This is a genomic window from Ruegeria sp. CDSA141 (genome assembly GCF_059612005.1).
The window spans coordinates 55,755-266,546 of record NZ_JBXWPT010000005.1; the positions used below are offsets into that span (position 1 = coordinate 55,755).

General features: G+C 57.6%; 212 protein-coding genes and 2 tRNA genes (1 of these 214 cut by a window edge). 94 read left to right on the plus strand and 120 right to left on the minus strand.

All coding sequences use genetic code 11. The features are described from left to right. The 9 genes from AC2FLP_RS09605 to AC2FLP_RS09645 form a co-directional block, all read left to right on the plus strand. Positions 1-38, plus strand: partial view of a linear amide C-N hydrolase gene (locus AC2FLP_RS09605; RefSeq protein WP_050602985.1) — the 3' end only. Its footprint begins 1,072 nt before the window's first position; only the last 38 of its 1,110 coding nucleotides appear in the window; its start codon lies off the left edge, out of view; the stop codon is at positions 36-38. Positions 39-149: 111 nt separating this feature from the next. Further along, positions 150-2,039, plus strand: a complete 1,890-nt coding sequence (locus AC2FLP_RS09610; protein ID WP_496683447.1) for an amidohydrolase — start codon at positions 150-152, stop codon at positions 2,037-2,039. A 486-nt stretch (positions 2,040-2,525) separates the two neighbouring features. Next, positions 2,526-3,497 (plus strand): VOC family protein, encoded by a 972-nt coding sequence (locus AC2FLP_RS09615; RefSeq protein ID WP_496683444.1) that lies wholly within the window; start codon positions 2,526-2,528, stop codon positions 3,495-3,497. A gap of 14 nt (positions 3,498-3,511) precedes the next feature. Next, positions 3,512-5,026 (plus strand): bifunctional 3-(3-hydroxy-phenyl)propionate/3-hydroxycinnamic acid hydroxylase MhpA, encoded by a 1,515-nt coding sequence (gene mhpA / locus AC2FLP_RS09620; protein WP_299353562.1) that lies wholly within the window; start codon positions 3,512-3,514, stop codon positions 5,024-5,026. Beyond that, positions 5,023-6,003 carry a fumarylacetoacetate hydrolase family protein gene (locus tag AC2FLP_RS09625; protein WP_299353559.1) on the plus strand — a complete coding sequence of 327 codons (981 nt, stop codon included), beginning with the start codon at positions 5,023-5,025 and terminating at the stop codon, positions 6,001-6,003. Before mhpA ends, AC2FLP_RS09625 begins: the two co-directional genes overlap by 4 nt. Before the next feature lie 47 nt (positions 6,004-6,050). Further along, positions 6,051-6,842, plus strand: coding sequence for a DNA-binding transcriptional regulator (locus tag AC2FLP_RS09630; RefSeq protein WP_299985868.1), 792 nt, complete (start codon positions 6,051-6,053; stop codon positions 6,840-6,842). 132 nt (positions 6,843-6,974) lie between these two features. Further along, entirely contained in the window at positions 6,975-7,988 is a 1,014-nt protein-coding gene (locus tag AC2FLP_RS09635) for a TRAP transporter substrate-binding protein (protein ID WP_299353554.1), read from the plus strand. Positions 7,989-8,069: 81 nt separating this feature from the next. Beyond that, the gene (locus AC2FLP_RS09640) at positions 8,070-8,615 is read left to right on the plus strand and encodes a TRAP transporter small permease (protein ID WP_299985866.1); all 546 of its coding nucleotides are present in this window, start codon (positions 8,070-8,072) and stop codon (positions 8,613-8,615) included. Further along, positions 8,615-9,931 (plus strand): TRAP transporter large permease, encoded by a 1,317-nt coding sequence (locus AC2FLP_RS09645; RefSeq protein WP_299353548.1) that lies wholly within the window; start codon positions 8,615-8,617, stop codon positions 9,929-9,931. Before AC2FLP_RS09640 ends, AC2FLP_RS09645 begins: the two co-directional genes overlap by 1 nt. A 519-nt stretch (positions 9,932-10,450) precedes the next feature. On the opposite strand, the gene AC2FLP_RS09650 is transcribed toward AC2FLP_RS09645, so the two are convergent. Both AC2FLP_RS09650 and AC2FLP_RS09655 read right to left on the minus strand, forming a co-directional pair. Further along, positions 10,451-10,753 (minus strand): hypothetical protein, encoded by a 303-nt coding sequence (locus tag AC2FLP_RS09650; RefSeq protein WP_496683438.1) that lies wholly within the window; start codon positions 10,751-10,753, stop codon positions 10,451-10,453. Further along, positions 10,750-12,096 (minus strand): phage portal protein, encoded by a 1,347-nt coding sequence (locus AC2FLP_RS09655; protein ID WP_496683435.1) that lies wholly within the window; start codon positions 12,094-12,096, stop codon positions 10,750-10,752. The genes AC2FLP_RS09650 and AC2FLP_RS09655 overlap by 4 nt, the downstream gene beginning before the upstream one ends. A 207-nt stretch (positions 12,097-12,303) precedes the next feature. Here AC2FLP_RS09655 and AC2FLP_RS09660 point away from each other — a divergent pair, with 207 nt between their 5' ends. The 6 genes from AC2FLP_RS09660 to speB all read left to right on the plus strand — a co-directional run bounded on the left by AC2FLP_RS09660 (position 12,304) and on the right by speB (position 17,185). Beyond that, the gene (locus AC2FLP_RS09660; protein WP_496683432.1) at positions 12,304-12,582 is read left to right on the plus strand and encodes a hypothetical protein; all 279 of its coding nucleotides are present in this window, start codon (positions 12,304-12,306) and stop codon (positions 12,580-12,582) included. 520 nt (positions 12,583-13,102) lie between these two features. Next, a complete protein-coding gene (locus AC2FLP_RS09665; protein ID WP_496683429.1) occupies positions 13,103-13,387 on the plus strand; it encodes a hypothetical protein in 285 nt (94 codons plus the stop codon). After that, entirely contained in the window at positions 13,387-13,623 is a 237-nt protein-coding gene (locus tag AC2FLP_RS09670) for a hypothetical protein (RefSeq protein ID WP_496683426.1), read from the plus strand. The genes AC2FLP_RS09665 and AC2FLP_RS09670 overlap by 1 nt, the downstream gene beginning before the upstream one ends. 237 nt (positions 13,624-13,860) lie before the next feature. Further along, positions 13,861-15,072: a saccharopine dehydrogenase family protein gene (locus AC2FLP_RS09675; protein ID WP_299895241.1), complete on the plus strand. Its 1,212-nt coding sequence runs from the start codon at positions 13,861-13,863 to the stop codon at positions 15,070-15,072. A gap of 104 nt (positions 15,073-15,176) precedes the next feature. Next, entirely contained in the window at positions 15,177-16,346 is a 1,170-nt protein-coding gene (gene nspC, locus AC2FLP_RS09680; protein ID WP_117868061.1) for a carboxynorspermidine decarboxylase, read from the plus strand. Beyond that, the gene (gene speB, locus AC2FLP_RS09685; RefSeq protein ID WP_117868059.1) at positions 16,343-17,185 is read left to right on the plus strand and encodes an agmatinase; all 843 of its coding nucleotides are present in this window, start codon (positions 16,343-16,345) and stop codon (positions 17,183-17,185) included. The genes nspC and speB overlap by 4 nt, the downstream gene beginning before the upstream one ends. Positions 17,186-17,223: 38 nt before the next feature. Here speB and AC2FLP_RS09690 read toward each other — a convergent pair whose 3' ends face one another. Beyond that, a complete protein-coding gene (locus AC2FLP_RS09690; RefSeq protein ID WP_496683423.1) occupies positions 17,224-17,826 on the minus strand; it encodes an HD domain-containing protein in 603 nt (200 codons plus the stop codon). A gap of 101 nt (positions 17,827-17,927) precedes the next feature. On the opposite strand from AC2FLP_RS09690, the gene AC2FLP_RS09695 reads away from it, so the two are divergent. After that, positions 17,928-18,761 carry a LysR family transcriptional regulator gene (locus AC2FLP_RS09695; protein ID WP_117868055.1) on the plus strand — a complete coding sequence of 278 codons (834 nt, stop codon included), beginning with the start codon at positions 17,928-17,930 and terminating at the stop codon, positions 18,759-18,761. A 3-nt stretch (positions 18,762-18,764) separates the two neighbouring features. On the opposite strand, the gene lptF is transcribed toward AC2FLP_RS09695, so the two are convergent. Next, positions 18,765-19,904 (minus strand): LPS export ABC transporter permease LptF, encoded by a 1,140-nt coding sequence (gene lptF / locus AC2FLP_RS09700; RefSeq protein ID WP_299895248.1) that lies wholly within the window; start codon positions 19,902-19,904, stop codon positions 18,765-18,767. Positions 19,905-20,124: 220 nt separating this feature from the next. On the opposite strand from lptF, the gene AC2FLP_RS09705 reads away from it, so the two are divergent. Continuing rightward, positions 20,125-21,051 carry an alpha/beta fold hydrolase gene (locus AC2FLP_RS09705; RefSeq protein ID WP_117868050.1) on the plus strand — a complete coding sequence of 309 codons (927 nt, stop codon included), beginning with the start codon at positions 20,125-20,127 and terminating at the stop codon, positions 21,049-21,051. 475 nt (positions 21,052-21,526) lie between these two features. Here AC2FLP_RS09705 and AC2FLP_RS09710 read toward each other — a convergent pair. Beyond that, positions 21,527-21,602: transfer RNA gene (locus tag AC2FLP_RS09710), tRNA-Trp, on the minus strand. 141 nt (positions 21,603-21,743) lie between these two features. Between AC2FLP_RS09710 and AC2FLP_RS09715 the strand changes: the two genes are divergently transcribed. Beyond that, positions 21,744-22,448, plus strand: coding sequence for a lysophospholipid acyltransferase family protein (locus tag AC2FLP_RS09715; protein ID WP_496683418.1), 705 nt, complete (start codon positions 21,744-21,746; stop codon positions 22,446-22,448). Here the strand turns inward: AC2FLP_RS09715 and AC2FLP_RS09720 are convergent. From AC2FLP_RS09720 to AC2FLP_RS09740, 5 genes are all read right to left on the minus strand, one after another. Continuing rightward, positions 22,445-22,690: a MoaD/ThiS family protein gene (locus AC2FLP_RS09720; RefSeq protein WP_117868042.1), complete on the minus strand. Its 246-nt coding sequence runs from the start codon at positions 22,688-22,690 to the stop codon at positions 22,445-22,447. The genes AC2FLP_RS09715 and AC2FLP_RS09720 overlap by 4 nt on opposite strands. Further along, a complete protein-coding gene (locus AC2FLP_RS09725) occupies positions 22,683-24,938 on the minus strand; it encodes a xanthine dehydrogenase family protein molybdopterin-binding subunit (RefSeq protein ID WP_496683416.1) in 2,256 nt (751 codons plus the stop codon). Before AC2FLP_RS09725 ends, AC2FLP_RS09720 begins: the two co-directional genes overlap by 8 nt. After that, positions 24,938-25,417 carry a (2Fe-2S)-binding protein gene (locus tag AC2FLP_RS09730; RefSeq protein ID WP_496683414.1) on the minus strand — a complete coding sequence of 160 codons (480 nt, stop codon included), beginning with the start codon at positions 25,415-25,417 and terminating at the stop codon, positions 24,938-24,940. Before AC2FLP_RS09730 ends, AC2FLP_RS09725 begins: the two co-directional genes overlap by 1 nt. After that, a complete protein-coding gene (locus AC2FLP_RS09735) occupies positions 25,414-26,280 on the minus strand; it encodes an FAD binding domain-containing protein (RefSeq protein ID WP_496683411.1) in 867 nt (288 codons plus the stop codon). The genes AC2FLP_RS09730 and AC2FLP_RS09735 overlap by 4 nt, the downstream gene beginning before the upstream one ends. Positions 26,281-26,405: 125 nt before the next feature. Continuing rightward, positions 26,406-29,618: a reductive dehalogenase gene (locus AC2FLP_RS09740; protein WP_496683408.1), complete on the minus strand. Its 3,213-nt coding sequence runs from the start codon at positions 29,616-29,618 to the stop codon at positions 26,406-26,408. Positions 29,619-29,693: 75 nt separating this feature from the next. On the opposite strand from AC2FLP_RS09740, the gene AC2FLP_RS09745 reads away from it, so the two are divergent. Continuing rightward, a complete protein-coding gene (locus AC2FLP_RS09745) occupies positions 29,694-30,596 on the plus strand; it encodes a LysR family transcriptional regulator (protein WP_496683405.1) in 903 nt (300 codons plus the stop codon). Here AC2FLP_RS09745 and AC2FLP_RS09750 read toward each other — a convergent pair. Then, positions 30,587-31,438: a LysR substrate-binding domain-containing protein gene (locus tag AC2FLP_RS09750; RefSeq protein WP_496683402.1), complete on the minus strand. Its 852-nt coding sequence runs from the start codon at positions 31,436-31,438 to the stop codon at positions 30,587-30,589. The two genes, AC2FLP_RS09745 and AC2FLP_RS09750, sit on opposite strands and share 10 nt — an antisense overlap. Positions 31,439-31,541: 103 nt before the next feature. Between AC2FLP_RS09750 and AC2FLP_RS09755 the strand changes: the two genes are divergently transcribed. After that, positions 31,542-32,243: an SDR family oxidoreductase gene (locus AC2FLP_RS09755; RefSeq protein WP_171168829.1), complete on the plus strand. Its 702-nt coding sequence runs from the start codon at positions 31,542-31,544 to the stop codon at positions 32,241-32,243. A 2-nt stretch (positions 32,244-32,245) separates the two neighbouring features. Here AC2FLP_RS09755 and AC2FLP_RS09760 read toward each other — a convergent pair whose 3' ends face one another. The 3 genes from AC2FLP_RS09760 to AC2FLP_RS09770 form a co-directional block, all read right to left on the minus strand. Then, positions 32,246-33,517 (minus strand): NAD(P)/FAD-dependent oxidoreductase, encoded by a 1,272-nt coding sequence (locus AC2FLP_RS09760; protein ID WP_496683399.1) that lies wholly within the window; start codon positions 33,515-33,517, stop codon positions 32,246-32,248. A gap of 190 nt (positions 33,518-33,707) precedes the next feature. Beyond that, positions 33,708-34,865 (minus strand): acyl-CoA dehydrogenase family protein, encoded by a 1,158-nt coding sequence (locus tag AC2FLP_RS09765; RefSeq protein WP_496683397.1) that lies wholly within the window; start codon positions 34,863-34,865, stop codon positions 33,708-33,710. Between the two features lie 141 nt (positions 34,866-35,006). Further along, positions 35,007-35,570 (minus strand): TetR/AcrR family transcriptional regulator, encoded by a 564-nt coding sequence (locus AC2FLP_RS09770; RefSeq protein ID WP_496674419.1) that lies wholly within the window; start codon positions 35,568-35,570, stop codon positions 35,007-35,009. Between the two features lie 292 nt (positions 35,571-35,862). Here AC2FLP_RS09770 and AC2FLP_RS09775 point away from each other — a divergent pair, with 292 nt between their 5' ends. Next, a complete protein-coding gene (locus AC2FLP_RS09775) occupies positions 35,863-36,327 on the plus strand; it encodes a nuclear transport factor 2 family protein (RefSeq protein WP_299895286.1) in 465 nt (154 codons plus the stop codon). 10 nt (positions 36,328-36,337) lie between these two features. Then, positions 36,338-36,946, plus strand: a complete 609-nt coding sequence (locus tag AC2FLP_RS09780) for a pyridoxamine 5'-phosphate oxidase family protein (RefSeq protein ID WP_496683393.1) — start codon at positions 36,338-36,340, stop codon at positions 36,944-36,946. Between the two features lie 387 nt (positions 36,947-37,333). Here AC2FLP_RS09780 and AC2FLP_RS09785 read toward each other — a convergent pair whose 3' ends face one another. Together AC2FLP_RS09785 and AC2FLP_RS09790 are read right to left on the minus strand one after the other, a co-directional pair. After that, positions 37,334-38,029, minus strand: a complete 696-nt coding sequence (locus AC2FLP_RS09785; protein WP_117868017.1) for a THxN family PEP-CTERM protein — start codon at positions 38,027-38,029, stop codon at positions 37,334-37,336. Positions 38,030-38,283: 254 nt separating this feature from the next. Then, positions 38,284-38,946 carry a TetR/AcrR family transcriptional regulator gene (locus tag AC2FLP_RS09790; RefSeq protein ID WP_496683391.1) on the minus strand — a complete coding sequence of 221 codons (663 nt, stop codon included), beginning with the start codon at positions 38,944-38,946 and terminating at the stop codon, positions 38,284-38,286. 65 nt (positions 38,947-39,011) lie between these two features. On the opposite strand from AC2FLP_RS09790, the gene AC2FLP_RS09795 reads away from it, so the two are divergent. The 8 genes from AC2FLP_RS09795 (at position 39,012) to AC2FLP_RS09830 (ending at position 49,991) form a co-directional block, all read left to right on the plus strand. After that, the gene (locus AC2FLP_RS09795) at positions 39,012-40,328 is read left to right on the plus strand and encodes a flavin-containing monooxygenase (RefSeq protein ID WP_299895303.1); all 1,317 of its coding nucleotides are present in this window, start codon (positions 39,012-39,014) and stop codon (positions 40,326-40,328) included. After that, entirely contained in the window at positions 40,325-41,227 is a 903-nt protein-coding gene (locus AC2FLP_RS09800; protein WP_299895306.1) for a bile acid:sodium symporter family protein, read from the plus strand. The genes AC2FLP_RS09795 and AC2FLP_RS09800 overlap by 4 nt, the downstream gene beginning before the upstream one ends. Then, the gene (locus AC2FLP_RS09805; protein ID WP_299895309.1) at positions 41,224-42,156 is read left to right on the plus strand and encodes an SDR family oxidoreductase; all 933 of its coding nucleotides are present in this window, start codon (positions 41,224-41,226) and stop codon (positions 42,154-42,156) included. The genes AC2FLP_RS09800 and AC2FLP_RS09805 overlap by 4 nt, the downstream gene beginning before the upstream one ends. Next, positions 42,153-42,917: an SDR family NAD(P)-dependent oxidoreductase gene (locus tag AC2FLP_RS09810; RefSeq protein ID WP_496683387.1), complete on the plus strand. Its 765-nt coding sequence runs from the start codon at positions 42,153-42,155 to the stop codon at positions 42,915-42,917. Before AC2FLP_RS09805 ends, AC2FLP_RS09810 begins: the two co-directional genes overlap by 4 nt. Positions 42,918-42,993: 76 nt before the next feature. After that, a complete protein-coding gene (locus AC2FLP_RS09815; RefSeq protein ID WP_496683385.1) occupies positions 42,994-45,462 on the plus strand; it encodes a heavy metal translocating P-type ATPase in 2,469 nt (822 codons plus the stop codon). Beyond that, positions 45,459-45,848 (plus strand): Cu(I)-responsive transcriptional regulator, encoded by a 390-nt coding sequence (gene cueR / locus AC2FLP_RS09820; protein ID WP_117868001.1) that lies wholly within the window; start codon positions 45,459-45,461, stop codon positions 45,846-45,848. The genes AC2FLP_RS09815 and cueR overlap by 4 nt, the downstream gene beginning before the upstream one ends. Positions 45,849-45,949: 101 nt before the next feature. After that, entirely contained in the window at positions 45,950-46,822 is an 873-nt protein-coding gene (locus AC2FLP_RS09825; RefSeq protein ID WP_496683382.1) for an NAD(P)-dependent oxidoreductase, read from the plus strand. Between the two features lie 103 nt (positions 46,823-46,925). After that, the gene (locus AC2FLP_RS09830) at positions 46,926-49,991 is read left to right on the plus strand and encodes an aminotransferase class III-fold pyridoxal phosphate-dependent enzyme (protein WP_496683380.1); all 3,066 of its coding nucleotides are present in this window, start codon (positions 46,926-46,928) and stop codon (positions 49,989-49,991) included. A 49-nt stretch (positions 49,992-50,040) separates the two neighbouring features. Here the strand turns inward: AC2FLP_RS09830 and AC2FLP_RS09835 are convergent, their stop codons facing one another. Next, a complete protein-coding gene (locus AC2FLP_RS09835) occupies positions 50,041-50,517 on the minus strand; it encodes a hypothetical protein (RefSeq protein WP_496683377.1) in 477 nt (158 codons plus the stop codon). Further along, positions 50,514-50,681, minus strand: a complete 168-nt coding sequence (gene hemP, locus AC2FLP_RS09840; RefSeq protein WP_083445319.1) for a hemin uptake protein HemP — start codon at positions 50,679-50,681, stop codon at positions 50,514-50,516. The genes AC2FLP_RS09835 and hemP overlap by 4 nt, the downstream gene beginning before the upstream one ends. A 207-nt stretch (positions 50,682-50,888) precedes the next feature. Between hemP and gph the strand changes: the two genes are divergently transcribed. Then, positions 50,889-51,548 carry a phosphoglycolate phosphatase gene (gene gph / locus AC2FLP_RS09845; protein WP_299895323.1) on the plus strand — a complete coding sequence of 220 codons (660 nt, stop codon included), beginning with the start codon at positions 50,889-50,891 and terminating at the stop codon, positions 51,546-51,548. A gap of 747 nt (positions 51,549-52,295) precedes the next feature. Here gph and dld read toward each other — a convergent pair. From dld to AC2FLP_RS09865, 4 genes are all read right to left on the minus strand, one after another. Then, positions 52,296-53,975, minus strand: a complete 1,680-nt coding sequence (gene dld, locus AC2FLP_RS09850; protein WP_496683374.1) for a D-lactate dehydrogenase — start codon at positions 53,973-53,975, stop codon at positions 52,296-52,298. An 18-nt stretch (positions 53,976-53,993) separates the two neighbouring features. Further along, positions 53,994-55,145 (minus strand): alpha-hydroxy acid oxidase, encoded by a 1,152-nt coding sequence (locus tag AC2FLP_RS09855; protein ID WP_496683372.1) that lies wholly within the window; start codon positions 55,143-55,145, stop codon positions 53,994-53,996. A gap of 12 nt (positions 55,146-55,157) precedes the next feature. Continuing rightward, entirely contained in the window at positions 55,158-57,221 is a 2,064-nt protein-coding gene (locus AC2FLP_RS09860; protein ID WP_496683369.1) for a TRAP transporter large permease subunit, read from the minus strand. 120 nt (positions 57,222-57,341) lie between these two features. Next, positions 57,342-58,391: a TRAP transporter substrate-binding protein gene (locus AC2FLP_RS09865; protein ID WP_117872571.1), complete on the minus strand. Its 1,050-nt coding sequence runs from the start codon at positions 58,389-58,391 to the stop codon at positions 57,342-57,344. A 334-nt stretch (positions 58,392-58,725) separates the two neighbouring features. Here AC2FLP_RS09865 and AC2FLP_RS09870 point away from each other — a divergent pair, with 334 nt between their 5' ends. Beyond that, complete coding sequence (locus AC2FLP_RS09870; RefSeq protein ID WP_496683366.1) at positions 58,726-59,499, plus strand: FadR/GntR family transcriptional regulator; 774 nt, start codon at positions 58,726-58,728, stop codon at positions 59,497-59,499. Positions 59,500-59,612: 113 nt separating this feature from the next. Here AC2FLP_RS09870 and AC2FLP_RS09875 read toward each other — a convergent pair whose 3' ends face one another. Together AC2FLP_RS09875 and AC2FLP_RS09880 are read right to left on the minus strand one after the other, a co-directional pair. Beyond that, on the minus strand, positions 59,613-60,149 hold the full coding sequence (locus AC2FLP_RS09875) for a tetratricopeptide repeat protein (RefSeq protein ID WP_496683364.1): 537 nt from the start codon (positions 60,147-60,149) through the stop codon (positions 59,613-59,615). Between the two features lie 60 nt (positions 60,150-60,209). Then, the gene (locus AC2FLP_RS09880) at positions 60,210-60,692 is read right to left on the minus strand and encodes an Lrp/AsnC family transcriptional regulator (RefSeq protein ID WP_117872569.1); all 483 of its coding nucleotides are present in this window, start codon (positions 60,690-60,692) and stop codon (positions 60,210-60,212) included. A gap of 108 nt (positions 60,693-60,800) precedes the next feature. Here AC2FLP_RS09880 and putA point away from each other — a divergent pair, with 108 nt between their 5' ends. Further along, positions 60,801-64,199 carry a bifunctional proline dehydrogenase/L-glutamate gamma-semialdehyde dehydrogenase PutA gene (putA, locus tag AC2FLP_RS09885; RefSeq protein WP_496683361.1) on the plus strand — a complete coding sequence of 1,133 codons (3,399 nt, stop codon included), beginning with the start codon at positions 60,801-60,803 and terminating at the stop codon, positions 64,197-64,199. 42 nt (positions 64,200-64,241) lie between these two features. After that, positions 64,242-64,985 carry a rhomboid family intramembrane serine protease gene (locus tag AC2FLP_RS09890; protein ID WP_117867980.1) on the plus strand — a complete coding sequence of 248 codons (744 nt, stop codon included), beginning with the start codon at positions 64,242-64,244 and terminating at the stop codon, positions 64,983-64,985. 18 nt (positions 64,986-65,003) lie between these two features. Here the strand turns inward: AC2FLP_RS09890 and AC2FLP_RS09895 are convergent, their stop codons facing one another. Then, positions 65,004-65,789, minus strand: a complete 786-nt coding sequence (locus tag AC2FLP_RS09895) for an inositol monophosphatase family protein (protein WP_117867978.1) — start codon at positions 65,787-65,789, stop codon at positions 65,004-65,006. Between the two features lie 98 nt (positions 65,790-65,887). Further along, the gene (locus tag AC2FLP_RS09900) at positions 65,888-66,793 is read right to left on the minus strand and encodes a LysR family transcriptional regulator (protein ID WP_117872567.1); all 906 of its coding nucleotides are present in this window, start codon (positions 66,791-66,793) and stop codon (positions 65,888-65,890) included. A gap of 94 nt (positions 66,794-66,887) precedes the next feature. Here AC2FLP_RS09900 and metF point away from each other — a divergent pair, with 94 nt between their 5' ends. Continuing rightward, positions 66,888-67,754, plus strand: a complete 867-nt coding sequence (metF, locus tag AC2FLP_RS09905; RefSeq protein WP_299895335.1) for a methylenetetrahydrofolate reductase [NAD(P)H] — start codon at positions 66,888-66,890, stop codon at positions 67,752-67,754. Between the two features lie 229 nt (positions 67,755-67,983). After that, positions 67,984-68,649, plus strand: coding sequence for a J domain-containing protein (locus AC2FLP_RS09910; RefSeq protein WP_299895336.1), 666 nt, complete (start codon positions 67,984-67,986; stop codon positions 68,647-68,649). Positions 68,650-68,698: 49 nt separating this feature from the next. On the opposite strand, the gene AC2FLP_RS09915 is transcribed toward AC2FLP_RS09910, so the two are convergent. Next, on the minus strand, positions 68,699-69,217 hold the full coding sequence (locus AC2FLP_RS09915; RefSeq protein ID WP_117872564.1) for a YHS domain-containing (seleno)protein: 519 nt from the start codon (positions 69,215-69,217) through the stop codon (positions 68,699-68,701). A 236-nt stretch (positions 69,218-69,453) separates the two neighbouring features. Between AC2FLP_RS09915 and yghU the strand changes: the two genes are divergently transcribed. Continuing rightward, positions 69,454-70,332 (plus strand): glutathione-dependent disulfide-bond oxidoreductase, encoded by an 879-nt coding sequence (gene yghU, locus AC2FLP_RS09920; protein WP_117867971.1) that lies wholly within the window; start codon positions 69,454-69,456, stop codon positions 70,330-70,332. A 59-nt stretch (positions 70,333-70,391) separates the two neighbouring features. Here the strand turns inward: yghU and AC2FLP_RS09925 are convergent, their stop codons facing one another. Further along, positions 70,392-71,180, minus strand: coding sequence for an SseB family protein (locus AC2FLP_RS09925; RefSeq protein ID WP_117867968.1), 789 nt, complete (start codon positions 71,178-71,180; stop codon positions 70,392-70,394). Further along, positions 71,173-71,760, minus strand: coding sequence for a uracil-DNA glycosylase family protein (locus AC2FLP_RS09930; protein WP_496683548.1), 588 nt, complete (start codon positions 71,758-71,760; stop codon positions 71,173-71,175). Before AC2FLP_RS09930 ends, AC2FLP_RS09925 begins: the two co-directional genes overlap by 8 nt. Before the next feature lie 246 nt (positions 71,761-72,006). Here AC2FLP_RS09930 and AC2FLP_RS09935 point away from each other — a divergent pair, with 246 nt between their 5' ends. The 4 genes from AC2FLP_RS09935 to AC2FLP_RS09950 are packed head-to-tail and all read left to right on the plus strand — an operon-like array spanning position 72,007 to position 76,572. Further along, positions 72,007-72,666: an ABC transporter ATP-binding protein gene (locus AC2FLP_RS09935; protein WP_117867966.1), complete on the plus strand. Its 660-nt coding sequence runs from the start codon at positions 72,007-72,009 to the stop codon at positions 72,664-72,666. Then, the gene (locus AC2FLP_RS09940; RefSeq protein WP_117867964.1) at positions 72,644-74,221 is read left to right on the plus strand and encodes a KpsE/RkpR family capsule polysaccharide export protein; all 1,578 of its coding nucleotides are present in this window, start codon (positions 72,644-72,646) and stop codon (positions 74,219-74,221) included. The genes AC2FLP_RS09935 and AC2FLP_RS09940 overlap by 23 nt, the downstream gene beginning before the upstream one ends. 5 nt (positions 74,222-74,226) lie before the next feature. Continuing rightward, complete coding sequence (gene kdsA / locus AC2FLP_RS09945; protein WP_496683353.1) at positions 74,227-75,060, plus strand: 3-deoxy-8-phosphooctulonate synthase; 834 nt, start codon at positions 74,227-74,229, stop codon at positions 75,058-75,060. Positions 75,061-75,075: 15 nt separating this feature from the next. Continuing rightward, positions 75,076-76,572 (plus strand): phosphomannomutase/phosphoglucomutase, encoded by a 1,497-nt coding sequence (locus AC2FLP_RS09950; RefSeq protein WP_496683350.1) that lies wholly within the window; start codon positions 75,076-75,078, stop codon positions 76,570-76,572. 47 nt (positions 76,573-76,619) lie between these two features. Here AC2FLP_RS09950 and AC2FLP_RS09955 read toward each other — a convergent pair whose 3' ends face one another. Continuing rightward, positions 76,620-78,575 carry an AsmA family protein gene (locus AC2FLP_RS09955; RefSeq protein ID WP_496683348.1) on the minus strand — a complete coding sequence of 652 codons (1,956 nt, stop codon included), beginning with the start codon at positions 78,573-78,575 and terminating at the stop codon, positions 76,620-76,622. Positions 78,576-78,669: 94 nt separating this feature from the next. On the opposite strand from AC2FLP_RS09955, the gene rimO reads away from it, so the two are divergent. Beyond that, positions 78,670-80,058: a 30S ribosomal protein S12 methylthiotransferase RimO gene (gene rimO, locus AC2FLP_RS09960; protein WP_496683346.1), complete on the plus strand. Its 1,389-nt coding sequence runs from the start codon at positions 78,670-78,672 to the stop codon at positions 80,056-80,058. A gap of 112 nt (positions 80,059-80,170) precedes the next feature. After that, the gene (locus tag AC2FLP_RS09965) at positions 80,171-80,530 is read left to right on the plus strand and encodes a hypothetical protein (protein ID WP_496683343.1); all 360 of its coding nucleotides are present in this window, start codon (positions 80,171-80,173) and stop codon (positions 80,528-80,530) included. A 133-nt stretch (positions 80,531-80,663) separates the two neighbouring features. Here AC2FLP_RS09965 and AC2FLP_RS09970 read toward each other — a convergent pair whose 3' ends face one another. Then, positions 80,664-80,852, minus strand: a complete 189-nt coding sequence (locus AC2FLP_RS09970; RefSeq protein ID WP_050604769.1) for a hypothetical protein — start codon at positions 80,850-80,852, stop codon at positions 80,664-80,666. 229 nt (positions 80,853-81,081) lie between these two features. On the opposite strand from AC2FLP_RS09970, the gene AC2FLP_RS09975 reads away from it, so the two are divergent. Further along, the gene (locus tag AC2FLP_RS09975; protein WP_496683340.1) at positions 81,082-81,324 is read left to right on the plus strand and encodes a CDGSH iron-sulfur domain-containing protein; all 243 of its coding nucleotides are present in this window, start codon (positions 81,082-81,084) and stop codon (positions 81,322-81,324) included. Here AC2FLP_RS09975 and AC2FLP_RS09980 read toward each other — a convergent pair whose 3' ends face one another. The 5 genes from AC2FLP_RS09980 to AC2FLP_RS10000 form a co-directional block, all read right to left on the minus strand. Then, on the minus strand, positions 81,325-81,585 hold the full coding sequence (locus AC2FLP_RS09980) for a DUF6455 family protein (RefSeq protein ID WP_496683338.1): 261 nt from the start codon (positions 81,583-81,585) through the stop codon (positions 81,325-81,327). Continuing rightward, positions 81,585-81,854 carry a DUF6455 family protein gene (locus AC2FLP_RS09985; protein ID WP_117867947.1) on the minus strand — a complete coding sequence of 90 codons (270 nt, stop codon included), beginning with the start codon at positions 81,852-81,854 and terminating at the stop codon, positions 81,585-81,587. Before AC2FLP_RS09985 ends, AC2FLP_RS09980 begins: the two co-directional genes overlap by 1 nt. 14 nt (positions 81,855-81,868) lie before the next feature. Then, positions 81,869-82,120, minus strand: coding sequence for a DUF6455 family protein (locus AC2FLP_RS09990; RefSeq protein ID WP_117867945.1), 252 nt, complete (start codon positions 82,118-82,120; stop codon positions 81,869-81,871). A 69-nt stretch (positions 82,121-82,189) separates the two neighbouring features. Beyond that, positions 82,190-82,558: a YigZ family protein gene (locus AC2FLP_RS09995; protein WP_496683334.1), complete on the minus strand. Its 369-nt coding sequence runs from the start codon at positions 82,556-82,558 to the stop codon at positions 82,190-82,192. Continuing rightward, a complete protein-coding gene (locus tag AC2FLP_RS10000; protein ID WP_496683331.1) occupies positions 82,555-83,262 on the minus strand; it encodes a M48 family metallopeptidase in 708 nt (235 codons plus the stop codon). The genes AC2FLP_RS09995 and AC2FLP_RS10000 overlap by 4 nt, the downstream gene beginning before the upstream one ends. A 120-nt stretch (positions 83,263-83,382) precedes the next feature. On the opposite strand from AC2FLP_RS10000, the gene AC2FLP_RS10005 reads away from it, so the two are divergent. Next, positions 83,383-83,631: a DUF8831 family protein gene (locus AC2FLP_RS10005; protein ID WP_299642146.1), complete on the plus strand. Its 249-nt coding sequence runs from the start codon at positions 83,383-83,385 to the stop codon at positions 83,629-83,631. Here AC2FLP_RS10005 and AC2FLP_RS10010 read toward each other — a convergent pair. Next, positions 83,619-83,894, minus strand: a complete 276-nt coding sequence (locus AC2FLP_RS10010; protein WP_496683328.1) for a DUF167 domain-containing protein — start codon at positions 83,892-83,894, stop codon at positions 83,619-83,621. The genes AC2FLP_RS10005 and AC2FLP_RS10010 overlap by 13 nt on opposite strands. A 135-nt stretch (positions 83,895-84,029) precedes the next feature. Between AC2FLP_RS10010 and AC2FLP_RS10015 the strand changes: the two genes are divergently transcribed. Continuing rightward, positions 84,030-84,608, plus strand: coding sequence for a nitroreductase family protein (locus AC2FLP_RS10015; protein WP_496683326.1), 579 nt, complete (start codon positions 84,030-84,032; stop codon positions 84,606-84,608). Then, positions 84,605-85,297 carry an EI24 domain-containing protein gene (locus AC2FLP_RS10020; protein ID WP_496683323.1) on the plus strand — a complete coding sequence of 231 codons (693 nt, stop codon included), beginning with the start codon at positions 84,605-84,607 and terminating at the stop codon, positions 85,295-85,297. The genes AC2FLP_RS10015 and AC2FLP_RS10020 overlap by 4 nt, the downstream gene beginning before the upstream one ends. A gap of 12 nt (positions 85,298-85,309) precedes the next feature. Here the strand turns inward: AC2FLP_RS10020 and AC2FLP_RS10025 are convergent, their stop codons facing one another. Continuing rightward, positions 85,310-85,582 (minus strand): DUF1467 family protein, encoded by a 273-nt coding sequence (locus AC2FLP_RS10025; RefSeq protein WP_117867937.1) that lies wholly within the window; start codon positions 85,580-85,582, stop codon positions 85,310-85,312. Between the two features lie 24 nt (positions 85,583-85,606). Continuing rightward, positions 85,607-86,011: a methylmalonyl-CoA epimerase gene (gene mce / locus AC2FLP_RS10030; protein WP_117867935.1), complete on the minus strand. Its 405-nt coding sequence runs from the start codon at positions 86,009-86,011 to the stop codon at positions 85,607-85,609. A gap of 136 nt (positions 86,012-86,147) precedes the next feature. Between mce and AC2FLP_RS10035 the strand changes: the two genes are divergently transcribed. Further along, the gene (locus tag AC2FLP_RS10035) at positions 86,148-86,867 is read left to right on the plus strand and encodes a response regulator (protein ID WP_496683320.1); all 720 of its coding nucleotides are present in this window, start codon (positions 86,148-86,150) and stop codon (positions 86,865-86,867) included. Positions 86,868-87,040: 173 nt separating this feature from the next. Here AC2FLP_RS10035 and aspS read toward each other — a convergent pair whose 3' ends face one another. The 4 genes from aspS to AC2FLP_RS10055 all read right to left on the minus strand — a co-directional run bounded on the left by aspS (position 87,041) and on the right by AC2FLP_RS10055 (position 91,291). After that, positions 87,041-88,816 (minus strand): aspartate--tRNA ligase, encoded by a 1,776-nt coding sequence (gene aspS / locus AC2FLP_RS10040; RefSeq protein ID WP_496683318.1) that lies wholly within the window; start codon positions 88,814-88,816, stop codon positions 87,041-87,043. 77 nt (positions 88,817-88,893) lie between these two features. Continuing rightward, on the minus strand, positions 88,894-89,565 hold the full coding sequence (locus AC2FLP_RS10045; RefSeq protein ID WP_254683762.1) for a CPBP family intramembrane glutamic endopeptidase: 672 nt from the start codon (positions 89,563-89,565) through the stop codon (positions 88,894-88,896). Further along, on the minus strand, positions 89,562-90,209 hold the full coding sequence (locus AC2FLP_RS10050; RefSeq protein ID WP_117867929.1) for an aminotransferase class IV family protein: 648 nt from the start codon (positions 90,207-90,209) through the stop codon (positions 89,562-89,564). The genes AC2FLP_RS10045 and AC2FLP_RS10050 overlap by 4 nt, the downstream gene beginning before the upstream one ends. Then, a complete protein-coding gene (locus AC2FLP_RS10055) occupies positions 90,164-91,291 on the minus strand; it encodes an aminodeoxychorismate synthase component I (RefSeq protein ID WP_496683314.1) in 1,128 nt (375 codons plus the stop codon). The genes AC2FLP_RS10050 and AC2FLP_RS10055 overlap by 46 nt, the downstream gene beginning before the upstream one ends. Positions 91,292-91,468: 177 nt before the next feature. Between AC2FLP_RS10055 and carB the strand changes: the two genes are divergently transcribed. Next, entirely contained in the window at positions 91,469-94,813 is a 3,345-nt protein-coding gene (gene carB / locus AC2FLP_RS10060; RefSeq protein WP_117867925.1) for a carbamoyl-phosphate synthase large subunit, read from the plus strand. Positions 94,814-95,045: 232 nt separating this feature from the next. Here the strand turns inward: carB and AC2FLP_RS10065 are convergent, their stop codons facing one another. Genes AC2FLP_RS10065 through AC2FLP_RS10075 form a run of 3 tightly spaced genes read right to left on the minus strand, consistent with a single transcriptional unit; the run spans position 95,046 to position 99,600 of the window. Continuing rightward, positions 95,046-98,087 (minus strand): efflux RND transporter permease subunit, encoded by a 3,042-nt coding sequence (locus tag AC2FLP_RS10065; RefSeq protein WP_496674295.1) that lies wholly within the window; start codon positions 98,085-98,087, stop codon positions 95,046-95,048. 11 nt (positions 98,088-98,098) lie between these two features. Next, positions 98,099-99,136 carry an efflux RND transporter periplasmic adaptor subunit gene (locus AC2FLP_RS10070; RefSeq protein ID WP_117867920.1) on the minus strand — a complete coding sequence of 346 codons (1,038 nt, stop codon included), beginning with the start codon at positions 99,134-99,136 and terminating at the stop codon, positions 98,099-98,101. Further along, positions 99,133-99,600, minus strand: coding sequence for a MarR family winged helix-turn-helix transcriptional regulator (locus tag AC2FLP_RS10075; protein WP_117867918.1), 468 nt, complete (start codon positions 99,598-99,600; stop codon positions 99,133-99,135). The genes AC2FLP_RS10070 and AC2FLP_RS10075 overlap by 4 nt, the downstream gene beginning before the upstream one ends. Positions 99,601-99,759: 159 nt before the next feature. Here AC2FLP_RS10075 and AC2FLP_RS10080 point away from each other — a divergent pair, with 159 nt between their 5' ends. Then, complete coding sequence (locus tag AC2FLP_RS10080; RefSeq protein ID WP_496683310.1) at positions 99,760-100,884, plus strand: beta-ketoacyl-ACP synthase III; 1,125 nt, start codon at positions 99,760-99,762, stop codon at positions 100,882-100,884. An 18-nt stretch (positions 100,885-100,902) separates the two neighbouring features. Here AC2FLP_RS10080 and AC2FLP_RS10085 read toward each other — a convergent pair whose 3' ends face one another. Both AC2FLP_RS10085 and AC2FLP_RS10090 read right to left on the minus strand, forming a co-directional pair. Then, a complete protein-coding gene (locus AC2FLP_RS10085) occupies positions 100,903-102,705 on the minus strand; it encodes a hypothetical protein (protein WP_496683308.1) in 1,803 nt (600 codons plus the stop codon). Positions 102,706-102,871: 166 nt separating this feature from the next. Beyond that, on the minus strand, positions 102,872-103,333 hold the full coding sequence (locus tag AC2FLP_RS10090) for a hypothetical protein (protein WP_117872550.1): 462 nt from the start codon (positions 103,331-103,333) through the stop codon (positions 102,872-102,874). Positions 103,334-103,687: 354 nt separating this feature from the next. Between AC2FLP_RS10090 and AC2FLP_RS10095 the strand changes: the two genes are divergently transcribed. Then, complete coding sequence (locus AC2FLP_RS10095; protein WP_299895409.1) at positions 103,688-104,266, plus strand: thymidine kinase; 579 nt, start codon at positions 103,688-103,690, stop codon at positions 104,264-104,266. Here the strand turns inward: AC2FLP_RS10095 and AC2FLP_RS10100 are convergent. The 5 genes from AC2FLP_RS10100 to AC2FLP_RS10120 form a co-directional block, all read right to left on the minus strand. Continuing rightward, the gene (locus AC2FLP_RS10100; protein ID WP_496683304.1) at positions 104,263-105,213 is read right to left on the minus strand and encodes a 2-hydroxyacid dehydrogenase; all 951 of its coding nucleotides are present in this window, start codon (positions 105,211-105,213) and stop codon (positions 104,263-104,265) included. The two genes, AC2FLP_RS10095 and AC2FLP_RS10100, sit on opposite strands and share 4 nt — an antisense overlap. Then, positions 105,213-105,551 (minus strand): tRNA-binding protein, encoded by a 339-nt coding sequence (locus AC2FLP_RS10105; protein WP_299895415.1) that lies wholly within the window; start codon positions 105,549-105,551, stop codon positions 105,213-105,215. The genes AC2FLP_RS10100 and AC2FLP_RS10105 overlap by 1 nt, the downstream gene beginning before the upstream one ends. Beyond that, positions 105,544-106,359 carry a pyrroline-5-carboxylate reductase gene (gene proC / locus AC2FLP_RS10110; protein ID WP_117867908.1) on the minus strand — a complete coding sequence of 272 codons (816 nt, stop codon included), beginning with the start codon at positions 106,357-106,359 and terminating at the stop codon, positions 105,544-105,546. The genes AC2FLP_RS10105 and proC overlap by 8 nt, the downstream gene beginning before the upstream one ends. A 38-nt stretch (positions 106,360-106,397) precedes the next feature. Then, a complete protein-coding gene (locus AC2FLP_RS10115) occupies positions 106,398-106,898 on the minus strand; it encodes a type III secretion system chaperone family protein (RefSeq protein ID WP_117867906.1) in 501 nt (166 codons plus the stop codon). Positions 106,899-107,219: 321 nt separating this feature from the next. Further along, a complete protein-coding gene (locus AC2FLP_RS10120; protein ID WP_117867904.1) occupies positions 107,220-107,468 on the minus strand; it encodes an accessory factor UbiK family protein in 249 nt (82 codons plus the stop codon). 97 nt (positions 107,469-107,565) lie between these two features. Here AC2FLP_RS10120 and lgt point away from each other — a divergent pair, with 97 nt between their 5' ends. From lgt to AC2FLP_RS10145, 5 genes are all read left to right on the plus strand, one after another. Next, a complete protein-coding gene (lgt, locus tag AC2FLP_RS10125) occupies positions 107,566-108,453 on the plus strand; it encodes a prolipoprotein diacylglyceryl transferase (protein ID WP_496683300.1) in 888 nt (295 codons plus the stop codon). Beyond that, positions 108,450-109,517 carry a class I SAM-dependent methyltransferase gene (locus AC2FLP_RS10130; RefSeq protein WP_299895427.1) on the plus strand — a complete coding sequence of 356 codons (1,068 nt, stop codon included), beginning with the start codon at positions 108,450-108,452 and terminating at the stop codon, positions 109,515-109,517. The genes lgt and AC2FLP_RS10130 overlap by 4 nt, the downstream gene beginning before the upstream one ends. Continuing rightward, the gene (pgeF, locus tag AC2FLP_RS10135) at positions 109,514-110,272 is read left to right on the plus strand and encodes a peptidoglycan editing factor PgeF (RefSeq protein ID WP_117867897.1); all 759 of its coding nucleotides are present in this window, start codon (positions 109,514-109,516) and stop codon (positions 110,270-110,272) included. The genes AC2FLP_RS10130 and pgeF overlap by 4 nt, the downstream gene beginning before the upstream one ends. Before the next feature lie 267 nt (positions 110,273-110,539). After that, on the plus strand, positions 110,540-110,668 hold the full coding sequence (locus AC2FLP_RS10140; RefSeq protein ID WP_256367481.1) for a hypothetical protein: 129 nt from the start codon (positions 110,540-110,542) through the stop codon (positions 110,666-110,668). A 334-nt stretch (positions 110,669-111,002) separates the two neighbouring features. Next, positions 111,003-111,785 (plus strand): Hint domain-containing protein, encoded by a 783-nt coding sequence (locus tag AC2FLP_RS10145; RefSeq protein WP_496683297.1) that lies wholly within the window; start codon positions 111,003-111,005, stop codon positions 111,783-111,785. Between the two features lie 119 nt (positions 111,786-111,904). Here AC2FLP_RS10145 and AC2FLP_RS10150 read toward each other — a convergent pair whose 3' ends face one another. Then, on the minus strand, positions 111,905-112,405 hold the full coding sequence (locus AC2FLP_RS10150) for an Lrp/AsnC family transcriptional regulator (RefSeq protein ID WP_152458979.1): 501 nt from the start codon (positions 112,403-112,405) through the stop codon (positions 111,905-111,907). Positions 112,406-112,632: 227 nt separating this feature from the next. On the opposite strand from AC2FLP_RS10150, the gene trxB reads away from it, so the two are divergent. From trxB to AC2FLP_RS10165, 3 genes are all read left to right on the plus strand, one after another. Further along, positions 112,633-113,574: a thioredoxin-disulfide reductase gene (gene trxB, locus AC2FLP_RS10155; RefSeq protein ID WP_117867888.1), complete on the plus strand. Its 942-nt coding sequence runs from the start codon at positions 112,633-112,635 to the stop codon at positions 113,572-113,574. A gap of 212 nt (positions 113,575-113,786) precedes the next feature. Next, positions 113,787-115,478: an adenylate/guanylate cyclase domain-containing protein gene (locus tag AC2FLP_RS10160; protein ID WP_117867886.1), complete on the plus strand. Its 1,692-nt coding sequence runs from the start codon at positions 113,787-113,789 to the stop codon at positions 115,476-115,478. Between the two features lie 196 nt (positions 115,479-115,674). Further along, positions 115,675-117,393 (plus strand): bifunctional sulfate adenylyltransferase/adenylylsulfate kinase, encoded by a 1,719-nt coding sequence (locus AC2FLP_RS10165; RefSeq protein WP_496683293.1) that lies wholly within the window; start codon positions 115,675-115,677, stop codon positions 117,391-117,393. Between the two features lie 397 nt (positions 117,394-117,790). Here the strand turns inward: AC2FLP_RS10165 and AC2FLP_RS10170 are convergent, their stop codons facing one another. The 3 genes from AC2FLP_RS10170 to AC2FLP_RS10180 form a co-directional block, all read right to left on the minus strand. Further along, complete coding sequence (locus tag AC2FLP_RS10170) at positions 117,791-118,681, minus strand: PhzF family phenazine biosynthesis protein (protein ID WP_117872548.1); 891 nt, start codon at positions 118,679-118,681, stop codon at positions 117,791-117,793. Between the two features lie 84 nt (positions 118,682-118,765). Continuing rightward, positions 118,766-118,990, minus strand: coding sequence for a DUF1150 family protein (locus tag AC2FLP_RS10175; RefSeq protein ID WP_496683290.1), 225 nt, complete (start codon positions 118,988-118,990; stop codon positions 118,766-118,768). A gap of 5 nt (positions 118,991-118,995) precedes the next feature. After that, on the minus strand, positions 118,996-119,409 hold the full coding sequence (locus tag AC2FLP_RS10180) for an Hsp20 family protein (protein ID WP_058275530.1): 414 nt from the start codon (positions 119,407-119,409) through the stop codon (positions 118,996-118,998). A 163-nt stretch (positions 119,410-119,572) separates the two neighbouring features. Between AC2FLP_RS10180 and AC2FLP_RS10185 the strand changes: the two genes are divergently transcribed. The 4 genes from AC2FLP_RS10185 to AC2FLP_RS10200 all read left to right on the plus strand — a co-directional run bounded on the left by AC2FLP_RS10185 (position 119,573) and on the right by AC2FLP_RS10200 (position 122,182). After that, on the plus strand, positions 119,573-119,797 hold the full coding sequence (locus tag AC2FLP_RS10185) for a YdcH family protein (protein ID WP_117872544.1): 225 nt from the start codon (positions 119,573-119,575) through the stop codon (positions 119,795-119,797). Between the two features lie 77 nt (positions 119,798-119,874). Then, complete coding sequence (purE, locus tag AC2FLP_RS10190) at positions 119,875-120,360, plus strand: 5-(carboxyamino)imidazole ribonucleotide mutase (RefSeq protein ID WP_117872985.1); 486 nt, start codon at positions 119,875-119,877, stop codon at positions 120,358-120,360. After that, the gene (locus AC2FLP_RS10195) at positions 120,357-121,112 is read left to right on the plus strand and encodes an NAD(P)-binding domain-containing protein (RefSeq protein WP_496683286.1); all 756 of its coding nucleotides are present in this window, start codon (positions 120,357-120,359) and stop codon (positions 121,110-121,112) included. The genes purE and AC2FLP_RS10195 overlap by 4 nt, the downstream gene beginning before the upstream one ends. A gap of 2 nt (positions 121,113-121,114) precedes the next feature. Then, positions 121,115-122,182: a 5-(carboxyamino)imidazole ribonucleotide synthase gene (locus tag AC2FLP_RS10200; protein ID WP_496683283.1), complete on the plus strand. Its 1,068-nt coding sequence runs from the start codon at positions 121,115-121,117 to the stop codon at positions 122,180-122,182. Between the two features lie 24 nt (positions 122,183-122,206). Here the strand turns inward: AC2FLP_RS10200 and AC2FLP_RS10205 are convergent, their stop codons facing one another. The 6 genes from AC2FLP_RS10205 to AC2FLP_RS10230 all read right to left on the minus strand — a co-directional run bounded on the left by AC2FLP_RS10205 (position 122,207) and on the right by AC2FLP_RS10230 (position 128,067). Further along, positions 122,207-123,358: an alpha-D-ribose 1-methylphosphonate 5-triphosphate diphosphatase gene (locus AC2FLP_RS10205; RefSeq protein WP_299895468.1), complete on the minus strand. Its 1,152-nt coding sequence runs from the start codon at positions 123,356-123,358 to the stop codon at positions 122,207-122,209. Continuing rightward, positions 123,355-124,128 (minus strand): alpha/beta fold hydrolase, encoded by a 774-nt coding sequence (locus tag AC2FLP_RS10210; RefSeq protein WP_299895471.1) that lies wholly within the window; start codon positions 124,126-124,128, stop codon positions 123,355-123,357. The genes AC2FLP_RS10205 and AC2FLP_RS10210 overlap by 4 nt, the downstream gene beginning before the upstream one ends. Before the next feature lie 38 nt (positions 124,129-124,166). Beyond that, positions 124,167-125,009 (minus strand): DMT family transporter, encoded by an 843-nt coding sequence (locus tag AC2FLP_RS10215; RefSeq protein ID WP_299895474.1) that lies wholly within the window; start codon positions 125,007-125,009, stop codon positions 124,167-124,169. 244 nt (positions 125,010-125,253) lie between these two features. Beyond that, positions 125,254-126,897: a chaperonin GroEL gene (gene groL / locus AC2FLP_RS10220; protein ID WP_117872532.1), complete on the minus strand. Its 1,644-nt coding sequence runs from the start codon at positions 126,895-126,897 to the stop codon at positions 125,254-125,256. A gap of 55 nt (positions 126,898-126,952) precedes the next feature. After that, positions 126,953-127,240 (minus strand): co-chaperone GroES, encoded by a 288-nt coding sequence (locus tag AC2FLP_RS10225; protein WP_117872530.1) that lies wholly within the window; start codon positions 127,238-127,240, stop codon positions 126,953-126,955. A 152-nt stretch (positions 127,241-127,392) separates the two neighbouring features. Further along, positions 127,393-128,067 carry a DUF2161 domain-containing phosphodiesterase gene (locus tag AC2FLP_RS10230; protein WP_299895479.1) on the minus strand — a complete coding sequence of 225 codons (675 nt, stop codon included), beginning with the start codon at positions 128,065-128,067 and terminating at the stop codon, positions 127,393-127,395. A gap of 110 nt (positions 128,068-128,177) precedes the next feature. On the opposite strand from AC2FLP_RS10230, the gene AC2FLP_RS10235 reads away from it, so the two are divergent. From AC2FLP_RS10235 to AC2FLP_RS10255, 5 genes are all read left to right on the plus strand, one after another. Beyond that, positions 128,178-129,158 carry a TraB/GumN family protein gene (locus AC2FLP_RS10235; RefSeq protein ID WP_496683278.1) on the plus strand — a complete coding sequence of 327 codons (981 nt, stop codon included), beginning with the start codon at positions 128,178-128,180 and terminating at the stop codon, positions 129,156-129,158. A 110-nt stretch (positions 129,159-129,268) separates the two neighbouring features. Further along, positions 129,269-130,189 carry a manganese-dependent inorganic pyrophosphatase gene (locus AC2FLP_RS10240; protein ID WP_496683275.1) on the plus strand — a complete coding sequence of 307 codons (921 nt, stop codon included), beginning with the start codon at positions 129,269-129,271 and terminating at the stop codon, positions 130,187-130,189. A gap of 132 nt (positions 130,190-130,321) precedes the next feature. Continuing rightward, entirely contained in the window at positions 130,322-131,398 is a 1,077-nt protein-coding gene (locus AC2FLP_RS10245) for a DUF389 domain-containing protein (protein ID WP_299895490.1), read from the plus strand. Between the two features lie 102 nt (positions 131,399-131,500). Then, complete coding sequence (locus AC2FLP_RS10250; protein ID WP_496683271.1) at positions 131,501-132,376, plus strand: TIGR01459 family HAD-type hydrolase; 876 nt, start codon at positions 131,501-131,503, stop codon at positions 132,374-132,376. 101 nt (positions 132,377-132,477) lie between these two features. Then, complete coding sequence (locus tag AC2FLP_RS10255) at positions 132,478-132,921, plus strand: MaoC family dehydratase (RefSeq protein WP_117872517.1); 444 nt, start codon at positions 132,478-132,480, stop codon at positions 132,919-132,921. Between the two features lie 75 nt (positions 132,922-132,996). Here AC2FLP_RS10255 and AC2FLP_RS10260 read toward each other — a convergent pair whose 3' ends face one another. Both AC2FLP_RS10260 and AC2FLP_RS10265 read right to left on the minus strand, forming a co-directional pair. Next, complete coding sequence (locus AC2FLP_RS10260) at positions 132,997-133,986, minus strand: methylenetetrahydrofolate reductase (RefSeq protein ID WP_496683269.1); 990 nt, start codon at positions 133,984-133,986, stop codon at positions 132,997-132,999. Next, entirely contained in the window at positions 133,983-134,564 is a 582-nt protein-coding gene (locus tag AC2FLP_RS10265; protein WP_496683266.1) for a methylenetetrahydrofolate reductase C-terminal domain-containing protein, read from the minus strand. The genes AC2FLP_RS10260 and AC2FLP_RS10265 overlap by 4 nt, the downstream gene beginning before the upstream one ends. 260 nt (positions 134,565-134,824) lie before the next feature. On the opposite strand from AC2FLP_RS10265, the gene AC2FLP_RS10270 reads away from it, so the two are divergent. The 3 genes from AC2FLP_RS10270 to AC2FLP_RS10280 are packed head-to-tail and all read left to right on the plus strand — an operon-like array spanning position 134,825 to position 137,261. Further along, positions 134,825-135,757 carry a bifunctional riboflavin kinase/FAD synthetase gene (locus tag AC2FLP_RS10270; RefSeq protein WP_496683263.1) on the plus strand — a complete coding sequence of 311 codons (933 nt, stop codon included), beginning with the start codon at positions 134,825-134,827 and terminating at the stop codon, positions 135,755-135,757. Continuing rightward, positions 135,754-136,227, plus strand: coding sequence for a YcgN family cysteine cluster protein (locus tag AC2FLP_RS10275; protein ID WP_299895503.1), 474 nt, complete (start codon positions 135,754-135,756; stop codon positions 136,225-136,227). Before AC2FLP_RS10270 ends, AC2FLP_RS10275 begins: the two co-directional genes overlap by 4 nt. Next, on the plus strand, positions 136,227-137,261 hold the full coding sequence (locus AC2FLP_RS10280; protein ID WP_299895506.1) for a threonine aldolase family protein: 1,035 nt from the start codon (positions 136,227-136,229) through the stop codon (positions 137,259-137,261). Before AC2FLP_RS10275 ends, AC2FLP_RS10280 begins: the two co-directional genes overlap by 1 nt. Here AC2FLP_RS10280 and AC2FLP_RS10285 read toward each other — a convergent pair. Both AC2FLP_RS10285 and AC2FLP_RS10290 read right to left on the minus strand, forming a co-directional pair. Next, entirely contained in the window at positions 137,248-138,081 is an 834-nt protein-coding gene (locus AC2FLP_RS10285; RefSeq protein WP_496683260.1) for an alpha/beta fold hydrolase, read from the minus strand. The two genes, AC2FLP_RS10280 and AC2FLP_RS10285, sit on opposite strands and share 14 nt — an antisense overlap. Further along, positions 138,078-138,680 carry a 2-hydroxychromene-2-carboxylate isomerase gene (locus AC2FLP_RS10290; protein ID WP_496683258.1) on the minus strand — a complete coding sequence of 201 codons (603 nt, stop codon included), beginning with the start codon at positions 138,678-138,680 and terminating at the stop codon, positions 138,078-138,080. The genes AC2FLP_RS10285 and AC2FLP_RS10290 overlap by 4 nt, the downstream gene beginning before the upstream one ends. Positions 138,681-138,787: 107 nt before the next feature. Between AC2FLP_RS10290 and AC2FLP_RS10295 the strand changes: the two genes are divergently transcribed. Both AC2FLP_RS10295 and rpiB read left to right on the plus strand, forming a co-directional pair. After that, the gene (locus tag AC2FLP_RS10295) at positions 138,788-139,807 is read left to right on the plus strand and encodes a ribose-phosphate pyrophosphokinase (RefSeq protein ID WP_117872500.1); all 1,020 of its coding nucleotides are present in this window, start codon (positions 138,788-138,790) and stop codon (positions 139,805-139,807) included. A 103-nt stretch (positions 139,808-139,910) separates the two neighbouring features. After that, positions 139,911-140,360, plus strand: a complete 450-nt coding sequence (gene rpiB, locus AC2FLP_RS10300) for a ribose 5-phosphate isomerase B (protein ID WP_117872498.1) — start codon at positions 139,911-139,913, stop codon at positions 140,358-140,360. 44 nt (positions 140,361-140,404) lie between these two features. Here the strand turns inward: rpiB and AC2FLP_RS10305 are convergent, their stop codons facing one another. The 7 genes from AC2FLP_RS10305 to AC2FLP_RS10335 form a co-directional block, all read right to left on the minus strand. Further along, a complete protein-coding gene (locus tag AC2FLP_RS10305; protein WP_117872984.1) occupies positions 140,405-140,755 on the minus strand; it encodes an H-type lectin domain-containing protein in 351 nt (116 codons plus the stop codon). A 115-nt stretch (positions 140,756-140,870) separates the two neighbouring features. After that, positions 140,871-141,281 (minus strand): F0F1 ATP synthase subunit epsilon, encoded by a 411-nt coding sequence (locus tag AC2FLP_RS10310; protein WP_496683254.1) that lies wholly within the window; start codon positions 141,279-141,281, stop codon positions 140,871-140,873. 12 nt (positions 141,282-141,293) lie between these two features. Continuing rightward, complete coding sequence (gene atpD / locus AC2FLP_RS10315; RefSeq protein WP_117872495.1) at positions 141,294-142,718, minus strand: F0F1 ATP synthase subunit beta; 1,425 nt, start codon at positions 142,716-142,718, stop codon at positions 141,294-141,296. A gap of 20 nt (positions 142,719-142,738) precedes the next feature. Then, positions 142,739-143,617, minus strand: coding sequence for a F0F1 ATP synthase subunit gamma (locus AC2FLP_RS10320; RefSeq protein WP_299895520.1), 879 nt, complete (start codon positions 143,615-143,617; stop codon positions 142,739-142,741). A 15-nt stretch (positions 143,618-143,632) separates the two neighbouring features. Further along, positions 143,633-145,171: a F0F1 ATP synthase subunit alpha gene (gene atpA / locus AC2FLP_RS10325; RefSeq protein ID WP_299895523.1), complete on the minus strand. Its 1,539-nt coding sequence runs from the start codon at positions 145,169-145,171 to the stop codon at positions 143,633-143,635. Further along, complete coding sequence (locus AC2FLP_RS10330; RefSeq protein WP_299895526.1) at positions 145,172-145,732, minus strand: F0F1 ATP synthase subunit delta; 561 nt, start codon at positions 145,730-145,732, stop codon at positions 145,172-145,174. It abuts the gene before it with no gap. A gap of 302 nt (positions 145,733-146,034) precedes the next feature. Continuing rightward, entirely contained in the window at positions 146,035-146,769 is a 735-nt protein-coding gene (locus AC2FLP_RS10335; RefSeq protein ID WP_117872983.1) for a class I SAM-dependent methyltransferase, read from the minus strand. A 61-nt stretch (positions 146,770-146,830) separates the two neighbouring features. Here AC2FLP_RS10335 and gloB point away from each other — a divergent pair, with 61 nt between their 5' ends. The 3 genes from gloB (at position 146,831) to AC2FLP_RS10350 (ending at position 151,123) form a co-directional block, all read left to right on the plus strand. After that, positions 146,831-147,598, plus strand: a complete 768-nt coding sequence (gene gloB, locus AC2FLP_RS10340; protein WP_496683249.1) for a hydroxyacylglutathione hydrolase — start codon at positions 146,831-146,833, stop codon at positions 147,596-147,598. Between the two features lie 174 nt (positions 147,599-147,772). Further along, on the plus strand, positions 147,773-150,097 hold the full coding sequence (gene clpA, locus AC2FLP_RS10345) for an ATP-dependent Clp protease ATP-binding subunit ClpA (RefSeq protein WP_496674200.1): 2,325 nt from the start codon (positions 147,773-147,775) through the stop codon (positions 150,095-150,097). A 138-nt stretch (positions 150,098-150,235) separates the two neighbouring features. After that, on the plus strand, positions 150,236-151,123 hold the full coding sequence (locus tag AC2FLP_RS10350) for a YHYH protein (RefSeq protein ID WP_299895535.1): 888 nt from the start codon (positions 150,236-150,238) through the stop codon (positions 151,121-151,123). A 49-nt stretch (positions 151,124-151,172) separates the two neighbouring features. On the opposite strand, the gene AC2FLP_RS10355 is transcribed toward AC2FLP_RS10350, so the two are convergent. The 3 genes from AC2FLP_RS10355 to AC2FLP_RS10365 form a co-directional block, all read right to left on the minus strand. Then, positions 151,173-152,915, minus strand: a complete 1,743-nt coding sequence (locus tag AC2FLP_RS10355; RefSeq protein WP_496683245.1) for a peptidoglycan -binding protein — start codon at positions 152,913-152,915, stop codon at positions 151,173-151,175. Positions 152,916-152,918: 3 nt separating this feature from the next. Beyond that, on the minus strand, positions 152,919-154,097 hold the full coding sequence (locus tag AC2FLP_RS10360; protein WP_117872478.1) for a biopolymer transporter ExbB: 1,179 nt from the start codon (positions 154,095-154,097) through the stop codon (positions 152,919-152,921). A 69-nt stretch (positions 154,098-154,166) separates the two neighbouring features. Continuing rightward, complete coding sequence (locus AC2FLP_RS10365; RefSeq protein ID WP_117872476.1) at positions 154,167-154,697, minus strand: gamma-glutamylcyclotransferase; 531 nt, start codon at positions 154,695-154,697, stop codon at positions 154,167-154,169. Positions 154,698-154,764: 67 nt separating this feature from the next. On the opposite strand from AC2FLP_RS10365, the gene AC2FLP_RS10370 reads away from it, so the two are divergent. Continuing rightward, positions 154,765-155,763 carry a DUF2125 domain-containing protein gene (locus AC2FLP_RS10370; RefSeq protein WP_299895544.1) on the plus strand — a complete coding sequence of 333 codons (999 nt, stop codon included), beginning with the start codon at positions 154,765-154,767 and terminating at the stop codon, positions 155,761-155,763. Here AC2FLP_RS10370 and AC2FLP_RS10375 read toward each other — a convergent pair. The 4 genes from AC2FLP_RS10375 to AC2FLP_RS10390 form a co-directional block, all read right to left on the minus strand. Beyond that, complete coding sequence (locus AC2FLP_RS10375; RefSeq protein ID WP_496674184.1) at positions 155,760-156,593, minus strand: extensin-like domain-containing protein; 834 nt, start codon at positions 156,591-156,593, stop codon at positions 155,760-155,762. The two genes, AC2FLP_RS10370 and AC2FLP_RS10375, sit on opposite strands and share 4 nt — an antisense overlap. Beyond that, on the minus strand, positions 156,590-157,510 hold the full coding sequence (locus AC2FLP_RS10380) for a prephenate/arogenate dehydrogenase family protein (protein WP_117872469.1): 921 nt from the start codon (positions 157,508-157,510) through the stop codon (positions 156,590-156,592). Before AC2FLP_RS10380 ends, AC2FLP_RS10375 begins: the two co-directional genes overlap by 4 nt. Next, positions 157,507-158,592, minus strand: a complete 1,086-nt coding sequence (hisC, locus tag AC2FLP_RS10385; RefSeq protein ID WP_117872466.1) for a histidinol-phosphate transaminase — start codon at positions 158,590-158,592, stop codon at positions 157,507-157,509. The genes AC2FLP_RS10380 and hisC overlap by 4 nt, the downstream gene beginning before the upstream one ends. Positions 158,593-158,656: 64 nt before the next feature. Continuing rightward, entirely contained in the window at positions 158,657-160,072 is a 1,416-nt protein-coding gene (locus AC2FLP_RS10390) for an aminotransferase class V-fold PLP-dependent enzyme (protein ID WP_299895553.1), read from the minus strand. 102 nt (positions 160,073-160,174) lie between these two features. Here AC2FLP_RS10390 and AC2FLP_RS10395 point away from each other — a divergent pair, with 102 nt between their 5' ends. After that, the gene (locus AC2FLP_RS10395) at positions 160,175-160,636 is read left to right on the plus strand and encodes an Lrp/AsnC family transcriptional regulator (protein WP_117872462.1); all 462 of its coding nucleotides are present in this window, start codon (positions 160,175-160,177) and stop codon (positions 160,634-160,636) included. A gap of 126 nt (positions 160,637-160,762) precedes the next feature. Here the strand turns inward: AC2FLP_RS10395 and rpsD are convergent, their stop codons facing one another. The 7 genes from rpsD to ugpB form a co-directional block, all read right to left on the minus strand. Beyond that, positions 160,763-161,383, minus strand: a complete 621-nt coding sequence (gene rpsD / locus AC2FLP_RS10400; protein WP_117872460.1) for a 30S ribosomal protein S4 — start codon at positions 161,381-161,383, stop codon at positions 160,763-160,765. A gap of 240 nt (positions 161,384-161,623) precedes the next feature. Continuing rightward, positions 161,624-162,073 carry a hypothetical protein gene (locus AC2FLP_RS10405; RefSeq protein WP_496683239.1) on the minus strand — a complete coding sequence of 150 codons (450 nt, stop codon included), beginning with the start codon at positions 162,071-162,073 and terminating at the stop codon, positions 161,624-161,626. A gap of 505 nt (positions 162,074-162,578) precedes the next feature. Continuing rightward, positions 162,579-163,526 carry a glycerophosphodiester phosphodiesterase family protein gene (locus AC2FLP_RS10410; RefSeq protein ID WP_117872455.1) on the minus strand — a complete coding sequence of 316 codons (948 nt, stop codon included), beginning with the start codon at positions 163,524-163,526 and terminating at the stop codon, positions 162,579-162,581. Further along, entirely contained in the window at positions 163,526-164,581 is a 1,056-nt protein-coding gene (locus AC2FLP_RS10415) for a sn-glycerol-3-phosphate import ATP-binding protein UgpC (protein WP_117872453.1), read from the minus strand. The genes AC2FLP_RS10410 and AC2FLP_RS10415 overlap by 1 nt, the downstream gene beginning before the upstream one ends. A gap of 3 nt (positions 164,582-164,584) precedes the next feature. After that, on the minus strand, positions 164,585-165,421 hold the full coding sequence (ugpE, locus tag AC2FLP_RS10420) for a sn-glycerol-3-phosphate ABC transporter permease UgpE (protein WP_117872982.1): 837 nt from the start codon (positions 165,419-165,421) through the stop codon (positions 164,585-164,587). 20 nt (positions 165,422-165,441) lie between these two features. After that, positions 165,442-166,323, minus strand: coding sequence for a sn-glycerol-3-phosphate ABC transporter permease UgpA (gene ugpA / locus AC2FLP_RS10425; RefSeq protein ID WP_117872451.1), 882 nt, complete (start codon positions 166,321-166,323; stop codon positions 165,442-165,444). Between the two features lie 61 nt (positions 166,324-166,384). Next, a complete protein-coding gene (gene ugpB / locus AC2FLP_RS10430) occupies positions 166,385-167,695 on the minus strand; it encodes a sn-glycerol-3-phosphate ABC transporter substrate-binding protein UgpB (RefSeq protein ID WP_117872449.1) in 1,311 nt (436 codons plus the stop codon). 172 nt (positions 167,696-167,867) lie between these two features. Between ugpB and AC2FLP_RS10435 the strand changes: the two genes are divergently transcribed. Then, positions 167,868-168,770 carry a LysR substrate-binding domain-containing protein gene (locus AC2FLP_RS10435; RefSeq protein ID WP_496683234.1) on the plus strand — a complete coding sequence of 301 codons (903 nt, stop codon included), beginning with the start codon at positions 167,868-167,870 and terminating at the stop codon, positions 168,768-168,770. 228 nt (positions 168,771-168,998) lie between these two features. Here AC2FLP_RS10435 and AC2FLP_RS10440 read toward each other — a convergent pair whose 3' ends face one another. The 3 genes from AC2FLP_RS10440 to dgcN all read right to left on the minus strand — a co-directional run bounded on the left by AC2FLP_RS10440 (position 168,999) and on the right by dgcN (position 171,909). Beyond that, positions 168,999-169,859, minus strand: a complete 861-nt coding sequence (locus AC2FLP_RS10440) for a D-amino-acid transaminase (protein ID WP_496683230.1) — start codon at positions 169,857-169,859, stop codon at positions 168,999-169,001. 10 nt (positions 169,860-169,869) lie between these two features. Continuing rightward, a complete protein-coding gene (gene dgcA, locus AC2FLP_RS10445; RefSeq protein WP_299895574.1) occupies positions 169,870-170,835 on the minus strand; it encodes an N-acetyl-D-Glu racemase DgcA in 966 nt (321 codons plus the stop codon). A 72-nt stretch (positions 170,836-170,907) separates the two neighbouring features. Continuing rightward, positions 170,908-171,909 carry an N-acetyltransferase DgcN gene (dgcN, locus tag AC2FLP_RS10450; protein WP_117872440.1) on the minus strand — a complete coding sequence of 334 codons (1,002 nt, stop codon included), beginning with the start codon at positions 171,907-171,909 and terminating at the stop codon, positions 170,908-170,910. Positions 171,910-172,204: 295 nt separating this feature from the next. Here dgcN and AC2FLP_RS10455 point away from each other — a divergent pair, with 295 nt between their 5' ends. Then, positions 172,205-173,167, plus strand: a complete 963-nt coding sequence (locus tag AC2FLP_RS10455) for an L-malyl-CoA/beta-methylmalyl-CoA lyase (RefSeq protein WP_496683225.1) — start codon at positions 172,205-172,207, stop codon at positions 173,165-173,167. Between the two features lie 44 nt (positions 173,168-173,211). Here the strand turns inward: AC2FLP_RS10455 and AC2FLP_RS10460 are convergent, their stop codons facing one another. After that, positions 173,212-173,790 (minus strand): PA14 domain-containing protein, encoded by a 579-nt coding sequence (locus AC2FLP_RS10460; protein ID WP_496683222.1) that lies wholly within the window; start codon positions 173,788-173,790, stop codon positions 173,212-173,214. 119 nt (positions 173,791-173,909) lie between these two features. Continuing rightward, positions 173,910-174,362 carry an Lrp/AsnC family transcriptional regulator gene (locus AC2FLP_RS10465; protein ID WP_496683220.1) on the minus strand — a complete coding sequence of 151 codons (453 nt, stop codon included), beginning with the start codon at positions 174,360-174,362 and terminating at the stop codon, positions 173,910-173,912. Positions 174,363-174,435: 73 nt separating this feature from the next. Here AC2FLP_RS10465 and AC2FLP_RS10470 point away from each other — a divergent pair, with 73 nt between their 5' ends. Both AC2FLP_RS10470 and AC2FLP_RS10475 read left to right on the plus strand, forming a co-directional pair. Continuing rightward, on the plus strand, positions 174,436-175,032 hold the full coding sequence (locus AC2FLP_RS10470) for a LysE family translocator (RefSeq protein ID WP_496683217.1): 597 nt from the start codon (positions 174,436-174,438) through the stop codon (positions 175,030-175,032). A gap of 262 nt (positions 175,033-175,294) precedes the next feature. After that, entirely contained in the window at positions 175,295-176,257 is a 963-nt protein-coding gene (locus AC2FLP_RS10475; RefSeq protein ID WP_117872430.1) for an acetyl-CoA carboxylase carboxyltransferase subunit alpha, read from the plus strand. Positions 176,258-176,260: 3 nt separating this feature from the next. Here AC2FLP_RS10475 and AC2FLP_RS10480 read toward each other — a convergent pair whose 3' ends face one another. From AC2FLP_RS10480 to AC2FLP_RS10490, 3 genes are all read right to left on the minus strand, one after another. Further along, positions 176,261-177,391: a lytic murein transglycosylase gene (locus AC2FLP_RS10480; protein WP_496683214.1), complete on the minus strand. Its 1,131-nt coding sequence runs from the start codon at positions 177,389-177,391 to the stop codon at positions 176,261-176,263. A gap of 113 nt (positions 177,392-177,504) precedes the next feature. Then, positions 177,505-178,152, minus strand: a complete 648-nt coding sequence (locus AC2FLP_RS10485; protein ID WP_299637617.1) for a GntR family transcriptional regulator — start codon at positions 178,150-178,152, stop codon at positions 177,505-177,507. Positions 178,153-178,182: 30 nt separating this feature from the next. Beyond that, on the minus strand, positions 178,183-178,878 hold the full coding sequence (locus tag AC2FLP_RS10490) for a M48 family metallopeptidase (protein ID WP_496683212.1): 696 nt from the start codon (positions 178,876-178,878) through the stop codon (positions 178,183-178,185). A gap of 100 nt (positions 178,879-178,978) precedes the next feature. Here AC2FLP_RS10490 and AC2FLP_RS10495 point away from each other — a divergent pair, with 100 nt between their 5' ends. The 5 genes from AC2FLP_RS10495 to AC2FLP_RS10515 all read left to right on the plus strand — a co-directional run bounded on the left by AC2FLP_RS10495 (position 178,979) and on the right by AC2FLP_RS10515 (position 181,249). Continuing rightward, positions 178,979-179,305: a TIGR02300 family protein gene (locus AC2FLP_RS10495; protein WP_299895604.1), complete on the plus strand. Its 327-nt coding sequence runs from the start codon at positions 178,979-178,981 to the stop codon at positions 179,303-179,305. Positions 179,306-179,448: 143 nt separating this feature from the next. Beyond that, positions 179,449-179,524: transfer RNA gene (locus tag AC2FLP_RS10500), tRNA-Ala, on the plus strand. Positions 179,525-179,679: 155 nt separating this feature from the next. After that, entirely contained in the window at positions 179,680-179,835 is a 156-nt protein-coding gene (locus AC2FLP_RS10505) for a hypothetical protein (protein ID WP_496683209.1), read from the plus strand. Next, entirely contained in the window at positions 179,832-180,866 is a 1,035-nt protein-coding gene (locus AC2FLP_RS10510) for a tyrosine-type recombinase/integrase (protein WP_496683207.1), read from the plus strand. The genes AC2FLP_RS10505 and AC2FLP_RS10510 overlap by 4 nt, the downstream gene beginning before the upstream one ends. A 167-nt stretch (positions 180,867-181,033) precedes the next feature. After that, the gene (locus tag AC2FLP_RS10515) at positions 181,034-181,249 is read left to right on the plus strand and encodes a hypothetical protein (RefSeq protein ID WP_496683552.1); all 216 of its coding nucleotides are present in this window, start codon (positions 181,034-181,036) and stop codon (positions 181,247-181,249) included. Here the strand turns inward: AC2FLP_RS10515 and AC2FLP_RS10520 are convergent. The 3 genes from AC2FLP_RS10520 to AC2FLP_RS10530 all read right to left on the minus strand — a co-directional run bounded on the left by AC2FLP_RS10520 (position 181,207) and on the right by AC2FLP_RS10530 (position 184,445). Continuing rightward, positions 181,207-182,589, minus strand: a complete 1,383-nt coding sequence (locus AC2FLP_RS10520; RefSeq protein WP_496683205.1) for a cytochrome ubiquinol oxidase subunit I — start codon at positions 182,587-182,589, stop codon at positions 181,207-181,209. The genes AC2FLP_RS10515 and AC2FLP_RS10520 overlap by 43 nt on opposite strands. Before the next feature lie 405 nt (positions 182,590-182,994). Continuing rightward, positions 182,995-183,285: a hypothetical protein gene (locus tag AC2FLP_RS10525; RefSeq protein ID WP_496683203.1), complete on the minus strand. Its 291-nt coding sequence runs from the start codon at positions 183,283-183,285 to the stop codon at positions 182,995-182,997. Between the two features lie 152 nt (positions 183,286-183,437). Next, entirely contained in the window at positions 183,438-184,445 is a 1,008-nt protein-coding gene (locus AC2FLP_RS10530) for a helix-turn-helix domain-containing protein (protein ID WP_496683200.1), read from the minus strand. A 397-nt stretch (positions 184,446-184,842) separates the two neighbouring features. Here AC2FLP_RS10530 and AC2FLP_RS10535 point away from each other — a divergent pair, with 397 nt between their 5' ends. Together AC2FLP_RS10535 and AC2FLP_RS10540 are read left to right on the plus strand one after the other, a co-directional pair. Then, a complete protein-coding gene (locus AC2FLP_RS10535; protein ID WP_496683198.1) occupies positions 184,843-185,223 on the plus strand; it encodes a hypothetical protein in 381 nt (126 codons plus the stop codon). Continuing rightward, positions 185,190-186,437 carry an HlyD family secretion protein gene (locus tag AC2FLP_RS10540; protein ID WP_496683196.1) on the plus strand — a complete coding sequence of 416 codons (1,248 nt, stop codon included), beginning with the start codon at positions 185,190-185,192 and terminating at the stop codon, positions 186,435-186,437. Before AC2FLP_RS10535 ends, AC2FLP_RS10540 begins: the two co-directional genes overlap by 34 nt. Positions 186,438-186,726: 289 nt before the next feature. Here the strand turns inward: AC2FLP_RS10540 and map are convergent, their stop codons facing one another. Next, the gene (map, locus tag AC2FLP_RS10545; RefSeq protein ID WP_282027288.1) at positions 186,727-187,584 is read right to left on the minus strand and encodes a type I methionyl aminopeptidase; all 858 of its coding nucleotides are present in this window, start codon (positions 187,582-187,584) and stop codon (positions 186,727-186,729) included. Between the two features lie 116 nt (positions 187,585-187,700). Between map and AC2FLP_RS10550 the strand changes: the two genes are divergently transcribed. Then, the gene (locus AC2FLP_RS10550; RefSeq protein WP_282027289.1) at positions 187,701-187,907 is read left to right on the plus strand and encodes a ParD-like family protein; all 207 of its coding nucleotides are present in this window, start codon (positions 187,701-187,703) and stop codon (positions 187,905-187,907) included. A 37-nt stretch (positions 187,908-187,944) separates the two neighbouring features. On the opposite strand, the gene AC2FLP_RS10555 is transcribed toward AC2FLP_RS10550, so the two are convergent. Genes AC2FLP_RS10555 through AC2FLP_RS10565 form a run of 3 tightly spaced genes read right to left on the minus strand, consistent with a single transcriptional unit; the run spans position 187,945 to position 189,749 of the window. Continuing rightward, positions 187,945-188,781 carry an ergot alkaloid biosynthesis protein gene (locus AC2FLP_RS10555; RefSeq protein WP_496683193.1) on the minus strand — a complete coding sequence of 279 codons (837 nt, stop codon included), beginning with the start codon at positions 188,779-188,781 and terminating at the stop codon, positions 187,945-187,947. Continuing rightward, positions 188,774-189,235 (minus strand): nuclear transport factor 2 family protein, encoded by a 462-nt coding sequence (locus AC2FLP_RS10560; protein ID WP_282027291.1) that lies wholly within the window; start codon positions 189,233-189,235, stop codon positions 188,774-188,776. Before AC2FLP_RS10560 ends, AC2FLP_RS10555 begins: the two co-directional genes overlap by 8 nt. Positions 189,236-189,287: 52 nt before the next feature. Further along, positions 189,288-189,749, minus strand: a complete 462-nt coding sequence (locus AC2FLP_RS10565) for a DMT family transporter (protein WP_282027292.1) — start codon at positions 189,747-189,749, stop codon at positions 189,288-189,290. Between the two features lie 106 nt (positions 189,750-189,855). On the opposite strand from AC2FLP_RS10565, the gene AC2FLP_RS10570 reads away from it, so the two are divergent. Next, positions 189,856-190,491, plus strand: coding sequence for a TetR/AcrR family transcriptional regulator (locus AC2FLP_RS10570; RefSeq protein ID WP_282027293.1), 636 nt, complete (start codon positions 189,856-189,858; stop codon positions 190,489-190,491). Positions 190,492-190,563: 72 nt separating this feature from the next. Here AC2FLP_RS10570 and AC2FLP_RS10575 read toward each other — a convergent pair whose 3' ends face one another. Continuing rightward, positions 190,564-191,313, minus strand: coding sequence for an SDR family oxidoreductase (locus tag AC2FLP_RS10575; protein WP_282027294.1), 750 nt, complete (start codon positions 191,311-191,313; stop codon positions 190,564-190,566). A gap of 96 nt (positions 191,314-191,409) precedes the next feature. Between AC2FLP_RS10575 and AC2FLP_RS10580 the strand changes: the two genes are divergently transcribed. Next, on the plus strand, positions 191,410-192,324 hold the full coding sequence (locus AC2FLP_RS10580; protein WP_496683188.1) for an AraC family transcriptional regulator: 915 nt from the start codon (positions 191,410-191,412) through the stop codon (positions 192,322-192,324). A 57-nt stretch (positions 192,325-192,381) separates the two neighbouring features. Here AC2FLP_RS10580 and AC2FLP_RS10585 read toward each other — a convergent pair whose 3' ends face one another. Next, a complete protein-coding gene (locus AC2FLP_RS10585; protein WP_282027296.1) occupies positions 192,382-192,594 on the minus strand; it encodes a tautomerase family protein in 213 nt (70 codons plus the stop codon). 23 nt (positions 192,595-192,617) lie between these two features. Continuing rightward, entirely contained in the window at positions 192,618-193,355 is a 738-nt protein-coding gene (locus AC2FLP_RS10590) for an SDR family oxidoreductase (RefSeq protein WP_282027297.1), read from the minus strand. Positions 193,356-193,448: 93 nt separating this feature from the next. Between AC2FLP_RS10590 and AC2FLP_RS10595 the strand changes: the two genes are divergently transcribed. After that, on the plus strand, positions 193,449-194,345 hold the full coding sequence (locus tag AC2FLP_RS10595; protein WP_282027298.1) for a LysR family transcriptional regulator: 897 nt from the start codon (positions 193,449-193,451) through the stop codon (positions 194,343-194,345). Between the two features lie 321 nt (positions 194,346-194,666). Here the strand turns inward: AC2FLP_RS10595 and AC2FLP_RS10600 are convergent, their stop codons facing one another. The 3 genes from AC2FLP_RS10600 to gntH all read right to left on the minus strand — a co-directional run bounded on the left by AC2FLP_RS10600 (position 194,667) and on the right by gntH (position 198,945). Continuing rightward, the gene (locus AC2FLP_RS10600; protein WP_496683185.1) at positions 194,667-195,890 is read right to left on the minus strand and encodes a HupE/UreJ family protein; all 1,224 of its coding nucleotides are present in this window, start codon (positions 195,888-195,890) and stop codon (positions 194,667-194,669) included. Between the two features lie 52 nt (positions 195,891-195,942). After that, positions 195,943-197,547: a hypothetical protein gene (locus AC2FLP_RS10605; RefSeq protein WP_496683183.1), complete on the minus strand. Its 1,605-nt coding sequence runs from the start codon at positions 197,545-197,547 to the stop codon at positions 195,943-195,945. A 204-nt stretch (positions 197,548-197,751) separates the two neighbouring features. Further along, positions 197,752-198,945 carry a guanitoxin biosynthesis MBL fold metallo-hydrolase GntH gene (gntH, locus tag AC2FLP_RS10610; RefSeq protein WP_496683181.1) on the minus strand — a complete coding sequence of 398 codons (1,194 nt, stop codon included), beginning with the start codon at positions 198,943-198,945 and terminating at the stop codon, positions 197,752-197,754. Between the two features lie 185 nt (positions 198,946-199,130). Between gntH and AC2FLP_RS10615 the strand changes: the two genes are divergently transcribed. Then, positions 199,131-199,640 (plus strand): TetR/AcrR family transcriptional regulator, encoded by a 510-nt coding sequence (locus AC2FLP_RS10615; RefSeq protein ID WP_496683179.1) that lies wholly within the window; start codon positions 199,131-199,133, stop codon positions 199,638-199,640. A 356-nt stretch (positions 199,641-199,996) separates the two neighbouring features. Here the strand turns inward: AC2FLP_RS10615 and AC2FLP_RS10620 are convergent, their stop codons facing one another. The 11 genes from AC2FLP_RS10620 to AC2FLP_RS10670 form a co-directional block, all read right to left on the minus strand. After that, on the minus strand, positions 199,997-201,676 hold the full coding sequence (locus tag AC2FLP_RS10620) for an amidohydrolase (RefSeq protein WP_281995932.1): 1,680 nt from the start codon (positions 201,674-201,676) through the stop codon (positions 199,997-199,999). A gap of 31 nt (positions 201,677-201,707) precedes the next feature. Then, the gene (locus AC2FLP_RS10625) at positions 201,708-202,928 is read right to left on the minus strand and encodes a serine hydrolase domain-containing protein (RefSeq protein WP_171238375.1); all 1,221 of its coding nucleotides are present in this window, start codon (positions 202,926-202,928) and stop codon (positions 201,708-201,710) included. 108 nt (positions 202,929-203,036) lie between these two features. Further along, positions 203,037-204,068 (minus strand): extracellular solute-binding protein, encoded by a 1,032-nt coding sequence (locus AC2FLP_RS10630; RefSeq protein WP_171238374.1) that lies wholly within the window; start codon positions 204,066-204,068, stop codon positions 203,037-203,039. Between the two features lie 50 nt (positions 204,069-204,118). After that, on the minus strand, positions 204,119-204,949 hold the full coding sequence (locus AC2FLP_RS10635; protein WP_425595924.1) for an ABC transporter permease: 831 nt from the start codon (positions 204,947-204,949) through the stop codon (positions 204,119-204,121). After that, complete coding sequence (locus tag AC2FLP_RS10640) at positions 204,942-205,898, minus strand: ABC transporter permease (RefSeq protein ID WP_171238372.1); 957 nt, start codon at positions 205,896-205,898, stop codon at positions 204,942-204,944. Before AC2FLP_RS10640 ends, AC2FLP_RS10635 begins: the two co-directional genes overlap by 8 nt. Further along, positions 205,898-206,959 carry an ABC transporter ATP-binding protein gene (locus AC2FLP_RS10645; RefSeq protein WP_496683175.1) on the minus strand — a complete coding sequence of 354 codons (1,062 nt, stop codon included), beginning with the start codon at positions 206,957-206,959 and terminating at the stop codon, positions 205,898-205,900. The genes AC2FLP_RS10640 and AC2FLP_RS10645 overlap by 1 nt, the downstream gene beginning before the upstream one ends. Before the next feature lie 114 nt (positions 206,960-207,073). Continuing rightward, positions 207,074-207,775, minus strand: a complete 702-nt coding sequence (locus tag AC2FLP_RS10650; RefSeq protein WP_170709681.1) for a helix-turn-helix transcriptional regulator — start codon at positions 207,773-207,775, stop codon at positions 207,074-207,076. A gap of 533 nt (positions 207,776-208,308) precedes the next feature. Continuing rightward, positions 208,309-208,557, minus strand: a complete 249-nt coding sequence (locus AC2FLP_RS10655) for a ParB N-terminal domain-containing protein (RefSeq protein WP_496683172.1) — start codon at positions 208,555-208,557, stop codon at positions 208,309-208,311. A gap of 74 nt (positions 208,558-208,631) precedes the next feature. After that, positions 208,632-209,321: a hypothetical protein gene (locus AC2FLP_RS10660; protein ID WP_496683170.1), complete on the minus strand. Its 690-nt coding sequence runs from the start codon at positions 209,319-209,321 to the stop codon at positions 208,632-208,634. Beyond that, positions 209,321-209,458 carry a hypothetical protein gene (locus tag AC2FLP_RS10665; RefSeq protein WP_299895621.1) on the minus strand — a complete coding sequence of 46 codons (138 nt, stop codon included), beginning with the start codon at positions 209,456-209,458 and terminating at the stop codon, positions 209,321-209,323. The genes AC2FLP_RS10660 and AC2FLP_RS10665 overlap by 1 nt, the downstream gene beginning before the upstream one ends. Positions 209,459-210,600: 1,142 nt before the next feature. Then, the coding region (locus AC2FLP_RS10670; RefSeq protein ID WP_496683168.1) for a hypothetical protein at positions 210,601-210,792 on the minus strand (192 nt) is incomplete at its 5' end.

Genomic DNA, 210,792 nt, shown 5'->3' on the forward strand with positions numbered 1-210,792 from the left:
GTGGATTTGCAGCAATTGACCGCACCTCGGATTTTTAGGGTTTGAGTGCGACCAATGCCTGCCAAAAAGAACGCTCAGATACGCCGTTGAACGCAGTGAAAACCAAGGCCAAGCCCGAGGTTTGACCAAAAAATAAAAAGGAAAGACAAATGAGTTTGCTGAACCGTCGAAGCCTGTTGAAAGCCAGCGTATCAACATTGGCAGTTTTGTTGCCTTTTGGTGCTGCCGTTGGGCAAACCTCTTCGCTTTCTGATCTCGGCGCCAAAGTTGTTCCGCTCCCGACAGTCACTGTCTACACCGCCCGGGAAATTCTTACACTCGATCCGGCTAAACCCGTGGTGGATGCTGTCGCAGTTGTGGACGGGCGCATTCTTCTGACCGGCAACCTCGATGAGGTTGTGGATACGCTAAAGGGGCAACGTCACACGGTTGACACCAGATTTTCTGACAAAGTGATTGTGCCGGGTTTCATTGCTCAACATGACCATCCCTTGTTAGCCGCGCTCACGATGTCTTCGGAAATCCTGTCGATCGAGGATTGGGTGTTGCCCTTTGGAACCGTTCCGGCCGTGCGGGACAAACAGGACTTTGTGGACCGTTTGACACAGGCAGTCCAAGCGAGGACAGACCCGACTGAACCGGTCGTGTCATGGGGGTACCACCCGGCGTTTTACGGGTCGCTCACACGCGAAGAACTCGATGCGATCAGCGATACACAACCGATATTGGTTTGGGCGCGGTCCTGCCACGAAATGATCCTGAACAGCGTTGCGCTTGAAATCGGGGGGGTTACCCAAGAATTGGTAGACGGATTTTCTCCGACTGAGAAAATGCAATCGAACTTTGCCGAGGGCCGGTTCTGGGAGCAGGGATTGTTTGCGGTTTTGCCGAATATCGCGCTTTTGGCAGCTTCGTCTGAGCGGTTGCAAGCCGGGTTGGAACTTACCCGGGATTACATGCACTCTAAGGGCGTTACTTTTGGAAATGAGCCCGGTGGCATTCTGTCCAAGCCTGTACAGGACGGTATAAATGCGGTGTTTTCTAGCCCAGACATGCCTTTCCGCTGGTCCTTCATGCCGGATGCAAAATCGATGGTACAGGCGTACAGCGACGATGCTCAGGTGATCGCCGAAACAGAAAAACTCAGCAGTTGGTATGGCGGAATGACAAGCCTTGCGCCTATGCAGGCCAAGCTGTTTGCAGATGGTGCGATCTATTCCTTGTTGATGAAAGTCCGCGACGCCTATCTTGATGGGCACGAAGGCGAGTGGATGATGGACAAGAGTGACTTTGACCGCGCGTTCCGGATTTATTGGGATGCCGGTTATCAGATTCATGTGCATGTTAACGGAGATGCAGGTCTGGATCGTGTACTGGATGCACTTGAGATGAACCTACGCCGGAATCCGCGATATGATCACCGCACAGTTCTGGTGCACTTCGCGGTCAGCGCCGAAGATCAGGTGAAACGGATCGCGGATCTAGGCGCGATTGTCAGCGCCAACCCGTATTATGTGACGGCGCTTGCCGATCAATATTCCAAAGTTGGTCTGGGCCCTGAACGCGCGGATTCCATGGTGCGGATCGGCGACGTGTCCCGCGCGGGTATTGCGTGGTCTCTGCATTCGGACATGCCAATGGCTCCGGGAGATCCGCTGTTCCTGATGTGGAGTGCTGTAAACCGGGTCACGTCTTCCGGTCGGGTAGCGGGCCCGGAACAGAGGGTCAGCGCAGAAGATGCGTTACGTGGAGTGACAATCGAGGCCGCATACTCGCTCAAACTAGAACATGAGATCGGCAGCATTGAGTCGGGAAAGCGCGCTAACTTTACAGTTCTTGATCGTAACCCGCTCAAAGTCGATCCTATGGAAATCCGGGATGTAAAGGTTTGGGGAACTGTTTTGGAGGGTCGAATCCAACCAGTTGAATCTCGCGAAAAGAAAGCGTCGCTGAACAAGCCCCTCCAGGACGGGTCAAGCCGCGCGTTCGCCGAAGCATCCTTCCAACATGCACTCAAGGTAGTGCATTCTCACCTGTAGCTTTTAATGAAGTGCTCAGGCTAAATCGGATGACCGCTGCGGGCTCGAAGCAGACGTTCGCTGCACTCGGTGTGAACGACCGCTGTGCGGACAAAACGGTCATTCGCAAAACCGTGCCTTCTGTCGCCATAGGCCCATTCACGACCTTATGAACTCTGTCAAACGCTGTGGTGCAGTTTCACAAGAGCAGCCGTTCATGCATCGTGCAGCATCCATTGCCAGAGAACAGCGGACGCGTGGGCAAATTGGTCCGTTTCGGCGGCAGCATGTCCACGCCCCAATCCAGCGTGGTGTCAGAAACCGGAAATGATCCATTTTTTCGGATCAAGGCTGCGTGCAAAGATGCAATCTGCGCAAAAAACAACGCTGTTTTCAAAGGCGCTCCACGAGCACACCTTGTCCGCCTGGCGGACACTGAGCCGGACAGAAGTTCTCTCCGGTACCGTCTCTTTCTAGTTTGGTTGCGCAGCTGTGGAAGGAAATGAAATGCCAATTCAATCTTTGGGCTATCTTGGTGTGCGATCCGACCGGACGGATGACTGGAAGCAATTCGCAAGTAAAGTACTTGCCATGCATCTCGCTGATCACGGCGGGCGCCAACTTTCTTTCCGGATGGATGATTTGGTGCAGCGCCTGGTGATATCCGATGAACCCGGCGAAACGCTTGCCTTCATCGGCTGGGAACTTTCGCAGAAATCAGACCTGCAAGATTACGCCGCCCGGCTGGACAATGCGGGACATAAGGTTGGGCAGGGAAGCCGTGAATTGGCAGACCGCAGGTTTGTCGAAGACCTGATCGTATTTCACGATCCTGCGGGAAACCGGATCGAACTGGTGTGGAACCCACAAAAAGCCGAAGACCCCTTTACGCCGGGGCGGCCGATCGACGGCTTTAAAACCGGCCCGCTTGGAATGGGGCATGCGGTGTTGCACGTGCCCGATGCGACGGCTCTATTACCGTTCTATCGCGATGTGCTGGGATTTGCCGTCAGTGACTATGGTCTGAAACCAGTGCCGCTCTACTTTTTCCACGTCAACGGGCGGCATCACAGCTTTGCCATAGTTGGCTCGGGCAATTCGGGGTTTCACCACTTCATGGTCGAATATCACAACCTTGATGACGTTGGTCAGGGTTATGACCTAGCCTGCCAGGAAGAGGATGGCATTGCCTATACGCTGGGGCGCCATACCAATGACTACATGACCAGCTTCTACGCCAACAGCCCCTCGGGTTTCTTTGTCGAAAACGGATGGGGTGGGCGCGTGATCGACCCCGCGACCTGGGAGCCACATGAAACAAAGTGCGGCCCCAGTTTCTGGGGTCACGACCGTCTTTACTTGTCCGAGTCAGGGCGGGAACCTTTTGTCGACATGCGGCTCAAGGCCGCTGAGGACGGGTTGCGCGCGCCGCCCGTAGTCGATTGCCCATGGCTATATGAAACCCGTGGGCGTGGCTGAGAGAGGGGAACCTGATGGCACAGATTACCAAACATTTTGATGTCGCCATTGTCGGCTATGGGCCAACTGGTGCGACGCTGGCCAATCTGCTCGCCGAATGCGGTGTGAGTGTGGCTGTCATCGAGCGCGAGGCGGCGATTTATCATCTCCCCCGGGCTGTGCACTTTGACGGTGAAACCATGCGGGTTTTTCAGGCCGCAGGCGTAGCCGAGCAGCTGAATGAAAAAGTGCGGGTCAATCCGGGTATGCGCTTTGTCGATCAACAAAGAAATCTGCTGATGGACTGGCCCCGTCCGCAAGGGATTGGACCGCAGGGGTGGCATTCAAGTTATCGCCTTCACCAACCTGACCTTGAGAAGCTGTTGCGTGACAAACTGACCAGCCGCGACACTGCGATGATTCTGACAGAAACTGAGGTTGTTAGCGTCGAGGATCAGGGCGAAGAGGTTACTTTGTACTGTCGCAAAGCTGGCGACGAGCACAGCACAATGGTTAAGGCCAATTTCGTTGTCGGCTGTGACGGTGCTCGATCTTTGCTGCGTGAAGCCATCGGTTCTGGCATGGACGATCTGGGGTTTGACGAACGTTGGTTGGTCGTGGACCTATTGCTTAAGAGGGACCGCCCCGATCTGGGTGATCACACGGTTCAGTTCAGCAACCCTGATCGTCCAATGACCTATTGCCGAAGCCCGGAAAACCGGCGGCGGTGGGAAATCACGGTTCTAGATGACGAAACCGACGACGAGGTTTTGCAAACCGCGCGCATATGGGATTTTCTTGCGCCCTGGATTGGCCCCGAGGATGCGGATCTGGAACGGAGCGCGGTCTACACGTTTCGATCTGCAATCGCGCAGAACTGGCGCAAAGGTCGATTGATGATCGCCGGAGATGCCGCACATCTGACACCGCCTTTTATGGGTCAAGGCATGTGCGCGGGGATCCGTGACGCCGCCAATCTGGCGTGGAAACTGGCGCTTTGCGTCAATGGCGAAACCGGAATTGACTTGCTGGACAGCTATCAAGCCGAGCGCGCGCCCCACGTGCGCACGTTCATCGAAACGGCGGTGCGCTTAGGTGGTTTGATCAATACGATGGATCGCGACACCGCGCTGGCACGAACAGAAGCTGATTGCGACGGAAAGGCTCGCATGGAGTTCACCTCGCCCCCACTTGGTCGCAGTGATTTGGCCAGCCTCGTGGTTGGCAACACGCCGCACACCGGGCACCTGTTCAGCCAGCCGACACTCAGTGACGGTCAGCGGCTTGATGATGCCATCGGGTATGCACCAGTGCTTGTGGTGCGTCACAAACTGCCCCGTGATGTCGTGCCAGCCATGCGCGTTCTTGATGGAGAAGCGCATCCTGCCTTTGCAGATGCGTTGGACGAAATTGGGGCAAATGCCGTTCTGCTGCGCCCTGACCGATACATCGCCGCTAGCGCCATGACTCAGACAGACATCAAAGCAATTGCAGCTATGAGCCTGCCAACCCCTTACAAAACCATCATAGAAAGAGAGCCCGTAAAATGAAACTTGCTTCCCTGAAAACTGGCGGGCGCGACGGCACGCTGGTCGTTGTGTCCCGTGATCTTTCCCGTTTGACTTTGGCCACATCCGTGGCACCCACACTGCGCGAAGCGATCGAAGACTGGCAGACCGCCGAGCCTGCCCTGCGCAACCTTGAAAAACAACTCGAGGACGGCGTCGTCGATTCCATGTCGTATGATCCGGCGGCACTGGCCTCACCGTTGCCGCGAGCGTTCCAGTGGGCGGACGGTAGCGCCTATCTCAGCCATATGCGGCTTGTACGCAAGGCGCGCGGCGTTGACATGCCTGCAAATTCGGAATCCGACCCGTTGCTCTATCAAGGTGGTGGCGACGGGTTTCTTGGACCGGTCGACCCAATCCCCTGCGTCGATACCGATTGGGGTCTGGATTTCGAGGGCGAAATTGCCGTGGTCACAGATGACGTGCCGATGGGATGCACGGCCAAGCAGGCCAGATCGCATATCAAACTGATCATGCTGTGCAACGATGTAAGCCTGCGCCATGTCATGCGCCCAGAACTGGTTAAAGGATTTGGCTTCTTCCAGTCGAAACCCGCAAGTTCCTTCTCGCCCGTGTGCGTAACCCCCGACGAGCTGGGAGAGGCCTGGACTGGTGGGCGCATCAACCTGTCACTAGTCACGACTTACAACGGTGACGAATTCGGATGCGTCGACGCGGGCGCGGATCTGAACTTTGAGTTTCCCGAGCTGATCGCCCACGCCGCGCGTACCCGCGACCTATCGGCCGGCACGATCATCGGGTCGGGCACTGTCAGCAATGAAAACCACCAAGAGGTGGGTTCATCCTGTCTGGCTGAAAAGCGTATGATTGAAACCATTCGCGATGGCGAGCCGACAACCCGGTTCATGCAACCCGGCGACACAATCCGGTTCGAGATGCTGGACCACGACGGCACCAGCGTGTTCGGCGCTATTGACCAGTCGGTTGTGGCCGGGTGAAACTGCATCATGGGCGGACAGAACGCCCCCCTGATCGTGATGGATAAATGGCGGCAAACTCTGAAACTGTCCGCGCGCTTGCGCGTGGATTGAATATCCTGCGATATCTCAACCGGGTCGGCGCAACCCGTCCGGGTGAAATCGCGTCAGAGCTGGGTTTGCCTCGCCCAACGGTTTATCGCTTGCTGCACACGCTGGAAGAAGAGGGCTATGTCCTCTGTTCCGCCAGCGATGCCCGGGTGCGTGTGTCGCCTTTGGCCGCGGCATTGGGAGACAATGTGTCGGTGCGCTCGCGCCTTTGTCAGGTGGCGGCACCAGTTATGGCGGAATTCACCGAAACCCACGCCTGGCCAGCCGATCTTTCCACCTATGAAGACGCCCATATGGTGATCCAGGAATCGACCCATGGCCGCAGCCCGTTGTCGGTGGACCCAGGGATGGTCGGCTTTTCCCTGCCCATTCTGCGCTCGTCAGCGGGGCGGGCCTATCTTTCGGTCTGTGGTTCGCGCGAGCTGGAGATGATTATCGAGTTATTGCGCGCCGAAAACCTTCCCGAAGACATGCCGTTCCTCAGAAAAAGATGGCTAGAGGAAAACCTGACGATCTATGCCGAACAGGGATACGCCACCCGTGGCCCACACACATTCAGGCCCAAAACATCCAGCCTGGCCGTGCCTATCCTAACTGATGATCGCGCGGTCGGCTGCTTGTCGATTATCTGGGTCACCAAGGCCATGAACATGGATCAGGCGATCAAGCGTTATGCCGACGCTTTGCAGTTTGCTGCGGCGAACATCGCCACCGAATATGAAACCCTTGAAATTTCGGGTCGGCCTTAACGGCGTCTGTGGGCATATGGCGCGCTTCAAAACGCAAAGTGTCCGCCACGCGGACAGCTGGACGCAAGAGCATATTTTTTTTGTGCTCTGAAGCGCTAGAATTTCGCCAAGAAATGGGAGGAAACACACATCATGAAACATACTTTGATCACAGGTCTTGCCGCCGGCGCGATGTCGATTGCATCCATGGCAGCGCAGGCCGCTGACACCACACTGACGATTTCGTCTTGGGCCCCGCCAACGCATGGCGTCAACGCCATGATCTGGCCTGAGCTAACCAAAATGATCGAAGAGGCCACCGACGGGCGGGTCAGTGCCGAAGTCAAATATGGTCTGGGCAGCCCTCCGGCGCAATTCGACCTGGTGCTTGACGGTGCGGCCGATATCACCTGGATCTTCCACGGCTATTCGCCTGGCCGCTTCGTGTCGACGAAAATGATCGAACTTCCGGGCTACGAGGGTAACGCCGAGGCCGCGTCGGTCGCAAGCTGGCGGGCGTATGACACATTCTTTGCCGATTTGAATGAGCACAAGGGCGTCAAGGTTCTGGCGATGATGACCCATGGCCCGGGCGTACTGCATTCGAACGTGCAGATCACCGCGCTTGAAGACATTTCTGGAATGAAGTTGCGACTAGGTGGCGGCGTGTCTGGCGATGTCGGGGCTGCACTGGGGGCAACGGGCATCCGTGTGCCCGCTCCAAAAGTCTATGAAACATTGGAATCGAATGCCGCAGACGGTGTGATGATGCCGATGGAGGCGAAGAAGAGCTTCAAACTGTTCGAAGTTGCCAAAAACTCTTACGAAGTTCCGGGCGGGTTCTATCGTGGATCTTTCGCCATCATCATGAACCAGGACACATTCGACAGGCTGTCTGATGCCGATCGCGCTGCACTGGATAAGGTATTTGGCGAAAACTTGTCACGCGCTGCGGGCAAAGCCTGGGACCAGATCGATGCGGCTGGCATCGAATCGCTGCACGCGAATTCCGACAATGCACTGACACAGGCCTCGGCTGACGATGCGGCCAAGTGGCAGGCACTTACAGGACCGCTGATTGAAAAGGTCCTCTCCGAGGTCAGTGCAAAGGGCGTCGATGCAGTTGCCGCGCATGCCTTTATCGTCGAGCAGATGTCCGCCGAGTGACCTGACCGCACGTTCAGCGTTTCAAAACACCAACAACAAGGCCCTTCATTGGGCCTTGTTTCATACAGTGGACCCACCATCATGACTGAACAAGATGACCAAACCTCAAATCCAGCGCAAAACTGGGACATGTCGCTGCGACAAACAAGTCCCTGGCGCTATATCGCCGTTGCCCCGACATGGTTTGCGGCCGGTATCTTGTTCCTGTTGATGTCGATGACATTTGCAGATGTCGTTTTGCGCAGCCTGTTTGGCAACCCGATTGAATCGGCAACCGAATTAACGCGACTGTTCATGGCCATCATCGTGTTTTCGTCTCTGCCTATCGTCAGTTGGAAAGGCGCGAACATCGTGGTTGATCTTATGGACCCGCTATTTTCCCGTCGCCTTGCGGCCCTGCGCGACTTTGTAATTGATCTTGCGTGCGGATTCTTTCTGTTGTGGCCCGCAAAGCGGGTCTGGGAACTTGCCGAACGTGCGCGCGAATACGGCGATGTCAGCGAATACCTCAACCTACCACAACACTATGTCGGTTGGTTCATCTCCGTTTTCACCCTTGTCACTGCAATCACCTTCATTGCCCGTGCCGTCGCGCGAGTAATTTCCCCAACAAAGGCAAACTTCTGATGCTGTTTTCCATCCTTGGCCTGGCTGCGGTCCTTTTCCTTGTGTTCCTGCGGATGCCGATTGCGATAGCAATGGGGTTTGTGGGGTTTGTCGGCTATGCTGAACTGCGCGGGTTTCGTGCCTCGATTTCTATGGTCGGTCGGTTGATCATAGACACCGCACAGGACTACGGGCTGTCGGTTGTCCCACTGTTCATCCTGATGGGGCTTTTCGTGAATAAGGGCGGACTGTCGCGCGAATTGTATCAGGTATCTTACGCCTTTATGGGTCACTTTCGAGGTGGGCTGGCAATGGCGACAATCGTTGCTTGTGCCGGATTTTCGGCCATCTGCGGCTCGTCCCTGGCGACTGCTGCCACGATGTCAAAAGTCGCGATGCCTCAAATGCGCAAATACAATTATGCTGACAGCCTGTCGACGGCATCCATCGCCGCCGGGGGCACGTTGGGGATTCTTATACCGCCCTCTGTCATTCTTGTTATCTATGGTTTGCTGACCGAAACCAGCATCGGAAAATTGTTCATCGCCGGTATCATCCCGGGATTGCTCGGGGTCGTTCTTTACCTTGCGGCAGTGCGCTACACGATCCTGCGCAACCCAGAGGCCGGCCCCGCCGGGGATCGCGCGAGCTGGGTTGATCGTGCCAAGGCTTTGAAAGGCGTGTGGGCGGTACTTCTGTTGTTCTTCATTGTAATCGGCGGGTTGTACGGAGTTTTGGACTTCTGGCCACTGAATTTGACATTTTCCCCGACCGAGGCGGCAGGTATGGGCGCGGCAGGAGCCTTTCTGATCGCTTTTTCGCGGCGCAGACTCAGCTTTGCTGCAACGATGCAGGTCTTGATCGAAACCGCCCAGACGACCGCCGCTCTGTTTACTGTTCTGATCGGCGCCTGGGTGTTTTCAAACTTTGTGAACCTTGCCGGCCTGCCGGAAGCGCTGCGCGCCACGGTTTCCTCTGCGGGTCTGGGGCCAATGACGGTAATGCTGATGATCCTTGGCGTCTATGTCATCCTCGGATGTGTTTTCGAAAGCCTTTCGATGCTATTGCTGACTGTGCCGATCTTTTTTCCACTGGTCACGAGCCTAGGCTTTGATCCGGTCTGGTTCGGCATCATTGTTGTCGTCGTCACCGAAATCAGCCTGATTACACCACCGGTCGGATTGAATGTCTTTGTCCTCAAAGGCGTTGTTGGGAACGTGTCGACAGCAACGATCTTCAAAGGCGTCACGCCATTCTGGGTCGTCGACATCATCCGCTTGGCCGTGTTGGTACTTGTACCAACACTGGTGCTGTTCCTGCCAAACTCTATGCACTAGCGAGTGGTGCCTCCCAAAAGGACGCTAACCAACTCTCTGATATGGCGTGTTAAAACGTACGGCTCGCGGCGTTCGGCGCTCAACGAACCTAGTTAGAGATTGGTTAGCCTTCCAACATCTGTTTTGCGAAATTCAATTGAGGTTACAGCACGGGCTATTCCTCAGCTCCGACAAAGGTCCTGCATTTCTCGCCTTCACTGCAATGCATTCGGCAGCGATCTCTGCTGAAAGAGAGAAGTACGAGAACCTTGGTGCGTTCCGCGCGACTGACATTTTCAGTGCCGGATTGCCGGAATTGCAGCCAAAGATTGCATAGTCGCCCAGTCAAACACCGGTGGCGGGACAATTTCTGAGGGCGTAACGAACGGCAGCTTTTCTTTCTGCAGTGTGGCTGATGGTCTCGGTAAGCGGGAGTTGCAGCACCTGCGAGCGTCGGCGTTGACTATGTCTACTCCGGGCTCAGAGCAGTCGTTCGCTGCACGTTGCGCCAAGGCCTGCTATGCGGACTAAAGCTGATATTCATCGACGGCGATTGGCTTTGCGCGGCTTTTCCACCTCCCGCTTGCTATTGACCTGATACGCGATGCGACGCGCCCAGTCGTGAAGCTGTTTCTTGCGCCTTGGCGTCATTGGTTTCTTCAGCCTGGCGAACCGCTTGGAACTCTTGCTTTTAGCCGCCTTGGACATGCGGGCATAGTCGCGTTCGGCTGCGCATGTAATGCTGTCCTTGGCCCATCTGGGTAGCCCCAGGAATTCTTCTGGTGAGATCACTTTATAAATGATGTTGGTTACAGCCAGTCGTTTTTCTGTGTCGGCATTCATTTGTTTTCTCCTTCCAGCTTGTCAAAACGATGTTTGCCCGAGCAAGCGGGAACACCAGCCAGTCGGGCCTTACAAGCGAGTTTCGCCTCGGCGTCGGCTGCTTCCCAGTCCAGCGGCACCATTTGCTGCTGAACCCTTGGCATATCGCCACCTTCCACCGCCCCTAGACCAAACTGACGCCGTGCCTCGTTGGGTGCGTGGATGCCTTTGGTAACGCTTTCGCCCAGCGCCTTGACCATGCCGGCGAAGTCGATCCGCATTAGAACGTCGGTATCGAACCAGATGCGGCTTTCGCCTGTGCGGTCTAAGCCAAAGAACCGATTCATGGAGTTTTCTACGTGCGAGATAAAGAAGCCCAGCCCGGTGGAAAGCCAGAAGCCCATAAGGACCGACACGTTGTTGAAGGTGCTGTTTTCCGCGTTACCGATAATCTGCGGCGGGATACCGAACACACGTGCAATGTCGTCGTTGGTCGCCTTCCACGCGCCAATTAGTTCGGCGTCCACGGCTGACAGCGAGATTTGTTCCCACTTGAGGCCATTGGCAAGGATTGGGACGCCACCGGAGTTGAGACCCCTGGACTGTTCCTCCCATGCCTCCCGCAACTGGTTCATCTGGTCTTTGGTGAGGTTGAGTTCGGTAGACAGTACACCGGACGGTCGGTTCATGTTCGTGGTGAACCCGGCGAAGTGGGATGCGATTGCGTTGTTCGCCATTACCGACTGTGCCGCTGACTGGATTGGCGATACGCCAAGCAGTGGGTCGGCTCCGGTAGCAAGCCGTGCGTGGCCTACATACCGCTGGGGTATCATGACCGACCCTTCGATGCTGGCGAGATTGGCTGCTTCGCCGCCCGTGGCGTAGAACAGTTCGACGTCGCTGTCGGAACGCAACAGCCGGGGCATCGTGCTCCGCGAATCCAGAAGGTAGATATTTTCGTGGTCGCGTTGGGTGCTGCCGTCGCCAAACCAGTATGCGTTACCGTCGAACAGCAACTGGCGGACGAGGTTGAGTTTGAAGTCGCTGGCGGTCTGGTATGGGTTCGGTCGCCGCATTACGGCTGAAGGCCCTGACCTATTAAGGATCTCCCTCGACCCATCTGACAGGTCGCGCACGTGATACCAAGGTAGCGAGGCGATAGTCCGCGCCGTTGTGCTTACACACGCTTCTACGGTCGCTCCGCCTGTGGCATTGGCTGTGGGGGTGTAACCCTGCTGGAACCAATTTATGGGCCAGGTCGATGGGATACTCGGACCACCAACCAGACCGCCACTTGCCAGACCTTTGCGCAATCCGGTGTAACCAGCTTTGATGCGTTGGCCGAGTGTGGGTTGTTCTGTCATTTTGCACCCCTTTTTAGGCTGCGTTGGTTTACGGGCATTTACGTCCGTTCCCGTCGCACCAAGGATACGCCTTATTTTACAGGTCCCAAAGCGTTAAAACGGCACAAGTATCTGGTTTTATTGTAAAAATATTCCTGAAAGGGTTTTACTTTGGTAAAGTAAACCCTATCTCAGCTGTACAACCTATAGTAGAACAAGAGTACAGACATGGACGTTAACACGACTGCACGGGTGATCTATTTGGCCCTTGCTGATTACGAGGCGATACCGGAGGCCGAGCGACCGACCCGCAGGGCGTTTGTGGCCGATCGGTTTAGCGACAGTTTCTTTGGGTATGACGATGACTTTGCGGCCGCATGCTACCTGCGCGATGAGGGTCGGTTTGAACGGTCGCTGGGTTTGTCCCATACCGAGTTGCGGTGGGCGATTGACCACTGGTACCGGGAGTGGGTCGCGCTGATTGGGCCGGAGAACATGACCTTCTAACCTTGGCTTGCCCAACCTGGATGTTGGCAGTATTGTAAAACCGCAGGCCGATGTTGGGTAGTCGGGTGACTATTTGACTAAATATGGGGAACACTGTAGTATTCTGCGTAACGCAGTGATCTGTGTAACTCTTTGATTCGCTCCCTTCGTGGGGGCGTTTTTCGTTTCCGGGCCTGCGTTTTTGTCACACAACCAAAATGAGGTTCCGCGTGGATCCAATCTTATTGATTGTGATCGCCGCTGGAGTTCGCTTGCTGGTCGGTATCGCTTTGGTCGAATACCGCCGCTGGCGTGACTCCTCGCGTCGTCGCTAAACCTGATCTGAGTTGACGCCTCCGCCCGAGGCCAACTCACGTACCCTTTTGTGAAAGGCGATTCAGGGCGCGGGAGAGGTGTGTCTTGCCGAAACTTCAACCGTGTGGTTGCCATGTCTTCCCATACCCTTGGCGCTCTGATAAGGTCAGCAGACTACAGGACCTACAGGATTACAGGTGCAACCCTAAACCTGATGAGGTTCGTAATGACTCTTACACACACTGAACCCTTTCCTGCTGACCCAGAGCCGTATGATTTTCGGGTCTGCGTTACGGAAAACCGCTTGGAATGGTACGACCAGAACGGTGACTACCAATTCCACCAACTGCCGGATCTTCGGCGCATGGAAGACTGGCGCGCAATCGTAGACAACATTGGTTTGCCTAACCACCACGCCGCTCGCGCTTGGTTGTTGGTCTACGCTGCGCATATAGACGCCGTTGACGAAAACGGCGTTGCTTTGCTGCCTGAATGTGTGGAGGCGATGTAATGCAACTTACCACCACAATCGAAATAGATACCGACCACAAAATCGTAACCTTCACCCATCAGGGTGTTTCACTGTCCGTGAATAGATACGCATATGAGCGCGGTATCGACGACCTGATATTCAATTGGGTTTGTTCCAACTTCGACGAGGACGGAGAGCGTTGGTTGGTGAATGTTTTACAGACGACTTGTCGCCAAGCATTCGACAACTGGGCTTATGTCATTGGTCGCTTCTAGACGCATCCATCAAAGGGGCGAGCTTTCGGGTTCGCCCCTTTCGCTGGTTAGCGCAGAAATATTATTTCTGATTGGCCCATGGTTCCGGCCCTGATAAATGGGGCCAAACGACCCCGAACCCGCCATCGGCCCTAGAGCGGCCCTTACGAGAAACAAAACCCGCAACTAACTGTTATTACAGGTGTAAAAGGCGCGGCGAAAACTATTACGAATAACCCCTTGAGAGGAGACTACCCCATGGGCAAAACACTGGTTGTCGGCGCGGGCGGCGTATCCCACGCCGCCGTGCACAAGATGGCGATGAATTCGGACATCTTCACCGAAATCACTCTGGCCAGTCGCACGAAATCGAAATGCGATGCCATCGCCAAAGCGGTGAAGGACCGTGTAGGTGTAGACATCGCGACGGCCGAACTGGACGCCTATAAGGTCGAGGATACAGTCAAGCTGATCAAGGAAACCGGTGCCGAAATCCTCGTGAATCTCGCCTTGCCCTATCAGGATCTAGTACTGATGGACGCTTGCCTTGAGGCGGGTATTCACTATCTCGACACAGCGAATTATGAGCCCGAAGATGAGGCCAAGTTCGAATACCACTGGCAGTGGGCCTATCAGGAACGATTCAAAGAGGCTGGCCTGACCGCCATCCTCGGCTCGGGCTTCGATCCGGGCGTGACCAGCGTGTTCGCCAAATGGCTGAAGAAACACAAGTTGGACGCGATCCGCCAGATCGACGTGCTGGATGCAAATGGCGGCACCAACGATCAGGAATTCGCCACCAACTTCAACCCGGAAATCAACCTGCGCGAAGTCCTGGCCGAGGTGCGTCACTGGGAAAACAGAGAATGGAAACACTCGCCTGCCATGACCCACAAGGTCGAATTCGACTTTCCCGCAATCGGCCCCAAGAACATGTACCTGATGTATCACGAGGAACTGGAGTCGCTCTCAACCCATTTCCCCGAGATCGAGCGCGCCCGGTTCTGGATGACCTTCGGCGACGCCTATATCACCCACGCCAAAGTGCTGGAAAACGTCGGCATGACCCGTATCGACCCGGTAATGCATGACGGCAAGGAAATCATCCCGATCCAGTTCCTGAAAACTCTGCTGCCCGATCCGGGCGATTTGGGCGCGGAAACCAAAGGCAAGGCCTGTATCGGGGACATCGCCACAGGTCAGGCCAAGGACGGCTCGGGCGAGAAAACCTATTATATCTACAACATCTGCGATCACGAGGAATGCTACCGCGAAGTCGGCAGCCAGGCCGTCAGCTACACCACCGGCGTCCCCGCCATGATCGGAGCGGCACAGGTGCTGAAAGGCAACTGGCGAGAGCCCGGCGTGTGGAACATGGAACAGCTGGACCCCGATGATTTCATGGACATGCTGAACACCCACGGCCTGCCTTGGCAGGTTCACGAACTCGACGGCCCTGTCGAATTCTGAACCCTCGGGGCAGTCAGCGCGGCCGCCCTGCTTCATCTGGCCCAAAATATCCCGGGGGTTCGGGGGCAGCGCCCCCGGCCTCTCCAATTCAGGAGACGCCGTTTTTGTCCGATATGATGACAACACAGGCCGGTGACGCCGGAGCCTTCCGCAGTTTCGACCTCAATCTCGTGCCCACGCCTTGCTTCGTGGTCGATGAGAAGGCCGTGGAGAAGAACCTTCATATCCTGTCCGATGTCGGAAGCCGCTCCGGCGCGCATGTGCTGAGCGCACTCAAAGCGTTTTCAATGTTCTCTCTGGCACCGCTGATCCGGCAGCACCTTGGCGGCACATGTGCCAGCGGTATCTACGAGGCCCGGCTGGGCCGCGAGAAATATGGTGGCGAAGTCGCGACCTTCTGCGCGGGTTACAAGGACGCCGACATTGACGAAATCCTCGCGCTCTCGGATCACATCATATTCAACAGCCCCGCGCAGAAAGACCGCTTTCTTGCCAAGGCACAGGCCGCGGGGCGGCAGGTCGGGCTGCGCATCAACCCCGAACACTCCGAAGGCGAGGTCGCGAAATATGATCCCTGCGCCCCCTGTTCGCGCCTCGGCACCCCGGTCAGCCAACTGGACGCCGCTGCTCTGGAAGGTGTGGACGGGCTGCACATGCACACGCTCTGCGAACAGGGGTTCGAACCGCTGGCGCGCACCTGGGCGGCCGTCGAACGGACGCTGGCGCCATTCCTGAACGGCCTGAAATGGCTGAACTTCGGCGGCGGTCACCACATTACGCGCGACGACTATGACCGCGACGGGCTGGTGGAGTTCATCAAACACATCCGCGCCAAGTATGGCGTCGAGGTCTATCTGGAACCCGGCGAGGCCGTGGCGCTCGATGCGGGCATTCTAGTCGGAGAAATCCTTGACCTGCCCACCAACGGCATGACTCTTGCGATCACTGACATCTCGGCCACATGCCACATGCCCGACGTGATCGAAGCCCCGTATCGACCGGCCCTGATGGACGAGGCCGAAGCAGGCCATACATACCGCCTGGGCGGCCCGTCTTGCCTGGCAGGAGACGTGATTGGCGATTATACATGGGACAAGCCGCTGGAGATTGGCCAGCGCTTTGCCTTTCTGGATCAGGCGCATTACTCGATGGTCAAGACCAACACGTTCAACGGCGTGCCGCTGCCCACGATCGCCTTGTGGAACAGCGAAACGGACGAGCTAAGGATCATCAAGCAGTTCGGCTACGACGACTTTAAGGACAGACTTTCATGAGCATTTTCCTCGACAGTGAACTGACCGACTCCGAACGCAGCGAAGACGCCCGGTTCCACGTGATCCCGGTGCCGTTGGAACGCACGGTCTCCTACGGCTCGGGCACGGCAGACGGCCCCGCCGCGATCATCGAGGCCAGCAATGAACTCGAACGCATCACCGGCCACGCCGAGCCTTGTGTCGAAGGCATCTTTACCGAAGCCCCGCTGGATTGCGACGGCCCGCTGCCGGATGTCATGGAGCGTCTTGCCCGGCGCACCGAGGCCGCCGTCCGCGCCGGCAAGGTGCCGGTGACGCTGGGTGGTGAGCACTCGCTCAGCTATGGTGCGGTCATGGGTGTGGCACGCGCGCTGGAACAGCCCGCCGGTATCGTGCAGATCGACGCGCATGCCGACCTGCGCAACGCATATCAAGGCGAAAAACACTCTCATGCTTCGGTCATGCATCTGCTGGCCGAGGAAGGTATCCCACTGGCCCAGTTCGGCGTGCGCGCCTTTTCCACTGAGGAAGCAAAAAGCCGTCTGAAAAACCACGTCTTCCATGTCGATGCCGAGGAACTGGTGACGGGTCACATCCACTCGGTTGATCTGCCTGCGAACTTCCCCGAACTGGTCTATGTCAGCTTTGACGTTGATGGGCTGGACCCGGCGCAGATGCCCGCCACAGGCACACCTGTTCCCGGGGGGCTGAGCTATTATCAGGCGCTTCGTCTGGTGGAACATGCATTGAAGGGCCGCAAATGCGTCGGCTTCGATGTGGTTGAACTGGCACCCAACGGCAATGCCGCCTGGGATTTCACCGCAGCACAGATCGTCTATCGACTGATGGCAAGCTGCTGACAGGCAGATTTGCCGGACTGGCCCGCCTGATCCGGTACTTAGTCGGTTTTGCCGTCATCGACGGTTTCGTTCAACTCCATATGGCCTTCGCTCCTGTTCAGGACGCGGCGCAGCATGGGCTCAAAGAAATCCAGCGGCTTGGTCGGATAGTCCGGGTCGAACGCCTTCTGATCGTATTCATGGCAGAAATAGCGACACTCTTCCCAATAAGGGCTGTCGCGATACTTGTCGCGCGCGTTGCGGTCGCCACCCAGGTGGTGGTTGTAGTAGTACCCCTGAAACACACAATGATGCTTGAGAATCCAATACGTCTTTTCGCTGACGTAAGGCTTCATCATCGCCGCTGACAGCTCTCCGTGATTGTAGGGCGACAGGATATCACCGGTATCGTGGATCAGCGCCGCCACCACCAGTTCCTCATCCGCACCGTCCTCATAAGCACGTGTCGCGGCTTGCAAGCTGTGCTGGTAGCGGTTGACCGGATAGGGCGTCCATTCTTCGTCCAACGAGCGGATGGCATCAAGGATGCGGTCTGGCAGGGCCGCATTATACGCCTCTTCATACTCCATCACGGCGTCCCAGTCGGCCTTGGTGGCTGTTTCTAAACTGGTCCAGGTGGGTTTGTGGTTTTTGTCCAGCATGGCTTATCCTTTGGCATATGTCCTGAGCGGAAGGGTAGTTCGAAACCAGCCTTCAAAAAAATGAATTGATTTTATCGCTATGATAAAAAAATACTTTCAGTATGCAAACCAAGGCTCTGGAAACCTTTCTCTGCGTGGCCGAAGCCGGTGGCTTTCATGCCGCCGCCCGCAAGTTGAATGTGACGCAGACTGCCGTCAGCGCGCGCATTCGCCTGATCGAGGAGGAAACCGGCAGGGCGCTGTTCACGCGCGGTGCCGGAGGAACGGCGCTGACCGAGTTCGGCCGGCAGTTCAAACCCTATGCAGAACAGATGTTGTCCCTTTGGGGCTTTGCATCGCGCGACCTGCCGGTACAGACACAGAACCGCCCGGCGCTGCGGTTGGGCGGCCAGCTCAGCATTTGGGATCCGTTGCTGGTGGACCTGGCGGTTCGATTTGAACAGCGCTTTGGCAAATTGCTGTTGACGCTGAACTACGACCACGACCTGAACATGGTTGAAGCGGTGGCAACCCATGTGCTGGACGCGGCGATCACACATGAAAAGCCATCCGACCGGCGCGTCACGTGGTACGAGCTGGAACCAGAGCTCTTGTCCCTGGTCCGGACGCCAAAGGCTGACGGCACGGACGATGACCTGATCTTCGTCAACCTCGAACTGGGCGAGGTCTATCAGGATCATATAAGATCGGCTGCGCGACGGGCGTCAGGTCAGACCGTATTTCTTGGCAATTGCATGATGGCGCTGCGATATGTCCTGCAGCGGGGCGGAAACGGCTATTTCCCCGATTACGTCATTTCCGAGCATCTTGCCTCGGGTGCTCTGGAGCGGGTCGAGGACAGTGTCAGCTTGCCCCTGCCCATGTATCTGGTCGTCCGCGGTGATCGCGAGGAATTTGACGACATTTGCAGCTGTTTGGTAGATCTTCGCAGCTAGAACTCAGGCCGGTGTCGGCATGATCTGGGGCTCTCGCCGCCGTTTTCGCATAAGCGGCCTACCGGCAACAAGCAGGAAGAGGCCCGAGATAAGCACCCCTATGATTGCGGGAAGGTAAAGCATAAACCAAAGCTCCGGGTCATCGATCACCATCGGGGAAACAAACCCGCGAACACCTTCAAGCAGCACAAGGATGGTGAAGGCGCCCAATATCTGCGGCCACAATCCAAACCGGGAAAAACTGCCCAGCATCAGGGTGGAATACCCGGCCAGGGCCACGGCAATGCAGATCGCGATCCACGAGAACCGCTGATGCAGTTCCTCGATCAGCTTTCCAGAGCCGAACCCTTCCGTCGCTGAAATCTCTTCTCGGTTGCGGATCAGATCGGTGGTTGGAATAGCTTCAAGACTGCGACGGGTCATCGGGCTTGTATTCGTCAGTTCCGAGATATCGTAGGAGGCGTCCTGAAACAGGGTGGATGACAACACCTTGCCCTCTCGGTTCATACGCAACGCAACTCCGTCAACCATCACAAGATGGATGCCGATGTCGTTGTTGACCAGATAGGCCGTTACGCTTGAATAACTGATTGCGTTTTCAGGATCGCGACGGTCAGACACGAACACTTCATGGAGTGTACCGTCCAGATCGATACTGCCAATGTAAACCGTGACGCCTTCGGCGGGATGCAGGAACTCGCCTTCGTTCAGAAGCTGGGCCGTCACATCTCCGGCCACTTCAGCCTGCCGGATTTCCAGCTGTTCCACCGAGGCAGGGCGCAAGAACACGCTGATGATCGCCATCATCACCCCGGCAATCACACCGAACAGCAGTACCGCCCGGGCAAGCCGCCAGGGGCTGGATCCGGTGGCCAGCATAACCGTCAGCTCACTTTCGCGGCTCAGACGGTTTGTGGCATAGACGGCGGCGGCAAACACCGCCATGGGCATGACCGTGCGGATCAGGGTCGGTAAAGTCAGCGCGGTGAATTCCAGAAAAACCATCGCCGACTGACCGCCGCTGATGACCCTGTCAAACAGGCTGACAGACCGGGTGATCCAGAACACACCGACCAGCACCAGGGTGAAAAAGCCAAACAGAATCAGCAATTGCCGCAGGAAGTATCCATCAAAACGCGACATGGGGCCTCGTGCGTGTGTTCGTTTGCAGCCGACACTAAGGCATTAATCCGGCAGAGGAAACAGGCATTGGACGACAGGATGATCCTGCGCGCCCTCTTCGCGCAAACCCGTATTCACCCAACGCCGCTGATTTGCCCCAGGAAGAGGTCAAGAGCCAACGCTTTGCGAAAACGGCAGTTCGTGGCACTGTTCCAGGATTGATCAGAATGGAGTTTCCTGAATGGCACTGTTTTTTTCCCGCCGCACCTACAACGCCCAGAAAAAGAAATTCACATTAAAGCCGGCGGCAAGGACCAGATATGTTCACATCACCCAGCAAAGCCCGGGTGGAAAAATTCGCAAGGGCAGCATCGTCAAGCAGGCGAAATGGTTGGATCTCGTGCGTCAGGAAGGTGGAGATTCGGCCGTCCTGATCTATGTTCACGGGTTCAACACCAGCCAGAAAGACATGCTGGACCGGCTGGGGAAAATCGAAGGCAACCTCAGGGCCAACGGGTATCAGGGAGCCGTCGTTGCCTTTGACTGGCCCAGTGACGGATCGGTGCACACCTATGACTCGGACCGGTCCGATGCCAAGGCGGTGGCCCCGCATCTGGTGGGGGATGGGCTATTGCCGTTGTTGGGAATGTCCCCGCGCCCCAAGATTCACCTGATTGCGCATTCCATGGGTGCGCTGGTCATACTTCGCGCTTTCTCGGACTTCGGGGATTCGGCAGGGCCAGGCAACAAGATATGGTCGGCGGATCAGGTCATGTTCGCGTCGGGTGATATCGATTCAGAGTGGCTGGAAAAGGGCGCATGGGGCGATCTGGTTCTGAAAAAACGCTGCAAGCGGTTCACCAATTACTACAGCCGAAAAGACAAGGTTCTGGCCCTGGCCGGAGGGATTGTTCATGGCGGGCGGCAGCGGGCGGGCCGCGTTGGGATGCCAAAGCTGACCTCGAAAGGTCATTGGGACATCTATTGTGATGATCAATACAAGCGGGACGTGCCGAAAAATCAGCGCAAGATGATGAAGTCGCATCGCTGGTGGTTCGACAGTGACGGGTTTTACAAAGACCTTGCACTGACGATCGAAGGCCAACCGGCAAAAACAATGCCGACCCGGCACAAGACAAATATAGGGGATCTGGCGCTATTGGTTTGACGGAGGGGTCGCCCGACGCTCTGACCCTAATTCAAGGTGTGATTGGACGGGTTTTGTTCGAATACAGACCTAGTGCATTTGATTTACGCATTCTGACAACAATCGGCCGTGTTCATTCGTTTGGAACCGCCTTTTTTCTTGAACTGTTTTTGCGCCCTGCCAGAAACAGAAAGGGCGCGCTCAACCACAAGCGCGCCCTAGTCATAGGGAAGAAACTGAAAACATGCGTTCTGAACCGAACCTGAACGCCAACTCTTTAACACCCTCAATTAACCAGATTTCCCAACGCTGGTCAGTGACGCTGTTCACACTACGGGCTTTTTTTTTGTTGCTGGCATACGGGGGTTGGCTGAACTGCACTGCGCGTTAGACTGACGACGCGCGTCCTGATTGCCGGTTCGCCCCAACTGCACTCAAATATTGCGCAAGCGCGAAACGCGCCAAACACGATTGCCGATTAGGTTTTTGATTTGGATGGCAGGGGCAGCAGGGTTCGAACCCGCGACCTACGGTTTTGGAGACCGTCGCTCTACCAACTGAGCTATACCCCTGTAGTGCGCCCCAGATATGACAGCCGCGCGGCGGACTCAAGAGGCTTTTTCGGATTCCACACCACTATCTGAACCGACAAACAAGTTGCGCAAAATGTGCAGTGCGCTAAGACAAGGTCCGGTCAGCAAAAGGAACCCCGCGTGAACCTCCGCAAGAAGATCGCAGACAGCGAAGCCGTGCTGAACTGGGTGGCCCGACGGATTGCCACTTACATTCGATTGGTCAACCGCAACACACGCTGGCAGCGCATCGGGTATGAAGAACTGGACCAGTTGGCCGAACAAGGTGAGCCGGTCATCGTTGTGCTCTGGCACCAGCGGCTGGCGCAGTCGCCCTATTTCTTTCCGCTGGACAAGGCGCGCATCTGTTCGATCACCTCCTCTGCCCGAGCGGGCAGTATGGTGGGCCGGGTACAAAAGCTGTTTGGCATGGATACGATTGCCATGGCCAGCAAGACACGCCACGTCGCCTTGTCACGCCAGGTTCTGGGCAAGATGAAGCAGGGTATCTCAATTGGGATCGCGGCAGACGGCCCGCGTGGGCCAGAACGGGTTCTGTCGACGGTTCCGTTGGTATGGGCGCGGACCTCGGGCAAGCGCGTATTCGGTATCACCTATTCAACAAAACATGGTCGCGAAGCGGGAACCTGGGATCACCTTCTGATGCCCCGCCCCTGGCGCAATGAGGGCGTGTTTCTGTGTCGGGAATGGACTGAAACAGTGCCCCGCAAGGCAAGCGAAGAGGAAATCGAGACACTGCGCCTGAGCCTTGAGCAGCACATGAACGACATCACGGCAGAGGCTGACCGGATGGTCGGACGCGAGCCATGGTCGCCTGACGCCTAACCGCCCCTGAGACGTTGCATCAGATAGACTTCGCTGCCTTCGGGAATCGGCTCGGTAAGCCCGGTGGCAATGACGCGCCCGTCGATCGCGATGGAGACACCCGCATCAATGGGGGCCTGCAACTGCGGGTGGGCCCGGACCAAAGCCCGTAAAAGCTCTCCGGTGGTCTTGGCCTCGACCTTAACCACTTGCTGGCCCCCGGTCAGTGACCGGAGGCCGGACCAGAGGTGGACCTCAACCATTGTCCTTGAGCGCCGCAAGGATGCGCGGCGGAGACATCGGCAGTTGCGTCATCCGAACACCTGCCGCGTTGGACACTGCATTGGCGATGGCGGCCAGGGGCGGTACGATGCCCGTCTCGCCCACGCCGCGCACCCCAAACGGGTGGCCGGGGTTGGGCACTTCGACTATCACCGTGTCGATCATCGGCAGGTCGCTGGCAACAGGAATCCGGTAATCGAGGAATATCGAGTTCTGCAACCGACCATCCTCGCCATAGATGTATTCCTCGTTCAGCGCCCAGCCGATGCCCTGCGCGGCGCCGCCTTGGAACTGGCCTTCCACATAGGTCGGGTGGATCGCCTTGCCGGCATCCTGAATGACCGTGTAGCGGGTGATCGATGTCTTGCCGGTTTCCGGATCGACCTCGGCATCGACGATATGAGTGCCAAAGGATACGCCCGCGCCTTCGGGGGTAGCTTCGAAATGGCCCGAAATCGGGCCTCCGGTGGATCCCATATCCGCTGTGATATCGGCCAGCGGCAGCGGGTCGAAATCGCCAGCATTAGGCCCCGAGGGCACCGCGCAGCCGTCTTCCCATTTCACCGCATCGACCGGGATGCCCCACTTGGCCGCCGCACGTTCGCACAGTTTCTCGACCGCGTGTCTTGCGGCCTTGATCGTGGCGAGGCCCGACGCGTAAGTCACACGCGAACCATGGCTCACATCGTTGTAGCCCAGTGTCGCCGTGTCGGCGATGGTCACGCGGATGTTTTCATACGGAACGCCCAGAACCTCGGCCGCCATCAGGGCCATGGACGCGCGCGACCCGCCGATGTCGGGTGTTCCGACCATCAACTGTGCTGAGCCATCCTCGGACAATGCCAGTGAAACGCTGGTCTCGCCGCCGTGATTGAACCAGAAGCCGCAGGAAACCCCGCGCCCCTGCCCCGGCTTCAGTGGGGCCGAGTAATGGGGATGCGCTTTGGCAGCCTCAAGGGTTTCGACCAGACCGATGCGCTCGTAGGTCGGGCCATAGCTGGCCTTCGTGCCTTCATGCGCGGCGTTTTTCAGGCGCACATCGATAGGATCGAGGCCCAGCTTGTTGCAGAGCTCATCAATGACGGACTCAACGGCGAAAGCACCCATGGGTGCGCCCGGCGCGCGGTAGGCGGCCTGTTTCGGACGGTTCGACATCACATCGTAACCGATCTGCTTGACGTTGGTCAGGTTGTAGGGCGCAAAGGCACACATGGCCGTCATGTCGCCCGGGGCGCCGGGGAAGGCCCCACCTTGCAGGCGGAAGACACCCTGCGCCGCCGAGATCGTGCCGTCTTTCTTCATGCCGATCTTCACGTCCATTGACGCCGAAGAGGTCGGCCCGGTGGCACGGAAAACCTCGGACCTGGTCATCACGATCTTGACCGGACGGTTGGCCTTGCGGCTGAGCGCCAGCGCGACGGGTTCGATGAAGACCGTGGTCTTGCCACCAAAACCGCCGCCGATTTCAGACGCCGTGACGCGCAACTGAGAGGTTTCGATTCCCAGCAGCGCCGCACAGGTTTTTTGCGCTATCCAGTGACCTTGGGTTGTGCACCACAACTCGCCGTTGCCGTCATTGCCCAGCATGCCCAGGCAGGCATGCGGTTCGATATAGCCCTGATGGGTCGCCTCGGTGACAAAGCTGTCTTCGACAACCAGATCGGCCTCGGCAAAGCCCGCCTCGACGTCACCGTGACCGCTTTCGTGATAGCGCACGACATTCGGGTGCATCCCTTCTGGCACCGAATAGTCCGCTGCGCCTTGCCGGATCACCGGCGCATCCGGGGCCATCGCTTTGTCCACATCGGTGACGTGCGGCAGCACCTCGTATTCGACCTCGATCAGTTTCAGCGCATCACGTGCCGCCAAGGCAGATGTGGCCGCGACCGCAGCAACCGCGTGCCCGTCATAAAGCGCCTTTTCACCCGCCATGACGTTTTCCAGCACGTTCCAGAATTCGCCTTCGAGTCCGGGCTTGAACGGGACATTGGCGAAATCGGCGCGGGTCACGACGGCTTTGACATCCTTCGATGCCTCAGCTTTCGAGGTATCAATTCTGACGATCCGGGCATGGGCATGGGGTGAGCGCAGGATGGCGCCGTGCAACATGCCGGGGGCCGAGATATCCGCGCCGAACTTGGCCCGGCCTGTCACCTTGTCCAGACCGTCAGGGCGATTGGGGCGGGTGCCAACGAAAGTGAAATCAGTTTTGCGATCGTCCAGAGCCATTATGACGCCTCCCGCATCTCAGCCGCCGTGTCCATCACGGCGCGAATGATCTTGTCATAGCCGGTGCAGCGGCACAGGTTGCCCGCCAGCCAATAGCGCGTTTCTTCCTCGGTCGGATTGGGGTTCTTCTCCAACAGAGACTTCGCCGCCACCAGAATGCCCGGGGTACAGATGCCGCATTGAAGCGCGGCATATTCGATCATCTTCTTCTGCAACGGGTGCAGGACGTCACCATCCGTAATCCCTTCGACGGTCTCGATCTGCTTGCCTTCGGCCTCGACACCCAGCATCAGGCACGAGCACACCAGACGGCCATCGACGGTGACCGAGCACGCGCCGCAATCACCGGTGCCGCAACCCTCTTTGGCGCCGGTCAGGTTCAGCTTGTCGCGCAGACAGTCCAGCAGTGTTTCGCGCGGGTCACAGAGGTATTCAACCGCGTCTCCGTTCACGGTGGTGGATACGTGGAGCTTGCTCATGCGTTTTCTCCCTTCGCGCGGGCATAGGCGATTTTCGCGGCGCGCCTGGCCAGAACGCCGGCGACTTCGGTGCGGAATGCGATCGTACCGCGTTTGTCATCAATCGGATTGCAGGCGGCCGACGCGGCCCCGGCCAGTGCGTCAAGGGCGGCATCGTCCAAAGTGCTGCCGATAATCGCGTTGGCACAGTCTTCAACCAACAGAACGGTCGGTGCCACGGCACCCAGCGACACGCGCGCCTCGGTGATGACGTCACCGTCCAGACGGAGGTTCACACCAACGCCCACGACCGCAATGTCCATTTCGGTACGGGGGATGAAACGCAGATAGGCATCGCCCCCATTTTCACCACGGGTAGGAATGTTGATGGCCGAAATCAGTTCGCCTTTCGCCAGCGAGGTCTTGCCGGGCCCGGTCGGGATGTCCTCAACTGCAACGTCACGCGTGCCATCGGGGCCGGTTACGGTGACGGTCACGCCTGCCGCCACCATGGCGGGCACGGAATCAGCCGCAGGGGAGCCGTTGCACAGGTTGCCGGCCAGCGTCGCGCGGCCCTGAACCTGAGTTGAACCGATCAGGTCCATCGCCTCGACGACACCGGGCCAGTCGCGGCCAAGCTCGGGGTGCTCGCTTATCTCGGCGCCGGTTGCGGCAACACCCAGCGTCCAGCCACCGTCGGCATTGCGGGTAATGTCGTGTACACCGTTGATTTTCTTGATGTCGATCAGCGTATCGGGCGTCACGAGTTCCGAGCGCAGCTGCACCAGCACATCCGTACCGCCCGCCAGAAAACGTGTGATGCCCGTCGCGTTCGCGGCCAGAGCCGAAGCTTCGGCAAAGCTGGCGGGGCTGTGATAATCCATGAAGCTACCTCGTACCTGTTGGTCAGGAATATCTGGGTTCGCGGCGACGTTAATTCACCCCTCGTCCGGCGTCCATGGGCCGAGCGACCAAAATTCAACTTCCAAATGTCGCTTTTGGACAGGGTTCAGAGATCGATTTCGATCACCCCATCAGGTTCCGCCGCGCGGCTTTGGCACAGAATCATGGCGCCTTCGCGCTGTTTCCGGGACAAAACGAAATCCCGATGCTCGACCTCGCCCGAAATGACACCGCATTTACATACGCCACAGATGCCGTCAGCGCATTTCACATCCACATGAAAACCGGATTCGTTCAGAACCTGAGCCGCGTCCTTGTCTGCGGGCACAGGCAGTATCCGGCCCGAACGCGCAAGCTTGAGTTCAAACGCGTGGTTTTCATATTCAGGCGCTTCAGGAACGGAGAAATATTCCAGATGACGCGCCTCTTCGGGAAAGCATTGCTGCTCTGCCGCCTGAATCACACCGTTCATGTAACGATCCGGCCCGCAGGTGTAGACATGCCATCCATCCCGGTAGCCTGACAGAATCACATTCAGATCAGCGCGGGTGCCTTCGTCCGAGAAATAGAAATGTACGCGATCTGCCCAGGGCATAGCGGCCAGATCATCCAGATACCCCGCCCCGTCCCGTGTGCTGGCCGAATAGTGTAACTCGAACTCGCGGCCCAGTGCATGCAGGCGATGGGCAAAGGCGATCATCGGGGTGATGCCGATACCGCCGCCCATGAGGAATGTTCTGATTGCCGTTTCATCCAATTCAAAGTGGTTGATCGGTTTGGAAACGAAAACCTTTCGACCCTCGGTGAAGATGCGATGCAGCAGCGCGGATCCGCCACGCCCGTCATCCTCGCGCAACACTCCGATCTGATAGGTCGCATGATCCGACGGGTCGCCGGACATGGAGTATTGCCGCAGAAATTCCGGCGCGACCAGGACGTCCAGATGTGCGCCCGCTGTCCATCCCGGCAGGGGCGCACCGTCCAGCGATGTGAATTCGTATTTCGTGACATCCGCCGTCATCTTGTCGACCTTGGTCACGGCGACCCGCATCACAGGCGCATCACCGGCGATCTGATAGCGATGGATGATCGACATGTCCCCGCTTGCCTTGCGCGCCTTGTATTCGTCGGCCGTCACCATGGCCTCATAGGCTGCGATCCCGGCCTCTCGATCCATTGCAAAGGGATAGGGCCAGGGGTGCGGGGCCAGATAAGCGGGATAGACGGCGAGAGTCTGATCCTCATATTTCAGGTCCAGTTCCCTTTGCAGATCGCGCCGGTTCAACGGGTGCGTCGTGGGGCGATAGGTGCCGTCAGGCTGCAACTCGATATCCCACCACCATTTCTTGATGTCGTTCAACCCGCCATTGCCGACCGCATCGTCCAGCCTGGCCAGCGCGGGTGCGGCCGAGGGGATGTTCATCGCAGCCCAACGGAAGGGGCGTTCCTTGAAGATGCCTTCGAGGTTCCACGGGCAGGTCTTCATGCAGCGCCCGCACATCGCGCCGCCCGGCGTCGTTACACGGTATGTGGCGCATTTCTGGCTGTCGGATTTCCAGATTTCATAACCGTTGAACATCAGCTTCGGTCCGGCGGTGATTGCGCCCGAGGGACATTCGCGGGCGCATTTGTTGCAGGACTCGCAAAAGGTCTGCAAGCCGAAATCGATGGGTTTGTCATGCGCTATCGGCATGTCGGTCGTCACCACGCCTGATTTCAGGCGCGGACCCAGATAGGGGTTTAGGATTACTTCTCCGATCCGGCTGACCTCTCCCAACCCCGAGAGCAGCAACAGCGGCGGTTGCAGCACCTCACCATCCATCACTGTATGCGCCTTGGCCCTGTAGCCCAGGTTGCGGATCTGTTGGGCGATCACGCCGCCCAGCAGCGAAAACCGCAGGTAGGCGCGCATGGATTGGGCGACACTTATCCAGTCGTCACCGCTGGCACCTTCCATCGTTTCATAGCCCTGATCGATGATCATGCTGATGGCCTGATCATGAGGCGGCACGATTTCTTCGCCAGTGGCGTCATGAGAATACCACGCCCATTCCGGACAGCGGCTGAGACCCACCGCATCGACGCCCAGAAAATAGGTCGCCGCTTTGATGTTTGCCGCATTGCGTCCGGCATCGGCAGGCTTGTGCAGGTCAGCGTTTTCACCGTCCTGCAACAGAACGAATGCACCCAGCGCGCGGCGCTGGGCAAAGCTGGGCGCAGCCTTGCGCACGTAGTACCCGCCTTTCGCGGCGTCCTGCAGTGACTTGCCCATGTCGCCGAACTGGGCGCGGGCGAACATGTCGGCGCGCTTGGGAACGCGGGCGACATTTTCTTCGTCGACATAGGTTGTCGGGGTCTCGACCCGTTTGAGTTTTTCGAACGGATGGGCCCCGTCCACATAGCGTCTTTTGGCATATGGGTCACGGTTGATGGCGTTCTTGGCAAATCCCGTTCCCAACCACCATGCCGGGCCTTGAGTCCGAAACCACGGCTGTTGCGCCACGGGCCTGAGCGGCCGGTCATGCGCGATGGGCATCTCGGTCGTCACGGCTGCAAGGCCAAACCTGGTGCCCAGCCACGGCGCAACCAGTTCACCGCTCTCGACCGTGGCCAGACCGGCGGCCACGGCCAGCCTGTCCAGATCGACTTCGGACGACATCACGCTGTGCGCACGGGCGTCAAAACCCAGCAGACGGATATAGTTGGCGATGACCACGGCATTCTCGGTTGCCAGCAGGCAGGCACGATGATCCTGCGCGTTGATGATCCAATCCGCACCGGGTTCGGAAGGGTCCGGATCGCGGTTATGTTCATAGAGAAAAACGATGGTGTGACGGTGGTCGTCAATCGGCTTGGGCGCGGCCTCCATACTGTCTTTCAGATCTGCCATGATGAGATCGATCCCAGAGGCCAGCGTCTTGGTCTGGCGCGTTCGCAGCGCATGGGCAAGCCGGTCGATATCGGGGTTGCGGCGTGGTTCGTCCAACAGTGCATCAGACGGCAACGGCCCGCAGCCCATCATCGACGCATCGTTGAAATATCCGAATGCCTTCAGATGGTTGGCGCGTTCCTGCGGATCTGATGGGATCTCGGATGCAATCGGGTTCACCAACCCGTCGCGGATCGCGTCCAGCATCGCCTGAAATTCGCCCATGGCGTTGACGATGCTGTCGTGCCGTTCCGGCCGGTGGAAACTCAGTTCGCCCATCAAGGGCACACGCGACAAGTCCGGCATGGTATCTTGTCGGGTCAAACGCTCCAACGGGTATCGCCCCATGTGAACGGGCCGGTTCTTGTCCGAGAAAAAGCGGATTCCCATTATGCGTCTCCTGTTGCCACCCATCCCCTACCCCGTAATGGACAGCGAAACCATTCATGCATAATCATAAGTGGTATGAAGAAAATCGATTTCACTGATCTAGACGGCAAGGTTCTGCGCACGTTTCTGACCATACTCGAGGAAAGCTCGGTCTCGAAAGCTGCGGATCGGCTGGGCGTCACGCAATCGGCCATCAGCCACACGCTGGCCAAGCTCCGGCTGGTGCTGGGCGACCCGTTGTTTGTCCGGTCCGGTCAGAGCCTTACCCCGACCGAGCGCGCCTTGTCCCTGAAGGAGCCCGCGCAAAAGGTGCTGGACGGAATGCGGGCGCTGACCGAAGGGCGGCCGTTCGACCCGCAGTCCGAACAGATCAGGATCCGCATCGCCACCAATGACATGCCGCGCGAGTTGATCTTTCCGCAGCTGCTTCGAGAAACACGTGCCGAAGGCGCAGGTCTGCGGCTTGAATTCATTCCTTCAGGCGTGCCGGACCCCGAGCTTCTGCGCAGTGACAGATGCCAGATGATGCTGACCCCGTTGCCGCCGGACGGGCCGGATATCTTTCAGAAACACCTGATGACCAGTCCGCTGGTAGTGTTCTATGACGCCACGCAGCACTCACCGCCCGACAGTTGGGAAGCCTATTGCAACTGCGATCATGTCGAGGTGCGTTTTGCCGATGGCCGCAACGCCCGCGCCGTCATGCGAGGCGTCGATCAAAGCCAGATCAGGCCAGCGGTAGTAACCCTGCCGCATTTCAACGCGATCCCGGCCTTCATACAGGGCAGCGACCTGATCTCAACCGACACGGCGCTGATGAAACAGGGCCCGCTGGCTGGGCTGGATTGCGCACCACTGCCGTTCGAATGCGCGCCGGTGTCGATCTACATGGTCTGGCACCAGAGGTCGGCCAATGATCCGGCACATCGCTGGTTGCGTGCCCGGATCGAGGCAATCGCGGCATCTCTTCAGACCTGAGACAACAGCCAGTCTCGCATGATCTCGACCAGTTGCGGCTGGCGTGGCTTACGGGGCGCAACCACATAAAACCCCAGATCTTCAACCAGGACATCCGCAAGCGGCTGAACAAGACGGCCCGAGGCCACTTCTTGCGCGACAAGAGGCGCATTGGCCAGCGCTATACCCTGCCCCGAAACTGCCGCGTCGATCGCAAGACTGGTCTGGCTGAAGCTCATCATTCTGGGCTTTCCGCTCACCCCCACCCGTTCAAGGAACAAGGGCCACAATCCGTGGGTGTCGTTCAGCAATACCTGCTTCATCAAGTCAGAAGGGGCGCTGATTCCGCCCGCAACAGAAGGGCTGCATACCGGGATGAACTCGGTCGAGAACAAAGGCACCGCCTCCAGTTCCGCCGCAAACGGCGCTCGACCCTGCCTGACTGCAAGATCGACGCCATCCGATTTGAAATCCGCCAGACGTTCGCGCGCATCCACTTGAACCGAGATGTCCGGATACACCTCAGTGAAGCTCGACAAACGCGGCACCAACCATTTCGAGGCAAAGCTGGGCGTGACCGACAAGGTGATCCGGCGGTCCGGAGACAGGTCTTCGACAGCCTCTTCGATCAACCTGAAGGCACGACGCAGGGGCGCGTGAAACCGCCGCCCGGATTCGGTCAGACGCAACCCACGCGGCAGGCGATCGAACAGAACCTCGTCCAATCGTGCCTCAAGCCCGCGCACCTGCTGCGCCACGGCGCCTTGTGTAACGCCAAGCTCCTCGGCGGCCAGTCGAAAGTTCAAATGACGCGCAGAAGCTTCGAAAGCACGTAAAGCATTCAGGGGCGGAAGGGCGACCATAGTGTTGTCCTGTAGATTTTCTACAGCATAGAGCCAGCAGAACTGATTGGTCAAACCGCTCTCTGACCTCCATCCTCGGATCAACTGAAAGCGGAGATGTCAGATGGAAAAAGTAGCACTTATTACAGCGGGCGGCAGTGGCATGGGTGCGGATTCCGCCCGGAGGCTGGCGGCGGACGGGTTCAAGGTTGGCATTCTGTCTTCCTCAGGCAAGGGAGAAGCTTTGGCGAAAGAATTGGGCGGCGTTGGCATTACCGGCTCGAACCAGTCCACCGAGGATTTGCAGAAGCTTGTCGATGCGGCCATGGCCCATTGGGGGCGCGTTGACGTTCTGGTCAATTCCGCCGGTCACGGCCCCCGCGCTCCGATCCTTGAACTGACGGACGAGGATTGGCACACCGGGATGGATGTCTATTTCCTGAACGCGGTGCGCCCCACACGGCTTGTGACCCCGATCATGCAGGCGCAGGGGGGTGGATCGATCATCAACATCTCGACCTTTGCCGCGTTCGAACCGGATCCGGTTTTTCCGACCTCGGGCGTGTTCCGGGCCGGGCTGGCCGCCTTCACCAAGCTGTACGCGGACAAGTATGCCGCCGAGAATATCCGAATGAACAACGTTCTTCCGGGCTTCATTGACAGCCTTCCCGAGAAGGAAGAGTTCCGCAGCCGCATCCCAATGGGGCGCTATGGGCGCAGTTATGACGAGATCGCCTCGGTCGTCGCTTTGCTTGCCTCAGAAGGCGGCGGCTATATCACCGGACAGAATATCCGTGTGGACGGCGGTATCACCCGGTCTGTCTGAACTCAGACCCGCGCCTTTATAAGATGTGTCAGCGCCGCGCCGGATTCGAAAAAGGCGCGGCGCACGCGTGTCCAGCTTTCTCGGTATTCCGACACGGCGAGAACCGGCAGAATCGAGAGATCATTGGCAAGAAGACTCTCGGCCATCATTCGGCCGAACACCGTGCCCGGGCCGATGCCGCGGCCCGAATACCCGTGTGCGGCCAGAGCGTTGGGGCCGATCCGCGTGATCTTCGGAATATGGTCCGACGTCATTGCGATCCGCCCGTGCCACCCGTGTTCCAACGGCTGGTCGGCCAATTGCGGATAGAGCTCGGCCAGCTTGCGCTGGACCCAAGCGGAATGTGCAACCCGACCGGCATGTCCCAGATCCCCCATGCCGCCAATGATCATCCGCCCCGCCTGATCCAGTCGGAATGACGTCATGATCAGTCCGGTATCCCAGCACCCTTCTTTCTTTGGCAGGATACTGGCGCGCAAATTGTCAGTCAGCGGGGCTGTGGTGTACTGGAAATAGTAGACCGGCACATAAGCAGGCGCGGTATCCGGCAACGCATGATGATAGGCATTTGTCGCCTGAATGACCGACTTTGCCCGAACCGTCCCGCCTGGTGTCTTCAAAACCCAGTGCCCGCCCTCATATGTCATAGTCTGCACTGGGCTGCGCATATGTATCCTTGCCCCGGCCTGCGACGCCGCGCGCACCAAACCCATCGCATAGGCCAAAGGCTGAATGGTTCCTGCCCGTGGATCGAACAAGGCACCGTGAAAGGCTTGGCTGCCGGTGCGTTCACCGGCCTGGTCTGCTGACAGCAACTCAACCGGCGCTCCTGCTTCGCTCAACTGCGCATGACGCGTTTGCAGGTTCTTCAACCCGGACGCGGAATGCGCACAATGCAGGGTTCCGTTTCGCACTGGCTCACATGCAATGTCATATTTACCGATCAGAGCAAACACATCCGACGGCGCCTTGGCCAGCAAGTCGATCAAACGGTCTCCCGGCTCTGCACCGATACGCGCGCGGATATCGTCCGGCGGCAACCACAACCCGGCATTGACCAGACCTACATTGCGCCCTGATCCGCCAAACCCGATCTCTCGTGCCTCCAGCAGACAGACCGACGCGCCGGCGCAGGCTGCCGTCAAAGCCGCTGAACACCCGGTGTAGCCACCTCCGATGACAGCCAGATCAACCGCTGCGTCAGCGGTCAGGGGCGGTGCTGTGACTGCCTCGGTGCAAGTGCTTCGCCACAGGGTATGTTCGGGATCGTTCACGTCGGGCCTCTGAGTCTTTTCGGCGGAACACCCTACCGATACCTCCCTTTATGCAAGCCTCCATTTAGCAATGTTGCGACAACGAAACAGACTCCGCAGGCACGGGCTTTGCCCGAGCCTGCCGGGCCCAACCGGAGGAGTCATTCCGTCATGAATGACGACACCGGGCGGGAGGACCCGCGTGGTGGGCTCAGACGTCGAGCGATCGCGCGATCAGCTCTTTCATGACCTCGTTGGTGCCGCCATAAATCATCTGCACCCTGGCATCCGCGTAAAGACGCGCGATCGGATATTCCATCATGAACCCGTAGCCGCCGAACAGTTGCAGGCATTCATGCATGATCTCATTCTGCACCTCAGAGCCCCAGTATTTGGCCATCGAGGCCGTGGCCGCGTCCAGCTCGCCCGCTTCCAGTTTTCCGATACAATCATTGATGAAACTGCGCAGAACCTCGGCCTTGGTCTTGCATTCCGCCAGTTTGAACCGGGTATTCTGAAAATCCATCACCCGCTGCCCGAAGGCTTTGCGTTCCTGCACGTATTTCACTGTTTCGGCGATGGCGAAATCGATCGCGCCCAGCGCCATGATAGCGATATTCAGCCGTTCCCAGGGCAGTTGTTTCATCAGCTGATAGAAACCCTGCCCTTCCTCGGGCCCCAACAGGTTTGTCATCGGCACTTTGACATCTTCGAAAAACAACTCGGCAGTGTCATTGCCCTTCATGCCCAGTTTCTTGAGGTTCCGCCCCCGGCGAAAACCTTCACACCCGTCAGTTTCCACCACAATCAATGAGACGCCGCGTGCGCCAGCGGACTTGTCGGTCTTGGCGGCCACGATAATCAGATCCGCAGTCTGTCCGTTCGTGATGAAGATCTTTGACCCGTTCAGCCGATAGGAGTTCCCGTCCTTCTCGGCGGTCGTCCGCACGGCCTGCACGTCCGAGCCGGTGCTGGGTTCTGTCATTGCCAGCGCGCCGACCAATTCGCCCGACGCCAGTGTGGGCAACCACTTCTTCTTCTGATCTTCGCTGCCATAGGCGGTGAGATAGTGGGTCACGATCGACTGAATGCCATAGCCCCAACCCGCATCTCCTCGCGCGCCCTGCTCATAAGCCGTGATGGCGTCAAAGCCCATGCCGCCGCCGACACCGCCATACTCTTCGGGGATCGCACCCGCCATCAGCCCGGTTTCGCCGGCCTTGCGCCAGAAATCGCGATCCACAACGCCGTTTTCAACCCAGGTTTCGATATTGGGCGACAGTTCGTCATCCATGAACCGACCAGCCATATCCGCGAACATGCGGTGTTCATCGGTGACCCATGCCGCAGTCGAAGTGAAAAGTGACATTGTACGCTCTCCAATCAGTCTTTCCGGAAAGGCTAGCGCTGTGTTCGATTCACGCCAATCCTTGTGACGCGGCGTCCCTTTGAGGAACAACGCAACGTTCCTCAGCCTGCAATGTAAGAGAATCCCTTTTGACTAGCGGGGTTAAGCCAGTTCTTTGGCCAACAGGTGTTTGGCCGCATCCTTGGCGTCTTCAGCCGGATCGCAGTTCTTGAGCAGAACGGCGGATACGATTGCTCCCTCTTGCAACAGCACGATCTGACTCGCGAGTTTTCGAGGATCATGCGCGCCGGCCTGTTGGGCTATGATCGTAAAATGTTCCAGCAAAAGCTGTTTGTGCTCAGCGGCCTGCACATGGATCGGGTGATCCTTATCCTGATACTCGGCCCCGGCCTTGATGAACATGCAGCCCCGGAACCCGTCCTCTTCAAACCATTCCTTCAGGGCATCGAAGCTGACGATGATCTGTTCGGCTGGTGTTTCTGCCATCTCGTCGATGCGTTGAAAGAACCAGTTGCGGAAGTTCTCATCCCGCAGGCGCAGCGCGGCCACGATCAGGTCTTCCTTGGTGCGGAAATGCTTGTACATCGACGTCTTTGACACGCCTGTTTCCACAACCAGCTTGTCCATGCCGGTTGCGTGAAACCCGTCGCGGTAAAAGACCTTCAGGGCCTTGCTGACCAACTCATCCCGTTTGTTTGGGCGCATGATTCGGCTCCATGGTGTACCGTTCTGTACATATTATCATGAAGCGTGAAGTACAATGACCCCAAGCCAAAGCATTGTTTTAAAATAATTTTGCCAGACGCCCAGTCTCATCGTGAAATTTCTACTTGCAAAAGTTTACAGATCGGTACACCTTTTTTGTTAGTTAACCGATCTGTACACCCGAGGATTTGACCGATGAAACGTCGCGCCAGCATTTTTCCACCTCAGTACGTCCCCTTCCTTCTGACCATGGCTCTTCTTGCCGCCTCACTCACCTGAAAGCATTTGCAAAATGTCCAGACCCCCATTGCCCCCGTTCACCTTCAAAACCGCCACTCAAAAAGTGCGCATGGCGGAAAATGCCTGGAACAGTCGTGACGCCGACCGCGTGACGCCTGCCTACACCGACGACAGTCAATGGCGGAATCGGGCTGAATTCCTGTCCGGCCATACCGACATCCACGCCTTTCTGACCCGCAAATGGCGGAAAGAACTGGAATATCGCCTGATCAAGGAACTGTGGGCCTTTGCCGGAAACCGCATAGCCGTGCGCTATGCCTATGAGTGGCGCGACGACAGCAGTCAGTGGTTCAGATCCTATGGCAATGAAAACTGGGAATTCGCCGATGACGGACGCATGTCACATCGCCATGCCTCGCTCAACGATCTTCCCATTGCAGAAGATGACCGGCTGTTCCATTGGCCCCAGGGCGAACGCCCTGAAAACCATCCCGGGTTGACCGAACTGGGTCTTTGAAAGGACATTCATGCCCCGCGCTTTTGCCGAACTGACGTTTACTCCCTCTGTCCGCGCCCATCAGGAGAGGATGGGATCGGCCAGAACCTATACCAAGTTCATTGAAGGTGGTCCCCAGCAAGGCCACCTGATCGGCGACCCCGAGAAAGAGTTCATTCAGGCACGGGACGGGTTCTATCAATCCACCGTGTCCGAGACCGGCTGGCCCTATGTGCAGTATCGGGGCGGGCCAGCAGGATTTTTGAATGTGCTGGGGCCCCAGACTATCGGATATGCGGATTTTTCGGGCCACAAACAGTACATCTCGCGCGGGAACCTGAACGGCAACGATCGCATCGCGATGATCCTGATGGATTACGCCAACCGACGCCGTCTCAAGATCCTTGGGCGCGTCGTATTCACGGAAGGCGAAGCAGCGGCCGCTACCCTTTCCGAGGCACGGGCCGAACGGGCCGTGATCATTCGCGTGGAGGCGTTGGACTGGAACTGCCCAAGCCACATCACACCGCGCTTCACCGAAGCAGAGTTGCGCCCTCATCTGAACAAGCTGGGGCAGCAGTTGGCAGAGTTGCAGGCGGAAAACCAAAGGCTGAAACAAGAGCTGGCAAAGTCAGGCTGACGTTTCAGACCTCACAGAATTTCCGGATATTTAGAGAAGGGAGTGTCGCAATGGTTCGCTCGGTCTTTCACCTCTCGGCGGCTTGTCTTGCCGGTACTGCCCTGATCATACTGATCATCATGTTCGGTTTTTTCGTCTCGCCCAGCGCCGTGCGAACGTCACCGCCATCCGTGTTCAGCAAGATTTTGTTCGAACATTTGCAGCAAGAGTGATGATCGGGCGGCCTTCCGACAGGCTTCCAGCAAGCGCCCGTATCGTTTCAAGCTATTTCCATCATTTCAGGCCCGGTGAGGCGCATGCTCTGAAAGACCGAATTCCTGGCTTCACCAGAGCAGCCTGATTCCAGGCATGCTCTCACCACAAGAATGGAGAGAGCACAAAAAGCCGTCAGGCCATGCTGCGCTTTTTCCGGCGACCCATCACAAACAAGCCACTGATGCCGCCAAGAAGCAGCCAGCCAGCGGCGGGCAATGGCACAGGGGCAATCGTGTATTGCCCGTACAGCGTCGCGACGTTTTGCATGTTTTCCGTTGTGCTGAAGCCGTTTGAAATAGTGCCGCCGCCGTTCTGAGAGAAGCCGAGGACTGAAAACACATAATTCTGCCCACCAAAGCTGAAGTTCTGTGAGCCCAAAGTATTGGTAATGGTCACGATGTCATCGCAAGGGGTAGAATCCGCCGGACAATTGCTTGGACGATTCAATGTCTCGTTATGCGTAAGGGCAAATGACGAAGACACCAGAGGGCCACCACTGATCAGTATGTCGACAATGAGGTCGACGGTGCTCAGCGTTGTTCCCGTGATCGGGAAATTCAGATGCGAGAACTGTCCCAGAGCAAATGCCGTATCAGGCAACAGACCTGAAATCGGCGTGCCTGTTGGCGTGAAATCGTAACCGCTTGAGCTGCTGCCATTTCCCCACCGAAGAGAAATCGTTGGACCAGAGGTGCTTTCAGAAACGCCGGACGTTGGATTTACGTTTTGCCAAGAGGGCGAGATGCTGGAAATGGTCAGCGCCGAAGCACCGCTTGCAGCCATCACGCCTGCAACAGCAATCGCGGCTATGTTTCGTATGAATGTCATGTGCCCACCTTACGAATAAATACTTGTTACAAACCACTCTGTGAAAGAGCAGCACAACATAATTAAACTTTTAGCTCATGCGCCACATTGATGCCACGTTTTCACCTCAATCAAGGCGGAGGGCGTCCAAAAGATCGCTAAATGGGATACAATCATCCAGCCTGCGCCTACTGTCCGGATGCTGGAAACAGCTATTGGGAAAACCAGGGCGCCAACTCAACGATTGAACACACAGTCACGCGTCGCGTGAGGGTTCATTCACGACCGGATCGTACCATTGCTTCGATACCGGCGGCGCAAAAGTCCACCAGACGCTCCATGCCGGACACGTCACCGCCCTGCGACAGGGCTTCGACCCGCCATCCACTGTTGAGATGGGCCAGCATCGCCGAGACCGAATAAACTTGGCCACTTGCCAAAACGGCTGGATCGACATCCGGGTAAAGCGTGGCGATCTCGGTGATGAACAGCTGGGCGGTGGGGTCGAAACACTCTGCTGCGATATCGCGCCACCTGGGGTCAACCGATACGTGGGCCACCAACCGTCCATATGCCATCCATCCAGACCCACCCTTCTCAGCCAGGTCCACATAGGGTCGAATAAAGCTGTCCAGAATGCTGTGAAGCGTCAGCGGAGCAACAGCCCTGGCCCTGTTCAACGCGTCGACCCGAAGCTGCGCCAGTTCGTCCGCACGCCGCGCGACGGTTCTGTAAAACAACTCTTCCTTGCCACCACCATGATGGTGCACAAGACCAATCTGAACCCCTGCCAATGCCGCGATATCCCGGATCGACGCACCTTCGAATCCCCGGTCGGCAAAGACGGTTTCAGCCGCATCCATGATCCTTGCCTTGGTCTCCAAAGACCGCTTGGACGCTGCTCTTTGCCTTGGCTTTTCTATGTTTTTCAGACTCATGATTTTCATCTTGCCTTATTTTGGTCGTTCGTTCAAGTTAAGCATCACGAACTTCGGGAGGGTTCATGACACAGACGCGCAACGCATTCGCCCTGATCGGGGCGGGGCCGATGGGTTTGGCCGCAGCCAAGGTGCTGAAGGAACAGGGCATCGCCTTTCAGGGGTTCGAATTGCACTCGGATGTGGGCGGTCTGTGGGATATCGATGCCCCCAGATCGACCATGTATGAGTCAGCGCATCTGATCTCCTCAAAACGAATGACTGAATTCGAAGATTTCCCGATGGATGAGGCGGTTGCCGAGTACCCCTCGCACCGGGCGATGCGCGACTATTTCCGGGCCTTTGCCGATCGTTTCGGCCTGCGTGAAAGTTACAAGTTCAATGCAGAAGTCACTCGGATCACACCGCTGGGCGAATCTGGTGACGGTTGGCGTGTTTTCTGGCGCGATGCCGACGGCGAGCATCAGGCCGAATTCGCAGGGGTTCTGATTGCAAACGGCACCCTGTCAGAGCCGAATGTACCCAGCTTTCCCGGTACGTTTGACGGCGAATTGATCCATGCCTCGCAGTACCGTTACCCCAGCCAGTTCGACAGCAAGCGTGTGTTGGTCGTGGGCGCGGGAAATTCCGGCTGCGACATTGCGGTTGACGCAATCCATCACGCAAAACGCTGCGATCTGTCCATGCGTCGCGGCTATTACTTCGTGCCCAAATACGTCTTCGGCAAACCTGCCGACACAATGGGCGGCAAGATCCGCCTGCCCATGTGGCTGAAGCGTAAGGTAGACGGCCTGATCCTGAGCTGGTTTGTTGGCGATCCGCAGAAATACGGTTTTCCCAAGCCTGATTATCAGCTTTATGAAAGCCATCCGGTGGTGAATTCTCTGGTTTTGTATCACGCGGGCCATGGTGATCTGCGCATTCGCCCCGATATCGACCGACTGGAAGGCCAAACCGTGCATTTCAAGGACGGCTCGAGCGAAGAGTATGACATGATCCTCGCCGCGACCGGATACAAGCTGCACTACCCGTTCATCGACAAGGACTTGCTGAACTGGCAAGGCGACGCACCACATCTGTACCTGAACGCGCTACACCCGGAACGGGACGATCTTTTTGTGCTGGGCATGGTCGAGGCAACTGGCCTGGGCTGGCAGGGCAGGCACGAGCAGGCCGAAATGGTGGCGCGCTATATAAAAGGTCATCAGAAGGATTGCCCGGTGGCGGCCGATCTGAAAACCGAAAAGCAAAAAGACTATACGCGCGCCACCGGAGGCATGAGCTATATCGATCTGCCGCGAATGGCTTACTACGTGGACAAGGCCACTTACAGAAAGGCCGTTTCCGGGTGGATCGAACGGCTGCGGAAAGCCGCCGTATGAGTGGTATCGACGAAGTCACACTGAATTTCAGCCCGACCTCCCTGACGCTGTTGAACGCGATACTGGCGATCGTGATGTTCTCGATTGCGATCGATCTGACGCCTCGGGATTTCGATCGTTTGCGACGCGCGCCCAAGCCGGTACTTGTCGGACTGGTATCCCAATTCATCGTTTTGCCCGCTCTGACCTTTGCTTTGGTGTGGATGACGGAGCCGCGCCCGTCGATCGCGCTTGGGCTGATCCTTGTCGCCGCCTGTCCGGGGGGCAATATTTCGAACTTCATTACCCACCGCGCCGGTGGAAATGCGGCGCTGTCAGTGTCGATGACCGCCTTTGCAACCATCGGCGCGGTTTTCATGACGCCCTTCAACATTGCGCTTTGGGGCGGGCTGTATCCGTCGACACGCGCGATCCTGCAGCAGACCCAGATTGATCCGGTACAAATCGCAATCCTTGTCGGGCTGATGCTGATCTTGCCTCTGGTCCTGGGCATCGCACTGAACCAGCGCCGCCCAGCCCTGACAGCCCGCTTGCGCGCGCCGCTGCAATACTTGTCGATGGGTATTTTTGGGGCCTTCATCGTACTTGCCCTGGCCGCAAACTGGGGGTTTTTCCTCAGTTTTGCCGGGGCTGTTGCCGGGCTTGTGGTCCTTCACAACGCCCTGGCGCTGGGGGGCGGTTGGGTTGTGGCCACTCTGACCCGGCTGTCCCCCTTCGATCGCCGTGCCATCACCATCGAAACCGGCATTCAGAATTCCGGCCTTGGGCTGGTGTTGATCTTTGCCTTCTTCCACGGGCTTGGCGGCATGGCCGTTGTTGCGGCGTTCTGGGGCATCTGGCACGCGATCTCGGGGATTGCCCTGGCGTCGGTCATGGCCCGAACCGAGGCCGCGCGATGACCCGTATCCTGATCACAGGTGCCGCCGGGTTGGTCGGTCAGGCGCTGCTGCCCGAACTTCAGGGGCACGAGGTTTTTGCCACGGATCTTAAACAACCGAAAAGCATGCCGGAAAACGTCCACTATCTGCCCATGGATGTGACAACGGACGCCCCCGCACGTGTGATCTGCAACGTGAAGCCGGATGTCATAGTGCATCTGGCCTCCATCGTGACGCCTCCGCCAAAAATGGAACGTGCGGCGGCATATGCGGTTGATGTCGAGGGCACCCGCAAGGTGGTGAACGCAGCCATTGCCAACGGGGTGCACCGGTTGGTCGTCACGTCTTCCGGTGCTGCCTACGGCTATCACGCGGACAACCCAGTACCGCTGCGCGAAGGTGATCCGCTGCGAGGCAACCCCGAGTTTCCGTATTCCGATCACAAAAGGCAGGTCGAGGAAATCCTGGCCGAAGCGCGCAAAGCCACCCCCGATCTGGAACAGGTTGTTCTGCGCGTGGGCACGGTTCTGGGGGCTGGATCCGAAAACCAGATCACCGCCCTGTTCCACAAACCGCGCCTGCTGGCCGTGGTCGGCAGCGAAAGTCCGTTTGTATTCATTTGGACGCATGATCTGGCACGTATCCTTCGGCGCGCGGCAACCGACGGGCCGATTGGCGTTTACAACGTCGCCGGGGACGGTGCGATGGGTGTGACCGATCTGGCCCGCGCCATGGGGAAACCGGTTCTGCGCCTGCCCGCTTGGGCGCTGAAATCGGCTTTGGCCGCTGCGCGTCCGCTGGGTCTGTCCCGTTATGGGCCGGAACAGGTGCGATTTCTGCAATATCGACCGGTTCTGGATAACACCGCCCTGAAATCCGACTTCGGTTACACGCCCGAAAAAACCAGCGCCCAGGTGTTCGCGCTCTGGCAAAAGCAGGCCGGGCTATGAAGACGGCCGTCATATCCGGTGGAGCGGGCGGTTTGGGGCAGGCTCTCAGCCATGCTCTGCAAAGTCGCGGGTGGCGTGTGGTGCTGCTGGATCTCGATATTTCAGGTCTGGACTCCGGGTCGAACCAGCTTCCAATCGCGTGTGATCTGACGGACCCCGCGCAGCTTGCCAACGCGTGCCAAAGGGCAATCACGACCTGCGACAGTATTGATCTGGTCATCTACAACGCCGGCGTCACGCAAATCCGGGGCTTTGAAAAGTCCGACTCGGCCAGCCACCGATCACTGTTTGATATCAACTACTTTGCGGCTGTTGAAATGGCCCGCGCGTTTTTGCACCCGGTTCGGGCGTCAAAGGGGACACATCTGGCCATCTCATCGGTGGCCGGTTTTGCTCCGCTTTACCATCGGACGGCCTATGCTGCCTCGAAACATGCGTTGGAGGGATTCTTCAAATCGCTACGCTCGGAAGAAGCCCCTCATGGCGTTCAGGTCCAGATCGCTGCGCCGTCCTTTGTGGCCACCAACCCCGGCAACGCGCAAGAGCAAACGGACGGAACCGCGCGGCCCGGATCGGCGAAGGACGGGATGGACGAAATGAGCCCCGAGGCCGCAGCCGAAACGATCCTGCGCGGGCTGGACAAATCGCAGTCCATGATCCCGGTTGGCCGCGTGGCGCGCCTGTCCTGGTGGCTCAACCGCCTTTCGCCACGCCTGTATCAGCGCATGATGGAGCGCAACATGCGCGACCCGGGACACTAAAATTACCCCGGGCCCTTGACCTTCCGGTCACTGGAACCCCCATCTGGAGCCTAAAGAAACCTCCGGGACGAGTCGCATGGGGCTAAAGGCACTGACAGAACTGAAAATCACCGGCATGGGATGCGCATCCTGTGTGGGCAGCGTTGAAGCAGCGTTGAGAAATGTGCCGGGGGTAGATGCGGCCTCGGTCAACTTTGCAACCAAGTCCGCGCAGGTGGCTTTCGAAGGGCCGGTTTCGGCCCTGACCAAAGCCCTGGATGCCGCAGGGTATCCGGCTGAGACCAGCCGGGCGGACCTAAGCATTGAAGGCATGACCTGCGCGTCATGTGTGGGCAAAATCGAGCGTGCGCTGACGGCCAGCCCCGGTGTGGTCGAAGCGCAGGTCAATCTGGCGACTCAAACTGCCACAGTGACTTACGCTGCGGGGGCAACAACGCCAGAGGCGCTGGCTCAGGTGGTAACTGAAGTCGGGTACCCGGCGCGGCTGCAAGGCGCTTCGAAACCTGAAAACCGCGAAGATGACGAAATTCAAAGGTTGACCCGGACCACGATACTGGCTGCCGTACTCGCCCTGCCTGTGTTCATTCTTGAGATGGGCGGGCACATGATTCCCGCTTTCCATCACTGGGTTCACGCCACCATCGGCGCGCAGAACAGCCAGTTGATTCAGTTCGCACTGACGTCGGCTCTGCTGCTGGGGCCTGGTCGTGTGTTTTACAGCAAAGGCATCCCGTCGTTGCTGCGGGGCACGCCGGACATGAACGCGCTGGTCGCGCTGGGGACCGGGGCGGCCTATCTGTATTCGGTCACGGCCACATTTGCCCCCGGTGCGCTGCCGCAAGGTACAGCCAATGTCTATTTCGAGGCCGCAGCCGTAATTGTCGTTCTGATCCTTCTGGGCCGGCTGATGGAGGCCCGTGCCAAGAGCAAAACCGGGGCTGCAATCCGTAAGCTGGTGGGTCTGCAGCCCAAAAGCGCGCGGATCGAAGTCGATGGCCGGATCGAAGACCGTCCTATCGCCGAGATCGCGGTCGGCGATATCCTGCACATCCGCCCGGGCGAACGTGTGCCGGTGGATGCCGAAGTGCTCGAGGGCACCTCTTACGTCGATGAGAGCATGATCACAGGCGAGCCGATACCGATTGGCAAATCAGCCGGCGCAGCGGTTGTCGGGGGAACCGTGAATGGCACCGGTGCCTTGCGGGTTCGTGCGACGCGCGTGGGGGGCGACACGGTGCTGGCGCAGGTCATCCGCATGGTCCAGCAGGCACAGGGGGCAAAGCTGCCAATCCAGGGCCTGGTCGATCGGATTACATATCGCTTTGTCCCAGCGGTCATCCTGGTCGCCGTGATCACTGTCGCAGCCTGGCTGATTTTCGGCCCGAGCCCGGCCCTGCCACTGGCGCTTGTCGCTGGTGTTTCGGTGCTCATCATTGCCTGCCCCTGCGCCATGGGGCTGGCCACGCCGACCTCGATCATGGTCGGCACCGGGCGGGCGGCCGAGCTGGGGGTTCTGTTCCGCAAGGGCGATGCCCTGCAACAGCTTCAGCAGGCACGCGTCATCGCGCTGGACAAGACGGGGACCCTGACACTGGGTCGTCCGGAATTGGACAGTGTTTTGACGGCGAACGGATTTGACAGGGATGAGGTTGTACGGCTGGCCGCCGCCCTCGAGGCGCGGTCGGAACACCCGATAGCTTCGGCGATTACCCGGGCCGGGCCTGCGACGCTGCCCAAGGCGACAGACGTCCGGTCCCTGACCGGGCTTGGCGTGCAGGGGCTGGTTGAAGGCCGGAACGCGTTGATCGGGTCGCACCGGCTTATGCAACAACGCGGGATCGATCTTGGGCCCCTGGCAAGCGAGGCAGAGGCCCGCGCTGCCGAAGGGGCAACACCATTGTTCGTTGCGCTCGATGGGCAGGCTGCGGCCATGTTTTCTGTGTCCGATCCGATCAAACCCGGCACCGAAGAGGCGCTGGAGCGGCTCCACCAAATGGGTCTGACCGTGGCCATGGTCACCGGAGACAATGCGCGCACCGCGCAGGCTCTGGCTGATCGGCTGGGGATCGATCACGTCACCGCCGAAGTGCTGCCCGACGGCAAGGTGGATGCGATCATCGCCTTGCGGGACAAGTTCGGCACGCTGGCTTTCGTCGGCGACGGCATCAACGACGCCCCTGCGCTGGCAACGGCTGATATCGGCATTGCCATCGGGACGGGCACGGATGTAGCCATCGAAACGGCCGATGTCGTCCTGATGTCCGGTGATCTGCGCGGGGTTGCAAATGCGACTGAGATCAGCCGCCGGACAATGCGAAACATTCGCCAGAACCTGGGATGGGCGTTTGGTTACAACGTCCTGCTGATCCCCGTCGCTGCTGGCGCCCTTTACCCGTTCGGCGGCCATCTGTTGTCTCCGGCACTGGCGGCTGGCGCGATGGCGCTGTCCAGTGTCTTTGTCGTCTCGAACGCGCTGCGCCTGCGTCGCGTCCGAGCCAGCGTGCCGGAAACCCCGATCCCGCCCGCCAAGGAGGTGCACGCATGAATATCGGAGATGTGTCAGCCCGCACCGGCCTGCCTGCCAAGACAATCCGGTATTATGAAGATATCAACCTCATCAAACCGCTGCGCGATGACAACGGCTATCGCCGGTTTCGCGAACAGGACGTGCACAAGCTGAACTTTCTGGGCCGTGCCCGGGCGCTTGGGTTCACCATCGAGGATTGCCGGACATTGCTGGCGCTTTACGAGGATGAAACCCGCGCCAGCGCAGATGTGAAACAAGTCGCACGGGATCATCTGGCACAGGTCGAAGCCAAGATCGCCGACCTGAACGCGATGCGCGAAACGCTGAGCCACCTGATCGACGCCTGCGCCGGGGATGACCGGCCTGATTGCCCGATCCTGCAGGATCTGGGCGGGAAAGGCTGACTTGGGGTTGCCCTTTGGGCGCAGCTTTGCTTTGTCTTCGCCAAACAATTCGGTCAGGCACGCACCGCTGATGCCGACCGAACAGCGGAGAGGATCACAAAATGGCAAAAGTCGCGTTCCTTGGCCTGGGTGTCATGGGCTATCCAATGGCTGGGCATCTTCAGGACGCAGGTCATGACGTCACTGTCTATAACCGCACGGCCGCCAAGGCCGAAGCCTGGGTGAAGCAGCATGGCGGGTCGATGGCGGCCACCCCGAAAGACGCGGCTGCAGGCGCCGAGTTTGTGATGGCCTGCGTCGGCAATGACGACGATCTGCGCATGGTTTGCACCGGCGGGGACGGCGCATTTCACGGCATGTCCAGCGGGGCTGTTTTCGTCGACCACACGACGGTGTCTGCAAAGGTCACGCGCGAATTGTGCGCTGCCGGCAATTCACAGGGTATCGCCTTTGTGGACGCGCCGATCTCGGGCGGTCAGGCAGGCGCTGAAAACGGTGTTCTGTCAATTATGTGTGGCGGAGATCAGGCCGCCTATGATGCGGCTGAATCGGTGATGAATGTCTACTCCAAAATCTGCCGCCGGATCGGAGACAGCGGTGCGGGCCAAATGACCAAGATGTGCAACCAGATCGCGATCGCTGGTCTGGTTCAGGGTCTCAGCGAAGCGTTACACTTCGCCGAAAAGGCAGGTTTGGACGGAAGGGCCGTGGTCGAGGTGATCAGCCAGGGCGCGGCGGGCAGCTGGCAGATGGCAAACCGGTATGAGACCATGCTGGATGATCAGTTTGAACATGGCTTTGCCGTCGACTGGATGCGCAAGGATCTGGGTATCTGTCTGGATACCGCCAATGAAACCGGTGCATCCCTGCCCGTCACCGCTCTGGTCGATCAGTTTTACAAGGATGTACAGAAACTGGGCGGTGGCCGCTGGGACACCTCGTCGTTGATCAAGCGCCTGCGGACCATGGGGTAACGCGGGGGGGTGTCTGCCCTCCATCGCGCCAAAGCGCGATTCCCCCCGAGGATATTTTTGGCCAGATGAAGAGGGCTCCGGCGTGATCGGAGCGGAGACGGGAATGGACGATTTGAATGCTTTTTGGACGGCCGCGCTGCGGCGGCTCTGGGGGCTGGACGCCCGTTTGACGCGGTTGGATGGTGAATATGATCTGAACTTTCTGGTGCACGCCACCAATGGTCAGGACTATGTGCTGAAGGCAATGCGGGCCGGATGCGATGCCGATCTGGTTGATCTCCAGATCAAGGCCCTGGCGCATATCGCAACAGCTGCACCGGGGTTGCCGTTTCCCAAGGTGTTCCCCGGTTTGACCGGCGCAATGCTGCCCGAGATTGCCGATTCTGAAGGACAGCGCAGGTTGGTTTGGCTATTGGAGTGCCTGCCGGGGCAATGTTACGCGAAGGCCGCCCCAAAATCCGAAGAGCTAATCCTGAAACTGGGGCGCGTTTTGGGGGCAACCGACCGGACCTTGGAAGGGTTTGAGCATGAGGGATTGCACCGACCTGATTTCAAATGGGATCTGATGCAGGCCGGCTGGATTGCGGACAAGTTGGGCATAATCCCGGATCCCGCGCGACAGGAGCGGCTAACGGAGATCTGTGAGGCGTTCGCTGCAATCGCGGACGTCCTTGCGGACCTGCCGAAACAGGCCATCCACAACGACGCCAATGACTATAACATTCTGGTCGAAGGGGAACTGAGCGAGCGGCGGCGGATCTCAGGCCTGATCGATCTGGGTGACATGTGCGCCGCGCCGCGCATCTGCGATCTGGCGATTGCCGGCGCTTATGTCGTGCTGGATCACCCCAAACCGGAACGGGCTTTGGCTGCGTTGGTAAAGGGCTATCACGCGGCCAACCGGCTGCGGGCGGATGAGGTTGACCTGATCTGGCCGTTGCTGAGGATGCGGCTTGCCGTGTCGGTCGTCAACTCGACCCTGATGGCGGCCGAGAATCCGGATGATCCCTATGTGACCATCTCTCAGGCTCCCGCTTGGCGGTTCCTTGAGAACGCATCCGTCAATGGTGGACTGATGTCGGCGCGGTTGCGGGCGGCATGCGGGTTGCCGGTTGTTGATGGGGCTGAACGTATCCACGTCTATTTACAGGACTATCGGGGGCAGTTTGCCGACCTGTTCGGCCAGGATCTGAGCGATGTGCCCATGGGCTCGCTTTCGGTCGAAAACTGCGTCTGGCCCCAAAACCCGTTCCACATGCCTTTGGCCGAGGCTGCGCGCGTAGGTGAAGACTACGGGCAAGACCCGTGGCTGGGTTACTACAACGAGCCCCGCCTGATCTATGCAGAGCCGGGGTTTCGCAAGGGTCCGTGGAAAGCCTCGGACAGGCGGACGGTGCATCTGGCGGTGGATGTGTTTGCACCCGCCGGGACGGTTCTGCACGCGCCGATGAGTGGGCGGGTTGAAGTGGTCGAGAACCGTGACCAGCATCTTGATTACGGCGGGGTGATCATCCTGCATCACGAAACGCCCAAAGGCGACCCATTCTATACGCTCTATGGCCATCTGGACCCTGAATGCTGTGACCGGTTGAAACCTGGCGACCCGGTGGCACAGGGGGCCGCGTTTGCCAGGTTGGGTGATGCCAGCCAGAATGGTGGATGGGCTCCGCATGTGCATTTCCAACTGGCGCTCACCACCGATGGCATGGAAGCGGACTGGCCTGGCGTCGGCGATCCGGACGAGATGGAGCTGTGGCACGCGGTCTGCCCGAACCCGGCAGCGTTGCTGAACCTGCCGGATGACAAGGTGTTCTATCAACCCACTGACAAAGCGGAAATCCTGAACAAACGGCGGGCGCATTTCGGGGGCAACCTGTCCTTGACCTATGACGATCCGGTCATGCTGGTGCGCGGCTGGAAGCATCACCTGTTCGACGAATGGGGCCGCCCCTATCTGGACGCCTACAACAACGTCCCGCATGTGGGCCACGCCCATCCGCGCATTCAGGCTGTGGCTGCGGGTCAGCTAAGGCGCATGAACTCGAACACCCGCTACTTGCACCCGGCCCAGACAGCTTTTGCCGACAAGATCCTGTCCAAGCTGCCGGATCACCTACAGGTCTGCTTCTTCGTCAACTCGGGAACCGAGGCCAACGAACTGGCCCTGCGGCTTGCCCGCACCCATACCGGGGCGAAAGGGATCGTGACGCCGGATCACGGCTATCACGGCAACACAAACGCTGCGGTGGCGATCTCGGCCTACAAGTTCAACAAACCGGGCGGCATCGGGAAAGCCGACTGGGTTGAACTGGTTGAGGTTGCGGATGACTATCGCGGGTCATTCAAGCGTGACGATGCGGACCGGGCGCAAAGATTTGCTGATCTTGTCGATCCGGCGATTGCGGCCCTTCGGGACAAGGGACAGGGCGTGGCAGGTTTCATCGCGGAAACCTTCCCGTCTGTCGGCGGACAGATCATTCCGCCCAAGGGCTATCTGCCTGCGGTTTACGAGAAAATCCGTGCTGCCGGGGGCGTTTGCATCGCCGATGAGGTGCAGACAGGTCTGGGACGTCTGGGTGAGTATTACTTTGGCTTCGAGCACCAGGGCGCGGTTCCGGATATCGTGGTGATGGGCAAGCCAATCGGCAACGGGCACCCGCTGGGCGTGCTGGTGACAACCAGAGAGATTGCAGACAGCTTCAACAACGGGATCGAGTTCTTTTCGACCTTTGGCGGCTCGACCCTGTCCTGCCGGATCGGCAAAGAGGTGCTGGATATCGTTGACGACGAAGGCTTGCAGGACAATGCCCGCCTGATGGGGGATCGTCTGATGGCGGGGCTGCGCCAGATCGAAGCCGACTTTGGTTGCGTTGGCGACGTGCGGGGTATGGGGCTGTTTCTCGGCGTGGAACTGATCAACCCCGACGGAAGCGAAGGCACGGAGATTTGCAGCTATGTCAAAAACCGGATGCGCGATCATCGCATCCTGATCGGCAGCGAAGGACCCAGGGATAGCATTCTGAAAATCCGCCCACCGCTGACCATCGAGGCCGAGGATGTTGACATGATCCTATGGGCGTTAAGGGATGTGTTGTCCGAGGTAGGTGACTTCACCCCTGCCCTTGTTTGCGATCATGACCATCACCATGCCGGATGCGGGTGCTGCTGAGTGAAAAACCCCGGCGTATTGCCGGGGTTTGGCCGTTCAACACTCAGGGTCAGTGGAGCACGGCCGAGGGGGTCTGGTGGCCGGTGATCGGCATTTTGAAACCTGCCGTCATACGTCTGAGAATCAGGCCCAGTTCTTCCGACAGGGACGCCAAAGCGGGGGCAAAATCCGGACGTACGATCAAGGACGCCAGCATCATCGCATCTTCACGCGCCCCTTCGGACGCTGCCGCGATCATCTGGGCAAAGCAATTCTCATCCGCGCCAAGGCAAGCACATCCAAGACCATGCCGGATCAGAGGGCGGCGGCCATGGGTGGCGCATAGCGAACATAAGCGATCCAGGGTCAGCATTGCGGCACGCCCGCAATCCGAGCCCAGCGCGACTTGAAAATCGCTGGCAGCATCAGCGCGGCCGCCCTCACCGTCGCTCCACATCCGCAGATACATCACGGCACCCGCTTCGACGGGTTCGAGATCGGCAAGACGGCCCACCGCTGCGCCACCGCGCTTGAAAGGCGCGCTCATTTCGTCAGGATCAGTTTGCCTGCGCGGGTGATGCGCAGGGTATAGAGCTGATCACCCAGTTCTATGTGGGCTAGGTTGCCGCCCTTGGTCAGATCCTCGGCCTTGTGCGCGGGAAGCATCGAGACAGCGTAACCTTGGGTTGGGGTCGGGTTCTGTACGTTCATCGGGACATCTCCAGAGCGTTTCGGCATGGTGCCATATCTATCGCGTTTCATGTGATCTGGCTGACCCCGAAAGGGCTGGCTTTCTGTTCCTGAAGCTTAATCTGATTATTTTAGTAAGGATTGTCAAGTGTCGTTTTAACACAAGCGATTGCGGACCGGCACAAGGCGCGTTAGGTCTTGGGCCAGATGATGAAAGGCGCGTAAATTATGACCGCAGCAGTTGTATTTGATCTGGACGGAACGCTGGTGGACAGCCTGGGTGATCTGGCAGCAGCAGCCAACCGCACGCTGGACGATGTTGGGCACGATCCCTTGTCGCATGACGTCATCAAAGGATTCGTCGGCAACGGCTTACCCAAACTGGTCGAGCGCATGATCCGCCATTGCGGCCTGCCGTTGGATCGCCACGCGGAGCTGACGCAGCTGACACTGAAACATTACAATGCTGCTGCAAGCGAAACGACTGTTCCCTACCCCGGTATCCCCGAAGCGCTGGTTGCCTTGCGACAGATGGGGTGCGCTTTGGGTGTCTGCACCAACAAACCAGAAGCGCCCGCACGGCATGTGCTTGAAGCACTGGACCTGTCCCAATATTTCGACGTTGTTCTTGGCGGCGACAGCCTTTCGACGCGAAAACCGGACCCGAACCATCTGTTCGCAAGCTTCGATGCGCTTCAAGCTTCTGGCCCACGTTTGTTCGTCGGCGACAGCGAAGTTGACGCGGAAACGGCCGCTCGTGCGAAAATCCCGTTTTTGCTGTTTACCAAAGGATATCGGAAGACGCCGGTCGCTGAAATTCCGCACAACGTGGCCTATTGCGCATCACAAGACTTGCCCGCGCTCGTCGCCGAGTTGATCCAAAGTTAACACAGCTCGGAAAGATCATCACGCCCTTCGACATTGGCAACGATCCGCAATGCCACTGACCCCCAAAAGTTAAGAGGGGCCGGCCGAGGGGGTGTGGCCAGCCCCTCATCGGGGAAAGTAAATACCGTGTGTGTGTTTGTGTGGTAAGTACGGTAAGTTGTGTTTACCCCTGATTGTCGCCGCGCGAAATTGGGGGTTTCCCGTAGTTCTCCAAAAAACGTAAAAAATAAGGGAAAATTGGCGTTTTTCTGGCTCCGGTCATCTGCAATTTTTCGCATGCAAGATGGCTTTCTGGCCTGCAGCTTCGGACGCGTGAGTTGCAATCCGATTGCAGGTCAAGGCTAACCCTAGGAAAACCCGGCGGAAATCACCCATCCCTGAATTTACCTGAACAGAAAGGTGTTTTGTCAATTGACCGCACGAACCCGCCAGTTCAAATCTTGGGCGGCCTGACGAATGCGTGTGTGTGACACTCAAAACCAAACGATCTGCGTCAATCGTGGCCGAATTCCTCACCTCAGCGCGAAATTCCTTCCCGACTCCGATTATCCTGACTGCACCGTCCGAATCTTCTTTGTACCTGAAAAGCGACGCTCATTCGGTTTTGGCCGCCCTCGCTGCACAAGTTGTTTTGTTTTCGTGGCCGCCTTCATGAGGTCAGAAGGTCAGGCGCCAACACCCTTTTCGCCAAAGCCCGGCGTGTGTGCCGTGCGTTTTTTCGGCACCCGTCCACGTCGGAAAAGCTGGCTATTGGTAATTCTTCGCCTTGGACATTTTGCCGATACCCGGATTGAACGCGTTGGTCGGGTCACAGCATTTGTAATGTGCCGCGAGGTCGGGCTTGGCCTTGTAAAGGTGCCCCACGTTATGTTCAGCAGGGTATTCCGCGCCGCGTTCGTCAAACAATTTCAACATTGCGGCCTTAAGCGCTTTGGGGTCGGCCCCTTTTTTGACTATGTAATCCTGATGCATCACGTGGCACATGAAGTGCCCGTAATAGAGTTTGTGAACCAACTGCTCTTCGATTTCAGGCGGCAGCTTCTCCAGCCAGTCCTGGTCGTTTCGACGTAACGCGACATCCAGAGCGATGATGTCTTCGACATCGTCCGAATGGATCGCCATGTAACGCACGGCCGCGCCTGCCGCCGCGAAACGATGGAGGCCTGCAATCCTGGCCTCGCGCGCATCACATTCGAAAAACCCGCCATCACGGTCCCCCAGAAATCGCGGCAGCCACTCGGCGGCCTCGGACACACCTTCATCCTTCATTTTCAGGATAAGGTGGTGTTCAAACTTGTCGCGAAAATCCATCATCCGCTTGGGCAGGACACTTGGCCACAGAGCTATTGCTGCCTGCATGAAACGATCGGTGAGATTTCGCAACAACGGGATGCGCCGCAGGCGGGCATCCACGGCGCCCTTTATCGCAAAGAACATCGGCAGACGGTCCGTGCCAAGCTTGTCGATCATCACGACTGTGTCCTTGCCATAGCGTGCTGCAATGTCGAACGCTTCGCGATGCATGTATTCGGCCGAAACCGGCAGCGATTTGAACTCTGACAATATGTGGCGCCGCAGGTCCGCCAGATCGTCGGGACTATTGGTGCCCACATAGAACACCTTCTCGACCTCGTTCTTGGGAAAGGTGTCAAGGCGCACGGCAAAAACGGCCAGCTTCCCGGCCGAGCCCGATGATTCGAAAAGCTTGGCCTTGTCCGCATTGAACCGCGCAGGCGTTTCCGCATTCACGTCCCGCACGATCTGTGCGTAGTCGCTGGCCGATGCGCGTTTGTTGGTTGCCCCGGGGTTGCGTTCAAATTTCCCTGCATCGAGGTTGGCGAGGATCTCTTCCGGCGTGCTGCCCAGATCGATGCCGAGGTGGTTGACCAATTCCAGATCACCCTGTTCTGTGATCTGCGCATAGACGGAAAGTTCCGTGTAAACCGGACCGCGTTCGACCAGAGATCCGCCGGAATTGTTGCATACTCCACCCACGATCGACGCGCCGATGCAGGACGAACCGATCACCGAATGCGGCTCGCGTCCCAGCGGGGCCAACAGTTTTTCCAGCGCAAAAAGCGTGGCGCCCGGAAAGCTGACAATCTGCTCTGCGTCGTTCAACGGCACCAGAGTGTTCATCCGACGCGTATTTATCAGAACAACGTCCCGGTCATAGGTGCCGGACGGCGTAGACCCTTCGGTCAGGCCAGTATTGGCCGCCTGCATGATGACGATCTTGTCGGCTGCGACGCAGGCTTGTAGGATCTTCCATTGCTCCAGCAGAGTTCCCGGCAGAACGACGCACAGCGCCTCACCCTCGCCCGAGCGGAAACCGCGCCGAAAACGCTCTGTCGCGCGCGCTCCGATCAGCCCGTGACGCGTGCCGACGATAGAGCGGAAATGTTTGATCAACGCGTCATTGGTCATATCGGCCCCCGTTTCGGGTTAGGGATTGCGGAAACGAATATTCTCGCGGCTGAGCTGGCCAACACTGGTGACACCCATCAACTTCATGTCGCGCTCGATCTCGGCACGCATCAACCCAAGGGCCCGTTCGACCCCAGCCTGCCCTGCGGCAGCCAGAGGATACAGGTAGTGCCGCCCGATACCCACGGCTTTGGCCCCGATCGAAAGCGCCTTGAGCACATGGGTGCCACGCTGAATGCCGCTGTCCATCATCACGTCCAGCTTGTCGCCAACGGCATCTACAATCTCGGCCAGCTGGTCAAACGGCGTGCGCGATCCGTCCAGTTGGCGGCCACCGTGGTTCGACAGGATGATGCCGGTACAACCAATCTCAGCCGCGCGTTTGGCATCTTCGACGGTCATGATCCCTTTCAGGCAGAACTGACCATCCCAGTCGCGCACCATCTGCGCCACGTCATCCCAGTTCATCGACGGATCGAGCATATCGGTGAAATACCCCCCGATCGAGCTGGCCCCACCGCCCATATCCACATGTTCCTCAAGCTGAGGCAGCCGGAACTTTTCATGGGTGACATAGTTGATGCCCCACATCGGCTTGATCGCAAACTGTATCATGCCGCCCAGCGTCAATCGGAACGGGATCGAGAACCCGGTACGCAGATCACGCTCGCGGTTGCCACCGGTGATGCTGTCGACGGTCAGCATCATGACCTCGACACCCGCCTCTTTGGCGCGCTGCATCATGGCGGCATTCAACCCGCGATCCTTGTGAAAGTAGAATTGATAGACCTGCGGGTTCTTGTGTTTCCGGCGCAGCTCCTCCAGCGAGACGGTTCCCAGAGAGGAAACTCCGAACATGGTACCGTATTTCTCTGCCGCTGCCGCGACGGCGCGTTCACCCTGATGGTGGAACAGGCGCTGCAACGCGGTAGGCGAGCAATAGACCGGCATATTCAGCTTTTGCCCCATGACCGTGACGGACATGTCCACATCCTTCACCCCACGCAGAACTGACGGAAGAAGGTCACAGCGGTCAAATGCGTAGGTGTTTTCCCGATACGTAACCTCGTCATCCGCGCCACCGTCGATATAGTTGAAGATCGGCCCCGGCAGCCGTTGCTTGGCCAGCCGCCGAAAGTCGTGGAAGTTATGACATTGGCTCAGACGCATGGCGGTAGCTCCTCAATAAGCGACTGACGGCAACCATGTGGCCAATGTCGGCCACAGGAAGACCAGCGCGAGTCCGGTCAGTTGCAGCAAAACAAAGGGCACGATGCCTTTGTAGATATGCGTCAGCTTGATCTCTGGCGGGCAAACGCCTTTGAGGTAGAACAAGGCAAAGCCAACTGGCGGCGTCAGGAAGCTGGTTTGTAGCGTCACAGCGACAAGGATCACGAACCACACCAGTGCCGGTTCATCCAGCACGCCAAAGCCGGGGATGTCGATGCCCAGACCGTTCACGATGGGGCGCATCAGGGGCAGCACGATCAGCGTGATCTCGATCCAGTCCAGCACAAATCCCAGCAGGAAGACGATGAACAGGATGAAAAGGATGGTGCCGTTCGCTCCAAAGCCGGTGGATTGCACCACATGTTCGATCAACTCGTCCCCGCCCAGTTCACGCAGGACATACGAGAATACGGTCGCGCCAAGGAAGATCGCAAAGATGTAGGCGGTGGTGTTGAAGGTCGAAACCAGCACGTTCCACAGCTTGGCAAACGTCAGCTTGCGATAGCCCAACGCCAGCAAGGTGGCACCCAGCGCGCCGATGCCCGAGGCCTCGGTCGGCGTGGTCAGACCGGCGAAGATCGAACCCAGTACCGCAAGGATCAGCATCAGCGTCGGGATGACGGCGATCAGCACATCCTTGACGGCGGCCCAATCGGGCGCCTTGGCACCCTCAGGCACAGGGGCCGCGTCGCGCTTCACCAGCGCGAGGATAAAGATATAGGTCAGGTACAGGCCGCCTATGATCACGCCCGGGAACACCGCCGCCATGAACAGGTCGCCCACCGACAGGGCCATCTGGTCAGCCATGATCACCAGCATGATCGAGGGCGGGATCAGAATGCCCAGCGTCCCCGAGGCCGAAACCACGCCCGCCGCCAGCGTCGGCTGGTATTTCTGCTGCATCATCGACGGCAGCGACAGCACGCCCAGAAGAACCACCGAGGCACCAATGATGCCGGTCGAGGCCGCCAGAATGATCCCGATCAGGGTCACAGTGATGGCCAGACCTCCGCGCACTGTCCCGAACAGACGCTGCATCGAGGACATCAGACGCTCGGCCACACCGGATTCGTCCAGCATAAGACCCATGAAGATGAACATCGGCAGGGCAACCAGAACCGCATTGGACATGGTCGCGTAAACCCGGTTCACAACCGCGCCCAGCGTCAGATAATCGAGACCGGTAAATGTGCTCTCAAGCCCGGTCCACAGCATCAGATCGTTGTCGAACAGGTAGGCCAGACCACAATAGGAGACTCCAACACCGGCCAGAACCCAAGCAACCGGGTAGCCGGTGAAGAGCAGCGCGATGAAGGTCAGGAACATCGCGATGACCAGCTTTTCCTCGGTCGTTTCGACCAGGAACGTCAGGCCCACACAGACGGCGGCGAACACGGCGAGCACCAGAAGAATACGGCGCAGTGGCGCGCCTTCACGTTCCGAGGCCGGTCCGTACATCAACGCGTGCCCGTCGTGGATCAAGCGTGCCAACGCGGCCAGTGCCAACAGAACAAAGCTGATGGGAATGACCGCCTTGAAGGCCCAACGCGCAGGCAGGCCGGTGGGGCTGTCAGAGCGTTCGTTGACGCGAAGGCTTTCGTAGAAATAGTCATAGCCCTGATCGACCATCAGATAGATGAACGGGGTCAGCAGGGTCAGGATGCCGATCACCTCGATGATCCGCTGCGCGCGGCGTGACAGTTGCATATGCAAGACGTCCACGCGCACATGGCTGTCGGTGATCAGAGCGTATGAGATGCCGATCATCGTGACGATCCCGTAGAAGTGCCACTGAATCTCGTCCAACTTGGGATAGTTCTGGCTGAACAGGTAACGCAGCGAGACCTGTGCAAAGATCGCGCCCATCAGCAGGACATTGGCCCACATGACCACATGACCCACCGCCTTGACCCCGGCATCGATCGCAACTGCGACTTTCTGGCGGTCGGTTTCGGGGTGTTCCAGGATGCCTTCATAGGCTTCGACCGGATCGTTGAGGTTGTTTTGGGTGGTCATGGTCATTCCTCGCTCAGCAACCCGGAATACGGGCAGTGAAAGGTTAGAAAGTCCGAAGATCAGGAAGCAGGAACCGGAGCGGCGGATCAGGCCGCCCCGGCAACGTCAGTGAGGGAGAGATTACTGACGTGGGAGGAACGCGTTTGTCTTCCAGAGGTTATAGCCGTCACGGAACTCGTTCATGTCGGCCAGAACCTGTGCAAAGAAGGCATCATTGGCGGCCTCTTCAGTGGCAACCTCTTCCCAGGTTGCGCGGAAGGTATCCAGCATCTCGGGCGACCACTGCTTGATGGTAACGCCGTTGTTTTCAACGTTGTCGATCAGGGCCGCGTGCTGAATGGCTTCGCCTTCGGCAAAGCTGTCTGCCATCGAAGCCTTGCAGGCGTTTTCGATGATTGCCTTGTGCTGATCGCTGGCTTCGTTCCAGACGTCCTTGTTGATCAGCAGTTCAAACACGGTCGCCTGCTGATGCCAGCCGGGGAAATAGTTGAATTTGACCAGCTTGTGAAAGCCCAGACGCGCGTCGATCGCAGGCATCGAAAACTCGGTCGCATCAATCGCGCCTTTTTCCAATGCAGGGAAGATCTCGCCACCTGGCAACAGCGAGGTCGCTACACCCAGTTTCTGCATCACCTTGCCGCCCAGACCAAAGAAACGCATCTTCAGCCCGTTCAGGTCTTCGGGCGAGTTGATCTCGGACGCGAACCAGCCCGAGGTTTCCGGCGCGATGATGGCGCAAGGCAGAACTTTGACGTTGAAGCCGGCCTGATCATACATCTCCTGATACAGGGTCATGCCGTTGCCATAATACAGCCAAGCCATGTATTCGCCGGCCTCGGGGCCGAACGGTACAGCTGAGAACAGTGGCGCAGCCGGGATTTTCCCGGCCCAGTAACCAGCCGTGGTGTAGCCCGAGTTGATTTTGCCGGTGGACACAGCGTCCAGAATTTCGAAGGGCGGCACCAGTTTTCCCGGCTCGTACACCTTCATCTTCAGCGTGCCACCGGACATCAGTTCCAGCTGATCAGCCACGCGAGGGACCGGCGAGCCCAGACCCGGCAACTCGGTTGAAAAGGCAATTGGTGTTTTCAGCAGCAACTTGTCCGCCGCAACCGCGGGTGCAGCCAGCAGGCTGGCGACCATGGCCAGGCTCGTCAGGGTCTTCTTCATGAATTCTCCTCCAGGGTTGGTCGGTTTTTTCCCGATCATTGGCGCAGGCTCTTCCAGCGCCGCTCCGGTGGTAAACTAACTTTACCAGATTAAACCAGTCAATAACTTTATTTACCACTGGAGAAGTTTGAGTTTTGAGATCCGACTCCAAAAACTCCTGCAAAAACCCGGGATGACCGCCTTAAAGCCATGCTGATTTCTTAAAAACCGTTCACAAACAAATGTGTACGTCATCCAAGGGAAGACCACCCTCGCGCTTGAAAATTGAACGGATATGGTTATGTTTGTTTACCAGTTATTCCGGGCTTTTTAGCGTCACACAGGGCAGCATCTCATGAACACCACGGCGATATTTGAACCGGCTGGACACGAATCGCTGGCCGATGCAGTGGTTTCACAAGTCGAGGACCTGATCGCGTCGGGCATCCTGAAACAGGGCCGGAAACTGCCCTCGGAGCGCGATCTGGCCGAGATGCTGCGCGTGTCACGCCCAAAACTGCGCGAGGCCCTTCAGGTGCTGGAAGAACGCGGTCTGGTCACAACGCAACACGGTGAAGGGACATTCGTCGCAGCCCTGACCGGACAAGCCATGATGCCCGCGCTTCTTGCTTTGTACGAACGCCATGAGCCGGCTTTTTTCGACTATCTGGAGTATCGCCGCGAACAGGAAGGTTTTGCCGCCCGCCTTGCCGCACGTCGTGCGACCAAGGCAGACAAGGAAAGGATTTCAGAAATCCTCCACGAAAACGAACGGGCATGGCAGGAGCAGGATGCCAAGGCTTCGCAAGAAGCAGACTTTGCCTTGCATTCAGCGATTGTTGATGCCAGCCAGAACGCGACCCTGATCCACATGATGGCGTCGATCTACGAACTCACCCGCAAGGGCGTTTTCTACAATCGCGACTTCCTGCGGACAATCGATGGGACCGGCGAAAAGCTGTTGCAGCAACATCTCGAACTCGGCCGCGCGGTAATCGAAGGTGATGAGGAGCGGGCCGAAAAAGCGGCTACGAATCACATCGACTTTGTCGAAGAGTCCTTCAAACTCGGGATTGAACAGCGGCGACGCGAAGCCATGGCCGAAAAGCGCCGGATACTGTCGCGATAATCGAATAGCCACTCACTTATTCTTCAGGTTGCGACGCTGATGGAATGGTATTGCTACCCGAGACATTGTTTTGGAGCTGGTCGGCCAGTTGGGTCGACATCAAGGGATTGACGTCAGATATCCTCTCCGGGCGGTTCCAGAAGGCCACCGGGTTCCAACAACGCCCGCTCTGACAGCCAGGGATTGAGTTCAAGCGCTGCGGACAGTGCTGTGCGCGCGTCTTCAAGACGTTTCAAACCCAGTAAAGACAATGCGCGTCCGCTGAGTGCGCCGATATGGTTTGGCGACATTTCGATCGTGACATTCAGGTCGCGCAGCGCCGCGTCAAAATCCTGCCTCAGGTAGTTTACAAAAGCCCTCTGATTGTAACCTTCGGCGTAATTCGGGCAATATTCGACGAGCTGGTTGAAGTCATCCAATGCGCCCGACAAGTCCCACGCCTCTCGTCGCGCCATTCCCCGGTCCAGCAGTGTCTGCGACCGAGCATCCGGCGCGTCTGTCCAGAGCTCCCACATTTGATTCGAGATGACCCGGGCGTCGCTTTGCGATTGCGCTTTTTGGACCTGCTCGATCAGCGCATTCACCCCTTCAATATGATCCGGAGCAGTGGGGCATGTCTCGGCGATGGCCGAGCATGAACAAGCGATCATAAAAAAGGTTGCAGCAAGTGTTCGCATCACGAATCAAAAGTGGGCCATACTTCCGCCGGGTCAAGGCTGATATTCAAAACCACCCAGCATACCGGTTTCCTTCACGGCCTCCATCGCAACAAAAGTTGACGTATTGGCGACATGCGGCAGAGACGAAATCTTCTCGGCCAGAACACGGCGATACTCGGACATCGTTGCGGTGCGTATTTTCAAAAGATAGTCAAAATTGGACGCGATCATATGTGCCTGCTCGACCTCAGCGGTTTTGCGGACGGCTGCGTTGAACTCGGCCAGAGCCTTTTCGCGGGTATCGGTCAAACGCACCTCGACAAACGCAACATGATCCAGGCCCAGTCGGATCGGATCCAGCATCGCCCGATACCCCTGGATTACCCCGCTTGCCTCAAGCCGCTTGAGCCGCGCTTGAGTCGGAGATTTCGAAAGCCCGATCTCGCGCGCAAGGTCGGCCACCGAGATACGACCATCCTCGGCCAGAATTCTTAGAATCGACCGGTCGAACCGATCCAGATCAGGAAAGCTCATTTGCGCTGTCTTGTGCCAAATTTTCAGAACACTGACCTTCCAATAGCCAATAATCGGTCCGTTGTCCTGAATTTTCCGCATTATATTATCACAAAGACCGGAGGACATATGTCACACAGCCTGCGCACACTCATCGATAGCTCAACCTACGCCGATCAGTCGGCAGTTCTTGATACCCTGATCTTTCAGGCAAACCTGACAGACCCGGATCGCAGCGCCATCAGCACCGCCGCTGCGCAGCTTGTACGCGACATCCGGTCCAGTACTTCTCCGGGGTTGATGGAGGTATTTCTGGCCGAATATGGCCTGTCCACCGACGAAGGTATCGCCCTTATGTGTCTAGCTGAAGCGTTGTTGCGCGTGCCGGATGCCGACACAATTGATGCGCTGATCGAAGACAAGATCGCGCCATCCAATTGGGGCAAGCACCTGGGCCACTCTTCCTCGTCGCTGGTCAATGCCTCGACCTGGGCGCTGATGCTGACCGGCAAGGTGCTGGACGAGGGCAAGGCCTCCCCGGTCAGCGCCCTGCGCGGCGCCATCAAGCGGCTGGGCGAGCCGGTGATCCGCACCGCCGTCGGGCGCGCGATGAAGGAAATGGGCCGGCAGTTCGTTCTGGGCGAGACCATCCAGTCCGCCATGAAGCGCGCCGCGGGGATGGAGGCCAAGGGCTATACCTATTCCTACGACATGCTGGGCGAAGCGGCCCGGACCGAAGCGGACGCGGCGCGCTATCACCTGTCCTATTCCCGCGCCATCTCGGCCATTGCCGAGGCATGCATCCACGACGATATCCGCGCCAACCCCGGCATTTCGGTAAAACTGTCCGCCCTTCATCCCCGTTATGAACTGGCACAGGAACAGCGTGTGATGGACGAACTGGTGCCGCGACTGCGGGCGCTGGCTCTGCTGGCCAAGGCGGCCGGAATGGGCCTGAACGTCGATGCAGAAGAGGCGGATCGTTTGTCGCTGTCGTTGCAGGTGATAGAGGCGGTGATGTCCGACCCAGCCCTTGCCGGCTGGCACGGGTTTGGCATCGTGGTTCAGGCCTATGGCCCGCGTGCAGGTCTGGTACTGGATACGCTGTATGGCATGGCCGAACGTCACGATCGCCATATTATGGTGCGATTGGTCAAAGGAGCCTATTGGGATACTGAGATCAAACGCGCGCAGGTCGAAGGGGTGGATGGCTTTCCGGTCTTCACGCACAAGGCCGCGACCGACGTCTCTTATATCGCCAATGCGCGCAAACTGCTGGGCATGACCGACCGGGTCTACCCGCAATTTGCCACGCACAACGCCCACACGGTCAGCGCCATCCTTCACATGGCCGAAGATCAACCGTTCGAGTTCCAGCGCCTGCACGGCATGGGCGAGACCCTTCATCAGACCGTCAGGAACAAGCAGACCTCCCGTTGCCGCATTTATGCGCCGGTCGGGGCACATCGCGACTTGCTGGCTTATCTGGTTCGACGCTTGCTGGAGAACGGTGCAAACTCATCCTTCGTCAACCAGATTGTGGACGAGGATGTGTCACCGGAACAAGTCGCCGCCGATCCGTTTATTGCGGTCCGGACCCCTCCGCCAGCACTGCCGACCGGACCGGAACTGTTCCAGCCTGAAAGGCCGAATTCCAAGGGTTTTGACCTGCATCACACACCAACACTGGATCAGATTGATGCGGCACGGGATCAGTTCCGCTCTCATCACTGGTATGCGCAACCATTGCTGACCGACACGGCCAAACCCGAAGCGGATGAGCCGGTGGTCAATCCGGCACGGCCTCAGGACAAGCCCGGCGCGGTGGCCGCGGCAAGTGCAGCGGACGTGGAGATGGCATTGGCTTCGGCCGACCCCTGGGACGCCCCTGCTGCCGAACGCGCCCGTGTCCTCAATGCCGCAGCCGATCTTTATGAAGCGCATTATGGCGAGTTGTTTGCGCTGCTGGCGCGTGAGGCAGGGAAGTCGCTGCCTGATGCGGTGGCGGAACTGCGCGAGGCGGTGGATTTCCTGCGTTACTATGCAGCCAACATCCCCGACGCCGATCCCGCGGGAATTTTCACCTGTATCAGCCCGTGGAACTTCCCGCTGGCGATTTTCTCAGGACAGATCTCCGCCGCGCTGGCCACCGGAAACGCAGTTCTGGCCAAGCCAGCGCCCCAGACGCCCCTGATCGCGCATCGTGCGATTCAACTCATGCATGAGGCAGGTGTGCCACGCGATGTGCTGCAACTGTTGCCCGGCGGGCCTGCCGTGGGCGCGGCGCTGACATCGGATCCGCGTGTCTCGGGTGTGGCCTTCACCGGGTCTACGGCCACCGCGCTGAAAATCCGCGCGGCGATGGCCGGATCCATGCGCCCCGGTACGCCTCTGATTGCAGAAACCGGTGGTCTGAATGCAATGATCGTCGACAGCACCGCCCTTCCCGAACAGGCCGTGCAATCGATCATCGAAAGCGCCTTTCAGTCGGCGGGCCAGCGCTGTTCCGCGCTGCGGTGTCTGTATCTGCAGGAGGATATCGCCGACGACGTTCTGACCATGCTCAAAGGGGCGATAGATGCGCTGAGTGTTGCAGATCCGTGGCTGATCTCGACGGATTGCGGCCCGGTCATCGACGCGCAAGCCCGGCAGGGCATCGCCGAACATGTGACCAGGGCGCGCCACGAAGGGCGGGTGCTGAAGGAGCTTCCGTTGCCGCCCGAAGGCATCTTTGTTGCACCGACACTGATCGAGATCCCCGGCATCGCCGCGCTGGAACGCGAGGTGTTCGGCCCGGTGCTGCACGTCGCCCGGTTCAAGTCGCAAGAGATCGACAAGATCATCGCCGATATCAACGCCACCGGATACGGCCTGACCTTTGGCCTGCACACCCGCATCGACGACCGCGTGCAGCATGTGACCGAGGCGATCCATGCGGGCAACATCTATGTGAACCGCAACCAGATCGGCGCCATCGTCGGCTCGCAGCCCTTCGGCGGCGAAGGATTGTCAGGCACCGGCCCCAAGGCGGGCGGGCCGAACTACATGATCCGGTTCTGTGCGCCCGACCGTCAAAGCACGGCGGATACCTGGGACGCCGTGGCTGATCTGCCTGCTGCGCAAGGTCAACCTGCGCCGGTCAAAACCCGATCCCTGCCCGGCCCGACCGGTGAATCGAACCGCCTGAGCGAGTATCCCCGTCCGCCCCTTCTGTGCATGGGGCCCGGAGAAGCCGCAGCGCGCGCGCAGGCCGATGCTGTATGTGCGCTGGGTGGCACCGCCATTCAGGCGACCGGGATGCTTGACCTGCACAGGTTGGAAAACCTGAACGGCATTTCGGGCGTGTTGTGGTGGGGAGATGACGAAACAGCGCGGCAGATCGAACAGCATCTGGCGCGCCGCGACGGCCCGATTTTGCCGCTTATCCCCGGTAAGCCCGACTGCGCGCGTGTTCTGGGTGAACGCCATGTCTGCGTCGACACGACCGCAGCGGGCGGAAACGCTGCATTGTTGGGAGGTGCGGCATAAGCTTGCCTTGACGCTGGGCGCACAAAAGCCCAGCGTCACACCATGTTTCCGATCCGTGACCACAACCCTTCGGGGCGTACGCCTTATGTTGTCTATGCCTTGCTGGCGGCCAATATACTGATCTTCCTCAGCTATGTCGGAATCATGGATGATGGGCCGCGGATCAGCAGGCTGTTTTTCGACTATGCCATAATCCCGGCGCGGGTCAGCGACGGGTTCGGGCTGGAAACCCTCGTGACATCCATGTTCCTGCACGGGGGGTGGATGCACCTTGCCGGAAACATGCTGTTTCTGTGGATCTTCGGTGACAATCTGGAAGACGAGATGGGCCATCTGCCATTCCTGCTGTTCTATCTGGCAGCCGGGATTGGCGCGGGCCTGATTCACATCATCACCGGGCCGGACTCTCAGGTCCCCACAGTTGGGGCCTCGGGCGCGATTGCTGGCATTATGGGCGGGTATCTGCTGCTGTTCCCGAAAGCACGGGTGGATGTCCTGCTGATCCTGGTCGTTTATTTCAGGATCTTTACCATTCCCGCCTTCATCATGCTGGGAGTCTGGCTGGCGATACAGTTCTTTGGCAGCGTCACCAGCAACCCGGACGAAGGCGGCATCGCCTATTGGGCCCATACCGGGGGGTTTGCCGTTGGCCTGATCCTGTGCGTACCGCTGTGGCTGAGACGCGGCGGAATTCAGTTCTGGGATCGCACCCATGGACATCCGCCCCACCCGGAGGCGAAGTACAAGCTGTCCCAATCCCGCATTCCGCGCGTTCCGCGTCGTTAAGGCCGGTCCAAAGGGCGTCTAGCCCCGGATCACCTTGGCGAACTGATCGAAGATCGGTTCGTTCGAACAGATCACCTCACCATCTTCCAGCACATTGCCTTCAGGGTTCAACGCCTGCACGAAACCACCAGCTTCTTTGATGATGATGACACCGGCAGCCAGATCCCACGCATTCAGGCGGCGTTCCCAAAAGCCCTCATACCGGCCGGCAGCCACATATGCCATGTCGAGCGCGGCAGCACCCCAACGACGGACACCGGCGCAGGCGGGCATCAGGCGCGCCAGATCCTGCAGGGTTGCTGGCAGATCCGAACGACCACCAAAGGGCAGACCGGTCGCGAAGACCGATTCAATCATACGGTGACGGCTCGACACGCGCATACGAGTGTCGTTCATCCAGGCTCCCTCACCTTTTTCAGCAAAGAACATCTCGTCCTTGGCGGCGTCATAGACCACGCCGGCAACGATCTTGCCCTTGTGTTCCAGAGCTATGGAAATCGCCCAATGCGGCAGGCCGTGCAGGAAATTGGTGGTGCCGTCCAGCGGATCGACGATCCAGCGGCGGGTTGGGTCTTCGCCGTCAAGGGCACCGCCCTCTTCGGCCAGCCAGCCATAGGTCGGTCGCGCGCCCAACAACTCTTCTTTCAGGATGGCTTCAGCGGCGATATCTGCCTTCGAGACAAAATCACCGGCACCTTTCATCGACACCTGCAAATTCTCGACTTCACGGAAATCCTTGACCAAAGAACGACCCGCCTTGCGCGCGGCCTTGATCATGATGTTGAGATTTGCACTGCCAACCATTGTCAAAAGGCTCCTGTCCGGTCAAACCGCGCGTATACTGCCGCAATGCGCCATTGCCAAGAGGAATGATGCGCATAACAGACCCGCAGGAAACGCCGTTACTGGGATTGCAGCTTGCGCGCCTCTTCCCGGGCCAGTTTCACCAGTTCCTGAACAAAGGGCTTCTCCAGATCTTCCGACCGGACAGCTGCGTAGAGACGCCGTGTAATGCCCTCTTTCGTCAGCGGTCGGGTGACGTAGTCCGAATTGTATTTGACCTCGCGCACGACCCAATCCGGCAGAACCGAAATCCCGCGATTTGAGGCCACCAGAAGCAAAATGACGGCGGTCAGTTCAACCTGCCGGATCGTTGCCGGTTCAATCCGTGCAGGGATCAGCAACTGGCTGAACACATCCAGACGCGTGCGTTCGACCGGATAGGTGATCAGAGTCTGACCCCGAAAGTCCTCGGCCTCGACATAGTCTTTTTTGGCCAACGGATGGGTCGAAGCCGCTACAAAGACTGCATTGTAATCAAAAAGCTCCACAAACTCGACACCCGGCAAGTCTTCGGGATCGGATGAGACCACCAGATCGACCTCTTCCTTCTGCAAGGCTGGCAGGGCGTCGAAAGCCAGGCCAGGACGAATATCGACATCCACATCGCTCCAAGACTTCCTGAAGGCCTCAAGAACAGGAAACAACCATTCGAAACAGGCATGGCATTCGATGGCAATATGCATCCGCCCCGTGCGCCCGTCCCGCAGCGATGAAAACTCACTCTGCGCGGCCTCGACCTGAGGAAGGATTTGCTCGGCCAGTCTCAAAAGGCGGAATCCGGCGGCTGACAGTTTCATTGGCTTTGAGCGACGCAGAAACAGTTCAACTCCCGCCTGATCCTCCAACCCTTTGATTTGATGACTTAATGCGGACTGGGTGATATTCAGCTGATCCGCAGCACGGGCCAGCCCGCCGCATTCGTGGATTGCCTTTATCGTACGCAGGTGCCGGAATTCAATATGCATTTCAAACAGCATTCATGTTATTGATGAGCAATATGAGTTTGTTTCACATTGCCCGTCATGGCACAAGGGGCTCAGTTGATCCAGTGAGGCCACAATGTCCAATCCTGAAATTTCCTTCGAGTTCTTTCCCCCCAAAACTCTGGAAGCCTCTTTCCGCCTTTGGGATACGGTTCAGACATTGGCCCCCTTGGATCCCCGTTTCGTTTCCGTCACCTACGGCGCTGGCGGCACAACGCGTGAACTGACACGTGACGCGGTTTCAACCCTGCACAAGTCATCGGGCCTGAACGTGGCCGCTCATCTGACCTGCGTCGATGCTTCGCGGCAGGAAACCCTGGAGATCGCAGACGCCTTCGCACGCGCTGGGGTGCAAGACATCGTAGCCCTGCGCGGCGATCCACCAAAGGGTCAGGACAAGTTTGTGCCGCACCCGGACGGGTTTTCCAGTTCGGTTGAGCTGATCGAAGCACTGGCCGAAACCGAAATGTTCAGCATCCGTGTCGGGGCCTATCCTGACACCCACCCCGAAGCCGCAGACATGGCTGCGGATGTGGACTGGTTGAAAGCCAAGCTGGACGCTGGCGCAGACGAAGCGCTGACGCAGTTCTTCTTCGAAGCCGAGACCTTTTTCCGGTTCCGTGACGCATGCGCCAAGGCCGGGATCGACAAACCGATCGTGCCGGGCATCCTGCCGATCGAGAACTGGTCGGGTGCCCGCAATTTTGCAAAACGCTGTGGCACGCATATTCCGGAGTGGGTCGAACAGGCCTTTGAAAAAGCGGTGCGCGACGAGCGCGAGGATCTGCTGGCCACGGCAATCTGCTCTGAACTGTGTTCGGACCTGATCGAAGGCGGCGTGGACAAGCTGCATTTCTATACCCTGAACCGCCCCGAACTGACACGCGATGTCTGCTTTGCGCTGGGCATTTCACCACGGGTCGAACTGGAAAACGTCGCCTAAAACCCAAAAACCCCAAAGATTCGCCCGGGTTAAGTTTGCCCGGGCGTTTTGACGTCTCGGAATGTGTGAACCGTTTCACAATCGCGCGCACTGAATGCCGCCTTTACGGAACAATTGAATCTCCGCATCGTGATTGTCGTCGCAAGCCCTGCAAATCAGCCTCGAAATTTGACAAAACCACGACCCTGGCGACACTGGAAGAGTGTAGTTTGTAAAGAGTGTTTTGAGTATGGAACCTGTCGATAAAGTGCGGGCACGCACGAACGCGCTGGCAGACCTGGGGTTAACCCCCTGCGCCAATTCCAGTGAAATCAGAGAGGCTTGGCGGCAGATCGCCTTTCATTCGCATCCTGATCACAAGGACGGTGACAGTTCCGGGTTCTCGCGCGCCAAAGCGGCCTATGATTTTCTGCGCAAGGAAGGGTTGGCAACAAAAGCTGGTGCCAGTTCCGGTTCTCCGCAGCCGCGTCGACCCCGTTTGAAAAAACGCATCATCGAACTTCCGCAGGAAGACATCGCCGCCTGCAAGGCGATGCTGAACCCCCTCCAGGTGCTGCCGCATATGCACAATGAGAGGGATGTCGAGGAAATGCCTGATGCAAGTGTCTCGGACCACGTTCCTGATGCGGTCGGGTGTTACGGGCGGCATTTGACCTATTTTGTAACCACGCCCGTGCATCATGGGGCAAATCGCGTCGCCTTGCCAACGACTGTCCTGAGCAGCACACGCCACACCGAGGCTGAAATTCTGAGCTTTCAGTCCAAAGATACCGGTGCGGGGGAAGTCATCATCCCCGATACAATCCGCGAACGCAAGTTTCCAGGGGCCAAGAGTGTGCGGATCAGATTTGATGCTGATCAGGATATTCGGGATCAATTCTGGCTTGCGGGGTAAGGGCCTGAGCCCGGCTGAACCAGCCGGGCACTGATATTGTGTCGCCGGATCAGTTTGAAACCGGGCCTTCGGAGGTGAATTTCGGGATCACGTTGGTTGAGGCGTCGCTCGGTTCGATACCGGGCCAATTTCCTTCGGCAAGATTGATATTGCCCGGAATGTCTTCCTCAAAAAATCCCACAACCACGTCGGTGATGTTGAGATACAGCTTGTCATCCACGATCCGCCACAGGTTCGGGTTTGCCGGAACCTTGCCGCCGCGCGACACGCCGTAAGCGCAGTGTCCATCATATTGCGGCGCATAATATGCAGGGTTTTCTAGGAACTTGGCGCGGTTTTCCTCGGTCGCAAAAGCCCAGGTCGCACCGTTGTACTCTGCGGTGATGTCGGCTTTTCCGCGCACACCTTCGTGCTGCGGCTGGCCAACCGGCACCTGATCCAGGCTGCGATAGGCAACGACGTCATATCCCGAGACAGCAAAACCTGTGCCGTCAACATATTGAGGTCCGGCAAAAGCCGGAACCGCCAGAACTATGGCCGCAGCGAGGGTCAATGCAAAGCGTTTCATGTGGTCCATCCTTTTCGGGTCAACTATGTCCGTGATGCCGTGCTGGCAGGTCTGTCAGGACAATATGCGATTCCCGTGCGGTGCGTAGTCCCCCTAACGCCGCTGTGACCTGGCACGAGAAAACGTGAGAGTTTGGCTGCGGAATGTTACAGAATAAGCCGGTCGCACCGGGTTGGACTCGGCGGTTTGCAATATTAGCTGTAAGGCAGTCCTGATATAGGCAAGAAAGGCAAGAGATGAGCGACCAATCCTCGTACACCCCACCAGCAGTCTGGACCTGGGACAGTAAAAGTGGCGGACAATTCGCCAACATCAACCGGCCGATTGCCGGTGCCACCCATGACAAGGACCTGCCGGTCGGACAGCATCCCCTTCAGTTGTACTCGCTCGCCACGCCCAATGGCGTGAAAGTCACGGTAATGCTGGAAGAGCTGCTGGCACTTGGTCATGAAGGTGCCGAATACAATGCCTGGCTGATCAACATCGGAGAAGGCGATCAATTCAGCTCGGGCTTTGTCGAGGCCAACCCGAACTCGAAAATCCCCGCGCTTTGGGATCGGTCGAGTGACAAACCTATCCGTGTTTTTGAAAGCGCCTCGATCCTGTTCCATTTGGCTGAGAAATTCGGCGCGTTCCTGCCCGCCTCTGGCCCGGAGCGGACCGAGGTGATGAACTGGGTTTTCTGGCAGATGGGCAGCGCGCCTTACCTGGGCGGTGGCTTCGGGCATTTCTACGCCTACGCACCAGAGAAATGGGAATACCCGATCAACCGTTTCGCCATGGAGACCAAGCGCCAACTGGATGTTCTGGATCGTGAACTGGCGGATAAGACCTTCATCGCGGGTGAAAACTATTCGATCGCCGACATGGCGATTTGGCCATGGTATGGTCAGTTGGTTCTGGGCCGCCTTTATAGCGCGGCAGAGTTCTTGGACGTGGATTCCTACAAGAACGTCATGCGATGGGCCAAGGCGATCGACGCGCGCCCTGCGGTTCAGCGTGGCCGCATGGTCAACCGCGCCTTTGGCGAACCGCACACCCAGCTTCACGAACGCCACGACGCCAGCGACTTCGAAACCCGCACGCAGGACAAATTGGAAGCAGCCGCGGAATAAACAAGCCCCAATGCAACAACACGCGGTGCAGCTTGCGCCGCGTGTTTGCGTTTGGATGATTATTTCAGAATGGGTGGGTTGTCCGGGTTGCTGCCGGGGGTTTCACGGACCGTTTCGGCAATTTGAGACTGAGGCAGATCAAACCGAAGCCCCACCTTGGCCAACAGCGCAGCGGCGGCCTCGCTTGCGGTGAAAAAACCGACATCCATCGCGCCTGCCTCGATCCCGGAAAAGGTCAGCGCCTCGGACGCGGCCTTGGCCAAAGCGGGCTCGGCCCCCTCGATCGCATCGACAAATCCCAACAGATGGCTCTGCGCGCCCGATTTGGACTTGGTGGCGACCAGATAAGCCGCGCTGGCAAGTCCGCCTGTCGTCGCCAGTTTCGCATCCAACGCGGTCAGCAGGTTCTGCGGCAGGCCGGCAGGGGGCAAAAACTCGGAAAGTTCTTCCTCAACCTCTTGCGGGCTGTGTTGCAATGTCTCGGCCAGCCAACCCAAAGCTTCTGCCGGAACAAGCATGGAAGATGGCGCCGTCTCCAGATTCAGACCAAGCCCGATGCCCTGCCCCGACAGCATCCCCGACAGCGCACGCCCCGACAACGCCACATAAGGCACGGGCTGCCCGGCAAACTGCGCCAGCCGGTCCTCACGGTCAAAGGCCAGAACAAAGCGCCCGTCAGCCACATCGAACAATTCGGGCGAGATATTCTCGTCCCGTGCTTCTTCGGTCAGCATCAGGAACAGCTCGCTGTCCGCGAGCCGTTCAAAGAAACGCAGCCGGGCGGCATCATTTTGCGGATCCGCCTGCATCGCAGCATGCGCGGTGTCCAACGCCGTGGAGTCAGTCATTCAGCACCTCTTGGACCCGTGCACGCAAAACACGCAGCAATTCAGCCTCGAACCACGGGTTTTTCTTCAACCATGCCGTATTGCGCCAGGACGGGTGAGGCAAGGCAAAGACCCGCGGCGCATGGTCCCGCCAGTTGCGAACGGTGTCAGTCACCGACCCGCGCACGCCAAGATGAAACTTGTGCGCATGACCTCCGACCAACACGGTCAGCGGCACACGCCCCAGTTCCTGCATCACTCGGTCATGCCAGGTCTTGCGGCAAATCGCAGGTGGAGGAAGATCAGCATTGCGCGCATCATATCCAGGAAAGCAGAACGCCATCGGTACGATCGAAACGCGGTCGCGATCGTAAAAAACCGTCTCATCAATCCCCAGCCAGTGCCGCAGTCTGTCGCCTGACGGGTCGGTAAAGGGCCGCCCCGACTCGTGCACACGGGCGCCCGGTGCCTGCCCGGCGACAAGGATTGGCGTTCCGGTGCGGAACCAGACCACCGGGCGCGGCTCGTGTGCGGTTTCTGTTTGCGCGAACCTGTCAGCACACAAGCGGCAGGCGCGGATCCCCTGACGTAAAGCGTTCATCTGATCGTGAAGGCCCCTGCCCATCCAGACTGTTTTTGGTCGGTAAAACAGATAGTATCGACCGGACGCAGCACCAAGTGAATGGAATTTCTTGCTGCAACTGACCAGACAATCATGCGCATTACCGCGACGCATTGATCATTTGTTTCATAATTCGACATAGTGTAGCCAACATGGGTCGGTAAAAAATCCTTTCTGGCCGCCCGCAAGTGCGACAACACGACCAAAACGAGCAGCAGACCGCGAATGCTAGAGTTCGACAACGTCAGCAAATCCTTCTGGACCGGAACGCGCCGCAAGGTGATTCTGGATCGGGTCTCATTTCGGGTCGAACTGGGCACCTCGCTGGGTGTTCTGGCCCCGAACGGAACCGGGAAAACCACGTTGATCAACATGATGGCAGGTCTGGAAAAACCCGACGAAGGCGTGATCCGTCGCGAATGCCGCGTTTCCTTTCCCATGGGGTTCACCGGTGGCGTGTCGGGGAAACTGTCAGCGCTTGAGAACGCACGTTACATCGCCAAAATCTACGGTATGGACCCCGACTATATCGAGGCCTATTGCAAATGGCTCTGCGGCTTGGGCGAATATTTCGACCAGCCCCTCGCTACGTATTCCTCTGGGATGAGAGCGCGTTTTACCTTTTCTTTGATGCTGGCGTTGGACTTTGACATGTACCTCATCGACGAAGGGATGCCGGCGACAACAGATGTCGAATTCAACGAAAAGGCAGGGTCGATCCTGAAGGAAAGGTTGCGCACAACGACTTTGGTGATCGTATCGCACAGCCCGTCCGTGTTAGAGAAATTCGCCCGGAAAGCGGCCGTACTTCTGGACGGGCAATTGTATATGTTTGACTCCTTGGAAGAGGCGAAGCAGCTGTATGACTACGAAACCCAAGGTTAGAAAATATAACTGGCGCCACAAACGCCAGACTGAAAGTTCGGCCGAGGCGAGGTCGGACGCAATTTCGCGTATTCGCAACGCGACGCATGACCCTGCCGCCGCAGGCGAGGCGCAGCCGGGGACGCAGCTGGATGACATCAAGCGCGAAGGCCTGACGGGCCGTCAATTGCGTATCGCACGACGCTTGGCGCAAAAACACAATCTGGCTGCCACATCCGACTATGACGCGGTGCGGTTGCTGCGCAAAAAGGGCGTAGATCCCTTCCAGCGCACCAATCTTCTTGACCTTGCTGCCGCAAAACCATCGAACGGGGGTGACAAACCCAAGGACAAGATCAACGTTCAACTGCCGCAGGCCATGGGTGCCGAGAAAACAAACCTGCCCGGGCCCGAGCTCAGCCCGGCCGAAAGGCGCAATTTCGAAATCGGCCAAATCCAAAAAGACATCGCCCGTCGCCGCAGGCGTAAATTGTTTGGACTGTTTGCGCGCTTGGCAGTCTTTGTATTTCTGCCGACCTTCATTGTCGGGTTCTATTTCTACCGCATCGCCACTCCGATGTATGCGAGCGATTCCGAATTCCTGATCCTGCAAGCTGATGGCGGGCCCGGCAATATCGGCGGTCTGCTTGCCGGCACGCAATTCGCCACCACGCAGGACTCGATCTCGGTTCAGTCCTTCCTGGAATCGAAAGAAGCTTTGCTGTTGCTGGATCGGGATGCCGGGTTTTCCGATGTCTTCAAACAGGAATGGATCGACCCGATTCAGAGACTGGCCCCGGACGCCACGCTTGAAGACGCCTACAAGCTGTTCAAACGCATGATCACCATCGGCTATGACCCGACCGAAGGGGTCATTCGGATGGAAGTTGCTGCCCCCGATGCCCAGACGTCGACCGAGTTTGCCGAACGTCTGATCTCTTATGCAGAAGACAGGGTGAACGCCTTGTCCGGGAAAAAACGTGAAGACCAGATGCGCGACGCACTGCAAAGCTTCGAAGCGGCGCAGGAAGCGCGCAGACAAGCTCAGGAAGAATTGATCGAGCTTCAGCTTCAGGGCGCGGTTCTTGACCCCGAAAACGTCATTGCCAGCCTGCGCGCCCGCATCAACGAAATCGAAATTCTGGTTCAGGACAAAGAACTTGAACTCGCGGCGCTTCAGGACAACCTGCGTCCGAACAAAGCAAAGGTTGATGGCGTCAAAGCAGATATCGCCCGTCTGGAGAAGGTTCTGAAAGACCTGAATGCCGAGATGCAGGATGCCTCGGACGGCGAAAACTCGCTGGCGCGGTTGAGCGTGCGCATCCAGATCGCGCAGGCGGACTTGGCGGCGCGGGACATGATGCTGCAAACGGCAATGCAGCAAATGGAATCGACCCGGTCCGAAGCCAACCGGCAGGTGCGCTATCTGACCGTCTCGGTAAACCCGGTTCCCAGTCAGGAACCCAGCTATCCGCGCAAGTTCGAAAATACGATTTTGGCATTTCTGTTGTTTGCTGGTATCTACCTCATGATCTCGCTTACCGCGTCGGTCCTTCGTGAACAGGTATCCTCATAAGACTCATGAAACATGTAAAAATCTCCGACCTGACAGTCGGCAACGACCTTCCGCTGACCATCATTGCAGGCCCGTGTCAGCTTGAATCCGCAGACCACGCGCAAATGATTGCGGGCAAGATGAAAGAAGCCTGTGACGCCGCCGGGGCGCAATACGTTTTCAAGGCGTCTTATGACAAGGCAAACCGGACCTCTCTGTCAGGCAAGCGCGGAATGGGAATCGATGTGGGGCTGCAAGTGCTTGACGGCATCCGCAAGACGATGGGCATCCCGGTTCTGACCGATGTTCATACCGAAGCACAATGTGCCATCGCCTCCGAAGCGGTGGATGTTCTGCAAATCCCCGCTTTCTTGTGCCGTCAGACTGATATGCTGCTGGCGGCAGGCAACACCGGGAAAGCGGTAAATGTAAAAAAGGGGCAATTCCTTGCACCCTGGGAAATGACCAATATCGTCGACAAAGTTGAAAGCACCGGAAACGAGAACATCCTGCTGACAGAGCGTGGCACCTCATTTGGCTACAACACGCTGGTTGCCGACATGCGCGCGCTGCCTCAAATGGCGAAAACCGGGTATCCGGTCGTGATGGACGCCACCCATTCCGTGCAACAACCCGGCGGCAAGGGCGGGTCTTCGGGCGGGCAGCGCGAATTTGCGCCAGTGATGGCCCGCGCCGCCGTTTCTCTGGGTGTTGGGGCTGTGTTCATTGAAACCCATCAGGATCCGGACTCCGCCCCATCGGACGGGCCAAATATGATCCCGCTCGACCAGATGCCCCAACTTGTTGACACATTGATGCGATTTGATGCGCTGGCTAAAGCAAACCCTATTCAAATTTAACGATTGAGACTTGTTATGACCAAACCCCTTCCCGAGGTGACACCCAACAGCTGGAGCTTTCTGCGCGACGCAATGATCAAGCCCACCGGGTTCCGTGAATACGACGCCCGCTGGAAATACCCCGAAGAGATCAACCTGCCAGGCATGACCGCGCTTGGACTGGGGCTTGGCACGCAGATGCGCAGGCGCGGCATTGCGCCCGTGATCGCCGTTGGCAACGACTATCGCGATTACTCTCTGGCGATAAAAAACGCATTGATGCTGGGCCTGATGCAGGCCGGTATCCGTGTGAAAGACATTGGCCCTGCACTCAGCCCCATGGCTTATTTCGCGCAGTTTCATCTGGACGTGCCTGCCGTGGCGATGGTCACTGCCAGCCACAATCCCAACGGCTGGACCGGTGTAAAGATGGGTTTTGAGCGTCCTCTGACCCATGGCCCTGATGAGATGTCGGAACTGCGTGACATCGTTCTAAACGGCGAGGGACTGCCACACGAAGGTGGATCATACGAGTTCGTTGAGGGGATAAAAGAAGCCTATATCGATGACCTGGTGGGCGATTTCAAAATGTCCCGCCCGCTGAAAGTGGTCTGCGCAACGGGCAACGGCACAGCATCGGCCTTTGCGCCCGAGATTTTCGAACGGATCGGGGTTGAGGTTGTGCCCAGCCATAACCGTCTGGACTATACCTTCCCCAACTACAACCCGAACCCTGAGGCCATGGAAATGCTGCACGACATGGCCGCCATGGTGAAGTCCAGCGGTGCCGATATGGCGCTTGGGTTTGACGGTGACGGTGATCGTTGTGGTGTTGTCGATGACGAGGGTGAAGAGATCTTTGCCGACAAGGTCGGCGTCATCATGGCGCGTGATCTGGCCAAGCTGTATCCCGGATCGACCTTTGTCGCGGATGTGAAATCAACCGGTCTGTTCGCCAGCGATCCCGAATTGCAGGCCCTGGGCGTCAAAGCCGATTACTGGAAGACCGGCCACAGCCACATGAAGCGTCGGGTCAAGGAAATTGGCGCACTGGCCGGGTTCGAAAAGTCAGGCCACTACTTTTTGGCCGAACCGGTCGGGCGTGGGTACGACTGCGGGATGCGTGTCGCAGTCGAGATCTGCAAACTGATGGACCGCAACCCGGATCAGAGCATGTCGGACCTGCGCAAGGCTTTGCCCAAGACATGGTCCACACCCACGATGTCGCCCTATGCAGCCGATACCGAGAAATACGATATGCTTCAGCGACTGGTCGAAAAGCTGGTTGAGAAGGGCAACGCCGGTGAGACATTCGCGGGTCGCGCAATTAAAGAAGTGGTTACGGTAAACGGAGCACGTGTGATTCTGGACAACGGCAGCTGGGGTCTGGTGCGGGCTTCATCCAATACCCCCAATCTGGTCGTTGTCTGTGAAAGCAGCGAAAGCGAGGCTGAGATGCGCGCCATCTTCGCGGACATCGATGCCGTCATCCGCACCGAGCCCGGAGTCGGCGATTACGACCAAACCATCTGAAAACAACCGCTTGCGGCATATCCCAATGCCCCAAGCACGTTAGTTGTTCAATCCCCGCCAAACAGTTTGAGCAGACCTTTCTTGGCCTCTTCTTCAAGCTTGTCCTTGATTGCATCTTCGATCTGATCACTATCCGTGATCGTCGTGTCCAATTCGTTGCCGACCTTTTCAAAAACCTTCTGTTTGGCGTCGTCTTCCAGTTCCTTGACCTTCACATCCGCAGCCGCCTCGATCACCTTGGTCAGGTCCGGCTTGATCGACGGGTCGCTCCAGGGACCCACGATGCGAACGGGGACCGATATCCCCTGCCCGGAATTGGCACGCAACGCCACTGGCGTGAACAGGTAGTCGATATTGCGCCCCCCCAGATCCACGGCACCGGTGCCATCTGCGCGAAAATTCTTCAGTGACATGAGCAGATCGTTGTTCGTCAACACGCCCTGATCGATGGTGAAACTGGCCGTCGTGCTATTGAACACAGTGGTTCCGCCTGATCCGGTGCCCTGCCCCATCAACCGGTCCAGATCGAGCCCGGAAATCACTCCGGGACCAACATCTAGGTTTCCCTTGCCGCTGAGGGACCGCATGATCTGATCCTCGGACTGACCAGCGCCCAGAAACTCAAACGCGCCGGCAGCGGTTCCCGACAGGCGCTCTACACCGGCCATTGTGGTCAGCGCTTGTTTCAGGTCGATCCCAGTCGCGGTCACAGTGCCGCCGACAGACAGGCCGTTGCGATTGTTGGCAACCACCTGACCCTTCAGTTGCCCCGAAAACAGCGTGGCCGGATGCATTTCAAGAACGGCCCGCGACCGGTCCAGCGACAGGGTCAGGTCGCTTTTTCCGAACGTCATTCCGGGCACGGCGATCGAGTTGGCCGTCAGGCGAATCTTACCGTTCGCCAGTGCCAGAGCGGACGCGTCGATAGGGTCCTTCGACCACCCCTCAGTTGCAGGAGCGTTTGCCTGAGACGTTCTGCTTGGAGCAGAACCCGTTTCGGAAATCCGCGACAGATCCAGATCACCGGCATCCAGACGAGCCACGATCCGTGGCGGGTCCAAGATGGTGACATCCGCCTCACCTACAAACCGGTTGTCATCCAATTGCGCAGTCATGTTCCGCATGGAAATCCGCCCATCCTGCGTATATGTCATCTGCGCGGAAATGTCAGCGACTTTGCCCAATCCAGGCGGTACAGTCGTGCCAGCCTGACCGAAGGCGGCAAGCAACCTTTCGGTGTCCCGCGTCACGACCTTGATGGTTCCATCCATTTCACCCGTAAGATTGACGCGTCCTTCAAATCCGATCTCGCCGCCCGGAGCCGTCAAAGCCAGTTCCAGATCAGTCACTGACCCGGCCGCAAAAGCCGGTAAATCCGGGATTTTCAGATCAACCTGAACCGCCCCTCCGGGCACCGGCATGGCCGCCTTCATCACCATCGCGGCCGTGACCTCGGGCCAGCTTGCAGATAGCGTCACGTCCGAGAAATCCATCTGCGTGACGCCATTTTCCACATAAATCAGCCGTGCATTTGTCAGCTCCAGCTGATCCAGAGTGACTTGCCCCGATGGTTCAGCTGGCGTGGAGCCCCCGGTCGTGGCCGCAGTTGCCTCGGTTGTCGGGGCGCTCAACTCCCAATTGCCGCGCCCATCTGATCGTTCCAACCGCAACACGGGATTGTCTGCAAAAACACGTTTGATTCGCAGATCCCCGTTCAACAGCCCGGCAGCGTCCACCCCGACGGCAAGGCTATCCGCGCTGAGCATCGGCTCCGGTCCGGCCCAGCTTGCATTGCCGAAACGCACCGGCCCGGTCTCCATCCCCACCACCGGCCAGAAGGATATGCGCACATCGCCGGTCAGTGTCAGATCCCGCCCGGTCTGGGCCTTGACCTGCTCGGCCAGAATCGCGGCAAGCTTCTCCCCCGGCATCAGCAACAGCGCGCCGATAATCAGCGCGACCACGGCCACAACAATAAACAGGATGCGCATCAGCCATTTCATATTCTGCTCTCCGCCTTTTGGCTTGTCATTGCCGTGATCATTCAAATCACACGTCACATTTGCAAGGGGAAGCTTTCCCCACTATATGCCGCGCATGACGACGAACCCGCCAAACCTCCGCCCCGACCTGGCGCCTGCTGCCCGGATCACCCAGACGCCCCAATCAAACCAGCCGACCATCGGTATGGTGTCCTTGGGATGCCCAAAGGCGTTGGTCGACAGTGAACGCATTCTGACCCGGCTGCGTGCCGAAGGGTACGGCATTTCGCCAGATTATGCCGGGGCCGATGCCGTCATTGTGAACACCTGCGGGTTCCTTGACAGCGCCAAGGCGGAATCGCTGGACGCGATCGGAGAGGCGCTGGTGGAAAACGGCAAGGTCATCGTGACCGGCTGTCTGGGCGCAGAACCGGATTACATTCGCGAACATCACCCCCGCATCCTGGCTGTCACCGGCCCGCACCAATACGAGCAGGTTCTGGATGCGGTGCACGCCGCCGTGCCACCCGATCCTGATCCGTTCGTGGACCTGTTACCCGCCAGCAGCGTGCAACTGACCCCGCGCCACTACAGCTATCTCAAGATTTCCGAGGGCTGTAACCACAAGTGCAAGTTCTGCATCATTCCTGACATGCGCGGCAAACTGGCAAGCCGTCCGGCCCATGCTGTCCTGCGCGAGGCCGAAAAGCTGGTCGACAATGGCGTGCGCGAGCTGTTGGTGATTTCGCAGGACACCTCGGCCTATGGGCTGGATCGCAAATACGACGTGAACCCGTGGAAAGACCGCGAGGTGCGCAGCCACATCACTGATCTGGCGCGGGAGCTAGGGCAGATGGATGCCTGGGTGCGGCTGCACTATGTGTATCCCTATCCGCATGTGCGTGACCTGATTCCGCTGATGGCTGATACCGGGTGCAACGTGCTGCCCTATCTGGATATCCCGTTTCAACACGCCCACCCGGACGTTCTGAAACGCATGGCCCGCCCGGCTGCAGCGGCCAAAACGCTGGATGAGATCAGGGCGTGGCGTGCGATCTGCCCGGATATCACCCTGCGATCTACCTTTATCGTTGGCTATCCGGGCGAAACCGAAACCGAGTTCCAAACGCTGCTGGATTGGATGGATGAGGCGCAGCTGGATCGCGTCGGCTGCTTTCAATATGAAAACGTCGAAGGCGCGCGCTCGAACGACCTGCCCGATCACGTCCCGGCAGAAATCAAGCAAGAGCGCTGGGATCGTTTCATGGAAAAGGCACAGGCGATCTCGGAGGCCAAGTTGCAGGCGAAGGTCGGACAGACGCTTGAGGTGATCGTGGACGAGATCGACAACGAGGCCGCCACCTGCCGCACCAAGGCAGACGCGCCCGAGATCGACGGCAACCTGTTCATCGATGAAGGATTCGAAAACCTCAACCCCGGTGACATCGTCACGGTCGAATTGGACGAGGCCGGAGAATACGATTTGTGGGGTAAGCCCGTCTAAGGTCTGACAATGCGTCAGACACACGTCATATGGACAAAGCGTGAAGCGAGTTTATTGGCAGAACACGCGGTCAGACCCGATCTTGGACTGAAAGCCGAACACGGAGGTTTTTATGTCCCGTATCTTCAAGCTTGGCCTGAACGGCGTAATTTTCCTAATGGCCGCGCATTTCTTGGCCACCCCCGGTTACGCCCAGCACACACAGGTCGGCTCTGCCGGATTTATTGTGGCCGGCGGCAAACATCTGAGTTTTCATAAAAACGGCCGTCACAAGATAAACCGGTATTTCGTGGCCCCTAAAGCCAAGTCACATGCCAAGCACCCCAAGGTGCATACCAAAAAGCCGACCCCGGTTTATCGATACACCGCCCCCAAACGGCGTGTCCTCGCGCATATCCCCTATGGATCGGTCAAGCGACACAAATTCAAATCATTCAAGTTCAAGCATTCCTACGGCTTCCAAAGGCACTAAACGGTGTTTGCGCACTGCAAAAAGCAGCCTGCCCGATAGCCGCAAAACGCAGGCAAGAAAAAACCGCCTCGAATGGCGGCTGCAATCCCCAGATTGGTGCAGGCGGTCCGCATCCGGGCCGCCTGCGAATGGCTTATTGAGTAATCGGGTCGCAGACCGTCTGACCAGCCTCGGTTGTGGCCAATTGATAACCGCCCGGGCAGCTAGGTGTGCCGGCTTTGTCATAGCTGGGCTGAACGTAAACAGGTGTCGGTTCTTCCTGCTGCGCGCAGGCAGTCAGGATCAGTGCAAATGCGCCAACAGCAGCGAGTTTCAGTTTCATGTCCGTCAATCCTCTATTACTTTTCTGATATTGCCCAGCTTTTCGGGGCCAGATTCAGAATACGGGCTGAACGACAATCTGGCAACTGAATCGATCACGTCTTTGTGAGTCACAGCGAATCCATGCCAATCCGAGGCCGCAGTGGTGATCATTGCAGCGTCGCAACTATCCTTTTGGCGTCAGCGCCCTAAACTGTTGCAGCGAGATCAGCAAAAGACGGAGAAGCCACATGTCAGACGCACCCATCATTGCCCAGAAATCACCTTTTCCGGTCGAGGTGGACGAAGGGAAAACCTATTTCTGGTGCGCCTGCGGAAAATCCGGCCGCCAGCCGTTTTGCGACGGATCGCATAAAGGCACCGGATTTGAACCCGTGAAATATACAGCGGATAAAAGTAAAAAGGTCTTCTTTTGCGGGTGCAAACACAGCTCGAAACCGCCTTTGTGCGACGGAACGCACAGCGGGCTTTGATCAGGTTTTCAGCCCATTCAAGGTCTCGGCATTCGGGCAAAAATCCGGCGCCGTGGCCGCCTGGCCCTGCTGCCGGGCCAGCCAGTATTCGCATTGCACGTCACATCCGGCAGCGCGGCACCGCGTGACAAGCTCGGCGTATTGTTCCGGCGAAAGGCGTCCGCCGGCCATCACTTCGGTCATGGAAATGCCCATACAGCGCGAAACCGAGCGTGTAAGCCAGAAATGCTTTTCGATTTCCCCTAACGCGACCTGAGACATCAAGCGTGCTCCTTCTGCTTGGCTTTGAGGGCGGCAAAACACTTGCGATTCGGGCATGAAAACGGGGCCTGTTCGACCTGCTCACGCCGTTCCAACCACTCCGGGCAGTCCTTGGCCCAGGAACAGCCGCGGCACTGCTGCACGATTTCCGCCCATTCTTCTTGTTTCAGATGACCGCTCCGATAGGCTGCGGCCAAATCGGTTCCGGTTGCTCGCCCCATGCGCAACACCAAACGCAGATGGGTCATGATTTCGCCCAGACGTGTCATGACGCACCTGTATGTTAAGGCAGGAGATTGTCGAGCAATTCCTGATTTCGGCAGTATTCGGGCGTACGCCGAGCAGAACCGGGATTGTTCAGCAAACTCTTGCAGTGATCCGGGTTCGGGCAGTCGGTACAGCGCAAAACAGCGTCAGAAATCTGGTCCACGGAAACGGAGCCATCAATGGCGGCTTCCTCAAGATCAATGTCCAGCATTCTGGCCATATCGTCCACCAATCCGGCATGCAGCCGCAGGGTCTCTTGGGTGGGCATGCTGTTTCCTTTCGCTTTCACGCTGTGTCCAAAGGGTAGCGCATCCGCGAGGGCAAACATTGACTCAGGTCAAGATTGGACGCCGATGTGATCCAGATAGGCCCGCGTGGCATCCTGAACACGGCGAAAGCGATCCCCGCCCAGTTTCTTGCCGCCGTACCAGCGCGTCACGATAATTACATGATCTTTCAGCCCGGCGCGTTCGATCATACGTAGGATCACCATGCCCGCGCCGCTTTCCCCGTCATCGGCTTTCAACGCGCCGGTCGGCAAAGCCGCAGCCCAGGTGTTATGGGTGGCTTTGGCATAGCTCTTGTCGGATTTCAAATCGTCCAGAACGGCGTCGATTTCAGCCCGCGTCGTGACCTGCGCCCCGGACACCGCGTATTTCGAACCGCGATCCGTCAAGATAACCCCCAGACATGTAAGCGCGGTCATTGGGACAGACCCAGTTGCTCTGCTGTTTCCAGCACGATCTGAACGCGTTGCGCATTTGGCGGGTGGGTTCCCAGAAATCTGTCACCGGGATCCGGGATCCGATCAAAGAATTTTGCCCCAACCAACGGATTGTATCCCGCGTTATAGGTGATGATGGTTCCCAACTGGTCTGCCTCCAGCTCAAAGTCTTTCACGTAGGCCTGAACACCGACCTGCGCACCCAGCTTTTGCGCTTCCTCTATTGCAGCGGCGTCCCCGCCACGCAACTGCGCCACCCGCCCGAACTCGGCCGCGCTGGCGCTGGCGATTTCACTCTGTCTGGCGATATGCCCCAACACGTGGTGGGCTGCTTCGTGCCCCATGACAAACGCCAGTTCATCCGCGTTCTGGGTGGATTCGATCATCGAGCGGGTGAATATGATCACCGGCTGCTTTTTGTTGTCCAGCGTCTGAAACGCATTGGCCGATGCCTGAGGGTTCAGGTCAACAAGAATCCGGAAGTCGCAATTCTGCCCAGTCGTCTGTTTCAGGCACTGGCTACGGGCTTCGGCCCCGACCGCCCGGCTGACCTCGCGAAAGGTTTGCACCATGGGTTCGGCCTCTGGTTCATCCCCCAGCCATTCCTCGGCGGGTTGGACACGCAAGGCCCCCTCTCCGCACGCAGCAAGCAGCAGGGACAGCAATAAAACAAACCATCTGTGCATGTCATATCCTTTGAGGTCGAATGGCCGTGATTTCAACATAGTACGAGCGAACCGGCGAAACCACACCGCCGGTTCAACGAACGGCTTGCATTGCGCCTCGGCGGCCTGCACTCTGGTCTCATGTTTTCGATTGAGCATGAATTCGACTCGACGGTCATTACGCTTGTGGACGAAGGTGAAAAACCTTTGCAGGAAGATGTTGTGATCAATAATTTCGCCGAATGCGTCACGCTGGAGCAACTGGATCCCCGTACGGATCAAATACAAAGGATCACTTTGTCACCGGAGCAGGTGCGGGATCTGGCGGCCGCGCTGGACCTACCCGAAGGCGTTTATCAGATTCGCGAAACCGGGCCTCAGGGGTCATAGACAAACACCTTGATCCGTGCGGATTGCCCGAGTTTCAGTGTCAGGGTTGAAGGCGCAACACCAAGGCATTTTGCAAGTAGTGACTGCACAGCGCTATTGGCTTTACCGTTTTCAGGTGGGGCTGTCACGAAAACCCTGATCTGATCTTCTTCAACGATCACGCGATCACGGGCCGCCTTTGGCGTCACCTTCAGTTTGAACGTAGCCTTTGCCCGCGCCAGCGCGCTGAGGTCCGGCAAATCGCGCAGTTTGGATTTCGTCATTGTTTCCCCCTTCTTTCAATAGTCTTGCATGAAGGACATCGGAATGAAATTGATCCACGCAATCGATCGGCGCGCCCTTGAAACGGGCTGAACGCCGACCAAGATACAGAGTCGTGATGTAAAGGAAGTTAACATATGTCCCTGAATAACCCCGTCGCTCTGGAGTTTTTACAGTCGCGCCGGTCCCGGCCCGCCAAGACACTGATTGCACCGGCCCCGACCCGGGAAGAGTTGCTGCCCCTGCTGACGGCCGCAGCGCGCAGCCCCGATCACGGCAAACTGGAGCCGTGGCGGTTCATCGTTCTCGAAAAGGGCGCCATGCCTCGTCTGGCGGCTCTGACCGAGACCTGCGGACAAAAGCTGAACAAAAGCCCGGAAGACATCACCAAAGCCCGCAGCCAGTTCGATATGGGGCATCTGGCAGTTGCGATCATCGAGGTTCAAAAACCATCCGAGAAGATTCCGGCCATCGAACAAACCTACTCCGCTGGCGCGGTCTGTCTGGCCCTGCTGAACGCCGCGCTGGCTGCGGGCTGGGGCGCAAATTGGCTGTCGGGTTGGCAAACACATGATCGCGAATTCTGCGTCGACGCATTTGGACTTGCTGAAAACGAACGTGTAGCCGGGTTGATTCATATCGCCACCGAGGGGACGGCCCCGCCGGAACGCCCGCGGCCCGATGTGGCCGCGCTGACAGAGTGGGTTACGAAATGATTATCCTGAACGCCTTTTTCAGCGCACTTGGCCAGATCGGAGATCCCAAGTTCCGGGCCGTCTTGCTGCGCGGTGTGGGGTTGACCATTCTGTTGCTGGTTCTCGCCTGTGCAGGTGCGATTTGGTTGATCAACTGGTTGTCAGGCAGTGAAATCTCTCTGCCATTTGTGGGTGCTGTCCCGTGGCTGAACGACGTCCTGAACTATTCCGGTATCGTCCTTGTCCTTGTTTTGCCTGTTTTTCTGATGGTGCCGGTCGCATCGGCCATCACCTCGATCTTTCTGGACGAGGTGGCACAGGCGGTTGAGGACAAGCATTTTCCGGCTTTGCCGCCCGCACGACGCATCCCTGTCTCAGAGGCGGTTATGGACGGTCTCAGCTTTCTTGGAGTTCTGATTGTCGCAAACCTGCTGGCGCTGATCCTGTACGCAATTTTCACCCCGCTTGCGCCTTTCATCTTCTGGGCCATGAACGGGTTCTTGCTCGGGAGGGAATACTTCACCCTGGTTGCGATGCGAAGAATCGGGCGCGACGGGGCACGCAAGCTGCGGTCCAAACACTCGACAACGATCTGGGTGGCGGGCACCTTGATGGCCATTCCTCTTTCAGTGCCGCTGGTGAACCTGGTGATCCCGATCATCGGGGCCGCCACGTTCACCCATATATATCACGCCGTGTCCGGCCAATAGGCCTGACGGGGATTACCTTGGCTCCAGCTGATTCAGCCAGTCGAAATCCCGCACTGAGATCACGCCCGACAGGATGATCCCGGCGATGATCGCCCACAGAACCACAGAGATACCGGTGGTGATCCACATCTTTCTTTTCATGTGATGCACTTCCGGCGCGCCCGCATGCGTGCCGGGAACGATATCACCCAGATCGCCCTGGGTTTTGATGCGAATGGGCAGCACCACCAACAACGTCATGAACCAGATGACGGCGAACAACACCAGTGCGGCAGTAATGGTCATTTCAGGCCCTCCGAGGGTGGGGGATTACACCTGCTCCAGTTCGACCAGGCAGCCGTTGAAATCCTTGGGATGCAGAAACAGAACCGGTTTTCCATGCGCACCGATCTTGGGCTCACCTGATCCCAGAACACGCGCGCCGGTTGCTTTCAGATGATCGCGGGCAGCGATGATATCCTCGACCTCATAACATACATGGTGGATGCCGCCGGACGGGTTCTTTTCCAAAAACCCGTTGATCGGGCTGTCATCGCCCAGTGGGTACAAAAGTTCGATCTTGGTGTTTGGCAACTCGATGAACACAACCGTGACACCGTGATCCGGCTCATCCTGCGGTGCGCCGACCTTGGCGCCCAGCGCATTGCGGTATTGCTCGGACGCCGCTTCAAGATCGGGTACGGCGATGGCTACGTGGTTCAGGCGTCCAATCATGTTTCACTCCTGCTGTCCTGCGTTGGTTGGGTTATGGGGGCTGATCCGCCAAAGGACAAGTGCGCCAAATCGCGCGTTAACGTCGTGTTAGCCAAAAGTTCCTAACGTGAGGCATCTGCTGCATAGGAGAGCTGCCATGGACGATTCGGGCCTACTTGCCACCACCACCGCCGCGCCTACCGCGACTCGACCCTTGCTGGGTCAGACCATACTGGTTGTCGAAGACAGCCGGTACGCTTGCGATGCTATCCGCCTGATGTGCCTGCACAGCGGCGCACGTATTCGCCGCGCGGATTGTCTGAAATCGGCCCGAAGGCATCTGCAGATCTATCGGCCTTCGGTCATACTGGTCGATATGGGCCTGCCGGACGGGTCCGGTGCCGAACTGATCGCCGAATTGGCGGATGCCACGCCCCGTATCAGCGTCATCATGGGCCTGTCGGCCGATGACGCCAGCGAAGACGGGGCTCTTGCGGCCAGAGCGGATGGATTTTTGTCCAAGCCTCTAAAATCAATGTCTTATTTTCAGGAATCCATTCTGGAACGCCTACCAGAAGATCGGCGGCCTTGCGGGTTGCATGCGGTACGCGATGAAATCATCCACCCGGACCCTCTGGCCTATCAGGACGACATGGCCCACATCGCCGATGTGCTCGCAGGTCCCAACGATCTTCGCACATTGGACTACGCTGCACAGTTCCTACAGGGAGTCGCGCGCGAGGCAGACGACAGACCCCTGGCGGAAGCCGCGCGAAAGTTGGCACTGTCACGCGCAAACGGGACACCGATCACCGTGCAGGCAGCGCAGGTTGCCGGGATGGTACAGAACCGTCTGGAACTGCGAGAGGCAATTTGAAATGGTCACAGCCTATTTCATTACTGCGACCCTTTTGTGCGTTTGGTTTTACCGCCAGACACGGCATGCTGCACGTTCCATTCGTGTCAATCGGAACAATCTGAAAAATCCGCTGGACTGACACGCGAAACCTGCGTGGAAATACCGCCCGCTTTTTAGCGGGCGGTCAGTGATCAGTCCTGAGGGATAATGCGAAGACCCAGCTCCATCAACTGATCCGAGGTCGGATCCGAAGGTGCGTCCATCATCAGATCTTCAGCGCGTTGGTTCATCGGGAACATCATGACTTCGCGGATATTGGCCTCGTCCGCCAGCAACATCACGATCCGGTCGATACCCGCCGCGCAACCACCGTGTGGCGGTGCGCCGTAGTGGAAGGCGTTGAACAGGGCGCCAAAGCGGGATTTCACTTCATCCTCGCCGTAGCCAGCCAATTCAAAGGCCTTCAGCATGATTTCCGGCTTGTGGTTTCGGATCGCGCCTGAAACCAGCTCGTACCCGTTACACGCCAGATCATACTGATAACCGCGCACATCCAGCGGGTTGCCCTGCAACGCGTCCATGCCGCCCTGCGGCATCGAGAAAGGGTTATGTTCAAAGTCGATCGCGCCGGTTTCTTCATCCTGCTCGTAAATCGGGAAGTCCACGATCCACGCAAAGGCAAAGCGGTCTTTTTCGGTCAAGTTCAATTCCTCACCGATCACGTCGCGTGCCTTACCGGCGACCTTTTCAAAGGCCTTCGGCCTGCCACCCAGGAAGAAGGCTGCATCGCCTACGCCCAGACCTAATTGCTGACGGATTGCCTCGGTGCGCTCGGGGCCGATGTTCTTGGCCAGCGGACCCGCAGCCTCCATCCCTTCACCCTGATCGCGCCAGAAGATATAGCCCATGCCCGGCAGACCTTCTTTTTGGCCAAAGGCGTTCATACGGTCACAGAACTTACGGCTGCCACCAGTTGGGGCCGGGATGGCTCGGATTTCGGTGCCTTCCTGCTCTAGCAATTTGGCGAATATCGCAAAGCCAGAACCACGGAAATGCTCAGATACAACCTGCATCTTGATAGGGTTCCGCAGGTCGGGCTTGTCGGTGCCGTACCAGAGCGCTGCATCCTTGTAGGAAATCTGCGGCCATTCCTGATCAACCTTGCGGCCCCCGCCGAACTCTTCGAACACACCGGTTAGAACGGGCTGGATCGTGTCGAACACATCCTGCTGCTCGACAAACGACATCTCAAGGTCAAGCTGGTAGAAATCGGTGGGCGAGCGGTCAGCACGCGGGTCTTCATCACGGAAACACGGCGCGATCTGGAAATACTTGTCAAAGCCCGACACCATGATCAGCTGTTTGAATTGCTGCGGGGCCTGCGGTAGCGCGTAGAACTTGCCCTGGTGCAGACGCGAAGGCACCAAAAAGTCGCGCGCGCCTTCCGGTGAGGACGCGGTGATGATCGGCGTCTGATATTCGCGGAAACCCTGATCCCACATCCTTTTACGCATGGATGCGACAACGTCCGAGCGCAGGGTCATGTTCTGCTGCATAGCCTCGCGGCGCAGGTCCAGATAGCGATAGCGCAGGCGGGTTTCCTCGGGGTATTCCTGATCACCGAAGACCATCAGCGGCAATTCGTCGGCGGCTCCCAGAACTTCCAGCTCGCGTACATAAACTTCAATCTCGCCGGTGGGCAGTTTCGGGTTCACCAGGTCCGTGTCGCGGGCTTTGACGGTGCCGTCGATGCGGATACACCATTCAGACCGCACCTTTTCCAACTCGGCAAAGGCGGCACTGTCGCCGTCGCACAGGATCTGAGTTACGCCGAAATGGTCGCGCAGGTCGATGAACAGCACGCCCCCATGATCTCGAACCCGATGCACCCAACCGGACAGGCGAACGGTTTCTCCAACATTGGCGGCGGTCAAGGCGGCGCAGGTGTGGCTGCGGTAGGCGTGCATGGAATATCCCTTCGGGCGCAGAATTCGTCGCGCCGATACACCCTGTCAGACCCGGAAAGTCAAGGCGGGTCGCCCTTTCAAAACGGCCTTTGCACATTGCCTGAGTAGAAATAGACACCCAGCCCCACCGCAAAGATGATATTGCCTGCAATCGCGTGCAGCAGTACCGCATAGAAGAATGACCCGCGCTGCCGGTAGGCCCAGGTGAACAGTAGCCCGCCGACAAGTGTCATCAGGGCGACGATCCAACTCCAGTACATCAGGTGTGCGAACGAGAATATGGCCGCGTTCAGCAGATAGGCCGCGCGCCCTTCTGGCAGGATCGCGTGATAGCGGCGAAAGAACAAAGGGCGGAACAGCAGCTCCTGTGGCAGCGCTGACAAAAGTGGGTAGCCGACCCAGATGAGGGCCAGCATTTCGGGGCGGTGCATAAGCAGGAAGAACGCGGCATCCGGACGTGTGATCTGTATCAGCCCTACGCAAAAGACGGTCACGATGGCAGAGAACAGAGCAATCTCGCGCAGGGTCCAGCTGGCCCAGCCATAACGAAGCTCAGCCCATTGAAATCCGGGCGTCCGGTGCAGAAGAACGATCCCTAGCCCGGTCAGTGCAAACAGGGCCGGAAACATCCAGTTCGGTGGAAAGAGAACAGCGATCAGCAACGGGAAGCCGATATAGAAGATGCCGAATTCCAGCCGCAGCCGTCGCAATGCTACCGGCGGTCCGACCATCGTGCTGTTTTTTGTCACCTGTCTATAAGCTCCACCTCGATCAGTCCGCGCAATGAATTGCCCATGTATACAGTTTGGGCGTTTTTCAGGTCGGTCAAGGTCAGAACGGCTTCGGTGACCGTTTCATTATCCAGCAGTTCTTCCCGCAGTATCCCCGGCAAAAGCCCGCTGGACAGAGCGGGTGTCAGAACCCGGCTATCAGGCATTTTCAAAAACAAATTCGTGATGGTGCCTTCACACAGCTCATCCAGTTCATTCAGAAACAACAGCTCATTCACCCCCTCTGGCAGTGCAGCGCGCGAAGAGTCGTAGAGCGCACGGCGCGTGGTCTTGTGACGCAACCAAAGGTCATTCGAAGCCAGACGCTGATTTGACAGAGCGACGCGCCAGATCCTGGGATTGTCCACCAGTTCGCCGGTTGTCAGATCGACCGAACCCGACACATCCAGCGTAAGGCGGCAACGCAGCGGGGTGTCGCAAGCCGCGCTTTTCAGCCGGGCGGTCGCTTCATCCGGATTGAAAGGAATCTCAAACACCCGCGCAGTGCGGGCCATTCGTGCAAGATGGCGGTCCAGCCTTACAAAGCCTTGACCTGGCCGGAGGGCCAGTGTTTCGATCAGGCTGAAATCAGGTTCAGCTGGCGGGCGAAGCGGGCTTTCCATAACGCCTCCTCATACTCTGATGGGGCGGTGCTGTCCCAAACGACGCCACCGCCTACGTTCAGAGTGGCGTGATCATCTTCAAGCATCAAGGTGCGGATGGCCACGTTGAACTCGGACCGGCCATCAGGTGCGGCCCAGCCAATTGTACCGCAATAGATGTCGCGCGCCCATGGCTCCAGTTCCGCCAGAATTTCCATCGCGCGGATCTTGGGGGCTCCGGTGATCGACCCGCAGGGAAACAGTGCTGTCAGAATTTCACCCAACCCCACGCATTTGTGCAGCTGCGCCCGCACCAGCGAGACCATCTGATGTACGGTGGCATAGGTTTCCACCCGGAACAGGTCAGGCACATGAACGGATCCGGGCAGCGCGACGCGGCTGATGTCGTTTCGCAGCAGGTCAACAATCATCAGATTCTCGGCCCGATTCTTTTCGTCCGTGGTCAGAAAAGCCCGGCGGCGCGCGTCCTCATCCGGGTCTTCACTGCGCGGTTGCGTGCCCTTCATCGGTCGGGTTTCGATCCGTCCACCCTCATCGGTGCGGAAAAACAACTCCGGCGAGCGGCTGAGCAGATCGGGCAACCCATCCTGCTGCACCAGCGCTCCGTGGCCTACTGGCTGCCCCACCGCCAGCGCGGCATAGAGCGTTTCGCTGTTGCCCGAGACGGTCAGATCAATCGGAAAGGTCAGGTTGGCCTGATAGATGTCACCAGCACCGATGGCGTCATGCACGGTCTGATACGCCTTGCTGTAACGCGCTTCATCCCAGCGGGGCCGGAATGCGCCCACGTCACCCGCAGGCGACGGAAGGGCGACCCGATCCGGTGCATCATAGACCCCAAAGCACACCAAAGGCAGACGTCGTTCTTCCGGCAAAAGACCGTTGAGCCGGGGCTCGAGCGCATAGCCCAGCTCGTAACTGGCATACCCTGCCAGCCAGGCACCACCTGCGCGCGCCTCGTCCAGTGCCGCCAGAGCCTGGGGCACGTCTTCCGCCACATCCGCGCGGATCACCTGAGACGGACGCTGAAACCGGGTTCCTCGCCCGGCCGGTCCCTGATCGAAACGAATACGCACTTGCATCCTCATTTGCCGTGAGGGGCCGTATAGAGAATACTCTGCCAAGTGAAAGAGGGGAAAGCGGCAATTTCGCCCCTGTTTCCGATACCTCTTGCACCTTTTTGCGCGGTCCCTATAACGCAGGACAATTTGGGCGCTGGGGCGGTGCCCTGACTCGCGGACAATCGAAGGAACAAGGCCATGCCGAGAAGAACCGACATCCAGTCGATCATGATCATTGGGGCGGGCCCCATTGTTATCGGTCAGGCCTGCGAATTCGACTATTCCGGCGCTCAGGCCTGCAAGGCCCTGCGCGAAGAAGGCTACCGGGTTATTCTGGTGAACTCAAACCCGGCGACGATCATGACCGACCCCGGCCTGGCAGATGCCACTTATATCGAGCCGATCACGCCCGAGGTTGTCGCCAAGATCATCGAGAAAGAACGCCCCGACGCCCTGTTGCCTACCATGGGCGGGCAGACCGGCCTGAACACCTCGCTGGCACTGGAAGAGATGGGCGTGCTGGAGAAATTCGGCGTCGAGATGATCGGCGCCAAGCGCGAGGCCATCGAAATGGCCGAGGACCGCAAGCTGTTCCGCGAGGCGATGGATCGACTGGGTCTGGAAAACCCCAAGGCGACCATCGTGACCGCCCCCAGGCGCGAAGACGGAACCACCGATCTGGACGCCGGTGTGCAGATGGCGCTGGATGAGCTGGATGAAATCGGCCTGCCCGCCATCATCCGTCCGGCCTTTACGCTGGGCGGGACCGGCGGTGGCGTGGCCTACAACCGTGAGGATTACATCCATTTCTGCCGCTCTGGCATGGATGCCTCGCCGGTAAACCAGATCCTTGTCGATGAAAGCCTGCTGGGCTGGAAGGAATACGAGATGGAGGTGGTGCGCGACACCGCCGACAACGCCATCATCGTCTGCTCGATCGAAAACGTCGATCCGATGGGCGTGCACACAGGTGACTCGATCACCGTGGCCCCTGCCCTGACGCTGACCGACAAGGAATACCAGATCATGCGCAACGGCTCGATTGCCGTTCTGCGCGAGATCGGCGTCGAAACCGGTGGTTCGAACGTGCAATGGGCCATCAACCCCGAAGACGGCCGCATGGTCGTGATCGAGATGAACCCGCGCGTGTCCCGGTCTTCTGCATTGGCCTCGAAAGCGACCGGTTTCCCGATTGCCAAGATCGCAGCCAAGCTGGCCGTTGGCTACACGCTGGACGAGCTGGACAACGATATCACCAAGGTCACGCCCGCCTCGTTCGAGCCGACCATCGATTATGTTGTCACCAAGATTCCGAAATTCGCGTTCGAGAAATTCCCCGGCTCGGAACCCTACCTGACCACCGCTATGAAGTCGGTGGGTGAGGCGATGTCCATCGGCCGCACGATCCACGAATCGATGCAGAAAGCTCTGGCGTCGATGGAATCGGGCCTGACCGGCTTTGATGAGATCGAAATCCCCGGCCTGAACGTGGGCCTGTGGGACGAAGCCGACGACAAGGCCGCCGTGATCAAAGCGATCAGCCAGCAAACGCCTGACCGTCTGCGCACCATCGCGCAAGCGATGCGTCATGGCCTGACCGATGACGAGATATTTGGTGTCACCAAGTTCGACCCGTGGTTCCTGGCCCGCATCCGCGAGATTATCGAGGCAGAACGTCAGGTCCGTAAAGACGGTCTGCCCGTCACCGAGGACGGCATCCGAAAGCTGAAAATGCTGGGCTTCACCGATGCGCGTCTGGGCAACCTGACGGGCCGCGACGAAGACAACATCCGCCGGGCGCGCCGCAATCTGGGCGTTACAGCCGCGTTCAAACGCATCGACACCTGCGCCGCCGAGTTCGAGGCGCAGACGCCCTATATGTACTCGACCTACGAAGCCCCCATGATGGGTGACGTAGAATGCGAGGCGCGTCCGTCTGACCGTAAGAAAGTCGTCATCCTTGGCGGTGGCCCAAACCGGATCGGTCAAGGCATCGAGTTCGACTATTGCTGCTGCCACGCCTGTTTTGCGCTGACCGAAGCAGGCTATGAAACCATCATGATCAACTGCAACCCCGAGACCGTGTCGACCGACTACGACACCTCGGATCGTTTGTATTTTGAACCGCTGACTTTCGAACACGTCATGGAAATCCTGACCAAGGAACAGGAAAACGGAACACTGCACGGTGTGATCGTTCAGTACGGTGGTCAAACCCCCCTGAAACTGGCCAACGCACTGGAAGCCGAAGGTATTCCGATCCTGGGCACCACTCCGGATGCCATCGACCTGGCCGAAGACCGCGAGCGGTTCCAGGCGCTGGTCAATGAACTGGGCCTGAAACAGCCAAAAAATGGCATCGCCTCGACCGACGAACAGGCGCTGGAGATTGCCGAAGAGATCGGCTTCCCACTGGTCATCCGCCCCTCTTACGTACTGGGCGGCCGTGCGATGGAAATCGTGCGCGATATGGATCAGTTGAGACGCTACATCAACGAAGCCGTGGTGGTCTCGGGCGACAGCCCGGTTCTGCTGGACAGCTATCTGTCTGGCGCCGTGGAACTGGATGTCGATGCCCTGTGCGATGGCACCGATGTACACGTCGCGGGCATCATGCAGCATATCGAAGAAGCCGGCGTTCACTCGGGCGACTCGGCCTGCTCGCTGCCGCCCTATTCACTGTCGAAAGAGATCATCGGGCAGATCAAGGATCAGACGTTCAAGCTGGCCAAGGCGCTGAACGTTGTCGGCCTGATGAATGTCCAGTTCGCGATCAAGGATGACGAGATCTACCTGATCGAGGTGAACCCGCGCGCCTCGCGCACCGTGCCGTTCGTGGCAAAGGCCACCGACAGTGCGATTGCGTCCATCGCCGCGCGCGTCATGGCAGGCGAAAAGCTGGCGAGTTTCCCGCAGCGCCCGCCATACAAGACCGTGGACGACACCAAGATCGCCGATCAGATGACGCTGGCCGACCCTGATATGCCGTGGTTCTCGGTGAAAGAGGCGGTTCTGCCCTTCGCCCGTTTCCCGGGCGTCGACACGATCCTGGGTCCGGAAATGCGCTCGACCGGCGAGGTCATGGGCTGGGACCGCGATTTCCCGCGCGCCTTCCTCAAGGCGCAGATGGGCGCGGGCATGGTCCTGCCGACCTCGGGCCGGGCCTTTATTTCGATCAAGGATGCCGACAAGGGCGCGGCGATGCTTGAGGCCGCACAGGTTCTGGTCGAACAAGGCTTCACGCTGGTCGCCACCCGCGGCACGCAAAGCTGGCTGGCGGAACAGGGTGTGCCATGCGATGTGGTCAACAAGGTCTATGAGGGTCGCCCGGACGTGGTCGACATGCTGAAAGACGGTCAGGTTCAACTGCTGATGAACACCACCGAAGGCGCACAGGCGGTAGAGGACAGCAAGGCCATCCGGTCCATCGCGCTCTATGACAAGATCCCGTATTACACCACTGCGGCCGCAAGCCATGCTGCCGCTCTGGCAATCAAGGCGCAGGCTGAAGGGGATGTCGAGGTGAAATCCCTTCAGGGTTAACTTGCTTGGCCTGAGCCACAATTGGCTCATTCATGAACGTACAGATGCGCGCCCGTTGACCTGATCTCAACGGGCGCGCATCTAATTCGGGCACAAGGAAAGTGGATCAATGCGCATATTTCTGGTTCTCACGTTACATACAGTTCTGGCTGCATGTGATGTGCCGTTTGTCCCATTGATCTGATCCAACCGGGTCCGTCCGATCAAGCCCGGACCCGGTCACAGACCGTTTTCAGACTGCCTGTGCCTCGCGTTTTTCATCCCGCGCAAAGAAGAGCAGGTAGAACACCGGCGCGGCAACCATTGTCAGGACGGTCGCAAAAGCCAGCCCGCCCATGATCGTCACCGCCATCGAGACAAAGAACGCGTCCGTCAGCAAAGGCGCCATACCCAGAATGGTCGTGATGGCCGCCAGCATAACAGGACGCAAACGTGAGACGGAGGCTTCGACGATGGACTCGCGCAGGGGTTTACCCGTGGCGCGAACAAGGTCGATCTCTTCCACCAGAACGATACCGTTCTTGATCAACATTCCCGACAGGCTGAGCAGACCCAGAAGGGCCGTAAAGGTGAAGGGCAAACCTGTTCCCAACAGGCCAATCACCACGCCGTTTACCGACATCGGAACCAGCAGCCAGATGATGATCGGCTGACGGATTGCATTGAACAGCAGAACCGAGATCAACACCATTATCAGCAGGCTCAGCGGCAATTGCTTACCCAGACTTTCCTGCGCATCGCGCGAGTTTTCGAACTCGCCACCCCATTCCATCTTGTAGCCCGGTGGCAGTTCGATTGCCTCGATGGCGTCCCGCACTTCGGCATGCACATGTGCAGCCGTCAGATCGGGCGGGATGTCAGCGCCGACGGTGATGGTCAGAACACGGTCGCGACGGTGAACCAGCGTATTGAGGGATTTGTACTCGAATCCATCGACCATCTGTTCGATTGGTACAAATTTCCCGGACTGATCCGAGTACACCACCTGATCGACAATCGAGTAATCTCCATCAGCCGGTCGGCGCAGGATGATCGGAATCAAACGATCCCGTTCGCGGAACACGCCGCCGGTGATGCCGTCGGTCGAGAATTGTAGGGTGGCCGCGATATCCTCGCGCGTGACACCCGCGGTCTGCGCCCGTTCTGTGGCATAGATCGGTTGCACCGCCAGTTCCTGTTCGCGCCAGTCATGATGAACGAGCAGCGCGTTGGGCGACGCCGCTGCCATGCGCTGCACGGCCTCGTCCGCAAGTTGTCGCAGAACCACCGGATCGCTGCCCGAGAACCGGGCCTGAATCGGATCGCCGCCACCGGGGCCAAAGACCAGACGCTTGGTTCCGAACTCTCCTTCCGGGAACTGGACCGACCCGAACGCTTCCAGGTCCGCCTGCAATGCCGGGATGTCATCCAGGCTTTCCGTGCGGATGATCATGTGGCCATAGCTCGGGTTCGGTTTTTCCGCCGAATAGGTCAGCATGAACCGGGTTGCCCCCTGACCGACGAATGTCGTGACCGAAACCACATCTTCGCGTTGGGCCAGCCAGTCTTCGAACACCGCCATATCCTGCGCCGTACGTGCAATCGGTGTGCCCTGTGGCAGCTTGTAATGCACAAAGAACAAAGGCGTGTTCGAATTGGGGAAGAACTGCTGTTTCATCAGCCCAAACCCGGCGTAGCACACCACCGTTACTCCAACGAGCCCGGCAACAACCAGCCAGCGGAAGCGCAGCGCAAAGCGCAGGATCGCACCATAGGTGCGGAACAGGATGCCTCCGTAAGCGTCGATCTCACCTTCCTTGCCTTGCTTGAAGAAATAGTGGCCAAGCAAGGGCGTCACAGTGATGGCAAGTATCCAGCTGAGCAGCAATGAGATACCGATCACCGCAAACAGAGAAAACAGAAACTCACCCGTCGCATCCGGGCTGAGCCCGATCCCGGCAAAGGCCATGATGCCGATCACGGTGGCCCCCAGAAGGGGGATCTGGGTTTTTGCCGCCACATCTTCCGCCGCATCGCGCGAATTTTTTCCGCGCAGCATCGCGATCTGCATCCCCTCGGCCACGACGATGGCATTGTCTACAAGCATCCCCATGGCGATGATCAGTGCACCCAGCGAAATCCGCTCCATCTCGATTGAAAACAGCGACATGAACAGAAGCGTGCCGACCACTGTCAGCAGCAATGTCGAGCCGACGACGATGGCCGCGCGCCACCCCATGAAGATACCCAGCACGGCGACCACAATCGTCACTGACATGGCCAGATTGACAAGGAAGTCGTTCGAGGCCTGCTCGACCACCACATGTTGCTGGTAGATCGGCAGAATATCGACCCCGAAGGGGATGTTCGTCTCCAGCTCAGCAAATTTGGCGTCAGCCCGTTTGCCGACCTCGACGATGTTTTCCGTGGCCAGACCAGCGATGCCGAGGGTGAACGCTTCGGTACCGTTATACCGGATCACGATGTCCGGATCGTTCTGACGCGCGCGATAGACATCGGACATGTCGAACAGGTTGATCACCTGCCCTTGCGAGCCGACGGACAGGCCCGCAATGGCCGAGACACTGTCCGAGCCTTCGGCGGTCAGAATGGTGGTGCGGTCGTTTTCAGAGCGTAAGGACCCCGAGGAATTCACCGAGTCCGCATTGGCGATAGCTTCGTTGATTGCTTGAAGCGGGACGTTCTGGTTCACCGAAATCGCAAGGTCGGGTTCGACAAAAATCGCCTCGTCCGGCAGGCCCTGAACCTCGACATCGGCGACGCCGTCCACGGTCAGCAATTCCCGTCGCAGAAACGTTGCCAATTCATGCTTTTCGGCGTCCGAGAACCCTTCGGCGGTCACGGCATAGAACAGGCCGAATACATCACCGAACCCGTCATTCACGTAAGGTTGGCTGACACCCGACGGAAGCCCGCGGGCGGCATCACGCACCTTGGCCCGCAGGCGGGTCCAGATATCGGGCAGTTCGGTGCCGTCGTAAGTCGACTTGATCTCTACCTCGATCAACGATTGTCCGGGTTGGTTGACCGAGGTGATGACATCCACCTCGCCCATTTGCTGGATCGCAGATTCCAAGGGCTCGGACACTTCCAGCGCCACCTGTTCCGCCGTCGCACCGGGATACTGCGTGGCGATGACCGCGTTCTTGATGGTGAAAGCCGGGTCTTCCAAGCGACCAAGCGACGTGAACCCCCAGATGCCCCCAAACAGAGCGATTAGGATAATCAGCCATGTGTAAAGCGGTCGATCAATCGAGGCGCGCGCGATGTTCATCTGTCAGCCCCTCAGTTCGCGAAGCCGGTGAACCGGCGCACGGGCTGACCGTCTGTCAGCACGGCGCCGCCAGCCACAACAACTTCGTCATCGTCGGACAAGCCCGTCAAAACCCGAACATCGCCCGTCTGCGTGGGCTCAATCGTCACCGGAACGCGGCGGACCGTGCCTTCATCCGCACCAACCGGCGAGAACACCATGACGCTCAGCTCGCCTGTTGCATCAGCAACAACGGCCGTCGCTGGCACAACAATGCCTGTGCGTTCATCCTGAACCTTTACGTTGACGGTGACGGACGAGCCGGGAAGAATTTGCAGCCCCTCGGGCGGGGTCAGGCCGAACTGGATGCGGAAGGTCTGCCCGACGCTGGAGGTTTCAGCGTCGAATTCACGAATTTCCAACGGGAAGACTTCATCACTTACGGGGAACTTGGCAGTGATGGTGATGTCGTCATTCTGGCCTGAGCGTTGAAACAGGATCTCGGGAACGTCGACCTCGATGCGCAATTCGGACATGTCGTGAATGCGGACGATGGGCGTGCCTGCCGATACGGTGGTGAAAGCCTCGACCGCGCGGCTGGAGACCAGCGCGTCAAATGGCGCGGTCAGTGTTGCGTGCTCCAGCTCGTATTCCGCGTCGCGCAGAGCGATCGCGGCCAGTTGCGCTTCGGTCTCTGCGTCATCGACCGCCACCTGACTGGCCGTGGTGCCACGCAAACGCGACAGGCGCGCTACGGTTCGGTCGGCTTGTTCCTTTTGAAGCTGCGCCCGCTCAAGCCGCAGTTCGAATGGTTCCTGATCCAGTCGCGCAATCAGGCCGCCTTTGGCGATGACAAACCCTTCGTTGACCGGCATCTCGACGATCTGACCGGCGACCTGAAAGGCAAGATCGACCGTCTGCCGCGCCGCAACACGGCCGAAAAACTGTCGGGTGAAGCCGGGCGCCGTTTCGCGCACCTGCATCAGCTTTACCGGTTTCTGAGTATCTTGAGCGGCAATCGGAGTTGCCAGAACGGCCAGTGCAAGGCCCAGAGAGGTCAGGAGTTTCATTTCTTCAGTCCCTCGGGAATTCCCGTTTTCAAAACGTTGTCACGGATTTTGCGCGCCAGTCGCGCGAATTCGGCTGTTTCTTCTTCGTTCAGGCCCGAGGCCCTGTGAAACAGGTCTCCGGCCTCGGCCACCAGCATGTTGCGGACCTCTTCACCCTGCTCGGTCAGCACCAGCAACCAGGCGCGGCGGTCTTCGGGGTCATGCTCGCGCGTCAGATAGCCTGCTTTTTCCAGGGAATCCGCGGTTGCGGTGATTGTGGACGGTACGCTCAGCATGTCAGCAGCCAGGACCCCCATGCGTTTCGGCTGATCCAGCTTGATCAGCATGTGGCATTCGGGGTGGCTCAGGTCGGTCTCGATGCAGTCAAATGTCTCTTCCAGTTTCCAGTACAGGGCATACACCCCCATGATCGCCTGAATCTCGGGGCTGAGGCGGCCAAGTCTGGTACTGATATCGTCGGGCATGGGGGATCTCCGCGCGCTTGGAGGGGTCATATACTTCAGTTTCTGAACTATTCAAGATATGAAACTGCCGCGCCGCGCGCATTCCCTTAGGTCAACATGCCTTGATCAAATCACACCATGACTGCATTTTGGGCAAATCCGAAACATTCAGGGCCCGCCATGTATACCCCCGCCATCACCGGTACCGGTGTCTTCACGCCTCAGAACGTCATCACCAATGCCGAGCTTGTCGAGGCATTCAACGCTTATGCCGACAAACAGAACGCGAAGAATGCCGAAGCCATCGCCGCCGGACAGATGGAGCCGATGCAGCATTCATCTGAAGAGTTCATCGTCAAGGCATCAGGGATCGAGAACCGTTACGTGATGGACAAGAGCGGTGTGCTGGACCCGGACGTGATGCACCCGTCTCTGCGGCAGCGCAGCGATGACGAACCCGGCATCATGACCGAGATGGCGGTGGACGCCTGCAACAAGGCGCTGGCACAGGCGGGGCGCACCGCGGCGGATGTTGATCTGGTGATCTGCGCGGCCTCGAACCACGAGCGCGCCTATCCGGCAATTGCGATAGAAATTCAGCAGGAACTGGGAATCGACGGATTCGGCTTTGACATGAACGTCGCCTGTTCGTCGGCCACGTTCGGCATTCAGGCTGCGGCGGATATGGTGCGGTCGGGATCGGTGCGTGCGGCGTTGGTGGTGAACCCCGAAATCTGCTCGGGCCATCTGGAGTGGCGCGACCGGGATTGTCATTTCATCTTTGGCGATGTGGCAACAGCGACGCTGATCGAACGGATCGAAGACGCCCAGGGGCCGCATTTCGAGATCTTGTCGACGCGTTGCGCCACGGTGTTTTCCAACAATATTCGTAACAACAACGGCTTTCTGCGCCGCTCACTCCCTGACGGGCTGGCCGACCGGCGTGACATGCAGTTCATGCAAAACGGTCGGAAAGTGTTCAAGGAAGTACTGCCGATGGTCAGCAAGCATATCAGCGACCATATGAATGCCGAAGGGATCAGAGACACCGACCTGAAACGCCTGTGGCTGCATCAGGCCAACAAGACGATGAACGACTTCATCGGCAAAAAGGTTCTGGGCCGCGAACCCGAGGCGGGCGAGCAACCAAACATCCTTCAGGATTATGCCAACACGTCATCTGCGGGGTCGATCATCGCGTTTTCGAAGTATTCCGACGACTTGCAGGAAGGGGATCTTGGCCTGATATGTTCCTTTGGAGCTGGGTATTCCGTTGGGTCGGTGATCGTGAAACGCCACGCTTGATGGCAGGTTTTGTCCGGCCTAGCGTAGTGCAGTCACTTTGTAGACCTGGAACGCCGCATCTTCCGTAGTTTGTACCCGCATTAGGTAGTCAGGGATTTCACCTGCAACCAAGTGCGATTGCAAACCACGACCCTGTGAGGCCCAGAACCAGAATTCGGCACGAGGAGCGGACGTGCAGAGCATGACGTAATCCACATCCAGCTCAGTCAGACGTGATCCGATCTGAGAGGCGTCCGAGCGGAACAGTTCGATCTGCGCCAGAATTCCAGCCTGATTCCGATGGTAATTGCCCGCCAGAACAGAATGGTCGGTACGGCGCAGAACGTTTGCGGCAAAGTCGAAATCAACAAGAACTCTCCCGGCTGGAAGATCACGCAGGGCCGCATAGGCTTCGGGCGTTTTGCAGGATGCCCCGGAGTTTTGCCGTGACTGCCGGGCCGGCAGCGCCGGTGCGGCAAGAGACGGCCCGGCAAAACGCCCCAGTTGTTCCTCGATACTTGCACCGATTTTCGGTGAGATGCAGAGAACAAAAGCAACCATCGCAAGCCCAGATACCGCGCGGCGACTGCTCGCATAGCGGGTGTACAGGACACGCAGGATCTGCGCCTGGACAGCCACCAGCGAAACACCCAGGAACGTCATCATTCTGGACTGATAGAGGAACACCACCAGGCCGGTCACGATCAGTGCCAGAAACAGGGCGTATTCCAATCTGAAAGGCGACCTGACTGCAAAGATCAGGGCGGCTGCCATGGTGACGAACGACATTGCGATCAGGGCCAGAACTTCGCCCCTGTGCAGTTCCAATATGACACTGATTTTCTGCGCTTCTGCCACCTGGCTCAGCCAGTAGTCCCGCATGTCCTGAGGCAGGGCTTCGATCGGGTTGCTGAGGCAATGCGGGGCAAAGCTGTAAGCGCAGGCCAAGGCCACCGCACCAACCGCAAGGAACGCACTGATGCGGCCCCAAAGCGGCCAAGCAGACCCGACCCGGGCTGCAGCGCAAAGACCCATCGCGGCGACGCTTGCCGGTAACGCCACACTGAGTGTCAGGGCGTCACAGCTTGGGAACAGAAAGGCCTTTTGTCCTGTAGTTGCAAGGCTGATCAGCACAAGCGTCACGGTCAGCCCTACACCAAATGCCATGGTCGGGCGGCGGGCCGGTTCGCCATTGATGATCCAATCAACGGCAAAGAATATTGCGACAAGCGCGATCTGCAATATCGATTCAGTGCCTATCGATACCGAAAGCGCCAGGCTGGCACCCAGCAACCATCCGGCATATGGTTTGTCCCTGCGCAATGCGAACAGCATCAGGGCCGTAGCGAACAGAAGAATCTGAGCATTGTGGTGATCAAACGAAAAATAGTCGAACTTCCGGGAGTGTTCGAGCGCCAACACACCCACAACCAGCGCCGAAACAGCACCTTCCCGCGCGCCCAAAACGCTTCCCGTCACGGCAAAGGCCCACAAGGTCAGACCCGCCAAAAGTGAGGGCCAGACAAAAGCCGTCACCTGAAGGGCCATATCAGGCGGCAAGACCAACCCGAATGTTCTGTAGAGCAAGGCAATCGGCGCGTCGATCAGTCGAGACCAATGCATCAGCGTACCGCCCTCGGGGCCCAGCCGATACTGTTGGCTGTCGAACCAGCCCTGCCCCTGCAACAGATCCTGCACGACCACCCAGCGCATTACGTCGTCAGAGCCTTCCTGATGACCACTTAGGGCCATAAGAACCAGAAGTGCCGCATAGGCGCATACAAAAAATCGCAGAACCAGCCGGTCTGCGAAAAGACTGTATGTTCCCTGCGAATTCTGCATGGTCCTCTGCCCTTGACGATCTTGCCCGCGACGGACCTTACAGGACAGACGTGACTGAATTGAGGCAAAAGGCCCAGTCAGCGTTTCTGCCTTTTGACGAGTGAATACAGCTAAGCCATCCAGGCGGAATGTGGCCAGTCATGGGCGCAACGGCTCCGGATCCCGGCTAGCTGACGCTTTCTTCTTCAAGATGCAGTTTCATCTCGATCAGAACCTGTTGCAGCAAGCTGGTTTCTTTCAGCAGCCGCTTGGCTTCGTTGACCGTGATGATTCCGTCTTCGATTGCGGCCTGATACTCGGTCATCAACATCGCAAACCGCTGGCTGAGTGCTATGACATCCGAATTAACACCACCGGTGCGGGGTGTGGCTGTGTTGCTGTCGCAATAGGACAAGGTGATGTTCTTCAGATCTGCCAAAGCCGACGTTACATGCGGAAATGTCGCCACGTTTTCAAGGCGGGCCACCGCGTCCACAGGCATGAACCTGTCCTCGTGTTCAGCATTGTCGGAATAGTACCGTCCTAAAGTGGCCTTGGATTTTCCTGTAATTTCGCACGCGGCTTCGATTCCAACATCTTTAACCAGCGCTTCTGTGTGTTTTTTCAGATAGGCCCCGATATCTGCCATTGTTTTACCTTTGTTACCTGCAAACGCCTGCCCGATGTCCAATCGGGGGAAAGCGTGGGTAAATTTCCCATAACAAAGTCATAATTGAAATGTCATACATTGGCTATCCCTCAGATATGCGAGGGATTTTGTGAGTGAGTGGCGGCAGTTCAAGCCGGTAATGAGTAATTGCAGGGTGATATTGTTACGCCTTGCTGCGTTTTGGCCACATGTTGGCCGACGGCGTCGCTGTTGCAGATGTGGGGGTTCCATCCCCTAGAGCGTAGCTCGGCCTCTGCGAACGCAACGGCGACGTCGCTCCATCAAAGCGATTGATATCTTGTTCCTTTTCCCCAAGCGTTTTAGACCCGCGTCATGGCAAAGCTGTATTTCAACTATTCGACCATGAACGCGGGGAAATCGACCGTGTTGCTGCAAGCATCGCACAACTATCGCGAGCGTGGGATGCAGACCTACCTGATGACCGCAGCCATTGACGGAAGGGCGGGTGCCGGACGGATCGCATCGCGCATCGGCATCTCGGAGGAGGCTGATACCTTCACGCCCCGAGACGACGTCTTTGCGATGATCCGAAATCGTCTGAACGAAGGTCCCGTAACCTGCGTGTTCATTGACGAGGCCCAGTTCCTGTCTGAAGCTCAGGTCTGGCAATTGGCGCGGGCCGTCGACGATCTGGACGTACCTGTGCTGGCCTACGGGTTACGGGTGGATTTTCAGGGCAAGCTGTTTCCGGGATCAGCGGCGCTGCTGGCGCTGGCCGATGAGATGCGTGAAGTCCGCACCATATGCAAATGCGGACGCAAGGCCACGATGGTAATACGTCAGGACGAAAACGGCAAAGCCATCACCGAAGGTGCCCAGGTGCAGATCGGCGGCAACGAGACCTATGTCTCGCTCTGCCGCAAGCATTGGCGCGAGGCGGTGGGCGACTAGACCGGGTTGGGCAATGCCTCGCCCGCCACAAAGGCCGCTACGTTATCCAGGGCCATGTGTCCCATGCTGCTGCGCACCTCTTCGGTGGCTGTGCCCAGATGGGGCAGCAGGGTGACGTTTTCCATTTCACGGAGCGCCTGTGGTACTTCGGGTTCGAACTCGTAGACATCCAGCCCCGCCCCCGCGATCTGACCTTTTTGCAACGCCGCAACCAGGGCCGCTTCGTCTACAACCTCTCCCCGCGCGATATTGACCAGAATGGCCGAAGGTTTCATCGTCTCAAGAACCTGCGCATCGATCAGGTGTCGGGTTTCGGCACCGCCGGGAACGGCGAGCACAAGGAAATCGACCGAGGCGGCGAGTGCTTTAAGGTCAGGTGTGAACTCGGCCGGGAAGTCCAGTTTCTTGGCGCTTCGGGATTGATAGGCCACCTGCATTTCAAAACCGAAATGGCACCGGCGCGCGATGGCCTGCCCGATACGGCCCATCCCGACGATACCGACGCGTTTGCCCGTTACATGGTGACCCAGCATTTGCGTGGGATGCCAACCCTGCCATTGGCCTGCGCGGACCAGCCGTTCGCCTTCGCCCGCGCGCCGGGCCGTGCTCAACAGCAGGGTCATGGCGATATCCGCCGTGGCACCGGTGACTGCGCCGGGCGTGTTGGTCACTGCGACTGATGCGGCGCGCGCTGCCTCGACATCGATGTGGTTGTAGCCGACGCCAAAATTGGCCAGTAGCTTGCATCGAGGCGAGCCTGCATCCGCAAATATCCGAGCCGAGAACTGATCGCCCAGCGTGGGCACGACCACGTCGAAATCCGTCAGAGCGGACAGCATTTCCCGGCCCGTCATGGGCGCCGTATTTTTACGAATCTCAACGTCAAACGCGGCGCGGGCGCGGGCCTCGACTGCCGGCGTCATCGGGCGTGTGATCAGCAGTTTCATCAGTGCATCCGCCCGCCTGTCGGAACTCTGCCGTCGGGACCGATCAGAACAATCTCGCCGTTTTCATCGGGCAGACCCAGCACCAGAACCTCGGACATGAACCTCCCGATCTGACGAGAGGGAAAGTTGACCACAGCCATGACCTGTTTGCCCACCAGAGTCGACGGATCATAATGCGCGGTGATCTGGGCCGACGTCTTGCGCTCGCCGATCTCATCACCGAAATCGATCCACATCTTGATCGCGGGCTTGCGGGCTTCGGGATAAGGTTCAGCGCGGATCACCTCACCCACGCGGATATCGACCTTGAGAAAGTCGTCGAAAGAAATCTCACTCACGTGACAGCTCCTTGGATCGGTCGGTTGCGGCCTTGACGGCACGGTGCAGCAAGTCAGGGAAACCGCGTTCTTCATGCATCAGCACCTCAAGCGCGGCCTGGGTCGTGCCGTTCGGCGAGGTTACATTTATCCGCAGTTGTGACGGATCCTCGTCTGCGGCCTTTGCCAGCGCTCCGGCCCCGGCCACCGTCGATTTGGCCAGTTTCATCGCAAGGTCATGTGGCAGGCCGTGCGCCTCGCCGGCTTTGGCAAGCGTTTCAATCAGATGAAACACATAGGCGGGCCCGGATCCGCTGAGGCCGGTGACCGCATCCATCTGCGCCTCATCCGTCAGCAGTACCGTTTCGCCAATGGCCGAGAGCAGGTTTTCCGCAAGCGTCAGATCATCAGGTGATGCGTTTGAATTCCCGATCAGCGCGGTAATGCCCTGACGGATGGCGGCGGGCGTATTGGGCATGGCGCGAATGATCGGGGTGTCGCTGCCCAGAACGGATTCGAACGTGGCAATCGAGGTGCCCGCCGCGACCGAAATAAACAGGCTGCTGCCACCGCCCAGCGCCTGAATGGCGGGCAATGCCTCGCCCATCATCTGCGGCTTGACCGCGACCAACACCACGGCGGGGGCTTCGGGCAGGGGTGTGTTGATGTTGACGCCCTGCGCCTTCAGCCAGTCGGATGGGTGTGGGTCGATCACCCAAACGGACGCTGGCGGGAGGCCGTGTTCCAGCCATCCCGCCAGCATTGCGGACCCCATCTTTCCGCACCCCAGAAGCACAAGCCCCTGTTCGGCCACACGCGTCATGTCCATTTGCCCCTCCCGCTTTACATGTCGGTTTGGGGCAAGCTTTACGCCCGGCCGTAGGCCTCTGCAATGGCCACTTGCATGGCTTCTTCTGGTCCTCGATTTCCCCAGGTGACCAGTTGGATCGCCGGGTAGTACCGTTCTGCGCTCATGACGGCAGCGGTGATCATCGTGTCGATCTGCTCCGCGCTGGCTGTCTGTCCGCCGGCGAGGACCAGCCCATACCGGTACACCATCAGCTTCTGGTTTGCCCAATAGGTAAAGGCACCTGCCCAGCACTGATCATTCATCTTGTTGAGCAGCTCATAGAGCTGCATTTCCCGCTCGGCCGGCGGTTCCATTTCGAACGAGCACACCATCCGCAGCGTTTCGTCATAGTTGGACCAGGCGAGTGTGATCGAATAGGTGCGCCACTGGCCTTCGACAGCCATGGCAATCTGATCGTCCCCTATACGATCAAAATCCCAGTCGTGATGTTCGGCCAGATGTTCAACAATGTCGATCGGATGAATGTCTTCTTCGAGATACTGCTCGGAAAGGGCCATAATGCCACCTCACTAATCTCTAGCATTTCGGGGCTGGCAGCGCCCCAGCGCTAGTTGCCTGCTCTACAAACCGGGCTTCCCCCATTGGCCTGTACTAAATATGGTGCGATGCGGCGCTGGTTCTGGCAACCCTATTTGTTGGGGATAACAGCAATAAGTTGTGGACAGAAAGCAACGGGGATCAAAATATTGACTCTTGAACCAGCTTTGTCTTGATTAAATCCCGCGATGCTTCAGAATGCACGGCGCCGTACAATCCCGGCTGGATTGCGCGGCGTCAGAGTTTGTCCAAAATTGTGAAAACAGGAAACGCTCCGGGCGTCACTTGTCCTGTTTTGCCTCAAGCGCTGCAATGCGGGCTTCGAGAGCGGCGTTTTCTTCGCGCGCTTTCTGGGCCATGGCGCGGACGGCGTCGAATTCTTCACGCGTGACAAAATCGCGATCGGCAAGCCAGCGATCGATCATCGACTTCATCGCATTTTCGGCCTCTTCCCGCGCGCCCTGCGCGACACCCATGGCGTTGGTCATCAGCTGGGACACGTCGTCCAGTATCTTGTTGCGGGTTTGCATATCTTTACTCCGGTATCGCGGTTGATCCCTATATGGGGAAAGATTGCCGCATGCTCAAGGTTGACTTGTCCTGCAATCCCCGGGCAATGAGACGCACATGCAGGCTGTTCTGAATTTCCCCGATCTGTCGCCCGAACTGTTCTCGATCTCGATGTTCGGGATGGAGTTCGCGTTAAGGTGGTATGCGCTGGCCTATATCGCGGGCATCCTGATTGCGTGGCGGCTGGCGGTCGTGGCTTTGCGCCGCCCTGCCCTGTGGCCAGCCGACGGCCCACCGATGAAACCGGACCAACTGGAGGATCTGGTCACCTGGATCATTCTGGGCGTGATCCTGGGCGGGCGGCTTGGCTTTGTGCTGTTTTACCAACCCGGCTATTACCTGTCGCATCCGTTTGAGATATTGAAGGTCTGGCAAGGCGGCATGGCGTTTCACGGGGGTCTGCTGGGCGTGATCCTTGCCTCTTATCTGTTTGCCCGACGCCATCGGATCCCGACCCTGTCCCTGGGCGATCTGGTTGCTTACACAGTTCCACCCGGCCTGCTGCTGGGACGGCTGGCCAATTTCGTCAATGCCGAGCTGTGGGGCCGTCCGAGCGACCTGCCATGGGCCGTCATCTTTCCCGGTTTTGCCGCGCAGGACTGCCCCGGCGTGGTAGCAGGAATGTGCGCGCGTCACCCATCGCAGTTATACGAAGCAGCACTGGAAGGTGTGTTGCTGGGCGCGCTGTTGCTGTGGCTGGTTTATCGACGCGGCGCGTTTCACAAACCGGGCTTTGTCATGGGCCTGTTTCTGGTGGGCTACGGTGCGTCGCGCTTTGTCGTCGAGTTCTTCCGTCAGCCGGATGCGCAGTTCGTGTCGCCCGGCAATCCGATGGGGCTTGCCTTGCATGTGGGCGGATATGGTCTGACCATGGGGCAAATCCTGTCGCTGCCCATGATCGCGCTTGGCCTGTGGTTTGTCCTGCGCGCAGGGCGGGCAAAATGAGCTTGAAAGATCACCTTGTCGCCCGCATCCGTCAGGATGGGCCGATGAGCGTGGCCGATTACATGGCCGAATGTCTTCTGCATCCCACGCGGGGCTATTACACAACACGCGATCCGCTGGGGGCTGCCGGGGATTTCACCACGGCACCGGAAGTCAGCCAGATGTTTGGCGAGCTGATCGGGCTGTGCCTTGCGCAAAGCTGGATGAATCAGGGGCGGCCCGCGCCGTTCACCCTGTGCGAGTTGGGACCCGGGCGCGGCACTCTGATGGGCGATATACTGCGTGCCACACGGGCCGTAGCAGGATTTCACGATGCTGCCCGGATTGTACTGGTCGAGGCCTCGCCGGTCCTGAAACAGGTGCAGGCGGACACTCTGAGGGTTTACACACCGAACTGGGCCGACAGCGTCGCAGAGCTGCCGGACCAGCCGCTGCTGTTGGTGGCGAACGAGTTCTTCGACGCGCTGCCTGTTCGGCAGTTCCTGCGCGACGGCGACGGCTGGAGTGAACGCCTGGTCGGCGAACGCGACGGCGAATTGCTGATTGGACGGGGGCCCAACGGACCGCAAGTGGCGCTGACTGACAGGCTTTCGGACACCAAGGATGGTGATCTGGTCGAGTTGTGCGCGGCAGCGATTCCCATTCTGACCGTGATTGCCGGTCGGATCGCCAGCCATGGAGGCGCCGCGCTGATTGTCGACTATGGCGACTGGCATTCATTGGGCGATACGCTGCAAGCCCTGCAAAACCATGAGCACGCCGATCCGCTGGCGGCACCCGGTCAAGCCGACCTGACCGCGCATGTGGATTTTGAACCTCTTGCCATTGCGACCCGCGCCTGTGGTTGCAGGCACACACGCCTGACACCGCAGGGCGTGTTTCTGGAACGGCTCGGCATAACTGCCCGGGCACAGGCTTTGTCCCGTACGCTGAGCGGTTCCGAGCTGGATGCCCTGATTGCAGCGCATCGCCGGTTGACGCACCCGGACGAAATGGGAAATCTGTTCAAAGTGATGGGCCTCTATCCGGCCTATGCTGCGCCACCGCCAGGATTAGAGCCATGACACTGGAAATTCTGACTTCAGACATGCTTTCCCCATTTCGTCATGGGTTCTTCACCCGTCGCGGCGGAGCTTCTTCCGGTATCTTCGACGGGTTGAATTGCGGCTTTGGATCGTCAGATCAGACCGAAGTTGTTGCACTGAACCGTCGGCGGGTTGCTGATGCGATGGGTGTTGCGCCCGAGGCGATGATTGGCGTGCATCAGGTGCATTCCCCAACAGTTCTGACGGTTGAACAGCCTTTGGAAGGTGAAAAGCCGCGCGCGGATGCCGTCGTAACGGCGACACCCGGTCTGGCGCTCACGATTCTGACAGCAGATTGCCAACCGGTTTTGTTTGCCGACCCGTCGGCCAATGTGATCGGAGCGGCCCATGCAGGCTGGCGCGGTGCGCTGGACGGTGTGCTGGAGGCGACGCTGGACGCCATGGAAGCGCTTGGCGCAAGGCGCCAGAATATCAACGCCGTCATCGGTCCCTGCATTTCGCAACGCGCGTATGAGGTCGGGCCTGAGCTCCTGGACACCTTCATGACCGATTCACCGGACAACTCGCGTTTTTTTGCCAATGGTCAGGATGACCGGCTGCAATTCGACCTGCCCGCTTTTGGTTTGCACCGCTTGCGGCAGGCCGGTGTCGGGCAGGGGGAATGGACCCGGCACTGCACGTATTCCGACCCGGACCGGTTCTATTCCTACCGCCGCACAACGCACGCAAACGAGGCCGATTACGGGCGGCTGATCTCGGTCATAAGATTGTGATTTTGGACCAGATTTAGGCGTCGCGCCACTTTTCCGCCACATTTGTTGTGTTTATCGGAATCAGAATCGTAACGAGTTTTGTCAGAAATCAGATGGTCATCTGACGTCCATGTTCCGGACGCTGGCGTGTTGAGTGGAAGGATAGACCGATTATAAATTTCTTGTCTGCAAAACATCCCGGATAAGCCTTATCCATGCCGCAAACGCGCGTCAAAAAAGGGTCATAACGGATGCGGGAAACAAACCCGTTCAGAGCAGGACCAGAAAATGAAAACCAAGTCTCGCTTTCTCAAAGCCATGGTCGCCGCCACGCGGAGCCAGAAGCTGGAAATGCCGTGGAAGCGGGTATCAAGCCATTCTGTCAGGGTCGCCAGTCGCATCGCGGCACGACGCTGAGGCAGAAGCACCCTGAGGCCAAGCTGCCGGTCTCGATGGGGTGAACGCATAACGGGCTTGCTCCTGCCCGATGTGTGGAGCGTCACGATCTGAGGGGGTCGGGACGAGTTTAGGAGTTGTGTGTGTGCGGGCAATTTTCGCCCGTGAAGTACGAGTTTGTCTGGGGGGTCAATGTGTTGACCATTGGAAAGCGCAATTTTGTCGCCATGCGGGGTCTGACCGACTGCCGCCCATGGGTCACCCATTTGTTTCAAGACAAAGAACCAGTTCGTCAGGTTGGCCTGTACGGGGATACGCCGCGCTTGATCGGACATTTTGAGGGGACGGAATATTTATGACTATTCCTAGTTCACTGGCCCGCGCGGCCAGAAATGCAATCGAAACGACGGCCATGCTGCGGGACGCACCGCGCCCGGTTGCAAAACCAAAGGCCCAGCTGCGCCGGTATGAAGTCAGCAGCCTGTTGAAAAACGGGAACATTGTTCAGACCAGACACATCGCGCCGGCCCTGCCGATGTTCGAAGATGCCTTTTGCGCCTTCACGCGTGGGTCGCTGGTTGAAACCGAACATGGGCCGATGGCAATCGAAGACCTGATGCCGGGGGATACGGTCCTGACTCAGGATGGCGCGTCCGAAACCGTGCTGTGGAAGGGATCTGTCACTCTGATCCCGGGACGTCCGGATTCGCGGGGCCGCACGCGGCCGCTCACGCGCATCATGGCGGATACATTCGGGATGCAAAAACCGATGTCGGGTGTAATCGCCGGGCCTGCGGCGCGGATCGTGGGCACGCCGGCGCATTTGCGGCATCTGCATGGGAATGGCCCGATTCTGACACCTGTATCCGAATTCCAGGATGGAACGGGCGTGATTGAAACAATGCCACCGACGCCAGTTGAACTGTTTCACATTTGTCTAAAACGGCATTCCGTTGTTCGGGTAGATGGTTTACAGTTCGAAACGTATCACCCAGGTGTGAACGCGGTCCGGATGATCAGCCACTCGTTACGGTCGGTTTATCTGAACCTGTTCGCGCATATCGAATCGCTCAACGATTTTGGCCCGCTGCTGATGCCGCGCGCCGGAGACGGGGAAATTGACGCGATGACAGCCTGAGTGCGATAGCGATTACTGCATTATGGGGGGCATCATGCAGCTGGTACTAAGTTGGATTCTATCCTTGGCGGTGGCTGCTATGCTGCCACCGAACACCGCACAGACAAAACGTCTGGGCGTTACGCCGTCCGGTTCATTCGTTCTTCCAGAACGTCGAACGGCACGCCTGGTTCGTCTTTTGCGCCGCGGATAACAAGCGATGTCTTGACGCTGGCCACGTTTGGCGTGGTCAGCAGTTCACCGGTCAGGAACTGCTGAAAACTGCTGAGATCAGGTGCGACGCATTTCAGGATGAAGTCCACCTCGCCGTTCAGCATGTGACATTCCCGGACCAGTGGCCATTCACGGCAGCGTTCTTCGAACGCGCGCAGCTCGGTTTCGGCCTGACTGTCGAGCCCGACCATGGCGAACACCTGCACTTCAAATCCCAGTTCGCGGGAATTCACCTCGGCGTGGTAGCCGGTGATATAGCCGGATTCTTCCAGTGTGCGCACCCGGCGCAGACAGGGCGGCGCCGAGATTCCGACCCGTTTTGCAAGTTCGACATTGGTCATCCGACCGTCTGCCTGCAATTCCGCCAGAATCTTGCGGTCGATATCATCCAACCGAGTCGTGACCATCAAATGCTCCTGATTTTTGCGGTTCTTATATCAGCCCCCCACGCGCACGCAATAATGTTTCGCACATGCGCAATTTTCTTTGTTTTCAAATCCCTCATTTTCCCCGCACCCTACGCAGGGTCGCTTGCGAAGTCATAAACAGTAAGGGGCTTTAAGCCGGGTCTGTCGGTCGCTATATCGGGGCGACGGGCCAAAGGCCCAATTCAGGCAATTCGAGCGGGGATACCATGGCCGACACACGACACACCAAGGTTCTGATCATCGGATCGGGGCCCGCAGGATACACCGCGGGCGTTTACGCAAGCCGCGCCATGCTGGAACCCATTCTGGTACAGGGCATCGAGCCCGGCGGCCAGCTGACGACAACGACCGAAGTCGAGAACTGGCCCGGCGACACCGAGGTACAGGGCCCCGACCTGATGGTCCGGATGCAGGATCACGCCAAGGCGATGGGCTGTGAGGTGATCGGCGACATCATCAGCGATCTGGACCTCAGCCAGCGCCCCTTCACCGCCAAGGGCGACAGCGGCACCACATACACGGCGGACGCCGTCATTCTGGCGACCGGCGCGCGCGCCAAGTGGCTGGGCCTGCCGTCGGAAGAGAAATTCAAGGGCTTTGGCGTTTCAGCCTGCGCCACCTGCGACGGGTTCTTCTATCGCGGACAGGAAATCGTGGTGATCGGCGGCGGCAACACGGCCGTGGAAGAGGCCCTGTTCCTGACCAACTTCGCCAGCAAGGTGACTCTGATCCATCGCCGCGATGAGTTGCGCGCGGAAAAGATCCTGCAAGACCGGCTTATGAAGAACGATAAAATCGAACCACTGTGGTTCCACCAGTTGGAAGAAGTGATCGGCACCGATGCGCCGCTTGGCGTTGAGGGCGTTCGCGTCAAACATGTCAAAACCGGAGAGATCACTGAAATCCCCTGTAAAGGCGTTTTTGTTGCCATCGGCCACGCGCCTGCAAACGAGCTGGTCAAGGACACGCTTGAAACGCATATGGGTGGCTATGTTGTCACCAAGCCGGGCAGCACCGAAACCTCGGTTCCGGGCGTGTTCGCAGCAGGCGATCTGACCGATCACATATATCGTCAGGCGGTCACAAGCGCCGGTATGGGCTGCATGGCGGCACTGGATGCCGAGCGGTTCCTGGCGGAAAACGAATAACACGGGCTCGGAATCTTCCGGGCTGCTTCGGAAAAATCAGATCCGTCGGTGATCAGAGTTTCAATGACAGTGCCCCAAGGTTTCGTGGGGCACTGTACGAATTCAGCTGCAACGTGATCGTTACCCGACAACAGCAACAACTGCCAATCCCTTGACCGCCAGCCAGCAGCGTATCAGGATTATCCTGGGAAAAGCGAAGAACAGGTGAGCATTTGAACAACGCTCTTTGGCGCGGCGGGTGGTCAACCCGACTCAGGATCGGCAGTGGTCTTGTGTTGTTTGTCTTCGCGTTCTTCCATTTCATAAACATTGGCTTAGGCCTGTTTCATACCGATTATCTGCACGGGATGCAGGACGGCCGGAAGGCCATCACCCGCCACAATGCCATCAGCGTGCTTTTCTATGCTGCCCTGTTCACGCATGCTGGTCTGGCCCTGACGTCGATCGCGCAACGCAGAACCCTGCGGATGCCCTTCAGCACGGCCTTGCAGGTCGGTCTGGGCTTGCTGATTCCGCTGCAACTGATCTCGCACATCGTGCAGACGCGGGTCGCGCACGAGGTCTACGACGTCAACGACGAGATGGGATATATCATCATTCTGATGTGGCCCAGTATCGCCGTATGGATGCAAAGCGCCTTGTTGCTGATCGTTTGGATACACGGGTGCATCGGCTTGCATATGTGGCTGCGGCTGACCCGGTGGTGGTCGCGGGTCGCGCCCTATCTGATTGGTGTTGCAGTTTTCGTGCCTTTTTTCGCACTGGCCGGCCTGTTGACCGAAGGGCGTCGCATATGGGCCGACTTCGCTGATGAATTCCTGCGCGATCAATATATTGAGCACTACAACTGGCCATCGCCCGAGGCCTTCCAGACCCTGTTCAGTGTAAAAGATTATGGCCTTATGGTTTTCTGGCTGGCCCTTGGGGCAACGGGGCTGGTTTACATCGGGCGCAAACTGTGGCGGCGCAGGCATTCGGTGCGCGTGAATTACGCCAAAGGGCCCGAGGTGGTCGCGGAAAAAGGCTTGACCTTGCTTGAGATTTCCCAGGTGAACGGCGTGCCGCATGCCGCCTTGTGCGGTGGAAAGGGGCGCTGCACCACATGCCGTGTCATTGTAGAGGATGGCAGCGACGCCCTGCCGCCGCCCGGCGACGTCGAAGCGCGCAGCCTTGCTGCTGTGGGCGCCTCGCCGCAGACACGACTGGCCTGCCAGATACGGCCAACGGAACCCACCACCGTTTTTCGGGTCTTCAGGCCAGATGGCGGACGCATACGCGGACATGCCAGTCAGGGTCAGGAACGCCAGTTGGCCGTTCTGTTTCTGGACATGCGCAGCTTTACCGCGCGTACGACCGGCCAATTACCCTATGACATCGTATTCCTGCTGAACCGGTTTTTCGACGCGGTCGTGCCTGCCATCACCAAGGAAGGCGGTGTCGTGGACAAATATATGGGAGACGGGCTGCTTGCCGTTTTTGAAAAGCCGAATGCGGCGGCGTCCGCCCGTGCCGGGTTGAAAGCCGCCATCGACATCAGTCACGCCCTCGACAATTTCAACGAGCAGCTCGAGGGCGAAGGCAGCCCCGGAATTCGCATCGGAATGGGTCTGCATCTTGGGGATCTGGTCGTTGGTGAGATCGGCGCGGCGGGGCATGCGTCGAAAACCATAATCGGCGACGCCGTCAATGTCGCCAGTCGTCTGGAAAGCGAAACCAAGGCGCTGAAGGTCGAATTGCTGGTCTCGGAAGAGTTGCTGAAGGCCGCAGGTGTCGTCGTACCACGGGACGAAATCAGGTTGTTCCAGTTGCGGGGTGTGTCTGAACAGATTCCCGCCCTGCCTGTCACCCGTGCGTCCACACTTGAGCAGAACGTCACAAAACAGGAACAGAAATACTCCGCCTGAACGAATAATCTCTGATTGCAAGGATCAGATCATCGATTAGGCTTGTGAAATAGAAATTTCTTCCAATTCAAAAATATTCGGCGCATATCCTCCTTTGTTACATTGACGCCTGTGGACTTCGCCTGTCAGCCGGTGCAAACGCCTCGAAACCGCCCGATATCCACTGGCAAATCAACACTGCTACAAGAGTATTCCGATGACGATGTTAAGCAATCTGGCCCCGATCTCCGAACTGTATGTTTCATACGATTCGGCGCAGAAGCTGAAAGTGGAAGCTGCCGATCTGACCAGCTGGGATCTGAGCCCGCGTCAGATCTGCGACCTGGAGCTTCTAATGAATGGCGGCTTCAACCCGCTCAAGGGATTTCTGAGCGAAGCAGATTACGACAATGTGGTCGAAAATATGCGTCTGGCCGATGGAACGCTTTGGCCAATGCCCATCACATTGGATGTCAGCGAAGACTTCGCGGATCGGATCGAACTTGGGCAGGATATCGCTCTGCGCGATCAGGAAGGCGTGATCCTGGGCACCATGACCGTGACCGACCGCTGGACCCCGGACAAGGCGCGCGAGGCAGAGAAGGTCTTTGGTGCCGATGATGATTCCCACCCGACGGTCAACTATCTGCACAACGTGGCCGGCAAGGTCTACCTGGGCGGACCCGTGGTCGGCATCCAACAACCAGTGCATTATGATTTCCGCGGTCGTCGGGATACGCCAAACGAATTGCGCGCCTATTTCCGCAAGCTGGGTTGGCGCCGCATCGTTGCCTTCCAGACCCGCAATCCGCTGCACCGCGCGCATCAGGAACTGACCTTCCGCGCCGCCAAAGAGGCACAGGCCAACCTGCTGATCCACCCGGTGGTCGGCATGACCAAGCCGGGCGACGTGGATCACTTTACCCGCGTGCGCTGTTATGAGGCCGTTCTCGACAAATACCCCGCATCGACCACCTCGATGAGCCTGCTGAACCTGGCCATGCGCATGGCCGGACCGCGCGAAGCCGTCTGGCACGGCCTGATCCGTGCCAACCACGGCTGCACCCATTTCATCGTGGGCCGAGACCATGCCGGCCCCGGCAAGAATTCAGCCGGAGAAGATTTCTATGGCCCCTATGATGCGCAGGACCTGTTCCGCCAGTTCCAGGATGAAATCGGCGTCGAAATGGTCGACTTCAAGCACATGGTCTATGTGCAGGAACGCGCCCAGTACGAGCCGAATGATGAGATTCTCGACAAGGATGACGTCACCATCCTGAACATCTCGGGCACCGAGCTGCGCCGCCGTCTGGCCGAAGGTCTGGAAATCCCCGAGTGGTTCAGCTTCCCCGAAGTGGTAGCCGAGCTGCGCAAAACCAAGCCGCCACGCAGCCAACAGGGCTTTACCGTGTTCTTCACAGGTTTCTCAGGTTCGGGCAAATCCACCATCGCAAACGCACTTATGGTCAAGTTGATGGAAATGGGTGGCCGACCTGTGACGCTGCTCGATGGCGACATTGTTCGTAAGAACCTGTCGTCAGAACTGGGTTTCTCGAAAGAGCACCGCGACCTGAACATCCGCCGTATCGGCTATGTGGCCAGCGAGATCACCAAGAACGGCGGCATCGCCATATGTGCCCCGATCGCGCCCTATGCCACGACACGCCGCGCCGTTCGGGAAGAGATCGAACAGTTCGGTGCCTTTTGCGAGGTCCACGTCGCAACCAGCATTGAGGAATGCGAACGCCGCGACCGCAAGGGCCTTTACAAGTTGGCACGTGAAGGCAAGATCAAGGAATTCACCGGGATCTCGGACCCCTACGATGTTCCAGAAAACCCGGAACTGCGCGTCGAAACCGAGAATGTCGAGGTCGACAACTGCGCCCATCAAGTTCTGCTGAAACTGGAAAGCATGGGCCTGATCGCAGCAAACTGATTGCGGTCTCTTCTGATTGTATTGGGCGGCCTCCGGACATTCCGGCGGCCGTTTTTATTGGCTTCCAAATGACGATTGCCGATGGTCCTGATGCTGTTCAGGAACTCGTGGCGGGTGTGAAACTGAGATGACGAACAGGTCTCCGACCATTGTCAGTTTCTGGTTGGGATCCGATCTGAGCTTGTCGGAGCAACTATGCCTTCAGTCCTTTCCGGATCAAGGACACCGCTTCGTCCTGTGCGTCGCGCACGAGGTCGGAGACCTTGGAACAGATGCTGGATTTCGTTATGTCGGCAAACCCGATCCAACCCTGGCGTGGACCCAGATGACGGCTGGGCTGGATGCAACCCGCCGCCTTCGGCCAGAATACCGGGGGCAGCCCTCGGTTAGCGTTTGCTCATTTTATCGGCGTTTCCGGCAGGTCAACCTGCCCGCGCATCAGAACATACCCCTGACCGGACACCTTGATGCCCGTCATCGCATCAGGCGGGCCGACACGCGTGACGATGGCCTTCCCGGGGCGGCCCATATCGTGACCCTGCTCGGCGATGAAGCTTTCCTTTTTCATCAATCCGTGTTTCCACAAATAGGCGGCCATCGCACCGGTGGCAGACCCGGTAAACGGATCTTCAGGCGGGCTGGGCGGAGCCAGAAGAAGGCGCGAAAACGTATCCCCCTCATCGGTTGCCCCTTGCAGCGTGACAAGAAACGGTTCGGCCATATCCGAGCCGGAATAACCCGCAGCTTCAGCCACTTTGCGCAATGGGCCTTCAACCAGTTGAGCGGCCCGCAATGCCGTATGATCCCGCAGAACGGTGATGCAGAACGGCAAGCCGGTTGACACCATCTGAGGCGGCGAAATGATGGCTTCCTGTGGCAGGCTGACCGCTCCCGCCACCAGTTCCGCGGGGACGAGTGCACCGAATTGCGGTGCGACCTGAGTCATTTCGATCTGTTCACCCTGCAACCGGATCGAGACCAGACCCGCACCGGTTTCCAGCGTCAGACTGTCGCCCGAGATCATGCCGCGGGATCGCATCGCCGCGACAGTGGCGATAGTCGGATGCCCCGCGAAGGGGATTTCGCGGCTGGCCAGAAAATAACGGACGCGGATGTCGGCCACCTCGGACGGGCCGGTAAAGGTGCATTCGACCAGAGAGGTTTCGCGCACATAGGCCATGCAGACTTCTTCCGTAAGGCGCGCACCTTCGTGGACTACAGCACATCCGTTGCCACCAAATGCGCGATCACTGAAGGCGTCCACCCAGTCAAAGTCAAACCAGCCCATGATGCCGCTCCTGCCTTTGCATGTGCGGCAAGATCACCGCATTAAAAGAAAATGCCACTTCGTTTCAGCAGAGTTTTCGGTCGCCTAGTGAACGGCCACCGGAGACAGATCATGTTCCCGCGCCAGCACAAAGGCCAGCTTGCGGTCTGCGACCAGCGCCAGTTGCTGCCCGTCGGAATCGTGGACGGCGTAAAGCTGATCCAGATCGCCTGCCTGTTCACGAACTTCCCGAGGCAATTCAGATACTTCAACCGTTTTGACATAGACAAAACGGTTGCCTTCGGTGTTGATTTCAATCGGTGTATTCATTGCTCTTACCCCTTCCGTATGTTGATCGTCTGAACCACGGTTTCCGGCACGGCGCGAGTCAGATCCACGTGCAGCAGACCGTTTTCCATGATCGCCTCGCCCACTTCGACACCGTCAGCCAGCACGAACATGCGCTGGAACTGACGCGCCGCGATGCCACGGTGCAGGAATATGCGCCCCTCGCTGTCGTCGCGCTGACGGCCCCTGATCACCAACTGGCGATCCTCGATCGTGATTGACAGATCCTCTTCGGCAAACCCGGCCACCGCAAGAGTGATGCGATAGGAGAAATCCGAGGTCTGTTCGATGTTATAAGGCGGGTACCCTTCATTTCCGGCCTTTGCAGACCGTTCCAGAAGGCGTTCCAACTGCTCGAACCCCAATAGATGCGGGTATGAGCCAAGAGTGAGTTTCGACACGTATTTTCGTCCTTCATTGTCAAAGCGACGTGGTGTGCGGCCCCGTTCTGGCAACCGCCTGCAATAGAATATGGGAAGAAACCAGGATGTCCACAAGGTCTGGCGCGATAACGTCTGACACACTATCTTGTTGGCCAAGCACCACAACTAACTCGAGTCGCCAATGAATGCGCCTACCGATCTTTCGATGAAAACAGATGAAGTATTGCGTGTTGAGCTTGAGGTTTTCCGCCGACAGCACCGCGATCTGGATGAGGCGATCGAAGCGTTGCATGAAAAGGGAACGGCCGATCAACTGACCTTACGGCGCCTGAAAAAAGAGAAATTGCGCCTGAAAGACATCATCCGGCTGATCGAAGACCGCCTGACCCCCGATATCATCGCCTGAACGGCCCTCTACCGCATTGCCAGTCAACCGGATTTGGCTATAGTGCGCGCTCTTTCTGAGCGCGGGGACGTATGCGGATGAGCGATGTGAAAGTGGGGATCATCATGGGCAGCCAGTCGGACTGGCCCACGATGAAGGAAGCCGCAGATATTCTGGACGAACTGGGCGTCGCCTACGAAGCGCGTATCGTATCGGCCCACCGCACGCCGGACCGGTTGTGGGACTATGGCAAGACCGCAGTCTCGCGTGGATTGCAGGTGATCATTGCAGGTGCTGGCGGGGCGGCGCATCTTCCGGGTATGATGGCGTCGAAAACGCGGGTACCAGTCATTGGCGTCCCGGTGCAGACCCGCGCCTTGTCGGGCGTGGATTCTCTGTATTCCATCGTGCAGATGCCCAAGGGGTTCCCGGTGGCGACCATGGCGATCGGGTCCGCCGGCGGGGCCAATGCCGGTCTGATGGCAGCGGGCATCCTGGCATTGCAGGATGATGCTTTGGCCGAACGGCTGGACAACTGGCGTGACGCTCTGTCAGCGTCGATCCCCCAGGAACCGCAGGGATGAGCCGGATCGGATTTATCGGCACCGGCCATATCGCCGCGCCGATCGCGCGGCTGATGGCCGCCAAAGAGCACCAGATCAGCGTGACCGAGCGCAACGCCACAGTTTCATCTGCCTTGAAGGCGGAACTGGGCGCAACCGTCGCTGCACCTCAGACCGTGATTGACACCTCGGACATCGTATTCCTGTGCCTGCGCCCGCATATTGCGGCCGACGTTCTGGACCCGCTGATCTTTCGTGCCGATCAGCAGATCGTTTCCGTCATGGCATCGGTGCCCGCTGAGCAACTGGCCGCGCTTTGCGCCCCTGCGTCGGATTTCGTGCAGACCATCCCGCTGGGCTTTCTGGAAACCGGCGGCTGCCCGATGGCAGCTTTTGGCAATGATCGCCTGCTGGCCGATCTGTTTGAGCCCGAGAACCCTGTGGTCAAGGTTGCGGATGAAGCCGCGCTGAACGCGCATTTCGCCATTTGTGCCTTGGTTCCCGGCATTCTGGACCTGATGGTCACCGGTGCCAAATGGCTGGGTGACGCAACCGGGGATACGGACGGGGCCGAGTTCTATACATTGCAGTTGATGGCGGGCTTTCTGGCCTCGATGGAAAAAGGCACCGCCGGGCGGTTGGCGCAAGAGCGTGACGCCCTGGCGACAGAGGACACGCTGAGCCTGCAAATGACGGACGCCCTGAAGGATCAGGGCGCGCACGAGGCGCTGCGTTCGGCGCTTGGCGATATTGGCAAACGTTTGGAGAGTTGAAGATGGCGGAAATGCTCGCCCAAGGTGCAGTGATCGGGATTCTGGGGGGCGGTCAGCTGGGCCGGATGCTGTCTGTGGCAGCCGCCAGACTGGGTTTTGTCAGCCATATCTACGAACCGGGTGCAAACCCGCCGGCCGGGCAGGTTGCGGATCGCGTCACCATCGCGGCTTACGACGATGCAAACGCGCTGAAAGCTTTTGCCGATGCGGTCGATGTCATCACCTATGAGTTCGAGAACATCCCGACCGAAGCGCTGGACATTCTGGAAGCGCACCGCCCGATCCGCCCCGGGCGCGAGGCATTGCGGGTCAGCCAGGACAGGTTGACCGAGAAGGCATTTCTGCAAGAGCTGGGCCTGAAGACGGCCCCGTTTGCGGATATTGCCGACCTGACCAGCCTGAATGCGGCGATCGAGCAGATCGGAACGACCGCTATCCTGAAAACCCGTCGCTTCGGCTATGACGGCAAGGGACAGGCCCGGCTGCGCAGCCCTGAGGATGCCGAGGCCGCTCTGGCCGATATGGCCGGTGCAGCAGCTATTCTGGAAGGGTTCGTGGATTTCTCGCACGAGGTGTCGATCATCGCGGCCCGCGGTCTGGACGGTCAGGTCGCCTGTTTCGATCCGGGTGAGAATGTGCACCGCGATGGCATCTTGCGCACCACCACCATCCCTGCCCGCCTGTCTCCCGCCCAGCGCACAGACGCAATCCTGCTCGCAGCAAACATCCTGAACGCACTCGAATACGTCGGCGTGATGGGCGTTGAGCTGTTCGTGACGCCCGGCGGTCTGATCGTGAACGAAATCGCGCCGCGTGTCCACAATTCGGGCCACTGGACGCAGAACGGCTGCGCTGTCGATCAGTTCGAACAGCATATCCGCGCCGTGGCAGGCTGGCCTTTGGGGGACGGACAGCGCCATTCCGATGTGGTGATGGAAAACCTGATCGGCGACGACATGGACCGTGTACCTGAGCTGGCCCGCGAGCGGGATGTGGCGCTGCATCTCTACGGCAAGGCCGAAGTCAAGGCGGGTCGCAAGATGGGGCATTTCAACCGCATCAAACGTTGACGAAACGTGAATATGCGGCGCGCTTCAGTTCACGAAGCGCGCGGCGACATCACCCGACATATAGCTGATGCGCCCACCGGCCAAGGTGGCCGCGACGCGATGGGTATCCGCATCTAGGATGACCAGGTCCGCGCGTTTTCCCGGCGCGAGCGTGCCCCGGTCCTGCATGTCCAGTACCCGCGCGGGGCCGGACGAGATCAGCGCCCAGGCACCGGCCAAATCCAGCAGACCGGTTTTGGCCAGCATCAACGCCGCGCGGCGCGGGCTGGGATAGTGGTAATCCGAGGCCAACGCATCACAAAGCCCCATGGCAATCAGTTCAACCGCGCTGGCATTCCCCTTGTGCGACCCACCCCGCACAACGTTGGGAGATCCGAGGATAACGTGATCCCCGGCGGAACGCGCGGCCTCGGCAGCCTCAAGCGTTTCGGGGAATTCGGCAATGCGCACGCCCCGGTCGCGCCACCATGCCCGCGTCTCGGCGGTTGCGTCATCATGGCTGCCCAGACGCACACCCATTTCGACAAGTGTGGCGCTGAGTGCTTCGACGGCGGCAGGCACTTCGTTCCTACGGGCATGCATGCCAAGCAGCATCTCAAAATGCGCATCCGGATTGCGCCCGGCCTTCAACGCTTGCCCGGTCAGGCGCGGAGGCTTTTTGCCCTGCGCCAAACGATCATGCGGCAGGTGATCATTGAACACCACATAGGGCACCTGCCATTCGGCGATACGCCGCGCCAGACCGGCATAATCCTCAAGCATGTTGGTCTCGAACCGCAATTGCGGGATCAGATCCGTGACTGCGCTGTCCTTGACCGCAGCGATTGCCCGAAACACCTGCGCGGCAAACTCCGGGCCGCGCACGCCACCTTCCCAACTGTAGAACTGGGCCAGCACAGCGGTGGTGATGCCATTGGCGGCCAGTTCGGCCTCGACTGCCAGAATACCTTCGTTCATCTGCTTCATCGCGCCGCGCCGAGGGGCGATGTGGCGTTCGAACCCGTCCCCGTGCAGATCGACGATACCGGGCAGGACAAGATAACCGGTCAGATCAATCCTGCGCCCGGTCGGATCGTGCTGAACAACGCCGTCCGCTATCGAAAGATCGTAGCGCGACAGACCATCCCCCGGCAACAGGACCTCTGCGCCGGTCATTGTCAGGTCCAGTGCGGTCATCGTGTGGGCTCCGAGTCAGGTTCCGAACAGTCCTGCCCGATGCAGATCTCGTCGATTATCTCCATCACGCCGTCGAGCCAGGTGATCTTTGGATCGAATTGACCAAATTCGATAAAATGCAGTGCCTGCGCCATAACGCGCGGGTTGTTCATCATGAAGGTGTGGGTCACAGGCAGAACAATGTGATCGGCCATCCCTTCGACCTTGGTGGTTTCAATCGAAACCTTGCCGTCATCCCGCCCGTCGATCAGCGACGAAAACAGCGGGTTGAGCGAGTTCTCGCCCGCAATCACCCCCAGTTCAAAATCCACCGCCGGCAGGCGGCGCGGAATGCCTTCGGGACCGGTGCCCAATTGCAATCCCGCAGGGCCGTTCAGATACCCGAACACTTCCCATGCGCTCAGCTCATCGACCAACTGGCTGCCCTGATTGGGCGGGCCGAGCATGACGACACGACCCAGGTTTTCAGGCCGATGGTCCTTGAACCAATAGCGCAACAGGATACCCCCCATGGAATGCGCGACGACATTGGCTTTGTCGTCACCACAAGCCGCAAGCGCGTCCGGTATGGTTTGCTCTGCCAGTTCGGGAATGCCGATTTCGGTCGATGGATACCCGTGGCGCACAACAGTATATTCATGCGCCTTGAACAGCTGCTCCATCACGGTAAACGACGCCTCTGTGCGCGCCAGACCATGCAGGAGGATCACGCATTTCGCGCTGGCTGCGGCGGGAGCGAGGCAGAAGAACAGGGCAATCAAAAGTTTCATAACCGCCAGATAAAGCCTATGAGCCTTCGATAAAAGCCCTAGCCCTTTTGACGTCGCAACACGGCCAGCGCGATACCGCCTAATACAAGCACGGTGCCGATGATCAGCCGTGTTTCGGCAACCTCGCCCAGAAAGGCGACACCGCCGAAAATTGCTATCACCGGCACGCTGAGCTGAACGACAGCCGCCACAGACGGGGCCAGTTGAGGCAAAACACGATACCACAAAGCATAACCGAGCCCTGAGGTAACTCCACCGGACAGAACAGCCAGCAGATACCCCGCCCCGTTCATCTGCCAGACGCCGCCGGTGGCAAGCATCGCCAGGGCAGTCAATGGCAAAGCGACAATGAAATTGGCGGCCGTTCCCTCCAGAGGGTTTGTTTCAGATCGGCCCGCAATCGAATAAAGGGCCCAACCAATACCAGCGGCGACCATCAAAGCCGCGCCGTTCAGGTCGACCTGAACGGAGTCAGAGGGCCAGAGCACATAGGCCAGACCTGCAAGCGCAACCCCTGCCCCCGCCACTTGCCGCGCGGTCGGAGTCGCACCAGTCAAGGCGCCGATCGAAAACATCGAAATTTGCACCGTGCCAAACAGGATCAAAGCACCCAATCCGGCATCCAGCGTCAGGTAGGCGATCGAAAACCCGATCATGTAGAGCGTCAATGACCCCGCCCCAACGATCCGCCTTCGACTGCGCAGTGGAAGATGCCCCCCGTGTGCAAGCACAAGAGCGGCCAGCACCACGGCCCCGGCCAAAACCCGTACGATGGCAAATCCAGTCGGATCGCTGGCTCCGCTATCGATGGCCAACCGATTCAGAATGGAATTCGCAGCGAAGGCGCACATGGTCAGGGCGGTGAGCAAAAACAATTTCATAGGAACCGCATAGCCGTTTGGGCCGGGTTTGCACACTCACTTTCCCGAAGGGCGTAAGATCAGACCAGCTGCGCTTGTTGAAGCTGCGTCGCAACTCGCTGACAAAGCAGAACGGTCAATACAAAACGGGGCCGCCCGAAGGCGACCCCAATCTTAAGTTCCAAGGCTTCCCCCTCGGCAGCTTGGCCTTACAGCCAAGCGCCTGTCGGGACCGTCAGAATTCGCCGAGGCGAATTCGACGTGCTTACATCATGCCGCCCATGCCGCCCATGTCGGGCATGCCGCCGCCAGCAGGCGCGCCTTCTTTGGCAGGCTTGTCAGCAACCATTGCTTCGGTGGTGACCAGCAGGCCAGCAACCGACGCCGCGTCTTCCAGTGCTGTACGGACAACTTTGGCCGGGTCGATCACGCCGAACGAGAACATGTCGCCATATTCTTCGGTCTGAGCGTTGAAGCCGAATGCAGCGTCTTCGTTTTCACGAACCTTGCCAGCAACAACTGCACCGTCAACACCCGCGTTCTCGGCGATCTGGCGCAGAGGCGCTTCGATGGCTTTGCGAACGATGTTGATGCCTGCATCCTGATCAGCGTTTGCGCCTTTCAACGACTCCAGTGCTTTACCGGCCTGAACCAGAGCAACACCGCCACCGACAACAACGCCTTCCTGAACGGCTGCGCGCGTTGCGTTCAGAGCATCGTCAACACGATCTTTACGCTCTTTCACTTCAACTTCGGTCATGCCGCCGACGCGGATAACGGCAACACCGCCTGCCAGTTTGGCAACGCGTTCTTGCAGCTTCTCACGGTCGTAGTCCGACGAGGTTTCTTCGATCTGAGTGCGGATCTGAGCAACACGTGCTTCGATCTCGGCTTTCTCGCCAGCACCGTCAACGATGGTGGTTTCGTCTTTGGTGATTTCGATTTTCTTGGCGGTGCCCAGCATGTCCATGGTGACGGACTCGAGCTTCATGCCCAGATCTTCGCTGATAACCTGACCGCCGGTCAGGATTGCGATGTCCTGCAGCATGGCCTTGCGGCGATCGCCGAAGCCCGGTGCTTTGACAGCAGCAATTTTCAGGCCGCCGCGCAGTTTGTTGACAACCAGAGTTGCCAGCGCTTCGCCTTCAACATCCTCGGCAATGATCAGCAGCGGCTTTTGCGACTGGATCACCTGCTCGAGCAGCGGGACCATCGGCTGCAGCGAGGACAGTTTCTTTTCGTGCAGCAGGATCATGCAGTCTTCGAGCTCTGCAATCATCTTGTCTGCGTTGGTGACGAAGTAAGGCGACAGGTAGCCACGGTCGAACTGCATACCTTCGACAACGTCGGTCTCGGTTTCCAGACCTTTGTTTTCTTCGACGGTGATGACGCCTTCGTTGCCGACCTTCTGCATCGCGTCTGCGATCTGCTGGCCGATTTCGGCTTCGCCGTTGGCCGAGATGGTGCCAACCTGAGCAACTTCTGCCGAGTCTTTGACTTCGCGCGAGGCTTCTTTGATGCCTTCAACAACCTTGGCGGTTGCCAGGTCGATGCCGCGCTTCAGGTCCATCGGGTTCAGACCCGCTGCCACCTGCTTCAGGCCTTCTTTTACGATCGCCTGTGCCAGAACGGTTGCGGTGGTGGTGCCGTCGCCGGCTTCGTCATTGGTGCGGCTGGCGACTTCTTTCACCATCTGCGCGCCCATGTTTTCGAACTTGTCTTCCAGTTCGATTTCCTTGGCAACCGATACACCGTCCTTGGTGATGCGCGGTGCGCCGAAGGATTTGTCCAGAACCACGTTGCGGCCTTTGGGGCCCAGGGTCACTTTAACAGCATCGGCCAGGATGTTCACACCTGCCAGCATGCGGTTACGGGCATCGGTGTCGAACTTGACGTCCTTTGCAGCCATGTCGTTTCTCCTTGAGAAAATGTATTGTGATGAAGATCAGAGGAAGCGGGATCGCTTACTCAATGATCCCCATGATGTCGCTTTCTTTCATCATCAGCAGCTCTTCGCCGTCGACCTGAACCTCGGTGCCCGACCATTTGCCGAACAGGATCTTGTCGCCAGCTTTTACAGCCATCGCGATCAACTCGCCGCTGTCCTTGCGCGCGCCTTCGCCGGTTGAGACGACTTCGCCTTCGCTGGGCTTTTCTTTTGCGCTGTCAGGAATGATCAGGCCGCCTGCGGTTTTCTCTTCGCTTTCGGTACGGCGAACCAGCACACGGTCATGAAGCGGTTTCAATGCCATCTTTGTAGCTCCTTGGGCTCAAAGTTTGTTTATCCTCCCCTCGCCTTCCGACGAGGCGTTAGCACTCGGAGTGCGTGAGTGATAACGACGCATAGCTAGGGAGTCTAAAACTCCGAGTCAACAAGTTGTGAGAGATTTTTTTGCAGAATGGATCAGTCAACCTGTTCCCAACTGTAGGCCCAGTGCTTCAAGCCTTCCGCTCCTGCGGACGTAAGCCCGTATATGCCTTTTTCAACCTTCTCAAACCACCCATAGTGGTTTTCCCGCATAAGCCGGGTGGCAACCTGGACGCCGACCGACTTGGCGACGTCTGATCCCTTGGTCGGGCCATTCTCGGCCAAAAAGGCCGCACATTTCAGTGCATCCTGCCGATAAGCCGTCACGATACCATGGCGCGTCGCGCCCCCGGCGTTTGGGTCACCTTCCAGCCGGTCGAATTCCCGCAGCATCCGCGCGGCTCCGGCTTTGTTCTTACGGGGCGCATAGGGGCCGGGATCGCATTGCACCTCAACCGTTCCATCAGCCCGCACGGTGATCAGGCCCAGGCCAAGCCTTCGACACAATGCCAGATTATCTTTCAGCGCCCGCCGGGCCGTTCGACCCGTGGGTTTGCTGACCGCGATGTAGACCAGATCGGTGAGTTTCAGCCGGGTGATCGCCTGATGAAACAGGGCCAGCGTGAACCGAAGTTTCAGTTCGACAATCACCGGAGCATCCCCATCGCGCACCGCAACGATGTCGGCTGCGCCGACTTCTCCCTTGACGGCGTATCCCTGCCGCTCCAGCAGCGCCTTGACCGGGGGGTAGAGATCCTGCTCGCGGTTCATGCGCCCATGCTACGCAGATTGTCGGGGAATACCAGACGGGCTGCTTGAACATCGGCTGGTGGCGTGGCTAAGTCTGGGTTCAACTTCTTGACACCATTCAGGCTGGCTCCATGCGTTTGCTCACTTTTCTTGCGTTCCTTCTGTTTCCGATCTCGGCTCAGGCCGCGTGCGAGGGGGTGGACCTGCGGCCGCAACTGCCTGAGGAAACCCGGGCCAGATTGCAAAGTGCAGTGGCCGAGATCGCTTATCCCGAAGGCAATCACTGGATTGCACGCAAGGGCGATACGGTTTTGCACATCATAGGAACGCTACACACCTTCGATCCGCGCATGGAGGAGGTCATTGATCGCCTGTCGCCCGAACTGAACAAGGCTGACGCCTTTTATTTCGAAGTCACTCAGGAAGACATGAACGCCTTCGAAAAGAACATGGCCAACGACCTGACTGCGTTGATGATTACCTCGGGCCCTACGTTGATCGACCTGATGACGGAAGACGATTGGGATGCGCTTTCCACAGCTCTGGCCCTGCGCGGCATCCCCGGCTGGATGGCTGCGAAGATGCGCCCGTGGTTCCTGACCATGATGCTGAGCATCCCGCCCTGCATGATCCAAGACCCGAATGCAACTTATGGAATGGACGCCCGCCTGAACGATCTGGCCGTCGAAAAAGGTATCCCACAGCACTCGCTGGAACGGATCGAAGACCTGATGGCCATGTTCGACAGTCACCCGCTGGAAAAACAGGTCGAGTCGCTTGTGCGCCTGTCCGGAGCCATGCAGGGCAATGCCGACCAATTGGTCACCATGGCCAATGCATATATGGAAGAAAAGCACGCCGAGATCATACAGTTTGCCCACCTTCAGGGGCTTGAACAGTCGGGCCTGAGCCCCGAGGCCTTTGACGCGGAATGGCGCAATTTCGAGCAGCAGATGCTGGTGCAACGAAACGCCAACTGGATGGCGCAGATTCTGGACATCAGGGATCAGACAGTTGTGATTGCGGTCGGCGCGGGGCACCTGAGTGATGATTACGGCCTGTTGAACCAGCTGGAAAAAGCCGGATACGTTCTGACACGCGCTGCATTCTAAACTGACCCCGCGGTTTGCAGACCAAGCGTCGCAGACGGTGGGCTGCAGCGTGACAACTGCATTTACCCGCCCTATAAGGCGCGCAAATTTCCATTCCGCAGGACACTGACATGACCACTCTAGTATTTGGCCACAAATCCCCTGACACCGATTCTACAGGCTCACCGATCGTGTGGTCCTGGTACCTGAACGAAGTCAAAGGCGAGCAGACCGAGCCCGTACTGCTGGGTGAGCCCAACACCGAAGCAGCATTCATGCTGGAGAACTGGGACCTGCCCAAGCCGCGGATCATTGAAGACCTTGCCGCAGGTACCCCGGTGGTTATCGTCGACACCAATAACCCGGCCGAACTGCCGGCAAACGTCAACGACGCGGATATCCGCGCCATTATCGACCATCACAAGCTGGTTGGCGGTCTGGAAACCAAAGGCCCGATCGATATCACCGTGCGCCCCTTGGCCTGCACCGCAACCATCCTGTTTGATCTGATGGGCGAAGATGCCGCCAAAATGCCCGATGCCATCAAAGGCGCTGCGCTGACCTGCATTCTGTCTGACACACTGGAGTTCCGCTCACCCACCACCACGGCGCATGACCGCGAGGTTGCAGAGCGCCTGGCGGCTGAGCTTGAGCTGGACATTTCAGTATATGCAGCTGACATGTTTGCGGCGAAATCGGATGTCTCTTCCTTCTCGGACTCCGAGTTGATCCGCATGGACAGCAAGGAATACGAGGTCGACGGCACCAAGTTCCGCGTCTCGGTTCTGGAAACCACCGCCCCCGGCGTTGTTCTGGACCGCAAGGCAAGCCTGGCAGACTCGATGGTGGATGTTGCCAGGGAAGACGGCGTCGATCAGGTGCTGCTGTTCGTGGTGGATATCCTGAACGAAGAGGCCACGATGCTGGTGCCGAACGATCTGGTTAAAACCGTCGCCGAGAAGAGCTTTGGTGTTACCGTTGACGGCGACGCTGTCGTTTTGCCGGGTATCATGAGCCGCAAAAAGCAGATCATTCCAAATCTGAAGGTCTGATCGTCTGCCAACCAGATCGAAAGGCGTCCAATTTGGGCGCCTTTTTTCTTTCTTACCGGCCATTTGCGGAAACAGTATCGGTTGTTAGTCTGGCCGTGGGCACGAAGCCTATCCCAGGGTCAGGTAAGTACAATGGTCGTACGAAAACTAAGCACCACCCGCGGCATCCTTCTTTTTGAAGGTGCCGACAAGGCTGCGTATTGGCGACGCTTTGCAATGCTGCTGACGCTGTCGGTCGTAATCGCCACCATGGGTTTGCTGCGCAATTCCGGGGCTGTTGTGATCGCGGCCATGCTTGTGGCGCCGCTTATGACCCCGATCCTTGGGGTGGCCGCGGCGATGGTCATGGGGTGGCTGAAACGCGCAGTGACGCTGGCGCTCACGGTTTGTCTGGCCGCCATTGCCTGCGTTATGATGGCATGGCTTCTGGTCTATATCGCTGACGTGCCTCGTGGCATTTTGATCCCCGATCAGGTCCTGGCGCGCACCGATCCGGGCACCGAAGATCTGATCGTCGCTCTCGCTGCCGGTGTTGCCGGGGCCTATGTTCAGATCAACAAATCCGAACTGAGCCTTTTGCCCGGCGCGGCCATCGGCGTTTCACTGGTTCCGCCCCTCTCGGCTTCGGGCATCCTGCTGTATTTTGACGAACCCGCCGAGGCCTATGAGGCTGGGCTGCTTTTCGCAACGAACCTTGGCGCGATCATTTTGTCAGCCTGCGCGGTATATCTTGTCTATGCCGCGCGGTCCGTGGTTTTCAGCAAGGGGAAGCGCAAGCTGAACTTTACAGCCAGCGTCTTCGTCGCGATCGCGTTTCTGGTCGTCGTCGTCCTGCAACTTGGGAAATCCACCTATAACCGTTATCTGGAGACGCGGACCGAGGCACAACTGGCTGATGCCATTCGCGAATGGGCCGATCCGGTTTCCGTGGAAATCATCCGCATCGACGTCAACGCTCAGCGCAAACGGGCCGAGGTTTGGCTGATCGTCGACCTGCCGGCCGAAGCGCAGTTCAAAGTTTCTTCCATTGCCGGTTTGCTGCCACCCAAGCTGCGTGAAACCCCTCTTGTCGGGGTGTTGGAGGAGGAACTGGGACCCGGATACCTGGCCATTATCCGGTATCAGCCGCGTATCGGGGCCCAGATCATCCTGGGAACGGAAAACGTTCAGCAGGCCCCGGATGTCACAGAAATTACCGAAGACGAGTAGCAGATTCACCTGTTCCTTCGCGCAAACGGGAATGCGGGATGGTGTTCGGGCCCAAGCTTTGCCATAGCTGTCGCCAGCGCGATATCAGAACCAGAGGCCCCCATGACCCAGATCGTTTCCTCGCTTTCCGAGATCTCCGACCGTTACAAGGCATTGTTCGTCGACCTTTGGGGCTGTGTTCACAATGGCATCACGGCCTATCCCGAAGCCGTCGAAGCGCTGAAGGCCTATCGCGCAAAAGGTGGACTTGTTGTCCTGGTCACGAACTCTCCCAAACCTCGCGCCGGCGTGGCAGAACAACTCGTGCAATTCAATGTTCCCGCCGATGCGTATGACACCATCGCCACAAGTGGGGATTCCGCGCGATCTGCGATGTTCCGGGGCGCTGTGGGACACAAGGTTTACTTCATGGGCGAGTGGCAGCGAGATGCGGGCTTTTTCGAACCGCTGAAATTGCTGGATCATCCCATCCATATCGAGCGCGTGCCGCTGAAGGAAGCCGAAGGTATTGTATGCTGCGGCCCGTTCGACCCGATGGCCGACCCGGATGTGAACCGGCCGGATTTCCTGTACGCCAAGCAGATGGGCATGAAGCTTCTCTGTGCGAACCCTGACATTGTTGTCGACCGCGGAGAGGTGCGCGAATGGTGTGCCGGCGCTTTGGCCAAACTGTACACCGAAATGGGCGGTGAAAGCCTGTATTTCGGCAAACCGCACCCACCTATCTATGACCTGGCCCGTCGCAGGTTGCAGGAACTGGGACACGATATCCCCGACAACGACATTCTGGTGATCGGCGACGGCCCCCATACGGACATTCTGGGCGGCATGGGAGAGGGCATTGATTCTCTGTTCATCTCGGGCGGGCTGGCTGCGGCCGAGACAAAAACGTCGCATCATCCGCATCACGAATCCCTAACCACCTATATTAAAAGGGAAAAGATCAATCCAACCTACACGATCGGGCGCTTGAGGTAGCAAGAAAAGACTTGATTTTCTGCAACTGCGAAGTAATAAAGTTGCCAACCTTGGCCAAATGATGGTTTTTTCTTTCACGGCCGATTTCGAGTGAGGGCAACATGTTGGACAATCTTCCGCGCGGAACGATCTGTATCGAAGACATCGAAATGGGTATGTCCCGCCACCTGCGCAAAGTGGTGACGGATGAAGATATCGAAATGTTCGCACAGGTCTCAACCGACCGGAATCCGGTGCATCTGGACGACGACTATGCCCGCGATACGATCTTCGAAGGCCGTATTGCCCACGGAATGCTGACGGCGGGTCTGATCTCGGCCGTAATCGGTGAACAACTGCCGGGACACGGCACCGTCTACATGGGTCAATCGCTGAAATTCCTTGCCCCTGTGCGCCCGGGTGACATGGTCTATGCCGAGGTGAAGGTGATCGACATCGACTTTGCCAAGCGCCGCGTCAAGCTGGACTGCCATTGTTCGGTCGAGGGAAAGAAGGTCCTGATCGGCGAAGCCATGGTGCTTGCCCCGTCACGCAAGTTCGACTGATTGGCGAACACGGTCTTGCAAAAGGCGCCCGACCGGCGCCTTTTTTGTTTGGGCACTCAACTGAACGTAAGGTCGTCAAGAGGAACGGGTTCGTTTTCGTCCCTTCAGCGCACCTGATTCCAGAATGATTTCCGACACCACGTGTTCACGCCTGTAGGCCATCACGTGAACCCCGGAAACACCGGCGATGTCCCGGATCTGCTGGATCAGTTCGATACAGATCTTCTTTCCCTCTTCAGCGGGCTTTTCGGCTTTCTCCATCCGCTCGATGACATGATCCGGAACGTGAATTCCGGGCACATTGCTGCGCATCCATCGAGCCGCGCGCGCCGAAGCAATGGGACCCACGCCAGCGATGATGAATACTTTTTCGTCCAGACCGGCATCCCGCACCCGACCCATGAACCTTTCAAAAAGCGGAATGTCGTAGATATAGTTGGTCTGAATAAACTCGGCCCCGGCCTCAACCTTCTTTGCAAGACGTTCCGGGCGCCAGTCATAGGGCGGTATACAGGGGTTTTCCGCCGCTCCCAAAAACAGTTGAGGGGGACGCGTGATCTTGCGCCCAGACAGGAACTTTCCCTGATCGCGCATCGTTCGGATCGTACGCAGCAAGGTCAGGGAATCGAAGTCGAACACCGGTTTTGCCCCCGGTTGATCCCCAACCCCGACACCGTCGCCCGTCAGGCACAGCACGTTGCTGACGCCCAGCGCCGCGGCCCCCAGAACATCACCCTGAATGGCGATCCGGTTCCGGTCTCGGCAGGAAATCTGATAGACCGGAGAATACCCCGCGCGGGTCAACAAGGCACAGATCCCTATCGAAGACATGTGGCAGTTGGCACCAGACGCATCGGTTGCATTGATCGCGTCCGCCACTTCACCCAGCGGCTGTGCCGCCTGAAAAACATCCTCGGGGTCAGCACTGTCTGGTGGGTTCAGTTCCGCGGTCACGGCAAAACGACCCGAGCGCAAAACTCTTTCCAGTCGGCTGTGCGATACATAGCCTTCGGGAACAGGCACATAGCCGATCGGCTCGACCTCGTTGCGATGGGCACCATTCATTTCTTCAGCTCCCGGTTCACCGCATTGGGGGGTTCAGCGGCCAGAGGTGCCGCGGAGGGTTCATTCTCGCGCGCCTCCGGGAATGCCTGCGCAAGCGTTTCGCGTGCAGCGTCCCGGGCCTCGCGTTCCTGTGCTGCAATCTCGCGGCTGACCCGCAACCAGGATGACGACCCCTTCAACGTGTGTTCCACGGGCGGAAGGACCTCTTTTATCTTGTCGCCCCCGTGTCGCATACGGCTGGCCCCATCCCAAGCCAAGGCCCAGACACATTTCATGTCGGGTTTGACCTCACAGAACTCACCGGGACGCACACCGCCACACGGGCCGTTGCGCAGTTGCTTGGGGCAGTTCATCGGGCAGGACATACCCGTCGAAGATAAAACGCATTGCCCGCACATCTTGCAATCAAACAAAAGGCTTTTGACACCTTTTTCGGCCAGCGCAATGGGGCGTTCAACGCGATTGTAGCCGATCTTTGCAAAGACCGGGTCCATCGCGACCATGCCCCGTTCGACACATTTGTAAATCCATTCGAATGTACGGGCATTGCGAATCGCGAACAATCTCAATCGATACATGGGTCTGCCTCCTGTGCTGGGTTCATTTGAACCTGGCCGGGCCATCGTCCGGCACGCAGCGTGTTTCGGGGGCCGGAAGTTCAGTTTACACTCAGAATCTCTTTTCGATCAAGAAGTTGACCGAATGTCGCACAGCCTTCCGGGGATACCCTGCGTGTCACCAGATCTGACGAAAGGTTTTGGTTTGTTTCGCAAGGACGCATGCTTTGAATTCAAACTGCCGCTTGAACAAATGGCAACGCAACGCTACGCAATCGTCTATGCAGATCATCCGGGATTTCCAGTTTGTCGAGCCAGAAGATCGCGGCGCCAGCGTTGCGATCGGGAATTTTGATGGCGTCCACGTGGGGCACCAGTCAGTCATCGAACTGGCCCGCGACGCGGCCCCGGATGCGCCACTGGGTGTCATGACCTTCGAGCCGCATCCACGTGAGTATTTCGCGCCGGATTCTCCTCCGTTCCGCCTGATGCGCGGCAATGCGCGGGCGCACCGGCTTGAGAAGCTGGGTGTGAAGAAACTGTATGAGCTGCCGTTCAACGCGGCGCTGGCCGGGCTTTCCCCCAATGAATTCGCCCGCAACGTGATTTGTGACGGGTTGGGTCTGTCCCATGTCGTGGTTGGTGCCGATTTCTGTTTTGGCAAGGGCCGCAGCGGCACCGCTGACGATCTGGTGCGGTTTGGGCAAGAGATGGGATTTGGCGTGACGATTGCACCTTTGATGCAGCGGTCCGAGAACGTGGTCTCGTCGACCGCCATCCGAACCGCACTGAGTGAGGGTCGCCCAAGGAATGCAGCTGCGATGCTGGGCCATTGGCACAGAATCGAAGGCGAAGTGATCGGCGGTGAGCAGCGCGGGCGGGAACTGGGTTTTCCTACCGCGAACATGTCCATCGAAGGGCTCCATCCGCCGAAATTCGGCGTCTACGCCGTATTGGTCGACGTGCTGGATGGCCCGCATCAGGGCAGTTATCACGGCGCGGCCTCGGTTGGGGTGCGCCCGATGTTCCATGGTGAAGTGCCAAACATTGAAACCTTCCTGTTCGACTTTTCCGGCGATCTGTACGGGACGACCTTGTCGGTGGGGCTGATTGAATTCCTGCGCCCTGAAATGACATTTGACGGGCTGGATGGTCTGATCGCGCAGATGAATGCCGATTGCGAACAGGCCCGGGGCATTCTGGCCGCCCTATGAGCGCTGATCCGATTGAACGCACCGGCCTGCCCGCCCGGTTCTGGGAGCGTAAACCCATCCGCAAGATGAACCAACGCGAGTGGGAGGCCCTGTGTGACGGCTGCGGCAAGTGTTGCCTCAACAAGCTGGAAGATGAAGATTCGGGCGAAGTTGCCCTGACCTGTGTCGCCTGCCGCCTTCTGGATGATGAAAGCTGCCGCTGCACGCAATACGACATCCGGCATCAATTCGTTCCTGAATGCATCGTCATGACACCCGACAATATTGACGAACACGCCTACTGGTTGCCGCAAACCTGCGCGTATCGGCTGCTGTGGGAAGGCAAAACGCTTTACGACTGGCACCCTTTGATATCTGGTACGCCGGACAGCGTGCACGCCGCAGGCGTTTCAGTTCAAGGGCGCACGGTGTCCGAGTTCGAAACCCCTTTGGAAGAGTGGGAAGACTATATTATCGAGGAGCCAAGCTGATGTATTTCGCATCCGACAATTCCGGGCCGGTTCACCCACAGGTCATGGCGAAACTGGCCGAGGCCAATCAGGGCTACCAGATGGCCTATGGCGCCGACACGATGATGAACGAGGTGCGGGACCGCATTCGCAGCATCTTTGAAGCGCCGGGGGCTGCTGTCTATCTCGTGGCAACCGGGACAGCGGCAAATTCGCTGGCCCTTGCCACATTGTCTAACCCTTGGGAAACGATCTTCTGTTCTCCGGTTGCCCATATCCACGAAGACGAGTGCAACGCGCCCGAGTTTTACACCGGGGCCAAGCTGACCCTTGTTCCTGGCGGCGACAAGATGTCACCGGACGCGTTGCGCGGGTCCATCCTAGGCGAAGAAACCCGCGGGGTACACGGGCCGCAGCGCGGGCCAGTGTCGATCACTCAGGTCACCGAGCGCGGATCGGTCTATTCTCTGGAGGAATTGCAGGCGCTGTGTGGGGTCGCAAAGGAATATGGCTTGCCCGTCCATCTGGATGGTGCCCGGTTCACCAATGCTCTGGTTGCTCTGAACTGCTCTCCGGCTGACATGACATGGAAAGCCGGGGTGGACGCGGTCAGCTTTGGCGGCACGAAAAACGGGCTGATGGGCGTTGAAGCGGTGGTGTTCTTTGATGAGAGCAAAGCCTGGGAATTCGAGCTGCGGCGCAAACGCGGGGCGCATCTGTTTTCCAAGCATCGCTACCTGTCCGCTCAGATGGCGGCCTATCTTAAGGATGATCTGTGGCTGAAGTTGGCGCGTCAGGCGAATGCAAATTGTGCCCGGCTGGCCGACGGCCTGCTTGCAAAAGGTGCCGAGTTCTTGCACGAGCCGCAGGCCAATATGATCTTTGCCGCTTTTTCACGCGCGAAGCACAAACAGCTGCATGAAGCCGGGGCAATCTATCACCTCTGGGGGGACGAGCTGGAAGGTGGCGATGACGACGAAAGCCTTGCATGCAGACTGGTCTGCGACTGGTCGATCGGGAAAGCCGAGATCGATCAATTTCTCAGCCTGTTGTAACACCCGTCCAGTGGCCAGCTTTCCAGAGCTCCTGAAGCAGTGCGCTGGTTTCAAGGGGGTGCGAAATGGGCAGCATGTGCCCCGCACCTTGAATGACCTCATGGCGTGCGTTCGGCAGACGGCGCTGCAATCCATCACAGATTGCGGGGATCGTCGGGTGGGTCTTTGATCCGCTCAGCAACAGGGTTGGCATCGATATTCGCTTGCATTTATCGGGGTCAAGCAACCCGGCCTGGTCATCGTACAGAACGGGATAAGACGCAGGAACAACATGAATCCCGCGCACCATGCCGGCGCGCGTCCGTTCTGGCAGGTCAGGCCATTTTGGGCCGATACCGGTGCTCCACATCCGGTTGAACAACCGCGCGGCCAGCGATTCGTCGCCTGCTTGGAACGCTGCTTCAATCGGTTGTGACTCTCGCAGGTGCTGATCGTACAAATCAGGCGCGTCCTGTTTTGCCACAGCAAAGAACACGGGCTCGATCAGGGTCAAGCTTCGAACAAGGTCCGGATGCTCCATGGCCAGTCTGAGCGCAACGATCGCCCCAAAGGAATGACCAACTATATCCATGGGCTTGGTCAACTCGACCGCTGCCAGCCCTGTCACCGCATCAAAGAAGTCGCTCTGACCGTCCCAATCCGGACTGCGCCCATGAGACAGCATATCCGGTGCAACAAGGGACGCGCTGCCATCCAATGCCTTGGACAGGCCAGACCACGCGCCGGAATGCGCAATGGTGCAATGAAAGGCAAGCAAGTTGCGCCCTCCTTCGCCCAATTGTCTGACGAAGACGGATTGCATCGCCGTCGGGGCTGTCACCCTTTCATCTCCGACAGATGCCGATCCAGATCGTCCAGGCGATCCTGCCCCCAGAAGCGTTGACCGTCCGGCATGATGTAGAACGGCGCGCCGAACACGCCGCGATCCACGGCTTCTTCCAAATTGGCGGCATAGGTTTCGGCCCCGACCAGCAGTCCACTGTTGGCCAGTTCAGGATCAAACCCGGCAGTTGCCAGGCAGTCCCGGATCACATCATCCTGAGCGACGTCCTTTTCTTCGGCCCAGCAGGCGCGCAGGATCAACTGGCACAACTTGCCAACGTCGCCCGAACCATTGCTGATCGCCGCGATGATCGCATAAGAAGACGGCGCCATGTTGGTCGGCCAGTGCGCCGGTTGCAGGTTGAACTCCATCCCCAGATTCTTCGATTGGCGCAGCAATTCCTGTGCGCGGTATTCGATGCGCGAGATATGACGGTCTTTTGGCGGCGTTCCCCCGGTGCGTGCGAACAGGGCTATGATGTCCAGCGGTTTGTAGCTGATCGATGCGTCATGTTTCGCCGCAATCTCTTCCAGCCGGTTTCCAGCCAGGTAGCTATAGGGCGAAATTGTCGCAAAAAAGTAGTCAATCTGGGTCATGTTCACTTTCTCCGCTGCGTTACCTTTGCGGGACCGTAAGGCCATGCTAAGCGGTGTCAACATCACGAATCTGTCACATTGCCATTGCTGCCCGGGGACCTCAGCCGATGCCGACACTTCACGAACCCAAGCTTATCGCTGGGAACGCCAACCTTCCTCTTGCCAAAACCATCGCACGCCGCATGAGCCTTTATCGAGGTGTTGACCAGGGTTTGGTCGATGCGCGCGTCGAACGTTTCAATGACGGAGAGATCTTCGTCGAAGTGTTCGAGAACGTACGCGGCGAGGATATGTTCATTATCCAGCCGACCTCGAACCCGGCCAATGACAACCTGATGGAGCTGCTGATCATCGCCGACGCGCTGCGCCGTTCGTCGGCACAGCGGATCACCGCCGTGATCCCGTATTTCGGCTATGCCCGCCAGGATCGCCGCACCAAGGCCCGCACACCCATCAGCGCCAAGCTGGTGGCCAATATGCTGACCGGCGCAGGGATCGAGCGGATTCTGACGATGGATCTTCATGCCGCGCAGATTCAGGGCTTTTTCGATATGCCCGTCGACAACCTGTACGCCTCGCCGATCTTTGCCCTGGATGTCAAAAACCAGTTCAAGGACAATCTGGATGAGATCATGGTGGTTTCACCCGACGTGGGCGGCGTGGCCCGCGCACGTGAACTGGCCAAGCGCATCAATGCCCCCTTGTCGATCGTTGACAAGCGGCGCGAGAAAGCAGGCGAAGTCGCTGAAATGACCGTTATCGGGGATGTGAAGGACAAGATCTGCCTGATCGTCGACGATATGTGTGACACCGCCGGAACGCTTTGCAAGGCCGCGCAGGTCCTGTTGGACAATGGCGCCAAGGAAGTTCACTCCTACATCACGCACGGCGTCATGAGCGGCCCTGCGGTCGAAAGGGTGACGAACTCGGTCATGAAGTCACTGGTGCTGACCGATACGATCCAGCCGACCAAAGAAATATTGAAGGCAAAGAATATCCGCATCGTTCCGACTGCGCCAATCTTCACCCAGGCGATCCTGAACATCTGGAACGGAACCAGTGTGTCTTCGCTGTTCGAAGACAAGACGCTGACACCGATCTACGAATCCATGTATCAGATGGATTGAGCAATAGGGGCGGCCGAAGGTGTCACCCCTTGATTTCTGAAATGCCGATTGCGCACATATCTGACCTTGGGGTGCAATCGGTGACACAAGTGGAATAATCTCCATGACTGCCAACAAACGCATTGTTCTTTCCAGCGATCACGCGGCAATCGAGCTGCGCCAGTCCGTGGCCAACCACATCGCGCAGCAAGGTTGGGACGTGGTTGATATCGGCCCGACAACCCCGGAAAGCACCCATTACCCCAAGCACGGCAAGGCCGCGGCGCAGGCCGTTGCCTCGGGCGATTGCAGTTTGGGTATTGTCCTCTGCGGCACTGGGCAGGGTATTATGATGGCTGCAAACAAAGTGCCCGGCATTCGCTGTGGCGTTTGTTCAGACGCATTCTCGGCCCGCATGATCCGCCAGCACAACAATGCCAACATGCTGTCGATTGGCGCGCGGGTTGTCGGTGAAGGTCAGGCGCTGGACATCGTTGACGCGTTTCTGGGTGCCGAATTCGAAGGTGGCCGCCACGCCACGCGCGTGGACATGATCGAAGCGCAGGAAGACTGAGTCCAAGCTGTCGCTCAAACGCCTGGAAACACGGCGAACCCGGATCAGGAAATATTCCAGTCGTCCGGGTGCGCCACCTCTCCTATCGCTGTCCAGCTTGCGCGGATGCGAGCTATCCGCGTGTCGGACCAGGTCCGAAATACTGCATCAAAGCCCTCGGTTGTGATATGTTCGGCCTGAACTTCGGCACGTAGCGCCGAAGACGTGTCGACATCCCACAGCGAGATCCCGATCTGCACCATGGGCGGGGTTCGAAATGCTTCTTTGAACCGAATGGGTGTGCGGCGTTCACGAGGTCCCTGCCCGGTCCACATTTCGCCGCCTTCGGCAAATTCCGAAAACAGGACATCTTCACCCTGCTCAATTCCAATGGGATGGGTTAGGAATTTTTTCATTTTTATCATCATTATTCTTGAATTCCCGCAACTTACTCCGGCATTTCGGCAAAAGCACGACAAAAAAACGGCCCCGCAATTGCGAGGCCGCTCAAATTTTTCACAGGTGGGCCCGTTACAGGCTCATATGTGTTCCAAGCGCTTCCATGTCGGCCAGCAGCTTGGCTGCGTCGTCGACGATGGTCTGATCATCGCCACCCTTTGCTGCCTCATGCGAGGCGCGGGCGTCTTCGATCATACCGTCCAGATGCGCCCGGGTCACTTCATCCACCGGGATGGCCTTTTCGGCCAGAACCGACAGACTGTCGCCGTTGATCTGGGCAAACCCACCGGTGACCAGGTATTCGCTGGACCCTTCGGGTGCCTCAACCTTCAGCAGGCCGGGACGCAGCGTGGTGATGGTGGGGGCATGATCCGGCATTGCCGTCATGTCCCCGTCCGCGCCGGGAATCTGGACCGCGGTGGCCGCGAGCGAAGCAAGGCTCCGCTCGGGGCTGACGAGGTCGAATTGCATCGTGTTTGCCATCAGGGATACTCCTTAGGCGGCTTCTGCGGCCATCTTTTCCGCTTTGGCGATCACGTCGTCGATACCGCCAACCATCAGGAAGGCCGCTTCGGGCAGGTGATCGTATTCGCCGGCCACAACGGCCTTGAACGACGAGATGGTGACATCCAGAGGAACCTGAACGCCAGGGCTGCCGGTGAAGACCTCGGCCACGTCGAACGGCTGCGACAGGAAACGTTCGATCTTACGGGCACGGGCCACGGTCAGTTTGTCTTCTTCCGACAATTCGTCCATGCCGAGGATGGCGATGATGTCCTGCAGCGACTTGTAGCGCTGGAGGATCTGCTGAACGTCGGTTGCAACCTTGTAGTGCTCTTCACCAACGATGGCCGGATCGAGCAGACGCGAGGTCGAGTCGAGCGGGTCCACGGCCGGGTAGATACCCTTTTCCGAGATCGCACGGTTAAGAACGGTGGTCGCGTCCAGGTGAGCAAACGAGGTTGCCGGCGCAGGGTCGGTCAGGTCGTCCGCAGGCACGTAGATCGCCTGAACCGAAGTGATCGAGCCCGATTTGGTCGAGGTGATGCGTTCCTGCAAGGCGCCCATGTCAGTGGCCAGCGTCGGCTGGTAGCCCACAGCGGAAGGAATACGACCCAGCAGAGCCGAAACCTCGGAGCCCGCCTGCGTGAAGCGGAAGATATTGTCGACGAAGAACAGAACGTCTGTACCGGACTGGTCGCGGAACTGCTCGGCCAGGGTCAGGCCGGTCAGAGCAACACGTGCACGCGCACCCGGAGGCTCGTTCATCTGACCGTAAACCAGGGCCACCTGCGATTCCGACAGGTTGTCCGGCTTGATAACGTTCGATTCGATCATCTCGTGGTACAGGTCGTTCCCTTCACGGGTCCGTTCACCAACACCCGCGAACACAGAGAAACCCGAGTGCACTTTTGCGATGTTGTTGATCAGTTCCATGATCAGAACGGTCTTGCCAACGCCGGCGCCGCCGAAAAGGCCGATCTTACCGCCTTTCGCATAAGGGGCCAGCAAGTCAACAACTTTGATGCCGGTCACCAGAACTTCCGACTCTGTCGATTGTTCTGCGAAGCTCGGCGCAGGCTGGTGAATCGCCCGGACTTCGGCTGCCTCAACCGGGCCCTTCTCGTCGATCGGATCACCAACAACGTTCAGGATGCGGCCCAGAGTTGCGTTACCAACCGGTACCGAGATTGGGGCGCCGGTGTCGGTCACTGCTTCGCCACGGACCAGACCTTCGGTCGCGTCCATCGCGATGGTGCGGACGGTGTTTTCACCCAAATGCTGAGCAACTTCCAACACCAGGCGCTTGCCGTTGTTGGTGGTTTCCAGCGCGTTCAGAATTTCAGGCAGCTGATCATCGAAATGCACGTCAACGACGGCCCCGATGATCTGTGTGACTTTGCCTTTTGCATTCGCCATGTTTCGTCTCCGGTTTGTCTCTACAGCGCTTCGGCGCCGGAAATAATTTCAATCAGCTCGTTGGTGATCACGGCTTGACGCGAACGGTTGAACTGGATCGTCAGCTTGTCGATCATCTCACCCGCGTTGCGTGTCGCGTTGTCCATCGCGGACATCCGTGCACCCTGTTCTGACGCTCCGTTTTCAAGCAGAGCCGAGAAGATCGCTGTTGCAACCCCCTTGGGCAGCAAGTCGGCCAGGATGGCCTCTTCGCTGGGCTCGTAGTCGAAGATGGCACCGCTGTCGTCACCCGACGCATCGTCCTCGAACGAGGCAGGGATGATTTGCTGTGCCGTCGGGATCTGGGTCACGACGTTGACGAACTTCGAATAGAAGATCGTGGCAACGTCGAACTCACCCCCGTCGAAGCGGGACAGGATGTCCTTCGCGATGTCCTGTGCGTTGGTATACCCCAGACGCTTGACCTCGCTCAGGTCCACATGTCCAACGAACAGATCACCCAAATCACGCTTGAGCGCGTCGCGGCCTTTCTTGCCGACGGTCAGAACCTTGACCGTTTTGCCCTTCAGGCGCAGCTCTTCCGCTTTGACACGGGCCAGCTTGGCGATGTTCGAGTTGAAGCCGCCACACAGGCCGCGTTCAGCTGTCATGACAACCAGCAGATGGACATCATCACTGCCCGTACCACGGAGCAGCTTGGGGGCGCTGTCGCTGCCTCCGACCGAAGCCGCCAGCCCCGCCATCACGGCATTGAACCGCTCGGCATAGGGGCGCGAGGCTTCGGCAGATTCCTGGGCGCGGCGCAGTTTTGCAGCCGCGACCATCTGCATGGCCTTGGTGATCTTGCGGGTCGATTTGACCGACTCGATCCTGTTTTTAAGGTCCTTAAGATTTGGCATATGCCCGCCTCTCCCTTAAGCGAAGGTTGCGGCGTATTCGTCAATCGCAGCCTTGATCCTATCGGAAGCATCGCCCTTGATCTTGGGATCGTCGTTGGTGATCCATTCAAGCAGGTCGGCGTGTTTGCCGCGCAGATGCGCCAGCAGGCCAGCCTCATAACGGCCAACGTCCGATACTTCGATCTTGTCGAGATAACCGTTGGTACCAGCGAAGATGACGCAAACAATTTCCGCGTTGGTCAGCGGCGAGTACTGCGGCTGTTTCATCAGCTCGGTCAGACGCGCGCCACGGTTCAGCAGCTGCTGGGTCGCGGCGTCAAGGTCGGAACCGAACTGCGCAAAGGCAGCCATTTCGCGGTACTGAGCAAGTTCCAGTTTCACCGGGCCGGCAACCGACTTCATCGAGTTGGTCTGAGCCGAAGAGCCCACACGCGAAACCGACAGACCGGTGTTCACGGCAGGACGGATACCCTGATAGAACAATTCGGTTTCCAGAAAGATCTGACCGTCGGTGATCGAGATCACGTTGGTCGGAATAAACGCAGAAACGTCACCGCCCTGGGTTTCGATGACCGGCAGAGCAGTCAGCGAACCTGCACCGAAGTCCTCGTTCAGCTTCGCCGAACGCTCCAGCAGGCGGGAGTGAAGATAGAAAACGTCACCAGGATAGGCTTCACGTCCGGGCGGACGGCGCAGCAGCAGCGACATCTGACGATAGGACACAGCCTGTTTCGACAGGTCATCATAGATGATCAGCGCGTGGCGGCCGTTGTCACGGAAGTATTCAGCCATCGCAGTTGCGGCATAGGGTGCAAGGAACTGCATCGGTGCCGGGTCGGACGCGGTTGCGGCCACGACGATCGAGTATTCAATCGCGCCGGATTCTTCCAGCTTCTTCACCAGCTGCGCAACGGTCGAACGCTTTTGGCCGATCGCGACATAAACACAATACAGCTTCTTCGACTCGTCGTCGCCAGCAGCTTCGTTGTAGGTTTTCTGGTTCAGGATCGCGTCCAGAGCAACGGCAGTTTTACCGGTCTGGCGGTCACCAATGATCAGCTCACGCTGGCCACGGCCAATCGGGATCATCGCGTCAACCGACTTCAGGCCGGTTGCCATCGGCTCGTGAACCGATTTACGCGGGATGATGCCCGGTGCTTTAACGTCAGCAACGCCGCGCTTGGTTGTGTTGATCGCGCCCTTGCCGTCCAGCGGGTTGCCCAGTCCGTCTACAACGCGACCCAGCAGCTCGTCACCGATCGGAACGTCCACGATCGAGTTGGTGCGCTTGACGGTGTCACCTTCTTTGATGTCGCGGTCAGACCCGAAGATAACGACACCGACGTTGTCGCTTTCCAGGTTCAGCGCCATGCCCATGATGCCGCCGGGGAATTCAACCATCTCACCGGCTTGCACATTGTCCAGACCGTATACACGGGCAATCCCGTCACCGACGCTCAGCACGCGACCGATCTCGGCCACTTCGGCTTCCTGACCAAAATTCTTGATCTGGTCCTTCAGGATTGCAGAAATCTCTGCAGCTTGGATTCCCATTTATCCGACCTCTTTCATTGCATTCTGTAGGGAGTTCAGCTTCGAACGGATCGAACTGTCGATCATCTTCGAGCCCACTTTAACGACAAGACCGCCGATGAGGCTTTCATCCACGGTCGAATTGATAGTCACGGTCTTGCCCACGCGCTCGGACAGCGTCTTGGACAGTTTTTCCAGTTGGGTCTTGGTCAACGCCTTGGCCGACGCAACATCTGCGGTCACTTCGCCGCGCTCTTCGGCCAGCATGTCGCGCAGAACCTGCAGCAGTTGCGGCACGACGAACAGGCGGCGCTTCTGCGCCATCAGACCCAGCGTGTTGCGCAGGATGGCGTTCAGACCCATCTTGTCTGCGATTGCAGTGATCGCGCTTTCCTGTTCAGCGCGGGAAACCAGCGGCGAGGCGATCAGGTCGCGCAGTTCGGCGCTTTCGCCCAGCGCTGCTGCCAGATCATTGATGCCGGATTCCAGACCTGCAAGGTCGTTGTTCTCTTTTGCGATCTCGAAGATCGCAGTGGCATAGCGCTCGGCGATGCCAGTGGAAATCGAAGCTGGTTCGGACACGTCCACCCTTCCGATACTTTGGGCCCCGAATTCGCGTGCGGCAGCTACCCCGGGGGCGTGAAGAAACCCCATCCTTGAAGGGCGGGGATCAAAATCACCGGGGATGTAGCAGAGCCGAACCAACCAAGCAATACGCTATAGCGGTAACAGATTTATCCACAAATTGTTATTTTTCATGAACTTACGCCAAGTGCGACGGTTTGAACACATTGGTCCAGTTGAAAAATGTTACGAATATGCAAGTTTTTGCGATTCCTGTGACTTTTTTTCCTCTATTTTTCGCACCTAAAAGCCCGCGATTGTCACGCGGGCTTTAGCAAACCGTCAAGCGCCTTGATCGGTTTTTTGACCGCATCCTTGGTCACGCTGCCGCTGGGCGGCCGAATATGTTTGCTGACTTCGACCATCAGCACCCCCCCTGCCATCACCGTCGGAATCCGCTGGCCGGTCTTTTCGATCAGGCTGCCGGATTTCAACCAGAATCGCCGAAATGACGGAGGCATGTACAAAGCCGAACAATGCGCCTCGGGCAGGAAGTGATGTTCCTTTAGCTGGTTTTCCAGCTGAGTTGCAGAGTATGGGCGTCCAAACCCGAACGGGGTCTTGTCCGACCGTGACCACAGACCCGCCCGGTTGGGAACGATGAAGACGGCCCGGCCACCAGGGCCCAGCACGCGCCAGCATTCGTCAAGCAACTGATTTGGCCGTTCCGACGTTTCCAGCCCATGCATCACCACAAGCTTGTCCACATGGCCGGTCTCGATTGGCCAGAGGGTTTCTTCGGTCAGGACGGAGACATTGGGCATCCCCGCCGGCCATGGCATGACGCCCTGTGGTCCAGGCATCAGCCCGATGACCCGGCGCGCATCCGACAGATAGGGGCGCAGCAAAGGCACGGCGAAACCGAATCCTGCCACTGTCTGGCCCTTTGCTTCGGGCCATAGCTCGATCAGACGCCCGCGAATAGCCGCCTGCGCCGCACGACCCAGTGTGCTGCGGTAATAGAAGTTCCTCAGATCCTGTACATCAAGATGCATTGCGGACACCCGGTCAATCGGCTTAGCTGGGCGCAGTCTAGCAATGAAAGGGCAAAAGACCATGCCTCTTGAAATCGTTACAATCCCGTGCCTGAGCGACAATTACGCCTTTCTGGCGCATGACGCCGTCACTGGCCAGACCGCCCTGATCGACGCGCCCGAGGCCGGACCGATCCTGAAGACGCTGGATGACCGGGGATGGACACTGTCACATGTGCTGTTGACCCATCACCACTGGGATCATGTAGACGGGCTGGCGGAAATATTGGCCAAACAGTTGGCAAAGGTCATCGGGGCCGCTGCTGACGCAAATCGCCTGCCGCCGCTGGATCAGCAGGTCACCGAGGGAGACAGTTTCGAGATTGGCGGCGAACCCGTTCAGGTTCTCGACGTTTCCGGGCACACGGACGGTCATATCGCTTTCTACATGCCGCAAAGTTCTGCCGTGTTCACCGCCGACAGCCTGATGGCGCTGGGTTGTGGGCGCCTGTTCGAGGGCACGCCCGCACAAATGTGGGCCTCTCTGAACAAGCTGGCCGCCCTGCCGGACGACACTTTGGTCTGTTCAGGGCATGAATATACACAATCCAACGCCAAATTCGCGATTACCGTCGATCCCGACAACCAAGCCTTAAAAGATCGCATTGCTGACATCGACCGCGCGCGTGCTGCCGGAAAAGCCACTGTTCCTACCATTCTGGCCCTGGAAAAGGCCACAAATCCGTTCCTGAGGGCCGCCGATCCGGCGATTCAGACGAAATTGGGCATGGTTGGAGCCGACCCTGAGGCCGTTTTTGCAGAAATTCGGGGTAGAAAAGACCGGTTCTGATGCCTATTTCCCCTTCTTCAGAGCCACGGTCACAACAAATGTGACTGTCAAGTGAAAGAAAACCCTTGAAGCCGGGCCACGATCAACCAAACTCTAATAGTATGAGGACATGGTTGGGATGGGGTTCCGGCCAAGAAACCGCCCCCTCCTGACCCAAGACAGAGGAGCACCCGCGTGCCTTCATTCTCGAGCACATTGGAACAAGCCATCCACGCGGCCCTAGCGGCTGCGAATGAACGGCGCCATGAATTCGCAACGCTGGAGCATTTGCTGCTGGCGCTCTTGGAAGAACCCGATGCAGTACGCGTCATGAAGGCGTGCAGTGTCGATCTGGACGAATTGCGCAGCACTTTGGTGGAGTTCATCGACGAAGACCTTTCGAATCTGGTCACAGATATCGACGGGTCCGAAGCCGTACCCACCGCAGCGTTCCAGCGCGTCATTCAGCGCGCTGCGATCCACGTACAAAGCTCGGGCCGGACCGAAGTGACCGGCGCCAACGTACTGGTCGCCATTTTCGCCGAACGCGAAAGCAATGCCGCCTATTTCCTTCAGGAACAGGACATGACCCGTTACGACGCGGTCAATTTCATCGCGCATGGCGTTGCCAAAGATCCGGCCTACGGCGAAAGCCGATCGGTATCCGGTGCGGATCAGGTGGAAGAAGACGCCCAGACCACATCCGGTGAGACCGAACAGAAAGAAAGCGCGCTTGGAAAATACTGCGTGGATCTGAACGCAAAGGCTCGAGCTGGCGATGTCGATCCGCTGATCGGACGCTCGGATGAGGTGGAACGCTGCATCCAGGTGCTGTGCCGCCGCCGCAAGAACAACCCATTGCTGGTGGGTGATCCGGGTGTAGGCAAGACCGCCATCGCAGAAGGCCTTGCGCACAAGATCGTCGGTGGCGAAGCCCCTGACGTGCTGGCAAACACCACGATCTATTCGCTGGACATGGGTGCGCTGCTGGCCGGAACCCGCTATCGCGGTGATTTCGAAGAACGCCTGAAAGCAGTTGTAACCGAGTTGGAGGATCACCCTGACGCGGTACTGTTCATCGACGAGATCCATACCGTGATCGGTGCCGGAGCAACCTCGGGCGGTGCGATGGATGCCTCGAACCTGCTGAAGCCTGCGCTTCAGGGCGGCAAGCTGCGCACCATGGGTTCGACCACCTACAAGGAGTTCCGTCAACACTTCGAAAAGGACCGCGCGCTGAGCCGCCGGTTCCAGAAGATCGACGTGAACGAGCCTTCGGTGGAAGACAGCGTAAAGATATTGCGCGGGCTGAAGCCCTATTTCGAAGAACATCACGACATTAAATACACCGCCGATGCCATCAAGACGGCGGTCGAGCTGTCGGCGCGTTACATCAACGACCGCAAACTGCCCGACAAGGCCATCGACGTGATCGATGAGGCCGGCGCGGCGCAGCATCTGGTCGCGGAAAGCAAGCGGCGCAAGACCATCGGTGTCAAAGAGATCGAGGCGGTTGTCGCCAAGATCGCGCGTATTCCACCCAAAAACGTTACTAAGGATGATGCGTTGGTGCTGAAAGACCTCGAAGCATCGTTGAAACGGGTGGTGTTTGGCCAGAACCTGGCCATCGAGGCGCTGTCCAGCGCGATCAAACTGGCCCGTGCCGGTCTGCGCGAACCTGAGAAACCGATCGGCAACTACCTGTTCGCTGGTCCTACCGGGGTCGGTAAAACCGAGGTGGCGAAACAGCTGGCGGATACGCTGGGTGTGGAGCTTCTTCGGTTCGACATGTCGGAATACATGGAGAAGCACGCGGTCAGTCGCCTGATCGGTGCCCCTCCGGGCTATGTCGGATTCGATCAGGGTGGTTTGCTGACCGACGGTGTCGACCAGCATCCGCACTGCGTATTGCTGCTGGACGAGATCGAAAAGGCCCACCCGGACGTGTTCAACATCCTGTTGCAGGTGATGGACCATGGCGAGCTGACCGATCACAACGGTCGCACTGTGAACTTCCGCAACGTGGTGCTGATCATGACCTCGAACGCGGGCGCGCAGGAGCAGGCCAAGGCCGCCATCGGCTTCGGTCGTGATCGGCGCGAAGGCGAAGACACGGCCGCGATCGAGCGCATGTTCACACCGGAGTTTCGGAACCGTCTGGACGCCGTGATCTCATTCGCACCGCTGCCGAAAGAGGTCATTTTGCAGGTGGTCGAGAAATTCGTCCTACAGCTTGAGGCGCAACTGCTGGATCGCGGCGTGAGCATCGATCTGACGCCCAAAGCCGCCGAATGGCTGGCCGACAAGGGATATGACGACAAGATGGGTGCACGCCCGCTGGGACGTGTCATTCAGGAACACATCAAGAAGCCTCTGGCCGAGGAGTTGCTTTTCGGCAAACTGGCCAAGGGCGGTGTGGTCCGTGTCTCGGTCAAGAAGGGCGAACTGGATCTTGAAATTCTTGGGCCGGACCAACGGCGCATTTCAGGAGACAAACCACCTCTGTTGACGGCAGACTGACCCGAAAACAGATCATTCTTTCAGAGCCCGGCGATCTCCATCGCCGGGCTTTTTCAGTTCTGGCAGCAAAAAAAGCGACGGAACCAGGCTTCTGCTGCGTGTCATCTTTAATGATCAGCACAAGACAGGGGGCGGCACGTGAGCAAAATTTCTATCTTTTGGGGCACCGCCTTTGCCCTTTCCGCCGTGGCTGCGGTGGCAACTGCACAGCACAGGTTTCGCTATCACGACGAAACGACCGCAGAACCGCTGAAGTTGGTGCCCGCAACCGAAAACCCCGGAACAAGCAGCGCCTCGGTGAAAGAACGAAGCGGAAAAATCAAAGTGACGGGCAATGGCATTCCTGATCATCTGGTTGGTCCGTTTCCAAACCAAGGCAATCCGCACCAGATCGAACAGCAGAAGGTTAGGTTGAAATTGCCCGCGAAACCCATAGCCAAAGGCGCAATCACGCCGTTGCAAATGGGGTGGAACTTTGGCGTGTCACTCAACGGGGTTGTGTTTGACCCGCTGGCGGCCGAGTTCTGGCATGGCGACCCCCGCTCCGGGTGGTCCTACAACGCGTTGGGAGGTGCCATTTCTTTGGGGCTGGACGCCAACCATGCCCACGTACAGCCAAACGGAAAGTATCACTATCACGGTGTGCCGACAGGGCAGGTCGAACTTCTGGGATGGTCACCGTCCGAGCACTCACCGTTGATCGGCTACGCCGCAGATGGCTTCCCTATCTATGCTGTGACCGGTGTTGTTGGGGGCAAAGTGACCGAAATGACGTCGTCCTATCGTCTGAAATCCGGTAACCGTCCGGGTGGCAATGCACCGGACGGGCGACATGACGGCACCTTCAACGAGGATTACGCTTATGCTCAGGGTCACGGCAACTTGGACCAATGTAACGGCGCCTTTACCGTTTCAGCAGAATACCCGTCAGGAACCTATGCGTATTTTCTGACCGAGGATTACCCGGTGGTGCCCCGATGCTTCGTGGGCACACCAGATCAAAGCTTTCGCTTCGGCAGACGATAATCGGTTTGCCCCAGTCACGCGGATTACCCGGGCAAGAGCAAAGATTTTGCTATCTTTCCGTGAGTTTCAACTCGATCCGGCGGTTCTGTGCCCGTGCCTCGGGTGTGTCAGCCGGGTTGACCGGCTGGAATTCACCAAACCCGTTTGCCGCCAGGCGGTTGGGTGGAATGCCCAACGCTTCGACCATATAGCGCACAACAGACAACGCGCGACCTTGGCTGAGTTCCCAATTGTCCCGGTATCGGCCCGAACCAGTCAGCGGAACGTTGTCGGTATGACCGTCGACCCGGATCACCCAATTCAGACCAGGCGGGATTTCGGCGGCGACACTGCGTAGGATATTGGCGACCTTGGCAACCTCCTGCCGCCCTTCTGCGGACAGCACCGCTGATCCCGTCGGAAACAAAACTTCGGACGAGAACACAAAGCGATCACCTTCGATCCGCACGCCTTCCTGTTCGCCAAGGACATCCCGCAGACGTCCGAAGAATTCCGAGCGATAGCGTTGCAGGTCTTCCGCCTGGGCGGCAAGTTCTTCGTTCTGGCCAGCCAGGGCCTCGGCCTCGGCCTCAATGCGCAGGCGTTCCGCTTCTTCCAGCAAGCGCCGCCTGCGTTCTTCAGATGCGGCCCGCGCCAATGCAGCGTTCAGGTCCTGTCCCAGCGTTTGTATCTGCACCTCGGCAGCAGCGTTTCGGTCTTCGAAATCGTCCAGCAAAGCCTGCAACGACCCCAACTGCCCGCGCAGGGCTGCAATCTGCTGGTTCAGCAGGGCCGCCTCACGTTGTGCCTCGGCAGAGATTTCTTTCTCCTCCGACAAGGTCGACTCGGCCAGAGCCAGCAAAGCTTGCCTCTGTTCGGCCAGAGTGCGTTGCTCATCAGCATCCGCCTGCGCTTGCGTTTGCGCCTCAAAGGCGGCTTCAAGCTGGGCTCGCAATTCATCAGGGTTTACGTCTCCGAACTGTCGCTCAAGTTCGGCCCGTGCGGCTTGCGCGGCAGCCAGAAGAGTCAATGTATCTTCGGCCTCTTTGCGTTGCGACTCCAGCGCCAGGGTCATGGCCGTCAGCTCGGCATCTGCATCCTGAAGGCGGTTTCGCAATGCCTCAGCAGCAGCAGCTTCGGCCAGACGGGCGGCTTCCTTATCGCTCAGTTGCTGTTCAAGGGCCGTGATTTCCGCGGCACGCTCTTCGCCGCTTTGCTCCAGATCGGCCACCAGTGCTTCCAGCGCCTCGCGGCGGGCGGCGGCCAAACGGGCAGCTTCGGTCTGCGCATCGATTTCGTCCCGACTTTGTGCAAGGGCGAGGTTCAGCGCCTGTTGCTCTGTCAGCAATTGCTCGCGCTGTGTCTCAAGCGCGGCAATGTCACCCAAGGCCTGTTCCTGTTCGGCAAGCAGAGCGGCAACCTGTGCTTCGAAACTCGTGATACGGGTCTGCGCCTGATCCAGCGCGGCGGCCTGACGGTCGCGTTCGGTACTCAGCGAAGCGATCAGTGACTGCGCTTGCGCCAGATCGTCTTCGGCCTGCGACAGTGTCGTGTTCAACGCACCCAACCTTGCCTGCAAGCGACTGTTTTCACGTTCTTCCAAACCCAGCGCGCCCGCAAGCGCTGCAACTTCGTCTGCCAATGTTGTCAGTTCGTCTTCCTGCCCCGAGATGGTTTCGCGCAACACGAACTGAATCACCATGAAGATGGTCAAAACGAAGGTCAGCACCATCAACAGCCCCGTCATCGCGTCCACGAAACCGGGCCAGACCGAGCCCTGGAATCGTTGTCCGGTGCGGCGGGACAGCGCCATGGGTTATTCTCCTTCCGGCGTGGTACGCACGGCACCCCGCGGCAGGGTCAGGGCTTTGACCAGCAGTTCGATATCCTTGCGGAATTCGTTCATGCTTTCCTGCCGACCCGCCGAAATCTCTTCAAGAATACGCAGCAGTTGCACATCCATCGAGCGCAGGCGCATCCGGCTTTCGGCATCGATGCCATCGCCTGCGCCATGATCGCGCATGTGATCCAGCAGGGCGTCCTGCCCAAGCGCCACACGTTCCAAAGCAGAAGTGACACTTTCGGTATTGGCCTGGCGATTGTTCATCTCACCGATGACATCGACCAGTTGCCCTAATTTGGCGGAAACCTCCGCCCTTTCACTTTCCTGAGCCGCAAACAGATGCTGTAACGCATCCATCTGCTCTGACATGGCATCCAGCACAGGGGTCAGTACGGCGATCTCTGCCCCGCCCTCTTCACCACCTGCAAATCCAACGCGGGTGATCGACGACAGCCACTCCTCTAGTTCGCGATAGAACCGGTTCTGACCGTGCCCGGCAAAGACCTCGAGCAGACCAACGACAAGAGACCCCGCCAGACCCAGCAAAGACGATCCAAACGCGACGCCCATTCCTTGCAGCTGTGCCTCGAGCCCCGTCATCAGGCGATTGAAAACAGCCAGACCCTCCTCGCCTTCCTGCGGGTTCAGGCTGCGGATGGTGTCAACAATGGCCGGAACGGTTGTCGCCAGACCAAAGAATGTACCCAGTAGACCCAGATAAATCAGCACGTTGGTGATATAACGTGTGATTTCCCGTTCTTCTTCGACCCGCTCTGCCACGGAATCCAGAATGGACCGGGTAGAGGTGGAGCTGATCTGCGAGCGCGCGCCTCGCTCGCGCAGCAGCGAAGCCAAAGGCGCCAGCAACTGTGGTGTTCGAGCATCTTCGCGAACAACACCGCCAACAAAGGCTTCGATCCAACGCACGGACCCGATCAGCTGCGTAACCTGATAAAAACAGGCGAAGACGCCGATAAAGAACACAATCAGGATGAAGCCATTCAGATACGGATTGGCATAGAAAACCGGCAATACGTATGGAAGCGCCAGAAACACCCCCAGCCCGGACAGGCCGATCGCCATCAACATCAACAGAATTTGTCGAATTGGATGCGAGAAATGAGGTCTCGCGCCCTGATGTGCCTGCGCCATGCGCGTGGTTCCCGATTTTTGCCTGCTTTGCGTCGAATCTAGCGACATTCCGCTCGCGACGCCAAGAGTTTATGCGGTGATACTGCGGACCCGTTGCGCCAACCACTCAAGATCGTGATCACGCAGGCCGATCTCGGCCAGATGTTCGGCAGTGTTGTAGAGGTATTCGTTATTCGGACCACGCCCGCCGACCGCATGTGCGATGATCCGGGCCTGTTCCTCCAACGCCATCCCACCGCAATACTGGACGTGGTCGGCATCGATCACATAGGTCACGGCATTTTCGATGTCTCCGCTTTCCAGATGCACATCCAACATACGTTCGACATAAGCCGATGAAATCAACTCGCGCTCGCGCAGCTCTTGCAGCGTTCGGTCTTCGTGACCCGCCTTGACCGCAAGGGCCAAACCCGTGCAACTCGCGTTCTCCTGTTCGTCCAGTGCCAGCACCAGACCGGGTTTTTCCTCTGTCCCGCGGTGGTGGATCGAACTCATGCAGAAGGACCGGGCAAACCCGTGCAGCGTCGCGCGTTCACTGCGCGCCACCGGAAAGCCCGGATTCCACAGCAGCGATCCATATCCGAAAACCCACATCGTCATTGCACTGGTCCTTGCCTGTTTCGACCTATAAACATCAATTCCAAGGCAGGAAAAAGGACCATTTCGGATGCGTCTGATACGAGTGTTGATTTTTGTTACCATTGCGTGGAGCGCATATTGGTTCGTGGCCGGGTATGGCCTGCGCTCTGCGATCACTGGCTGGTTCGACCAGCAGGAGGCACGCGGCTGGCAGGCGGATTTCTCGGATGTCGCAACCGCCGGGTATCCAACCCACCACATGACCCGTCTGAACAATCCGGCGTTGGCCGACCCGGTAAATGGCACTGCATGGAGCGCGGACTGGATCGAATTCAAAAGCCCCGCCATCTGGCCCGGTCGTCAGGTATTGCGCTTCGCAGACACGCCGCAACGCCTGTCATACTTCGACCAGACATCAACAATTGTGGCTGACGAATTGCTTGCCGAGCTGCAATTGCAGCCGGGCGTCTCGCTCGTGCTGGAAAAAATGGCTTTGACGGCGGGGGCATGGTCGGTAACGGAAAACACCACCACGCTGGCCTCCGGAGACACGCTGAGCCTGATGATGGAACAAACGCCAGTTTCAGAAGCCTATGCCATCACAGCCCGCGCGGATGGGTTCACACCGGGGGAAAAACTGCGGGCCCTGATGCATTCCGCCAATTCGTTACCACAAAGCTTTGAAACGCTGGAACTGGATATGGTCACCACTTTCGACAAGGTTTGGGACCGGTCCGCCCTGGAAGACAGCCGACCGCAGCCCGTCGCCATTGATCTGCGTCTGGTCGAGATCAAATGGGGTGAGTTGCGCCTGTTTGCGACCGGCGATCTGGATGTGGACGCACAAGGCATCCCGACCGGAGAGATCGCCGTCAAAGCCGAAAACTGGCGCGACATGATCGCCATGGCAAATGCGGCGGGCGCCCTGCCCGATCAGGCGGTGAATCCCGTCACCCGGGCACTGAACTTTTTGGCGGGGCTGGGCGGCAACCCCAACGCCTTGGACCTGCAACTGAACTTTCGGGATGGTTTCGTGGCACTGGGGCCATTGCCTCTGGGCCCCGCCCCGCGCCTGATCCTGCGTTAACGGCAGTAGGGTCCGCTGCGGTAGCGGGCCGTATCAAGGTGAAAGTGGTCCTTGTGATAACGATCTGAATTTGGCCCCAGCACGGTGCCGAACGGGCCGCACGCCCCGCGCCAGATCTTCTTGAGCTGTTTCTGAGACGGGTTCTTGCGCCACCCGTTCAGGACGGTCACCACCTCACCGTCGGCCATTTTGAAACCTGAGATATCGATCGCACGCCCCTTGCCATGTTCGGATATCTTCGCGCCTTTGCGGTTGTTGCGGGTTCGGCAGGCATAATGGGCTGCGACTTGCAATTCGACCACAGGGCCCCGGCGTTTGAAGGTGGGTTTGACGGTCTTGTCGACCCACTTGTTCAACGCACTGGCGGTGCCACAATCCATAGTCGAGGGACGGCTGAGCATCACACCCGAAACCGAGGTGATCTGCACCGCATCCTTGACACCGCAGGCTGAATTCTTGCTGCCCACACGGCCAACAGGCTTGCCTTGAATGGCAATATCCCCGCAAACAGACCCTTTGCGCAGCTTGCTCCTTTTGAACAATACCTGCTGTTCGACCGACTCGGGTCGCAAATAAGGCATCAAGGACGTGTCCGGTCCCAGAAGTGGCAGTTCCGACGGGCGCGCCGCTGCAGCCGTGACTTGCGGCGAAACCGGGCGCGAAACCGGGCGCCGTTTGGCGACTTCAAAGGCGATAGGTGTGCTGGCAGCCTGCTGAACAAGCGAGGGACGCATGAGAGGCACCAAAGACTGGTCAAGGGGCGCTGCCTGAACCGTCGCAGCACCCAAAGCTGCGACCCCGATCAGAATATGCCCCCAGCGCACTCTCATGAACTTGCCTTCCCCCGCCCAAAGTCCGGTGCATCCGTGTCCTGCCCCGCGTCGATAATGCCGCGACGAATAGCACGGGTGCGGGTGAAGTAGTCAAACAAATGATCACCGTCCCCGGTACGGATGGCGCGTTGCAGTGCAAAAAGCTCTTCTGTGAACCGGCCCAGGATTTCCAGCGTGGCATCCTTGTTGGACAGGAACACATCCCGCCACATGGTCGGGTCGGACGCGGCAATCCGGGTGAAGTCCCGGAAGCCGGCGGCCGAATACTTGATGACTTCGCTATCGGTCACCCGTCGCAGATCGTCGGCCACGCCAACCATCGTGTATGCAATCAGGTGTGGCGCATGAGAGGTTACGGCAAGGACCAGATCATGGTGATCCGCATCCATTTCATCAACATATGACCCCATGCCCTCCCAAAGCGCGCGCAGGCGGGCAATGGCATCCGGGTCCGAACCCTCGACCGGGACCAACAGACACCAGCGATTGTCAAACAGCTCGGCAAACCCAGACTCAGGGCCGGAATGCTCGGTCCCAGCCAAGGGGTGCGCGGGTATGAAGTGCACGCCGTCGGGGATATGCGGCTGCACCGCCCGAATGACGTCCCGCTTGACCGAGCCCACATCCGAAACGGTCGCACCGGGCTTCAGCACAGGTGCAATCTCTTTTGCAACTGCGCCCATAGCCCCCACAGGCACACACAGGACAACAAGATCGGCACCTTCGACCGCATCGCGTGCCGAGTCGCAAACATGGTCACACAGTCCGATCCTGCGTGCTGTTTCTCGGGTCTCCTCGGACCGGGCATAACCCGTCACTTCCCCGGCCAGACCAGCACGTTTTATCGCCCAGAACATGGACGAAGCAATCAGCCCCAGCCCGATCAGCGCAACGCGGTCGTAAATCTGGCTCATGCTGCGCCCTCTTTGAATGCAGTGATCGCCGCAACCACACGGCGGCACGCTTCTTCGTCGCCCACGGTGATACGCAAGGCGTTCGGCAGGTTGTAGCCTGCAACCCGGCGGACAATCAAACCCTGCGTTTTCAGGTAGTCATCGCAGGCCTCGGCTTCGGCCTGATCGGCAAAACGTGTAAGAATGAAGTTGGTACAGGACGGATCCGACGGAACACCGACTTTTGCCAACTCATCCGCCAGCCATACACGCAAGCGCGCATTCTCGGATTGGCAGAAAGAGAGAAACTCGACATCGTTCACCGCGGCTTCAGCTGCTGCCAAGGCTGTCAGCGACAGGTTGAACGGCTGGCGCACCCGGTTCAGCACGTCGATGATCGGTTGATGTGCATAGCCCCAGCCGACACGCATACCGCCCAGCCCGTACACTTTTGAGAAGGTGCGCGTCATGATCACATTCTCATGGGCGTCAACCAGCGACGCCCCGCCATCGAACCCGTCGACAAATTCGGCATAAGCGCCATCCAGAACCATCAGGCAAGTGTTGGGCAGACCCAGCGCCAAACGTTCCAGTTCGTCGTTCGAGATCATGGTCGAGGTTGGATTGCCAGGATTGGTGACAAACACGATCCGCGTCTGCCCCGTCACAGCGGCAAGAATAGCCGCCACATCCACTTTGCGGTCACGCTCGGCCACCATGACCGGCGTCGCACCGGCCATACGGGCGATGATCGGGTACATGGAAAACCCGTGCTCGGTATAGATCACCTCGTCCCCCGGCCCCGCATAGGCCTGAGCGACGAATTGCAAAACCTCGTCGCTGCCGACACCGCAGATGATCCGCGCAGGGTCCAGTCCGTGGCGTACGCCGATCGCCTCGCGCAGGCTTGCATGGTCGGTGCCGGGATAACGGTGCAGGGTGGCAGCGGTGTCGCGCACTGCCTCAATCGCTTTGGGGCTTGGTCCGAACGGGTTCTCGTTCGAGCTCAGCTTGATCACATGCTCCACACCGGCCACATGCGACTGGCCGCCCTGATACAGCGCGATGTCCATAATGCCGGGTTGTGGGGTGATCTTGGTCATGAGAGGCTCCGTTGAATGGGCCTCTCATACCTGTCTCAACGGATTGAGAAAAGCGACAATTCCCTCATGCGGCTTTGAAGCGCGCGGTTGTCGGGTCGGCGTTGTAGTATGGCGCGAACTCCTCGGTCCGATGTGACAGGTCATTGACGCTGTCGATGATGAACCGAACCGTTTCCTCGCTCATCAGATACGAGAAATTCAGTCGCACCCAACCGGGCTTTTTCATTTCTTCCCCTGCGGACAAGGCAGCGTGCAGCGCCTCTGACGTTGCCTGATCAATCCCCAGCAAGTGGTGAGCATAGGGTCCTGCACAGGCACAGCCGCCCCGCACCTGAATGCCGTAGATATCGCTGAGCATCCGCGTGAACAATTGCTGATGCACAGGCTGACCCGCATTGCCGCGCACCAGGAAAGAGAAGATCGGCAGACGATGCGCGCTCTCGACCCCAAGCAGGGTGAGGTTCGGGTTGTTCTTCCACCCTTCCAGCGCCATTTGATTGTACTGCACCTCACGCCGGGCGATTTCGTCCGTTCCGACGACATCCTTGACGATGAAGGCCAGCGCCGCACGAATGTCTCCGATCACGTTGGGTGTCCCGGCCTCTTCCCTTGTGGCCAGATCGGCACTGTAGTCATGCCGCCACGGTGATACGAAGCTGACGGTTCCACCGCCCGGCCAGCTAGGACAGGTCCGTTTCACGGAAGATTGGTTCACAACCAAAACGCCTGACGCGCCCGGACCACCGGGAAACTTGTGCGGCGAAACCACGATCGCATCCTTGCGGGCACCTTCGGGCCCCATGTCCATCGGCAGGTAAGGCCCGCCACCGGCATAGTCCCAAACGGCCAAAGCACCATGCGCCTTGAGCATTCGCGTGACCGGATCAGGATCGGTGATAATACCAGTCACGTTGGACGCGGCGGAAAATGATCCGACCACCAAATCGGCATCCGCATGGGCCTCCAGCGCGGCTTTCAGCGCATGTAGGTCCACACCACCACCCTCGGCCTCGGGAATCTCGATGACACGTGCTTTGCTTTCGCGCCACGGCAGAATATTCGAATGATGCTCATACGGACCGATTAAGACAATCGGCTGGTCAGCCTCTGCCACCCCTAGCAGGCTGACCAACCGATTGAGCCCCGCAGTGGCGCCAGACCCGGTAAAGATCACCGCGTCCTCTTCCCGAGCACCAACAATGCGGGCTATTTCTGCCCGCGCTTCGCGGCGCAGACGTGTCATGTAGGATCCGCAGTAGGAGGCCTCGGTGTGACTGTTTGCGTAAAACGGCAATACATCCTGCGCCACAAAATCCTCGACCTGCCGCAATGCGCGGCCCGAAGCGACGTAATCCGCATAGACAAGCGGCACGTCTCCATGCAGACCCGGGATCAGAACGTTCTCGCCGATCAGCCCATCGCGCAGATTTGAATTGTGAGTGGTGGAACAGAGTTCCGCACGAAATTTGGACAGGGTCATTACATTGGCTCCTTACTGCCCTACCAATGTGATATTTTCGAGCCGCAAAAACTTCACCTATCTTTGCGTAGATTTTAAAAATTTTGTGTCATATGATCAGTTATGACATCAAAATTAGATCAAATTGACACGCGCATTCTGAAAGAACTGCAAAAGGACGCCACCCTGTCGCAGCGCGAATTGGCGGATCGTGTGGGACTTTCTCAAAACGCTTGCTGGCGGCGCTTGAAGGCCCTGAACGAAAACGGCGTTCTGATCGGGTCCACGGCCCGCATCGCGCGTGAAAAACTGGGTTTGAGCCTTGTGGTCTTTGTCATGCTCCGCACACGACATCATTCCGCTCAGTGGCTTCAAGCGTTTCGGAGCCACGTTCTGACGATCCCGGAAGTCGTGGATTTTCATCGGATCGGAGGAGATTACGACTATCAGTTGAAAGTCGTAACACAGGATATGACATCTTATGACAAGGTCTATCAGCGATTGATCGAAAAGGTCGAGCTGGACAGCGTGACATCGTATTTCGCAATGGAAGCGATTGCCGAAGGCAGACCCCTGCCGATCTGACCCGCACCTTATCTGGCCAATAACCCTCAGGGAAGGCGCGGGCCGTTGCGATGGCGGCAGAGTCCCCATCAAACAAAAAAGACCGCGCAAAAAGCGCGGCCTTTCGGAATTCGGGTGCTGCGAAGATTAGTTCTTGGCGTAGAATTCGACGACCAGGTTCGGTTCCATCATGACCGGGTACGGCACGTCGCCCAGCGACGGAGCGCGCACGAAAGTCGCGGTCATTTTCGAGTGGTCGGCGTCAATGTAGTCAGGAACGTCGCGCTCGGCCAGCGCGGCAGCTTCGAGGACAACAGCCAGTTGCTTGGACTTGTCGCGCACCTCGATCACGTCGCCTTCTTTGACGCGGTAGGACGGGATGTTGACCCGCTTGCCGTTCACTTTGACGTGGCCGTGGTTCACGAACTGGCGCGCGGCAAAGACGGTTGCAACGAACTTGGCGCGGTAAACAACGGCGTCCAGACGGCGCTCCAGCAGGCCGATCAGGTTTTCACCGGTGTCGCCCTTCACACGCTCGGCTTCGGCGTAGATGCGGCGGAACTGCTTCTCGGTCAGGTCGCCATAATAACCTTTCAGCTTCTGCTTGGCGCGCAACTGCAGACCAAAGTCCGACAGTTTGCCCTTGCGGCGCTGGCCGTGCTGGCCGGGGCCGTATTCACGACGGTTGACCGGGGATTTCGGACGACCCCAGATGTTTTCGCCCATCCGGCGGTCGATTTTGTACTTGGCAGACGTGCGTTTGGTCACGGCTGATCTCCTTCGTTTTGTCGAAGCCCTAACGGGCCACTATGAAGGGCGTTGTCCTCTTGAGGTTTCCCCCATGACAGGCATCCCCTTGCGGGGGCCACCAACACCAATGAAGCCGCGCTTATAGCCGCAATGCCGTCGGAGTCAACACAGCATTCAGCAAAGTTCAGAAAATCGATCAGGGCAGACAGACATCGGGACCGACGCAGCGTCGAAACCGCGTAGCGCTGCCTTGAAACTCTAATTTGAGATCGGGAAAGAGACTACTGTCGCGTCACTTTTCAATGGCGGGTTCGGGATCGCCGCAAGCTCTGTCACTTCGACAATCCAGAACTCTTCATCCCGTGGCGGGCAAGCGCCGTCAAACACGAGAGTCCGCGACGTATCCTTACCATCGACAACAAGCCTGGCAGAGAACTTCTGCGCACCGTTGGTAAAGGTAAGAATGCCTGACTCAAGGCCTGAAACCTCACGGACAATTGGAAAGTGGCTGTTCACATGGGTCGCAACGCCCCCGGCATTCCCCATTTTTCCAATGCTTTGCTCCACAGCCTCGCTCAGGACGATTGCTTGTCCACGCCATGACCATGATGCTCCGATCATCAAAGAGGAAAGGGGCGCATCTTCAAGCCCGTCAATTTCCGTCTGACACCAGGAAATAGCTATTTGACCGTTTGTTCCGGCTCTCATCTGCCCACTCGCACTTACTACCACCCCAACACTTAACTTTACCCTTATCAGCACAAATTCCGGCGGAAAAGAGACGGAACTGCAGCAATCACAAGATTGTTGTTAATGTGACTCAGCATTTGGCGCCATCCGTCAGGCTTTACGGCCAGTCGATGACGGTTGTGGCCAGCGCGATTGCCGAGCCTCGGTGCCAGAAATACCTAACGGCATTGAGAATATTGTTTCGCAGGTATCAATTACTCTTCATCGACCGAAGGCGCAGAACACGGTCCCGACAACCGCAAGCGCAATGCTCAGAGCAGTGAGGTCAGCGTTTGGGCATTCGTTCCGGAATTCCGGACTTCCGTCAACCGCGCCCAAGAACGGTTTCCTTAGAATAGGCTCTCACTGGGTCATGCCATAAAAACATGCTGGTCCTGTGCGTCAACGGGCTGAAGAGCCTTTGTTTGAGGCAATTTTCAAATGGCGAAAGAAATTCATTCACGTCACCCTCAGGGCGCCGGGATCACCGATGCCCTGCGCGCCAACCGAAGCCAGAGTCCGACAGTTGTCTTTGAACCCGCCCGGGGTAGTCGGATACGATTGCGTCCACGCGCAGATCTATCATCCTGCCTATCTCTTCGTGTTCATTGACCGTCCACACGGCGACGCACAAGCCCAACTCTTTTGCTCGCGTCACGTTTTCAGTCGTCACATCCGCAAAATATGGGCACCAAAGCGAACCGCCAGCTTGCTTTACCAAGTCTGGAATCTCGTCGCGGCGACCACGAAAGTCCGGGCAAACGGATTTTGAGGAATCTTCACCAACATCGTCGGCGTTTTCCGGAAGTTGCGTCAGATAGGATGACGGCATATCCGGAGCTTGCCGCTGACATTCCTCCAAGAGATTCCAATCGAAACTGTGCAGGACCGCGCGCGAAGATAAACCTTTGCCGCGAACGTCCTGAAGAACTCTCCCGACAAATTTCTCCCTGTATAGCGCATCATGGGCCAGGTCGGGATCCGACTTCAGTTCGAGCATCAGATAGGCATCACTGTTTTTTGGGTCATCGACCAAATCGAGCAGATCCAACAACTTTGGAACACGGACGCCATCTATTTGGGCCTGGTCCGGGAAGCGTTGGCCATAGGCGGATTGCCCGTCCAAACGCCCGATATCAAATTGCCGGAGTTGCTCGTAAGTCAGTGCGGAAACTTTCGGCTCTTCTCCGATCAGAAACAGGCCATTGGAATCGCGAAAGCTCGCTGCGTGCAGGCGATGATTGTGCGTTATGACCGGCACATTATCGGCAGTCAGAACAACGTCAAACTCAAGAAGCGGGACACCAATGGAGAGCGCAAAGTCGAAGCCCACCATGCTGTTTTCAGGTAACACACCTCGTGCCCCCCGATGGCCAACAACCCGGATCAGGTTTTCACCACCACGAAAGGCTTCAACATGCTGAAACACCATCAGCCTTCCAGCCTTTTGCCCGTCACGTGGTCAAACAAATGCATGTTCTCTGGTGCGACCGAGAACTGCATAACCGGGTGGCGTCCCTCGATCGGGTGGACGCCGGGAAGGCTCGCCGTGATCGCGCTTGCGGTGCCAGAAAGGTGACCGTGCAGCAACGTGTTGGCCCCAAGCGGTTCAGCCATCTGAATCGCCGCTTCAAGTGGGCCATTGTCATTCAACACCAGATGCTCTGGTCTTATGCCAAGCTTCACGGCGCTGTCTGCACCCTGAGAGGGTCCGACTTCGATTTCTCCGATCTTGATGGTCCCGTTTTCGCGCCGCGCTTCAAAAATGTTCATCGCCGGGCTGCCGATGAATTGCGCGGCGAACAGCGTATGCGGGGTTTCATAGACTTCCAGCGGCGTGCCGATCTGCTCGGCAATACCGCCATTCATCACGATCATTCTGTCGGCCATTGTCATTGCTTCGACCTGGTCGTGCGTAACGTAAAGTGACGTGATACCCAGCTTTTCCTGAAGCTCGCGTATTTCCAGACGCATCTGAACACGAAGCTTGGCGTCGAGGTTCGAGAGCGGTTCGTCAAACAGGAAAACCGCAGGCTCGCGGACAATGGCCCGCCCCATCGCCACCCTCTGACGCTGACCGCCTGATAACTGCCTGGGTTTGCGATCCAGCAAAGGTTCGAGCTGCAACAGTTTTGCCGCCTGGGTCACCTTTTGATCGATCTGAGCCTTGGGCAATCCAGCGATCTTCAGGCCATATCCCATGTTCTGACGCACGGACATGTGCGGATAGAGCGCGTAGTTCTGGAACACCATCGCAATGTCGCGATCCATCGGCTCTTTGTCATTGGCGCGCTCACCGCCGATCCAGATTTCCCCGGACGTGACCGTTTCCAGCCCCGCCACCATCCGCAACAACGTAGATTTACCACAGCCTGACGGGCCGACGATCACGATGAACTCTCCATCGGCGATATCGACATCAACACCGTGGATCACATCCGTCGGGCCAAAGCTCTTTTTGACATTCTCTAAGGTAACTGTTGCCATTTCTTACTTCTCACTATCGACAAGGCCTCGGACAAAGAGCTTTTGCATCGAAACCACCACAATGACCGGCGGGATCATCGCCAGAATGGACGTCGCCATGATCGTCGGCCAATGCGCAAAGTCGTCGCCGGACGGAAACATCTGTTTGATACCCATCACGATGGTATTCATCTCGGGATCAGTCGTGATCAGCAGCGGCCAAAGGTACTGGTTCCAGCCATAGATAAACAGGATCACGAACAGCGCCGCGATGTTGGTCCGGCTCATCGGCACCACAATATCAATAAAGAATCGCATCGGGCGGGCCCCGTCCACCCGGGCGGCTTCGGCCAGTTCATCCGGGATCGTCAAAAAGAACTGACGGAACAGGAAGGTTGCCGTGGCTGAGGCGATCAGGGGAAAGATCAGCCCGTAATAGCTGTTGAGCATACCGAATCCGGCAACAACTTCGAACGTCGGAACAATGCGGACTTCGACCGGCAGCATGAGCGTCAGGAAGATCAACCAAAAGAACGTCGTTCGCCCTGGAAACCGAAAATAAACGATTGCAAAAGCCGACAGCAACGAGATGGCGATTTTTCCCACTGCAATACCAATCGCCATCACCAGACTGTTGAACAGCATCGTTGCCACGGGCACGTTTACCCCCGAGAACAGCGCCGCTTTGTAGTTCACCCAGAACTGATCGCCGGGCACGACTGGCATCGGCGGTGAGACGATCTCGGCCTGGGTCACGGTCGAGGCCACAAAGGCAAGCCATATGGGGAAAAATATGATCAGGACACCGAGGATCATCAAAGCATGGGACAACCAGATGCCCGCGCCGCGTTTTTCGACCATTCCGTGTTGTTGGGACGCCATCAGTAATGCACCCGCTTTTCCACGTATTTGAACTGGATGACCGTCAACAGACCAACGACGATCAACAGGATGACCGATTGCGCCGAAGACGAGCCGAGGTCCTGTCCCACAAACCCATCTGAGAAAACCTTGTAGACAAGGATTGTCGTCGATTGTTGCGGCCCGCCACCGGTGATTGTGTGGATCACGCCAAAGGTTTCGAAAAAGGCATAAACGACGTTCACCACCAGCAAGAAGAACGCCGTCGGCGACAGCAACGGCAGCACGATCGTAAAGAACCGGCGCCAGAAATGCGCGCCGTCAATCGCCGCCGCCTCGATCACGGATCTAGGAACGGATTGCAGGGCAGCGAAAAAGAAAAGGAAGTTATAGCTTATGCGCCCCCAGGCGGAGGCAACGACCACCAGCCCCATAGCTTCGGTGCCGTTCAGAACGTGGTTCCAGTCATAACCAAGCTGGCTGAGATACCATGACACGACGCCGACGCGCGTGTTGAACATGAACAGCCACAAAACACCCGCAACGGCAGGAGCGACAGCGTAGGGCCAGATCAGCAAAGTCCGATAGACCCCGGACCCTTTGATCAATCGATCCGCAATGACCGCAAGAAACAAGGCAGGGATCATCGAGCACAGCGTAACCAGCGTGGAAAACACTGCCGTTGTCACGAAAGAGGCGCGATAAAACTTGTCACTCAGTAGGAATTCAAAGTTGCCCAACCCCACGAACTGGGACGACAACCCGAACGGATCAGGTATGAACAGTGACTGCCATATGGCCTGACCGGCGGGATAGAAGAAGAAGACGGCGGAAATGATGACCTGAGGGGCAATCAGAGCCAATGGCAACAGCCAGCCGCGAAAGGTGACGCGTTTTTCCATCCTGAAAACCCACCGAAGAAAGAAAATGCGGGCCCTGAAAAGGCCCGCATGAAGTTACGACTTATTGATTGGCGGATTCGAAACGGCGCAGCAACGCATCGCCGCGTTCCTTCGCGCTGTCCATCGCTTCCTGAGCTGTTTTCTCACCGGACCAGATCGCTTCAAGCTCTTCGTCGATGATGCCGCGAATCTGGTCGAACGAACCCAGACGCAAGCCTTTCGAGTTTGCGGTCGGCTCTTTCGCGGTCATCTGGATCACCGCGATGTCGGTGCCCGGGTTTTCGTCATAAAAACCTGCCGCACGGGTGGCTTCGCCGGCTTCGACGGTAATCGGAAGATAACCGGTGTTCTGATGCCATGCCGCCTGCACATCCGACGAGGACAGGAAGCTCAGGAACTCGCCGACGCCTCGGTATTCTTCGGGCTCATGACCCGCCATTACCCAAAGAGACGCGCCGCCGATGATGGTGTTTTGCGGCTCACCGGTGACGGATTCCCAATAGGGCAGCGGACGCACGTCGAAGTCGAACTCGGCCTCTGCCTTGATGCCAGCGTACCCGGCCGAACTTTCAGTGAACAATGCGCACTCGCCTGACCGGAAGTTCGCACCGCCTTCGTTTCTGCGGCCAGTGTAGATGAACTTGCCGTCCTGGGCCCAGTCACCCATTGCGGTCAGATGTGCAACCTGCACCGGACCGTTCAGCATAAGCTCGGTATCCAGACCAGCAAAACCGTTGTCCTGGGATGCAAACGGAACGTCGTGATAGGCTGACAGGTTCTCAAGGTGAATCCAGCTTTGCCATGCTGTCACCAGCGGGCAATCCTCGCCACCCGCCTTCAGCTGTTCAAGGACCTCGCCAACTTTTTCCCATGTGGACAGATCCGTGTCCGGATCAACGCCAGCGGCTTCCATGGCATCGCGGTTAACCCACAGCACTGGCGTCGAGGAGTTGAAAGGAAGAGACAGCATCTCTCCGTCAGTCGTCGTATAATACCCTTTGACTGCGCCTATATATGCATCGGGATCAAATGACGCGCCGCTTTCCGCCATCACTTCATAGACCGGCTTGATCGCACCTTCGGCTGACATCATTGTCGCCGTGCCGACTTCGAATACCATCAGGATATTTGGCTGTTCACCGGCACGGAATGCAGCAATGCCAGCATTCAGGGTTTCCGAGTAGTTGCCCTTGTGGCTTTCAACCACGACAAAGTCATCCTGACTGGCGTTGAATTCTTCAACCTGTCCTTTGACAAGCTCACCAAGGCGACCGGTGAAGGCATGCCAGAACTGAACTTCGGTTTGCGCCATTGCCGCCAAGGGGGACAAGGCCGTGGTGATGGCAAGAGCGCCAAGCAAATTCTTTTTCATGATTCCTCCCATGCATCAGGTTTGATGCTTCGTTGAATACCGACCACAACGCGTAAACGGCACACATGACGATTTCACGACGTTAGCGTTACAGAAATATAATTCAAGGCCTATCTACTTGGTGAAAAAATAACATAGTGTTATGACTTGGCGTGGTTGCTAGGGATCAACAATGAGTCAAATTCTGAGAGTGCGGCAATTGGAGGCCCTAATGGCCGTGACCAAAAACGGGTCTGTCACAGCCGCTGCGACCGATCTTGGAGTGACCCAGCCAGCTGTCAGCAGGCTGCTGTCTGATCTAGAAAAATCGCTTGGGTTTCAGCTTTTTGATCGCCGGGAGGGCCGATTGGTGCCAACGCAGGAGGTTCGTTACCTCTTGCCCAGCGTCGAGCGCGTTCTCGAACTCATGAGGCAAATCTCGGATGTCAGCCAGGATATCACACAACGCAAAGCAGGGCACATCCGTGTCGCCTGCCTACCTGGATTTGCCACCAGCCATTTGCCTAAAGTCGTCGCCAGCTTCTTGAAGGATCGGCCCGGTGTCACCCTGACGATCGAGCCTGACAGACCTGAACGCATTCTCGAATGGATGATTGGCGAGCAGTATGATTTCGGAATCACAGACAGTTTTCACGGTCATCCGGCGGTAGAAAGCAGAAACATCGACGTTCGCACGGTGTGCGTGTTCCCCACCGGGCACGAGTTGGAAGGCCTTTCCGAAGTTACCCCGGCGGATCTTGCACACAGCAAAATCATCCACACCCGACGCGACAGCGACTTTTTCGGGCGGCTTTCGAAAGTGTTTCAAAATGCCAATGTCGAATTGAACTCGCATATTGAGGTCAGGCAGTTCACAGCGGCATGTGAATTGGCGCTGAAAGGTGTCGGTGTCTCGGTCGTAAGCGAACTGGATGCCGTCCAATACACCTCACGGGGATTGAGTTATCGGCCATTCAGGCCATTGCTGAAACATACTCTCTCGTTGGTACGCCCAATATTGAAGCAACCGTCGTTGGTGACGCTTGAATTCATTGAACAGTTTCAGGAAAGCCTGAGCCCTTTCAAAGTCGGGTAACCCCGCCTTCAACCATATACTTGTGACAAAGCTGGGAATGGCCCAACAGTTAAGACCGGTGTCCCGGCTCAACTTCGCAAGTGACCTGTTTTTTGGCCGAAAGTCGCATGTGATCTGCTCATGCTCGGCGAGACCTACAGCGAAACTCCCTGTCCTGCCCCCGGATCCGACTGATGTTGGCACGGCGCCGCAGCAGTTTACCGCAACGCCGTCCCACGTGGTGTTTCTTCAGATCGCGGCCTTTCGGCTTTCATCCAGGTAAATTTCACGAAGGCGTTTGGCAATCGGCCCGGGTGTACCATCACCCAGCGCGACTCCGTCGATTTCCACGACGGGCATCACGAATGCGCTGGCCGAAGTTGTGAACGCCTCGTCAGCCTCTCTGGCTTCGTCGATGGTAAACAGACGTTCTTCAACTTCCATCTGCGCTTCGGCCGCCAGGCGCAGCACGGCCTTGCGGGTGATCCCGTGCAGGATGTCGTTGGACAACGGGCGGGTCACGATCTTGCCGTTCTTGACGAAATAGGCGTTGTTGCTAGTGCCTTCGGTCACAAAGCCGTCTTCGACCAGCCATGCATCATCACAGCCCGATTTCTTGGCCATCATCTTGCCCATCGAAGGGTAAAGCAGTTGCACGGTTTTGATGTCGCGGCGGCCCCAGCGGATGTCCTCGATCGAGATGATCCTGGCACCTTTCTGTGCTGCCGGACTGTCAGCCAGCCCGGGCTTGTTCTGCGTGAACAGAACGAGGCTGGGTTTGGTATCTGCCGAAGGGAAGACAAAATCCCGGTCACCGTCACTGCCGCGCGAGACCTGCAGGTAGACTAGGCCCTCTTCGATGCCGTTCAGATCAACCAGCTTGCGGTGGATCTCCAGCAGCTCTTCCTTGGTGCAGGGCTCGGCCATCTCCAGCTCATCCAGAGACCGCTTCAGGCGCACTGCGTGACCTTCGAAATCAATCAGCTTGCCATCCAATACACTGGTCACTTCGTAAACCGCATCAGCAAACAGGAAGCCACGGTCAAAGATGGATACCTTGGCCTCGGTCTCGGGCAGGTATTCGCCATTTACGTATACGGTTCGGGTCATGTTTGTCTCCTCAGCCCCAGAGCGCCGCTTCTGGCGGGTGAACTCCGGCGTCGTCAAAAATCAGCGGGGTGTCGCGGTCTTCGGCTAACAGAAGCGGGCCGTCAAGGTCCGTCACCATCGCACCCTGCGCCAACAGTGTCGCGGGTGCCATGGCAAGCGAGCTGCCAACCATACAGCCGACCATGATGTCATACCCTTCCGCGATTGCGGCTTTGCGAAGTTCCAGTGCCTCGGTCAGGCCACCGGTCTTGTCGAGTTTGATGTTGATGACATCGTATTTGCCCATCAGTCCGGACAGGCTGGCGCGATCATGGCAGGACTCGTCAGCGCAGACGGGCACCGGGCGGTCCATTCCGATCAATGCGTCGTCGTCCCCGGCGGGCAAGGGTTGCTCGACCAGTGCCACGCCCAAACGTACCAGATGAGGGGCGAGGTCGGCGTAAACCTCGGCCGGCCAGCCTTCGTTCGCATCCACGATGATCTTGGCATTCGGAGCACCGGCCCGCACCGCCTCAAGCCGCGGCATGTCATCTGGGGTGCCCAGTTTGATTTTCAGAAGCGGGCGATGCGCGTTCTCGGCCGCCTGGGCCTGCATCGCCGCGGGCGTGTCCAGCGACAAAGTGTATGCGGTGATCTCTGGTCCCGGAACAGGCAGACCCGCCAAATCCCAGGCACGCTTTCCCGCGCGCTTGCTTTCCAGATCCCACAAGGCGCAATCCACGGCGTTCCGGGCGGCACCAGCAGGCAGTAGGTCCATCAGCGACTGGCGGGTGAACTCCGCAGGCAAGCCGGCAATCTCGGCCTCAACCGACTCGAGCGTTTCGTCATAACGCGCATAGGGAACGCATTCACCCCAGCCCTGATGCGTTCCGTCCGACACCCGAACCGTCAGCACTTTTGCCTCGGTCCGTGACCCGCGCGAGATGGTAAACACCTGCGCCAGCCGAAACACATCGCGAGAGACCTCTATCCGCACGCACCCGCTCCTTCATCTTTTCCAAATCTAACGCCGGAAGCGGTTGAACCCGCCACCGGCACGTGTCTCAGATCACATCGCAGCCAGCGCGTCCACCAGCTTGCCTGAACCAAAGCGGAACGGATCGGTCGCAGGCAGTCCCATGTCTGCTTCGATCTTGGCCAGATACGCCGTCGCGTCATCTTCGGACAGGTGCTGCGTGTTGACGGAAACGCCGACGACCTGACAATCCGGGTTCGCCACTTTGGCCAGGGCCAGCGCGGTGTCGCGCAGGGTTTCCAAAGACGGTTGCTGATAGGTCGGCAGACCGCGCATGTGCTCACGGGTCGGTTCATGGCTCAGGATCAGGGCGTCCGGCTGGCCGCCGTGGATCAGTGCCATGGTCACACCGGAATAGGATACATGAAACAATGAGCCCTGGCCTTCGATCAGGTCCCAGTGATCGTCGTCGTTGTCAGGTGTCAGCCATTCGATCGAGCCCGCCATGAAATCCGCGACCACGGCGTCCAGCGGCACACCATCGCCGGTGATCAGGATGCCCGTCTGACCAGTTGCGCGGAAGGTCGACTTCATACCACGCTTGCGCATTTCAGCATCCATCGCCATTGCGGTGTACATCTTGCCGACCGAACAATCGGTGCCCACGGCCAGACAACGCTTGCCCTTGCGCTTGATCCCGTTGGCAATCGGGTAATCGACTTCGGGCACACGCACGTCGTGCAGCTTTTGACCGGTCGCTTCAGCCACCGCCACCAGGTCAGGTTCATCGCGCAACAGGTTGTGCAAGCCGGAGGCCAGATCAAACCCTTCCTCCAGTGCCATGACCAGAACCTTTTTCCATTCCTGGCTGATCACGCCCCCACGGTTGGCCACGCCGATGACCAGCGTTTTGGCACCGGCCTCTTTCGCCTCTGTCAGGGTCATATCGGTCAGGCCCAGATCGGCCTTGCAGCCGTCCATACGGTATTGGCCGACGGCGTTTTCCGGGCGCCAATCCTTGATGCCCACAGCCACTTTGGCCGCCAATTGGTCGGGCGCATCGCCCAAAAACAGCAGGTACGGTGTCTCGATCATTGCGGTCACTCCTTTGATTCCGGCCTAAGCTAGTGAAGCGGCAAAACGAGCGTTTCGCGTTCTGCTCCGTCAAACACAGCTAGCGCGCGATGTTCTTGCGCCCTAGTGCCGGGTGACGCAAAATTCTTCGAAGTTTTCAAATTGATTAATCTTTAATCACCAATCATCTTCTGCTGGAAATTTGCATTCTGCAACCGCATTGCCGCAGATGCACAATCTCCCTTGCGCCAAGTTGCGCAATTTAATACCTCATTGGGCGAGAAAATCGCAACTTCATTACCCACACGAGGTCCAGATGAGCTTTCGCATCCAACCCGCCGCGCCTGCACGACCCAATCGCTGTCAACTGTTTGGTCCGGGGTCGAATACCAAACTGTTCCCGAAAATGGCAGCTTCTGCTGCGGATGTGATCAACCTTGACCTTGAGGATTCGGTTGCGCCTTCGGACAAGGATGTAGCCCGCGCCAACGTCATCGAAGCGCTGAACACTGTTGATTGGGGCAATAAATACATGTCCGTTCGCATCAACGGATTGGATACCCCCTATTGGTATCGTGACGTTGTCGACGTGTTGGAGCAGGCAGGCGACCGTCTGGACCAGATCATGATTCCCAAAGTCGGTTGTGCATCAGATGTCTATGCCGTGGATGCCCTTGTCACCGCCATTGAACGCGCCAAGGGCCGGACCAAACCGATCAGCTTCGAGGTCATTATCGAATCCGCTGCCGGTATCGCGCATGTGGAAGAGATCGCAGCCTCCTCACCCCGCTTGCAGGCCATGAGCCTTGGGGCCGCAGATTTTGCCGCCTCGATGGGAATGCAGACCACGGGCATCGGCGGCACACAGGAAAACTATTACATGCTGCGCGAGGATGAAAAACACTGGTCCGATCCCTGGCACTGGGCCCAAGCCGCCATCGTTGCGGCCTGCCGCACCCATGGGGTGCTGCCAGTGGATGGACCATTCGGGGATTTCAGCGATGATGGAGGGTACATCGCTCAGGCGAAACGCTCGGCCACACTGGGTATGGTCGGCAAATGGGCGATCCATCCCAAGCAGATCGCGCTGGCCAATCAGGTCTTTACCCCGTCGGATGAGGCCGTTTCCGAGGCCCGCGAAATTCTGACCGCAATGGAACAGGCCAAAGCCAACGGTGAAGGCGCGACCGTCTATAAAGGACGTCTTGTCGACATCGCTTCAATCAAGCAGGCTGAAGTCATTGTGGCACAGGCCGAACTGATTGCGGCGAGCAGCTAAGCCATAAAAAAGAGCGCCCCACCGAGCGCCCTTTTTTAAACTCTTCAACGGCCGAAAACCTCATTGGGCGTCCATGTGAAGCGCTCACCCTTCTTTCCTGACTTCATCATCAGGCAAGAGGTTCCCAGTTTCTGGAAATAGACGATCTTCAACGGATACCAACCCGCTTTGGGCACTTCCACTTCCGTGCGTTGATTGGCTTCACAACCTTGAATACCAGTTACGCGGCCGATCTGCTGACCACCAACCCAAGCTTCTAGCCCGTCATTCGACCACGTTTCCAGCTCGTAAACGCCCGGTGAGTTAAACCGCATATACCCTGTCACCTCAGCGGCAACATTGTAGGCTTCGTCGAACGTCATGACGTCCTCACCCTTGCTTGTGTCCCTATAATCCAACCCACGCAACGGCTTTCCGGGCTTTGCCTGAGACAGCATGCTTTTTGCCTGACTCAGATCCCGGATCTTCTTGTGTTGATTGCCTGTGCCAATGTATTTGACATTCAACCCTGCCTTCGGAGAAGGCTGTGGATTGGCAGGTTGCAGTTTCAGCGGTGCAGACAAAGCGGCCCCGGCAACTACCGACATGGCAACTGCGGTCGCCACTGTTCGAACGAGTTTCATCGTAATCTCCCTGTTTGCGTGCCGTTTTGGCTGGGCGTATCCCCTGGCAACGTCATTACAGTGACACTAGGCTCTGAAAATTTGCGCTGCAAGAGAGTGCGGCTTCACAATTTCAGAGGTTACGCACGCAGATCCTTGGGCGACCCCATGACCACATAGGAAGTGATCGACGTAACATGTGGCAGCGTTCCCAGCACCTCGGTATGGAAGGTCTTGTAGGACGGCAAGTCGGCGCATTCGACGCGCAGCAGGTATTCGATCGTACCGGTGATGTTGTGGCATTCGACCACTTCGGGGGCTTGCTGCAGAGCCCGTTCAAACCCCTCCTGCGCCGCTTTTGTGTGTTCGCCAAGACCAACGCCGATGTAGGCGACAAAGCCGACACCCATCGACGCCGGGTTCAAAACCGCACGATAGCCGGTGATCACGCCGGCTTTCTCAAGCTCTTGAACGCGACGCAGGCAGGCGGAAGGCGACAGCCCGACCCGTTCGGCCAATTCCAGGTTGCTGATACGCCCATCACCGGTCAGTTCATGCAATATCTGGCGATTTATATGATCATTCTTCATCACAAATTGCAGAAATAGCAGAAACGCGCACGAAAAAGCAATTTCATTTGCTGCCGGTCGGACGATACTTCGCAGTATGACTTACGACATCCTTCTGGCCCTCATCGCCTTTGCCTTCGTGACATCCATTACGCCCGGGCCGAACAATCTGATGCTGATGGCATCGGGTGCGAATTTCGGCTTTCGGCGTTCGATCCCGCATATGTTGGGCATTGGCCTTGGCTTCACGCTCATGGTGCTGCTGGTTGGTGCAGGGCTGATTCAGGTCTTTGACCGATATCCGGTCAGCCATTCAGTGCTGAAGATCGTGTCGGTAATCTATCTGCTGTATCTGGCATGGAAGATCGCACATGCCGCACCAGCCGGGGGCGCTTTGGCAGCGGGGACTCCCATGACGCTTCTACAGGCCGCCGCCTTTCAGTGGGTGAACCCCAAAGCCTGGGCCATGGCCCTGACCGCCACAACCGCTTACACACCCAATCAGACCCTGCATGCAATTGCCCTCGTTGCGTTGGTTTTCGGGGCGGTCAACCTGCCGTCGGTGAGCACATGGACCTTTCTTGGTCAGCAGATGTCGCGGGTGCTGACGAACCCGCGCCGGTTGGTTGTGTTCAACTGGACAATGGCGGTGCTGCTTGTGGCCTCACTCTATCCCGTTCTCTGGCCCAGTTGACCTGCTTTAACAACAGGCAGGTTTCAGCCAGCACATCCTCGGGCGCGGTGTCGGGTCGATCATAGGGTCAGACTTCGCGGCAAGGCTATCATGGGTGCAGGCCTGCGCACGCAGCACGCTGTCTTTATTGGCGGTGTCCACCAGTATCCGTTTTTCTATTCGCCCACCTGAAATCGAACATCTTCGACACACAGATCTTGCTGAGTTGCATCCGGAGCATCGTCAGGCCATATAGCAGGGAACTTTCGCGTTGAGAGGCGTCATGACCCAGTATCTGGATTTCGAAAAACCACTGGCCGAGATTGAAGGCAAGGCTGAAGAACTGCGTGCGCTGGCCCGCACCAACGAAGAGATGGACGTAACCGAAGAAGCCGCCGCTTTGGACGCCAAAGCCGCCAAGCTTCTGGGTGAGCTTTATGCCGACCTGACGCCTTGGCGGAAATGCCAGGTCGCCCGACATCCGGAACGCCCGCATTGCAGCGCTTACGTCAATGCCCTGTTCACCGAATTTACCCCTTTGGCCGGAGATCGCAATTTTGCCGATGATCTGGCCGTGATTGGCGGGCTTGCACGTTTCAACGATCAACCGGTCATGGTAATCGGCCATGAAAAAGGCAGCGACACCAAATCGCGGATCGAGCGAAATTTCGGCATGGCCCGGCCCGAAGGTTATCGCAAGGCGGTCCGCCTGATGGAGATGGCCGGGCGGTTTGGCCTGCCGGTGATCACACTGATCGATACTGCCGGCGCCTATCCCGGCAAAGGCGCCGAGGAACGCGGTCAGTCCGAAGCGATTGCCCGGTCGACCGAGATGTGCCTGAAAATCGGTGTGCCCCTGGTGTCGGTCATCATCGGCGAAGGCGGCTCGGGCGGAGCCGTGGCCTTTGCCACCGCCAACCGCGTGGCGATGCTGGAACATTCGGTCTATTCGGTGATCTCGCCGGAAGGCTGCGCGTCAATCCTGTGGAAAGATGCAGAAAAGATGCGTGAAGCCGCCGAAGCGCTGCGGCTGACCGCTCAGGACCTTCACAAGCTTGGCGTTTGTGACCGGATCATCCCTGAACCCAAGGGCGGTGCGCATCGCGATCGTCCTGCAACTGTCAAATCCGTCCGCGAGGCACTTACCGCCATGTTGGCGGAACTGGACGGCAAAGACGCGGCAGCCCTGATTCAGGACCGCCGTCAAAAATTCCTCGATATCGGATCAAAAGGGTTGGCGGCGTAACCGTCAGCCACCCAGCCTGCGCAACAATGCGACCGAGGGCTCTCCGGTGACAGCAAGGCCATTGGCGCTTTGATACGCGCTGATGGCTGACGTTGTGTTTTTGCCGATCACCCCGTCCGCGCCCTTCGTATCATACCCTTCGGATGTCAGCCGACGTTGCAATTCCTTGCGGTCGTCCAATGTCAGACCGTTTTCATCTGGCCCGAACGAGGCCTGAAACGGTGCGCCGCCGACAATTCTGTCCGCCAGATGCCCGACGCCAATCGCGTAGCTGTCCGAGTTGTTGTAGCGTTTGATGACCTGAAAATTGCGGAAGACAGCAATGCGCGGCCCGGGTACCTGTGGTTGCAGCACGGCCACCGGAGTACCGGAAATGGTTCCGACCTCGCCCCCCCAGGGCTGCCCCCGCACCCAGCCTGCACGCGACAGATAAGCTGCGGTCGAAGCCAGCGAATCCGTCGGATCATCCGACCAGATATCCCGCCGCCCGTCGCCGGTGAAATCCACCGCATAAGCGAGGTAAGAGGTTGGAATGAACTGCGTATGCCCCATCGCACCGGCCCAGCTGCCGGTCATGTTGTCAGGCGTGGTGTCGCCGTTCTGAAGGATCTTCATCGCCGCGATCAACTGGCTTTCAAAGAACTGACCACGTCGCCCATCATAGGCCAGTGTTGATAGAGCTGACACAACGGGCACATCGCCGCGACGCGCGCCATAGCGGCTTTCCAGCCCCCACACTGCAACGACGATTTCCTTGTCTACTCCGTACTGCGCCTCGATCTGCGACAGCATCCCGTTATATTGCCGCAGCATCTTCTGTCCTGTGCTGATCCGCTCGTCCGAGGCGGCAATGGCCAGATAATCTTCGAGCGAACGCTTGAACTCTACCTGATTGCGGTCGCGCTCGATCACATCAGGAAGGTACCCTGCGCCCTGAAAAGCGCGGTCAATTGTGGATTGTGAAATTCCCTGCGATGCCGCCCTGCCCTTGAACCCGGCGACCCAGGCATCCCAGCCTGCATTGGGAACTGCCCGCATTCGGGAAGCAGGTGCGCTGGATGGCGCACCACCACCCGTGCAGGCGGCCAACAATGTTGATCCAAGGCAAATGGAAAAAGTCCGGCGAGTGATCATGGCTGTGGTCTGCTCTTGTTTGTGATTTGCCTCAAGAGTAACCCAGTCGGGCTGAACAGGCCAGAACAGTGAACCCCTCTATCTTGTGCGCCGAAAGGTCGGCGGGATGCCGCTCAGCTCACCAGCAAGCGCAGCCCCTGTGTCACGTCCGAGCGGACCGCCAAGCGCAAGCCCGGTTCGTCCCCGGCCTTGAGGGCAGCGATGATCAGCTTGTGATAATGCGGTGGTTCAGTGCGCCTGAGACGACCGTAAAGCGCTCTCATCGTTGGCCCCAGTTGCAGCCAGACCGTTTCGGCAATGGCCAGCATCGCGGGTGCTTGAGCACGCAGGTACAGGGTGCGGTGAAACTCCAGATTTGACCGGATGTAACCAACCGCGTCCCGCTTGGTCACCGTTTCTGCAACGGTCATATTGATGGTCTGCAACCGGTCGATCAGCGCAATATGCGCCCTGGGCAGAGCCCGGCTGGCCAGTTCGACTTCCAGCAACGCGCGCAACGCTGCCAATTCTTCGATCCGGTCGTTGGTCAATTCGGGCGTCGAGACCCGGCCGGAATTGGACAGGAACAAAGCCCCCTCGGCGGCCAGACGGCGCACGGCCTCTCGCGCCGGGGTCATCGAGACGCCAAACTCCTTGCCGATACCACGCAAGGTCAGCGCCTGACCCGGCGCCATTTCGCCGTGCATGATTCGAGACCTCAGGGCGCGGTACACCCGGTCATGAGTGGCAGTTTGGGTTTCAGACGGACGTGTGCTCAACATCCGCTTATGTGATCACAAAATAACGCAAGGTCAACTCGGCTTTGCGTCGAACCTGTATCGATGCAACTCTGCCCCATTGTCGCGCAACCAGCGACGGGGTTGCTGATAGGGGCCGAAGATATTCTCTACCTGCGCCCAGAATGCGGGCGAGTGGTTCATCTCGGCAAGATGCGCCACTTCATGTGCAGCCACATAGTGCAGTACGTCTGGCGGTGCCAGAATGAGACGCCACGAGAACATCAATCCGCCATGCGAACTGCATGACCCCCAGCGTGACCGCGTGTCGCGCAGGCTAAGTGTGGTATATGGGCGTCCCAGCATTGCCGCATAATCATCGCACGCACCGGTTAACCGGTCCCGCGCCAGTTCCTTCAGAAACCGGGCCAATCTGCGTGCCTCGGCCCCTTTTGGCACTGCGACCTCGTCCGCCTGCAACTGAACACGTCGACCGTCCGCCGGCACGATTCGCCGGGCAACGCCTTCAATCGGTACTTGCTGTCCAAACTGCACCACGGCCGTTACCGGCCTATCCTGCAAATGCTGGCGAATCCACTCTTCCTTGGTACGTGCGAAACTCAGCGCCTCGGATTCAGGCACTCCAATCGGATAGGTCAACGTAACCCGCCCGTCCAGCTGAGAAATTCGCAAACTGATGCGCCGCGCCCGGGCGGATTTGCGCAGCCTCAGTGGCACCGGTGGTGTCCCTAACAATGCGTGCTCTCCCATATCGCGACCTCTCTTGCGCAAAGACTTTGACAGTGCCCTCTGCCTGTGGCAGGTGAGCTGAATCATTTAGACGACTCACCTGATATCAAGGGGATTTGACATGCCCAAGGAAGAATGGGGCGTAAAGCGCGTTTGCCCGACCACCGGTAAGCGATTTTACGACCTGAACAAGGACCCGATCATCAGCCCCTACACTGGCGAGATCGTGGAGCTTCAAACATCCAAAAGCCGCATGATCGCGGCGGATGCTGAAGATGCAGCTTCGGTCAAAGCGCGTGAAAACGCGTCCGGAGAGGAGCTGGTCCTGGACGATGACGACAGTGTCGATGTCGAACTGGACGACGATCTGCTGGACGACGATGACGACAGCAGTGATGACGTTTCTCTGGACGATATTACCGACATATCTTCGGAAGACGAAAGCTGATTACGCAAGAAGGCGACCTCAGGGTCGCCTTTTTCATTTGACGGGCAGCCCGGGCGGAAATTCGAGTTCAATTCCATTTTTGGACTTGCACTCGTCGTCACTGTCTCCTAAACGTCCGTCCACCGCACCAACGGTACCATAATGGGGCCTTAGCTCAGTTGGGAGAGCGCTTGCATGGCATGCAAGAGGTCAGGGGTTCGACTCCCCTAGGCTCCACCATCTTTCTCCTCAGCTCGAATTCACTCGCAGTCATACGGCTTTGAAAATAAGGCTTTTGACGTGTCAGTCTTTCTCATCCCCAAGGAAACTTGGGCTCTGCCAGTATTCCCATTGTGGTGGTCTGTGTGGGGTTCGCCAGAGAGAAAGTATGCAAGATGACCAAACTGACAGACAAGCAGATCAAGGCTGCGAAACCCGGCGACAAGAAGATCAAGCTGACAGATGGCGGTGGACTGACCCTGATCGTTCACCCCAGGGCAGCAAGACATGGGTCTGGCGCTATAGGGTCGATGGCAAGCAGCGTGAGATGACATTGGGCTCCTACCCCTCTGTCGGCCTCAAAGATGCGCGCCAGCGCGTCGAGGCGCAGAGAAACCAGCTGGACACGAATATCACCCCCGATGTGGCTGTGATGCGCGCAGAAGTTCAGGCTCGGTCGGGCCTAACGGACACCACCTTCGCCGGGATTGCTCGCGCGTGGTTGGTTGAAGAGCGCCCGCACTGGGCAGAGAAGACTTATGTCCGTGCCCGCAACCGGATCGAAAAGGATGCTATCCCACTGCTGGGGACTGTGGAGGTCGCGGATATCACAGCAGTCGATATCAAGGCCGTTGCGCTCAAGATCGCGGATCGTGGGAGCCATGAGACTGCGCGCCGGGTCATTCGCATCCTGCGGCAGGTTCTGGGCTACGCGGAGGCCGAGGGCCTGATCTCTGTCGTGCCGGGAGCAAACGTGATCGACCGCTTCAAGCCCCAGCCCAAGAAACACCACCCCACCATCGTTGAACCAGAGCGTCTGGCGCTGTTTCTGCAGGCGCTGGACGCGTGGCCTCATCAGACCTTGGGAAAGCCTTTGCTGCAGATCATTGCGCATACAGGTCAAAGGGCCGGTGAGGTGCGCAAGATGCGATGGGCGGACATCGACCTGTCAGCGAAGGTCTGGAACAACCCCGTCACCAAGACGGGCATCACCATTGCCATTCCCCTGACGGACCCAGTGATCGATATCCTGGCTGAGATGTACAAGCTCAACGGCCACCGCGAGTTCGTGTTTGCATCGGAGAACGGACCCGTGTCTGAACCCGCTACAATGAACATGATCCGCAAGATCGGTTTTGATGGAGAGACTGACGCACATGGCCTGCGCGCAACGCTGCGCACATTGGTGACCGAGCATCTCGGGTTCGACGAGAAATTGGCGGAGGCGCAGTTGAGCCACGCATCTAAAGAACTGCATGGCCGCGCATATGCGCAGAAAGCGGACTTTGGAAATTTACGAGAACGGCGCGAAAGAAACTATCTGTCACCAAATGATGAACATACTGACGCGTGGTCGGGATAACTTACTGTCCGCAATTTTTTTACAGAACCTCTGTGCGGAACCAAGAATGCTTTGGAATTGCGTAAACATTTTAGGTTCCTAACTGTCTGACGTCAGCGCCTACCGGACAGATTTGGGGTTTGAGCAACGGAGGATTTCTGGTTCATCGAAGCCGTTAAGGAGCGAAGATGAACAAGAAATCCGGAACATCGAAGGACGCCGCTGACAAGTTGGTCAGGGGCATCAAGCGCAAGACGCGCAAACATTACTCGGCCGAAGAGAAGATCAGGATCGTCCAGGATCACATAGGTCAGAACGGCAAAGGCAATGATGCCTGCCCAGATTGTCGAGAGTTCAAGCATCACGCTGCCTCCGCCAAGGTAAAGATTTCAATGGGTTTTTGAGCTTTCTGGAAGTCTTCGACAGGCGGTTTTCCCATGAGACGCAGCATGTAGAATGTGCCTGCTCCGAACACCGCGAAATACACGACGATGAAGGCAATCAGAGACGCCGCAACTGCAGGCGCATCCACTTGGGAAAGGGAGTCCGATGTCCGCATCAGCCCGTACACCGTGTAAGGTTGGCGCCCCACTTCGGTGGTGATCCAACCGGCCAGTACCGCCACAAATCCGCTGGGCGCCAACAGGACGGATGCGCGGTGCAACCAGCGATCTTCGTTGAGGCGGCCCCGAACCCGCTGAACAAACGACCACAACCCGACGCCCAGCATGGCAAAGCCGATGGCAAGCATGATACGGAAGCTATAGAAAACGATCGCGACCGGGGGTTCTTCGTCGTCGGGAATGGTGTCCAGCCCGTCAAGCGGCGCGTTCAGATCATGTTTCAGGATCAGCGACGATAGCTTCGGAATTTCGATGGCGTAGTCCACGCGCTTTTCATCTTCGTTTGGAATGCCGAACAGGATTAGCGGTGCACCTTCGGGGTGGCTGTCAAAGTGACCTTCCATCGCCATCACTTTCTGCGGTTGATGCTCCAGCGTGTTCAAACCATGAAGGTCGCCCGCGACGATCTGCAGAGGAGTAACCAAAACAGCCATCCACATTGCCATCGAGAACATGCGGGTGACCTCGGCCGTTCGATTGCGGTGTAGCAGGTGCCAAGCTGCAACCCCGGCCACCACAAAGGCAGTGGTGAGATATGCCGCCAGCACCATGTGTGTCAGGCGGTACGGGAAAGACGGGTTAAAGACGATCGACCACCAATCCACTGGGATGAATTGACCCAGCTCGTTGACGTCAAATCCGGCCGGGGTCTGCATCCAAGAATTGACCGAAAGAATCCACGTGGCCGATATCAGCGTGCCAAGGGCAACCATCGCCGTGGCCATCATGTGCAAGCCGGGACCCACGCGTTCGCGACCGAAAAGCATGATGCCTAGGAAGCCTGCCTCAAGGAAGAAGGCCGTCATCACCTCGTAGGCCATCAAGGGCCCGATCACAGGCCCGGCGGTATCCGAGAATGTGCTCCAATTCGTGCCAAATTGGTAAGACATCACGATGCCGGACACGACACCCATCGCGAAGCCGACAGCGAATATCTTTTTCCAATAGTTGAAGAGATTGAGATAAGCCTTGTCCTTGCGCCAAAGCCAAAGGCCATTGAGGACGGCCAGGAAGCTTGCTAGGCCGATGGAAAAGGCCGGGAAGATGATGTGGAACGACACAGTAAAGGCAAACTGGATGCGTGCCAGGGTTTCTGCGTCAAAGTTTGCTAGTAGGTTCATTGCCGTTTCCTTTGGCGTCGGATTGCAAAGAGCGGCAGTCGCCAGGGTTGCTTCGGTTGCCAGCTCGTCGATGTTATTCAGATGAGCAGGATTTGGGGCGGAGGGCGTTTCAGTTCGTTTGGGTTCTGGACGGTTGTTTTTGGATTTTGGACAAAACCCAAGTCGAGAAGGGCAAGAAAGGAAGCGGAATTTGAAACGCGGAGTCAGGGCACGGCTGGTGTTCAAGCGCCCCAAACAAAGTTGCCACCCGGCTCGTTTGTGAGCCAGATGGCAACCTATCAGAAACTGTGCGAGTTCTGTGTGGGATGGTCAGTCAAACTGCGTCTGGATGCTAACAGCGCATGCTGACCGGTCAGGTTTGTTCGGCTGTATTTCTCCTTTTTTTGTTTCGCTGGCGGTCGTGTCTTAGCCGTTCCAGTCTTTATGCTCTTCATTGAAGTCGTCGCGACGTTCTTGGGCTTCGTCTTGCGCGTCTTCGAAATTGTCCTTCTGGATCGCACCTCCTACGGCTCCGACCGCGGCACCAGCGGCCGCGCCACCTACGATGCTTTCGCCAGCGATACCGGCGACAGTGGCACCGACAACCGCTCCTTTGATCGCTTTGTCGGTGACGTAGTCAGCATGGGCTGTAGCAGCCATGGTGATCAGAAGTGCGCCTGAGATCGGGGCGATAAAGAATTTCTTCGAGGTTTTCATAGGGTTCATCCTTGTTCTGGGTCAGCAACCACCGCGGCTGCTGTGTGCCATTGAACTAGGTGACCCCATGGCCTGCTTTCTTTTGGGGACAGGACAAGGTTTTGTGGATCTTGGACATCTTACGGCCCCGCGCGCTGCAGCGGTCAGTAGACTTAGCGGCCAGCTTTACGAAACCTGGCTGGCGTTTCACCTGTCCATCGCTTGAATGCCACTGAAAAAGCCGCCTGATCCGCAAATCCAAGCATGAAGGCAACGCGGGCAACACCCTCACCACTACGAAGCATCCGTTTGGACAGGTCGCACAACACCCCCTCTAAAAGTGCTTTAAAGCTTGTTCCTTCGGCCGAAAGGTGCCGGGTCATAGTGCGCCGCGTCAGTCCAAGCTCTTCGGCTATATCGTCGCCGTTTGGTATCGGTCCGGGAAGACGCTCCCCGAGCATGTCCACAATGCGGTCGGACAGACTACGGACTGCACCAGGCTGCGCCTTCAGTTGTTCTTCCCCGTGCCTACGTAAATGCCCCAATAAGGTGGGGTCTGCCGTTGGTATCCGAAAGCTCATGCCGTTTGGGGGCAAAGCCAAGGCGTATCCGGACTTGAAGCCTAAGACTTCACATCCGGCCAATTCGGCCAGTAGCCGGCAGTGCTGGGCATCGTCCGTTTCCAACTCAATCGAGATCGGGGCAAGGCCGCCAGAGGTGATTTGTTGTACTCGCTTGTAAAGGCCGAAAATCAGCATTTCGCGATGGCGAGGATATTGATGCGCCGGGATAACGCTGCTCTCCAGAGTTATATTTGGCTCGTCGGGCACCCCGACCACGTCAAGACGCAAGTCAGGGTCTTGCATTGCATAAAAGCGCTGCGTCAATACCAGCGCGTCTTCCACCGTTTGGGCTGCCCGCACGATGTAGGCCAAAAGTGTTCCGGGACCTTGTGCCGAAAGCCCGACCCGTGCGGCGAAGGTCTTGTCTTCCAAAATGTGACACGCGGTTTCCACAGCGCCTGCTTCATGTAGCAGCTCGACAGTGGCGTCGGGGCTGTTGACGATATCAGAGGGTGCCCCCGCCATTTCCAGGACTTCAGGAAACGGAACCCGCGCGCCGGGCTCTTGCGAATAACGCAGCCCTACATTTTGCAGTCTATAAGCGCTGATGCGTGGCACTTTTGCGTCCTCCCCTGACTCGCACGCAACCCCCTGCAGTCACTGCAATTGTCCAGAAGCCAATAACAAATGTCCAGAACCCTCAGGATCGCGGATGCGATGACGGTTAGGTCCGGGTCATCAGAAAGGAAACGACCATGATCTACTTCGCAAGGTACTACCGCGTACTGAAGGCAATCCAAAACTCCGCCAAACAAGAGTGGTCCGGGGGGAACATCCACGGTCTGCACTCATTGGCGCTTGGCGAAAAAACAGCGAACGGACGTCGCTGGGATCCCCCCTATGTCCCGCAGGAACAACCCTCAGAACCATCACAACAACCCACCGAGAACTGACGTTCTCAAGACACCGAAAATCTTCACGCACCGCGTGACTGCGTAAATCAAGGACCTGAAACATGAAACCACCCGCGTTCCTGATGGCGCCTGTGCTTGGCATCATCTCAACTCCGGCCTTCGCCGCTGGCGGCGACCCCAGATGGTGGGTCGCGCCCAATCAGACCGACACCTATGCTTGGGTCGGCCTGATTGTCCTCTTCCTTGCGATCCTACTGGTCGTACACCTCTATGCCCGCTTTGAACGCTATACCGAGCGCAAATCAATCGGCACTCCGCTGCGCACAACTATTCCGGTGATGCTTACCATAGCCTTGGCGTACGAATTGATGCCTGCGCTCAGCCACTTCAGCATTCTGCTGCCAGGCGCGCTGATCCTGACTGCAATCGCCCGCGACTTCATGTTGTGGTGGCGGCCTTCAAAAGAGGAGCTGTTAAAATGATTGAACTGCTCGTCACATCTTTTCCGTTTGTCCTGCGGGTGATCTACCTAAAATGGCGCGGGATTCCAGTCACCCTATACAACGTTCACCGAGCGCTCTTCATGTGGTTCGTACTAGCGCTGATCGTCTTCTTTGCCGTGTTCTACTACTACCCAAAATCTTACACAGGTCTTGTGCCATTCAGAACTGTTCCGGTCGTTGCTGAGAACGGTGGAACAGTAACAGATATCTACGTAAAGGGCGGTGATCATGTAGAACCGGGCGATCCGCTGTTTGCAGTCGAGAATGCGTCGGAACAAGCTGCAGTAGATTTTGCAACCCGTAAAGTTGAGGAGATAGAAAGCGCGAAACTGGCAGCTGAATTGCAGGTCCAAACTGCTCAGGCCGTGGTGGATGCCGCAGTTACCGCAAGAGAACAGGCTGAGCTGGTGCTGATGGATCACGAGGCACTTCAAGCAAAGGGCTCTGCAGCATTTCAAGTGAGCCAGTTGGAACGCGCCCAGGCAACCTTGAGTACAAGAGAGGCAGAGGTTGAGGCTGCTGAAACGCAACTTGGTGTGGCACAAGTTCAGGCAACGGCTGTTCTGCCCGCCCAACTTGCATCAGCGCGTGCATCGTTGAAGCAGGCACAAGTGGAGCTGTCAAAAACTCTGACTCTCAGCTCAGTCGACGGTGTAGTTGAACAAGTCACTCTGAACGTTGGTTCGCGCGCAGCGCAAGCCGCAATGAGCCCAGCCATGCTGATTGTACCGGATCGGAAAGATGCAGAGAAAGGACGTATCGTTGCTGGTTTCTCGCAGGTTTCTCGCACCGAACTGTACGAGGGAATGGCCGCAGAGGTGGCGTGCGAAAGCAACTTCAACATCTCGATGCGTAATACTGTTCTCCCGGCAAGGATCGTCCGAATTCAGGAGCAGATTTCTTCCGGTCAGCTTGCGCCCAGCGGTCGCCTGATTGAACCCAGTGAAAAGGCGAAACGGGGTCAGATCGTTGTGCATCTCGATCTGGTGCATCCAGAGCACCGCGATCTTCTGGTGCCAGGTAGCGGTTGCATCGTCCAATCCTACACCACCAATTTTGAAGGCGAAATGGAAGGAACACTTGTCGCCCACGGGATTCAGGCCATGGGTATCATCAAGGCGGTTGGTCTACGGGTGAAAGCTTGGTTCGGTCTGACCTCTGGTATCGGCTTGATCGGTGGTGGACACGCCTGATTTCCCAAAGACCCCCCTATTCAATAAACACGGCTCCCGACTAACGTTGGGAGCCGCTTCCACTACTTACGTACAGACCGCACGCCCAAAAAGCGAGTTCTGCCACGGCTTTCTGCTTCACGGCGAACGATCAATAGGTTCGCTCAGGCAGTTTTTTGCAGGAAAAAGACGACCACATACAGTAGTCCGGAATGTCAGCTTTGTCCGCATAGCGGTCGCTCATGCCAAGTGCAGCTAATGACCGCAATGAGCCCAAATTGATCGATGCTGCGCGCCGAGCGAATGACAGCTATGCAGTCTTGCCCACAATTTGGAAGCCTGGCGCAGGCAGCCCCGCAGGTGAGGTTGTGAACACTTCGCATCCATCGGCTGTCACCCCCAACGAATGCTCAAACTGCGCCGACAGTGAGCGGTCTCTCGTCACTGCCGTCCAGTCATCAGATAACATTTTCACTTCGGGTCGCCCTAAGTTAATCATGGGTTCTACCGTGAATATCATCCCTTCGCGCAACTCCAAACCTTCGCCGGGGCGACCAAAGTTCAGGATGTTGGGGGAGTCATGGAAAACGCGCCCGATACCGTGGCCACAAAAATCACGGACAACTGAACATCGCTCGGATTGCGCATAGGACTGGATTGCATGTCCAATGTCACCCAAAGTTGCGCCAGGACGAACCGCTTCAATGCCGCGCATCATCGCTTCATGGGCAACACTGACAAGACGCTCTGCTGCCCGCTTGGGTCGCCCGACGGCATACATTCGACTGGTATCGCCATACCAGCCGTCGAGGATTAGTGTGACATCGACGTTCACGATGTCGCCGTCGCGTAGCTTCTTCTCGTTAGGAAATCCGTGGCAAACAACATGATTGACCGATGTGCAGCAGGCGTATTTGTAACCTTTGTAACCCAGAGTCGCGGGGGTCGCATTGTGGGTGGCCGCAAAGTCGAGAACGAAGGTGTTAATCTCGGAGAGTTGCGCGTTCGCTTTGATAATGGCTGCAACGCCGTCGAGACATTCCGCGGTCAGCTGACCGGCCCGCCGCATACCCTCAAAGGCGTCGGAGCCATAGAGCTTGATCGCTTCAGTTCTGCTGGCCTTGCTAATTGCGGGAGCTACCGGAACACTTATGTAGCAATCCTTCATTCGTCTTTTCCTACAAGTTTTGGTTGACGACCCATGCTTCAAAGGTACAGCCTAAAGAGATCGCCAGTATACGAATCATATACGTTTCATATACCAGCCATAAAGAGGAGACGTCCATGGGAATTGTGAAAATTGGCGAGGCACTGCACGAGGATATCCGACGGGCAAGTACGGTGATGTGCCGCTCAATCAATGCTCAGGCTGAGTTCTGGATGAAAGTCGGGATGTTGGCCGAAGCCCATCCCTCACTTTCATTCAATGAAATCATGGCAAAGCAAATGAAAGATGCCGATGTGCAATCGCCTGAGATTGCAGCCGCTTAAGCACCTGCACAGCACTAACCGTGCAGGTGGGACTCAATTAGCTTTTCCAAGCAGCAAGATTACGTTTCACGAACTCAGCAATAGATGTCGGTTTTTTGCCTGATAGTTCCAAAACGTGGTCAGTGACACGATCTTCGGAACCGCCCGCGATTGCAGCATCCATAGCGGCCAGCGTGGACGCGTACTCCGTCGGAAGGCCCATATTTTCATGCCGCTCTGCAAGTTCATCGACAGTCAGTTTTTTGTGTTCGACCGGACGGCCTAATTGTTCGCTTAGCGTTGCTGCGACCACATCATAGGAAATCGCTTCGGGGCCTGTCAGGATGTAATCGGTGTTTCCTACAGTTGGCGCGACCAGCACCGCCGCAGCCGTGGCGGCGATGTCTTCTGCATCAATAAACCCAATGCGTCCCGACTCTGTGGCGGTGTAAATCGCAGATTGATCGCGGATCGGATCACGGTGATGCAGTTCAGAAAAGTTCTGCATGAACCATGCGGGTCTCAGCACAACCCATTCTGGCGCGTTGCTCCTCAGCCAAGCATGAACAGCACCCATCATTGGTCCGCCTTCTTCAAGCGAAGACCCGCTGAGCAGTAAAAAGCGCGTGACGCCTGCCGTGAGCGCAGCTTCGAGACCGGGCTGCATTGCACCCAAAGAATCCACTGTATCGGTCGGGGCGACCAAATAGACGGCACCTACATTTTCGAAGGCGTCAGCAAAACTTGATGCGTCGGACCAATCGAACCGCACGGCATCTGCTTCCTTAGGGCTACGTGTTCCGATACGGGGCGCAAATCCCTTGGCGCGTAGCTGTTCAACAGTACGACTGCCCGTTTTGCCGGTCCCGCCGGTGACAAGAATAGACTTAGACATTGTGAAACTCCTCGAAATGGGACTTCAATTTCTCCGCGCTGCCAACCGCGCTCAGCAAGATCAGCGGGTTCCAGTAGTCGCGATAGTGGATGATGCTGCCATTCCCGACTCGAACAACCGAGATAAAATCCTGGTCATATCGCGTGCCTGTTTCGGCGTTCGCGGCCGTACAAGTGAACTCCAGAGTGAAGGTTTCGCCATCTGTTGATTTATGGGTGTTGGCCAGGCTCATGGATTCAAAAGCGATCAACTCACCTGCTTTTGGCAGGTAGGCGAGCAACGCATCGCGCCCACGCAACTCGCGAACGGCACCTTCGGGCGCGAATGGCATTTCGAACAGGATATCTTCGGCGCACATTTCGAAAAATTCTTCACCCGCCTCCGCAGTGATCGCGTCGCCAAGTGCGAGACGCAGCATCGCGCCAAAGCTTGGGATTACATTTGTGTCAGTCATGTTTTTTCCTTTCTATCTTAGCTTCTTGAGTTGGATGGAGTGTGAAAGTGGATCAGCCCTCGCTTCCGAACTGCATGATAATCACTCCGACAATTGACAGTAGGGCCCCGGCGACGCGGTACATGTCAGCCGGACGTTCGGCGTAACCAAGCAGGCCGTTTTGATCTAAGAACAGCGCCATCGTCATCTGCCCTGCAACAACTGCCGCGATGAAGGCTGCGGCCCCAAAACGCGGGATCAGAAGCATGGTCGCCATGACATAAACGACGCCAACCACACCGCCGATCCAAGCCCACGGGGGAACTGAAAGCAGTGATGCTCCGGTCGGCGGCGTTGGGCGCAACCATGCCAGCCCGATCATGAGGCAGACAAAGGACACCCCAAACGAAAGTAGTGTTGCCCATAATGGGTGGCCCGTCGCTCGGCTAAGCTCTGCATTCATCCCAGCATGGATCGGAATCAAAGCGCCACAGCATAGTGGCGCGAGCCAGAACAGGGCGACTTTCAGGTCCATTGTTGCTGCCTTTCGGAAAAAGTTATCGATAGGGTTGCGGCGTCGAGTTGATTGCGTCAAAGTGCGGTGGAACACTACTGTTCCGACCTATATGGGAGAAGTAACGATGGAACGCAAGGGTTCCGACGTTGAGGTGGAGAAAAAGACACGCCGGAAACCGGCTGGCGCTGCTGTGCTACAGGACTCTGTTACGACTGCAATCTATCGAGCTTTGTTTGAGGAATGGGCGGAAACAGGATATTCTGCATTACATATGAAGAACATTGCTGCCCGCGCAGGCGTTGGAAAAGCCGCACTATATCGGCGCAGTAAATCCAAGTTTGAACTTGTGACCGAAGCAGTTGCCGCGACAGCGACCAGCATCACCCCCATACCAGACACAGGTTCATTTGCAGGCGACGTCACAGCATTGATACGAAAGCTTGCGGTCACTCTACGTCACCCACTTGTGAGACGGATTCTGCCGGACCTACATGCTGAAAACGCGCGTTCTGACGAGTTGAATGACTTGTTGGAGCGGGTCACGCTTGACCGTCGCACTCAGGCGAATGTGATGATCGACAGAGCAATAGCCCGCGAAGAGCTTCCAGAAGCAACAGATCGTGGATTGATATTGGATATGCTCATCGCCCCGCTGTATTGGCGTGTCATCGTGCAGCGTCGAACCGCAACTTCCGAGGATATCAATAGGTTCTCAAACATTGTCAGAGCGTTTGCCGAACAAGAAAACGCATCGGCCTGACGCCGGTGCGTTCCGTCTAAGGGTTGGGGGGGGCGAACCCTCCAACCCGTCCTTTGTGAAAGACTTGCTGTTTTACGCAGCCAAAGCGACAGAGTCCTTGCCCGCTGGAATGCGCAATGGGCTATCGGGATCAGTGACAGCGTTCCAAATTGCCTGCACAACATCTTCGGAGTAGGTGAACTCTTTGCCATCAGCATCGCGGAAAGCACCCATGACTTGCCCGACATAGGATTGATAGTCCTCGGGCGTGTCGTTTCTTTCTGCCATCAAAGCCATAGCGTTTGAGCCAAAGTTCGTTGTCGGAGCTTGGCCGGGCAAAACGATATGCGTCCGAATTCCCATGGGTTTGAGTTCCAGCGCGAGGCATTCGGTGAACGCATTCACCGCTGCTTTGCTTGCGGTGTAGACAGAAGCCAGCGGCAGGGGTTTGAGCGTCACGCTGGAAGACACGTTTACGATCACACCAGCGCCCTTTGCGCGCATCTGGGGCAACACGGCGCGGGTCATTTCCAATGTGCCAAATGTATTGGTATCGAAAATGCGTCGAAGATTTTCTTCAGATGTGCCTTCAAATGGGGACAACCAGCCAACACCAGCATTGTTGATTAATGCGTCTATGGGGCCAGCAGCCTCGACAGCATTGGCGATACTTTTGCGATCTGAGATGTTCAAGGGCAAAACACGTAAGCGCTCGGACGCAGGCAATAGCGTTTCATCTGGTGTTCGCATGGTCGCGACAACTGACCAGCCCATTTCAAGGAAGTAGCGGGCGGTATCCAAGCCAAAGCCTGACGAACATCCTGTAATCAGTACGGTATTCATAGCGGTGTCTCCTTTTTGGTGATGGGTCCAAGGTAGACGGTCGATGCTGGATGACCTATAATTCATAATCCAAAGATACTTATCGAAAGTCCAGAATTGACTGATCCATTCTCTGAAATCATCTCCCTGCTGCATCCGCAGGCGGCATATTCGAAACTGTCCCATGCGTCGGGCCCATTTCGAGTGCGCCGCGACGACGTGAACGAGGCGTTTTATGCCTCGGTTCTGTTCGGTCGTACCTGTCTGGAGATTGCCGAGAAAGAACCCATTGAACTGGCCGCTGGGGACTTTGTACTGATCCCTGCCGTCAAATCATTCACGTTTTCTAGCATTAATCCGCCACCACCTGACGATCAGCTCAATCATCCCGTCGAGGGCGAAGACGGTATTTTCAGAATTGGGCCACCGGACGCCCCGCCAGAGGTGCAACAACTCATAGGCCACTGCACCTTTGCCAGCCCAGATGCCGACTTGTTGGTCTCGCTTTTACCAGATTTGGTTGTCGTGCGTGGCGAGGGGCGGCTGGAGGCTTTGAGCGGGCTTGTGCGTGATGAAGCACGCGCGAACCGTCCGGCGCGGGATGTGATTGTCGAACACTTGTTGCAAGTGTTGTTAATCGAGGCTTTTCGATGTGGCACTGACCCCAACGCAACGGCTGGTCTGTTGCGCGGCCTTGCCGATTTGCGCATTGGCCCCGCCTTGCGGGCAATGCACGCCGCACCTGCGCACAATTGGACAGTTCCTGAACTTGCAAAAGAAGCTGGGCTGTCACGCTCTGCATTCTTTACACAGTTCGATTTGATTATAGGACGACCCCCAATGGGGTACTTGATGAATTGGCGCATGACGCTGGCGAAACACATGCTGCGCTCAGGCGGGCACAATATCGCTGAGATCGCGACCAAGATAGGATACGGGTCATCAAGCGCATTCAGTACTGCATTTACACGCTACGCTGGCCTTCCGCCTGCGCGTTATGCAAGATCTAACTCGGTGGATGGAACCTCGTAGTGGAGGCCAACAAGCGGGCAGCGGCGACCTGCGCCGCTGCCCGCTTTACAATCTGACCTATTCCCTTGCGCGATATTCTTCTGGCATCACAAACACCTCGTCAGCACGGCCGTAACCGCCGTCCTTGATCTCTTCGACCAACACCATTGTGGTTGGGCGTACGATCTCCCCGAAAAAGCTGACCATTAGTTCGGTCGTCTTGTGTATCAGATCTTCCTTCTGCGCGGATGTCAGCGAGGATTGTGGCAACTTGTAGTTTGCAAATGGCATGGGGTATTCCTTTCAAAGAGGGGCTAGATCACGCCGCCATTGGCGCGAAGGGTTTGTCCATTGATCCAGCGTCCGTCGGGGCCAGCTAGGATGGCCACAGCGGCTGCAATGTCTTCCGGTGTTCCAAGCCGCCCAAACGGGTTCATTTTCTTGATGGCTTCAACTACCCCGTCTGGCTTGCCAGCCAAGAAGAACTCGGTTTCGACGGGCCCAGGTGCCACAGCATTCACCGTGATGCCGCGTGGGCCAAGCTCTTTGGCAAGTACGTGTGTCATAGCCTCAACAGCCGCTTTGGTCGCGGCATAAATGCCGTAGGATGGCTGATAGAGGCCAACGACGCTGGACGACATGCTGACGATGGCTCCGCCGTCTTCCAAACGATTGGCCGCCTCGCGCATTCCGCGAAAGACACCGCCGATGTTGATGGCAATTTGTGCGTCAAAGTCAGCATCGGATGAAGTGCCAAGTGGCCCAAGGCGCATGATTCCGGCGTTGTTGACTAATGTACAGACTGGACCGAATTCTTGCTCGGCAGCATCAAATAGCTGCGTCATACCGGACGGTGCGGCAACATCTCTGTGGACCGCGATTGCTTGACCACCACCTTTTTTGATCGCTTCGACGGTCTGATTGGCACCAGCTTTATCGCTTGAGTAATTTACGACGATTGCGTGGCCGTCTTGCGCAAGGCGCTGAGCGATGGCGGCACCGATCCCCTTGCTGGCACCAGTGATAATTGCGGTTTTGGATGGTTGTGTCATGTTGAACTCCTTTGTGTTGTCAGAGGAGATAGGCGAATATAAAGTACAGATAATCCCCGGAAAGTTGGAATGAAAATTCGGAAATGGCGAACAATGATAGATCGACTTGAGACCCTGAAACTCTTTGTCAGAATTCTGGAACGCGGCAGTTTCACGAAGGCCGCTGCTGATTTGAACATTCCCAGATCAACAGCCAGTGAAGCAATCCAGCGACTTGAGCGCGATCTGGGGAGTCGATTGCTTGAACGCACAACCCGCCACATCGCGCCAACGCCAGATGGGGACGCCTACTATCGAAGATGTGTGTCAATTCTGGCTGATCTGGAAGAAGCCGAAGGGGCTTTGCGCGGGCATGAACCATCCGGCCTTTTGCGCATTGACGCGCCGGGCACTTTGACACGGAAATTTTTGCTCCCGCACTTACCTGAATTTTTGACGCGATACCCAAAGCTCACGTTGCAGCTTGGACAGACAGAACGGCTGGTAGATCTGGTGCGCGAAGGCGTTGATTGCGTCATCCGTGCAGGAGACCCAGAAGACAGCAGCATGATCTCACGACGCCTTGGCAGTATGGACGAAATCACCTGCGCCAGCCCCGACTACCTTGCAGCATTCGGAGTTCCAAGATCCGTTGCGGACCTCGAAGGCCATAAGATGGTTGGCTTTCTGTCATCGCGCACAGGCTCTGCAATGCCGTTAGAGTTCAGGACAGGAAAGCAACTTGAAACAGTCACATTGCCAACAACCGTGATTGCCAATGACGCAGATACTGTCCATCAATTGGCCCTAGATGGGTTTGGCCTTGCGCAAGCACCAATGTACCGGTTTTCCGAAGACCTTAAATCAGGAAGGCTTGTAGAAGTCCTGCCAAAGGCACCGCCACCGCCAATCTCTTTGGCAGCCTATTATCCGCAAAACCGACAACTCTCACCGCGTGTTCGGGTTTTTCTGGATTGGGTCGTGAGCATATTCGACGAAGCAGTATTTTGAATACTAACTTAGCCAAATCGAACAGCAGCCATTCGTGCAGACGCCGCGAAAGGCAGGAAAGTCCGCGATGCGTGAATTCTAATTGGTCAGGATTTCGGCAGCGCAGCGAAAGTCCGGTCTGGCGGTCCGCACCGCAGCGACGAAGACTACCGGTGAACGGCAGCTCTGGGCCGTCCTTGCTAGGGGCTGTGGCACTTTCTGGCCAAGATGCTGCGATCGATCTAACGGCGGCCGTGAGCCCAATCTGCCTTATGCTGCGGAAAAGCCGAATGTGCGCTTTTCTCCCAGGCGACCATCACGACACGCGCCATCGCAATGACCTTAAGCAAGCGTGGAATAAACCTCGGCGACTCGCTGAAAGGTCCAAAAGCAGGCAATAGCCGCACATCCACCGGCTAAGCCCACTCGTAGGGACATCCACAAACTGGAGTTCACGCGCCGACACATTATTAAGGCAGGCCAGAGCGCAAGAATAATGGCGACCTGGCCAAGCTCGACGCCAAGATTGAATGCAAGCAAGCTCTGCCAGATGTTTGGGGATGTAACCTGCAAAATCTTGTGCAATACAAAGCTAAACCCAAGTCCGTGCAAGAGGCCAATCAGTGTCGTCAGAAGCACCATCGTGACCTCAGAGCGTGCGCTGTCCTTAAAACTCATAAACGCTGCGACGGCTGCAAATATGATAGAAAGCGCGATCCCGGTTTCGACGGCAGGAACAAACCACGCGCCCGATGGTACAAACCCGAAAAACCCCAGCGACAGCGTTATGCTATGCCCAACGGTAAAACCGGTTGCACGCAGCAATAGCGCCCTGAGTGTCTGCGCTCCAATGACCAAACACACAACAAAAAGAACATGATCCAATCCTTCGAGGATATGTCGTATACCTTCCCAGACAAAACTCAGGAATCCTCCATACCCCTCTTGCTGAACTACCAATGGTTCAGTCATCAGGCCCCGAGATCGGAATATCTGCGGTGTGTCCGATGCGTAGTCGAGAATGAGGTTGGCCGTTTGGTCCTGATCGGGCAAGCCGGGGTCCAGCACGTTGGCAATACTGTACGATTGGACCGGGCCGTCAGTGTCATAATGCAGGACGAGATCGACAATTGTGTCACCAACAAAAAGCGGTGGCGTTAAGGCCGTTTCGGTGTCCACGGCCTGTTGAGCTTCGGCCAAAGTTGCAAATCCGGGCTCATTTCCAACGCGATGCAAGCGAACGGACTTAACTGTTCCTCTTAGGCGCTGATTGTCGACCAACAGATGCAACCCACCTTCGGCGAGTTGCCCTAGCCCATTGGGATCGCTCATGGCAGCCTGCAAGTCGACAAAGTGGACCAACTGACCGTCGCTCATGGCATTGGTCGTGAATGGTGCAGCATCCGGCAAGGCATCACCATTCTGATCACCGACCTTATCTGCAACCAGATAAGGCATAGGCGTGCGCATGTAGATACGTAGGCCGTCTTCGGAATGCTCGACATGCGAAATTCGAACGTTGAGGTTAAGCAAAAAATGCGCCGAGGCTGATAGCGTCAGTGACAAGAGCACTCCGACAAACAGAGCGCCTAAAGCAAAAACCTGTGATCTTAAATACTTATGCATTTGGATCGCGAGCCTCGATTACAGTTAATCCATCCAGCTTCCAATGGCCTGACTCAGGTATGACCTCCGCCAGCACCCGAAATGTAACGGCGCGCATGTGGGCATGCCCCCAATGACCGCCTTGAGCTTTCACTGTCCATTTGGCCAGAGTGCTAAATCCACCCGGTTTGAGGGTAGGGTCAACGCGCTCTAAATTCAGGTCTCTAATTTCGGTAACTGTAGCAAGACTGCCTCCTGGCGTTCGGATCACGAGACCACGTTCAACCTCTGTTGCGATGTCACTCAGAGACGCTTCCGTTACAATGTGTGTCAGCTCTGCCTTTCTTGCTGCCGGCGATATTTCCAGGGTCACTGTGTTCAAGTTTTCGACCATCGAGCGCAGTATATCCTCCGCAACCTGCGGCTCAGGGGGCTCGGGCTTATTCCAGGGTAATTCCGGCAAATATCCCGAAAATACAAACGTTGCCGATGTTGCGGCAATCATAGTCACGCAACTGGCACGCTTTGCGACTTTGCCTCTAGTTAGCAGGAAAAAACAGAGTGAGACGGCACTGATAATCCCGGCGATCAAAGCCACGGTCAGTTTCTGCCGTTTCTGCTGTTCAACTGGAATCTGAGTAACAGATGCTCTTTGGTATTGGAGTAGGTGGTTCTGCCAGTGAAACTGAGGGTCCGCTGGTGTAACAGCTCCAAAGAACGGCCCGGCGATATCGTTTGAAATCGTTGCGACGCGGGAAATTTCCTGGTCAAACATATCCCATGTGACTGTCACATGATCGGGAAGTTCTGCCGATGAGAAAGACAGGATGGCGCCGATAAACGCATTGTTCACGGACACTTCCTTTCCAGGCTCGACAACCTGAAAACCCTGCGATGTTAGCTCCAGGAGCTTTGCTGTTGCGTTTGACGGTTGCACTGATTTGCCATCAATGGTCACAGGGTTACGTGAAGCCAGGAAGGACGCCGCCTGGTTTACGATCAAGGCGCTACGCTGTGGTGAAAGTGTTTGTCCCACTGTGAAAGTTTCACCAATCCAAGGCGCGAGTTCTCGCAAGCGGATCAGCGTCTCATGCCGAACTTCACGAGGTTCGATGTAAAGAAAGGTGGAAGTTCCGTCCTGCGCTTTTCGATTCAGGCTTTCAGCAGAAAAACGGCTATCCCACGGATCAGGCCAGTGAATCCTTAACTCTGCTGGCTTTGACAAGAAGCGGAAATCCGTGACCGGAACCTCTCGGTCAAAAACCTGCATCCCGATTGTCACCAGGGGTTCGTCATCCCGCGATGGAGGCATTATAGTCAGCTCTTCGGGAAGTGAATTTTGAAACGGAAAGAACACTTCGAGGAACAAAACACGCGGATCTGGTGGCGGGCTCGGCACAATTTGACCCGAGAATGGATCGCGCTGACCCGCAAGCGGTGAGGCCCGGTCTATGCGCGTTCGGTATTCTAACTTTCTGATTTCAGCGTGTAGGGCCTGTCCGTCCCTTCCAACAATCGACAGCGCCCGACTTTCGGCTTGGGCAGAACTTTGTTCAATCTCTGGCTCACCTTCGACGAAATCGGATGACAATCCGATTGGCAGCATATCCGCAAACAACGGAATATCTTCGACATAGACCTCAAGGTCGACGTAAACCCCATCATCTTTGACATGAAGGACAGCAATATTGGGTGCGACTTCCGAACCGTTTGTCAAAACGACATCTGCTGAAACGGCCTGTGCACCCGAGGCCATCACGCTCAGCATCAGGAATAGTCGGCACAGATACCGCCAAATTAGAATTTTGTTCTCCCCTGAACGTTAATTTTCCGGCATTGGCGGTGGCGTGTAACCATCCCATTTGCCGGCTTGAACCTTTTCAGAAGGCTCTTTTTCTTTTGAACGCGGGGCATTGATGTACTCGTCGCTCACAGCGGGCGGCAACGCATAGTCGTCAACACTCGCTTCCCGAACAATGATCTGGTCCTTGGTCACGTTGATCACCTGTAAATCTCGTGCGAGCGTCAGAGGCCCATCGTAAGTCGAACGGACGCCTTCCAAAATCGCCTGATAATTTTCGGGTGAAAGAACAGAGTGATACCCGAGGGCCATACGCGGTTCGACCGCAGACATCACTTTGCCAAAGGCCGCAGGTTCGGTATGAACGCGCGTCGCTACGTAGGTTGCCTGTTTCATGTCCCAGCCAAAATACGGGGCCAAAGCGTCAGGTGGAAGAAACGCCTCGTGAGAAGCGATGTCCGCCCCTTTGGCATATTCCACATACCATTTGTTCGGGTAAGTATCTCCGCCAAAGACGTATTTCAGTCCATTCCATTCCAGAGAATAACTTACTGAGCCATCTAAGCTGTGGATAGCAGGCCAAGACCGGATCGTGACGTCGTTCTCCTGATAAACGATCTCGTTTTCCTGCATGTAATCGAATTCAGTGACTTCAAGCTTGGCGCCGTCATCCGGCAACGCGCCTGTTCGCGTGGCCAAGTCCCAGGCGTAAGCTTTGGACATGCCATCAACATAGGCTTTAGTGCCCAGTTCATCTTCTGATCCCGACGGGCCGAAGATGCGGAGCGGGGTATATCTACCTGAAAGCCACCCCCCAACGTGGAGGCCCATGAAATCTCCAACGTGGTCAACATGCAAGTGGCTGAAGAAGACCTTGTCGATCTTCGCAAAGTCCGGTCGCAGCGAGAACAGGTTTCCCGTTGCGCCAGTTCCTACGTCAAAAAGAAAAACGTCCCCATTCCCAAGTTCCACATAAAACGAAATCGAGACGGCTGCCTTGGTTTGGTTTGGCATACCCGTCCCCAGTGCCGTGATACGCATTTCATCCGCGCCAAGGATTTCGGTGTTGGGAAAGTAAGACGCGGGATAAACACCGTTTTCGATTGCACTGGCACTCCGACCTGTCGGCAAGGCGTTTTGCGCCGTGGCTGTGCCAGCCAGTGTCATAACTAAGGCAATCAATGTGCCGGCTGCGGTTTTCATTAAGTTATTCATTGATCCCCCCTTCAAAGCGAAGCCTCTTATGAGAACACGAATTTGTGATCCCCTCGTTCACCATAGACATGTCTACGGTAAGCCCATAGACTGCTCTATGTCAAATAAAGAATGCTGTAATCTGAATGTCAGAATCTATCGCTCGAAACTCACCAAAAAACGCCGCGACCAAGGAAGACTGGATATTGCTGGCCTACAAAGTACTCAACGAGGGCGGCGTTGCCGCGATAAAGGTCGTGCCAATGGCAAAGCGGCTGAACCTGACAAGCGGTAGCTTTTACTGGCATTTCAAGAACGTCCGAGAGCTTTTGGATGAGGTTCTCAGATATTGGGAGCAGGAACTGACTGACAAAGTGATCGCAAAGGCAAAGACATTTGGCGGTCCCCCGGAAGACCGCATTCTTCTTCTTATGAAAAAGGTCATAGAAGAGGACGCCGCCTTGCCAGATCACGCTGTCTCAGTGTGGGCGAACACCGATGAGAAGGTGAAAGAATCGTATCAAAGAACCATCGGCAAACGATTCCAGTTCGCCGCCTGGATGTTTGAACAGGCCGGGTTTTCAAAAGAAGAAGCGAAAGCGCGTGGAAGATTGATGGTTACTTCGCTAATGGGAGACTCTTCGACAGGTCTGAAAGCGCAAGGCGACTGGGAAAAGGTTATAGAAAGGGAACACGCAATTCTTATTGGAAAGTAGAAGATAGAATAAAAATATTGTCCGGCATTGTGAGTTTGCTCGAAACGGACCGCCAGTTTCAAATTGTACTGTAGGAAGATCACACGCAACAACGGCGGAAGCCGACATTCAGTCTGTGACCATCAAGGTCCGCTTCGTCCCGCATCTTACCAGTTCGTGCACCGCGCAGCGAACGGCGCGATTTCCAGAAGCAGCCACTCCTGTCCGTTGCAGCGAAGGCTACCGAAGAGCCCAAAATACGGAACGCTGCACCGTGTGCCAATGTCGGCATTGCGGTGCCCAAGGCTGACAACCGACGATGAAAAGGAGGAGCATCGAAACTTTGACACAATCTTTTCATGGCCTCTCTGGCGGAATCAGCTTTGGAGATCTCCAAAAGAGATTCTTCCCCCGCAAATTGTCAGCGCAATGCGCGCATGGGCCAACTGGTTTTTATCAATTGAAAAAAGATCCTGTTCGAGGATGGCGATGTCGGCCAGGTATCCTGGCTTCAAGCGGCCCTTTCGGTCCTCGTTAAACTCTAGCCAGGCATTGTCATGCGTGTAGGCAGACAGCGTAGCCATAAGGCTTTGACGGTTGTCCAGCCAAGGAGGTGGCAGCTCAGTGCAGTTAACGGCCCCGGCAACCGTCATCATTGTGTCGACAGGGACGACTGGCCAATCCGTCGAGAAACAGACTTTGGCGCCGCTCTCACGGATCTTGTTCCATGCAAAAGCAAAAGGGATTTGCTCCGCTGTCAGAATATCTCCGGCGGAATAGGGGGAAAACAATCCTCCTGCGGGTGAGTGCAGGGGTTGAAGAGAGGCAACGACGTCAAGGGCAACCAGCCGGGGCAGGTCCGCGGGGTCTATTACTTCAATATGTTCGATGCGGTGTCGGGAATCTCGGGCGCCGTTGGCGTTGCGCGCTGCCTCGTAACCGTCCAACGTACGCCGAACGGCACCGTCGCCAATGGCATGCGTGCTGAGTTGCAACCCCATTGCATCAGCGCGAATACAGGCTTCGTTGAAGTGTTCCGCACTGAAAACGGCATCACCGAAGCTCTTAGGTTTTCCCGGATAAGGCGCAAGCATCAGCGCCGTGTAGCTGTCCAGCACGCCGTCCATGAACATCTTAACCCGCCCTGACCAAACCATATTGGACGCAAAACGGCGGCGCATTTCATCGGCCTCTTGCAACCGATCCAGAGGGTCGGTGTTCTTCAAATGCATGGGCACCTGAACACGGATCGGAAGGCGCCCCTCGGCCTCAAGTTCGCTGAGCAGTTCAAGTTGATAAAAGTTGCCATCCATGTTGTGCAGCCCCGTAATCCCGTGGGATGCACAGTGGTTCAGGCCACGTAGGATGACCTCTTTGTCAAAGGCGCGTTCTTTGGGCGTTGCGGGTGGCTCGGGATCCGCTCCTGTGACGTAGCCCAGCAGATCACGTCCTCCCAGTTGCGACAGGCGCAGAACCGGGCCAAAAGCACCGGTTTCATTCAGCTGACCTTGTGCGGTGCCGTCCCCAGCCATCACGATTTCCGAACCGGGGGGAACAACTGAGCCGTGAAGAATGCCTGCCTTCTCCAAGGCAATTGTGTTCGCCCAGACCGTGTGGTGGTCAGCCGACATCAGCGCAACGGGACGCTCAGACAGAATGCGATCCAAATATTGCCGAGTGGTTTTAACGCCTGGTCCAAGAATTTCGTAATCGGCCGCAACGCCCATCAGCAAAGGTTCTTCTGGGTGCTCAGCCGCAAAAGTTCGCAACGCCTTGGTCAGAGCATCTGCGCCCATCGTTTCGCGCAGGTCCAGCATTCCCAACTCGGCCGCCCCGCCAAAAAGGTGCACGTGGCTGTCAATAAAGCCGGGCATAACTGTGCCACCGGCAGCGTCGATGATTTTGGTTCCGGCCCCAGCCATGGCGCGAATGTCGTCGGTGTCTCCGACAGCCACAATTGTGTCGCCCCGAATGGCCAATGCCGAAGCCTTTGGTGTGGCCTCGTCAAAGGTCAGAAGAGAGCCGTTGAGGATAATCAGATCAGGCGTCGGCGACATGCGGCCTCGTGTGTCTGAGATGGGTTTCGAACTAACCAAGCGCGCGAATGATGGCCTCGCAAGCGCGCACGGCATCGTGGCTAAAGGACTGGATCAGATAGTCGGGCCAGCTGGACAGCTTGACGATAACGACGTCCGCCATCAGATCAATGAAGATCAGTTGACCAAAAACTCCACGCGCCATGAACACGCCCCGACCGGGGTCGTGAACCCACCAGAACCTTCGGTATGCCCCTTGGGGAGACAGCACGTCATAGGGATCACCATGTTTCGAGGGGTCCGCACCCGAACAAATCCCCGAAACCCAGCTTTCCGGCACCACTTGTTGGTCACCAACTTTGCCACCATCGGCCATCATCCGACCGAACCGCGCATAATCGCGCAGCGTTGCGTTGAACCCACCGTCCGCGAGCGCGGTCTTGGCGTCGTCCACTGTGAAAAAGCCGGAATGCACGCAGCCAATTTTTTGCCAGATACGGCTCGACAAGAGCGAAGCAAGGTCTTCTCCGCTGACGCGTTCCAAGGCCCAGGCTACGACATCCGTCTCGATCGAGCGGTAAGAAAACACCTGCCCATGGGGTCTGACTTGAGGCAATGTCAGAATAACGTCCCGAATGGTTGGCTTGATTTCACCCTTGCGAACGGGGCGCCAGCCTGACGCCACATCGACGCGGGTCATGTCGCTGTCCGGAAGGCCGTAATCCTCGGTGAAACGCACCCCTGATTGCATATCAAGCGCCTGATCCACGGTGCATCCGGCATAGCCTGTCGCGGCCAATTCCGGCACGATGTTTTCAAGCGGTTCCGTGAGGTCGAGCTTGCCCTCCCCATGGAGCACACCGGCCAGAGATCCAATCAGGGATTTGGAGACGGATTGGCCCAGATGCGTAGCGTCTGGAGTGAAATCGTTGGCGTAAATCTCGGTAAGTATCTGGTCACCCTTCAGCACCAGGAAACCATCTGTGTAGCTTTCAGAGAGCCAGGCCGCGACGGAAAGGGGGCGGTCGTCAAAAGTTTGAAATTCGATTTCCAACAGGTCGCGGTGGGCCTGTTTCAATTCTCGGGTCTCCGGTCCTGGACGCACATCTACCGTAGGAAACAGGCTTCGCATGTTCTGGAAAGTCCAGCGATTGAACGGAGCAAGGTCCCAGTTCTCGAGCGAAGGACGCTTCTCAGGCGGGGGCGGGAAGCCCTGCATGATGCCGATCTCACGCGCCGTCTTGGGCCTGGTGCCGGATTTGCTGTCGTGCATTTTCCACGCTCCCGCAGGGCGACCAAAAAGGGGTCGCAGTCAGAGTAAGAAACTTCGGAAAGTGACGGCCCGGCCAACGGCGGGCCGTCATTCAGGAGACTTCAAGCCTTATTGCTTCAGGCGGGTCCAAACCTTGTTGTAAAGGTCAACGACATCCTGATCGCAGGGCTTCACAAAGTCCGGAACCGGTGCATCGGCGGGCATGACGATCTCAGGCGCGCTGAGCATCTCGGGGTCCATAAAGGCCTCCGACCCTTTGATACCGTTGGCATAGCGCGCGAAGTTCGAGGTCATCGCGGCGTTCTCCGGGTCCATCATGAAGTTCACAAAGAGCTTTGCGTTTTCCATGTTGGGTGCATCGGCAAGAACGGCAACATTGTCCATCCAGCCAGTGAAACCCTCTTTTGGATAGGCGTATTGCAGCGAGGGGCGATCCGCCCGAGCGCGCATGGCAGCGCCATTCCAGCTTTGCGACAGGTCTACGTCTTTCGATGTCAGCTTCTCGATCACCGCATAATCCATCGTGCGCCAGTCGCCCTTGGCCTTGGCGAGAAGCGCCATCAGCTCTTTCATCTGATCGGGGTTCGAGTTGCAACGCGGGTATCCGAGGTAACGCAGACCGGCGTTGATCACATCGTTCATGTCATTGAGCATGTTGATGCGACCTTTGAGTTCTTCGGGAGTATCAAAGATCAGACCAAGCGTGTTGATGTCGCCGCTGTAGACTGCGCTGTCGACTGTAAAGCTGGTGGTGCCCCACTGGTAGGGAACTGAATACTTGCGACCCGGATCCCAGTAGACATCGACCCAGTTCGGATCCATGTTCTTGAAGTTCTCCATTTCGGACGCGTTGATCTCGGCCAGCAGGCCTTCGCCAACCATGATCGCAATCATGTAGTCGCCGGGCACAACGACGTCATAGCCGGTGTTGCCTTCCTTGACCTTGGCCAACATGGTTTCATTGCTGTCATAGCCATCCAGCGTGACTTCGACGCCATATTGGGCTTCGAATTTCTCGATCATCTCGGGGTTGGTGTAGTTGCCCCAGTTGTAGATGTTCAGTTTGCCTTCGGCGTGGGCCGAGGCTGCGCTAAGCGCGAGGGCTGAGACAGCGGCGGCTTTGAGTAGTGAGTGTTTCATTTTAGTCCTCCGTTGAGTGGTTAGCGTCCCGCACCGACGCGGGCTTCTTGTTATTTTCGTTTGCGTTGCAGAAAGAAGGTGAGCGTGACCATGGCCACGGTCAGCCCGATCAGGATTGTCGAGACGGCGTTGACCTCTGGCGTCACGCCACGACGGATCTGGCCGAGGATGTAGATAGGCAAAGTGGTCTCGCCCGGGCCGGCCACCAGAAGCGTGATGATCACGTCATCCAGCGATACGACAAAGGCTAGCATGGCGCCCGCCATGACTCCGGGCATCAGGACCGGCAGCGTCACATGGCGGAATGTTTGCCAGGGTGTTGCGTACAAATCCGCAGCGGCGGCTTCATAGGTCACGGACATATCTGACAAACGTGCGCGTATCGGCATGTAAGCAAAGGGCACGCAGAAAACCGTGTGGGCGAGGATCAGCCAGCCGATCCCGGTTACCCCCGTGAGCTGGCGCAGGATCGAAAAGAAGGCCAGCGTGGCAATCGCCGTGACAATCTCGGGGATCATCAGGGGTTGGTTTATGAGCGCGATGGCCGCAGAGCGACCGCGATAGACGCCCCCGCGCGTTGTTGCCAATGCTGCCATTGTGGCAATGATGGTGGAAAACACGGTCGCCGTGAGCGCAACCTGAATAGAGATCATCGCCGAACGCCGGATGTCGTCGTTTTCCAAGGCTGCCGCGTACCAGCGCAAGCTGAACTCGGTCCACCGCACAACAGAGCGGTTGTCGTTGAAAGAGAACACGACCAGTACGGCAATTGGTGCGTAGAGGAACAACAGAACCAGCCAGGACATGCCAGTAAACAGGGGTTGCCTGCGCAACTCGCGAGACCCGGTCGACGGGCGGAATATCGACAGCAGTTTATCCATGTCCACCCTCCTTCGAAGCACCTGCCCGCAGGCTGACAAGGAGCGCGATCAACACAACTGCCATCAGGATCAGCGCTGCCGCGGCCCCAAAGGGCCAATTGCGCCCCGACCCGAATTGCAAGGCGATCAGGTTGCCGATCATCAGTTTCTTGCCACCGCCCAACAGTTCCGGCGTGATGTAGGCCCCGAGCGCCGGGATCAGCACCAGCACGCAGCCTGCGACGATGCCCGGGCGGGTAATCGGGATGATGATGTGGCGGAAAACCTGCGTACGCGTCGCATAGAGGTCATGTCCGGCCTCAAGCAGCGAAAAATCGAACTTCTCGAGCGAGGCATAGATCGGGAGGATCATGAATGGCAGGTAGCTGTAGACCAGCCCGGCAAGTACCGCGCCGTCGGTGTACAACATCTCAAGCGGTTCGCTGATCAGGCCGATCTTCATCAGCATCAGGTTCACAAAGCCCTCGTCCCGTACGATCAAAAGCATCGAGTAGGTACGGATCAAGAGGTTGGTCCAGAACGGTAGCGTGATGGCGAAGAGCCAGAAATTGCGTTGCTCCGGAGGGCGGGCCGCAATGAAGTAGGCCACGGGAAACCCGAGGATCAGGGTGCCAATCATGGTGGTGATGGCGAGACCAAAGGAGCGCCCGAAGATTTGCAGATAGGCGCTGTTGAAGCTCAGCGTATCATCAAAGATGTCCCTCTCGAAAAGGAACTGCACGTAGGCGTCGTAGGAGAACACCCATTCAACGCCGCCGTATGTTCCGGGCTCAAGAAACGAGTAAACCAGGGCAATCGAGAGCGGGAACAGACCAAAGATGCCAATGATCCCGAGTGCTGGGGTCAGCAGGAAGAGCCGCGTTCTGCGCCTTTGACGCGCGCGTTCTTCTTGGGCCGCGCGCAATCTCGTTTCGGCGTCGGTGCGCGAGATATGTGCAGCGGCACTCATCAGTCTTCCAGCACGTGCAGCATGGAGGTGTCACATTCGAGGCCAACCCGCGATCCGACGGGGCGTGGGGTGGAAACCTGGACATGAACGCTGACGCCATCTTCCAACAGCACGAGCATCTGTGACCCGGCCCCGAAATAGATGCTGTCTACGACCTCACCTCGCAAGAGCGCCGTCTCTGCACTCTCATCAACCACGCGGATGGTTTCAGGGCGTAGAGCCACATGCACGGGGCCGGGTGTGAGCGAGGTGCTGGCTGTATGAACCGTGAGTGGTGAACCCTCGCCAAATTGGATTTTTGCCGCATCCCCGTCAAAGCCAAGCAACGTCGCATGCACGATATTGGTGTCGCCAATAAAGTCCGCGACGAACCTGCTTTGTGGAGCTGTGTAGATCTCTTCCGGTGTGCCAACTTGGCGTATCGCACCTGCCGACATCACTGCGATCTGGTCCGACATTGCCAGCGCTTCACCTTGGTCATGGGTGACAAAGACAAAGGTAATGCCTGTCTCATGCTGCAGCCGCTTCAACTCGCTCTGCATCCCTTTTCGAAGTTTCAGGTCCAGCGCAGAAAGTGGCTCATCAAGAAGAAGAACCTTGGGACACGGCGCCAGCGCGCGCGCCAAAGCCACGCGTTGCTGCTGCCCGCCTGACAACTGATCTACACGACGCGTTGCAAACTCTCCGAGCTGGACCAGGTCCAGCATCTCGTTGATGGTGCTGTCGATTTCGGCCTTGGGCCTCTTCAGCATCTCAAGGCCAAACCCAACGTTGCGGGCCACGCTCATGTGGGGAAACAGCGCATAGTTCTGGAACACTGTATTCACGGGGCGATTGTTTGGAGCCAAATGGCCGATCGACTCGCCATCCAGTGCAATCTCGCCTTCGGTCGGAAGCTCGAACCCGGCGATCAATCGCAAAAGCGTCGTCTTGCCACAACCCGACGGGCCCAAAAGCGTGAAAAAGCTTCCTTCGGGAATGGTCAGCGACACGTCTCCCAGAGCCGTTACGGCCGCTTGGCCTTCGCCAAAGCGTTTTGTCACATTCTTTACGTCGATCATGGTCTGATCCAGACACCTGCACTTGTTGGTATGCAGAATCAGCTTAGAGCCATGAGACCGAACCTGTGAATACCTCCAAAGGGCGGGGTGACTTGTACCCCCAAAGGGGTAGGCCTAGTCGTTGGTCGAATGCAGGAACATCGAAAACAGGGCAGATTGAGAAGAAATTCCCAGCTTTCGGTAGATGTTCTTGCGATGCACTTTGATCGTCGAAGGGGAAACGTCCAGCAAAAGTGCTATCGACCGCGTCGAGTGCCCGCGCAAAAGGGATTGCACCACCTCGATCTCCCGCTGTGTCAAACCCTTGCAAACCTTGTCGATCACCCCATCGAAATCGACCTCGCTATCTTCGAACTGGCCTGATGAGGGGGTGCGATGAAAGTGCTGCTCGCAAAGCGCCGATATTATTGGATGTAGATCCGTTAGCCTTTCGACATCCCGCCGGGAGAACCGGGTTCTTCCCTCCGAGGGACCGAGGGAAAGAAACAAGGTGCCGTTGGCAATTGTCACGAAAACCCCCATCTCATCTCTTAGAAACAGGGTCTTGTAGTAGATGCGAAAGTAGTCGGAGTTGGCAAACCTGTCTGGCGCCACGTCTCTCAGCACCATCACCGGTTCGTGGCGTTCACCGATGAAACGAACAACAAATGGGTCCAGCAACCAAGCGCGATCAAGCCATCGGTCCACAACGACCGAGCGGCGTTCTGCACGTACATTGTCATAGACATGTTCGGGCGCTTTTCCTGGGTTCAGAAGGCTGACAAACGCGCCCTTGAACGAAGCTGCTCCGCGCATGAGGTTCAACAACTCTGGCATAAAGTTGGACGTCCCTACGGCCCGAATAGCCCCAGCTACGTCTTCCGAGTACGTTGGTTGTGCGGACTTACCCAAGTATCCCACCTAGCGATAGGGCGTTTCCAAGCCAATGTGGACAGTCGGAATTAACTTGGCAACCTTTTCACACTGAAATCTGCCTCGAAAAGCTTTTCCGCATCGGCTCGCTGGATCAATTCCGCAATCTGCTCCAGCACAAGTCTTCTAAGATCAAAGAGGCCAGGTAACTTTGAGTTGTCACTTGTATCGCTTCAGCACTTGAACCTGATGATTTGCCAAATCTGGGTAACTTCGTGTCTGTGCAAAGGAACTCTGATCCAAGGAATAGCTGAGTGTTTCGAATGGAAGCGGACATTGCATCAATGGCGATGGATGGCAGCTTTGTCCGCGTTGCGGTCATTCGCGATATTTCGACCAACGTCCGCATCGAGCCCTGAGTTGCCGTTCCCGGGTCATTTGATTGCTGCAACCGCACACGACCGGTTGGTCGTTAAGCTGCCGGTTCAAAGGAAATGTCAGTGTAGTCTGGCACGTACCAGGTAGGCTTCAATTGTGTCACCGCCGAGGGCGCGAATGGCCTCCAATCGGTGCAGTCCCTCGATCAGCACGAATCTCTTATTGTCGGCGCGTAATTGGATCGGGGTCGTCTGGCCGTTCTGCAATATATCTTCGGCAAGCGTCAGAACTTTATTCTGATCAAGTGTTTTTGCACGTTTTGCAGGTACGTAGATCAATTCGAGCGGGTACGGTCTTTTCTCCAGCATAAGCTACCTGTGCAACCTTCCGTGCATTTGGTCCGGTTTGGGTTTCCCTTTAAAAGCGCGCGCTGGTTCGCACATCAAAGTACCGAACGAACTGAGCTGCGCAGTTCCTGATGCATGATCCAAGTCGCCGGTTTATCGTCACTTTCGACATGAGAGAAGGCCACGATCTGTGCAGCACTACCATTCTGTCCCGATCCGGTTTCGGGAAGATCGAGTTCCAGATATTCCGCGATCAATAGCCCTGCTTTTTTGAAGACCTTGATGGATGTCTCGCGCGATTTATAACCGGCTGCCTGAGATAGTTGACCAATAGTCAGGCCTTCCTTTCCTGCGATTGAAAGTGCTCTCAGCATAGTAATCTGCGCTGGTGTAAACCTGACTTGACGCAAGGCTTCTGTGTATTCTCTTTCGCTGGGAACAAAAGTGCCAGACTTTCCTTCCAAACGGTGTTGATCGCGGCGTTTCTTATCGCGTTCGTCAAGAATTTCCTTCAACGCCTCGATAGCCATTGCCGGAGTTTCACCAACAGCGTCGGCAATCATGGTTTGTGTCTTGGCAGGTGGCTTGGGGAATGCCCGTGCAACGCTGTTGCCGCTCAGAATACCCGCTTTTATCAAGTACTTTCCGAACTCTTCTTCAATAACCCCAGATACGTCAGCAATTCGCGATTTTCGAACACTGCGGTCCTGAAATTCTCGCTGTTCCCTACCTAAAACTGATGTCTTTGCGTTCTGAAGACTGACTTGCGGGGCTCTATTGCGCATCAGAGAAACACCACCACAACCGCCGCTGCAACGAGCACCACCGACGCGATAAACAATTTGAGTCCGTAAGCTTGGCGGCGAACCTTTTCGGCTTTGAGCTTTTTGCCCAGATTTTCGTCAATCGAGTCTAGAGTCACAGTTTGATCCTTCCGGCTCTTACGTGGCGGCGATGACTTACAACAGTCTAATTTCGCGGCAAATTTTCAGCGCATGTATCGTTCTGGCGATTGAAGGGTTGATTACATTCCCATCCATCACCTCTTCGGTTCAAATGAGCGTTTGTTGGAACGATGATTGCTGTGCATTTGTCTTGGGCTGTACGGAATCCACGCTCGCATTTCCATCCAGCATAGGTATCTGTTGTGAGGTATGCGTGATCAGGAACGGCCACAGGTTCACAGCCACTTTCCGTAGATTTGAACCCTCTCAGGCAGACCCAACCATCTGCACCGCGCTTATCGGTTAGGCGACCATTCAGAGGGACTTCGATAGCAACACAGTTTCGGCCTTCTTTGCGAAATCCCCAATTGCAATGTGCTTCTTGCACACCAAATCGGGTATCAACGAACCCATTTTCCGGTGCAATCACTTCCTCACACTCTTCACCAATTCGTCGAAACAATCGATTGCAGGTCCACCGATCTCCTGTTGAAGCGAGGAAGGCATTTTCAGGAACTGCTATTTTCTCACAAATATCCCCGATACGCCGGAATCCATGATTGCATTCCCAGCCTCGACCATAGGAACTGCCTGTCAAATATGCGTTTTCAGGTACGTTGTCACTCTGGCACGATCCGTCCCTGAATTCGTAACCTTGGTCACAAACCAATCCGTCTGCATTGCCAGCCACTTGGGAGTTCGCAGCCGCTAGTTGAGCCGAAAGCTGCGTTCCAGAAAGCAACACGAACAATGTCAGGATCAAACACGAAGCATCGCGCATACGTTTGATTGAAGTCAGGTTAATGCGGTGTCTGTGGCCGGACCTATCGGGCATCAGGAACGCAGTTGATGAGCCATATATTATTCATGTATCGCCTTCTTTCATGTGTCGTTCGTCGTCTGACGAGTATCAGGAAACAATTGCGAACGTTTGCGGGTAACGAGCTCGTTCCGAACACCCTAGCGGAACCCGTCCTAAGCTGGGGCACATGCTACAGATATCATGAAGGCCATTGGATCATCGAAGTCGGCAGCATCGCGACGACGAATAAATTTCACCAATGCATTCTTGTGGTTCCTACCAGACATAGAGTCAAGGAAGTTTCCTTTGTCGCAAAGTTCACTTTGCAACAAACCGGGCGCAGATTGATGCCAAGGCTGCAAACGCGGCGAAAGTCAGTTTTCGTCCGCGTTGCGGACCTCCGCCGAATTTTGACGAACGTCCGCTGCTGACGAAAGCGGCCGTTAATGGTCGATGATCTGCGGTTAAGTCCGTGAAGGTCGGCTTACCGATGTAACCGGACCTTAATCC

What these genes read in the sequence shown, in the direction of transcription:
- AC2FLP_RS10625 (WP_171238375.1), bottom strand. Translation starts at nt 202,928, where the DNA reads ATGCACGACAGCAAATCCGGCACCAGGCCCAAGACGGCGCGTGAGATC.
- AC2FLP_RS09815 (WP_496683385.1), top strand. Translation starts at nt 42,994, where the DNA reads ATGGGGCTAAAGGCACTGACAGAACTGAAAATCACCGGCATGGGATGC.
- AC2FLP_RS10255 (WP_117872517.1), top strand. Translation starts at nt 132,478, where the DNA reads ATGTTGGACAATCTTCCGCGCGGAACGATCTGTATCGAAGACATCGAA.
- yghU (WP_117867971.1), top strand. Translation starts at nt 69,454, where the DNA reads ATGAGCGACCAATCCTCGTACACCCCACCAGCAGTCTGGACCTGGGAC.
- AC2FLP_RS10265 (WP_496683266.1), bottom strand. Translation starts at nt 134,564, where the DNA reads ATGTATCGATTGAGATTGTTCGCGATTCGCAATGCCCGTACATTCGAA.
- AC2FLP_RS09635 (WP_299353554.1), top strand. Translation starts at nt 6,975, where the DNA reads ATGAAACATACTTTGATCACAGGTCTTGCCGCCGGCGCGATGTCGATT.
- AC2FLP_RS09630 (WP_299985868.1), top strand. Translation starts at nt 6,051, where the DNA reads ATGGCGGCAAACTCTGAAACTGTCCGCGCGCTTGCGCGTGGATTGAAT.
- dld (WP_496683374.1), bottom strand. Translation starts at nt 53,975, where the DNA reads ATGACCAATGACGCGTTGATCAAACATTTCCGCTCTATCGTCGGCACG.
- AC2FLP_RS10210 (WP_299895471.1), bottom strand. Translation starts at nt 124,128, where the DNA reads ATGAAACTTTTGATTGCCCTGTTCTTCTGCCTCGCTCCCGCCGCAGCC.
- AC2FLP_RS09650 (WP_496683438.1), bottom strand. Translation starts at nt 10,753, where the DNA reads ATGAATGCCGACACAGAAAAACGACTGGCTGTAACCAACATCATTTAT.
- AC2FLP_RS09720 (WP_117868042.1), bottom strand. Translation starts at nt 22,690, where the DNA reads ATGGTTGAGGTCCACCTCTGGTCCGGCCTCCGGTCACTGACCGGGGGC.
- AC2FLP_RS09770 (WP_496674419.1), bottom strand. Translation starts at nt 35,570, where the DNA reads ATGCGCCCAAACAAACGGGATGAGTTGGTCAGCAAGGCCCTGAAGGTC.
- AC2FLP_RS09915 (WP_117872564.1), bottom strand. Translation starts at nt 69,217, where the DNA reads ATGAAACGCTTTGCATTGACCCTCGCTGCGGCCATAGTTCTGGCGGTT.
- AC2FLP_RS09830 (WP_496683380.1), top strand. Translation starts at nt 46,926, where the DNA reads ATGGACGATTTGAATGCTTTTTGGACGGCCGCGCTGCGGCGGCTCTGG.
- AC2FLP_RS09880 (WP_117872569.1), bottom strand. Translation starts at nt 60,692, where the DNA reads ATGAGCTTTCCTGATCTGGATCGGTTCGACCGGTCGATTCTAAGAATT.
- AC2FLP_RS10245 (WP_299895490.1), top strand. Translation starts at nt 130,322, where the DNA reads ATGGTCGTACGAAAACTAAGCACCACCCGCGGCATCCTTCTTTTTGAA.
- AC2FLP_RS09660 (WP_496683432.1), top strand. Translation starts at nt 12,304, where the DNA reads ATGGACGTTAACACGACTGCACGGGTGATCTATTTGGCCCTTGCTGAT.
- ugpA (WP_117872451.1), bottom strand. Translation starts at nt 166,323, where the DNA reads ATGGAAAAACGCGTCACCTTTCGCGGCTGGCTGTTGCCATTGGCTCTG.
- AC2FLP_RS10440 (WP_496683230.1), bottom strand. Translation starts at nt 169,859, where the DNA reads ATGACCCGAACCGTATACGTAAATGGCGAATACCTGCCCGAGACCGAG.
- AC2FLP_RS09780 (WP_496683393.1), top strand. Translation starts at nt 36,338, where the DNA reads ATGCCCCGCGCTTTTGCCGAACTGACGTTTACTCCCTCTGTCCGCGCC.
- AC2FLP_RS10250 (WP_496683271.1), top strand. Translation starts at nt 131,501, where the DNA reads ATGACCCAGATCGTTTCCTCGCTTTCCGAGATCTCCGACCGTTACAAG.
- AC2FLP_RS09990 (WP_117867945.1), bottom strand. Translation starts at nt 82,120, where the DNA reads ATGCCCACCCAAGAGACCCTGCGGCTGCATGCCGGATTGGTGGACGAT.
- AC2FLP_RS10140 (WP_256367481.1), top strand. Translation starts at nt 110,540, where the DNA reads ATGAAAACCAAGTCTCGCTTTCTCAAAGCCATGGTCGCCGCCACGCGG.
- AC2FLP_RS09930 (WP_496683548.1), bottom strand. Translation starts at nt 71,760, where the DNA reads ATGAACGCTTTACGTCAGGGGATCCGCGCCTGCCGCTTGTGTGCTGAC.
- AC2FLP_RS09860 (WP_496683369.1), bottom strand. Translation starts at nt 57,221, where the DNA reads ATGACCACCCAAAACAACCTCAACGATCCGGTCGAAGCCTATGAAGGC.
- AC2FLP_RS09835 (WP_496683377.1), bottom strand. Translation starts at nt 50,517, where the DNA reads ATGAGCGCGCCTTTCAAGCGCGGTGGCGCAGCGGTGGGCCGTCTTGCC.
- AC2FLP_RS10535 (WP_496683198.1), top strand. Translation starts at nt 184,843, where the DNA reads ATGAAACCACCCGCGTTCCTGATGGCGCCTGTGCTTGGCATCATCTCA.
- AC2FLP_RS09690 (WP_496683423.1), bottom strand. Translation starts at nt 17,826, where the DNA reads ATGCTGGACAAAAACCACAAACCCACCTGGACCAGTTTAGAAACAGCC.
- gntH (WP_496683181.1), bottom strand. Translation starts at nt 198,945, where the DNA reads ATGAATAACTTAATGAAAACCGCAGCCGGCACATTGATTGCCTTAGTT.
- gloB (WP_496683249.1), top strand. Translation starts at nt 146,831, where the DNA reads ATGCCTCTTGAAATCGTTACAATCCCGTGCCTGAGCGACAATTACGCC.
- pgeF (WP_117867897.1), top strand. Translation starts at nt 109,514, where the DNA reads ATGACACTGGAAATTCTGACTTCAGACATGCTTTCCCCATTTCGTCAT.
- AC2FLP_RS10380 (WP_117872469.1), bottom strand. Translation starts at nt 157,510, where the DNA reads ATGAGCCAGATTTACGACCGCGTTGCGCTGATCGGGCTGGGGCTGATT.
- AC2FLP_RS10620 (WP_281995932.1), bottom strand. Translation starts at nt 201,676, where the DNA reads ATGTCGCCGACGCCTGATCTGATTATCCTCAACGGCTCTCTTCTGACC.
- AC2FLP_RS10590 (WP_282027297.1), bottom strand. Translation starts at nt 193,355, where the DNA reads ATGACACAACCATCCAAAACCGCAATTATCACTGGTGCCAGCAAGGGG.
- ugpB (WP_117872449.1), bottom strand. Translation starts at nt 167,695, where the DNA reads ATGAAAAAGAATTTGCTTGGCGCTCTTGCCATCACCACGGCCTTGTCC.
- carB (WP_117867925.1), top strand. Translation starts at nt 91,469, where the DNA reads ATGCCGAGAAGAACCGACATCCAGTCGATCATGATCATTGGGGCGGGC.
- AC2FLP_RS09775 (WP_299895286.1), top strand. Translation starts at nt 35,863, where the DNA reads ATGTCCAGACCCCCATTGCCCCCGTTCACCTTCAAAACCGCCACTCAA.
- AC2FLP_RS10520 (WP_496683205.1), bottom strand. Translation starts at nt 182,589, where the DNA reads ATGAACCTACTAGCAAACTTTGACGCAGAAACCCTGGCACGCATCCAG.
- AC2FLP_RS10660 (WP_496683170.1), bottom strand. Translation starts at nt 209,321, where the DNA reads ATGCGCAATAGAGCCCCGCAAGTCAGTCTTCAGAACGCAAAGACATCA.
- AC2FLP_RS10270 (WP_496683263.1), top strand. Translation starts at nt 134,825, where the DNA reads ATGCAGATCATCCGGGATTTCCAGTTTGTCGAGCCAGAAGATCGCGGC.
- AC2FLP_RS09730 (WP_496683414.1), bottom strand. Translation starts at nt 25,417, where the DNA reads ATGAGCAAGCTCCACGTATCCACCACCGTGAACGGAGACGCGGTTGAA.
- AC2FLP_RS10320 (WP_299895520.1), bottom strand. Translation starts at nt 143,617, where the DNA reads ATGCCAAATCTTAAGGACCTTAAAAACAGGATCGAGTCGGTCAAATCG.
- AC2FLP_RS09980 (WP_496683338.1), bottom strand. Translation starts at nt 81,585, where the DNA reads ATGTCTCAGGTCGCGTTAGGGGAAATCGAAAAGCATTTCTGGCTTACA.
- AC2FLP_RS09790 (WP_496683391.1), bottom strand. Translation starts at nt 38,946, where the DNA reads ATGAGTCTGAAAAACATAGAAAAGCCAAGGCAAAGAGCAGCGTCCAAG.
- AC2FLP_RS10240 (WP_496683275.1), top strand. Translation starts at nt 129,269, where the DNA reads ATGACCACTCTAGTATTTGGCCACAAATCCCCTGACACCGATTCTACA.
- AC2FLP_RS10365 (WP_117872476.1), bottom strand. Translation starts at nt 154,697, where the DNA reads ATGACGATGTGGGTTTTCGGATATGGATCGCTGCTGTGGAATCCGGGC.
- AC2FLP_RS09625 (WP_299353559.1), top strand. Translation starts at nt 5,023, where the DNA reads ATGAAACTTGCTTCCCTGAAAACTGGCGGGCGCGACGGCACGCTGGTC.
- AC2FLP_RS09765 (WP_496683397.1), bottom strand. Translation starts at nt 34,865, where the DNA reads ATGTCACTTTTCACTTCGACTGCGGCATGGGTCACCGATGAACACCGC.
- AC2FLP_RS09610 (WP_496683447.1), top strand. Translation starts at nt 150, where the DNA reads ATGAGTTTGCTGAACCGTCGAAGCCTGTTGAAAGCCAGCGTATCAACA.
- AC2FLP_RS09975 (WP_496683340.1), top strand. Translation starts at nt 81,082, where the DNA reads ATGTCAGACGCACCCATCATTGCCCAGAAATCACCTTTTCCGGTCGAG.
- AC2FLP_RS09740 (WP_496683408.1), bottom strand. Translation starts at nt 29,618, where the DNA reads ATGGGAATCCGCTTTTTCTCGGACAAGAACCGGCCCGTTCACATGGGG.
- AC2FLP_RS10455 (WP_496683225.1), top strand. Translation starts at nt 172,205, where the DNA reads ATGAGCTTTCGCATCCAACCCGCCGCGCCTGCACGACCCAATCGCTGT.
- AC2FLP_RS09985 (WP_117867947.1), bottom strand. Translation starts at nt 81,854, where the DNA reads ATGACACGTCTGGGCGAAATCATGACCCATCTGCGTTTGGTGTTGCGC.
- AC2FLP_RS09940 (WP_117867964.1), top strand. Translation starts at nt 72,644, where the DNA reads ATGACTACGAAACCCAAGGTTAGAAAATATAACTGGCGCCACAAACGC.
- AC2FLP_RS10585 (WP_282027296.1), bottom strand. Translation starts at nt 192,594, where the DNA reads ATGCCATTTGCAAACTACAAGTTGCCACAATCCTCGCTGACATCCGCG.
- AC2FLP_RS10505 (WP_496683209.1), top strand. Translation starts at nt 179,680, where the DNA reads ATGACCAAACTGACAGACAAGCAGATCAAGGCTGCGAAACCCGGCGAC.
- AC2FLP_RS10575 (WP_282027294.1), bottom strand. Translation starts at nt 191,313, where the DNA reads ATGAATACCGTACTGATTACAGGATGTTCGTCAGGCTTTGGCTTGGAT.
- kdsA (WP_496683353.1), top strand. Translation starts at nt 74,227, where the DNA reads ATGAAACATGTAAAAATCTCCGACCTGACAGTCGGCAACGACCTTCCG.
- AC2FLP_RS09895 (WP_117867978.1), bottom strand. Translation starts at nt 65,789, where the DNA reads ATGGTTGGCAGTGCAAATCTCAACATCATGATCAAGGCCGCGCGCAAG.
- AC2FLP_RS10200 (WP_496683283.1), top strand. Translation starts at nt 121,115, where the DNA reads ATGGCGGAAATGCTCGCCCAAGGTGCAGTGATCGGGATTCTGGGGGGC.
- AC2FLP_RS10415 (WP_117872453.1), bottom strand. Translation starts at nt 164,581, where the DNA reads ATGGCAACAGTTACCTTAGAGAATGTCAAAAAGAGCTTTGGCCCGACG.
- AC2FLP_RS10275 (WP_299895503.1), top strand. Translation starts at nt 135,754, where the DNA reads ATGAGCGCTGATCCGATTGAACGCACCGGCCTGCCCGCCCGGTTCTGG.
- AC2FLP_RS09865 (WP_117872571.1), bottom strand. Translation starts at nt 58,391, where the DNA reads ATGAAGAAGACCCTGACGAGCCTGGCCATGGTCGCCAGCCTGCTGGCT.
- AC2FLP_RS10640 (WP_171238372.1), bottom strand. Translation starts at nt 205,898, where the DNA reads ATGAGTGCCGCTGCACATATCTCGCGCACCGACGCCGAAACGAGATTG.
- AC2FLP_RS10375 (WP_496674184.1), bottom strand. Translation starts at nt 156,593, where the DNA reads ATGAGAGTGCGCTGGGGGCATATTCTGATCGGGGTCGCAGCTTTGGGT.
- AC2FLP_RS09950 (WP_496683350.1), top strand. Translation starts at nt 75,076, where the DNA reads ATGACCAAACCCCTTCCCGAGGTGACACCCAACAGCTGGAGCTTTCTG.
- AC2FLP_RS10550 (WP_282027289.1), top strand. Translation starts at nt 187,701, where the DNA reads ATGGGAATTGTGAAAATTGGCGAGGCACTGCACGAGGATATCCGACGG.
- dgcN (WP_117872440.1), bottom strand. Translation starts at nt 171,909, where the DNA reads ATGATCGAGACACCGTACCTGCTGTTTTTGGGCGATGCGCCCGACCAA.
- aspS (WP_496683318.1), bottom strand. Translation starts at nt 88,816, where the DNA reads ATGCACGCCTACCGCAGCCACACCTGCGCCGCCTTGACCGCCGCCAAT.
- AC2FLP_RS10215 (WP_299895474.1), bottom strand. Translation starts at nt 125,009, where the DNA reads ATGAAATTGTTTTTGCTCACCGCCCTGACCATGTGCGCCTTCGCTGCG.
- AC2FLP_RS10010 (WP_496683328.1), bottom strand. Translation starts at nt 83,894, where the DNA reads ATGACGAAATCCAAACTGCGCGATTTGCCGGACCTCAGCGCGCTGGCG.
- AC2FLP_RS10655 (WP_496683172.1), bottom strand. Translation starts at nt 208,557, where the DNA reads ATGCTGGAGAAAAGACCGTACCCGCTCGAATTGATCTACGTACCTGCA.
- AC2FLP_RS09785 (WP_117868017.1), bottom strand. Translation starts at nt 38,029, where the DNA reads ATGACATTCATACGAAACATAGCCGCGATTGCTGTTGCAGGCGTGATG.
- AC2FLP_RS10050 (WP_117867929.1), bottom strand. Translation starts at nt 90,209, where the DNA reads ATGGAAAGCCCGCTTCGCCCGCCAGCTGAACCTGATTTCAGCCTGATC.
- AC2FLP_RS10165 (WP_496683293.1), top strand. Translation starts at nt 115,675, where the DNA reads ATGACGATGTTAAGCAATCTGGCCCCGATCTCCGAACTGTATGTTTCA.
- AC2FLP_RS10235 (WP_496683278.1), top strand. Translation starts at nt 128,178, where the DNA reads ATGCGTTTGCTCACTTTTCTTGCGTTCCTTCTGTTTCCGATCTCGGCT.
- AC2FLP_RS10475 (WP_117872430.1), top strand. Translation starts at nt 175,295, where the DNA reads ATGACCCAGTATCTGGATTTCGAAAAACCACTGGCCGAGATTGAAGGC.
- AC2FLP_RS10355 (WP_496683245.1), bottom strand. Translation starts at nt 152,915, where the DNA reads ATGGCGCTGTCCCGCCGCACCGGACAACGATTCCAGGGCTCGGTCTGG.
- gph (WP_299895323.1), top strand. Translation starts at nt 50,889, where the DNA reads ATGACCGCAGCAGTTGTATTTGATCTGGACGGAACGCTGGTGGACAGC.
- AC2FLP_RS10100 (WP_496683304.1), bottom strand. Translation starts at nt 105,213, where the DNA reads ATGAAACTGCTGATCACACGCCCGATGACGCCGGCAGTCGAGGCCCGC.
- AC2FLP_RS10175 (WP_496683290.1), bottom strand. Translation starts at nt 118,990, where the DNA reads ATGAATACACCGATTGAAATCAACACCGAAGGCAACCGTTTTGTCTAT.
- AC2FLP_RS10090 (WP_117872550.1), bottom strand. Translation starts at nt 103,333, where the DNA reads ATGGCAGATATCGGGGCCTATCTGAAAAAACACACAGAAGCGCTGGTT.
- lgt (WP_496683300.1), top strand. Translation starts at nt 107,566, where the DNA reads ATGCAGGCTGTTCTGAATTTCCCCGATCTGTCGCCCGAACTGTTCTCG.
- AC2FLP_RS10115 (WP_117867906.1), bottom strand. Translation starts at nt 106,898, where the DNA reads ATGGCCCTTTCCGAGCAGTATCTCGAAGAAGACATTCATCCGATCGAC.
- AC2FLP_RS09875 (WP_496683364.1), bottom strand. Translation starts at nt 60,149, where the DNA reads ATGATCGCTTGTTCATGCTCGGCCATCGCCGAGACATGCCCCACTGCT.
- AC2FLP_RS10005 (WP_299642146.1), top strand. Translation starts at nt 83,383, where the DNA reads ATGTTTTCGATTGAGCATGAATTCGACTCGACGGTCATTACGCTTGTG.
- AC2FLP_RS09645 (WP_299353548.1), top strand. Translation starts at nt 8,615, where the DNA reads ATGCTGTTTTCCATCCTTGGCCTGGCTGCGGTCCTTTTCCTTGTGTTC.
- AC2FLP_RS09805 (WP_299895309.1), top strand. Translation starts at nt 41,224, where the DNA reads ATGACCCGTATCCTGATCACAGGTGCCGCCGGGTTGGTCGGTCAGGCG.
- AC2FLP_RS09925 (WP_117867968.1), bottom strand. Translation starts at nt 71,180, where the DNA reads ATGACTGACTCCACGGCGTTGGACACCGCGCATGCTGCGATGCAGGCG.
- AC2FLP_RS10360 (WP_117872478.1), bottom strand. Translation starts at nt 154,097, where the DNA reads ATGGCGCAGGCACATCAGGGCGCGAGACCTCATTTCTCGCATCCAATT.
- AC2FLP_RS10645 (WP_496683175.1), bottom strand. Translation starts at nt 206,959, where the DNA reads ATGATCGACGTAAAGAATGTGACAAAACGCTTTGGCGAAGGCCAAGCG.
- AC2FLP_RS10510 (WP_496683207.1), top strand. Translation starts at nt 179,832, where the DNA reads ATGACATTGGGCTCCTACCCCTCTGTCGGCCTCAAAGATGCGCGCCAG.
- AC2FLP_RS09750 (WP_496683402.1), bottom strand. Translation starts at nt 31,438, where the DNA reads ATGGTCGCCCTTCCGCCCCTGAATGCTTTACGTGCTTTCGAAGCTTCT.
- proC (WP_117867908.1), bottom strand. Translation starts at nt 106,359, where the DNA reads ATGGACATGACGCGTGTGGCCGAACAGGGGCTTGTGCTTCTGGGGTGC.
- rpiB (WP_117872498.1), top strand. Translation starts at nt 139,911, where the DNA reads ATGACTGCCAACAAACGCATTGTTCTTTCCAGCGATCACGCGGCAATC.
- AC2FLP_RS10570 (WP_282027293.1), top strand. Translation starts at nt 189,856, where the DNA reads ATGGAACGCAAGGGTTCCGACGTTGAGGTGGAGAAAAAGACACGCCGG.
- AC2FLP_RS10460 (WP_496683222.1), bottom strand. Translation starts at nt 173,790, where the DNA reads ATGAAACTCGTTCGAACAGTGGCGACCGCAGTTGCCATGTCGGTAGTT.
- AC2FLP_RS09965 (WP_496683343.1), top strand. Translation starts at nt 80,171, where the DNA reads ATGTCCCGTATCTTCAAGCTTGGCCTGAACGGCGTAATTTTCCTAATG.
- hisC (WP_117872466.1), bottom strand. Translation starts at nt 158,592, where the DNA reads ATGACCAAGATCACCCCACAACCCGGCATTATGGACATCGCGCTGTAT.
- AC2FLP_RS09955 (WP_496683348.1), bottom strand. Translation starts at nt 78,575, where the DNA reads ATGAAATGGCTGATGCGCATCCTGTTTATTGTTGTGGCCGTGGTCGCG.
- AC2FLP_RS10290 (WP_496683258.1), bottom strand. Translation starts at nt 138,680, where the DNA reads ATGACCCAGATTGACTACTTTTTTGCGACAATTTCGCCCTATAGCTAC.
- AC2FLP_RS10390 (WP_299895553.1), bottom strand. Translation starts at nt 160,072, where the DNA reads ATGACCCTGTCCAAATTTCGTGCGGAACTCTGTTCCACCACTCACAAT.
- AC2FLP_RS10555 (WP_496683193.1), bottom strand. Translation starts at nt 188,781, where the DNA reads ATGTCTAAGTCTATTCTTGTCACCGGCGGGACCGGCAAAACGGGCAGT.
- AC2FLP_RS10515 (WP_496683552.1), top strand. Translation starts at nt 181,034, where the DNA reads ATGAACAAGAAATCCGGAACATCGAAGGACGCCGCTGACAAGTTGGTC.
- atpA (WP_299895523.1), bottom strand. Translation starts at nt 145,171, where the DNA reads ATGGGAATCCAAGCTGCAGAGATTTCTGCAATCCTGAAGGACCAGATC.
- AC2FLP_RS09855 (WP_496683372.1), bottom strand. Translation starts at nt 55,145, where the DNA reads ATGCGTCTGAGCCAATGTCATAACTTCCACGACTTTCGGCGGCTGGCC.
- AC2FLP_RS09725 (WP_496683416.1), bottom strand. Translation starts at nt 24,938, where the DNA reads ATGGCTCTGGACGATCGCAAAACTGATTTCACTTTCGTTGGCACCCGC.
- map (WP_282027288.1), bottom strand. Translation starts at nt 187,584, where the DNA reads ATGAAGGATTGCTACATAAGTGTTCCGGTAGCTCCCGCAATTAGCAAG.
- AC2FLP_RS10480 (WP_496683214.1), bottom strand. Translation starts at nt 177,391, where the DNA reads ATGATCACTCGCCGGACTTTTTCCATTTGCCTTGGATCAACATTGTTG.
- AC2FLP_RS09800 (WP_299895306.1), top strand. Translation starts at nt 40,325, where the DNA reads ATGAGTGGTATCGACGAAGTCACACTGAATTTCAGCCCGACCTCCCTG.
- AC2FLP_RS10055 (WP_496683314.1), bottom strand. Translation starts at nt 91,291, where the DNA reads ATGCAAGTGCGTATTCGTTTCGATCAGGGACCGGCCGGGCGAGGAACC.
- AC2FLP_RS10195 (WP_496683286.1), top strand. Translation starts at nt 120,357, where the DNA reads ATGAGCCGGATCGGATTTATCGGCACCGGCCATATCGCCGCGCCGATC.
- AC2FLP_RS10025 (WP_117867937.1), bottom strand. Translation starts at nt 85,582, where the DNA reads ATGACCATTACTGCCGCACTGGTGTTGTTCGCCGTCATCTGGTTCATG.
- AC2FLP_RS10085 (WP_496683308.1), bottom strand. Translation starts at nt 102,705, where the DNA reads ATGCAGAATTCGCAGGGAACATACAGTCTTTTCGCAGACCGGCTGGTT.
- cueR (WP_117868001.1), top strand. Translation starts at nt 45,459, where the DNA reads ATGAATATCGGAGATGTGTCAGCCCGCACCGGCCTGCCTGCCAAGACA.
- hemP (WP_083445319.1), bottom strand. Translation starts at nt 50,681, where the DNA reads ATGAACGTACAGAACCCGACCCCAACCCAAGGTTACGCTGTCTCGATG.
- AC2FLP_RS09705 (WP_117868050.1), top strand. Translation starts at nt 20,125, where the DNA reads ATGGCACTGTTTTTTTCCCGCCGCACCTACAACGCCCAGAAAAAGAAA.
- atpD (WP_117872495.1), bottom strand. Translation starts at nt 142,718, where the DNA reads ATGGCGAATGCAAAAGGCAAAGTCACACAGATCATCGGGGCCGTCGTT.
- AC2FLP_RS09935 (WP_117867966.1), top strand. Translation starts at nt 72,007, where the DNA reads ATGCTAGAGTTCGACAACGTCAGCAAATCCTTCTGGACCGGAACGCGC.
- AC2FLP_RS10035 (WP_496683320.1), top strand. Translation starts at nt 86,148, where the DNA reads ATGGACGATTCGGGCCTACTTGCCACCACCACCGCCGCGCCTACCGCG.
- AC2FLP_RS10565 (WP_282027292.1), bottom strand. Translation starts at nt 189,749, where the DNA reads ATGGACCTGAAAGTCGCCCTGTTCTGGCTCGCGCCACTATGCTGTGGC.
- AC2FLP_RS10260 (WP_496683269.1), bottom strand. Translation starts at nt 133,986, where the DNA reads ATGAATGGTGCCCATCGCAACGAGGTCGAGCCGATCGGCTATGTGCCT.
- AC2FLP_RS10070 (WP_117867920.1), bottom strand. Translation starts at nt 99,136, where the DNA reads ATGAAACTCCTGACCTCTCTGGGCCTTGCACTGGCCGTTCTGGCAACT.
- AC2FLP_RS10230 (WP_299895479.1), bottom strand. Translation starts at nt 128,067, where the DNA reads ATGAACCGCGAGCAGGATCTCTACCCCCCGGTCAAGGCGCTGCTGGAG.
- AC2FLP_RS10120 (WP_117867904.1), bottom strand. Translation starts at nt 107,468, where the DNA reads ATGCAAACCCGCAACAAGATACTGGACGACGTGTCCCAGCTGATGACC.
- putA (WP_496683361.1), top strand. Translation starts at nt 60,801, where the DNA reads ATGTCACACAGCCTGCGCACACTCATCGATAGCTCAACCTACGCCGAT.
- AC2FLP_RS10205 (WP_299895468.1), bottom strand. Translation starts at nt 123,358, where the DNA reads ATGACCGCACTGGACCTGACAATGACCGGCGCAGAGGTCCTGTTGCCG.
- mhpA (WP_299353562.1), top strand. Translation starts at nt 3,512, where the DNA reads ATGGCACAGATTACCAAACATTTTGATGTCGCCATTGTCGGCTATGGG.
- mce (WP_117867935.1), bottom strand. Translation starts at nt 86,011, where the DNA reads ATGATTGGACGCCTGAACCACGTAGCCATCGCCGTACCCGATCTTGAA.
- AC2FLP_RS10470 (WP_496683217.1), top strand. Translation starts at nt 174,436, where the DNA reads ATGACTTACGACATCCTTCTGGCCCTCATCGCCTTTGCCTTCGTGACA.
- AC2FLP_RS09970 (WP_050604769.1), bottom strand. Translation starts at nt 80,852, where the DNA reads ATGAAACTGAAACTCGCTGCTGTTGGCGCATTTGCACTGATCCTGACT.
- AC2FLP_RS09890 (WP_117867980.1), top strand. Translation starts at nt 64,242, where the DNA reads ATGTTTCCGATCCGTGACCACAACCCTTCGGGGCGTACGCCTTATGTT.
- AC2FLP_RS10495 (WP_299895604.1), top strand. Translation starts at nt 178,979, where the DNA reads ATGCCCAAGGAAGAATGGGGCGTAAAGCGCGTTTGCCCGACCACCGGT.
- AC2FLP_RS09995 (WP_496683334.1), bottom strand. Translation starts at nt 82,558, where the DNA reads ATGACCGCGCTTACATGTCTGGGGGTTATCTTGACGGATCGCGGTTCG.
- AC2FLP_RS10130 (WP_299895427.1), top strand. Translation starts at nt 108,450, where the DNA reads ATGAGCTTGAAAGATCACCTTGTCGCCCGCATCCGTCAGGATGGGCCG.
- AC2FLP_RS10080 (WP_496683310.1), top strand. Translation starts at nt 99,760, where the DNA reads ATGTATACCCCCGCCATCACCGGTACCGGTGTCTTCACGCCTCAGAAC.
- AC2FLP_RS10295 (WP_117872500.1), top strand. Translation starts at nt 138,788, where the DNA reads ATGCCGACACTTCACGAACCCAAGCTTATCGCTGGGAACGCCAACCTT.
- purE (WP_117872985.1), top strand. Translation starts at nt 119,875, where the DNA reads ATGAGCGATGTGAAAGTGGGGATCATCATGGGCAGCCAGTCGGACTGG.
- AC2FLP_RS10410 (WP_117872455.1), bottom strand. Translation starts at nt 163,526, where the DNA reads ATGGTGTTTCAGCATGTTGAAGCCTTTCGTGGTGGTGAAAACCTGATC.
- AC2FLP_RS10630 (WP_171238374.1), bottom strand. Translation starts at nt 204,068, where the DNA reads ATGAAACACTCACTACTCAAAGCCGCCGCTGTCTCAGCCCTCGCGCTT.
- AC2FLP_RS10185 (WP_117872544.1), top strand. Translation starts at nt 119,573, where the DNA reads ATGAATGCGCCTACCGATCTTTCGATGAAAACAGATGAAGTATTGCGT.
- AC2FLP_RS09665 (WP_496683429.1), top strand. Translation starts at nt 13,103, where the DNA reads ATGACTCTTACACACACTGAACCCTTTCCTGCTGACCCAGAGCCGTAT.
- AC2FLP_RS10335 (WP_117872983.1), bottom strand. Translation starts at nt 146,769, where the DNA reads ATGCATCTTGATGTACAGGATCTGAGGAACTTCTATTACCGCAGCACA.
- AC2FLP_RS10435 (WP_496683234.1), top strand. Translation starts at nt 167,868, where the DNA reads ATGAGTCAAATTCTGAGAGTGCGGCAATTGGAGGCCCTAATGGCCGTG.
- AC2FLP_RS10395 (WP_117872462.1), top strand. Translation starts at nt 160,175, where the DNA reads ATGACATCAAAATTAGATCAAATTGACACGCGCATTCTGAAAGAACTG.
- AC2FLP_RS10560 (WP_282027291.1), bottom strand. Translation starts at nt 189,235, where the DNA reads ATGACTGACACAAATGTAATCCCAAGCTTTGGCGCGATGCTGCGTCTC.
- rimO (WP_496683346.1), top strand. Translation starts at nt 78,670, where the DNA reads ATGACGACGAACCCGCCAAACCTCCGCCCCGACCTGGCGCCTGCTGCC.
- metF (WP_299895335.1), top strand. Translation starts at nt 66,888, where the DNA reads ATGTCCAATCCTGAAATTTCCTTCGAGTTCTTTCCCCCCAAAACTCTG.
- AC2FLP_RS10370 (WP_299895544.1), top strand. Translation starts at nt 154,765, where the DNA reads ATGCGTCTGATACGAGTGTTGATTTTTGTTACCATTGCGTGGAGCGCA.
- AC2FLP_RS09755 (WP_171168829.1), top strand. Translation starts at nt 31,542, where the DNA reads ATGGAAAAAGTAGCACTTATTACAGCGGGCGGCAGTGGCATGGGTGCG.
- AC2FLP_RS10170 (WP_117872548.1), bottom strand. Translation starts at nt 118,681, where the DNA reads ATGGGCTGGTTTGACTTTGACTGGGTGGACGCCTTCAGTGATCGCGCA.
- AC2FLP_RS09825 (WP_496683382.1), top strand. Translation starts at nt 45,950, where the DNA reads ATGGCAAAAGTCGCGTTCCTTGGCCTGGGTGTCATGGGCTATCCAATG.
- AC2FLP_RS10065 (WP_496674295.1), bottom strand. Translation starts at nt 98,087, where the DNA reads ATGAACATCGCGCGCGCCTCGATTGATCGACCGCTTTACACATGGCTG.
- AC2FLP_RS09695 (WP_117868055.1), top strand. Translation starts at nt 17,928, where the DNA reads ATGCAAACCAAGGCTCTGGAAACCTTTCTCTGCGTGGCCGAAGCCGGT.
- AC2FLP_RS09900 (WP_117872567.1), bottom strand. Translation starts at nt 66,793, where the DNA reads ATGCATATTGAATTCCGGCACCTGCGTACGATAAAGGCAATCCACGAA.
- AC2FLP_RS10310 (WP_496683254.1), bottom strand. Translation starts at nt 141,281, where the DNA reads ATGGCAAACACGATGCAATTCGACCTCGTCAGCCCCGAGCGGAGCCTT.
- AC2FLP_RS10075 (WP_117867918.1), bottom strand. Translation starts at nt 99,600, where the DNA reads ATGCCCGACGATATCAGTACCAGACTTGGCCGCCTCAGCCCCGAGATT.
- AC2FLP_RS09735 (WP_496683411.1), bottom strand. Translation starts at nt 26,280, where the DNA reads ATGGATTATCACAGCCCCGCCAGCTTTGCCGAAGCTTCGGCTCTGGCC.
- AC2FLP_RS09745 (WP_496683405.1), top strand. Translation starts at nt 29,694, where the DNA reads ATGAAGAAAATCGATTTCACTGATCTAGACGGCAAGGTTCTGCGCACG.
- AC2FLP_RS10635 (WP_425595924.1), bottom strand. Translation starts at nt 204,949, where the DNA reads ATGGATAAACTGCTGTCGATATTCCGCCCGTCGACCGGGTCTCGCGAG.
- AC2FLP_RS10485 (WP_299637617.1), bottom strand. Translation starts at nt 178,152, where the DNA reads ATGTTGAGCACACGTCCGTCTGAAACCCAAACTGCCACTCATGACCGG.
- AC2FLP_RS09655 (WP_496683435.1), bottom strand. Translation starts at nt 12,096, where the DNA reads ATGACAGAACAACCCACACTCGGCCAACGCATCAAAGCTGGTTACACC.
- AC2FLP_RS10490 (WP_496683212.1), bottom strand. Translation starts at nt 178,878, where the DNA reads ATGGGAGAGCACGCATTGTTAGGGACACCACCGGTGCCACTGAGGCTG.
- AC2FLP_RS10305 (WP_117872984.1), bottom strand. Translation starts at nt 140,755, where the DNA reads ATGAAAAAATTCCTAACCCATCCCATTGGAATTGAGCAGGGTGAAGAT.
- AC2FLP_RS10020 (WP_496683323.1), top strand. Translation starts at nt 84,605, where the DNA reads ATGATTATCCTGAACGCCTTTTTCAGCGCACTTGGCCAGATCGGAGAT.
- ugpE (WP_117872982.1), bottom strand. Translation starts at nt 165,421, where the DNA reads ATGGTCGAAAAACGCGGCGCGGGCATCTGGTTGTCCCATGCTTTGATG.
- AC2FLP_RS09810 (WP_496683387.1), top strand. Translation starts at nt 42,153, where the DNA reads ATGAAGACGGCCGTCATATCCGGTGGAGCGGGCGGTTTGGGGCAGGCT.
- AC2FLP_RS10150 (WP_152458979.1), bottom strand. Translation starts at nt 112,405, where the DNA reads ATGGTCACGACTCGGTTGGATGATATCGACCGCAAGATTCTGGCGGAA.
- AC2FLP_RS10095 (WP_299895409.1), top strand. Translation starts at nt 103,688, where the DNA reads ATGGCAAAGCTGTATTTCAACTATTCGACCATGAACGCGGGGAAATCG.
- AC2FLP_RS10595 (WP_282027298.1), top strand. Translation starts at nt 193,449, where the DNA reads ATGATAGATCGACTTGAGACCCTGAAACTCTTTGTCAGAATTCTGGAA.
- AC2FLP_RS09910 (WP_299895336.1), top strand. Translation starts at nt 67,984, where the DNA reads ATGGAACCTGTCGATAAAGTGCGGGCACGCACGAACGCGCTGGCAGAC.
- trxB (WP_117867888.1), top strand. Translation starts at nt 112,633, where the DNA reads ATGGCCGACACACGACACACCAAGGTTCTGATCATCGGATCGGGGCCC.
- groL (WP_117872532.1), bottom strand. Translation starts at nt 126,897, where the DNA reads ATGGCTGCAAAGGACGTCAAGTTCGACACCGATGCCCGTAACCGCATG.
- AC2FLP_RS10405 (WP_496683239.1), bottom strand. Translation starts at nt 162,073, where the DNA reads ATGAGAGCCGGAACAAACGGTCAAATAGCTATTTCCTGGTGTCAGACG.
- AC2FLP_RS10015 (WP_496683326.1), top strand. Translation starts at nt 84,030, where the DNA reads ATGTCCCTGAATAACCCCGTCGCTCTGGAGTTTTTACAGTCGCGCCGG.
- AC2FLP_RS09795 (WP_299895303.1), top strand. Translation starts at nt 39,012, where the DNA reads ATGACACAGACGCGCAACGCATTCGCCCTGATCGGGGCGGGGCCGATG.
- speB (WP_117868059.1), top strand. Translation starts at nt 16,343, where the DNA reads ATGAGCATTTTCCTCGACAGTGAACTGACCGACTCCGAACGCAGCGAA.
- AC2FLP_RS09615 (WP_496683444.1), top strand. Translation starts at nt 2,526, where the DNA reads ATGCCAATTCAATCTTTGGGCTATCTTGGTGTGCGATCCGACCGGACG.
- lptF (WP_299895248.1), bottom strand. Translation starts at nt 19,904, where the DNA reads ATGTCGCGTTTTGATGGATACTTCCTGCGGCAATTGCTGATTCTGTTT.
- AC2FLP_RS10000 (WP_496683331.1), bottom strand. Translation starts at nt 83,262, where the DNA reads ATGCACAGATGGTTTGTTTTATTGCTGTCCCTGCTGCTTGCTGCGTGC.
- AC2FLP_RS10650 (WP_170709681.1), bottom strand. Translation starts at nt 207,775, where the DNA reads ATGCCAGAGTTGTTGAACCTCATGCGCGGAGCAGCTTCGTTCAAGGGC.
- AC2FLP_RS10525 (WP_496683203.1), bottom strand. Translation starts at nt 183,285, where the DNA reads ATGAAAACCTCGAAGAAATTCTTTATCGCCCCGATCTCAGGCGCACTT.
- AC2FLP_RS09640 (WP_299985866.1), top strand. Translation starts at nt 8,070, where the DNA reads ATGACTGAACAAGATGACCAAACCTCAAATCCAGCGCAAAACTGGGAC.
- AC2FLP_RS10145 (WP_496683297.1), top strand. Translation starts at nt 111,003, where the DNA reads ATGACTATTCCTAGTTCACTGGCCCGCGCGGCCAGAAATGCAATCGAA.
- AC2FLP_RS09675 (WP_299895241.1), top strand. Translation starts at nt 13,861, where the DNA reads ATGGGCAAAACACTGGTTGTCGGCGCGGGCGGCGTATCCCACGCCGCC.
- AC2FLP_RS10280 (WP_299895506.1), top strand. Translation starts at nt 136,227, where the DNA reads ATGTATTTCGCATCCGACAATTCCGGGCCGGTTCACCCACAGGTCATG.
- AC2FLP_RS09870 (WP_496683366.1), top strand. Translation starts at nt 58,726, where the DNA reads ATGAACACCACGGCGATATTTGAACCGGCTGGACACGAATCGCTGGCC.
- AC2FLP_RS10225 (WP_117872530.1), bottom strand. Translation starts at nt 127,240, where the DNA reads ATGGCATTGAAACCGCTTCATGACCGTGTGCTGGTTCGCCGTACCGAA.
- AC2FLP_RS09670 (WP_496683426.1), top strand. Translation starts at nt 13,387, where the DNA reads ATGCAACTTACCACCACAATCGAAATAGATACCGACCACAAAATCGTA.